The sequence below is a fragment of the Streptomyces sp. NPDC001194 genome, from assembly GCF_042896985.1.
In the GTDB taxonomy this organism is placed as follows: Bacteria; Actinomycetota; Actinomycetes; order Streptomycetales; family Streptomycetaceae; genus Streptomyces.
On record NZ_JBIAXU010000017.1, the window covers coordinates 1 to 179290 of the forward strand.

164 protein-coding genes, 5 tRNA genes, 1 rRNA gene, 1 other RNA gene, 2 pseudogenes and 1 riboswitch are annotated in these 179290 nt (G+C 72.6%); of the genes and pseudogenes, 115 read left to right on the forward strand and 58 right to left on the reverse strand.

Annotated elements, in window-relative coordinates:
- Positions 1–83, forward strand: a 5S ribosomal RNA gene (gene rrf / locus ACFY1T_RS27230); the annotation flags it as partial.
- A 91-nt stretch (positions 84–174) separates the two neighbouring features.
- Here the strand turns inward: rrf and ACFY1T_RS27235 are convergent.
- The 6 genes from ACFY1T_RS27235 to ACFY1T_RS27260 all read right to left on the reverse strand — a co-directional run bounded on the left by ACFY1T_RS27235 (position 175) and on the right by ACFY1T_RS27260 (position 6381).
- Positions 175–684, reverse strand: coding sequence for a Uma2 family endonuclease (locus tag ACFY1T_RS27235; RefSeq protein ID WP_390790512.1), 510 nt, complete (start codon positions 682–684; stop codon positions 175–177).
- Positions 685–818: 134 nt separating this feature from the next.
- Entirely contained in the window at positions 819–2129 is a 1311-nt protein-coding gene (locus ACFY1T_RS27240) for a DUF58 domain-containing protein (protein ID WP_390790513.1), read from the reverse strand.
- A complete protein-coding gene (locus ACFY1T_RS27245) occupies positions 2129–3091 on the reverse strand; it encodes an AAA family ATPase (RefSeq protein ID WP_390790514.1) in 963 nt (320 codons plus the stop codon). Before ACFY1T_RS27245 ends, ACFY1T_RS27240 begins: the two co-directional genes overlap by 1 nt.
- The gene (locus tag ACFY1T_RS27250) at positions 3088–4416 is read right to left on the reverse strand and encodes a DUF4350 domain-containing protein (RefSeq protein ID WP_390790515.1); all 1329 of its coding nucleotides are present in this window, start codon (positions 4414–4416) and stop codon (positions 3088–3090) included. The genes ACFY1T_RS27245 and ACFY1T_RS27250 overlap by 4 nt, the downstream gene beginning before the upstream one ends.
- Positions 4413–5093, reverse strand: a complete 681-nt coding sequence (locus ACFY1T_RS27255) for a DUF4129 domain-containing protein (RefSeq protein ID WP_390790516.1) — start codon at positions 5091–5093, stop codon at positions 4413–4415. The genes ACFY1T_RS27250 and ACFY1T_RS27255 overlap by 4 nt, the downstream gene beginning before the upstream one ends.
- A gap of 7 nt (positions 5094–5100) precedes the next feature.
- The gene (locus tag ACFY1T_RS27260; RefSeq protein ID WP_390790517.1) at positions 5101–6381 is read right to left on the reverse strand and encodes a hypothetical protein; all 1281 of its coding nucleotides are present in this window, start codon (positions 6379–6381) and stop codon (positions 5101–5103) included.
- A 233-nt stretch (positions 6382–6614) separates the two neighbouring features.
- On the opposite strand from ACFY1T_RS27260, the gene mtrA reads away from it, so the two are divergent.
- The 6 genes from mtrA to ACFY1T_RS27290 all read left to right on the forward strand — a co-directional run bounded on the left by mtrA (position 6615) and on the right by ACFY1T_RS27290 (position 13918).
- Positions 6615–7304 carry a two-component system response regulator MtrA gene (gene mtrA / locus ACFY1T_RS27265; protein WP_189973359.1) on the forward strand — a complete coding sequence of 230 codons (690 nt, stop codon included), beginning with the start codon at positions 6615–6617 and terminating at the stop codon, positions 7302–7304.
- A 70-nt stretch (positions 7305–7374) separates the two neighbouring features.
- Positions 7375–9369 (forward strand): MtrAB system histidine kinase MtrB, encoded by a 1995-nt coding sequence (gene mtrB, locus ACFY1T_RS27270; protein WP_390790518.1) that lies wholly within the window; start codon positions 7375–7377, stop codon positions 9367–9369.
- Complete coding sequence (locus tag ACFY1T_RS27275) at positions 9359–11212, forward strand: LpqB family beta-propeller domain-containing protein (protein ID WP_390790519.1); 1854 nt, start codon at positions 9359–9361, stop codon at positions 11210–11212. Before mtrB ends, ACFY1T_RS27275 begins: the two co-directional genes overlap by 11 nt.
- An 88-nt stretch (positions 11213–11300) precedes the next feature.
- Complete coding sequence (locus tag ACFY1T_RS27280) at positions 11301–12059, forward strand: ComF family protein (protein ID WP_390790520.1); 759 nt, start codon at positions 11301–11303, stop codon at positions 12057–12059.
- A gap of 262 nt (positions 12060–12321) precedes the next feature.
- Entirely contained in the window at positions 12322–13017 is a 696-nt protein-coding gene (gene hpf / locus ACFY1T_RS27285) for a ribosome hibernation-promoting factor, HPF/YfiA family (protein ID WP_390790621.1), read from the forward strand.
- A 199-nt stretch (positions 13018–13216) separates the two neighbouring features.
- On the forward strand, positions 13217–13918 hold the full coding sequence (locus tag ACFY1T_RS27290; protein ID WP_030866691.1) for a response regulator transcription factor: 702 nt from the start codon (positions 13217–13219) through the stop codon (positions 13916–13918).
- Positions 13919–13920: 2 nt separating this feature from the next.
- On the opposite strand, the gene ACFY1T_RS27295 is transcribed toward ACFY1T_RS27290, so the two are convergent.
- Complete coding sequence (locus tag ACFY1T_RS27295; protein WP_390790521.1) at positions 13921–15090, reverse strand: winged helix-turn-helix domain-containing protein; 1170 nt, start codon at positions 15088–15090, stop codon at positions 13921–13923.
- A gap of 10 nt (positions 15091–15100) precedes the next feature.
- Positions 15101–15682 carry a GNAT family N-acetyltransferase gene (locus tag ACFY1T_RS27300; protein WP_030866683.1) on the reverse strand — a complete coding sequence of 194 codons (582 nt, stop codon included), beginning with the start codon at positions 15680–15682 and terminating at the stop codon, positions 15101–15103.
- Between the two features lie 242 nt (positions 15683–15924).
- Here ACFY1T_RS27300 and secA point away from each other — a divergent pair, with 242 nt between their 5' ends.
- Positions 15925–18714, forward strand: a complete 2790-nt coding sequence (gene secA / locus ACFY1T_RS27305) for a preprotein translocase subunit SecA (protein WP_030866682.1) — start codon at positions 15925–15927, stop codon at positions 18712–18714.
- A 202-nt stretch (positions 18715–18916) separates the two neighbouring features.
- Positions 18917–19072, forward strand: a complete 156-nt coding sequence (locus ACFY1T_RS27310; protein WP_158734354.1) for a hypothetical protein — start codon at positions 18917–18919, stop codon at positions 19070–19072.
- A gap of 6 nt (positions 19073–19078) precedes the next feature.
- On the opposite strand, the gene ACFY1T_RS27315 is transcribed toward ACFY1T_RS27310, so the two are convergent.
- A complete protein-coding gene (locus tag ACFY1T_RS27315) occupies positions 19079–19468 on the reverse strand; it encodes an Rv3235 family protein (RefSeq protein ID WP_390790522.1) in 390 nt (129 codons plus the stop codon).
- Between the two features lie 360 nt (positions 19469–19828).
- On the opposite strand from ACFY1T_RS27315, the gene ACFY1T_RS27320 reads away from it, so the two are divergent.
- The 3 genes from ACFY1T_RS27320 to ACFY1T_RS27330 all read left to right on the forward strand — a co-directional run bounded on the left by ACFY1T_RS27320 (position 19829) and on the right by ACFY1T_RS27330 (position 26342).
- Positions 19829–20329: a DUF6912 family protein gene (locus tag ACFY1T_RS27320; RefSeq protein ID WP_390790523.1), complete on the forward strand. Its 501-nt coding sequence runs from the start codon at positions 19829–19831 to the stop codon at positions 20327–20329.
- On the forward strand, positions 20326–21021 hold the full coding sequence (locus ACFY1T_RS27325; protein ID WP_234435580.1) for an HAD family hydrolase: 696 nt from the start codon (positions 20326–20328) through the stop codon (positions 21019–21021). Before ACFY1T_RS27320 ends, ACFY1T_RS27325 begins: the two co-directional genes overlap by 4 nt.
- 353 nt (positions 21022–21374) lie before the next feature.
- Positions 21375–26342 carry an NAD-glutamate dehydrogenase gene (locus tag ACFY1T_RS27330; protein ID WP_390790524.1) on the forward strand — a complete coding sequence of 1656 codons (4968 nt, stop codon included), beginning with the start codon at positions 21375–21377 and terminating at the stop codon, positions 26340–26342.
- Positions 26343–26421: 79 nt separating this feature from the next.
- On the opposite strand, the gene ACFY1T_RS27335 is transcribed toward ACFY1T_RS27330, so the two are convergent.
- Together ACFY1T_RS27335 and ACFY1T_RS27340 are read right to left on the reverse strand one after the other, a co-directional pair.
- Positions 26422–27264 carry an ABC transporter ATP-binding protein gene (locus ACFY1T_RS27335; protein WP_390790525.1) on the reverse strand — a complete coding sequence of 281 codons (843 nt, stop codon included), beginning with the start codon at positions 27262–27264 and terminating at the stop codon, positions 26422–26424.
- Positions 27257–28153: an ABC transporter permease gene (locus ACFY1T_RS27340; protein ID WP_390790622.1), complete on the reverse strand. Its 897-nt coding sequence runs from the start codon at positions 28151–28153 to the stop codon at positions 27257–27259. Before ACFY1T_RS27340 ends, ACFY1T_RS27335 begins: the two co-directional genes overlap by 8 nt.
- A 156-nt stretch (positions 28154–28309) precedes the next feature.
- Here ACFY1T_RS27340 and ACFY1T_RS27345 point away from each other — a divergent pair, with 156 nt between their 5' ends.
- The gene (locus ACFY1T_RS27345) at positions 28310–28933 is read left to right on the forward strand and encodes a TetR/AcrR family transcriptional regulator (RefSeq protein WP_030866674.1); all 624 of its coding nucleotides are present in this window, start codon (positions 28310–28312) and stop codon (positions 28931–28933) included.
- A gap of 16 nt (positions 28934–28949) precedes the next feature.
- Here ACFY1T_RS27345 and ACFY1T_RS27350 read toward each other — a convergent pair whose 3' ends face one another.
- The 5 genes from ACFY1T_RS27350 to ACFY1T_RS27370 form a co-directional block, all read right to left on the reverse strand.
- Positions 28950–31199: a CDP-glycerol glycerophosphotransferase family protein gene (locus ACFY1T_RS27350; protein WP_390790526.1), complete on the reverse strand. Its 2250-nt coding sequence runs from the start codon at positions 31197–31199 to the stop codon at positions 28950–28952.
- A 133-nt stretch (positions 31200–31332) separates the two neighbouring features.
- On the reverse strand, positions 31333–32244 hold the full coding sequence (locus ACFY1T_RS27355; protein WP_390790527.1) for a carbohydrate ABC transporter permease: 912 nt from the start codon (positions 32242–32244) through the stop codon (positions 31333–31335).
- On the reverse strand, positions 32241–33611 hold the full coding sequence (locus ACFY1T_RS27360) for a carbohydrate ABC transporter permease (RefSeq protein ID WP_390790528.1): 1371 nt from the start codon (positions 33609–33611) through the stop codon (positions 32241–32243). Before ACFY1T_RS27360 ends, ACFY1T_RS27355 begins: the two co-directional genes overlap by 4 nt.
- A 4-nt stretch (positions 33612–33615) precedes the next feature.
- On the reverse strand, positions 33616–35010 hold the full coding sequence (locus ACFY1T_RS27365; protein WP_390790529.1) for an ABC transporter substrate-binding protein: 1395 nt from the start codon (positions 35008–35010) through the stop codon (positions 33616–33618).
- A 115-nt stretch (positions 35011–35125) separates the two neighbouring features.
- The gene (locus ACFY1T_RS27370) at positions 35126–38245 is read right to left on the reverse strand and encodes an FHA domain-containing protein (RefSeq protein ID WP_390790623.1); all 3120 of its coding nucleotides are present in this window, start codon (positions 38243–38245) and stop codon (positions 35126–35128) included.
- A gap of 448 nt (positions 38246–38693) precedes the next feature.
- On the opposite strand from ACFY1T_RS27370, the gene ACFY1T_RS27375 reads away from it, so the two are divergent.
- Together ACFY1T_RS27375 and ACFY1T_RS27380 are read left to right on the forward strand one after the other, a co-directional pair.
- The gene (locus ACFY1T_RS27375) at positions 38694–40472 is read left to right on the forward strand and encodes a serine/threonine-protein kinase (RefSeq protein WP_390790530.1); all 1779 of its coding nucleotides are present in this window, start codon (positions 38694–38696) and stop codon (positions 40470–40472) included.
- A 162-nt stretch (positions 40473–40634) separates the two neighbouring features.
- A complete protein-coding gene (locus ACFY1T_RS27380; protein WP_390790531.1) occupies positions 40635–41894 on the forward strand; it encodes a serine/threonine-protein kinase in 1260 nt (419 codons plus the stop codon).
- Between the two features lie 51 nt (positions 41895–41945).
- Here the strand turns inward: ACFY1T_RS27380 and ACFY1T_RS27385 are convergent, their stop codons facing one another.
- Entirely contained in the window at positions 41946–42977 is a 1032-nt protein-coding gene (locus ACFY1T_RS27385; protein ID WP_390790532.1) for an isopenicillin N synthase family dioxygenase, read from the reverse strand.
- Positions 42978–43290: 313 nt separating this feature from the next.
- Between ACFY1T_RS27385 and prfB the strand changes: the two genes are divergently transcribed.
- A complete protein-coding gene (prfB, locus tag ACFY1T_RS27390) occupies positions 43291–44400 on the forward strand; it encodes a peptide chain release factor 2 (protein WP_030866654.1) in 1110 nt (369 codons plus the stop codon).
- A 107-nt stretch (positions 44401–44507) separates the two neighbouring features.
- On the opposite strand, the gene ACFY1T_RS27395 is transcribed toward prfB, so the two are convergent.
- Positions 44508–44702 (reverse strand): hypothetical protein, encoded by a 195-nt coding sequence (locus tag ACFY1T_RS27395; RefSeq protein WP_030866653.1) that lies wholly within the window; start codon positions 44700–44702, stop codon positions 44508–44510.
- A 263-nt stretch (positions 44703–44965) separates the two neighbouring features.
- Between ACFY1T_RS27395 and ftsE the strand changes: the two genes are divergently transcribed.
- The 5 genes from ftsE to ssrA all read left to right on the forward strand — a co-directional run bounded on the left by ftsE (position 44966) and on the right by ssrA (position 48864).
- Positions 44966–45655, forward strand: a complete 690-nt coding sequence (gene ftsE, locus ACFY1T_RS27400) for a cell division ATP-binding protein FtsE (RefSeq protein WP_030161344.1) — start codon at positions 44966–44968, stop codon at positions 45653–45655.
- 17 nt (positions 45656–45672) lie between these two features.
- On the forward strand, positions 45673–46605 hold the full coding sequence (gene ftsX, locus ACFY1T_RS27405; protein WP_229339288.1) for a permease-like cell division protein FtsX: 933 nt from the start codon (positions 45673–45675) through the stop codon (positions 46603–46605).
- Positions 46606–46672: 67 nt separating this feature from the next.
- A complete protein-coding gene (locus tag ACFY1T_RS27410; RefSeq protein WP_390790533.1) occupies positions 46673–47887 on the forward strand; it encodes a S41 family peptidase in 1215 nt (404 codons plus the stop codon).
- Positions 47888–47905: 18 nt separating this feature from the next.
- Positions 47906–48391 carry an SsrA-binding protein SmpB gene (gene smpB / locus ACFY1T_RS27415; RefSeq protein ID WP_030866646.1) on the forward strand — a complete coding sequence of 162 codons (486 nt, stop codon included), beginning with the start codon at positions 47906–47908 and terminating at the stop codon, positions 48389–48391.
- An 84-nt stretch (positions 48392–48475) separates the two neighbouring features.
- Positions 48476–48864: a transfer-messenger RNA gene (ssrA, locus tag ACFY1T_RS27420) on the forward strand.
- Between the two features lie 71 nt (positions 48865–48935).
- Here ssrA and ACFY1T_RS27425 read toward each other — a convergent pair.
- The 3 genes from ACFY1T_RS27425 to ACFY1T_RS27435 are packed head-to-tail and all read right to left on the reverse strand — an operon-like array spanning position 48936 to position 50738.
- On the reverse strand, positions 48936–49193 hold the full coding sequence (locus ACFY1T_RS27425; RefSeq protein WP_390790534.1) for a Txe/YoeB family addiction module toxin: 258 nt from the start codon (positions 49191–49193) through the stop codon (positions 48936–48938).
- A complete protein-coding gene (locus ACFY1T_RS27430; RefSeq protein ID WP_099891970.1) occupies positions 49190–49465 on the reverse strand; it encodes a type II toxin-antitoxin system Phd/YefM family antitoxin in 276 nt (91 codons plus the stop codon). Before ACFY1T_RS27430 ends, ACFY1T_RS27425 begins: the two co-directional genes overlap by 4 nt.
- A 28-nt stretch (positions 49466–49493) precedes the next feature.
- Positions 49494–50738, reverse strand: a complete 1245-nt coding sequence (locus ACFY1T_RS27435; RefSeq protein ID WP_390790535.1) for an MFS transporter — start codon at positions 50736–50738, stop codon at positions 49494–49496.
- Positions 50739–50822: 84 nt separating this feature from the next.
- Here ACFY1T_RS27435 and ACFY1T_RS27440 point away from each other — a divergent pair, with 84 nt between their 5' ends.
- From ACFY1T_RS27440 to ACFY1T_RS27475, 8 genes are all read left to right on the forward strand, one after another.
- Entirely contained in the window at positions 50823–51788 is a 966-nt protein-coding gene (locus ACFY1T_RS27440) for a LysR family transcriptional regulator (RefSeq protein ID WP_390790536.1), read from the forward strand.
- Positions 51789–51885: 97 nt separating this feature from the next.
- A complete protein-coding gene (locus tag ACFY1T_RS27445) occupies positions 51886–53256 on the forward strand; it encodes a nitrate/nitrite transporter (RefSeq protein ID WP_390790537.1) in 1371 nt (456 codons plus the stop codon).
- A 126-nt stretch (positions 53257–53382) separates the two neighbouring features.
- Positions 53383–54552 carry a uroporphyrinogen-III synthase gene (locus ACFY1T_RS27450; RefSeq protein ID WP_390790538.1) on the forward strand — a complete coding sequence of 390 codons (1170 nt, stop codon included), beginning with the start codon at positions 53383–53385 and terminating at the stop codon, positions 54550–54552.
- 73 nt (positions 54553–54625) lie between these two features.
- Positions 54626–55150: a GNAT family N-acetyltransferase gene (locus tag ACFY1T_RS27455; RefSeq protein WP_390790624.1), complete on the forward strand. Its 525-nt coding sequence runs from the start codon at positions 54626–54628 to the stop codon at positions 55148–55150.
- A gap of 103 nt (positions 55151–55253) precedes the next feature.
- Positions 55254–55823, forward strand: a complete 570-nt coding sequence (locus ACFY1T_RS27460) for an ABATE domain-containing protein (RefSeq protein ID WP_030866630.1) — start codon at positions 55254–55256, stop codon at positions 55821–55823.
- A 126-nt stretch (positions 55824–55949) separates the two neighbouring features.
- Entirely contained in the window at positions 55950–58256 is a 2307-nt protein-coding gene (locus tag ACFY1T_RS27465) for a HelD family protein (protein ID WP_390790539.1), read from the forward strand.
- 454 nt (positions 58257–58710) lie between these two features.
- A complete protein-coding gene (locus ACFY1T_RS27470) occupies positions 58711–60114 on the forward strand; it encodes an NAD-dependent malic enzyme (RefSeq protein WP_030866625.1) in 1404 nt (467 codons plus the stop codon).
- A 363-nt stretch (positions 60115–60477) separates the two neighbouring features.
- On the forward strand, positions 60478–60759 hold the full coding sequence (locus ACFY1T_RS27475) for an HU family DNA-binding protein (RefSeq protein ID WP_030161324.1): 282 nt from the start codon (positions 60478–60480) through the stop codon (positions 60757–60759).
- A 304-nt stretch (positions 60760–61063) separates the two neighbouring features.
- Here the strand turns inward: ACFY1T_RS27475 and murA are convergent, their stop codons facing one another.
- A complete protein-coding gene (murA, locus tag ACFY1T_RS27480; RefSeq protein WP_030866623.1) occupies positions 61064–62407 on the reverse strand; it encodes a UDP-N-acetylglucosamine 1-carboxyvinyltransferase in 1344 nt (447 codons plus the stop codon).
- A 263-nt stretch (positions 62408–62670) separates the two neighbouring features.
- On the opposite strand from murA, the gene ACFY1T_RS27485 reads away from it, so the two are divergent.
- From ACFY1T_RS27485 to ACFY1T_RS27545, 13 genes are all read left to right on the forward strand, one after another.
- Entirely contained in the window at positions 62671–63231 is a 561-nt protein-coding gene (locus tag ACFY1T_RS27485) for a YqgE/AlgH family protein (RefSeq protein ID WP_390790540.1), read from the forward strand.
- 29 nt (positions 63232–63260) lie between these two features.
- Positions 63261–63548 carry a DUF3039 domain-containing protein gene (locus tag ACFY1T_RS27490; protein ID WP_078860729.1) on the forward strand — a complete coding sequence of 96 codons (288 nt, stop codon included), beginning with the start codon at positions 63261–63263 and terminating at the stop codon, positions 63546–63548.
- 182 nt (positions 63549–63730) lie between these two features.
- Complete coding sequence (locus tag ACFY1T_RS27495; RefSeq protein ID WP_390790541.1) at positions 63731–65383, forward strand: beta-N-acetylhexosaminidase; 1653 nt, start codon at positions 63731–63733, stop codon at positions 65381–65383.
- A gap of 451 nt (positions 65384–65834) precedes the next feature.
- On the forward strand, positions 65835–66737 hold the full coding sequence (locus ACFY1T_RS27500) for an FAD binding domain-containing protein (RefSeq protein ID WP_051805698.1): 903 nt from the start codon (positions 65835–65837) through the stop codon (positions 66735–66737).
- A 14-nt stretch (positions 66738–66751) separates the two neighbouring features.
- Entirely contained in the window at positions 66752–68899 is a 2148-nt protein-coding gene (locus tag ACFY1T_RS27505; protein WP_390790542.1) for a (2Fe-2S)-binding protein, read from the forward strand.
- A complete protein-coding gene (locus ACFY1T_RS27510) occupies positions 68896–71241 on the forward strand; it encodes a xanthine dehydrogenase family protein molybdopterin-binding subunit (RefSeq protein WP_030866606.1) in 2346 nt (781 codons plus the stop codon). Before ACFY1T_RS27505 ends, ACFY1T_RS27510 begins: the two co-directional genes overlap by 4 nt.
- Positions 71242–71420: 179 nt before the next feature.
- Complete coding sequence (locus ACFY1T_RS27515) at positions 71421–71927, forward strand: hypothetical protein (protein WP_390790543.1); 507 nt, start codon at positions 71421–71423, stop codon at positions 71925–71927.
- Positions 71927–73375, forward strand: a complete 1449-nt coding sequence (locus ACFY1T_RS27520) for a WXG100 family type VII secretion target (protein WP_390790544.1) — start codon at positions 71927–71929, stop codon at positions 73373–73375. The genes ACFY1T_RS27515 and ACFY1T_RS27520 overlap by 1 nt, the downstream gene beginning before the upstream one ends.
- Positions 73376–73403: 28 nt before the next feature.
- Entirely contained in the window at positions 73404–74567 is a 1164-nt protein-coding gene (gene mycP, locus ACFY1T_RS27525; RefSeq protein ID WP_390790545.1) for a type VII secretion-associated serine protease mycosin, read from the forward strand.
- Between the two features lie 9 nt (positions 74568–74576).
- On the forward strand, positions 74577–75875 hold the full coding sequence (locus ACFY1T_RS27530; RefSeq protein ID WP_390790546.1) for a S8 family serine peptidase: 1299 nt from the start codon (positions 74577–74579) through the stop codon (positions 75873–75875).
- A 16-nt stretch (positions 75876–75891) separates the two neighbouring features.
- Positions 75892–76323 (forward strand): hypothetical protein, encoded by a 432-nt coding sequence (locus ACFY1T_RS27535; protein ID WP_390790547.1) that lies wholly within the window; start codon positions 75892–75894, stop codon positions 76321–76323.
- A 12-nt stretch (positions 76324–76335) separates the two neighbouring features.
- Positions 76336–78651, forward strand: a complete 2316-nt coding sequence (locus ACFY1T_RS27540) for a hypothetical protein (RefSeq protein WP_390790548.1) — start codon at positions 76336–76338, stop codon at positions 78649–78651.
- A 58-nt stretch (positions 78652–78709) separates the two neighbouring features.
- Complete coding sequence (locus ACFY1T_RS27545; RefSeq protein ID WP_390790549.1) at positions 78710–79378, forward strand: hypothetical protein; 669 nt, start codon at positions 78710–78712, stop codon at positions 79376–79378.
- Between the two features lie 62 nt (positions 79379–79440).
- On the opposite strand, the gene ACFY1T_RS27550 is transcribed toward ACFY1T_RS27545, so the two are convergent.
- A tRNA-Cys gene (locus ACFY1T_RS27550) sits at positions 79441–79512 on the reverse strand.
- Between the two features lie 180 nt (positions 79513–79692).
- On the opposite strand from ACFY1T_RS27550, the gene ACFY1T_RS27555 reads away from it, so the two are divergent.
- The 6 genes from ACFY1T_RS27555 (at position 79693) to ACFY1T_RS27580 (ending at position 85978) form a co-directional block, all read left to right on the forward strand.
- Positions 79693–81171, forward strand: a complete 1479-nt coding sequence (locus tag ACFY1T_RS27555) for an MFS transporter (RefSeq protein ID WP_390790550.1) — start codon at positions 79693–79695, stop codon at positions 81169–81171.
- A 99-nt stretch (positions 81172–81270) separates the two neighbouring features.
- Positions 81271–81471 (forward strand): hypothetical protein, encoded by a 201-nt coding sequence (locus tag ACFY1T_RS27560; protein ID WP_390790551.1) that lies wholly within the window; start codon positions 81271–81273, stop codon positions 81469–81471.
- Between the two features lie 95 nt (positions 81472–81566).
- Entirely contained in the window at positions 81567–81929 is a 363-nt protein-coding gene (locus ACFY1T_RS27565; RefSeq protein WP_390790625.1) for a type II toxin-antitoxin system death-on-curing family toxin, read from the forward strand.
- Between the two features lie 116 nt (positions 81930–82045).
- The gene (locus ACFY1T_RS27570; RefSeq protein WP_327132269.1) at positions 82046–83830 is read left to right on the forward strand and encodes a DEAD/DEAH box helicase; all 1785 of its coding nucleotides are present in this window, start codon (positions 82046–82048) and stop codon (positions 83828–83830) included.
- Between the two features lie 514 nt (positions 83831–84344).
- Complete coding sequence (locus ACFY1T_RS27575) at positions 84345–84986, forward strand: IclR family transcriptional regulator (protein WP_030866567.1); 642 nt, start codon at positions 84345–84347, stop codon at positions 84984–84986.
- A 194-nt stretch (positions 84987–85180) separates the two neighbouring features.
- Positions 85181–85978: a PDZ domain-containing protein gene (locus tag ACFY1T_RS27580; protein ID WP_390790552.1), complete on the forward strand. Its 798-nt coding sequence runs from the start codon at positions 85181–85183 to the stop codon at positions 85976–85978.
- On the opposite strand, the gene ACFY1T_RS27585 is transcribed toward ACFY1T_RS27580, so the two are convergent.
- The 4 genes from ACFY1T_RS27585 to ACFY1T_RS27600 all read right to left on the reverse strand — a co-directional run bounded on the left by ACFY1T_RS27585 (position 85908) and on the right by ACFY1T_RS27600 (position 88743).
- Positions 85908–87230 (reverse strand): MFS transporter, encoded by a 1323-nt coding sequence (locus tag ACFY1T_RS27585; protein ID WP_390790553.1) that lies wholly within the window; start codon positions 87228–87230, stop codon positions 85908–85910. The genes ACFY1T_RS27580 and ACFY1T_RS27585 overlap by 71 nt on opposite strands.
- Positions 87227–87493, reverse strand: coding sequence for a hypothetical protein (locus ACFY1T_RS27590; RefSeq protein WP_390790554.1), 267 nt, complete (start codon positions 87491–87493; stop codon positions 87227–87229). Before ACFY1T_RS27590 ends, ACFY1T_RS27585 begins: the two co-directional genes overlap by 4 nt.
- Before the next feature lie 54 nt (positions 87494–87547).
- A complete protein-coding gene (locus ACFY1T_RS27595; protein WP_390790555.1) occupies positions 87548–88192 on the reverse strand; it encodes an ArsR/SmtB family transcription factor in 645 nt (214 codons plus the stop codon).
- An 80-nt stretch (positions 88193–88272) separates the two neighbouring features.
- On the reverse strand, positions 88273–88743 hold the full coding sequence (locus ACFY1T_RS27600) for an Lrp/AsnC family transcriptional regulator (protein ID WP_030866560.1): 471 nt from the start codon (positions 88741–88743) through the stop codon (positions 88273–88275).
- 129 nt (positions 88744–88872) lie between these two features.
- Here ACFY1T_RS27600 and hppD point away from each other — a divergent pair, with 129 nt between their 5' ends.
- Entirely contained in the window at positions 88873–90027 is a 1155-nt protein-coding gene (gene hppD / locus ACFY1T_RS27605) for a 4-hydroxyphenylpyruvate dioxygenase (RefSeq protein WP_030866559.1), read from the forward strand.
- A 63-nt stretch (positions 90028–90090) separates the two neighbouring features.
- On the opposite strand, the gene ACFY1T_RS27610 is transcribed toward hppD, so the two are convergent.
- The gene (locus tag ACFY1T_RS27610; RefSeq protein WP_390790556.1) at positions 90091–91737 is read right to left on the reverse strand and encodes a tetratricopeptide repeat protein; all 1647 of its coding nucleotides are present in this window, start codon (positions 91735–91737) and stop codon (positions 90091–90093) included.
- 114 nt (positions 91738–91851) lie between these two features.
- On the opposite strand from ACFY1T_RS27610, the gene ACFY1T_RS27615 reads away from it, so the two are divergent.
- A complete protein-coding gene (locus ACFY1T_RS27615) occupies positions 91852–93246 on the forward strand; it encodes an FAD-binding oxidoreductase (protein WP_390790626.1) in 1395 nt (464 codons plus the stop codon).
- A 65-nt stretch (positions 93247–93311) separates the two neighbouring features.
- Here the strand turns inward: ACFY1T_RS27615 and ACFY1T_RS27620 are convergent, their stop codons facing one another.
- Positions 93312–93791: an SsgA family sporulation/cell division regulator gene (locus ACFY1T_RS27620; RefSeq protein WP_390790557.1), complete on the reverse strand. Its 480-nt coding sequence runs from the start codon at positions 93789–93791 to the stop codon at positions 93312–93314.
- A gap of 276 nt (positions 93792–94067) precedes the next feature.
- Between ACFY1T_RS27620 and ACFY1T_RS27625 the strand changes: the two genes are divergently transcribed.
- Both ACFY1T_RS27625 and ACFY1T_RS27630 read left to right on the forward strand, forming a co-directional pair.
- Positions 94068–95690, forward strand: a complete 1623-nt coding sequence (locus ACFY1T_RS27625) for an RDD family protein (RefSeq protein WP_390790558.1) — start codon at positions 94068–94070, stop codon at positions 95688–95690.
- Between the two features lie 89 nt (positions 95691–95779).
- Positions 95780–96511: an RDD family protein gene (locus ACFY1T_RS27630; RefSeq protein ID WP_390790559.1), complete on the forward strand. Its 732-nt coding sequence runs from the start codon at positions 95780–95782 to the stop codon at positions 96509–96511.
- Positions 96512–96571: 60 nt separating this feature from the next.
- On the opposite strand, the gene ACFY1T_RS27635 is transcribed toward ACFY1T_RS27630, so the two are convergent.
- Positions 96572–96940: a hypothetical protein gene (locus tag ACFY1T_RS27635; protein ID WP_390790560.1), complete on the reverse strand. Its 369-nt coding sequence runs from the start codon at positions 96938–96940 to the stop codon at positions 96572–96574.
- A 384-nt stretch (positions 96941–97324) separates the two neighbouring features.
- Here ACFY1T_RS27635 and ACFY1T_RS27640 point away from each other — a divergent pair, with 384 nt between their 5' ends.
- Together ACFY1T_RS27640 and ACFY1T_RS27645 are read left to right on the forward strand one after the other, a co-directional pair.
- A complete protein-coding gene (locus tag ACFY1T_RS27640; RefSeq protein WP_390790561.1) occupies positions 97325–99736 on the forward strand; it encodes an immune inhibitor A domain-containing protein in 2412 nt (803 codons plus the stop codon).
- 113 nt (positions 99737–99849) lie between these two features.
- A complete protein-coding gene (locus tag ACFY1T_RS27645; RefSeq protein WP_030158646.1) occupies positions 99850–100152 on the forward strand; it encodes a hypothetical protein in 303 nt (100 codons plus the stop codon).
- A 33-nt stretch (positions 100153–100185) separates the two neighbouring features.
- Here ACFY1T_RS27645 and ACFY1T_RS27650 read toward each other — a convergent pair whose 3' ends face one another.
- Positions 100186–100788: a nicotinamidase gene (locus tag ACFY1T_RS27650; protein WP_390790562.1), complete on the reverse strand. Its 603-nt coding sequence runs from the start codon at positions 100786–100788 to the stop codon at positions 100186–100188.
- A 130-nt stretch (positions 100789–100918) separates the two neighbouring features.
- The gene (locus tag ACFY1T_RS27655; protein ID WP_030866537.1) at positions 100919–102247 is read right to left on the reverse strand and encodes a nicotinate phosphoribosyltransferase; all 1329 of its coding nucleotides are present in this window, start codon (positions 102245–102247) and stop codon (positions 100919–100921) included.
- Between the two features lie 81 nt (positions 102248–102328).
- On the opposite strand from ACFY1T_RS27655, the gene clpS reads away from it, so the two are divergent.
- From clpS to ACFY1T_RS27690, 7 genes are all read left to right on the forward strand, one after another.
- Positions 102329–102643 carry an ATP-dependent Clp protease adapter ClpS gene (clpS, locus tag ACFY1T_RS27660; protein WP_390790563.1) on the forward strand — a complete coding sequence of 105 codons (315 nt, stop codon included), beginning with the start codon at positions 102329–102331 and terminating at the stop codon, positions 102641–102643.
- Complete coding sequence (locus ACFY1T_RS27665; RefSeq protein WP_390790564.1) at positions 102643–103263, forward strand: DUF2017 domain-containing protein; 621 nt, start codon at positions 102643–102645, stop codon at positions 103261–103263. Before clpS ends, ACFY1T_RS27665 begins: the two co-directional genes overlap by 1 nt.
- A gap of 318 nt (positions 103264–103581) precedes the next feature.
- On the forward strand, positions 103582–105042 hold the full coding sequence (locus ACFY1T_RS27670; protein WP_390790565.1) for an amino acid permease: 1461 nt from the start codon (positions 103582–103584) through the stop codon (positions 105040–105042).
- Positions 105043–105118: 76 nt separating this feature from the next.
- Entirely contained in the window at positions 105119–105541 is a 423-nt protein-coding gene (locus tag ACFY1T_RS27675; protein WP_030866528.1) for a Mov34/MPN/PAD-1 family protein, read from the forward strand.
- Positions 105542–105618: 77 nt separating this feature from the next.
- Entirely contained in the window at positions 105619–105726 is a 108-nt protein-coding gene (locus ACFY1T_RS27680; protein ID WP_390790566.1) for a putative leader peptide, read from the forward strand.
- Between the two features lie 80 nt (positions 105727–105806).
- A complete protein-coding gene (locus ACFY1T_RS27685) occupies positions 105807–106094 on the forward strand; it encodes a MoaD/ThiS family protein (RefSeq protein WP_390790567.1) in 288 nt (95 codons plus the stop codon).
- Entirely contained in the window at positions 106094–107044 is a 951-nt protein-coding gene (locus tag ACFY1T_RS27690; RefSeq protein ID WP_390790568.1) for a PLP-dependent cysteine synthase family protein, read from the forward strand. The genes ACFY1T_RS27685 and ACFY1T_RS27690 overlap by 1 nt, the downstream gene beginning before the upstream one ends.
- A 201-nt stretch (positions 107045–107245) precedes the next feature.
- On the opposite strand, the gene ACFY1T_RS27695 is transcribed toward ACFY1T_RS27690, so the two are convergent.
- Both ACFY1T_RS27695 and ACFY1T_RS27700 read right to left on the reverse strand, forming a co-directional pair.
- Positions 107246–107596 carry a DUF488 domain-containing protein gene (locus tag ACFY1T_RS27695; RefSeq protein WP_390790569.1) on the reverse strand — a complete coding sequence of 117 codons (351 nt, stop codon included), beginning with the start codon at positions 107594–107596 and terminating at the stop codon, positions 107246–107248.
- Positions 107593–108012: a hypothetical protein gene (locus tag ACFY1T_RS27700; protein ID WP_390790570.1), complete on the reverse strand. Its 420-nt coding sequence runs from the start codon at positions 108010–108012 to the stop codon at positions 107593–107595. Before ACFY1T_RS27700 ends, ACFY1T_RS27695 begins: the two co-directional genes overlap by 4 nt.
- A gap of 205 nt (positions 108013–108217) precedes the next feature.
- Between ACFY1T_RS27700 and ACFY1T_RS27705 the strand changes: the two genes are divergently transcribed.
- Positions 108218–108970: an MBL fold metallo-hydrolase gene (locus tag ACFY1T_RS27705; protein WP_390790571.1), complete on the forward strand. Its 753-nt coding sequence runs from the start codon at positions 108218–108220 to the stop codon at positions 108968–108970.
- Positions 108971–109057: 87 nt separating this feature from the next.
- On the opposite strand, the gene ACFY1T_RS27710 is transcribed toward ACFY1T_RS27705, so the two are convergent.
- Positions 109058–110314, reverse strand: a complete 1257-nt coding sequence (locus tag ACFY1T_RS27710) for a PTS transporter subunit EIIC (protein WP_229339382.1) — start codon at positions 110312–110314, stop codon at positions 109058–109060.
- Positions 110315–110553: 239 nt separating this feature from the next.
- Complete coding sequence (locus ACFY1T_RS27715) at positions 110554–111855, reverse strand: PTS transporter subunit EIIC (protein ID WP_390790572.1); 1302 nt, start codon at positions 111853–111855, stop codon at positions 110554–110556.
- A 127-nt stretch (positions 111856–111982) separates the two neighbouring features.
- Here ACFY1T_RS27715 and ACFY1T_RS27720 point away from each other — a divergent pair, with 127 nt between their 5' ends.
- From ACFY1T_RS27720 to rdgB, 4 genes are all read left to right on the forward strand, one after another.
- Positions 111983–112288, forward strand: a complete 306-nt coding sequence (locus tag ACFY1T_RS27720) for a glucose PTS transporter subunit EIIB (protein ID WP_078860719.1) — start codon at positions 111983–111985, stop codon at positions 112286–112288.
- Between the two features lie 107 nt (positions 112289–112395).
- On the forward strand, positions 112396–113121 hold the full coding sequence (gene rph / locus ACFY1T_RS27725) for a ribonuclease PH (RefSeq protein ID WP_030299875.1): 726 nt from the start codon (positions 112396–112398) through the stop codon (positions 113119–113121).
- A 136-nt stretch (positions 113122–113257) separates the two neighbouring features.
- Entirely contained in the window at positions 113258–113644 is a 387-nt protein-coding gene (locus ACFY1T_RS27730) for a hypothetical protein (RefSeq protein WP_390790573.1), read from the forward strand.
- A 44-nt stretch (positions 113645–113688) separates the two neighbouring features.
- Positions 113689–114294 carry an RdgB/HAM1 family non-canonical purine NTP pyrophosphatase gene (rdgB, locus tag ACFY1T_RS27735; RefSeq protein ID WP_390790574.1) on the forward strand — a complete coding sequence of 202 codons (606 nt, stop codon included), beginning with the start codon at positions 113689–113691 and terminating at the stop codon, positions 114292–114294.
- Between the two features lie 56 nt (positions 114295–114350).
- Here rdgB and ACFY1T_RS27740 read toward each other — a convergent pair.
- Positions 114351–114437, reverse strand: a tRNA-Leu gene (locus ACFY1T_RS27740).
- A 249-nt stretch (positions 114438–114686) separates the two neighbouring features.
- Positions 114687–115154, reverse strand: coding sequence for a thioredoxin-dependent thiol peroxidase (gene bcp, locus ACFY1T_RS27745; protein ID WP_030866495.1), 468 nt, complete (start codon positions 115152–115154; stop codon positions 114687–114689).
- A gap of 108 nt (positions 115155–115262) precedes the next feature.
- Here bcp and ACFY1T_RS27750 point away from each other — a divergent pair, with 108 nt between their 5' ends.
- The 3 genes from ACFY1T_RS27750 (at position 115263) to ACFY1T_RS27760 (ending at position 116502) form a co-directional block, all read left to right on the forward strand.
- Positions 115263–115580 (forward strand): DUF3618 domain-containing protein, encoded by a 318-nt coding sequence (locus tag ACFY1T_RS27750; RefSeq protein ID WP_030866493.1) that lies wholly within the window; start codon positions 115263–115265, stop codon positions 115578–115580.
- A gap of 94 nt (positions 115581–115674) precedes the next feature.
- Positions 115675–115977 (forward strand): co-chaperone GroES, encoded by a 303-nt coding sequence (locus tag ACFY1T_RS27755; RefSeq protein ID WP_048475576.1) that lies wholly within the window; start codon positions 115675–115677, stop codon positions 115975–115977.
- A gap of 94 nt (positions 115978–116071) precedes the next feature.
- Positions 116072–116150: riboswitch (guanidine-III (ykkC-III) riboswitch) on the forward strand.
- 31 nt (positions 116151–116181) lie between these two features.
- Complete coding sequence (locus ACFY1T_RS27760) at positions 116182–116502, forward strand: multidrug efflux SMR transporter (protein ID WP_030158619.1); 321 nt, start codon at positions 116182–116184, stop codon at positions 116500–116502.
- A gap of 22 nt (positions 116503–116524) precedes the next feature.
- On the opposite strand, the gene ACFY1T_RS27765 is transcribed toward ACFY1T_RS27760, so the two are convergent.
- Positions 116525–118996 carry a transglycosylase domain-containing protein gene (locus tag ACFY1T_RS27765; protein WP_390790575.1) on the reverse strand — a complete coding sequence of 824 codons (2472 nt, stop codon included), beginning with the start codon at positions 118994–118996 and terminating at the stop codon, positions 116525–116527.
- Positions 118997–119233: 237 nt separating this feature from the next.
- On the opposite strand from ACFY1T_RS27765, the gene ACFY1T_RS27770 reads away from it, so the two are divergent.
- From ACFY1T_RS27770 to ACFY1T_RS27790, 5 genes are all read left to right on the forward strand, one after another.
- Positions 119234–120058 carry an ABC transporter permease gene (locus ACFY1T_RS27770; protein WP_390790576.1) on the forward strand — a complete coding sequence of 275 codons (825 nt, stop codon included), beginning with the start codon at positions 119234–119236 and terminating at the stop codon, positions 120056–120058.
- Positions 120051–120989 (forward strand): ABC transporter permease, encoded by a 939-nt coding sequence (locus ACFY1T_RS27775; RefSeq protein WP_390790577.1) that lies wholly within the window; start codon positions 120051–120053, stop codon positions 120987–120989. The genes ACFY1T_RS27770 and ACFY1T_RS27775 overlap by 8 nt, the downstream gene beginning before the upstream one ends.
- A 2-nt stretch (positions 120990–120991) precedes the next feature.
- A complete protein-coding gene (locus ACFY1T_RS27780; protein ID WP_390790578.1) occupies positions 120992–121981 on the forward strand; it encodes an ATP-binding cassette domain-containing protein in 990 nt (329 codons plus the stop codon).
- Between the two features lie 74 nt (positions 121982–122055).
- Complete coding sequence (locus tag ACFY1T_RS27785; protein ID WP_390790579.1) at positions 122056–122754, forward strand: DUF1707 domain-containing protein; 699 nt, start codon at positions 122056–122058, stop codon at positions 122752–122754.
- Positions 122755–122811: 57 nt separating this feature from the next.
- Positions 122812–124206: a DUF445 domain-containing protein gene (locus ACFY1T_RS27790; RefSeq protein WP_390790580.1), complete on the forward strand. Its 1395-nt coding sequence runs from the start codon at positions 122812–122814 to the stop codon at positions 124204–124206.
- Positions 124207–124341: 135 nt separating this feature from the next.
- On the opposite strand, the gene ACFY1T_RS27795 is transcribed toward ACFY1T_RS27790, so the two are convergent.
- Together ACFY1T_RS27795 and ACFY1T_RS27800 are read right to left on the reverse strand one after the other, a co-directional pair.
- Positions 124342–124641, reverse strand: a complete 300-nt coding sequence (locus ACFY1T_RS27795) for a hypothetical protein (protein WP_134075632.1) — start codon at positions 124639–124641, stop codon at positions 124342–124344.
- A 53-nt stretch (positions 124642–124694) separates the two neighbouring features.
- Positions 124695–124871, reverse strand: a complete 177-nt coding sequence (locus ACFY1T_RS27800; RefSeq protein WP_158734353.1) for a hypothetical protein — start codon at positions 124869–124871, stop codon at positions 124695–124697.
- A gap of 155 nt (positions 124872–125026) precedes the next feature.
- Between ACFY1T_RS27800 and ACFY1T_RS27805 the strand changes: the two genes are divergently transcribed.
- From ACFY1T_RS27805 to ACFY1T_RS27815, 3 genes are read left to right on the forward strand one after another with little or no spacing between them, the layout of a single operon-like run.
- The gene (locus ACFY1T_RS27805; RefSeq protein ID WP_390790581.1) at positions 125027–125629 is read left to right on the forward strand and encodes a GNAT family N-acetyltransferase; all 603 of its coding nucleotides are present in this window, start codon (positions 125027–125029) and stop codon (positions 125627–125629) included.
- A 51-nt stretch (positions 125630–125680) separates the two neighbouring features.
- Positions 125681–126667, forward strand: coding sequence for a hypothetical protein (locus ACFY1T_RS27810; RefSeq protein ID WP_390790582.1), 987 nt, complete (start codon positions 125681–125683; stop codon positions 126665–126667).
- Between the two features lie 10 nt (positions 126668–126677).
- On the forward strand, positions 126678–126977 hold the full coding sequence (locus ACFY1T_RS27815) for a hypothetical protein (protein ID WP_390790583.1): 300 nt from the start codon (positions 126678–126680) through the stop codon (positions 126975–126977).
- 43 nt (positions 126978–127020) lie between these two features.
- Here ACFY1T_RS27815 and ACFY1T_RS27820 read toward each other — a convergent pair whose 3' ends face one another.
- Entirely contained in the window at positions 127021–128022 is a 1002-nt protein-coding gene (locus ACFY1T_RS27820; protein WP_390790584.1) for a hypothetical protein, read from the reverse strand.
- A gap of 67 nt (positions 128023–128089) precedes the next feature.
- On the opposite strand from ACFY1T_RS27820, the gene ACFY1T_RS27825 reads away from it, so the two are divergent.
- The 4 genes from ACFY1T_RS27825 to ACFY1T_RS27840 all read left to right on the forward strand — a co-directional run bounded on the left by ACFY1T_RS27825 (position 128090) and on the right by ACFY1T_RS27840 (position 130938).
- Complete coding sequence (locus tag ACFY1T_RS27825; RefSeq protein WP_390790627.1) at positions 128090–128869, forward strand: class E sortase; 780 nt, start codon at positions 128090–128092, stop codon at positions 128867–128869.
- An 84-nt stretch (positions 128870–128953) separates the two neighbouring features.
- Complete coding sequence (locus ACFY1T_RS27830) at positions 128954–129241, forward strand: DUF6412 domain-containing protein (RefSeq protein WP_390790628.1); 288 nt, start codon at positions 128954–128956, stop codon at positions 129239–129241.
- Between the two features lie 106 nt (positions 129242–129347).
- The gene (locus tag ACFY1T_RS27835; protein WP_390790585.1) at positions 129348–129959 is read left to right on the forward strand and encodes a YidC/Oxa1 family membrane protein insertase; all 612 of its coding nucleotides are present in this window, start codon (positions 129348–129350) and stop codon (positions 129957–129959) included.
- A 121-nt stretch (positions 129960–130080) separates the two neighbouring features.
- Positions 130081–130938: a fumarylacetoacetate hydrolase family protein gene (locus ACFY1T_RS27840; RefSeq protein ID WP_390790586.1), complete on the forward strand. Its 858-nt coding sequence runs from the start codon at positions 130081–130083 to the stop codon at positions 130936–130938.
- Positions 130939–131028: 90 nt separating this feature from the next.
- Here ACFY1T_RS27840 and ACFY1T_RS27845 read toward each other — a convergent pair whose 3' ends face one another.
- Complete coding sequence (locus tag ACFY1T_RS27845) at positions 131029–132288, reverse strand: ALF repeat-containing protein (RefSeq protein ID WP_390790587.1); 1260 nt, start codon at positions 132286–132288, stop codon at positions 131029–131031.
- Between the two features lie 81 nt (positions 132289–132369).
- Entirely contained in the window at positions 132370–133509 is a 1140-nt protein-coding gene (locus tag ACFY1T_RS27850; RefSeq protein ID WP_390790588.1) for a Gfo/Idh/MocA family oxidoreductase, read from the reverse strand.
- Positions 133510–133564: 55 nt separating this feature from the next.
- Between ACFY1T_RS27850 and ACFY1T_RS27855 the strand changes: the two genes are divergently transcribed.
- From ACFY1T_RS27855 to ACFY1T_RS27920, 14 genes are all read left to right on the forward strand, one after another.
- Positions 133565–134653, forward strand: a complete 1089-nt coding sequence (locus tag ACFY1T_RS27855) for an ROK family protein (protein ID WP_390790589.1) — start codon at positions 133565–133567, stop codon at positions 134651–134653.
- 137 nt (positions 134654–134790) lie between these two features.
- On the forward strand, positions 134791–135450 hold the full coding sequence (locus ACFY1T_RS27860; protein WP_390790590.1) for a maleylpyruvate isomerase N-terminal domain-containing protein: 660 nt from the start codon (positions 134791–134793) through the stop codon (positions 135448–135450).
- A gap of 247 nt (positions 135451–135697) precedes the next feature.
- The gene (locus ACFY1T_RS27865) at positions 135698–136492 is read left to right on the forward strand and encodes a hypothetical protein (protein WP_390790591.1); all 795 of its coding nucleotides are present in this window, start codon (positions 135698–135700) and stop codon (positions 136490–136492) included.
- Positions 136493–136525: 33 nt separating this feature from the next.
- A complete protein-coding gene (locus ACFY1T_RS27870; RefSeq protein ID WP_390790592.1) occupies positions 136526–137290 on the forward strand; it encodes a GntR family transcriptional regulator in 765 nt (254 codons plus the stop codon).
- Positions 137291–137437: 147 nt separating this feature from the next.
- On the forward strand, positions 137438–138559 hold the full coding sequence (locus ACFY1T_RS27875) for a TIGR03364 family FAD-dependent oxidoreductase (RefSeq protein ID WP_390790593.1): 1122 nt from the start codon (positions 137438–137440) through the stop codon (positions 138557–138559).
- A gap of 5 nt (positions 138560–138564) precedes the next feature.
- Positions 138565–139284 (forward strand): phosphonatase-like hydrolase, encoded by a 720-nt coding sequence (locus ACFY1T_RS27880; RefSeq protein ID WP_390790594.1) that lies wholly within the window; start codon positions 138565–138567, stop codon positions 139282–139284.
- Positions 139281–140330: an ABC transporter ATP-binding protein gene (locus ACFY1T_RS27885; protein ID WP_390790595.1), complete on the forward strand. Its 1050-nt coding sequence runs from the start codon at positions 139281–139283 to the stop codon at positions 140328–140330. The genes ACFY1T_RS27880 and ACFY1T_RS27885 overlap by 4 nt, the downstream gene beginning before the upstream one ends.
- Positions 140323–141306 carry a 2-aminoethylphosphonate ABC transporter permease subunit gene (locus tag ACFY1T_RS27890; RefSeq protein WP_390790596.1) on the forward strand — a complete coding sequence of 328 codons (984 nt, stop codon included), beginning with the start codon at positions 140323–140325 and terminating at the stop codon, positions 141304–141306. Before ACFY1T_RS27885 ends, ACFY1T_RS27890 begins: the two co-directional genes overlap by 8 nt.
- Entirely contained in the window at positions 141293–142090 is a 798-nt protein-coding gene (locus ACFY1T_RS27895) for an ABC transporter permease (protein ID WP_390790597.1), read from the forward strand. Before ACFY1T_RS27890 ends, ACFY1T_RS27895 begins: the two co-directional genes overlap by 14 nt.
- Before the next feature lie 31 nt (positions 142091–142121).
- Positions 142122–143201 carry a 2-aminoethylphosphonate ABC transporter substrate-binding protein gene (locus ACFY1T_RS27900; protein WP_390790598.1) on the forward strand — a complete coding sequence of 360 codons (1080 nt, stop codon included), beginning with the start codon at positions 142122–142124 and terminating at the stop codon, positions 143199–143201.
- Between the two features lie 146 nt (positions 143202–143347).
- Positions 143348–144883 (forward strand): alkaline phosphatase family protein, encoded by a 1536-nt coding sequence (locus ACFY1T_RS27905; RefSeq protein WP_390790599.1) that lies wholly within the window; start codon positions 143348–143350, stop codon positions 144881–144883.
- A gap of 141 nt (positions 144884–145024) precedes the next feature.
- Positions 145025–145804 (forward strand): HAD-IIA family hydrolase, encoded by a 780-nt coding sequence (locus tag ACFY1T_RS27910; RefSeq protein WP_030866406.1) that lies wholly within the window; start codon positions 145025–145027, stop codon positions 145802–145804.
- Positions 145805–145883: 79 nt separating this feature from the next.
- Positions 145884–146546: a hypothetical protein gene (locus ACFY1T_RS27915; protein ID WP_390790600.1), complete on the forward strand. Its 663-nt coding sequence runs from the start codon at positions 145884–145886 to the stop codon at positions 146544–146546.
- A gap of 10 nt (positions 146547–146556) precedes the next feature.
- Positions 146557–147231, forward strand: coding sequence for a class F sortase (locus ACFY1T_RS27920; protein ID WP_390790601.1), 675 nt, complete (start codon positions 146557–146559; stop codon positions 147229–147231).
- 57 nt (positions 147232–147288) lie between these two features.
- Here ACFY1T_RS27920 and ACFY1T_RS27925 read toward each other — a convergent pair.
- Positions 147289–147362, reverse strand: a tRNA-Lys gene (locus tag ACFY1T_RS27925).
- 249 nt (positions 147363–147611) lie between these two features.
- Between ACFY1T_RS27925 and ACFY1T_RS27930 the strand changes: the two genes are divergently transcribed.
- From ACFY1T_RS27930 to ACFY1T_RS27950, 5 genes are all read left to right on the forward strand, one after another.
- Entirely contained in the window at positions 147612–149012 is a 1401-nt protein-coding gene (locus tag ACFY1T_RS27930) for a peptidoglycan-binding protein (RefSeq protein ID WP_390790629.1), read from the forward strand.
- An 11-nt stretch (positions 149013–149023) separates the two neighbouring features.
- Positions 149024–151339, forward strand: coding sequence for an SPFH domain-containing protein (locus ACFY1T_RS27935; protein ID WP_390790602.1), 2316 nt, complete (start codon positions 149024–149026; stop codon positions 151337–151339).
- 182 nt (positions 151340–151521) lie between these two features.
- The gene (locus ACFY1T_RS27940) at positions 151522–152127 is read left to right on the forward strand and encodes a lytic polysaccharide monooxygenase (protein ID WP_390790630.1); all 606 of its coding nucleotides are present in this window, start codon (positions 151522–151524) and stop codon (positions 152125–152127) included.
- Between the two features lie 49 nt (positions 152128–152176).
- Positions 152177–153862 (forward strand): AMP-binding protein, encoded by a 1686-nt coding sequence (locus tag ACFY1T_RS27945; RefSeq protein WP_390790603.1) that lies wholly within the window; start codon positions 152177–152179, stop codon positions 153860–153862.
- A 72-nt stretch (positions 153863–153934) separates the two neighbouring features.
- Positions 153935–154008 (forward strand) — tRNA-Lys (locus ACFY1T_RS27950).
- An 88-nt stretch (positions 154009–154096) separates the two neighbouring features.
- Here ACFY1T_RS27950 and ACFY1T_RS27955 read toward each other — a convergent pair.
- Positions 154097–154855 carry an IclR family transcriptional regulator gene (locus ACFY1T_RS27955; RefSeq protein ID WP_390790604.1) on the reverse strand — a complete coding sequence of 253 codons (759 nt, stop codon included), beginning with the start codon at positions 154853–154855 and terminating at the stop codon, positions 154097–154099.
- A 229-nt stretch (positions 154856–155084) separates the two neighbouring features.
- Here ACFY1T_RS27955 and ACFY1T_RS27960 point away from each other — a divergent pair, with 229 nt between their 5' ends.
- The 4 genes from ACFY1T_RS27960 (at position 155085) to ACFY1T_RS27975 (ending at position 159420) form a co-directional block, all read left to right on the forward strand.
- Complete coding sequence (locus ACFY1T_RS27960) at positions 155085–156227, forward strand: LLM class flavin-dependent oxidoreductase (protein ID WP_390790605.1); 1143 nt, start codon at positions 155085–155087, stop codon at positions 156225–156227.
- A gap of 255 nt (positions 156228–156482) precedes the next feature.
- Positions 156483–158183 carry a glycosyl hydrolase family 18 protein gene (locus ACFY1T_RS27965; protein WP_030866379.1) on the forward strand — a complete coding sequence of 567 codons (1701 nt, stop codon included), beginning with the start codon at positions 156483–156485 and terminating at the stop codon, positions 158181–158183.
- Between the two features lie 168 nt (positions 158184–158351).
- Entirely contained in the window at positions 158352–159200 is an 849-nt protein-coding gene (locus ACFY1T_RS27970) for a helix-turn-helix domain-containing protein (RefSeq protein ID WP_390790606.1), read from the forward strand.
- Positions 159160–159420, forward strand: a complete 261-nt coding sequence (locus tag ACFY1T_RS27975; protein ID WP_390790607.1) for a DUF397 domain-containing protein — start codon at positions 159160–159162, stop codon at positions 159418–159420. Before ACFY1T_RS27970 ends, ACFY1T_RS27975 begins: the two co-directional genes overlap by 41 nt.
- 89 nt (positions 159421–159509) lie before the next feature.
- On the opposite strand, the gene ACFY1T_RS27980 is transcribed toward ACFY1T_RS27975, so the two are convergent.
- Positions 159510–161255 (reverse strand): putative bifunctional diguanylate cyclase/phosphodiesterase, encoded by a 1746-nt coding sequence (locus tag ACFY1T_RS27980; RefSeq protein WP_390790631.1) that lies wholly within the window; start codon positions 161253–161255, stop codon positions 159510–159512.
- Positions 161256–161685: 430 nt separating this feature from the next.
- Between ACFY1T_RS27980 and ACFY1T_RS27985 the strand changes: the two genes are divergently transcribed.
- Positions 161686–162921, forward strand: a complete 1236-nt coding sequence (locus tag ACFY1T_RS27985) for a M6 family metalloprotease domain-containing protein (RefSeq protein WP_390790608.1) — start codon at positions 161686–161688, stop codon at positions 162919–162921.
- A 59-nt stretch (positions 162922–162980) separates the two neighbouring features.
- Here the strand turns inward: ACFY1T_RS27985 and ACFY1T_RS27990 are convergent.
- The 7 genes and pseudogenes from ACFY1T_RS27990 to ACFY1T_RS28020 form a co-directional block, all read right to left on the reverse strand.
- Positions 162981–163054: transfer RNA gene (locus ACFY1T_RS27990), tRNA-Lys, on the reverse strand.
- A pseudogene (locus tag ACFY1T_RS27995) lies at positions 163045–163624 on the reverse strand (hypothetical protein). The gene ACFY1T_RS27990 and the pseudogene ACFY1T_RS27995 overlap by 10 nt, the downstream one beginning before the upstream one ends.
- Positions 163625–163778: 154 nt before the next feature.
- Positions 163779–164129 carry a hypothetical protein gene (locus tag ACFY1T_RS28000; protein WP_030866369.1) on the reverse strand — a complete coding sequence of 117 codons (351 nt, stop codon included), beginning with the start codon at positions 164127–164129 and terminating at the stop codon, positions 163779–163781.
- A 233-nt stretch (positions 164130–164362) separates the two neighbouring features.
- Positions 164363–165709: an AAA domain-containing protein gene (locus ACFY1T_RS28005; protein WP_390790609.1), complete on the reverse strand. Its 1347-nt coding sequence runs from the start codon at positions 165707–165709 to the stop codon at positions 164363–164365.
- Positions 165706–167271 carry a hypothetical protein gene (locus ACFY1T_RS28010; protein WP_390790610.1) on the reverse strand — a complete coding sequence of 522 codons (1566 nt, stop codon included), beginning with the start codon at positions 167269–167271 and terminating at the stop codon, positions 165706–165708. Before ACFY1T_RS28010 ends, ACFY1T_RS28005 begins: the two co-directional genes overlap by 4 nt.
- A complete protein-coding gene (locus ACFY1T_RS28015) occupies positions 167259–168404 on the reverse strand; it encodes a hypothetical protein (RefSeq protein WP_390790611.1) in 1146 nt (381 codons plus the stop codon). Before ACFY1T_RS28015 ends, ACFY1T_RS28010 begins: the two co-directional genes overlap by 13 nt.
- Positions 168343–169200, reverse strand: a complete 858-nt coding sequence (locus ACFY1T_RS28020; RefSeq protein WP_390790612.1) for a phosphatase PAP2 family protein — start codon at positions 169198–169200, stop codon at positions 168343–168345. Before ACFY1T_RS28020 ends, ACFY1T_RS28015 begins: the two co-directional genes overlap by 62 nt.
- Positions 169201–169317: 117 nt before the next feature.
- On the opposite strand from ACFY1T_RS28020, the gene ACFY1T_RS28025 reads away from it, so the two are divergent.
- Together ACFY1T_RS28025 and ACFY1T_RS28030 are read left to right on the forward strand one after the other, a co-directional pair.
- A complete protein-coding gene (locus tag ACFY1T_RS28025) occupies positions 169318–169914 on the forward strand; it encodes a histidine phosphatase family protein (protein WP_030866362.1) in 597 nt (198 codons plus the stop codon).
- Between the two features lie 62 nt (positions 169915–169976).
- Entirely contained in the window at positions 169977–170318 is a 342-nt protein-coding gene (locus ACFY1T_RS28030; RefSeq protein WP_390790613.1) for a VOC family protein, read from the forward strand.
- Positions 170319–170411: 93 nt separating this feature from the next.
- Here the strand turns inward: ACFY1T_RS28030 and ACFY1T_RS28035 are convergent, their stop codons facing one another.
- A complete protein-coding gene (locus ACFY1T_RS28035) occupies positions 170412–171707 on the reverse strand; it encodes a hypothetical protein (protein ID WP_030866360.1) in 1296 nt (431 codons plus the stop codon).
- 275 nt (positions 171708–171982) lie between these two features.
- On the opposite strand from ACFY1T_RS28035, the gene ACFY1T_RS28040 reads away from it, so the two are divergent.
- The 3 genes from ACFY1T_RS28040 to ACFY1T_RS28050 all read left to right on the forward strand — a co-directional run bounded on the left by ACFY1T_RS28040 (position 171983) and on the right by ACFY1T_RS28050 (position 173737).
- Positions 171983–172471 carry a hypothetical protein gene (locus ACFY1T_RS28040; RefSeq protein ID WP_390790614.1) on the forward strand — a complete coding sequence of 163 codons (489 nt, stop codon included), beginning with the start codon at positions 171983–171985 and terminating at the stop codon, positions 172469–172471.
- Positions 172472–172587: 116 nt separating this feature from the next.
- The gene (locus ACFY1T_RS28045; RefSeq protein ID WP_051805672.1) at positions 172588–173397 is read left to right on the forward strand and encodes a spermidine synthase; all 810 of its coding nucleotides are present in this window, start codon (positions 172588–172590) and stop codon (positions 173395–173397) included.
- A gap of 133 nt (positions 173398–173530) precedes the next feature.
- The gene (locus tag ACFY1T_RS28050; RefSeq protein ID WP_327132204.1) at positions 173531–173737 is read left to right on the forward strand and encodes a cold-shock protein; all 207 of its coding nucleotides are present in this window, start codon (positions 173531–173533) and stop codon (positions 173735–173737) included.
- Positions 173738–173746: 9 nt separating this feature from the next.
- Here ACFY1T_RS28050 and ACFY1T_RS28055 read toward each other — a convergent pair whose 3' ends face one another.
- Positions 173747–174292, reverse strand: a complete 546-nt coding sequence (locus ACFY1T_RS28055) for a hypothetical protein (RefSeq protein WP_390790615.1) — start codon at positions 174290–174292, stop codon at positions 173747–173749.
- 79 nt (positions 174293–174371) lie between these two features.
- On the opposite strand from ACFY1T_RS28055, the gene ACFY1T_RS28060 reads away from it, so the two are divergent.
- The 4 genes from ACFY1T_RS28060 (at position 174372) to ACFY1T_RS28075 (ending at position 177656) form a co-directional block, all read left to right on the forward strand.
- Entirely contained in the window at positions 174372–175061 is a 690-nt protein-coding gene (locus ACFY1T_RS28060) for a response regulator transcription factor (protein WP_030010722.1), read from the forward strand.
- The gene (locus ACFY1T_RS28065) at positions 175058–176449 is read left to right on the forward strand and encodes a sensor histidine kinase (RefSeq protein WP_390790616.1); all 1392 of its coding nucleotides are present in this window, start codon (positions 175058–175060) and stop codon (positions 176447–176449) included. The genes ACFY1T_RS28060 and ACFY1T_RS28065 overlap by 4 nt, the downstream gene beginning before the upstream one ends.
- Positions 176450–176513: 64 nt before the next feature.
- Positions 176514–177188: an NADPH-dependent F420 reductase gene (locus ACFY1T_RS28070; RefSeq protein ID WP_390790617.1), complete on the forward strand. Its 675-nt coding sequence runs from the start codon at positions 176514–176516 to the stop codon at positions 177186–177188.
- Positions 177189–177359: 171 nt separating this feature from the next.
- A complete protein-coding gene (locus tag ACFY1T_RS28075; RefSeq protein WP_390790618.1) occupies positions 177360–177656 on the forward strand; it encodes a hypothetical protein in 297 nt (98 codons plus the stop codon).
- An 88-nt stretch (positions 177657–177744) separates the two neighbouring features.
- On the opposite strand, the gene ACFY1T_RS28080 is transcribed toward ACFY1T_RS28075, so the two are convergent.
- Positions 177745–178251, reverse strand: a complete 507-nt coding sequence (locus tag ACFY1T_RS28080) for a MarR family winged helix-turn-helix transcriptional regulator (protein ID WP_390790619.1) — start codon at positions 178249–178251, stop codon at positions 177745–177747.
- 119 nt (positions 178252–178370) lie between these two features.
- On the opposite strand from ACFY1T_RS28080, the gene ACFY1T_RS28085 reads away from it, so the two are divergent.
- The gene (locus tag ACFY1T_RS28085; protein WP_390790620.1) at positions 178371–179192 is read left to right on the forward strand and encodes an NAD(P)H-binding protein; all 822 of its coding nucleotides are present in this window, start codon (positions 178371–178373) and stop codon (positions 179190–179192) included.
- Between the two features lie 15 nt (positions 179193–179207).
- Here the strand turns inward: ACFY1T_RS28085 and ACFY1T_RS28090 are convergent.
- Positions 179208–179290: pseudogene (locus ACFY1T_RS28090) on the reverse strand (IS5/IS1182 family transposase); the annotation flags it as partial.

Genomic DNA, 179290 nt, shown 5'->3' on the forward strand with positions numbered 1-179290 from the left:
ACATTCCGAACCCGGAAGCTAAGCCTTTCAGCGCCGATGGTACTGCAGGGGGGACCCTGTGGGAGAGTAGGACGCCGCCGAACAATCATTGTGGGGAAGCCCCGCACCTTATGGTGCGGGGCTTTTCTGCGTTCTGGGCCCGTTTGGCCCGTGAGCAATCCGGTTCCGCTTTCCTTACCAGTCGGCGGGGTAGCTCTTGAGGCTGGCGGTGTCGAGCGTCCAGCGGCCGGCGGTGACGGTGTCCCCGAACGCGTACGGGACCTTCTTGCGGTAGCGGATGCCGTCGGGTCCCTCCGAGGGGTCGCTGTGCACCGTGACGGACTTCTTGTCCTTGCGGGGATCCACCACGACGTACAGCGGGACACTCATGCGGGGGTAGTCGTGCAGCTTGTCGCGGATGTCGGTGAGGGAATTCGTACGGGAGACGACCTCCACCACCATCAGGACATCGCGCGAATTGACGACCTTCGCCGTGTCGTCCGTGTCCTCTTCGGCGATGACCATGAGGTTGGGGACTTTGGTCAGACCGGTGAGTGGATCGCCCATGTTCGTGTCGTTGACGGCCATGACCTCGGGTGTCTGAGCCTCGATCTGGCGGCGTAGCCGCACCACGTTAAGCCCATGGGGAGCGGTGGGCTCATCATCGTGAGGAAGATCTGACCGTCGGTGGTCTGCACCTTTCACTGGTCTTCCTGATGCTCGGCCAGCTCCGCGAGCTGCTCCGCGAAGTCGTGCATGCGGCGGATCTGCTCAGGGGTGAGGTCGGCCATGGTGCTCCTCCTGGTGGGTGCCCGACCAGCGTATCCAGTGGGCACCCGCTAGAGGCGGCCTGCGGATTTCAGGGCCAGGTAGGCATCGGCCAGGGCCGGGGCCAGGGTGTCCGGGGTGGCGTCGACGACGTGGACTCCGTGGCGGGACAGCTGGTCCGCGGTGCGGCGGCGGGTGGCCTGGGACTGGGTGCCGGCCGCGGCCTCGTAGACCGCTTCGAGCGTGCCGCGGGAGCGGGACATCTCCTCGACCCGGGGGTCCGCCACCGAGGCCAGCAGGACCGTGTGGCGCTGGGTGAGGCGGGGGAGGAGCGGGAGCAGGCCTTCCTCTACCGGGGCGGCGTCCAGGCTCGTCAGGAGGACCACCAGGGACCGGCGCGGGGCGTTGCGGAGGATGGTGGAGACCAGGGTGCGGGCGTCGGTTTCGACGAGTTCCGGTTCCAGCGTGGCCATGGCGTTGACGAAGGCGGGCAGGACGTCGCCGGCCGCGCGGCCGGCGACCTGCGCGCGGGTGCGGCGGTCGTGGGCCAGCAGGTCGACGCGGTCACCGGCGCGGGAGGCGAGGGCGGCCAGCAGCAGGGCCGCGTCCATGGCCGAGTCCAGGCGGGGGGCGTCGCCGACGCGGCCCGCCGACGTACGGCCGGTGTCCAGGCAGATCAGGATGTGCCGGTCGCGTTCCGGACGCCAGGTGCGGACGGCGACCTTGTGCTGGCGGGCGGTGGCCCGCCAGTCGATGGAGCGGGTGTCGTCGCCGGGGACGTAGTCGCGGAGGCTGTCGAACTCGGTGCCCTCGCCGCGGGTCAGGACGCTCGTACGGCCGTCCAGTTCGCGCAGGCGGGCCAGGCGCGAGGGGAGGTGCTTGCGGCTGGTGAAGGGCGGCAGGACCCGGACCGTCCAGGGGACGGTGTGGGTGCCCTGGCGGGCGAGCAGGCCGAGCGGTCCGTACGAGCGGACCGTCACGCGGTCGGCGCGCCGGTCTCCGCGGCGGGTGGGGAGCAGCCGGGTGGTGATCCGGCGGCGTTCCCCGGCCGGGATCGCGAGGGTGTGCCGGGAGGCGTCCGTCTCGGTGCCCGGGAGCCAGCTGCTGGGCGGCCAGGCGTCGCGGATCCGGGCGCGCAGCGGGCGGGTTCCCGGGTTGGTGACGGTGAGGTGGACCTCGGCGGGCTCGCCGAGGCGGACGGAGGTGTCACCCGAGCGGGTGAAGGTGAGGCTTCGGACCGGGGCCGCGAGGGCGTAGTCGACGGCGCAGGCCAGGGCGAGGGTGCCGTTGACGGCGAGCATCCCCGTCCAGCTCGGTTCGAGGATGCCGACGGGGAGGCTGCCGAGGGCCGCCAGCAGGGCGGCGCGTCCGGTGAGGGCCATCAGCGCGGGACGGGGACGTGGGACAGGATCGCGGTGATGACGGCATCGGCCGTGACCCCTTCCATCTCGGCCTCGGGGCGGAGCTGGACGCGGTGGCGCAGGGTCGGCAGGGCGAGGGCCTTGACGTCGTCGGGGGTGACGTAGTCGCGGCCGGTGAGCCAGGCCCAGGCGCGGGCGGTGGCCAGCAGGGCGGTCGCGCCGCGAGGGGAGACGCCGAGGGTGAGGGAAGGCGATTCGCGGGTGGCGCGGCAGACGTCGACGACGTACCCGGCGATCTCGGGGGAGACGGACACCTTGGCGACGGCCTCGCGGGCGGCTTCGAGCTCGGCCGGGCCCGCGACGGCGCGCAGGCCCGCGGCGTGGAGGTCGCGGGGGTTGAAGCCGGCCGCGTGCCGGGTCAGTACGCCGATCTCGTCCTCGCGGGAGGGGAGGGGCACCGTGAGCTTGAGGAGGAAGCGGTCGAGCTGGGCCTCGGGGAGGGGGTAAGTGCCCTCGTACTCGACGGGGTTCATCGTGGCGGCGACGAGGAAGGGCTCGGGCAGCGCGCGCGGGGTGCCGTCGACGGTGACCTGGCGCTCCTCCATGGCCTCGAGGAGGGAGGACTGGGTCTTGGGCGGGGTCCGGTTGATCTCGTCCGCGAGGAGGAGGTTGGTGAAGACCGGGCCGTTCTGGAAGGAGAACTCGGCGGTGCGGGCGTCGTAGACGAGCGAGCCGGTGACGTCGCTGGGCATCAGGTCCGGGGTGAACTGGACGCGTTTGGTGTCGAGTTCGAGGGAGGCGGCGAGGGCCCGCACGAGGAGGGTCTTCGCGACGCCGGGTACGCCTTCGAGGAGGACGTGGCCGCGGCACAGGAGGGCGACGACGAGACCGGTGACGGCCGAGTCCTGGCCGACGACGGCCTTTCCGATCTCGGTGCGGATCGCTTCCAGGGAGGAGCGGGCGCTGTCCGTGGTGGCCGTCATGAGGTGCGGACCTCTCTTTCGAGGGCGTCGAGGTGGTCGGCGAGCGCGACGAGCGCCGCGTCGGTGGCGGGTGTGGTGCCGAAGAGGAGGGCGGTCAGGTCTTGCCGGCGCTCCGTCAGGCGTCCGGATACGGCGGGGAGCAGGGCCGCGGGGTCGTGGGCCTGGGCGGGTGGTACGCCGACCAGGGCGGCCAGGCGTTCACGGGCGGCGGCGCGCAGCACGGTGGCGGCTCGGTCGCGGGCGTCGGCCTTGCGGTAGAGGCGGGCGCGGCCCTCGGTGGTCTCGGAGGCGCGGATGGCGACGGGCAGCTTCTCGGTGACGAGGGGGCCGAGCCGGCGGGCGCGCCAGAGGGCGGCGAGGGCGGCGGCGACGAAGAGCTGGAGGAAGGCCCAGCTCCAGCCGCGGGGGAGGAGATCGAGGAAGCTCCGCTCCTGGGCGGGGCCTTCGTCCTGGGCGTCGGCGAGGGAGGGCAGGTACCAGACGAGGTCGGGGCGGGAGCCGAGGAGTTGGAGGGCGAGGGAGGCGTTGCCCTCGGAGGCGAGCTCCTTGTTGAGGAGGATCGTCTCGGAGCCGAGGAGGACGGTGTCGCCGCCGGTGGTGCCGGTGGGGAGGACGAGGAGGGTGGGGTGGCCGCCGCTGGGGTAGCAGGCGGTGCCGGTGGCTCCGTCGGTGGTGTAGCGGTGGTCGCCGCCGGTGGCCGCGCGGCCGGCCGAGAGGGCGGCGGGCAGGGCGCAGCCGGGGTCGAGGTCCTGGTCGAAGGCGATGCCCTTGGTGCGGGCGGCGGGGGCCAGGTCGGGGAGGCTGGGGCTGCCGGGGGCGAGCAGGACGGTGCGGCCGCCGGAGAGGTCGATGGCGGAGCGGATGGCGCGCAGCTGGCTCTCGCCGAGCCGGTCGGGGTCGGTGACCAGCAGGGTGGTGCCGGGGCCGGCCGCGGCGGCGGCTTCGCGGGCGGTGGTGACGACGCGGGTGGTGACTCCGCGGGCCTGGAGGAGCTCGGCCACGGCCCTGCTGCCGTCGGGGTCGGCGGAGCGCGGGTCGAGTCGGCCGTGGCGGCTGCCGGATGTGAGGGCGGCGAGGGTGACGGCGGCGACGAGCAGGATGCCGAGGCAGATCAGGAAGCCGCGGCCGCGGCGCCAGAGGGTGGCGGGTGTGGTGCCGGGGGCTGCCGTGCGGGTGGCGCCGCCGGGGGCCGCGCCCGCCGCCGTGGCGTCGGCCGGGGTCGCGCCGTGGCGGGTGCCGGGCGGTCCGGGGGTGTGCGCGGCCGGGCCGGGCGCGGGGTCGGCGGGGTCGGCGGTGCCGGGGGTGCCCGGGTGGGGGGCCGTCATGAGGGGGTGCCCGTCAGGAGGGGCTTCGTCCGGGTCAGGGCGAGGTCCAGGGTGCGCAGGTGGGCGTACGTCTCGGCGTTGGCGGTGCGGCCGCCGTAGGTGACGTCGTCGAAGGCGCGGGCCGCCGCGCGGAGGGCTTCGGCGTGGTCCGGGAGGGAGGCGGCGGCTTCGGCGGCGGCCTCGTCGGCGGTGCGGCCGGGGCGCGGGTCGAGCACGGTGCGCTCCTCCAGGGAGCGGACGACGGCCCGCATGCGTTCCTGGACGGCGGCGGTCCAGCGGCTCTCGGCGGCGTAGGCCTCGGCGGCGGTGCGGTGGTCGGCGGCGCTGCGCAGGCCGTCGCCGAAGAGGGCGGCCGAGGCGGTGGCGGTCCGGCGGGGGGAGCCGAGCCGCCACCACAGGGCGGCGATGCCGAGGGCGGCCAGGGCGGCGATCGCGACCAGGCCCAGGGTGCCGCCGGGGGTGGCGCCCGAGGCGTGGTCGAAGAGGTTGCCGACCCACTCCCAGAAGCGGTCCAGGGCGCGCTGGAGCAGTCCCGGGTCGTCCTGGTGGTACAGCGGCTTGGACAGCTCGCGTTCGGCCGCCTCGCGGGCGGGACCGCGCGGTGTCGTGACCGGTGGTTTCTCCGCGGTCAGCAGGAGCGCCGCGGAGCGTGTGATGAGGCCCCCCGTACTCATCATCGGCGCATCAGCCTCCGGTCGGCGGTGCGGCCGGGTGCGAGCCGTAGTTCTCCAGGCCCGCCGCCCGGGCGAGTTCCAGGTCGAGGGCTTCGCGGCGGATGCGCTGGTCGACGTAGAGGAGGACGGTGACGCCCGACTGGATCGGCATGGTGATGGTCTGCGCGATGACAGCGCCGACCGCCGAGAGGATGAGGGCGGCCCAGCCGGTGGCGGCGGTGCCGTCCTCCAGGCCGGACACTCCGCCGTCGGCGAGGCCGATCGCGAGCCCGACGGCCGTCAGAGGCCAGACGATGATGGCGGAGACGAAGGTGGTGATGAGGCCGGTCAGGGCGGTGATGCCGAAGATGCGCCACCAGGAGCCCTGGACGAGCCGCGAGGAGCGGCGCAGCGAGGTGGCCACGCTGCTCTTCTCCAGCATCAGGGCGGGCGAGGCCAGGCTGAACTTGATCCCGAGCCAGAGGATGAGCGGCAGGGCGGCGAAGCCGCCGAGGAGGCCGAGGCCGAGGCTGCCCAGGGCGATGCCGGGCAGGAGCAGGACGCCGACGAGGGCGGCGCCGCCGATGCCGAGCAGGAGGGTCAGGCCGAGCAGGCGCAGGAGCTGGGGGCGGGCCTCGCGCCAGGCGGTGCCGATCGTGGAGCCGTGGCCGAGGACGGCCCGGCTGAAGATCATCGTGAGCATGGCGGTGGCCACGATGGTGCCGATGAGCTGGATGAACCCGTTCGCGATCAGGGCGAGCATGCTGCCGCCGAGGGCGTCGACCAGTTCGCGCAGGCTCGCCTCGTCGCCGGAGGTGACGGGCAGGTCGGAGAGCGTGTACTTCTGCACGACAACGGTGATGACCTGGACGACGGTGGCCACGACCAGGGTGATCGGCAGGACCGAGCGCCAGTGGCTGCGCATGGTGGCGACGGCGCCGTCGAGGATCTCGCCCAGGTCCAGGGGGCGCAGGGGGATCACGCCGGGCTTGGCGGCCGGGGGCTTGCCCCACTGGCCGGGGGCGCCGGGGTGGCCGTAGCGGCCTCCCTGGGGGCCCTGTGGGCCGCCGTACGATCCCCAGCCCGTGCCCGGCTGCGGCTGCTGGGGCGGGGTCGGGGGTGCCTGGGGGCTGCCGGGGCTGGACCACTCGCCGGGCGGCGGCTGCTCGGCGGACCACTTCGGTCCGCCGGCGGGGGGCTGCTGCGCGGGCGGCTGTGCGCCGTCGGCGGCGCCCTGGCCGTCGGGCGTGCCCGGCTGCTCGCCGTCGGACGGGGAGGGTCCGGGCGCGGCCCAGCCCGGGGAGTCGTTCATCGTCGCTCCTTACACGTGCACTGCGGGGGCGGGGGCCGTTCGGCTGCCATCGTGCCACGTGGGAACGTTGAGCGGACCGGCCGTCCCCCCGGATCTCCGGCAGCCCGCGCCTTCAATTGTCGCCCGGATGCGGGGCAGACTGGTCGCGCTGATGTCCACGCAGGTCCGAGGGGCGATTTCCAGCCCTTTTGGCTGTGGGACAGCTCACCGCCGGGTAACGATTGGCTAATGGGATGATGTCAAGCATGAAGGGACGAGTCCTTGTCGTCGACGACGACACCGCGCTGGCCGAGATGCTCGGCATTGTGCTGCGTGGAGAAGGTTTTGAGCCGTCGTTCGTAGCTGACGGTGACAAGGCGCTGGCTGCCTTCCGCGAGGCGAAGCCGGATCTCGTGCTGCTCGACCTCATGCTTCCCGGTCGGGACGGCATAGAGGTCTGCAGACTGATCCGGGCCGAATCAGGCGTGCCGATCGTCATGCTCACCGCGAAGAGCGACACGGTGGACGTGGTCGTGGGCCTGGAGTCCGGGGCCGACGACTACATCGTCAAGCCGTTCAAGCCGAAGGAGCTGGTGGCCCGCATCCGGGCCCGCCTGCGCCGGTCGGAGGAGCCCGCGCCCGAGCAGCTGGCCATCGGTGACCTGGTCATCGACGTGGCCGGGCACTCGGTCAAGCGTGACGGCGCCTCGATCGCCCTGACCCCGCTCGAGTTCGACCTGCTGGTCGCCCTCGCGCGCAAGCCCTGGCAGGTGTTCACCCGCGAGGTGCTGCTGGAGCAGGTCTGGGGCTACCGGCACGCGGCGGACACCCGCCTCGTGAACGTGCATGTGCAGCGGCTGCGCTCCAAGGTCGAGAAGGACCCGGAGCGCCCCGAGATCGTCGTGACGGTGCGCGGTGTCGGCTACAAGGCCGGACCGAGCTGACGTGCCGCCCGGCAAGCCCCGCAGCGGCTCCCGCCGAGGAGTCCTGAGGGGAGGCCGGCAGCTCCGTCAGATGGCCGACGGAGCGCCGGGCGGACCGGTGCTGCGGTTGTTCGTACGCCTCGTACGACGACCGCTGCTTCCGGCTGTCCGGCTGTGGCGGCGCAACATCCAGCTGCGCGTGGTCGCGGCGACGCTGCTGATGTCGCTGGCGGTGGTCCTCGCGCTGGGCTTCGTGGTGATCGCGCAGGTCAGCAAGGGGCTCCTCGACGCCAAGGAGGAGGCCGCGCAGAGCCAGGCGGCGGGCGGTTTCGCCGTCGCGCAGGAGAAGGCCAACACGCCCTCGGCGGTGGACGGGCCCGACGCCACCGACAACAAGGTCGGCCGGGACGCCAGTACCTGGATGAACTCGCTGGTCAAACAGCTCGCCAGTGGCGGCCAGACCGCCTTCGAGGTGGTCGCGCTCGGTGCCGGCCCCGACGCGGGCGGGCAGCCGAGCGGGCCGTTCGTCTCGGGCGTCAAGGGTGCCCGTGCCTCCGGGAACGTGGACCCGACGGCGAGCGTCCCCGCGGCGCTGCGCCGGGACGTCAACCACGCGACCGGCACCTTCAAGACCTTCTCGCAGATCCGCTACACCGCCGGGTCCGGGGACAAGGCGCCCGAGCCCGCGCTGGTCGTGGGCAAGCGGCTCACCGACATCAACGGGGACCCGTACGACCTGTACTACCTCTTCCCGCTCACGCAGGAGGAGGAGTCCCTCAACCTCATCAAGGTCACCATCGCCACGGCGGGCGTGTTCGTGGTCGTGCTGCTCGGCGCGATCGCCTGGCTCGTGGTGCGGCAGGTCGTGACGCCCGTGCGGATGGCCGCCGGGATCGCCGAGCGGCTCTCGGCCGGGCGGCTCCAGGAGCGGATGAAGGTCACCGGCGAGGACGACATCGCCCGTCTGGGCGAGGCCTTCAACAAGATGGCGCAGAACCTCCAGCTGAAGATCCAGCAGCTGGAGGACCTGTCGCGGATGCAGCGCCGGTTCGTCTCCGACGTCTCGCACGAGCTGCGCACGCCGCTGACGACCGTACGGATGGCAGCCGATGTCATCCACGACGCCCGGGTCGACTTCGACCCGATCACCGCCCGCTCCGCCGAGCTCCTCGCGGGCCAGCTCGACCGCTTCGAGTCGCTGCTCGCGGACCTGCTGGAGATCAGCCGGTTCGACGCGGGCGCCGCGGCCCTGGAGGCGGAGCCGATCGACCTGCGGGACGTCGTGCGCCGGGTCATCGACGGCGCCGAGCCGCTCGCCGAGCACAAGGGCACCCGGATCCGGGTGCTGGGCGACACCCAGCCCGTCATAGCGGAGGCCGACTCCCGGCGGGTGGAGCGGGTGCTGCGCAACCTCGTCGTCAACGCGGTGGAGCACGGCGAGGGCCGGGACGTGGTGGTCCGGCTCGCTTCGGCTGGCGGGGCCGTGGCCGTGGCCGTACGGGACTACGGGGTCGGGCTCAAGCCCGGCGAGGCCACCCGCGTCTTCAACCGCTTCTGGCGGGCCGACCCGGCGCGGGCGCGGACGACGGGCGGTACGGGCCTGGGCCTGTCCATCGCCGTCGAGGACGCGCGGCTGCACGGCGGCTGGCTGCAGGCGTGGGGCGAGCCGGGCGGCGGTTCGCAGTTCCGGCTGACCCTGCCGCGGACCGCCGACGAGCCGCTGCGCGGGTCCCCGATCCCGCTGGAGCCGGAGGACTCCCGGTCCAACCGGGCCAGGGCCGCGGCCGAGGCGGCGGGCTCGCAGGGGTCCCCGAAGGCGCAGCAGGTCCCGGGCCGCGGTGACCGGTCGCCGATACCGCCCCGCTCGGCGGTCGCCGGTGCGCTGCCGGTGCCCGCGGACCCGACGGCCCTGCCGGGCAGCGGGGCCCGGGTGGTGGCCCGCCCGGCCGATCCCGATCAGGCGTCGGAGCAGGCGCCGTCGGAGCAGGCGCAGTCGGACCGGGCGACGGACCGGGTGGCGGCCGAGCGCGCCGCCGGCGCCGAGCAGTCAGCAGCAGCACGGGAGGATGGCGCAGGTGGACGCTGAGCCCGCACGGGTGCGCAGGGACGGCCGCCGCAGGTGGCGGACGGTGCGGGCGTACGCCTTCGGCGCGGCCGGGCTGCTGCTGGCGGGCTGCGCCTCCATGCCCGACCACGGCGAGATCCGCGAGGTGAAGGCCTCGCAGGGCGTCGATTCGCAGGTGCGGGTGTTCGGGGTGCCGCCGGCCGACAAGGCCGGTCCGGCCGACATCGTCGACGGCTTCCTGGAGGCCATGACCAGCGACGACCCGCAGCTGCAGACCGCCCGCAAGTACCTCACCGAGGAGGCGGCGAAGAACTGGAAGCCCGGTTCCGCCGTCACCGTGCTCTCCGCGGGCATCGACCGGTTCTCCGTGGGCAACGAGAAGGACGCGCCGGGCCCCCGCTGGAAGATGACCGGCAAGAAGCTCGCGACGGTGGACGAGCGCAGCGCCTACCAGCCGGAACCGGCGGGCCGCCGCTACGAGGAGTACCTCCAGCTGGTCCAGGAGAACAAGCAGTGGCGGATCGCGACGCCGCCGAGCGGCCTCGTGCTCAGCGAGTCCGACTTCCAGCGCATCTACATGCCGGTCAACAAGTACTACTTCGCGGGCGGCGCGCTCGTCGCCGACCCGGTGTACGTGCGCCAGCGCAGCGACCCCGACTCGCGGATGGACCCGACCACGCAGACGGTGCAGTCGCTGCTGGCCGGGCCGTCCAAGTGGCTTGGGCCCGTGGTCACTTCGAGCTTCCCCACCGGCACCGAGCTGCGGGAGGGCACCAAGTCCCTCACGTACGACGGCCAGAACGTGCTGAAGGTGCCGCTCAACGACAAGGTCGACAACGTCGCGCAGCCGCAGTGCGAGAAGATGGCCGCGCAACTCATGTACACCGTGCAGGACCTGACGTCCTCCCGGATGGCGCGGGTCGAGCTGCTGCGCTCGGACCGTTCCTCGCTGTGCTCGGTGACCGAGCCGACCGCGGCGGGCATCGCCCACCGGCCGCAGGGGCCGGAGTACCAGTACTACGTCGACGGCGAGGGCCGGTTCGTCCGGATGAAGCTCGACGTCACCAGTGAGGACCAGCAGTACCGGCCGGAGCCGGTGCCGGGGCCGCTGTCGCCGAGCGCGGGGAACCCCGGGTTCAAGGTGGGCTCCGCGGCCGTCTCCTACGACGAGAAGCGCGCGGCCGTGGTCTCCGAGGACGGGCACGGGCTGTACCTGGTGAACCTGACGACGGCCGGGCCCATGCCGCAGCCGGTGCTGACGGGCAAGGGCGCCAAGCCGAACGGGCTGGGCACGCCGAGCTGGGACGCGGCGGGCGACGCGTGGGTCGCGGACCAGGATCCGGCGAATCCGGCGCTGTACCGGGTGCCGGGCGGGACCGGGACCCCGCAGAAGATCGACGTGGCCGGGCTGGACGGCGGGCGGATCACCGCGCTGAAGGCTTCGCCGGACGGGGTGCGGATCGCGCTGCTGGTGCAGTCGGGGAACAGCAAGAACCTGTACATCGGGCGGATCGAGCGGCCCGAGGGCAAGGGCGACGCGGCGCCGGTGTCGGTGCGCGAGCTGCGCCCGGCGGCCCCGCAGATGGCGAGCGTGACGGCGCTGAGCTGGGCGCCGCGCGGGCGGCTGCTGGTGGTGGGCCGGGAGAACGGCGGGGTCGTGCAGGCCCGGTACATGCTGGCCGACGGCTCGATGGTCGCGGCGAGCCTGCCCGGGGCGACGGGGCTGGACGCGGTCGCGGCGACGGAGGACGAGAAGAAGCCGGTGGTGGCGCACTCGGACGAGGACGGGATCGTGTGGCTGCCGCCGGGGGCGCAGTGGCGCACGGTGGCGCCGGGTGGCCGGGCCCCGGTCTACCCGGGCTGACCTGCCCTTTTCGTCGCCGCTTTCGCGGTGCGCCGCACGTTGTCCACAGGGGTGGCGGGGTGCTGGGGCGGCCCGGCACAGTGGACGGATGCGGGGGTGGTGGCAGGAGCTCGCCGGGCTGGTCCTGCCGGCCGGCTGCGGCGGCTGCGGGGCGGCCCGGGTGCTGCTGTGCCCCGGCTGCGCGCGGGCGCTGAGCGGGGCCGCGGCGGGCCGTGTACGGCCCTCTCCGCGGCCCGCGGGGCTGCCCGCGGTGTATGCGGCCGCCGCGTACGAGGGGGCGGTACGGGAGGTCGTACTGGCGCACAAGGAGCGCGGGGCGCTGCCGCTGGCCGGGCCGCTCGGCGCCGCCTTGGCGGTGGCCGTCGACAGGGCCGCCGGCGGGGGTGCGGGCGCGGGTGCCGTGGCGGCGGGGGAGGAGCTGGTCCTCGTCCCCGTGCCCTCGGCGCGCCGGCAGGTGCGGGCGCGCGGGCACGATCCGGCGCGCAGAACGGCTCTGGCGGCCGCGGCGCGGCTGCGGCGGGCCGGTGTTCCCGCGCGGGTGGCGTCCGTACTGCGCCAGCTCCGGCCGGTGGCCGACCAGGCGGGCCTGGGGGCCCGGGAGCGCCGGGAGAACCTGACGGGGGCGCTGGGGGTGCGCGGCGGGGGCGGGCGGTCGTTTCCCGCCACCGCGCGGATCGTGCTGGTGGACGACCTGATCACCACCGGGGCCACGCTCGCGGAGGCGGCCCGGGCGCTGCGGGCGGCGTCGGTGGGGCCGGTGGCGGGGGCGGCCGTGGTGGCCGCTCCGGCAGGATCCTTCGTAGGAAATCGGTCGACAACCCGTACAGAGCAACGCTCTTGTGAATAGATTTGGAACTGTTGGGGAAGGCGCATCGTTGCAGGTAGTAAGAGAGAACAGCCACCTGAACGGAGGTACGGTCCGGTAGCGGGTGCCGACAACCGGCATGGAGGGATATGTTCGGTTGTAAGGAACTGGCGAGTCCTGGTCACACGCACCGGATCGAGAGGTGAATGTCGCCAAGTCCGTGGCTCCGGTGTTCACCGGGGCCTGGTGCGAAAGGGAGACGCTTCGCCGTATGAGGCGGAGCTATCCGGGAACGGAGTTCTGCGTGGACATCGTCGTCAAGGGCCGCAAGACCGAGGTGCCCGAGCGGTTCCGCAAGCACGTGGCCGAGAAGCTGAATCCCGAGCGGATCCAGAAGCTCGACGCCAAGGTGATCAGCTTGGACGTCGAGGTGTCCAAGGAGCACAACCCGCGCCAGGCCGACCGTTCCGACCGCGTGGAGATCACCCTGCGTTCGCGGGGCCCCGTGGTCCGCGCCGAAGCCGCCGCCACCGACCCGTACGCGGCGCTCGACCTGGCACAGGAGAAGCTGGAGGCGCAGCTGCGCAAGCAGCACGACAAGCGCTACACCCGCCGCGGCAGCGGCCGGCTCTCGGCGGCCGAGGTCGCCGACACGGTCCCCGGCGTGGCCCGGCTCAACGGCAGCGGCCAGCCCGTCACGGAGGAGCCGGGGGACGCGATCCCGACCACTCGGATCGGGTCGCTGGAAGTACAGGGCGAAGGCCCGCTCATCGTCCGCGAGAAGACGCACTCCGCGGCACCCATGCCGCTCGACCAGGCACTGTACGAAATGGAACTGGTCGGTCATGACTTCTACCTGTTCGTCGACTCCGACACCAAGATGCCGAGCGTCGTCTACCGGCGCCACGGCTATGACTACGGCGTGATCCACCTCAATTCCGACGAGGCCTCCAGCTCGGCCGAGCCCGGTGCGGGCGCGGGCGGGGCGCTCGGCGGCTGACGCCGCATCCTGATTTTCGGTGAAGTGCCCCCGGGGACGCCGCGGCGTCCCCGGGGGCCCCTGTATGACTCGTATGCGCCAGGTGGCCGTCGAGGGCTCCCCGGCGGGTGGCTCGGGCATGGAATCATGGCGGGCAGTCAACCGGCCGGAGTTCCCGTCCGGTTGACCCGGCAGCTCGGTACATGCAGGGGGAGGAACGATGGCGGACAGCTTCGGGCCGGTGCGCGGTGATGACGGCGGCGAGCCGATCCGGGTGCTCGTCGTCGACGACCACGCCCTGTTCCGGCGCGGGCTGGAGATCGTCCTCGCGCAGGAGGAGGACATCCAGGTCGTCGGTGAGGCGGGGGACGGCGCGGAGGCGGTGGACAAGGCGGCGGACCTGCTGCCGGACATCGTGCTCATGGACGTGCGGATGCCCCGGCGCGGCGGGATCGAGGCGTGCACCTCGATCAAGGAGGTGGCCCCCTCCGCGAAGATCATCATGCTGACGATCAGCGACGAGGAGGCGGACCTCTACGACGCGATCAAGGCGGGCGCCACCGGGTACCTCCTGAAGGAGATCTCGACCGACGAGGTGGCGACGGCGATCCGCGCGGTGGCCGACGGACAGTCGCAGATCAGCCCGTCGATGGCGTCGAAACTCCTGACCGAGTTCAAGTCGATGATCCAGCGCACGGACGAGCGGCGGCTGGTGCCGGCGCCGCGTCTGACGGACCGCGAGCTGGAAGTCCTCAAGCTGGTGGCGACCGGGATGAACAACCGCGACATCGCCAAGCAGTTGTTCATCTCCGAGAACACCGTGAAAAACCACGTCCGCAACATCCTGGAGAAGCTCCAGCTGCACTCCAGGATGGAGGCCGTGGTCTACGCGATGCGGGAGAAGATCCTCGAGATCCGCTGAGGTCAGAGGAGCGCCAGCGCCGCCGTGACCGCGGCGGCCTCCTCGGGGGAGCCCGCGCGCTCGACGCGGACGGCGTCGCAGCCCACCCACTGCGCCGCCTCGCGCAGCGCCTGCGCCATCGGGCGGGCCGCCCCGGGGGTGGTCAGGGAGAGCTGCCGGGCCACCAGCGTCGTGCCCTCGCGGGCCGGGTCGACCCGGCCCTGCAGGCGCCCGCCCGCCAGCAGCGGCATCGCGAAGTACCCGTGTATCCGCTTGGGCTTGGGGACGTACGCCTCCAGCCGGTGCGTGAAGCCGAAGATCCTCTCCGTGCGCGGCCGGTCCCAGACCAGGGAGTCGAACGGGGAGAGCAGGGTGGTGCGGTGGCGGCCGCGGGGGGCCGTCGCCAGTGCGGCCGGGTCGGCCCAGGCCGGCTTGGCCCAGCCCTCGACCTCGACGGGGACCAGCCCCGAGTCGGCGATCACCGCGTCGACCTGCTCGCCCTTGAGGCGGTGGTAGTCCGCGATGTCGGCGCGGGTGCCCACGCCCAGGCTCTGCCCGGCCAGCGTCACCAGGCGGCGCAGGCACTCGCGGTCGTCCAGGTCGTCGTGGAGCAGCGCGTCCGGCACCGCCCGCTCGGGCAGGTCGTAGACGCGCTTCCAGCCGCGGCGCTCGGCGCAGACCACCTCGCCGGTGTCCAGCAGCCACTCCACCGCGATCTTGGTCTCGGACCACTCGAACCACTCGCCGCCGTTCTTGGCGCCGCCCAGTTCGGTCGAGGTCAGCGGGCCGTCCGCCTTGAGGCGGTCCAGGACCGCCCGCGTCGAGCGCTCCTTGTCCTGCAGGATGTGCCAGCGGTGGCCGCGGGCCCGGCGGGAGCGGCGCCGGAACGCGAAGTGCGGCCACTCCTCGATCGGCAGGATGCAGGCCGCGTGCGACCAGTACTCGAAGGCGTGGCCGCCCGACCAGTACGCCGACTCGACCGCCGGCCGGCCCACCGCGCCCAGGCGCGCGTACGGGATCAGCTCGTGCGAGCGGGCGAGTACGGAGATGGTGTCCAGCTGGACGGCGCCCAGGTGGCGCAGGACTCCCCGCACCCCGCCCCGGCGGTCGGGCGCCCCGAGGAAGCCCTGCGCGCGCAGGGCGATCCGGCGCGCTTCGTCGGCGGACAGGGACACGGAGGCTGCGAGCGTCATGCCGGCCAGCCTAGGGGCGGCCACTGACAGCGGGCAGGTACGGCAGTGAGGGGGCCAGGCCCAGGTCCGCGGGGAGCAGGGCGCCGACCCAGGAGTCCCGGGCGGTGCCGCCGCGCAGCACCGCGGCCCGCAGTACGCCCTCGAAGCGGAAGCCGGTCTTCTCCGCCACGGCCCGGGAGCCGGTGTTGCCGACCTCGGCGCGCCATTCCAGCCGTACGGCGCCCACCTCGGTGAAGGCCCAGCGGGAGACGGCGGCGACGGCCTCGGCCATGTAGCCGCGGCCCCGGTGCTCCTTCGCCGCCCAGTAGCCGATCTCGTACGAGCCCTGCCCGCGCACGTGCACGCCGACGGCCGCGACCAGCGGGCCGTCCGCCCCGAGGCGGACCGCGAAGCTGTACGCGGTGTCCTCGCGCCAGCCGGCGGGGACGGTCTCCAGGACGAAGCCGCGCGCGTGCTCGCGCGAGTAGGGGGAGGGGACCATCGTCCAGCGCTGGATCTCCGGGTCCTGCACCGCGGTGTACACCTCCTCCTCGTCCGCGGGGACGAAGGGGCGCAAATGCAGCCGGGCCGTGTTCAGTGTCGTGGGCTCCATGTACGGATTCTGCGGGGCCGGGGCGGGCCGGGCGAGCAGTTTTCGGGCAAGACGTGTCGGGGACACCGGCACCTTCCGGGTACCTCGTACGTTCTCCTTCTGGGCGCCCGTGTCCTGAGGGATGCGGCGGGCCTCCCGGCGCGGCCGCGTCCTCGCTTACGATGGCCGTTGCGGTGGGGCCCACCCTCCGTGCCCGTGTACGAACCAGTGCCCAGGCCCGACCGGCAAGGAGACAAACCTCGGTGTCCGTCTTCAACAAGCTCATGCGTGCAGGCGAAGGCAAGATCCTGCGCAAACTGCACCGCATCGCGGACCAGGTCAACTCCATCGAAGAGGACTTCGTCAACCTCTCCGACGCCGAGTTGCGGGCGCTCACGGACGAGTACAAGCAGCGCTACCAGGACGGCGAGAGCCTGGACGACCTGCTGCCCGAGGCGTTCGCGACCGTCCGCGAGGCCGCCAAGCGCGTCCTCGGCCAGCGGCACTACGACGTCCAGATCATGGGCGGTGCCGCGCTGCACCTCGGCTACGTCGCCGAGATGAAGACCGGTGAGGGCAAGACCCTCGTCGGCACGCTCCCCGCATACCTGAACGCGCTGTCCGGCAAGGGCGTCCACCTGATCACGGTGAACGACTACCTGGCCGAGCGCGACTCCGAGATGATGGGCCGGGTGCACAAGTTCCTCGGTCTCGAGGTCGGCTGCATCCTGGCGAACATGTCCCCGGCCCAGCGCCGGGAGCAGTACGGCAGCGACATCACGTACGGCACGAACAACGAGTTCGGCTTCGACTACCTGCGCGACAACATGGCGTGGTCGCAGGACGAGCTCGTCCAGCGCGGCCACAACTTCGCCGTGGTCGACGAGGTCGACTCGATCCTCGTCGACGAGGCCCGCACCCCGCTGATCATCTCCGGCCCGGCCGACCAGGCCACGAAGTGGTACGCCGACTTCGCGAAGCTGGTCACCCGCCTGAAGAAGGGCGAGCCCGGCGAGCCCCTGAAGGGCATCGAGGAGACCGGCGACTACGAGGTCGACGAGAAGAAGCGCACCGTCGCCATCCACGAGGCCGGCGTCGCCAAGGTCGAGGACTGGCTCGGCATCGAGAACCTCTACGAGTCGGTGAACACCCCGCTCGTCGGCTACCTGAACAACGCCATCAAGGCGAAGGAACTGTTCAAGAAGGACAAGGACTACGTCGTCATCGACGGCGAAGTCATGATCGTCGACGAGCACACCGGCCGCATCCTCGCCGGCCGCCGCTACAACGAGGGCATGCACCAGGCGATCGAGGCGAAGGAAGGGGTGGACATCAAGGACGAGAACCAGACCCTCGCCACGATCACCCTCCAGAACTTCTTCCGCCTCTACTCCAAGCTGTCGGGCATGACCGGTACGGCCATGACCGAGGCCGCGGAGTTCCACCAGATCTACAAGCTCGGCGTCGTCCCGATCCCGACCAACCGCGACATGGTCCGCAAGGACCAGCCGGACCTGATCTACCGGACCGAGGTCGCGAAGTTCGCCGCCGTCGTCGACGACATCGCGGAGAAGCACGAGAAGGGCCAGCCGATCCTCGTCGGCACCACCTCGGTCGAGAAGTCCGAGTACCTCTCGCAGCAGCTCTCCAAGCGGGGCATCCCGCACGAGGTGCTCAACGCGAAGCAGCACGAGCGCGAGGCCTCGATCGTCGCCCAGGCCGGCCGCCGCGGCGCCGTCACGGTCGCCACGAACATGGCCGGCCGCGGTACCGACATCAAGCTCGGCGGCAACCCGGACGACCTGGCCGAGGCCGAGCTGCGCCAGCAGGGCCTGGACCCGGAAGAGCACATCGAGCAGTGGGCGCACGCGCTGCCCTCCGCGCTCGAGCGCGCCGAGGCGGCCGTGAAGGCCGAGTTCGAAGAGGTCAAGTCCCTCGGCGGGCTGTACGTGCTGGGCACCGAGCGGCACGAGTCGCGCCGTATCGACAACCAGCTGCGCGGCCGCTCCGGCCGTCAGGGCGACCCGGGCGAGTCCCGGTTCTACCTGTCGCTGGGCGACGACCTGATGCGCCTGTTCAAGGCGCAGATGGTGGAGCGCGTCATGTCGATGGCGAACGTGCCGGACGACGTGCCGATCGAGAACAAGATGGTGACGCGCGCGATCGCGTCGGCCCAGTCGCAGGTCGAGACCCAGAACTTCGAGACGCGCAAGAACGTCCTGAAGTACGACGAGGTCCTCAACAGCCAGCGCGAGGTCATCTACGGCGAGCGCCGCCGCGTCCTGGAGGGCGAGGATCTGCACGAGCAGGTGCGCTTCTTCATGGACGACACGATCGACGCGTACATCGCGGCCGAGACGGTCGAGGGCTTCGCCGAGGAGTGGGACCTGGACCGGCTGTGGGGCGCCTTCAAGCAGCTCTACCCGATCAAGGTCACCGTCGCCGAGCTGGAGGACGCGGCGGGCGACCGCGCGGGCATCACCGCCGAGTTCATCGCGGAGTCCGTCAAGGACGACATCCACGAGCAGTACGAGGCGCGCGAGAAGGCGCTCGGCTCCGACATCATGCGCGAGCTGGAGCGGCGCGTGGTCCTGTCGGTGCTGGACCGCAAGTGGCGCGAGCACCTGTACGAGATGGACTACCTGCAGGAGGGCATCGGCCTGCGGGCGATGGCCCAGAAGGACCCGCTGGTCGAGTACCAGCGCGAGGGCTTCGACATGTTCAACGCCATGATGGAGGGCATCAAGGAGGAGTCCGTCGGCTACCTGTTCAACCTGGAGGTCCAGGTCGAGCAGCAGGTCGAGGAGGTTCCGGTGCAGGACGCGGCGCCTTCGCTGACCAAGGAGCCGGCGGGCGCGCGTCCGGAGATCCGGGCCAAGGGCCTGGACGCCCCGCAGCGGCCGGACCGGCTGCACTTCTCGGCCCCGTCGGTGGACGGGGAGGGCGGGGTCGTCGAGGGCGACTTCGACGCCGACGAGGCGGGTGACGGCATGACCCGTGCCGAGCGCCGCAAGGCGCAGAAGGCCGCCGGCGGCCGTCGCCGCAAGAAGTGACCTCCGCCCGTACGGGCACCCCCGCCGGGGCCGGACACCACACGGTGTCCGGCCCCGGCGCCGTTGTGCGGGGCCGCACGGGCCGGCCCGGCGGACCGGCTCCCGGACGTCGTGGCTGTGCCGGATCGGCAAAGTTCATCCCCCGCTTTTGTACACATGCGGCTTGTGACGAGCGGGGGGTCGCCGGTGTTTAACTGGGGCCATGGACAAGCGAGTTGAGAGCAGGCGGCAGCAGCCGCAGTTCGAGCTGCGGTGGGGCGGGCTGCACGTGATCATCCACCGTGTGCCCGTCTGGCTCGTCACGCTGGTGACCACGGCCGCCGGCTCCGGGGCCGCTGCCTGGTGGACGGGCCGGTAGGCCCGCTCACGCGAGGGGGTCCATTTCGATGGCCGCGCAGCGCCAGCGGAGGTCCGGGCCCTGTTCCAGGCGGAAGGCCATCGCCGAGACGCGGTCGCCCGTCGTGATGCGGGCGAAGGCTTCGATGACGCCCGGACCGGGGTGGAAGCGGCCGCACCGGCGCAGGACCGGGCGCAGGCGGTCGCGCAGCGGGCCCGCCGGGGCCAGCGTGACCAGCTGGTCGTAGGCCGGGCCGACCGTGTGGCCCAGCAGCGAGTGGACGGGGCGCTGGCCGCTGACCACCGCGAGCAGCCGCTCCGCGAACCAGTCGTGCGGGCCGCGCGGGGCGCGGGCGGGGTGGGGGCGGCGCTGGTCGTGGCGGCCGGGGGGCCGGGTGGCGTTCCTGGTCCTGGTCATGGCGGTCGTCCCCGAGAAGTCCGGGCCCGGAGCGGTACCGGGCGGTAACTTGGTAGGGGACTTCTACGGTCCGTGACCACCCTTCGCAACGGCGCCCGCGCGGCCCTGACGGGCCGGGCCGGTTCACCTATCCGGGTGGGTGCCGTGCGGCCCCGAGCCGGTCCGGGAGCCGGCGCGGGCGTGCGGTGGACGGAGCCCGGCCGCGGCCCGGCACCCCGAAGGGGGACGCCGTCCGTCACCCACCGGAGTCCGGTACGCCCTTCCGGAGCCGGGAAGGGGCCGGCGCTGCGGGGAGGTCGCCGCAGTGCACGGGGTCGGTCGTATCCTGGGGGCGTTTCCGACTACCGAAAGCAGCCGGCCATGCGCGTGTACGTCCCCCTGACCCTCCCCGGGCTCGCCGAGGCGCACAAGGCGGGTGAGCTGGGCCCCGCCCCGCTGCGGGCGTACGCCGTCACCCCCGGGCTGCGGGAGTGGTACGTGTCGGACGACCTGGAGGAGCTGGAGTACGCCGCCCTCGGGCGGGCCGCGGCCGCCTCCCTGCGGATGCTCGCCGCCGACGCGGGCGCCCCGCGCAAGCGCGTGGTCGTGGCCGTGGACGTGGACGACAAGGCCGCCGCCGCGACCCCCGGGGTCGACGAGGCCACGCTCGGCCTGGTGACCCTCGCCGCGGCCGTGCGGCTGTCCGTGGCCGCCGCGGTGCACGTGGACGCCGAAGACGCCCTGCAGGACGTGACGGCGGCCGCCGCCGCCCTGGAGGCCGCCGACGCCGGGGACGACGACGCGCAGTTCACCGTGGACGGCGCCGAGGACCACGAGCTGCTGTGGTTCGGCGTCCAGGAGATCCCGGGGCTGCTGAAGTGAGCACTGCCCTCGTCCCCGGCACGCCCGCCGCCGCCCCCGTGCACATAGTGTGGGACTGGAACGGCACACTCCTGCACGACATCGACGCCGTCATCGCCGCCACCAACGCCTCCTTCGCCGAGTTCGGCTTCGCGCCGATCACGCTGGAGCGCTACCGCGAGCTGTACGTCGTACCGGTGCCGAAGTTCTACGAGCGTCTGATGGGCCGGCTGCCCACCGACGCCGAGTGGGAGGTCATGGACGAGACCTTCCACCGCCACTACTGGGCCGCGGCCGACACCGCCGGGCTGACCGCCGGGGCCCGCGAGCTGCTGCGCGACTGGCAGGCGGACGGGCTCACGCAGTCGCTGCTCTCCCTCGCGCCCCACGAGAAGCTCGTACCCCTCGTGCAGGCACACGGGATCGACCGCCACTTCCTGCGCGTCGACGGGCGGATCGGCCCCTCGCACACGAGCAAGGCCGGACATCTCGTACGCCATATGGCGGCCCTGGAACAGACGGGCGTCACCGCTGCCCGTACGGTTCTGGTGGGGGATGCCGTGGACGATGCCCTCGCCGCGCAGCACGTGGGTGCGAGAGCCGTCCTCTACACGGGTGGTTCGCACAGCCGACGCAGTCTGGAATCGGCAGGGGTCGAAGTCGTCGACACCCTGGCAGAGGCCGTATCCGCTGCTCGCCGCATGGCCGGATAAGTACGCCCAGAAAATGCCCACGTCACTGCGCACATCGTCAAAGTTCGCGACCTCCTTTTGTACAGATCCGGCCCGTGACGGACAGGGGGTCCGGCGAGATAGCCTGGTACCCGTGATCAGCGCGATAGTCATCGGGGGCGCCGCAGCCTCCGGCCTGCGCCCGGCGCACGACCGTGCCCGGGCCTTCGCTGATCCCTGCCGCCGGGAGCCCCAGCCGATCATGGCCAGTTCCCTCCCGGCCGGCTCTCACCACGGCACAGCGCCGATCCCCAGCGGTCACCCCGCGTCGCGGCGCCATGCCATTCCTTCCTTCACCTACGTCACGCAATGGCGCGCGACAGGAGCCAGAGGACATGCAGACCAAGCTGGACGAAGCAAAGGCCGAGCTGCTCGCGCGGGCGGCCCGGGTAGCTGAGCACAGCCCGGCCGGGGGGCTACTTCCGACTGGGTCCGAGCAGGCGGAGCGTCCCGACCGGGACACCACTCTCGCCTACCTCCAGCGCTACTACCTGCACACCGCCCCAGAGGACCTCCTGGACCGGGACCCGGTCGACGTGTTCGGGGCCGCTCTCTCCCACTACCGGCTCGCCGAGACCCGGCCGCAGGGCACCGCGAACGTGCGCGTGCACACCCCGACGGTCGAGGAGAACGGCTGGACCTCCAGCCACTCGGTCGTCGAGGTCGTCACCGACGACATGCCGTTCCTCGTGGACTCCGTGACGAACGAGCTGTCCCGCCAGAACCGCGGCATCCACGTCGTGATCCACCCGCAGGTCGTCGTCCGCCGTGACGTCACCGGCAAGCTGATCGAGATCCTCGGTCCCGACTGCGACGCGCACGGCCCCAAGACCGCGCGCCCCCACGACTCCCTCGTGGAGTCCTGGATCCACGTCGAGACCGACCGCGAGACCGACCGCGCCGACCTCAAGCAGATCACCGACGACCTGCGCCGCGTCCTGTCCGACGTCCGCGAGTCCGTCGAGGACTGGGAGAAGATGCGCGACGCCGCGCTGCGCATCGCCGACGACCTCCCGGACGAGCCGACCGCCCCCGACCTGCGCGAGTACGAGCTCGAAGAGGCCCGCGAGCTGCTGCGCTGGCTCGCCGACGACCACTTCACCTTCCTCGGCTACCGCGAGTACAACCTCGTCGACGGCGACGCCCTGGCCGCCGTGCCCGGCACCGGCCTCGGCATCCTGCGCTCCGACCCGCACCACAGCGGCCAGGAGGACGCCCACCCCGTCTCGCCGTCCTTCAACCGGCTGCCGGCCGACGCCCGCGCCAAGGCCCGCGAGCACCGCCTGCTGGTGCTGACCAAGGCCAACAGCCGCGCCACCGTGCACCGCCCCTCGTACCTCGACTACGTCGGCGTCAAGAAGTTCGACGCCGAGGGCAACGTCGTCGGCGAGCGCCGCTTCCTCGGCCTGTTCTCCTCCGCCGCGTACACCGAGTCGGTGCGCCGCGTCCCGGTCATCCGCCGCAAGGTCGCCGAGGTCCTCGACGGCGCCGGCTTCTCGCCGCACAGCCACGACGGCCGCGACCTGCTCCAGATCCTGGAGACCTACCCGCGCGACGAGCTGTTCCAGACCCCGGTCGACAAGCTCCGCGAGATCGCCACCTCCGTCCTGTACCTCCAGGAGCGCCGCCGGCTGCGGCTGTACCTGCGCCAGGACGAGTACGGGCGCTACTACTCGGCGCTCGTCTACCTGCCGCGCGACCGCTACACCACCGGCGTGCGGCTGCGCCTGATCGCGATCCTCCAGGAGGAGCTCGACGGCAGCAGCGTCGACTTCACCGCGTGGAACACCGAGTCGATCCTGGCCCGCATCCACTTCGTCATCCGCGTCCCCCAGGGCAAGGAGCTGCCCGTCCTGACGGACGGCGACGTCGAACGCATCGAGGCCCGCCTCGTCGAGGCCGCCCGCTCCTGGGCCGACGGCTTCGCCGACGCCCTGGTCGCCGAGGTGGGCGAGGAGCGCGCCGCCGAGCTGCTGCGCAAGTACGGCACCTCCTTCCCCGAGGGCTACAAGGCCGACCACAAGCCGCGCGCGGCCGTGGCCGACCTCTGCCACCTGGAACGGCTCTCCGCCAGCGACCGCGAGTTCGCGCTCTCGCTGTACGAGCCGGTCGGCGCGGGGCCCGGCGAGCGCCGGTTCAAGATCTACCGCACCGGTGAGCAGGTCTCGCTCTCCGCGGTCCTGCCCGTGCTCCAGCGCCTGGGCGTCGAGGTCACCGACGAGCGCCCGTACGAGCTGCGCTGCAGCGACCGCACCAACGCGTGGATCTACGACTTCGGCCTGCGGATGCCGCTGCCCGCGGGCAACGGCGACGCGTACCTCGGGGACGACGCCCGCGAGCGCTTCCAGGACGCCTTCGCCGCGGTCTGGCAGGGCGACGCCGAGAACGACAACTTCAACACCCTGGTGCTGTCCGCCGGGCTCACCTGGCGCCAGGCCGTGGTGCTGCGCGCGTACGCGAAGTACCTGCGCCAGGCCGGCGTGAACTTCAGCCAGGACTACATGGAGGACACCCTCCGCAACAACGTCCACACCACCCGGCTGCTGGTCTCGCTGTTCGAGGCCCGGATGTCGCCCGGCCGCCAGTCCGCCGGCACCGAGCTCATCGACGCCATGCTGGAGGAGCTGGACGGGGCCCTGGACCAGGTCGCCTCGCTGGACGAGGACCGGATCCTGCGGTCCTTCCTCACGCTGATCAAGGCCACCCTGCGGACCAACTTCTTCCAGCTGAGCGACGCGGGCGAGCAGCACGCCTACGTGTCGATGAAGTTCGACCCGCAGGCCATCCCGGAGCTTCCGGCGCCGCGCCCGGCGTACGAGATCTGGGTGTACTCCCCGCGCGTCGAGGGCGTCCACCTGCGCTTCGGCAAGGTCGCCCGAGGCGGCCTGCGCTGGTCCGACCGCCGTGAGGACTTCCGTACGGAGATCCTCGGCCTGGTCAAGGCGCAGATGGTCAAGAACACCGTCATCGTGCCGGTCGGCGCCAAGGGCGGCTTCGTCGCCAAGAACCTGCCGGACCCGTCGGTGGACCGCGACGCCTGGCTCGCCGAGGGCATCGCCTCGTACAAGATCTTCATCTCGGCGCTGCTCGACATCACCGACAACATGGTCGGCGGCGAGGTCGTGCCGCCGAACGGCGTGGTCCGCCACGACGAGGACGACACCTACCTCGTCGTCGCCGCCGACAAGGGCACCGCGACCTTCTCCGACATCGCCAACGGCGTCGCCGAGTCGTACGGCTTCTGGCTGGGCGACGCGTTCGCCTCGGGCGGTTCGGCCGGCTACGACCACAAGGGCATGGGCATCACCGCCCGCGGTGCGTGGGAGTCCGTCAAGCGGCACTTCCGCGAGCTGGGGCACGACACCCAGACCGAGGACTTCACGGTCGTCGGCGTGGGCGACATGTCCGGCGACGTGTTCGGCAACGGCATGCTGCTCTCCGAGCACATCCGCCTGGTCGCCGCCTTCGACCACCGGCACATCTTCATCGACCCGACCCCGGACGCGGCGACCTCGTACGCCGAGCGCCGGCGCCTGTTCGACCTGCCGCGCTCCTCGTGGGCCGACTACAGCGCCGAACTGCTCTCCGCCGGCGGTGGCGTGCACCCGCGCACGGCGAAGGCCATCCCGGTCAACGCGCAGATGCGCGCGGCCCTCGGCATCGAGGCGGGCGTCACCAAGATGACCCCCGCCGAGCTGATGCAGACCATCCTCCAGGCCCCCGTGGACCTGCTGTGGAACGGTGGCATCGGCACGTACGTCAAGGCGTCGACCGAGACGCACACCGACGTCGGCGACAAGGCCAACGACGCGATCCGCGTCAACGGCGGGGACGTCCGGGCCAAGGTCATCGGCGAGGGCGGCAACCTGGGCCTGACCCAGCTCGGCCGCATCGAGTTCGCCCGGATCGGCGCAGGCGGCGAGGGCGGCAAGGTCAACACCGACGCCATCGACAACAGCGCGGGCGTGGACACCTCCGACCACGAGGTGAACATCAAGATCCTGCTGAACGCGGTCGTCGCGGACGGGGACATGACCGTCAAGCAGCGCAACAAGCTGCTGGCGGAGATGACCGACGAGGTCGGCCACCTGGTCCTGCGCAACAACTACGCGCAGAACGTGGCCCTCGCCAACGGCATCGCCCAGGCCCCCAGCCTGCTCCACGCCCAGCAGCGCTTCATGCGCCGCCTGGAGGCGGCCGGACGGCTGGACCGGAACATCGAGTTCCTGCCCACCGACCGGCAGATCCGCGAGCTGCTGGGCGCGGGCAAGGGCCTGACCCAGCCGGAGCTGGCCGTCCTGTTCGCCTACACCAAGATCACGGTGGCGGACGAGCTCATCGCCACGGAGCTGCCGGACGACCCGTACCTGCGCCGGCTGCTGCACGCGTACTTCCCGGGCGCCCTGCGCGCGAAGTTCCCGGAGCAGATCGACGCACACGCGCTGCACCGCGAGATCATCACGACGCTGCTGGTCAACGACACGGTCAACACCGGTGGTTCGACCTTCCTGCACCGTCTGCGCGAGGAGTCCGGAGCCTCCACGGAGGAGATCGTCCGGGCGCAGCTCGCGGCCCGCGAGATCTTCGGCCTGGCCGCGGTGTGGGACGCGGTCGAGTCGCTGGACAACAAGGTCGCGGCCGACGTCCAGACCCGGGTGCGGCTGCACTCGCGGCGCCTGGTCGAGCGCGCCACCCGCTGGCTGCTGAACAACCGGCCGCAGCCGCTCCAGATCACCGAGACGATCGAGCTGTTCTCCGACCGGGTGAGCGAGGTCTGGGCCGAGCTGCCGAAGCTGGTGCGCGGCGCGGACCTGGAGTGGTACCAGTCGATCATGGACGAGCTGATCGGCGAGGGCGTTCCGGAGGAGCTGGCGGCCAAGGTCGCCGGGTTCTCCTCGGCCTTCCCGACGCTCGACATCGTGGCGATCTCGGACCGCACCGGCGTGAACCCGCTGGACGTCGCCGAGGTGTACTACGACCTCGCCGACCGCCTGGACATCACCCAGCTGATGGACCGGATCATCGAGCTGCCGCGGGCCGACCGCTGGCAGTCGATGGCCCGCGCCTCCATCCGCGAGGACCTGTTCGCGGCGCACGCGGCGCTGACCGCCGACGTGCTGGCGGTGGGCAACGGCGATTCGTCTCCCGAGGACCGCTTCAAGGCGTGGGAGGACAAGAACGCGGCGATCATCAGCCGGGCCCGGACGACCCTGGACGAGATCCGCGGGTCGGACGACTTCGACCTGGCGAACCTGTCGGTCGCGATGCGGACGATGCGTTCGCTGCTGAGGGCGCACGTCTAGCCCTCGCGGAGCGGTGACATGAGGGCGGCCCGGGCTTTTGCCCGGGCCGCCCTTGCGCGTCCCCCGTGGATTCCGCCCGTCAGCGGCCCGAGGTGAACCGCTCGTACGCGTCGCAGACCTCGCCGGCCGGGCCGTCCATGCGCAGCACGCCGGACTCCAGCCAGATCGCCCGGTCGCAGGTCTCGCGGACCGTGCCGATGCCGTGGCTGACGAGGAAGACGGTGCCGGCCCGCTCGCGCAGCTCCTCGATGCGGGCCTGGCTGCGGCGCTGGAAGTCGGCGTCGCCGGTGGCCAGGGCCTCGTCGATCATGAGTACGTCGTGGTCCTTGGCGGCGGCGATGGAGAAGCGCAGCCGGGCGCCCATGCCGGAGGAGTACGTGCGCATGGGAAGGGAGATGAAGTCGCCCTTCTGGTTGATGCCGGAGAAGTCGACGATGTCCTGGTAGCGCTCGCGGACCTGTTCCTTGGACATGCCCATCGCGAGGCCGCCGAGGACCACGTTGCGCTCGCCGGTGAGGTCGTTCATGAGGGCCGCGTTCACCCCGAGGAGCGAGGGCTGGCCGTGCGAGTAGATCCGGCCGCGGGCCACGGGCTGGAGGCCGGCGATCGCGGCGAGCAGGGTGGACTTGCCGGAGCCGTTGGAGCCGATCAGGCCGATGGCCTCGCCCTTGTACGCGACGAAGGTGACGCCCTTGACGGCGTGCACCTCGCGCATGCCGGGGGCGGGCTTGCGCGAGAAGATCCGGCTGAGGGCGGCGGTGGCGCCGCCCTTGCGGCCGCCCGCGCCGTTCACCTTGTAGACGACGTGGACCCCGTCGGCGATGACGGTGGGGACGCGGGTCTCGCGGGGGTCGAAGACCGCCGAGGCCGGTGCGGTCGCGGGTGCGGGGGTGCCTGCGGGTGCGGTCTTGGTGTCAGCCACGGCCGTACTCCTCCTCAGCCTTCCAGAAGTAGATGAATCCGCCGACGCCCGCCAGCAGGGCCCAGCCGACGGCGATCGCCCACACGTGGTGCGGGAGCGCGTGTGCGTTGAAGCTGTCGATCAGCGCGTAGCGCATGAGGTCGATGTAGACGGCCGCCGGGTTGGTCTTGAGCACGACGGTGACCCAGTACGCGAGGTGGTCCTTCTTCAGCATCGAGTCGATGGACCACATGACCCCGGACGAGTACATCCAGGTGCGCAGGATGAAGGGCATCAGCTGGCTGATGTCCGGGCTCTTGCTGCCGATGCGGGCCATGACCATGGCGACGCCGGCGCAGAAGACGGCCATCAGGGCCAGCGCGGGGGCGGCCAGCAGCCACTTCACGGTCGGCGTCTGGCCGCAGGCGAACAGCAGCAGGACGAGCGCGCCCATGGTGACGAGCAGCTGCTGGAACAGCTGGACGACCGTGGACAGGGGCAGGCTGGCGCGCGGGAAGTGCAGGGCGCGGACCAGGCCGAGATTGCTGTGGATGGCGCGGGTGGAGGCGTTGATGGAGCTGCCGATGAAGTCCCAGACGAAGACGCCGGTGATCAGGAACGGGATGTAGTCCGTCACGCCGTGGCTGGCGTTCATGATCATGCCGAAGATGAAGTAGTAGACGGCCGCGTTGAGCAGCGGGGTCACCAGGTGCCAGACCTGGCCCAGTCTGGCCGTGCTGTAGGTGGCGTGCATCCGTGCGGTGGCGTACGCGGTCACGAAGTGGCGGCGGCCCCAGAGCTGGCGCACGTAGCTCGGGAGCGAGGGGCGGGCGCCGCTGACGGTCAGGCCGTGGGCCGCCGCCAGGTCGGCGAGCGAGGCCGGATGCGTGTCTGCGGGCACGGGGGTCACGGTGGTCACAAGAGTCGCTTTCGACGGGGTCGGGGCGTCGGCTGGCGATGGGACGGGTCCGTATCGTCGCTACGGCGAGGTTAGGGGTCGATACGACGGAACGCAACCGTATCGTCGTGACGAGTGGGTGACGGCGTGCGCGGCTATGCTCGGTGCATGACCTCTGACTCCGCCGCTCCCGCCGCCGCCCGCCGTGCCCCCGCCGGGGCCGCCGTCCTGCGCGAGGACGTGACGGAGGCGATCCGGGCCGCGGTACTGGAGGAACTGGCCGCGGTCGGGTTCTCGCGGATGTCGATCGAGGGGATCGCGCGACGGGCCGGGGTGGGCAAGACGGCCGTGTACCGGCGCTGGAAGTCGAAGCTGCACCTGGTGCTGGACCTGGTGGGGGCCTTCGCCGTGGACGGCCTGCCGGTGCCGGCGACGGGCTCGCTGTACGGGGACGTACGGGCCCTGCTGGAGGTGATGTCGCACGTGCTGCGGCACCCGGTGGCCTCGGCGGTGATCCCGGACCTGCTGGTCGAGGCGGCGCGCAATCCGGAGATCGCGGATGCCGTGCGCGGCGCGCTGCTGGAGGGGGAGCGGCGGATGGCCGAGGGGATCGTCTCGGAGGCCGTGGCGCGGGGGGAGCTGGCCGAGGGGACGGACCCGGGCCGCGCGCTGGACCTGGCGATCGGGCCGCTCTACTGGCGGCAGGTGGTCGTACGGGACGCCGTCCCGGGCGCGTACCTCGACGACCTGGCCAGGTCGGTGGTGGCGGGGCTGACCGCCACGTCCGCCTGACCGGGTGGCCGCGCCGCTACGGCCGGAGACTCGCGGTCAGGGTGGGTTCCCGGACCGGGGACGGGGCCGCGGGGGTCGGGCGGCGGTCTTCCAGCGGGGTGATCGGCGGGATCGCCGCCGGCTGGTTCAGGAAGACCCGGCGGACCACGCGCTCCGCCGCGTGCCCGTCGTCGTACGAACAGAAGCGCGCGCGGAAGGCCGCGCGCAGCTGCGCCGAGCGCGAGCCCTTCCAGTGGCCCGTCGTGAAGATGTCGACCAGCTCGTCCTGCGTGCGGGCGATCGCCCCCGGCGGGCAGGCCCGCAGGTCGAAGTAGGTGCCGCGGGCGGCCTCGTACGCCTCCCAGTCGTCCGCGTGGATCACGATCGGCCGGTCCAGCGCCGCGTAGTCGAACATCAGTGACGAGTAGTCGGTCACCAACGCGTCGGACGCCAGGCAGAGTTCCTCCACCGACGGGTACGCGGAGACGTCGACCAGGCGCGGGTGGCGGAGCGGCTCGGCGGGCGCGTCCGCGTACGTCAGGTGCGCACGCGAAAGGATCGTGAAGCGCGGGCCCAGATCGCGCAGCACCCGCTCGAAGTCCAGGTGTTCGGGCCGGCTGCGCCGGTAGTCGCGGTGGGTCGGCGCGTACAGGATCGCCGTCGAGCCGGGCGGGACGCCGAGGCGCTCGCGCAGCGCCACCACCTCCTCCGGGGTGGCCCGGTGGAAGGCGTCGTTGCGCGGGTAGCCGTACTCCAGCGTCGTGTACGAGGACGGGACCGCCTTCTCCCACACCAGGGTGGAGTGGCGGTTGGCGGACAGCAGGTAGTCCCACTGGTCGGCGCCGCGCAGCAGGCCCGCGAAGTCCGTGGTCGGGGTGGCCGCCGGCCGGTCCTGGAGGTCCAGGCCGACCCGCTTGAGCGGGGTGCCGTGCTGGGTCTGCAGCAGGACCTGGCCCGGCCGCTTGACCAGGGCGCGCTCGAAGTTGACGTTCGTGGTGAGGTACGTGGCCCTGGCCAGCGCCGTCCAGTACGCCGCCGAGCCCGGGCGGAGCACGGCCGTCTCCGCCGGGAGCGTGGCCGCGTGCCGCGGGTCGCAGATCCACGCCGTCCGCATCCGGGGCGCGAGCTCGCGCAGCTTGGCCTCGATGGCCGCCGGGTTGCAGGCGTAACCGCCGTGCCAGTACGCGGAGAAGACCGCCAGCTCCGGGCGGAGCGGCAGCAGCCGCTGGCCGCGGTAGTGCAGCCGCAGCGCGCTCTCGCGCAGGCCCCGCCACAGCGACGCCCCCGTGCGCCCGGCCGCCAGCCCGGCCGAGCGCAGCACCGACAGCGTGCGGTACGCGCGGCGCGCGCCGAGCCGCATCAGCAGGTGCCGGATCCGGTCGGTGCGCGACAGCGACAGCGGCGGCGGGCCGGCGGCCCGGTAGCGGCGCAGCAGCGCGGAGGCCCGCCGGAAGAACTCGGCCCGGCAGGCGCGCGGGAGGCGGCGCGGGTCGGCGTACAGGGCGCAGAAGTGCTCGGCCATCCGCCGGTGCACGGCGGGCCGCCAGCGCTCCAGCTCGGGGCGGGCGGCCAGGTGGCCGAAGACCCGGTCGTACTGGTCGAAGACGTCCAGGTGGCGGCGGGTGGTGGTGGTCAGGATCGAGCCGGTGCGCCGCTGGCGGTAGTGCACGCAGACCCGGTCCAGTACGGCGACGGACTCGGCGGCCAGCAGCGCCGGGTAGGTCCAGGGGGCGTCCTCGTAGAAGCCGGGCGGGAACCGGAGGCCCTCGCGCTCCACGTACTCGCGGCGGTACGCCTTGTTCCACACGACCATCAGCATCCCGAGCAGGGCCGGGCGGTCGGCGAGCCGGAAGCTGGCCGGACCCTCCTGCGACAGCCGGTGCGCGAGGCGGTTGCGCACGAGCTCCCCGGTCCAGAAGGTGCGCGCGTAGTCGTAGACGAGGACGTCCGGGGAGCCGGTGTCCTTGAGCCGGTCGGTGACGGCCTGGAGGGCGCCGGGGGCGAGGGTGTCGTCGCCGTCGAGGAAGATCAGGTAGTCGCCCGCGGCCCGGGCCAGACCCGCGTTGCGGGCCGGGCCCAGGCCGAGGTTGTGCGCCAGGTGCACGGCGGTCACCCGGGGGTCCCGGGCCGCGTACTCGTCGATGATCGAACCGCAGGCGTCCGGGGAGGCGTCGTCGACCGCGATCAGTTCCAGATCCGTGAACGACTGGGACAGGACCGAGTCCAGACTCTCCTGGAGGTACGCCTGGACCTTGTACGCGGGCACGATGACGCTGAACCGGGGCACGGCACATCCATGGGTCGGCGCGGGCATATCACCCAGCAACCCCCGGCGTGGCGATCGGGTTACGCAGCGTGTGGCATTCGGGTTACTCAGTGTCAACACCGCACGTCAACGGCGTGCGGCGGCCGGTCGTGCGCTACTTGACCGCTCCCGCCATCACCCCCGAGACGAACTGCCGCTGGAAGGCGAAGAAGACGAGCAGCGGGACGACCATCGACAGGAACGCGCCGGGCGCCAGCACGTCGATGTTGTTGCCGAACTGCCGTACCTGCTGCTGGAGGGCGACCGTGATGGGCGGGTTCGCCGAGTCCGCGAACACCAGCGCGACCAGCATGTCGTTCCACACCCACAGGAACTGGAAGATGGCGAGCGAGGCGATCGCCGGCCCGCCCAGCGGCAGCACCACCCGGGCGAACAGCCGCAGTTCACCCGCCCCGTCGAGTCGGGCCGCCTCCAGCAGCTCGCGCGGGATCTCCGCGAAGAAGTTCCGCAGCAGGAACACGGCGAACGGCAGCCCGAACGCGGTGTGGAACAGGACCACCCCGGCCGTCGTCTCGAACAGCCCGATGGCGCCGAAGAGTTCCGAGACGGGGATCAGCGCCACCTGTACGGGGACCACGAGCAGCCCGACCACGATCAGGAACAGCCAGTCCCGGCCCGGGAACTCCAGCCAGGCGAAGGCGTATCCGGCGAGCGAGCCCAGGCCGACCACGAGCAGGGTCGCCGGGACCGCGATGGCCACCGTGCTGAGCAGGGCGCCGGTGATGGTGTCGTTGGCCAGCAGCCGCTCGTAGTTGTCGGCCGTCAGCCGGGTCGGGGCGGTCAGTGCCTGCCACCAGCCGCCCCTGTTGAGGTCGGTGGGGGAGAGGAAGGAGGAGATCAGCAGCCCGAGCGTGGGCATCAGCCAGAACAGCGCGGCCAGGACCAGGAACACGCGCAGCGCCCCGGCCGCGGCCCCGGCGGCGAGCCGCCCGGCCCGGGAACCGGCGCGCGCGGCGGGGCGGGCACCGTTGCGGGCCTCCGGGCGGGTCTGCGCGGCGGCGCTCATCGGGTCCCCTCCTTCCGCAGCCTGCGGATGTTGTAGAGCATGACCGGGAGGACCAGCACCAGCAGCAGCACCGCGATGGCGCTGCCCAGCCCCGGATCGGCGTCGGTGCCGAAGGAGGTCCGGTACAGCTGGAGGGCCAGGACGTTGGCGTCGTCCTGCACCGAGCCCGGCGCGATCACGAAGACCAGGTCGAAGATCTTCATCACGTTGATGACGAGGGTGACGAGGACCACCACCAGCAGGGGCGCCAGCAGCGGCACGGTGACCCGGCGGAACACCTGCCACTCGTTCGCCCCGTCCACCCGCGCCGCCTCCAGCAGCTCCCGCGGTACGGCGGCCAGCCCGGCCCCGATCAGCACCATCGCGAACCCGGCCCACATCCACACGTACGCCCCGATGACCGCCGGGGTCACCAGCGTCGGGCCGAGCCACTCCACACCCGCGTACGCCTCGCGGAAGTTCGAGGCGGGCAGCCGCAGCCGTGCCCCGTCGGCCTTCGCGGACAGGGTGAAGGTGCCGTCGGCGCGGGCCGTCGCCGAGTCGACCACGCGGCCGTCCTTGACCGCCTCGACCCGGATCCCGGCCAGCCCCGACTCGCTCGGGTCGACCGCGTTCGTACGGCCGCCGCCGCCCCGGGTGAAGTCCTGCCAGGCCGTCCCGGTGACCTTGCCGGGCTCGGCGGGCGCGGCCCTGGCCGTACGGGTCCCCCCGGGCAGGTCCTCCGGGGCCACGCCGACCAGCGGGAGCAGCACGGGCACGCCCGCCCGTACGGGATCACGGGTCGTGTAGCCGCCCGCGTCGGCCCCGGCCGCCGGGAGCAGCGGGGAGTCGCGGCCCGGGCGCGCCTTCGGGAAGGCCGAGGACTCCGCGAAGGTGTCGTGCACCCCGACCCAGACCGCGTTGGCGATGCCCCGGTCGGGGTCGTGGTCGTACACGAGCCGGAAGATGATGCCGGCCGCCAGCATCGAGATGGCCATCGGCATGAAGACGAGCAGCTTGAACGCCGTGCCCCAGCGCACGCGTTCGGTGAGCACCGCGAAGATCAGGCCGAGGGCGGTGGCCGTGGTCGGCGCCAGCACCACCCACAGCGCCGTGTTCTTCAACGCCGTGCGGATCGTGTCGTCGTGCAGTATCTCGCCGTAGTTGCCGCCGCCCACGAAGGTGTCACCGGAGCGGTCGAAGAAGCTGCGGTAGAGGGAGTAGCCGATCGGATGGACGACGAGGGCTCCGAGCAGCACCAGGGAGGGCAGGAGGAACGCCGCCGCCACGAGGCGGCGGCGCCGGGTCTCCGCGGAGCGCCCCGTGGCGGTGGCCTTGGCCCCGGTGGGCCCGCCGGCCTTCACGGGCGTGGCGGCCTTGGCTGCCACGGGATCAGTTCCCGTAGGCCTTGGCCGCGTCCGCCTCCAGTCTGGCCTGGGTGCCCGCCACGTCCGACGGGTTCGCCAGGAAGTCCTGGAGCGCCTTCCACTCGCCGGCCCCCGGGGTGCCGCCGAAGGCCGCCGGGGCCTGGTCCGACATGTCGAAGCGGAAGTCGTCGCCCGCCGCGATCAGGGCCTTGGCGATGTTCCGCTGGATGTCGTTCGGATAGGCCTTCGGGTCCACCGACTTGTTCGGGGAGACGAAGCCGCCCTCGCGGGCCTGGATCTCCGCCGCGTCGGGGGAGGCCAGGAAGGTCAGCAGCGCCTGCGCGCCCTTCGACGGCTTCAGCGCGACCGCCACGTCGCCGCCCGAGACCACCGGCGCCTTGGCGCCGACCGCCGGGAACGGGAACACGAGCGCGTCCTTGCCCACCTTCGCCTCGGTCTGCCCGATGTTCACCGCGACGAAGTCACCCTCGAAGACCATCGCCGCCGCCGGCCGGTCGCCGCCGGTGAAGGTCTGCGTCACCGACTTCGGGAACTCGGTGGCCAGCGCCCCGCTCGCCCCGCCCGCCAGGAAGTCCTTGCGGCCGAACAGCTCGCCGAGCGTGGTCAGCGCCTGCTTGACGCTGTCGTCCGTCCACTTGATCTCGTGCTTGGCCAGCTGGTCGTACTTCTGCGGACCCGCCTGGGAGAGGTAGACGTTCTCGAACCAGTCGGTGAGGGTCCAGCCGTCCGCGCCGGCCACCGAGACGGCCGGGGTGCCGGAGGCGGAGAGGGTGTCGGCCGCCGTCAGCAGCTCCTTCCAGGTCTTCGGGGGCTGGACGCCCGCCGCCTCGAAGGCCTTCGCGTTGTACCAGACCAGCGACTTGTTGGCCGCCTTGTAGTACACGCCGTACTGGGTCCCGTCGACCGCGCCCAGCTTCTTCCAGCCGTCGGAGTAGTTCTTGTCGAGCTGTGCCTTGGCCTCGGGGCCGACCGGCTGCGCCCACTTGTTCTGCACGGCGGCGGTCAGCGCTCCGACCTGCGGGAGCAGCGCCACGTCCGGCGGCTGGCCGCCCGCGATCTTCGTACCGAGGAAGGTGACGATCGGGTCCTGCGCCGGGACGAAGGTGACCGTGGCACCCGTCCGCTTCTCGAACTCCTTCAGGACCTTCGTGAAGTTCGCCTGCTCCGGACCCGTCCAGACCGCGGCGACCTCCAGCTTCTCGCCGGGCAGCTTCGGTAACTGCACCGTCTGCCCCGCCGGCGCGGAGGCCTCCCCGCCCTGCGGCGGGGTCTCCTTGCCGTCCCCGCCCCCGCACGCGCCGAGGACCAGCGCGCCCGCGGCCGCGAGTGCCGTCCAGGCGGCTGCGTGCCGCGCGCGCCCTCTCGGGTTGCCCGTACGGCTCGTTCCGTGCCTTCGCATGGCTCTGCCCCCGATGCCCGTGGTGTGCTCGGTGTGACTCGTCCCACAAGGTCTACGCCGAGCCGCGTACCCCCGCAATACCGCGTCGAACCGCGCGGCGGCGCTCCGGGACGGCTCAGGGCGCGGGCGGGAACAGCACGGGTATCGCCGAGACCAGGTGCGAGGCGCGGTCCAGGGCGCTCGCCAGCAGGGCCAGGTCGGTGGGGCCGTTGCCCAGCTCGCGCACGGGCCGGCGGGCCGGGGGGTCACCCATCCGCTCCCACTCCACCGGCACCACCGTCGGGCGCTGCGTCGCCGTCCGCGGGATCCGGCCGGTCACCCGGCCGCCCTGGAAGGGGACCGTGCGCCCGTCCGCGTAGCGCAGCCGTCCGCGGCCGGGGCCCGGCTGGTCGGGGGCGTCCAGATCGATCCGGAGCGGATTCGTCCGGGCCAGCTCGGTGTCGGCCGTACGGTCGGGGCGGGCGCTGGTGGCCACCAGGTGCACCCCGAGCAGGGCGCCGTCGCGGGCCACCGCGTCCAGCGCCCGTACGACGGATCCGGCGGAGGGACGGCCCGTACTGCCGAGCCCCGGCGCGACCAGCGCGTCGAAGTCGTCCACCAGTACCACCAGGCGGGGCAGCGGGCTCGGCCCGGCCGGGTCGGTGCGCACGGCGGAGGCGCGCAGCCGGAGCGTGCCGGTGCGCTGGGGATCGAGGTCGCCGAGGAGCTCTCCGGGGCTGGGCTGGCGGGGCGTGACCATCCGGTCGGAGACCTCCCGCCGGGCGTGCCACTCGGCGAACGGGACCCCGTCCAGGAGCTCGGCCCGGCGTTTCAGCTCGGCGCCGATGGCCTGGGCGAACTCCCGCATGCGGACGGGGTCGGAGGCGACCAGGTGCGCGCAGACGTGGGGGAGCTCGGTGCAGGGCTGGAGCCCGTCGCCGCGCTCGCCGCCGGCCCCGTCGAGGAGGACCAGCCCGAGCCGGTCGGGCCGGGCGGCCGCGGCGAGCGAGGCGGCCACCGAGCGCAGCAGCTCCGTACGGCCGCTGCCCGCGGGCCCCTCGATGAGCAGGTGCGGGCCGTCCTGGACCAGTTCGGCGCCGACCGGCCCGCGCCGGCCGCTGCCGAGCACGAGCTCGGCGCGGCCGCCGACGCCCTGTCCCTGATCGGTGGCGGCGGCCCAACGGGCCATCAGGGAGGCCGGGGTGGCCCGGGCCAGGCCCAACTCGTCGAGCAGCCGGGCGGTGTTCGGGAGCGCGGCGGCGACGGCCGGGCGGGGCCCGGCGGGGGAGGGCTCGGCGCGCAGCGGGGCCAGGGCGCGGGCGAAGCGCTCGGCCCAGGCGGCGGAGACGGCGTCGGCGGTGGCGGTGGTCCCGGGCGGCCAGGGCTTGCCGCCGGTCACCGTGAACGTCCGTACGGTGGTGGCCACATCGCCGCAGAGCACGGCGGCGGCGCCGCAGGTCCGGAACGCGGGGCTGCTCGCGCAGGCGGCCTCGTACGTCTCCGTGAGCGGGGAGGCCGGGGTGGCGGCCGGGGTCTCGGCGAGCGCGAGGAGGTGGATCCCGGCGGCCGGGCCGTGCGGGGCGAGCCGGGCCGTGATGTCGCGCAGTGCGGCGGCGCCGGGGTCGCCGTCGACGACGAGGAGCGTGTACGGGCCCTGGTGGGCCTGGCCGAGGGGGCTCTCGTCGAGGCGGCGGGTCAGCTCGGCGGTGCGGGCGGCGGCCTGGTCGCGGTCGTACGCGAGGAGCAGCCGGCAGTCCTGGCCGTGCGCGGGCCGTACGTGCGGCAGCCAGCCGAGCCAGCCCCAGTCGGCGCGCCGCTCGGGAAGGCCGCGGGCGCGGTCGGCGGCGAGGAGCACGATCTCCAGCTCGGCGGGCCCGTGCAGGGCGGCGAGCTGGGCGACGACGGAGCGGGCCACCCCGGTCAGCCGGGCGCGGGGCCCGGCGATGCCGAGCGCGCCGGCATCCTGGAGCGCGACGCGGCTCCCGGCCCCGAGTCCGACGTCGAGCCGGCCCCGGCCGCGGGACCACAGGCGCCGGGTGGGCCCCAGCGCGGCGAGCAGCAGGGCGGCCGGATCGTCGGCGTCGGGCACGGCGGCCGCGACGGCTTCGTCCACGCCCCCGGCCTCGTCGAGGTCCTCTCCGCGGACCCACTTGCGGGCCCAGGCCCCGAGCCCCCGCTTCCGCGACCGCTGTCCGACGCCGGCCGCGCCGCCCCAGGTCCCGCCGGAGGAGCCGGGCTCGGCCGTGGCGCGGCCGGTGCCGGGCGTCCCGATGCGCATGCCTGCGGGGACCGGGCCCGGGGAGGACGCGGCGTCGCCGCCCCACCCGGAGCCGGGGGCGCCGGGGCGGGACGGCGGAGCCTGGTCGGGGCGCAGCCCGGGGCGGTGCTCGCCCCGGTCGTGGTCGGGGTGGGGGAACGGTCCCCGCGGGCCGGCCGCACCGGGCCCGCTGCCGGCCCCGCCGCCCCGGCCGGGCCCGTCGGAGCCGTGCTCCGCGCCGGTCCACGCGTCGCCGGGCGGCGCGTCGGGCGCACGGCCGGAGCCGCCTGAGCCGCTCCACCCCGCGCCGGAGGCGTCGGGTGCGGCGTCGGGCGCGGCCGGACCGGCCGGGAGGGACAGGTGGCCCTCCAGGTCCGCGACCACCTCGAGCGCGGCCGGGGTGTCGGCGGCCAGGCGGAGCGTCGATTCCCCGATGCGCAGCAGCGCGCCCGGCGCCAGCGACACAGGCCGGGCGCCGACCGCCGCGCCGTCCACGGTCGTGCCGTTCGTCGAGTCCAGGTCGGCCACGGCCACCCGGCCGCCGGGCATCACCGTCACGGCGCAGTGCAGCCGCGACACGTCCGGATCGTCCAGCGGGACGTCGGCGTCGGCCGAGCGGCCGATCCGGATGGCCCCCGGGTGCAGCAGGTGCACCCCGCCCGCGTCCGGCCCCGCCACCACGTGCAGCTGCGCGCCGTCCGTCCCGCCCGGCAGGACGTCCCCGTCCGGCAGGACACCCGGCACCGGGGCGTGCAGCCCCAGCACCGCCCCGTCCACCAGCGGCGGCTCCCCGAGCACCCGCCGCTGGAGGTCGAGCCGCTCCGTACCGGCGTACAGCACGACCGTGCCGCCGGTGTCGGGCCCGCCGACGGTCGCCGCCAGCCCGGAGGCCACGGCGGCGAGCGCGGTGCCCACGGGCGCGGTGACGAGCACGTCACAGCCGGCGGGCGCGGTCTGGTGGCCGCTGCGCGACCCAAGGACGGTCAGCCGGATCTGCATCGCCGTCAGCGGTCCCTTCTGCGCGGTGCGCGGTGCGTGCGCCCGGCAGGGGTACGACGGGCACGGCTGCCCGATCAACCCCCCACCCGGCACGGCGCGTCGTCCGGTCAGGTCTGCCCGGAACGCGGGCTCCCGTCCCGGCCGTTCCGTACGGGTGCATCCTCGCACCTGTCGCCGACAACACGCCCGGCACCCGGCAATAAATGATCTTGAATGATCACACCTCTGCGCGTGTCGCGTACACGCCCGCGCGTGGGGCCTGGCCGAAAAGCGGAGGCGGGCCGGGGAAAATCGCCCCTGGCATACCCCTCAAACCTCACCCTTCGTACAAATGTGCGGCAACCATCCTCCGGCAGCCCGCGTCTTCCCCGGCGACACCCCCTAGAGTGGGCCGGAAAAAGAAGCACGAAAACGAACCACAGCAGGACGACAGCAGGGAGCGCGAGACGTGCGGCCAGTCGGCAGCAAGTACCTGCTCGAGGAGCCGCTCGGACGCGGCGCCACGGGCACCGTCTGGCGTGCCCGCCAGCGGGAGACCGCCGGCGCGGAGGCAGCCGTCGCCGGGCAGCCCGGCGAGACCGTGGCCATCAAGGTCCTCAAGGAGGAGCTGGCCCAGGACGCGGACATCGTGATGCGCTTCCTGCGCGAGCGCTCGGTCCTGCTGCGCCTGACGCACCCCAACATCGTGCGCACCCGCGACCTCGTCGTCGAGGGCGATCTGCTCGCCCTGGTCATGGACCTGATCGACGGTCCGGACCTGCACAAGTACATCCGGCAGAACGGGCCCTTCACGCCGGTCGCCGCGAGCCTGCTGACCGCCCAGATCGCGGACGCGCTCGCCGCCAGCCACGCCGACGGCGTGGTCCACCGCGACCTGAAGCCGGCCAACGTCCTGCTCGACGAGCGCGGCGGCCAGATGAAGCCGATGCTCACCGACTTCGGCATCGCGCGCCTCGCCGACTCCCCGGGCCTGACGCGCACGCACGAGTTCGTCGGCACCCCGGCGTACGTCGCGCCCGAGTCCGCCGAGGGCCGCCCGCAGACCTCCGCCGTCGACATCTACGGCGCCGGCATCCTGCTCTACGAACTGGTCACCGGGCGCCCGCCGTTCGCCGGCGGCACCGCCCTCGAAGTCCTCCACCGCCACCTCAGCGAGGACCCGCAGCGGCCGCCGAACGTGCCCGAGCCGCTCTGGATCGTCATCGAGCGCTGCCTGCGCAAGGAGCCGAACGAGCGCCCCAGCGCCGAGAACCTGGCCCGCGGGCTGCGCGTGGTCGCCTCCGGCATCGGCGTGCACAGCGCCCCCTCCGAGGTGGAGGCCGCCCTCGGCGTCGGCGCGCTGCTCGCGCCCGACCCCTCGCCGGCGCCGGTCCCCGAGACGCCGGGAGCCGGCGGCGCCGCCGACCCGACCCAGGTGCTGCCGAGCCGTGCCGCCGCCGCTCCGCCGATGGGCGCGTACGACCCGAACGGCATGACCAGCGTGCTCCCGCCGGTCGGCGCGGCCGACGCCACCTCGGTGCTGCCCGCCACGGGCGGTCCGGGCGGTCCCGGCGCGGACCCGACCTCGGTGATGCCGCCGGTGCAGCAGCCGGACGCACCGCACCCGTGGCAGTCGCAGATGCGGGCCGTGCGCGACCGCAACGAGCAGACGCAGATGCAGTACCTCGACCCGAGCGAGGACCCCCTGCGCCGGCGCCCGCAGCGGCAGGCGCCCCCGCCGCCGCAGCAGCGGCCCCAGCAGCCCCCGCAGTACCGCCAGGGCCCGCCGCCTCAGCAGTACCAGCAGCAGCCGCAGTACCAGCAGCCCCCGCAGCAGCCGTACTACCAGCAGCAGCCGCCGCCCCAGCAGTACCAGCAGCCGCAGCAGGCCCCGTACCAGCAGCAGCCCCAGCGGCAGCCCCAGCCGCAGCGGCAGGCGCCGCCGCAGCAGCAGCCCCCGCAGGCTCCGCCGCCGCGCGCGCCCCGGGAGCCGCGCGAGCCGCGCCCCCGCAGCGCCAACCCGGTCAAGATCCCGGGCCTGGGCTGCCTCAAGGGCTGTCTGGTGATGATCCTGCTGTTCGTGGTGGCGGGCTGGCTGGTCTGGGAGCTCACCCCGCTCCAGGAGTGGGTGGGCACCGGCAAGGGCTGGTGGGACCAGCTGTGGACCTGGGGCTCCGACATCGTCGACTGGGTCACGGCGCTCGGCGATTCGGCCGGAAGCAGCGGTTCGGGCGGCGGTACGCCCTGAACCGGAGCCCCGTAGCGCCGACTTCGGGGACTGGGTTGTGGATTTGTCGACTTCCGGGACGTGATTTCGCCCCCAGAAGTGAAGGTCGCCGTGTTCCGGGGCGTTCAACCCCCATCCGGCCGCGTAGCTTTGGTGCGTACGCCAGCCGCTGAGGGAGCAGTCGTGGCACGGAAGATCGGCAGCCGGTACACCGCGCACCAGATCCTGGGGCGCGGCAGCGCGGGCACGGTGTGGCTGGGCGAGGGGCCTGACGGGCCCGTCGCCGTCAAACTGCTGCGCGAGGACCTCGCGTCCGACCAGGAGCTCGTCGGACGCTTCGTCCAGGAGCGCAGTGCGCTGCTCGGCCTGGACCACCCGCACATCGTCTCCGTCCGCGACCTCGTCGTCGACGGCAACGACCTCGCCCTGGTCATGGACCTCGTACGCGGTACGGACCTGCGCACGCGCCTGGACCGGGAGCGGCGGCTCGCCCCCGAGGCGGCCGTGGCGATCGTCGCGGACGTCGCCGACGCGCTGGCGGCGGCGCACGCGGCGGGGGTCGTGCACCGGGACGTGAAGCCCGAGAACGTCCTGCTGGACATGCAGGGGCCGCTGGGTCCCGGCGGCTCGCATCCGGCGCTGCTGACCGACTTCGGCGTGGCCAAGCTGATCGACTCGCCGCGGCGGGCGGCGTCCGGGGCGCCGGGTACGCGGGCCTCGGCCCCGACCACCCGGATCATCGGCACGCCGGACTACCTCGCTCCGGAGATCGTGGAGGGCCTGCCGCCCAGGGCGGCCGTGGACATATACGCCCTGGCCACGGTCTTGTACGAGCTGCTGGCGGGCTTCACCCCGTTCGGCGGGGGCCACCCGGGCGCGGTTCTGCGCCGGCACGTGACGGAGACGGTGGTCCCGCTCCCCGGGATCCCGGACGAGCTGTGGCAGCTGATCGTGCAGTGCCTGGCGAAGGCGCCGGCCTCGCGGCTGAGGGCCTCGGAGCTCTCGCTCCGGCTGCGCGACCTGCTCCCCCTCCTGGCGGGGATGCCGCCGCTGGACGTGGACGAGCCGTACGAACCCGACCCGGATCCGGAGCCGGCGGAGCCGATGGAAGCCGACGGGCCGGTCCGCCGGCGGGGCGTGGTCCCGCTGGTGCCCGGGTCGGCGACCGACTCGAACCGGGACACGCACACCTCGATGCGGGTTCCGGGACCGGACGAGCTGGCAGGGGGCGCGCTGGGCACGGCGCGGGTCCCGCGCCCCGCGGGCGGCCACCGCCCGGGATCGGCCCGCCACCGGGCGGAGACGGCCCGCAAGCGGCGCCTGGCCCTGACGGCCGGGGCCGTGGCGCTGGCCGCCGCGCTCGGCGTGGGCACCTGGCTGGCCGCCTCCGGCGACGAGCCGCCGCCGCGGGACACGAAGCACTCCACCCCGGCCCGGCCGTAGCCGGAGCCGGGTGCGGGCGGGAGCCGGGTGCGGGGCCCGGGGGCCGGCCGGTTACGCGTCGATGAGTTCCGGGTGCCAGCGGCGGGCCACCGCCGGGTGGGCCCGGGTCCAGCCCTTGAGCTCGTTGCGGCCGTACTCCGCGTGCAGCGGGTTCGTCGCGTCGTGCGCGACGCCCGGCGCCGACCGCAGGTACTCGCCCGGCACCGTCTCGATCACCGCGTCCAGCCGCGGGTTGTAGAAGAACGGCACCGAGTACCGCTCCACCGCCCCGGGCGGGCTGACCACCCGGTGGTCCGTGGCCACCAGGTACCCCTCCGTCGCGATCTCCAGCAGCTCGCCCAGGTTGACCACGAACGCCCCCGGCAGCGGCGGGATGTCCAGGAACCCGTCGCCCTGCCGTACCTGCAGCCCGCCCACGCCGTCCTGCAGCAGCAGCGTCAGGAACCCGTAGTCCTTGTGGGCCCCGACCCCCTGCCCGGCCCCGGACGGGGCGGATCCCGGGTAGCGGATCAGCTTCGTGTGCAGGTGCGGCCGGTCCGCGAACGCCTCGTCGAAGAAGTCGGACGGCGCCCCGATCGCGGTCAGCAGCTCCCGCAGCAGCCGGTGCGCCACCGCCGCCAGCCGGGCCTGCCACTCCAGCACCACCGGCCGCAGCTCCGGCAGCGCCTGCGGCCACTGGTTCGGCCCCTCCAGCCACAGGTACGCCGGGTCGTCCGGCCCCAGCTCCGGCGCCGGCCGCTCGGCGCCGACGTCCAGCTGGTCGCGCCAGTCGGAGGCCCCGCCGGTCAGCTCGTGCCCGATGCGGGTGTACCCGCGGAAGTGCGGCGAGTTCAGATTGCTCACGGCGAGCCGGTCGGCTTCCGGAAGTGCGAAGAAAGCCCTGGTCAGCTCGAGGATGCGGGCGGTTTCCGACGGGGTGATCCCGTGCCCGGTGAGGTACAGGAAGCCGGTGTCCCGGGCCACGGCGTGCAGCTTCTTCAGGAAGTCGGGCCGCTGGGCCGGGTCGTCGGCCTGGGACAGGTCGATGACGGGGAGGGCCGGAACTGCGGAATCGGCGGGAAGATCGGTGTGCGCGGACGGCATGACGTCTCCGTTTCGGATGTCACGGGGTCCTGTTCCCCAGAGGTGTCGGGGCAGCGGATGGGGAGGGCCGCCGGCAGGGATGGAGCCGGAGCCGCTTGGGCCGCGTACAGGACCAAGTCGGATCGGGGTGGATCAGGCTTGGGGATGGTCCGGCGGCAGACAGCTCGTCGTCGTGACACGCATGTGGTCCACATGGCGGCGCTTGACGAGGAGCAGATTCATACCGTGAGCGTACGCCCGTTCCCGCGTTCATCAGAACGGGTGATCCGGCCTGGCCGGACAGCGCCGTCCGCGGACCGGCTACGCTGGACCCGTGGCAGTCGTCGATGTTTCCGAAGAGCTGAAGTCCCTCTCCTCGACCATGGGGTCGATCGAGGCCGTCCTGGACCTCGACAAGCTGAGGGCAGAAATCGCCGTGCTCGAGGAGCAGGCCGCCGCGCCGTCCCTGTGGGACGACCCGGAGGCCGCTCAGAAGATCACGAGCAAGCTTTCGCACCTCCAGGCCGAGGTCCGCAAGACCGAGACCCTTCGCGGCCGCATCGACGACCTCGCGGTGCTGTTCGACCTCGCCCAGGAGATGGACGACGCGGACACCCTCGCGGAGGCGGAGACCGAGCTGGTCTCCGTGCGCAAGGCGCTGGACGAGATGGAGGTCCGCACCCTGCTCTCCGGCGAGTACGCCGAGCGCGAGGCGCTGGTCAACATCCGCGCCGAGGCCGGCGGCGTCGACGCCTCCGACTTCGCCGAGCGCCTGCAGCGCATGTACCTGCGCTGGGCCGAGCGCCACGGCTACCCCACCGAGATCTACGAGACCTCGTACGCGGAAGAGGCCGGCATCAAGTCGACCACCTTCGTCGTCAAGGCCCCGTACGCCTACGGCACCCTCTCGGTCGAGCAGGGCACCCACCGCCTCGTGCGCATCTCGCCCTTCGACAACCAGGGCCGCCGCCAGACGTCCTTCGCGGGCGTCGAGGTGCTGCCGGTCGTCGAGACCAGCGACCACGTCGAGATCGACGAGGCCGAGCTGCGCGTGGACGTGTACCGCGCCTCCGGCCCCGGCGGTCAGGGCGTCAACACGACCGACTCGGCGGTGCGCATCACGCACATCCCGACCGGCATCGTCGTCTCCTGCCAGAACGAGCGCTCGCAGATCCAGAACAAGGCCAGCGCGATGAACGTGCTCCAGGCCAAGCTGCTGGAGCGGCGCCGCCAGGAGGAGAAGGACAAGATGGACGCCCTCAAGGACGGCGGAAGCTCCTGGGGCAACCAGATGCGCTCGTACGTCCTGCACCCGTACCAGATGGTCAAGGACCTGCGGACGGAGTTCGAGGTCGGCAACCCGCAGGCGGTGCTCGACGGCGAGATCGACGGCTTCCTCGAGGCCGGCATCCGCTGGCGCAAGCAGCAGGAGCAGACCGCGTAGCGAGAACCGGACGCGCGCGAAGGGCCCGGACACCTGAGGTGTCCGGGCCCTTCTGCCGTCTGCCGTCCGCGTCGGTGATCGGGACGCGGCGAGGGGGCTGCGCCGTGCTAGACCGTCTGCTGGGCCACGAGGGCCAGGGCCGCGACGAGGACCACCAGGAGCACGATGAGCGTCATCGGGTTCAGGCCGCCGAAGGGGCCCTCCTGCTGCTGGAGGCGCTCCCGGTTCGCCCGGCACACCGGGCAGCGTCCCTGGCTGACGGGTGCGGCGCAGTTCGCGCACACGAGCCGGTCATACGTCATGCGCTCTCCTCCTCTCGTCCCCTTGAACAACGAACAACGTGAACAACGCCTGAAGGAACGACTCCGTTCCCCTACCACTGTGCCAGCTCCGGCGACATTCGGCGCGGCCCGTCCGGGCAATCACGGACCGTCCCGGGCCGATCCCTCCCGGACCAGGGGATATATCGGGCAACTCCGGACGCCGGGCCCCCACCCCCCGCCCGTTCGCGTATGGTCACGCACACCGACTCCGCACACCTACTCCCGGCGACCGTGGTGCACCCGTGATCCGATTCGACAACGTCTCCAAGTCCTACCCGAAGCAGAACCGCCCCGCACTCAGAGATGTCTCCCTGGACATCGCGAAGGGCGAGTTCGTCTTCCTGGTCGGCTCCTCCGGCTCCGGCAAGTCCACCTTCCTGCGGCTGGTGCTGCGCGAGGAGCGGGCGAGCCACGGCCAGGTCCACGTCCTCGGCAAGGACCTCGCCAAGCTCTCCAACTGGAAGGTCCCGCAGATGCGGCGCCAGCTGGGGACCGTGTTCCAGGACTTCCGCCTGCTCCCCAACAAGACGGTGGCCGAGAACGTCGCCTTCGCCCAAGAGGTCATCGGCAAGCCGAGGGGTGAGATCCGCAAGGCCGTCCCGCAGGTCTTGGAGCTCGTGGGCCTCGGCGGCAAGGAGGACCGCATGCCCGGCGAGCTCTCCGGCGGTGAGCAGCAGCGCGTGGCCATCGCCCGCGCCTTCGTCAACCGCCCGGCCCTCCTCATCGCGGACGAGCCCACCGGCAACCTCGACCCGCAGACCTCGGTCGGCATCATGAAGCTGCTGGACCGGATCAACCGGACCGGCACCACCGTGATCATGGCCACGCACGACCAGCAGATCGTGGACCAGATGCGCAAGCGCGTCATCGAACTCGAACAGGGCCGACTCGTGCGCGACCAGTCGCGCGGCGTCTACGGCTACCAGCACTGAAAGGCCCTTGAGACGTCATGCGCGCCCAGTTCGTCATGTCGGAGATCGGCGTCGGCCTCCGCCGCAATCTCACCATGACCTTCGCGGTCATCATCTCCGTGGCCCTGTCGCTGGCCCTGTTCGGCGGTTCCCTGCTCATGCGCGACCAGGTGAGCAAGATGAAGGGCTACTGGTACGACAAGGTCAACGTCTCGATCTACCTCTGCAACAAGAGCGACGCGGAGGACAACGGCGAGAGCGGGAGCAAGGCCTGCGCCAAGGGTGCGGTCACTCCCGAGCAGAAGCAGCAGATCGAGACCGACCTGAAGAAGATGGACCTCGTCGAGACGGTCCACTACGAGTCCTCCGACGAGGCCTACAAGCACTACAAGGAGCGCTTCGGGCACACCGCGCTCGCCTCGGTGATCACCCCGGACCAGATGCCCGACTCCTTCCGGGTGAAGCTCAAGCAGCCCGAGAAGTACAAGGTCATCACGACCGCCTTCGCCGGCCGCGACGGCGTCCAGTCCGTCGCCGACCAGCACACCGAGCTCGACAACCTCTTCACGATGCTCGGCTACCTCAACTGGGCCGCCCTCGGCATCATGCTCATCATGCTGATCGTGGCCCTGCTGCTGATCGTCAACACCGTGCGCGTCTCCGCCTTCAGCCGGCGGCGGGAGACGGGGATCATGCGGCTCGTGGGCGCCTCCAGCTTCTACATCCAGGTGCCGTTCATCATGGAGGCCGCCTTCGCGGGGCTCATCGGCGCCGTGTTCGCCTGCGCCATGCTCGGCGCCGGCCAGTACTTCGTGATCGACCACGGCGCCTCGCTGCGCACGAAGATGGAGCTGATCAACTTCATCGGCTGGGACTCCGTGTTGACGAAGCTGCCGTTGGTGCTGGTCATCGGGGTGCTGATGCCCTCTCTGGCCGCCTTCATCGCATTGCGCAAGTACCTGAAGGTGTGACAAGCGCCCCGTGTGAGGTCCGCCCAACCCGCCGTGCCTCCACGGGGCTTGTCCTAGACTCGGCGCCATGCCGGGACTGCCCGCCTTCTGTCTCCGGCCCCGCGACCTGCGTCGCGGGGCCGCTCTGACGTTGGCCTTCATCGCAGCCGTGGGCGCGGCCGCGGGCACCGGCTGCTGGGACCGCGCGGACGCCGTCGGCGCCGCGGGCGCCGGGTTAGCGGCCGCCGGTACGCAGAACCCCGCGGCCGGACCCGAGACTCCCCGGGAGGGCGGGACCGGAACCGCAACGGCCGACCGCGAGGCCGTCGCCCGCGCCGCGGCCGAAGCCGCCGCCGAGGGCAAATCCGGCAAGAAGGCCGCCGAGGAGGTGGTCAGCCGCAGCGGCGACCGCTGGGGCATGGTCTACGACCAGGGCGAGTACGCCGCCTTCACCGACGACCTCGACGGCCGCTGGACCGGTGTCGGCCTCTGGATCGAGAGCCGCCGCGACGACCGCATCGCCGTCGAGAAGGTCCAGCCCGGCAGTCCCGCGGACCGGTCCGGCCTGCGCGCCGGGGACCGGCTGCTGAGCGTCGACGGCCACGCCGTCACCGGACTGCGCGTCTGCGACGTGGTCGCCCTGCTGCGCGGCGGCGCCGGCACCCCGGTCGTCCTGCACCTCACCCGGGACGGCGCCGACCTCACCGAGACCCTGCGCCGCGAGCAGCTGCACACCGAGCCCGTGACCGTACGGGAGCTCCCGGGCGGGATCACCGTCATCAAGGTCGCCTCCTTCAGCCGGGGCTCGGGCGAACAGGTCCGGGCCGCCGTCCGTGCGGCCAAACCGGGCGCGGGCTTCATGCTCGACCTGCGCGGCAACCCGGGCGGCCTGGTCACCGAGGCCGTGACGGCCGCCTCGGCCTTCCTGGACGGCGGGCTGGTGGCCACGTACGACGTACGGGGGGCCCAGCGCGCCCTGTACGCGAGCCCGGGCGGGGACACCGCGAGGCCCCTGGTGGCGCTGGTCGACGGCGGCACGATGAGCGCGGCGGAGCTGGTGACGGGCGCCCTCCAGGACCGCGGCCGCGCGGTGGCGGTGGGCAGCAGGACCTTCGGCAAGGGCTCGGTGCAGATGCCGACGCCGCTCCCGGACGGCTCGGTGGCGGAGCTGACGGTGGGCACGTACCGCACCCCGGCGGGCCGCAGCCTCGACGGCAGCGGCATCACCCCCGACCTGGCGGCGGGCGACGGGGCCGAGGAGCGGGCCCGCACGGTATTGGGTGGCCTCGGGGTGGGTCCGTAGTGCGAAAATGACCGCACTATGGCTAAGGAAACAGGGCGCAAGCTGATCGCCCAGAACAAGAAGGCGCGGCACGACTACACGATCATCGACACCTACGAGTGCGGCCTCGTGCTCACGGGTACCGAGGTCAAGTCCCTGCGCCAGGGCCGGGCCTCGCTGGTGGACGGGTTCGTGTCGGTGGAGAGCGGCGAGGCCTGGCTCTACAACGTGCACGTGCCGGAGTACAGCCAGGGCACCTGGACCAACCACAGCGCCCGCCGCAAGCGCAAGCTCCTGCTGCACCGCGAGGAGATCGACAAGCTGGACTCGAAGACCGGCGAGACGGGCAACACGATCGTGCCGCTCTCCCTGTACTTCAAGGACGGCCGGGCGAAGGTCGAGATCGCGCTGGCGAAGGGCAAGAAGGAGTACGACAAGCGCCAGGCGCTGCGCGAGAAGCAGGACACGCGCGAGACGAACCGGGTGATCTCGGCCGTGAAGCGCAAGGAACGCGGTCAGCTGTAATCTCCTGGCATCCCGTGGTCCACTTCGCGTACCATGGCGTCAGCACCGCCCCTCCGGGGTCGGAGCAGCTTGTAAACAAAACATGGGGATGATCGGTTTCGACAGCGGATGTCGATGCAGGGGAAGCGAGCCGAGGAAGCGGCAATGATCTCGCTAACCACATGTCGCAAAAAATAATCGCCAACTCCAAGAGCGATAACTCCCGCTTCACCCTCGCTGCCTAATAACAGTGAGCTGAAGCCTCTGTGAGGAGCGTCAGCCCGGAAGTGGTCCCGGTCCGGATCCTGGCGTCAATTAGGGATCTAAACCTCTAGCCCCGGTCACGGGGGTTGGAGGGAAACCAAACAGTGACTGAGCCCGTCGGAGACTTGTCCGTGTGATCTCCGGGGCCGAGAAAAGCGCAGCGGACTGCGCTCGGAGAAGCCCTGCTTCTGCACCGTTGGACGCGGGTTCGATTCCCGCCATCTCCACTCATCCCATGTGGGCGAAGGCCCCGCAGCCGCCAGGCTGCGGGGCCTTCGTCATGCCCGGGGCGTCCGCGGCGTCAGTAGCGGTAGCGCGCCTTGAGCACCTTCACTTCCTTCTCGTCCGCCCGGTACACGAGGCGGTGTTCGTCGTCGATGCGGCGGGACCAGTAGCCGGACAGTCCGCCCTTCAGCGGTTCGGGCTTGCCGATGCCGGTGAACGGGTCGCGCTGGATCTCGCCGATCAGACGGGTGATCCGGCGGGCCGTCTTCAGGTCGGAGGAGAGCCAGAACAGGAAGTCCTCCCACCCGGCCGGGTCGAAGTGGACGCTCCTCACTCCTCCCCTCCGGCCAGTTGCCGCAGCTCGTCCATGCTCTTGGCGACCGACGGCGCGCCCTCGCGGTCGCGCGCGACGGCTTCCATCAGCCGCTGGGCGTTGGCGGGGGAGCGCAGCAGGTAGACGGTCTCCTGCCAGGAGTCGTAGTCGTCGGCGGACATCAGAACGGCGTCACCGTTCTTGGAGGTGATGCGCACCGGGGCGTGGTCGGTGTTGACGCGCTCGATCAGCGGGAACAGGGTCGCCCTGGCTTCGCTGGCACTTATGGACATGGTCCGCTCCTCCGGTCTTGGTACCACTTCACGGTACCTGACTCGTACCGGAAAGTCGTACCGTCCGGTGGATCAGGAGCGTCAGGGCGGCCGCCGCGGCCGGGAGGGCGTAGGGGGTCGTGGGGCCCAGGTGGTCCACCAGGGAGCCGGCCGCGGCCGCGCCCAGGGCTATGCCCGTCAGGATGGCCGTCACCGCCAGGGTCATCGACTCGTTGAGGCGGCCCTCGGGGGCGAGGGCGTGCACCCGGGACATCGCCGTGACCATCGTCGGGGCCGTGGCCATGCCGGCCAGCAGGAGGGCGGCGGCCAGCAGGGGGAGGGAGCCGGTGGCCGCCGCCGCCCACGGGAGGGTCAGGGCCGCGGTCAGGGTGATCAGGCAGGTCCGCAGGGACCGGGGGCGCAGGGTGCCGTAGAGCAGGCCGGCCGCGCAGGAGCCCGCCGCCTGGAGGGCCAGGACCAGGCCGGTGGCGGCGCCCAGGCCGCGGGCGTCGAGGTGGGCGATCGACGTCACCTCCATCGAGCCGAACAGCAGGCCCAGGGGGGCGAAGAGGGCCAGTACGGGCATCAGGGTGCGCAGCGGTGACCCGCCGGCGCGCGGCGGCGATGCCGGGGGCTGCGTGCTGCGCTGGGAGGTGAAGAGGAGCATGCCCGTCAGGAGCAGGGCGGCCGCCGTGAGGGTGCCCGCCTCCGGGAAGGCGGCCGAGCAGAGGAACGCCGCCACCACCGGCCCGAGCATGTAGCAGAGCTCGTCGGCCGCCTGCTCGAACGACATCGCCGTGTGGTGCGCGGCGGGGGAGTCGCGCAGCAGGTGGGTCCAGCGGGCCCGCGACATGCCGCCGATGTTGGGAGTGGTCGCGGTGGCGGCGTACGAGGCGAACAGGGTCCAGGCGGGGGCGTGCGCGCGGACGGAGACGACCAGCGCCACCGAGCCGAGCACCGCGACCAGCGTCGCCGGGACGGCGATCCGGGCCTGGCCGTACCGGTCGACGAGGCGGGCGGTCCACGGCGCGACCAGTGCGGTGGCGGCCATCCCGGTGGCGGTGACGGCGCCGGCGAGGGCGTACGAGCCGCGCTGGCCGGCGATCATCATGACCGCACTGATGCCGAACATGCCCATGGGGAGGCGCGCCAGCAGGTTCCCGGCCGTGAAGGCCCGGGTCCCGGGATGCGAGAAGAGGCGGGCGTACGGGCCCTGTGCGCGGGGGCGGCGGTGGTGGTGCGGGGCGGGGGCTATCACGAGCGTCGAGCCCGTCACGGTCATCAGCGGCGGCATGGTCCAAGGCTCCGGCGCGCCGCCCCCGGGCGTCCAACACCTGTTCAGGAGTCATTCACCCGGTTCCGTTGTTAGTCTCCCTGCGTGATACCCCGTGATGTGGAACCCCGGCTGCTGCGCGGGTTCGTCGCCGTGGCCGAGGAGTTGCACTTCACCCGCGCCGCCGCCCGCCTGTACGTCGCCCAGCAGGCACTGAGCCGCGACGTGCGGCGGCTGGAAACCGCCCTGGGCGCGGCACTGTTCGTACGGACCACCCGCGCCGTCGAGCTGACCGCCGACGGGGAGCGGCTGCTGCCCCTGGCCCGGCGGGTGCTGGCCGCGCACGAGGCGCTCGCCGCCGCCTTCGCCGGCCCCAGGGCGCTGCTCGTCGACCTCAACACCGACGGGCCGAGCACCGCCCGCACCGTCCTGGAGCGGGCCCGCGAACTGGCCCCGGACTGCGAGCTGATGGCCCGCTTCGAGAGCGGGCTGACGTACGCCGCGGCCGAGGTCGCCGCCGGGCGCCTCGACGTGTCCTTCGGGTACGCCGACGGCCTGGATCCGGGGCTGCGGGCCCGCCTCGCGCACCGGCCCGTGCGGTACGAGCCGCTCGCGGTGCTGCTCCCCGACGGGCACCCGCTGGCCGCGCGGGCCGACGTACCGCTGGACGCGCTGGCCGGGGAGAGCGTGTACGCCGGGGCCGGCAATCCGCGGACCCTGGAGTGGACCGGGCTCGCCCGCGAGCTGCTGGAGGGGCGCGGGATCGCGCTCGCGCCGCCCGCGCCCGTGGCCATGGGGAAGGACGAGTTCGGCCGGGTCATGGCCAAGACGCGCAACCCGGTCCTGGTCACCGTGGACTTCCTCGACCTGCCCGGGTCCGTGAAGCGGCCGCTGGTCGACCCGGTACCGCTGTCCCCGCTGTCGATGGTGTGGCGCAAGGGTTTCAGCCACCCCGGGCTCGACGCGCTGCACCGGGCCGCGGACCTCCTCGCCGCCGGACACGGCTGGCTGGAGGTGCCCCCGGCGAGCTGGCGCCCCGCCGCGCTCACAGGCGGCTCCGGCGGCGGGTGAGTGCAAGGTTTCCCACCGGTCATCCCGCGGGGACCGGGGCCGAAACGCGCCGTTCCTACGGTCGTCACCACGGACGCGAGAGCTGTGGAGGCGTGTGATGACCGGTACGACCGCACCGCGCAAGGGGGGCCGCTGGATCGAGCGGTGGGAACCCGAGGACGAGACCTTCTGGAAGGAGTCCGGGGAGCGCATCGCCCGCCGGAACCTGCTCTACTCGGTGCTCTCCGAGCACATCGGGTTCTCCATCTGGACCCTGTGGTCGGTGATGGTGCTCTTCATGGGCCCCGCCTACGGGATCGACCCGGCCGGGAAGTTCTTCCTCATCGGGACGGCCACCTTCGTGGGCGCCCTCGTCCGGGTGCCGTACACCTTCGCCGTCGCCCGCTTCGGCGGCCGCAACTGGACCGTCGTCAGCGCCCTGCTGCTGCTCGCCCCGACCGGGGCCGCGCTGGTCGTCATGGAGCCGGGGACCTCGTACGGGACCTTCCTGGCGGTCGCCGCGCTGACCGGCGTGGGCGGCGGCAACTTCGCCTCCTCCATGACCAACATCAACGCCTTCTTCCCGCTGCGCAAGAAGGGCTGGGCGCTCGGCCTGAACGCGGGCGGCGGGAACATCGGCGTGCCCGTGGTGCAGCTCGTCGCCCTGCTGGTCATCGGGACCGCCGGGGCCGGGCACCCGAGGCTGCTGCTGGCCGTCTACCTGCCGCTGATCGTGGCCGCGGCGGCGCTGGCCCTGCTGCGGATGGACAACCTGGCGCCCGTGCGGAGCGACACGGGGGCCGTCCGCGAGGCGGTCCGGGACGCCCACACCTGGATCATGGCCTTCCTCTACATCGGCACCTTCGGGTCCTTCATCGGCTACAGCTTCGCCTTCGGGCTCGTCCTCCAGACGCAGTTCGGCCGTACCCCGCTGCAGGCCGCCTCGCTCACCTTCGTCGGGCCGCTGCTCGGCTCGCTGATCCGGCCCGTGGGCGGCGCCCTCGCCGACCGGTTCGGGGGCGCCCGGATCACCCTCGCGACGTTCGTCGCCATGGCCGCCGCGACGGGGATCGTCGTCTACGCCTCGGGCGAGGAGTCGCTGCCCGTCTTCCTCGTAGGGTTCGTGGCGCTGTTCGTGCTCAGCGGGCTCGGGAACGGCTCCACGTACAAGATGATCCCGGGCATCTTCCGGGCCAAGGCACTGGCGCGGGGCATGGGCGCCGAGGCGGCGGCCGCGTACGGGCGCCGGCTGTCCGGGGCCGCCATGGGACTCATCGGCGCGGTCGGCGCACTCGGCGGCCTCGGCATCAACCTGGCCTTCCGGGAGGCGTTCTCGACCTCCGGGTCCGGGACGGCCGCCTTCGTCACCTTCCTCGGCTTCTACGCGGCGTGCTGCGCGGTGACGTGGGCGGTATACCTTCGCCGGCCCGCCCCCGCGGTGCTCCCGGCGGCCGGGGCCGAGGCGAAGCCGCAGCTCACATCGGTGTAACGGCGGTTTACGGACACGAAATACGGCGGAACCGAGCCTGACACGCCGCGTTGACAAGCTCGGTTCCGTTCCCGCGACATGTGATCGCGCGACGTGATGACGACCCACTGGGCAAGGCAGGTCACCATGGACGACACCCGCACAGTCGCCACCCCGACGCCCGCCCCCGCGGCGGGCCCGCTCGCGGGATTCACCGTGGGGGTCACCGCGGCCCGGCGGGCGGACGAGCTGATCGCGCTGCTGCGCCGGCGGGGGGCCACCGTCGTGCACGCCCCGGCCCTGCGGATCGTGCCGCTGGCCGACGACAGCGAACTGCTCGCCGCCACGAAGGAATTGATCGCCTGCCCGCCGGACACGGTCGTCGCCACCACCGCGATCGGATTCCGCGGGTGGATCGAGGCCGCCGACGGGTGGGGGATCGGCGAGGAGCTGCTGGCGCGGCTGCGGGCCACCGAACTGCTGGCGCGCGGACCGAAGGTGAAGGGGGCCGTCCGGGCCGCCGCTCTGGTGGAGACGTGGTCCCCGCAGTCGGAATCCCTCGCGGAGGTGCTCGACCGCATGCTGGCCGCCGGAGTCGCCGGGCGGCGCATCGCGCTGCAGCTGCACGGGGAGCCGCTGCCCGGGTTCGTCGAGGCGCTGCGGGCCGGAGGGGCCGAGGTGGTCGTGGTCCCGGTGTACCGCTGGATGGCGCCGGAGGACCTCGCGCCGATGGACCGGCTGCTGGACGCGGTGGCCGCCGGCGCCGGCGCGATCGACGCGGTGAGCTTCACCTCGGCTCCGGCGGCGGCGTCGCTGCTGGCGCGGGCGCGGGAGCGGGGGGTGGACGGCGCGGTGCTCGCGGCGCTGCGGGGGGACGTGCTGTCGGCGTGCGTGGGGCCGGTGACGGCGCTGCCGCTCCAGGCGCACGGGGTGGACACGGTGCAGCCGGAGCGGTTCCGGCTGGGGCCGCTGGTGCAGCTGCTGTGCCAGGAGCTGCCGGGGCGGGCGCGGGTGCTGCCGGTCGCGGGGCACCGGGTGGAGATCCGGGGCCACGCGGTGCTGCTGGACGCGGAGCTGCGGACGGTGCCGCCCGCGGGGATGGCGCTGCTGCGGGCGCTGGCCCGGCGGCCGGGGTGGGTCGTGGGGCGGGCGGACCTGCTGCGGGCGCTGCCGGGGGCGGGGCGGGACGAGCACGCCGTGGAGACGGCGATGGCCCGGCTGCGGGGCGCGCTGGGGGTGCCGAACCTGATCCAGACGGTGGTGAAGAGGGGGTACCGGCTGGCGCTGGACGCGGGTGAGTGCGCGCCGGTGGAATGACCGCCCGCCGGCGGGGCTGGATGTGACGGCCGGGGTTGGCTAGCGTGCCCTGGTGATCATTGACGGGGTGCGGATGCGGGGCGTCGAGGCCGGGGACGCCGCCGGGCTGGCCGACACGCTGGCGCGGAACCGGGACTTCATGGCGCCCTTCGAGCCGTGGCGGTCCGAGGTGTTCTTCACCGAGGCGGGGCAGGCCGCACGGATCGAGGCGCTGCTCGCCGAGCGCGACGCCGGGCGCGCCGCCTCGTACGTGCTCGTCGAGGCCGGCTCCGGTACGCCCGTCGGGATGATCAACCTCGGCAGCATCGTCCTCGGCCCCTTCCGCAGCGGCGGCATCGGCTACTGGGTCGACCGGGCCTGGCACGGCAAGGGGCTGGCCACCGCCGCCGCCCTGGAGGTCTGCCGGATCGCCCGCGACACGTACGGGCTGCACCGCGTCGAGGCCGGAACCCTGGTCGACAACCTGGCCTCCCAGCGGGTCCTGGCCAAGGCCGGGTTCGAGCAGTACGGACTCGCCCCCCGCTACCTGCACATCAACGGCGCCTGGCGCGACCACCGCCTCTTCCAGCGCCTCCTGCACGACGACCCGCCGCTCTAGGGGGCGTCTTCCGGGGGAGCCCCCGTACGGGGGGTTCCGCATCGCCCCGGCGCCCGGCACTCTGAGAGGCACGCGCACCCCCAGACAAGAGGCGGTGACGGGCATGTGGTTCGACTCCGGGCGGGTGTGCCTGGACCTGGTGGCCACCTTCGCCGCCCCCGCGGGCGCCGAGGAGATCCGAGACGGCGACGAGCTGAGGTTGTGGCTGGCCGGAGCCGGGCTCGTGCCCGACCGGACGCCGATCGCCCGGGTGGGCCCCGACTGGGTGGAGGCCTTCCGGGCGCTGCGCCGCGACGTGGGGAGCCTCGTACGGGCCGAGCTCGCCGGGGCCGGTCCCGACGAGGGCGCGCTGGCCCGGGTCAACGCGCTGGCCGCCGGTCCACCCCCGGGACTGTGTGCCGTACAAGACCAAGAGGGTCACCTCGTACGGGAGTTGTGCGGCGGTGTGGAATGCGGTGCGCTGCTCGCCGCCGTGGCCCGCGACGCCGTGGAACTGCTCACCGATCCCGGCGAACGGGACCTGCTGCGCTCCTGCGAAGGGGACGGCTGCACCCGCGTCTACCTGGACACTTCGCGCGGGCACCGGCGGCGCTGGTGCTCCAGCGAGCTGTGCGGCAACCGCGAGCGGGTCGCCCGGCACCGGCGCAGGGTGCTCGCGGCCCGTCCCGGGTAGGTACCGGGTGGCGGCCGGACGGCGTCCGGACAGTGATCTTCGCCCGGTCACCGGAACGGGCGTGCGGACCGGGCGCAGCTTCGCGTACGGTTGACGGTCGCCCATGCACGTCAGAAGGGGGCCTTGGTGGCCGCGCAGAATGCCGCTGTCGACAGCACGGCGGATTCCGTCCGCGATCGGGAGATCGCGGTCGAGCAGACGCATCTGGACCAGGTGTACCGCCGCCTCGAGGAGAAGATCGACGAGGCCGAGTTCCTGATGAACGACGCGGCCAAACGCGGTCAGGTCGGCACGCCCGGCGCGCTCGCGGAACGCGACGCGCAGGTCTTCCGGGCGGGCATCCACCTGAACCGGCTGAACAACGAGTTCGAGGACTTCCTCTTCGGCCGGATCGACCTGGTCCTCGGCAAGGACGGGGAGCGCGGGCCCGACGGCGCGTACACCTCCGTCGAGCCGGCCGACGACGCGATCCGCGAGGACCTCACCGCCGACATCGCCGAGACGCTCCACATCGGACGCATCGGCGTGCTCGACGCCGACTACGCGCCGCTGGTCATCGACTGGCGCGCGCCGGCCGCCGCGCCGTTCTACCGCTCCACGCCCAAGGACCCGGGCCGTGTCGTACGGCGCCGCGTCATCCGCTCCAAGGGCCGCAAGGTGCTCGGCGTCGAGGACGACCTGATGCGCCCGGAGATCACCGCCTCGCTCGACGGCCGGGAGCTGCCCGCCATCGGTGACGGCGCCCTGATGGCCGCGCTCGGGCGGGCGCGTACGCACTCGATGCGGGACATCGTCTCCTCCATCCAGGCCGAGCAGGACATGGTGATCCGGGCCCCCGCCGCCTCGGTCGCCGAGGTCGCGGGCGGGCCCGGCACCGGCAAGACCGCCGTCGCCCTGCACCGCGCCGCCTACCTGCTCTACCAGGACCGGCGCCGCTACTCCGGCGGCATCCTGATCGTCTCGCCGACCCCGCTGCTCGTCGCGTACACCGAGGGCGTGCTGCCCTCGCTCGGCGAGGAGGGCCAGGTCGCCATCCGGGCGCTCGGCTCGCTGGTCGACGGCGCCGAGGCGACCACGTACGACGAACCGGCCGTGGCCCGCGTCAAGGGTTCCTCGCGCATGCGCAAGGTGCTCCACAAGGCCGTACGGGGCGCACTCGAACTCGGTGACGCCCCCGAGCGGCTGCGCGTCGTGGCCTTCGGGCGGCGCCAGGAGCTGGAGGCCGACGAGCTGAACCGGATCCGGCAGAACGTGCTCAGCGGCACCGCGCCCGTGAACCTGCTGCGCCCGCGCGCCCGCAAGCTGCTGCTCGACGCCCTGTACTCGAGGTCCGGCGGGGCGGGCCGGCACAGCGATCCGGAGCTGGCGGCCGAGCTGCGCTCCGCGTTCGACGAGGACATCTCCACCGAGGACGCGTTCATCGACTTCCTGGGCGCCTGGTGGCCCGAGCTGACCCCGCGCGCGGTGCTCGCCGCGATGGCCGACGAGCGCCGTCTCGGCCGCTGGTCGCGGCGGGTCCTGAACCCGCGCGAGACCCGCCAGCTGGCGCGCTCGCTGCGCCGGGTGGGCCCGGACGGCAAGGGGCCGCTGTCGGTGCACGACGTGGCGCTGCTGGACGAGCTCCAGCTGCTGCTCGGCGCCCCGGCGCGGCCCAAGCGCAAGCGGCAGCTCGACCCGCTCGACCAGCTCAGCGGGCTGGAGGAGCTCATGCCGACCCGCGAGGAGACCCAGTGGGAGCGGGCGGAGCGGATCGCGGCGGAGCGCACCGAGTACGCGCACGTGATCGTCGACGAGGCGCAGGACCTGACGCCGATGCAGTGGCGGATGGTCGGCCGCCGGGGCCGGATGGGCACCTGGACGGTGGTCGGAGACCCGGCGCAGTCCTCGTGGACGGATCCGGAGGAGGCGGCCGCCGCGCGGGACGAGGCCCTGGGATCGCGGCCGCGCCGCCGCTTCACCCTCACCGTGAACTACCGCAACCCGGCCGAGGTCGCGGAGGTCGCGGCCCGGGTGCTGCGGCTGGCGATGCCGGGCATGGAACCGCCGACGGCGGTCCGCTCCACGGGGCTGGAGCCCCGCTTCACGGCCGCGGGCGGTGATCTGGGCGCCGCGGTCCGCGAGGAGACGCGCAGGCTGCTGGAGCAGGTCGACGGCACGGTCGGTGTGGTCGTGGCCATGGACCGGCGCGCGGAGGCCGCGGGCTGGCTGGCGGACCTGGGGGAGCGGGCGGTGGCGCTCGGCAGCCTGGAGGCCAAGGGGCTGGAGTACGACGCCACGGTGGTCGTCTCCCCGGCGGAGATCGCCGAGGAGTCCCCGGCGGGCCTGCGGGTCCTGTACGTGGCCCTGACGCGCGCGACGCAGCAGCTGACGGTGGTCTCCGCCGGCCGCGACGAGCCCGACGCGGACGGGGTGCCGGCGCTGCTGAAGCCGTAGGGCCGCGCGGGTCCGTGCCCGGTGGGAGCGCGCGGCACGGATGGCTCGCGGCCACACGCGTGGTGAGACGAGGTCAACCCCCTGGAGGGGGATCGCTTCCGGCGATCCTTTGTTAGCCTGGGTACGGCACCGACTCGATCCAAGCCCCCGGGCCCAACCTTCGTCGCTTAGAGCGACCACTTGCCGCGAGGCGAGCATGGCGGGTCGGTGTCATAGACGTTCATACAGGTCCGCGCCCCTCGGATACCGAGGGGCGCGGACCTTTTTCGTACGGGCCTACGCTTCCGAACGCCTGATCTATCTCGTATGGTGGAAGTGTCTTTCCGAAATTTGTAGCTGGTTACCTTGTACTGGCTGGTAGGTGGGACGATCGGACAACAGGTCCTGCCGCACCTGCCGTGCAGCGGGGCCCTGTGTGTGTACAAAAAACCAGGGACAGAAGAGGAACACGGCCATGGCAACGGCGCCCAGCGTCTCGTACTCGATGACGGTCCGCCTGGAAGTGCCCGCGAGCGGAACCGCGGTCTCCCAGCTGACCACCGCCGTGGAGTCTTCCGGTGGGTCGGTCACCGGCCTCGACGTGACCGCCTCCGGTCACGAGAAGCTCCGTATCGACGTCACCATCGCCGCGACCTCCACCGCGCACGCCGACGAGATCGTCGGCAAGCTGCGCGGCATCGAGGGCGTCAGCCTCGGCAAGGTCTCCGACCGAACCTTCCTGATGCACCTCGGCGGCAAGATCGAGATGGCGTCCAAGCACCCCATCCGCAACCGTGACGACCTCTCGATGATCTACACCCCGGGCGTCGCCCGCGTGTGCATGGCCATCGCCGAGAACCCCGAGGACGCGCGCCGCCTCACCATCAAGCGCAACTCCGTCGCAGTCGTGACGGACGGCTCCGCGGTACTGGGCCTCGGCAACATCGGCCCGATGGCCGCGCTGCCCGTCATGGAGGGCAAGGCCGCCCTCTTCAAGCGCTTCGCCGGCATCGACGCCTGGCCGATCTGCCTCGACACCCAGGACTCCGACGAAATCGTCGCCATCGTCAAGGCCATCGCCCCGGGCTTCGCCGGCATCAACCTCGAGGACATCTCCGCGCCGCGCTGCTTCGAGATCGAGGCCCGGCTGCGCGAGGCCCTCGACATCCCCGTCTTCCACGACGACCAGCACGGCACCGCCATCGTCGTCCTCGCCGCCCTCACCAACGCACTTCGCGTGGTGGGCAAGGCAGTTGGCGACGTCAAGGTCGTCATGTCGGGCGCCGGCGCGGCCGGTACGGCCATCCTCAAGCTGCTCCTCGCGGCCGGCGTGAAGAACGTGGTCAGCGCCGACATCCACGGTGTCGTGCACGCGGGCCGCCCCGACCTGGTCGACGCGGCCGCCGACTCCCCGCTGCGCTGGATCGCCGACAACACCAACCCCGAGGGCTACACCGGCACTCTGAAGGAGGCCGTGGTCGGCGCCGACGTCTTCATCGGCGTCTCCGCCCCCAACGTGCTGTCCGGCGAGGACGTCGCGGCCATGGCCGAGGGCGCGATCGTGTTCGCGCTCGCGAACCCGGACCCCGAGGTGGACCCGGCCGTCGCCCGCCAGACCGCCGCCGTCGTCGCCACCGGCCGCTCCGACTTCCCCAACCAGATCAACAACGTCCTGGTCTTCCCGGGTGTCTTCCGCGGTCTGCTGGACGCCCAGTCCCGCACGGTGAACACGGACATGATGCTGGCCGCCGCGACCGCGCTCGCGGACGTCGTCGGCGAGGACGAGCTCAACGCCAACTACATCATCCCGTCGGTGTTCAACGACAAGGTGGCCGGCGCGGTCGCCGGAGCCGTCCGCAAGGCCGCCTCGGCGATCTGACGCCGGATCGGGCGGCTCCGCACCGGGTCCGGCCGCCGCTGTGACGGCCCTCACGGCTCGCCGTTCCCGGCGCGTCGCGAGATGCGGGCCCGGCGGGCCGCCTCTAGGGTTGCGGGGATGCCCGCGAGGTCCGCGGTCCGCATCCACCAAGTGCGGACGGAGCGTCACCGCGGCGTGACTGTGGCGCTTTTCGTGTGACCCTGGCGGGTGCCGGATTGGCTTTCCCGCCGCTGGTGGGGGCAGGATGCGTAACCGGGCGAGAGGGTCTGACGTTCAGACCCGGGTCCGGGGACTGTCCGAGGGCCCTGGCAGCATCGGCTTCGATCTCACGCCTCTAAGGCAAGTTGAACACGGGAGTACAACATGAACCGCAGTGAGCTGGTGGCCGCTCTGTCCGAGCGCGCCGAGGTGACCCGCAAGGACGCCGACGCCGTTCTGGCCGCGCTCGCCGAGACCGTCGGCGAGATTGTCGCCAAGGGCGACGAGAAGGTCACCATCCCCGGCTTCCTGACCTTCGAGCGCACCCACCGTGCCGCTCGCACCGCGCGCAACCCGCAGACCGGCGACCCCATCCAGATCCCGGCCGGCTTCAGCGTCAAGGTCTCCGCGGGCTCCAAGCTCAAGGAAGCCGCCAAGGGCAAGTAAGTCCTGCCCGTACCGGGGCCCGTACGGGCCTTCGGACCGGCAGAGCAGTACGCAGTACTGGCGAAGGGCGGCCACCCCCGGGCGGGGTGGCCGCCCTTCGGGCTGTCCGGGGTCCCCGGCCGACCCTGGGCCCGCCGAGGCCTGCCCGGGCCGTCACGGGCCGGTGAGGGCCCCGCGTACGGCCGCACGGGCCGGCGGGAGGGCCCCGTACGGCCGTTGGGCGGCCGTGTGCGGGCCGGTGGGCACATGCGAGAGCCCCCCGGGCCCTTGCGGGATCCGGGGGGCTCTCGGTCGGCCGTACGGCTCAGACGAGGTCGCCGCCGGGGAGCTCGACCTTGGCTCCCAGCTCCACGAGCTTCTCCATGAAGTTCTCGTAGCCGCGGTTGATGAGGTCGATGCCGTGGACCCGCGAGGTGCCCTCGGCCGCCAGCGCCGCGATCAGGTACGAGAACCCGCCGCGCAGGTCGGGGATGACCAGGTCGGCGCCCTGCAGCTTCGTCGGGCCCGAGACGACCGCCGAGTGCAGGAAGTTGCGCTGCCCGAACCGGCAGGCGCTGCCGCCCAGGCACTCCCGGTACAGCTGGATGTGTGCACCCATCTGGTTGAGCGCCGAGGTGAATCCCAGACGGGACTCGTAGACCGTCTCGTGGACGATCGACAGGCCCGTGGCCTGGGTCAGGGCGACCACCAGCGGCTGCTGCCAGTCGGTCTGGAAACCGGGGTGCACGTCCGTCTCGAGCGCGATCGCGTTGAGCGGGCCGCCCGGGTGCCAGAAGCGGATGCCCTCGTCGTCGATCTCGAACGCGCCGCCGACGCGGCGGTACGTGTTCAGGAACGTCATCATCGAGCGCTGCTGCGCCCCGCGGACGTAGATGTTGCCGCCGGTCGCCAGCGCCGCGGAAGCCCAGGAGGCGGCCTCCAGGCGGTCCGGGAGCGCCTTGTGGTTGTAGCCGCCGAGGCGGTCGACACCGGTGATCCGGATCGTCCGGTCGGTGTCCATGGAGATGATGGCGCCCATCTTCTGCAGCACGCAGATGAGGTCCTCGATCTCCGGCTCCACCGCGGCGTTGCTCAGTTCGGTGACGCCCTCGGCCAGGACGGCCGTCAGCAGCACCTGTTCGGTCGAGCCGACCGAGGGGTAGGGCAGGCGGATCTTGCAACCGCGAAGGCGCTGCGGGGCCTCCAGGTACTGGCCGCCCTCGCGCTTCTCGATGGTCGCGCCGAACTGGCGGAGCACGTCGAAGTGGAAGTCGATCGGCCGGCCGCCGATGTCGCAGCCGCCCAGGCCCGGGATGAAGGCGTGGCCGAGGCGGTGCAGCAGCGGGCCGCAGAAGAGGATCGGGATGCGCGAAGAGCCCGCGTGGGCGTCGATGTCGGCGACGTTCGCGCTCTCGACGTGCGTCGGGTCGAGCACCAGCTCGCCCGGCTCCTCGCCGGGGCGGACCGTCACCCCGTGCAGCTGGAGCAGCCCGCGGACGACGCGCACGTCACGGATGTCCGGGACGTTGCGCAGCCGGCTGGGTCCGCTGCCGAGCAGAGCGGCGACCATGGCCTTGGGCACGAGGTTCTTCGCACCGCGGACACGGATCTCGCCCTCGAGCGGGGTGCCGCCGTGGACAAGCAGTACATCGTCACTGATGCCGGTCATGAATCTCGCGTTCCGGAGAGGGGTGGGCAGGGGGCCAGGGAAAAGGGTAAGGGCCACCACCCCCTTGTTCGTAAGGCCGACGTGGCCGTAGGACTGTCATGAATTCGGCACAACACCCTCCGTATCCACCGCATGGCGGAGTGTTGCGTTCCGCCCGCTTCCCCGGCACGCGCTCCTCCCTGCTGCCGTGCGCCCTGAGCTGCGGGCGGTCCGAGGCGTCCGCCCGCTCCCCCCGGAGGGCGAATGTGCGAGATCATGTCGGCATGACCGAGGTGTCCTCCCTCACAGGGCGGCTGCTCGTGGCCACCCCCGCCCTCGCGGACCCGAACTTCGACCGCGCGGTGGTGCTCCTGCTCGACCACGACGAGCAGGGCTCGCTCGGCGTGGTCCTCAACCGGCCCACCCCCGTGGGGGTCGGTGACATCCTGCTGCCCTGGGCGACCCTGGCCGGCGATCCCGGGGTCGTCTTCCAGGGCGGGCCGGTGGGCCTGGACTCGGCGCTCGGCGTGGCGGTCATCCCCGGAGAGGAGGGGCCGCTCGGGTGGCGCCGCGTGTACGGGGCGATCGGCCTGGTCGACCTGGAGGCCCCGCCGGAGCTGCTGGCCGCGGCCCTCGGCAGCTTGCGGATCTTCGCCGGGTACTCGGGCTGGGGCCCGGGCCAGCTGGAGGCCGAGGTCGGCGACGGCGCCTGGTACGTCGTGGAGTCGGAGCCCGGGGACGTGTCGTACCCGGACCCCGAAAGGCTGTGGCGGGCGGTGCTGCGCCGCCAGCGCAGCGAGCTCGCGATGGTCGCCACGTATCCCGACGACCCGTCGCTCAACTGAGCCGCGCACGGGTCGGTACCCTGGTTTTCATGAGCACTCTTGAGCCCGAGCGCGGGACTGGTACGGGGACCCTCGTAGAGCCGACGCCGCAGGTGTCCCACGGCGACGGCGACCACGAGCGCTTCGCCCACTACGTCCAGAAGGACAAGATCATGGAGAGCGCGCTCGGCGGGACCCCCGTCGTCGCGCTGTGCGGCAAGGTGTGGGTACCGGGCCGCGACCCGAAGAAGTACCCGGTCTGCCCCATGTGCAAGGAGATCTACGAGTCCATGGGCCCCGGCGGGGACAAGGACAAGGGCGGCAAGGGCGACAAGTAGTCCGTTCGCGGTCCCTTCGCCCCCTTCACGGCAGGCCCGAGGCCCTCTGGCGCGCTGATGCGCGTCCGGGGGCCTTTGCCGTGCGCGGAGGGCGGACTAGGGTCGGCCGCACGGGCGCCGGGCGCCCTGTGGAACGCGCGTTGCGCGTCGCGCAACGGCTGGACGGTGGAGGGGTCGAGGCCATGCCCGAGTTGATTCCGGAGCCGCGGTACGCGCGATTCGCCCGCGACGGCGGCGAGTGCGTGCTGGACGATCCGCTGCTCGACGCCGGCCCCGGCACCGGGGGCACCGCGCGCTGGCTGCGCCGGGAGCTCGGCGCGGCCACCGGCTGGGAGCTGCCCGCGCCGGCGCCGGGGCGGACGTACGGCGAGCGCGCGGTGATCCGGCTGGTGCTCCGCCCCGAGCTCGCGCGCGGGGCCGGAGCGGAGTCGTACGAGCTGCACGTCACGCAGGGGCGGGTGCTGCTGGAGGGCGCCGACCCGGCGGGGCTCTTCTACGCCGCGCAGACGCTGCGTCAGCTGCTCGGGCCCGAGGCGTACCGGCGCGCGCCCGCGGCGCCGGGCCGCGCGTGGCGGCTGCCGGTGGGGGGCGTCCAGGACGCCCCCCGGTTCGGGTGGCGCGGGATGATGCTCGACGTGGCCCGGCACTTCATGCCGAAGGACGGGGTGCTGCGGTACGTCGACCTGCTCGCCGCGCACAAGCTCAACGTGCTGCACCTGCACCTGACGGACGACCAGGGCTGGCGGGTGGAGATCAAGCGGCACCCGCGGCTCACCGAGGTCGGCGCGTGGCGGCCGCGCAGCCGCTGGGGGCACCGGGCGTCGCCGCTGTGGAACGAGACCCCGCACGGCGGCTTCTACACGCAGGACGACATCCGCGAGATCGTCGCGTACGCCGCCGAGCGGCACGTGCGGGTGGTCCCGGAGATCGACGTGCCGGGGCATTCGCAGGCCGCGATCGCCGCGTACCCGGAGCTCGGCAACACCGACGTCGTGGACACCGGCGCGCTGGGGGTGTGGGACGACTGGGGGATCAACGAGAACGTGCTCGCGCCGACCGAGGCCGTACTGCGCTTCTACGAGGGGGTCTTCGAGGAGCTGCTGGAGCTGTTCCCGGCGGAGGTCTCGCCGTTCGTGCACGTGGGCGGCGACGAGTGCCCCAAGGAGCAGTGGCGTGCGTCGGCGCTCGCGCAGGAGCGGATCCGGGAGCTGGGGGTGGACGGGGAGGACGGGCTGCAGTCCTGGTTCATCCGGCACTTCGACGGCTGGCTCGCGGAGCGCGGGCGGCGGCTGATCGGGTGGGACGAGATCCTGGAGGGCGGGCTCGCACCGGGGGCCGCGGTCTCCTCGTGGCGCGGGTACGCGGGCGGGATCGCCGCCGCCGAGGCCGGGCACGACGTGGTGATGTGCCCCGAGCAGCAGGTGTACCTGGACCACCGTCAGGCGGGCGGCCCGGACGAGCCGATGCCGATCGGGTACGTGCGCTCGCTGGAGGACGTGTACCGCTTCGAGCCGGTGCCGCCGAAGCTCTCGGCGGAGGCGGCGTCCCACGTGCTGGGCGCGCAGGCCAACGTGTGGACCGAGGTGATGGAGAACCAGGGCCGGGTCGACTACCAGGTGTTCCCGCGGCTGGCGGCCTTCGCCGAGGTGGTGTGGTCGCGGCTGCCGGAGCCGGGCGAGCGGGACCACGCGGGCTTCGAGGCCCGGATGGGCGCGCACTACCGGCGGCTTGACGCGCTCGGCGTGGACTACCGGCCGCCGGGTGGGCCGTTGCCGTGGCAGCGGCGGCCGGGGGTGCTCGGGCGTCCGATCGAGGGGGAGCCCCCGAACGTGTGACGCGGACCGGGGCGCCGCCCGTGGGGCGGCCGGATGGCGGGGGCACGGCGGGGGACGGCGGGGGAGGCCCGGCGGGGATTTGGCCGGAACCGTTCCGCGCGCTCCGGCGGGCCTTCGGCAGTCCTCCGACGGCCCTGCGGACCGATCGGTACCGATCGGAACGCTTCGGACTTCTGTGGAACTCCCGAGGGTTCCAGGACGTCCTTCGTTCTTGGGACGGTCTGGAACTCTTGCTCGATTCCGGGGGATTCGGCGGATCCGAGTTGATTCGGTCGATTCGGTGAATACGGGGGAAACCGGACGTCCGGAAGCGCCGAGGGGCGCCCGGCGGACCCTCGCGCCGGGCGGTGGGGAAGATGTGCCAGAGTTGCCACGTCCCGGCGGTGAGCACGTACCGTACGGCGGACAGGCGTGAGCGCCGGGACCGGGACATCGGGAAGGGGCAGCTGGGTTGACCACGCACGCACCGCATGCACTGCATTCATCTCAGGGGCCGCAGGCGGCGCAGTCCGTGACGCTGCCGGCCTCGCTCGACGAGGCCGTGGCGGCACTCGCCGCCATGCCCGCCGCCGTGCCCGTCGCCGGCGGCACCGACCTCATGGCCTCCGTCAACGCCGGGCTGCTGCGGCCCGCCGCGCTCGTCGGCCTGGGCCGGATCAACGAGATCCGCGGCTGGCAGTACCAGGACGGGCACGCGCTGCTCGGCGCCGGTCTCACCCACGCGCGGATGGGACGGCCGGATTTCGCCGCTCTGATCCCCGCGCTGGCGGCGGCCGCGCGGGCCGCCGGGCCCCCGCAGATCCGCAACGCGGGCACCCTCGGCGGCAACATCGCCACCGCGGCGCCGACGGGCGACGCGCTGCCCGTGCTGGCCGCGCTGGAGGCCGTCCTCGTCATCCACGGCCCGGGCGGCTCGCGCCGGGAGATCCCGGTCTCGCACCTGCTGGCCGGCCGCGAGATGCTGCGGCCCGGCGAGCTGATCGGCTTCGTACGGGTGCCGCTGCTGCACGCGCCGCAGGTCTTCCTGAAGGCCACGGGGCGTACGGGACCGGGGCGCGCGGTGGCGTCCGTGGGGCTCGTACTGGATCCCGCGCGCCGCGGTGTGCGCTGTGCGATCGGTGCGGTCGCGCCCATGCCGCTGCGGCCGCTGGAGGCCGAGCAGTGGGTGGCCTCGCTGATCGACTGGGACGGGGGGCGGACCCTGGCCCCCGAGGCCCTGGAGGCCTTCGGCGAGTACGTCGCCGCCGCCTGCGTCCCCGACCAGGGGGAGCCCGTGGCACCCGGGGTACTGCATCTGCGGCGGACGGTCGCCGTGCTGGCACGGAGGGCCCTGGGGAGGGCACTGAGCTCATGAGTGGGAACGAGAACGTGAGCGGAACGACGGGGGACGCGGGTCCCGCGGGCCACACCGGCGCGAGCTGGGGCTGGGAGCCGGTCCCGCAGGGCGGCGAGTACGACTCCGACGCGACGGCCTTCGTGAAGCTGCCGCAGGACATGCTGGACGCGCTCGGCACCGGTGAGCCGCTCGCGGCGCCCGGCCACGGCTACGTGCCGCCGCCGATGATCGTGCCGCTGGGTTCCGCGAGCGCGGATCCGGCGGCCACGGGGACGTGGACGATGCCGGCGCAGTGGCCCGAGGCGGGGGCGGCCGCCCCCGCGGCCGCGCCCGCTCCCGCGCCGGTCGGGGGGCCGATTCCGGCCTCGATCCCGCTCCCGGCGTCGGTGGCCGCGGCGTTCGAGCGTGCGGGGCAGGATTCCGTTCGGGTCCCGGGCCGGACGGCCGGCCCGGCCGCGGGCCCCGCGGCGGCTTCGGCCGAGGGCGGGCACGATCCCGGCGCCACCGCCGAGTGGCGGTTCCCGGAGGCGGTCCAGGACTCCGAGCCCGTGACCACCGGCCAGTGGACCCTCCCGGAACTCCCCGAGGAGACGGGCGAGTTCCGCCACGGCGCCCCGGCGGCCGACTGGAGCCAGGCTCCGGCGACGCTGCCCGGCGGCGCGGCGGCCCCGTGGGCCACCCACCCCGGCTTCGAGGCCGCGGCGCCCTCGCTCCCGGTCGCGGACGCGGGCCCGGGTGCCGTCATGAGCTCCGGTGTGCTGCCCGAGGCGCGCCCCGACGCGGCCGACGGCTCCACCTCGGGCGCGGGCCTGCGCAGGCTCGGCGGACCCGGCGTCGGCGGTTCCGGGCGCGGCCCCCGCGTCCTGGGCGGGCCCGGCGTGGGCACCCCCCTCCCGGAGACGGCGGAGCCGGAGCAGCTCCGGCCGGCCCCGCACGACGTCGAGGCCGCTCATGGTCCGGCGTCGGCCCCGGTCACGGCGGAACGGCCGCATCCCGGGGCGGAGGCCGCCGAGACGGCGGCCCCGGCCGACGTGGACGCGGAGCGGGTTGCGGAGCGCGAGGCGACACCCGTCGCGGCCGCCGAGTATGTGCTGTCGGGCGGTCCCGGGGTCGGCGGCGTCGCCGATGGCGGGGTCGGTGGCGGTGGCGGCGGCTTCGCGGAGCACGGGGACACCGACGGGCACGGGTTCACGGCATCCGGCCACGGCGGTGCCGGGGCGGAGCCCGGGCCGGGCGGCGAGCACGGGTTCACGGCCGAGCCGGCCGCGGAGCCCGCCGGGACGGACGGGCGCGGGTTCGGGACGGACGGGCGCGGGTTCGAGGCGGACGGGCGCGGGTTCGGGACGGACGGGCGCGGGTTCGAGGCGGACGGGCGCGGGTTCGGGACGGACGGGCGCGGGTTCGAGGCGGGCTTCGGGGCGGGCGAAGACGCGGGTGCGCCTGCGCCGGGTGCGGGCACCGCGGACATCGCCGTGGCGACGCCGGACGGGGGAACCCCCGAAGGTTTCCCGGCCGAGGTGACGGCGTACGAAGAAAACGCGACAGCCGAGGCCGTCGCCCATCACGAGCACCCGCTGGCTTCCTACGTCCTGCGCGTCAACGGCGCCGACCGGCCCGTCACCGGCGCGTGGATCGGCGAGTCCCTGCTCTACGTGCTGCGCGAGCGCCTCGGCCTCGCCGGCGCCAAGGACGGCTGCTCGCAGGGCGAGTGCGGGGCGTGCGCGGTGCAGGTCGACGGCCGGCTCGTCGCCTCCTGCCTGGTCCCGGCCGCGACCGCGGCGAGCAGCGAGGTGCGGACCGTGGAGGGGCTCGCCGCGGGCGGGGAACTCTCCGACGTGCAGCAGGCGTTGTGCAGGTCGGGTGCGGTGCAGTGCGGGTTCTGCGTGCCCGGCATGGCCATGACCATCCACGACCTGCTGGAGGGCAACCACGCCCCCAGCGAGCTGGAGACGCGACAGGCCCTGTGCGGGAACCTGTGCCGCTGCTCCGGGTACAAGGGCGTCATCGAGGCCGTGAGCGAGGTCGTCGCCGAGCGCGAGGCGTCGGCCGCGGCCGACGCGCCCGGGACCGGGGCCGGAAACGGTGCCGGGGCCGGGAGCGGCTCCGGCGCGGAGGCGCGCATTCCGCACCAGGCGCCGCCCGGCGAGGGCGGGATCCACCACAACGGAGGCATGGCGTGAGCGGGCACGACGCGGCCACGGCCACGACGACGGTATCGGTCTCCGCGGGCGCCTCGGCCGCCGCGGCGCCCGAGGCGGGCGAGCAGGAGGTGCCGCGCGGCATCGGGGCCTCCGTGCCCGCGGCCGACACCCGCGCCAAGAGCGAGGGCACCTTCCCGTACGCCGCCGACCTGTGGGCCGAGGGCCTCCTGTGGGCCGCCGTCCTGCGCTCCCCGCACGCGCACGCCCGGATCCTCTCCATCGACACCTCCGCGGCCGCCGCCATGCCGGGCGTGCGCGCCGTCGTCACCCACGCCGACGTCCCCGGCGCCACCACGCACGGCCGCCGCATCGCCGACCGGCCCGTCTTCGCCCACGACGTCGTGCGCCACCACGGCGAGCCCATCGCCGCCGTAGCCGCCGACCACCCGGACACCGCCCGCCTCGCCGCCGCCGCGATCGCCGTCGAGTACGAGCTGCTCGACGCGGTGACGGACCCCGAGCAGTCCTTCGGCGCCCCCGCCCTGCACCCCGACGGCAACCTGATCCGGCACATCCCGCTCCGCTACGGCGACCCGGAGGCCACCGGCGAGGTCGTCGTCGAGGGCCTGTACCGGATCGGCCGCCAGGACCCCGCGCCCATCGGCGCCGAGGCCGGGCTGGCCGTGCCGCGGCCCGACGGCGGCGTCGAGATCTACACCGCCTCCACCGACCCGCACCTGGACCGCGACCTGGCGGCCGCCTGCTTCGGCCTGGAGCCCGACCGGGTGCGGGTCGTGGTCACCGGCGTCCCGGGCGCGACGGCCGACCGCGAGGACGCCGCCTTCCAGCTGCCCCTCGGCCTCCTGGCCCTGCGCACCGGCTACCCGGTCAAGCTGGCCGCCACCCGCGAGGAGTCCTTCCTCGGCCACACCCACCGCCACCCGACGCTGCTGCGCTACCGCCACCACGCGGACGCGGAGGGCCGGCTGGTCAAGGTCGAGGCCCAGATCCTGATGGACGCGGGCGCGTACGCCGACTCGTCCTCCGAGTCCCTGGCGGCGGCCGTGGCGTTCGCGTGCGGCCCGTACGTGGTCCCGCACGCCTTCGTCGAGGGCTGGGCGGTCCGTACGAACAACCCGCCGTCCGGCCACGTGCGCGGCGAGGGCGCGATGCAGGTCTGCGCCGCGTACGAGGGCCAGATGGACAAGCTCGCGGCCGCCCTCGGCATCGACGGCGCGGAGCTGCGCCTGCGCAACGTACTGGCGACGGGCGACCTGCTGCCCACGGGCCAAACGGTGACGTGCCCGGCGCCGGTGGCGGAACTGCTGCGCTCGGTCCGGGACTTCGAGCTGCCCTCCCTCCCCAAGGACACCCCGGAGGAGGAGTGGCTGCTGCCGGGCGGCCCGGAGGGCGCGGGCGAGCCGGGCGCGGTGCGGCGCGGGGTCGGGTACGGCGTGGGCATGGTCCACATGCTCGGCGCGGAGGGCACCGACGAGGTCTCGACGGCGACGGTCAAGGTCGTCGACGGGGTGGCGACGGTGATCTGCGCCGCCGTCGACACCGGCCAGGGCTTCTCCACGCTCGCCCGCCAGATCGTCCAGGAGATCCTGGGCGTGGACGAGGTGGTGACGGCCCCGGTCGACACGGACCAGCCGCCGGCGGGCCCGGCCGCGCACGGCCGCCACACGTGGGTGTCGGGCGGTGCGGTGGAGCGCGCGGCGAAGATGGTCCGCACCCAGCTCCTCCAGCCGATGGCCCACAAGCTGGGCATGTCGACGGAGCTCCTGCAGGTCCAGGACGGCCGGATCACCTCGTACGACGGCGCGTTCTCGACGACGGTCGCGGAGGCGATGGCGGGCAAGGAACTCTGGGCGACGGCCCAGTGCCGCCCCCACCCGACGGAGCCCCTGGACGGCGACGGCCAGGGCGACGCCTTCGTGGGCCTCGCGTTCTGCGCGATCCGCGCGGTGGTGGACGTGGACATCGAGCTCGGCTCGGTGCGGGTGGTCGAACTGGCGGTCGCCCAGGACGTGGGCCGCATCCTCAACCCCCGCCAGCTGGAGGCCCGTATCGAAGCGGGCGTCACGCAGGGCGTGGGCGCGGCGCTGAGCGAGAACCTCCGCTCGGTGTCGGGCCTGGTCCGCCACCCCGACCTGACGGGCTACGCGCTGCCGACGTCGCTGGACGCGCCGGTGGTCCGGATCGTCAAACTGGTCGAAGAGCGGGACGTGGTGGCCCCGTTCGGGGCGAAGGCGGCGAGCGCGATCCCTGTGGTGACGGCCCCGGCGGCGGTAGCCTCGGCGGTACGCGCGGCCACGGGCCGCCCGGTGAACAGGCTCCCGATCCGGCCATCGGCGGCGGTCGCGGCGCCCAACTCGTGACCGTGTGACCCGCATTGCACGTGCAACCCCGAGGTTGGGACTGTCGGTACCGGTCGCTAGAGTGATCGGGAAGACGGGTAAGACGTAGTACGCGCGCGTGCGAACGGGCGTGAACGGGGCCGGGGAAGCAGCGGAATCAGCTGCGACCCCGGGAACAACGGGGAGTCGGGGAGGCCATCGTGGCAGAGGAGTCGGCGCCTGGCCTGTTGGGGCTGGGCGGTATCGGTGCGGGCATGGCGGACGCGATCATGGCGCAGGCGAGGGCGCTCGAGGTCGAGTTCGAGTCGATGACGAACTACAAGAAGCTCGTCGACGACCTCTTGAAGAAGCTCGACGGCTCGGGCGCTGACCAGAAGAAGCTGGCCCATGTCACGCTCCCGGACGGAGCTCTGGGCAAGGGCTTCGCCGAGGCGGACGCCTTGTTCAAGACGTACACGACCGTCCACACACAGCTTCAGAACCTGTCGGCGGGCCTGGCGGGGCAGATCGAGGCCCTGGGCATCGCAATCATGACGGCGGGCAAGGGGTACGGGGGCGTGGACGAGGACACGCAGGCGCGTATGCGTTCCATCGTCGCGCAGGCGAAGAAGGACTATGTCGCGGAGCGGGACCCGCTGGCGAAGCAGCAGGCGGACACCCAGGGTGGCGCGAACGGCCACGGCAGCACGGCGAAGGGCAAGGTCTGATGGCAACGAACTTCGAGGGCTACACCCACCAGCAGCTGCTCGCCATGATCGCCTCGATCGACCCCAAGACGGTGGAGACGCGAAGCGCACAGCTGAACGAGGCCGCCTCAACGATCAAGGAGATCGGGGAGAGCCTCAAGAAGCACCAGGTCAAGGGGTGGGAGGGCGAAGCTGCCCACGCCTTCGCGGACTGGGTGAGCCGGGCGGGCAGCGCGACGTTGCTCCTTGGCGAATACAGCGCCGCGGGCGGCAAGTGGATGGCCGAGGCCGCCCAGACCATGCACGAGGTCAAGATCAACATGCCGGCGTACGACACGTCGGCTGCTGACAACCTCAAGGCCGCCCAGCAATTCCACAACGACCCGGATTCGCAGCAGATCAGGCAAGAGGCGAACTCCAAGCTGAACGGCGACCACCAAAAGGCCGTTGACGCCATGACGAAGCTGGCCGGATCGTACGACCAGTCGACGACGCAGATGGGCAAGGTCGAGATCCCGACGTTCCCGAAGCCGCCGCCGGTGTTCGAACCTCAGCGCTCAGTCGGTGGAATGGAGAGCATGGGGAGGGAGAGCGGGGGCTCCGGTGGAGGTCCCGCGACTGGTGGTTCTTCGTACGCGCCTTCGACACCGGACGGTTCGAATGGGCAGGGGCGGATGGCTGGTCACCAGTCGCTGCCCGACGCCACCTTGCCTCCGACGACGGGGCAGACACCGGTACCCGTGCTCCCGGATCGGGATGTGGATGTGGACCTCGACCACGTCGCGACTCTTCCCGACAAGACGCTTCCTCCGGTCACGGGCCTGCCGGGTGGTCCGGGACCCGTCCCGGGCCAGGGCGGCGGTACTCCTCCCGGACCTGTTCCGCCGATCGCACTCCCGCCCATCGGTACGCCGATCCAGGGCGGTGGCGGACCCGGCAGCAAGTTCCCGGTGACGTTGCCTCCCTCCAGCAAGGTTGGCGGGCCTGGCGGCCTGCTCCCGCGTGACACGGGGATCATGGGCGGTCGGCCGGTTACCACCAACGGCCCCACGTCGGGCATCCCGCGCGGCACGGTCATCGGGCACGAAGGCGGCCAGCAGGCCGCAGGCCGCGGCATGGGCGGCGGCATGCACCCCGGTGCGGGCGGCCCCCACGGCCCTGGTCAGGGCGGTTCGGCGATGGGTCGACGGCTGGCCATGGAGCCCGGCGGTGTCGTCGGTGGGCGTCAGGCCGGCGCGATCGGTCGTCCGACCACGGGAGCACAGCCGTTCACGCAGGGCGGCTCGGGCCTCGTGCGCAACGGTTCCGGTGCCGGTTCGGCTCGCGGTGCGATGGGACACGGGGGTGCAGGAATGCACTCTCCGGGCAATCGGCGTGACCAGCAGGGTGGCGAGCGTCCCGACTACCTGGCCGAAGACGAAGAGACCTGGCAGAGCAACGGTCGCGTTGTTCCGCCGGTGATCGACTGAGTAGAACGGAAATTTCGACGAGATGCGCATGCGTAAGGCGACCTCGGCCCTGGTTGGCCTCCTGCTGGCCGGGGTCGCCGCGACCCCGGCTCAGGCGGAGACGGTTCGTTCCAAGCAATGGCATCTCGACGCCATGAAGGCCGACGACATCTGGAAGATCAGCACCGGCAAGGGCGTCACCGTTGCGGTGATCGACACCGGTGTCGCCCGCATTCCGGAACTCGAAGGCCAGGTTCTCCCGGGCAAGAACTTCGCTTCGGAGTCGTACAAGGGCGACGAGCGCACGGACTATGACAATCACGGAACCGGCATGGCCGCAATCATTGCGGGCAATGGCAAGGGCCCTGGCGGCGTGGACAGTGCGTTTGGTCTGGCGCCGGGGGCGAAGATCTTGCCGCTGCGAGTCGATGTCGGCGGCGATGGCGGTCCACTCTTCAAATCTATGATCCAAGCCATCCGCTACGCAGCGGATTCGGATGCAAAGGTCATCAATATCTCCATGGTTGGTGGAGGTAAGAGTGACGAGCTTTCGAATGCGGTGAGCTATGCGCTAAGCAAGGGGAAATTGATCTTCGCGGGTGCGGGTAACGATGGGGGCAGTGACGCCTATTACCCTGCCGCAACGCCTGGAGTGGTGGGTGTCGCTGCTGTCGACTCGGACGGCGCTGCTACCAAGGAGTCGCAGCACAACGCCTACGTGGACATGTCCGCTCCAGGGGTCAACATTGTCACCGGATGCAGTGGAGGCACGGGCCTGTGCAATAGCCACGGGACCAGTGACGCCACTGCCCTCGCCTCCGCGTCCGCTGCGCTCCTCTGGTCGGCTCACCCCGACTGGACGAACAACCAGGTGCTCCGCGTTCTGCTGAACACTGCCGGTAAGCCGGTCGACGGCGTCGAGCGCAACGACTACGTCGGCTACGGCGTGGTCCGACCCAAGATCGCTCTGCCGACGCCGGGTGACCCCGGCCCGGCGGATGTCTTCCCGCTGCCCGACCTGGCCGCCGCGGCCAAGAACGCCTCGCCTTCCAGCGACGGCAAGGCCCCCGACTCGGCGGCTCCGAAGCCGGCGCCGCAGGCCGAGGAGAAGAAGAGCGGCAGCAGTCTTCTCTGGATCGGGCTCGGGCTCGGTGCCTGCGTGCTCATCGGCGGAGCCGTCACGGCAGTCGTCGTGCGGCGCAGGAACGCCTGACGGCGGTCCGTGCCGCCGCGTCGGACGACCTCGGCCCTGGTCGGCCTCGTGCTGGCCGGGGTCGCCGCTGCCCCGGCCGCCCACGCCGACACGGCTCGGCCGGAGCAGTGGCATCTCGATGCCATGAAAGCCCGGGACATCTGGAGCCTCGGTACCGGCCAGGGCGTCACCGTCGCCGTCATCGACACCGGCGTCGCCAGGATCCCCGAGCTCGACGGCCAAGTCGTCCGGGGCAAGGACTTCTCCCACGGCTACGAGGGCGACGAACGCACCGACTACGGCGATCACGGCACCGGCATCGCCGCCCTGATCGCCGGCACGGGCAAGCGTCCGTCGGGTGGCGGGGCGTTCGGGCTGGCCCCCGGGGCCAAGATCCTTCCGCTCCGGGTCTCCGAGGGCGGCGGGAACCTCCGCCTCCATCAGTCGATCGCCGAGGCGATCCGCTTCGCCGCGGACTCGGAAGCCAAGGTCTTGAACATCTCCTTCGGCGGACCCGGCAGGAGCGCCGAACTCGACGCCGCCGTCCGGTACGCCGTGGACCACGGCAAGCTCGTCTTCTCCTCCGTCGGCAACGACGGGGACGGGCCCAACGAGGTCATGTATCCCTCGGGCTCACCCGGAGTGGTCGGCGTCTCCGCCGTCGGCCCGGACGGTGTCGCGACCCAGGAGTCCCAGCACGGCCCTCAGGTGGACCTGTCCGCCCCCGGTGTCGACATCGCCACCGGCTGCGCCGATGAAGCCGAGATCGGAGCCGAGATCGGAGCCGAGACCGGAGCCGAGTCCGGTGCCGAGTCAGGTGCCGGGTCGGACACCGCCCCCGACTCCGACGCCGACACCGCCCCCGACTCCGACCCCGCCCCCGGTCTCTGCGTCAGCCACGGCACCAGCGACGCCACCGCCCTCGTCTCCGCCTCCGCCGCCCTGCTCTGGTCCGCCCACCCCGACTGGACCGGCAACCAGATACTCCGCGTCCTGCTGAGCACGGCCGAGAAGCCGGCCCCCGTCCACGGCATCCGGCGCAACGACCGGCTCGGCCACGGAGTGGTCAGCCCCGTCATCGCGCTGACCAGCCCCGGTGACCCCGGCCCCGCGGACGTCTACCCGCTCCCCGACCTCGCCGCGGCCTACGGGCTACCATCTCCAGCCCCGGGCCGGTCCGGACCCGTACCGGCCCCGGTACCCGCGTCGCACGTACAGAACACGACGGGCGGCGACCGGCTCCTTCCCTGGGCCGTTCTCGGGATGGGAGTCTGCCTGCTCGTGGCCGGGGCCGTAACCACATGCGCACATCAGCGTGTTAGAGGCTGATGTGACACAAGGAGGAATGGACGCGATGTCGTTCGACGAGGAATGGTCGGCGGCGCGCGCCACGGCCACTGCCAATGTCGCCATGCGGCTCAACCACGTGCCGGTCGAGCCCGGCGGCGGTGGCGGCGGGGACCTGGAGCTCAACCAGGACCACATCGGCGCCATCGGCACCGAGGCGTACAAGCTGCACTCGCGCCTCCAGACGGACGGCAAGCACGCCGCCACCGCCACCGGCGAGGCCGCCGGAGCGCTCACGAAGGAGGGCTTCGCCAGCGGCGCGGCGCTGCTGAAGCTCAACTCCACGTGGGAGAGCCAGGTGAAGACCCTCGTGGCCGCCTGCGCGAACATCTCGAACGGCCTGAACTACTCGGTCAAGTCGCACGCCATGGACGAGCAGCAGTTGCACGCCGACTTCACCGCGTCCGCGATCGACAAGTACCTCAAGTAGGCGGGCGCTCCCATGCTGACGTACGAGAACGTGATGAACGCACCCCTGGACAAGCTCCAGACGGCGGTCACCGACTGGAAGGCCATGGCCGACAAGCTGGACGAGATGGCCGAGGCCGCTCGCAACGGCATGAAGGCCAAGGCCGACAAGGCCGAATGGAGCGGGGTCACCGCGGGCGTCGGGCGGGCGTTCGTCGACAAGACGGCCAAGGAGTTCGAGGACGCGGCCAAGGAGGCCAAGGGCGTCCACCAGCTCCTCAGCGACGGCCACACCACCCTCAAGACGGCCCGGGACGCACTCAAGAAGGCCGCCGACGAGGAGATCCCGGCCGCCGGGTTCCGCGTGGACGCGGCCGGCAAGGTCTCGATCGTTCCGATGGACGCGAAGACCGAGTACGCGGCCCGGCACGATCCGGACTACCCCGAGTTCAAGCGCAAGCAGGAGGAGAACCGCAAGGCCTGGCAGGCGCGGGTGGACCGGCTCGTCGAGGACTGCGCGGACGCCGACGACTCCCTGGTCCGCGCCCTGCGCGCGAACGTCCCGGACGACCACGACTTCACGGCGCCGAAGTACACCACCCTGGACGGCGAACAGGCCGACCGGGCGGCCGAGCTGATGAAGAAGCTCGGCAAGGAGCAGGGCGGCGTGGCCCGCAACCCGGAGGCCTTGCGCGAGCTGGAGGACCTGCTCGACGACAACCGCGACGAGGCCGACTTCTCGACGGACTTCTACCGCAAGCTCGGCCCCGACGGCACGCTCGAGGCGTACGCGAAGCTGTCCATCGACGCCTCGACCCTGGGCGAGGCCGGCAAGGACCGCCTGGCGATGGTCGGCAACATCCAGAACGACATGGGCGCGATGCTGGGGCTCGCCACGCAGAAGAGCTCGCCCCACCATCTGGACGCGGCGTGGACGACCGGCCTGATGAAGGCAGGCCGCAAGGAGATGCAGGTCACCGGCGACCTGACCAGCAAGATCTACGGATACCAGGCGCTGGGCGCGCTGCTCCACGAGGGCAAGTACGACAAGGAGTTCCTGACCTCGGTCGGCCGGGACATGGTCGCGTTCGACCGCGAGAACCCGAAGGCCTGGGAGCACGGCGCTCCGTACGACCCGAAGACGGTGCTCAGCCAGGGCAAGGACGGCAGCCGCGGCTTCTACCCGCTGACGGGTCTGATGGACGCGATGGCCCACAACCCGGACGCGGCGACGGCCTTCTTCAACGAGCCGGTCCGCCAGGACAGCAACGGCGACGGCATCGTCACGACGGCCGACAAGGTCGTGGACGGCCGGCACGGCAAGGCCCAGGGCATGGTCGACTACATGCTCGACAAGGAGTCGTGGGCGGACGCCTTCGACCGGACGCCCAGCCACCCCTACGGCGAAGCGGGCCCGGCCCAGGAGGCCCTCGGCGGCGCCCTGGAAGCGGCCGTCTTGGGCCGCGTACCGGGCGACGAGGACGCGAAGCCGGTCCCGCACACCAAGGACATGACGTCGATCATGGAACGCGTCGTCGAGAAGATCGGCGACGACCCGTCCCTTGTGGCGCAGGACCCGGACAACGAGGACAAGAAGCCGAGGCTGGGTCCCCTGGCGGGGCACTTCGGCAACATGGCGGCGGAATACATCCCGGACCTCCAGGCGTCCGCCGAGAACGGCGGGAACCAGATCAAGGTCACGGGGGACATGGCCGAGTTCAACAAGGCGACGATGTCCCGCTTCCTCGGGGCGGTCGGCCAGGATCCCGGCGCCTACGGTGCCATCACGAACGCCAACCAGGCGTTCACGGGGGTCCTCATCACCGACGTGGTCCAGCATCGAGGCGACAACGACCTCTTGGACGCGGCCGTGGAGAACGCGGTGCAGCCCGGTGGCCAGATCGCGGGCATGCTGACGGAAGCGCGCGCCCAGAACATGCACGCCGAGACCGCCCACACGAACGAGGAGTACGTGAAGGGCGTGGAGGACGGCGCCAAATGGATCAACCGCGGTGTCTCGGCTGTCGGCGGCAAGTACCTCGAGATGGTGCCGGTCGCCGGTGACGTCGTGGAATGGGTCCAGGAGGACGTCACCGAGATCTTCGTCGAGGACGCCAAGGAGAAGGGAAAGGAGAGGACCGGCAACACCGAGGCGGCCGTGTCGAAGATGTACGCGGATGCCGAAGGCCACACGAGCGATGCCGCCAGGAGAGCCGTGCTGCACGCGGCCGCCGGCTCGGGTCTGTCCGCGAAGGAGATCGACACCCTCGCGGGTGTCGCGTCCAAGGAATCAGCCGTCGGCCATTCGGTCGGCCGTGACTTGGTGGACAGCTCGAAGGGCACATCGTGATGTCCGTGTACGTTCGGCTGACCAAGGACGACCAGGAGTTCCCTCACGAGGAGCTGAAGTGCGCGCTCTGACGGCTTCCGCCGCCCCCGTTGCGGTACTCGCGGTGCTCGTGACCCTGGTCGCGGGATGTACCACCTCGGATCCCGAGCCCAAGGCGTCGCTCTCGGCGAAGCCACCGGAAGTGGATCCGGCCCAGGCGTGCCCGGGGTTGATCACGGATGCCGCCGGCAAGGCCCTCACAGAGGTGCTGCAGTCCTCGCACCTGGTCAACGACAACGCGCAGACCGTCGGCGTCACGGCCATGGGCAAGGCTCTGGAGGAGTTCTACCGCGCGGGGCCGAAGGAGGGGGAGGCCGCCGCTCCCGCGTGCACGGTCACCGCAACCGTGGGCGGGGGGAAGCGGGTCGGCGAGATTCGCCTCGTGGCCGAGCGCGGGAACGCCGACGCCCCGGGAAGCGACCGGACGGGTGTCCGGGTGACGCGCGCCGACAAGGAGCGAGGCGTGGCCTTCGACTGCGCGAGTACCCGGGTCGGCTCCACACGCGACGTGCCGCTGCGCATCACGGCCTCCTATACGGACAAGTCCCGAAGCAGCAGAGGAGATGCCGTGCTGGGTGAGGACTACGTCGTCCTCGCCCACTCCGCCGCGGTCGCGATCGCCAAGGAACTGGGGTGTGGGGACGGCGGCGGACTGCCCGACGGGGCCTCTGCCCTCCCGTCGTCTTGACGTGGTGCTGCCGGACGGCAGGCAGAAGGCCGCTCAGAGTGGTTCTGAGCGGCCTTCGGGAGAAGCCGTGGCGGGAATTGAACCCGCGTGCCTCGCTTTGCAGGCGAGTCCCTCAACCACTTGGGCACACGGCTGTGGGGTGGTTGTTGATGTGACCGTACGGGCTGACGGTCGGGGTGGGGAAGGTGGGCGCGGGGGGTGCAATGTGAATGCCATGCTGCGTTCACAAGGTGCGGGGACTAGGTCTGGGGGACCAGGCGGGATAGGTCCAATTGACAGGGGCGTAACCGGGTAGCGGGGCTTACTCTGGGGCGATGAGTGCCCTTGAACCCCGTGTGTCGCAGCGCAGTGAGCCGGTCCCGGCCGAGCCGGACGGCGGGATCCTGGGGTCCGCCTACCGGGCGCTCAGCCTGGGGATCATCTCCGTCGTCTTCCTCATCGCCTTCGAGGCGACCGCCGTCGGGACGGCCATGCCCGTCGCCGCTCGCGAGCTCGACGGGATCGGGCTCTACGCCTTCGCCTTCTCCGCCTACTTCACCACCAGCCTCTTCGGCATGGTGCTGTCCGGGCAGTGGGCCGACAGGAAGGGGCCGCTCTGGCCCCTGGCCGTCGGGATCGCCGCCTTCGCCGCCGGGCTCCTGCTCGCCGGGACCGCCGGAGCCATGTGGGTGTTCGTCCTCGGGCGGGCCGTGCAGGGGTTCGGGGGCGGGCTGGTCATCGTCGCGCTGTACGTGGTGGTGAGCCGGGCCTACGAGGAGCGGCTGCGGCCCGCGATCATGGCCGCCTTCGCGGCGAGCTGGGTGGTGCCGTCCGTCGTCGGGCCGCTGGTCTCGGGGGCCGTGACCGAGCACCTCGGCTGGCGCTGGGTGTTCGTCGGGATACCGGTGCTCGTGGTCGTACCCCTCGTCGTCGCGCTGCCCGCCATACGGCGCACCGCGTCCGGGCCCGTAGACCCCGGCGCGCCGCCCGCCGCCCTCGACCGGCGGCGGATCCGGCTGGCGTTCGGGATCTCCGCCGGGGCGGGGCTGTTGCAGTACGCCGCCCAGGACCTGAGGTGGCTGTCGCTGCTGCCGGCCGCCGCGGGGGCGGCGCTGCTGGTGCCGGCCGTACGGGGGCTGCTTCCGCGCGGTACCTACCTCGCCCGGCGCGGGCTGCCTTCGGTGGTGCTGCTGCGCGGGGTGGCGGCGGGGTCGTTCATCGCGGCGGAGAGCTTCGTGCCGCTGATGCTGGTCACCCAGCGGGGGCTGAGCCCGACCCTGGCCGGCTTCTCGCTGGCGGCGGGCGGGGCGACCTGGGCGGCCGGCTCCTGGCTGCAGTCGAAGGGGCGGATGGCGCCGTACCGGGAGCGGCTCATGGTGGCGGGGATGGTGCTGGTGGCCTTCGCCATCGCGGCGGCCCCGGCGGTGCTGGTCGAGTCCGTGCCGGTGTGGACGCTGGCCGCCGCCTGGGCCGTGGGCTGCCTGGGGATGGGGCTGGTGACCGCTTCGACGAGCGTGCTGCTGCTGGAGCTGTCGGCGCCGGAGGAGGCGGGGGCCAATTCGGCCGCGCTGCAGATCTCGGACGCGCTGGCCAACGTGGTGCTGCTGGCGGCCGGGGGCGCGGCGTTCGCCGCGCTGGGCGGGGGAGCGGTGGGCGCCGCGCACGCCGTCGCCGCGGAGGGCGCGGCCGCCGGTTCGCACCCCGCCGCCTTCGTCGTCGTCTTCCTGCCGATGGCCTGTGTGGCCCTGGTGGGGGCGTGGGTGGCGACCCGGCTGTACGCGATCGGGCCGGAGCCGGTGGCCGCGCAGGCGTGAGCCGCCCGGCGTCCGGGCCCCGGGCCGGGCGGGGCCGGGCTCCTGCCCGGGCCCGAAAAGGCGGTGACGGGCGGGGGAGCCGCTGCCTACGCTGCGGGGATGGACAGCTTGATCATTCAGCTTGAGGGCGGCGACCGGGCCGCGCTCTCCGACCTCGCCGACGCGAGCGGGCGGGCCCCCGAGGACCTGGCGCGGGAAGCCGTGCTGCGGTACCTGCGGGACGAGCGGGCGCGGGTCGCGGGCGAGGCCGCGCGGTTGGCGCACCGGCACGACGCGCTGCTGAAGCGGCTCGGCCAGTGAGCCGAAGCGAGCGCGAGAGCAGCAGCGAGAGCACGCCCGGAGGCCCGAGCCCGAGCCCGAGCCCGAGTCCGAGCGCCGGGGCCGGCGCGCGGCATCTGACCCTCACCGAGGTGCTCGACCTGGCCCGGCTCGCCTGCCTGGAGCAGAGCGTCGAGCTGCGCGCCCCCGGGCTGCTCGAGTCCGCCGTCCACCGGCCGCGGGCGCGCATGTTCGGGACGCCCGCGTACGAGGACCCGTACGAGCAGGCCGCCGCCCTGCTGCACGGGATCGCGGCCAACCACCCCCTCGTCGACGGGAACAAGCGGACGGCCTGGCTCGCCGCCGCGACCTTCCTCGCCGTGAACGGCATCGACCTCGCCGACGTCGACCAGGACACCGCGTACGACCTGGTCATCGATGTCGCCGCCGGCCACGAGTCCGATGTCGCCCGCATCGCCGAGCGGTTGCGCCGGATGTGACGCTCGCCGCACCCGCCGAGGTCACGGGCCTGTCCCTCCCCGAGGGGCCGGCCCGCCCCGGTAAGGTGGCCCGGTTGTCCTACGTACGACCGCCGCCGAGAGCCGAACCGGAGACCGTGACTACTACCGCCTCCCACCACCTCTCACCCGCCTTCCCCGGCCGTGCCCCCTGGGGTACCGCCAGCAAGCTGCGCGCCTGGCAGCAGGGTGCACTGGACCGGTACATCCAGACCCAGCCCCGCGACTTCCTCGCGGTCGCCACGCCCGGCGCAGGCAAGACCACCTTCGCGCTGACGCTGGCGTCCTGGCTGCTGCACCACCACGTCGTGCAGCAGGTGACCGTCGTCGCGCCGACCGAGCACCTGAAGAAGCAGTGGGCCGAGGCCGCCGCCCGGATAGGAATCCGGCTGGACCCGGAGTACTCCGCCGGACCGCTCAGCAAGGACTACCACGGGGTCGCCGTCACGTACGCGGGCGTGGGCGTGCGCCCGATGCTGCACCGCAACCGCTGCGAGCAGCGCAAGACGCTGGTCATCCTCGACGAGATCCACCACGCCGGTGACTCGAAGTCCTGGGGCGAGGCCTGCCTGGAGGCCTTCGACCCGGCGACCCGGCGGCTCGCGCTGACCGGTACGCCCTTCCGGTCCGACACCAACCCCATCCCCTTCGTCACGTACGAGGAGGGGAACGACGGGATCCGGCGGTCTTCCGCCGACTACACCTACGGGTACGGGAACGCGCTGGGCGACGGCGTCGTCCGGCCCGTGATCTTCCTGTCCTACAGCGGCAACATGCGCTGGCGCACCAAGGCCGGCGACGAGATCGCCGCCCGCCTCGGCGAGCCGATGACCAAGGACGCCATCTCCCAGGCCTGGCGCACCGCGCTGGACGCACGGGGCGACTGGATGCCGAACGTCCTGCGCGCCGCCGACCAGCGGCTGACCGAGGTCCGCAAGGGCATCCCGGACGCGGGCGGGCTCGTCATCGCCTCCGACCAGGACTCGGCGCGCGCGTACGCCAAGCTGATCCGCGAGATCACCGGCACCAAGGCCACCCTCGTCCTCTCCGACGACACCGGCGCCTCGAAGAACATCGACACCTTCAGCGCGAACGACGACCGCTGGATGGTCGCCGTCCGGATGGTGTCCGAGGGCGTCGACGTACCGCGCCTCGCGGTGGGCGTGTACGCGACGACGATCTCCACCCCGCTGTTCTTCGCCCAGGCCGTCGGACGTTTCGTGCGGTCGCGCAGGCGCGGCGAGACGGCTTCCGTGTTCCTCCCGACCATTCCCTATCTCCTCGGCTTCGCCAACGAGATGGAGGTCGAACGCGACCACGTCCTCGACAAGCCCAAGAAGAAGGGCGAGGAGGACCCGTACGCCGAGTCCGAGAAGGAGATGGACGAGGCGAACCGGCAGGAGGACGAGGACACCGGCGAGGACGAGCAGATGTCCTTCGAGGCGCTGGAGTCCGACGCCGTCTTCGACCGGGTGCTCTACGACGGCGCCGAGTTCGGCATGCAGGCGCACCCGGGCAGCGAGGAGGAGCAGGACTACCTCGGCATCCCGGGACTGCTGGAGCCGGACCAGGTGCAGATGCTGCTCCAGAAGCGGCAGTCGCGGCAGATCGCGCACAGCCGTCGCAAGCCGGACGCCGAGGCGGACCTGCTGGAGCTGCCGGCCGAGCGGCGCCCGGTGGTCTCGCACAAGGAGCTGCTGGAGCTGCGGAAATCGCTCAACACGATGGTGGGCGCGTACGTCCACCAGAGCGGCAAGCCGCACGGTGTGATCCACACCGAGCTGCGGCGCGTGTGCGGCGGGCCGCCGAGCGCGGAGGCGACGGCGGGGCAGCTGCGGGAGCGGATCAAGAAGGTGCAGGAGTGGGCCACCCGGATGCGGTGACCCCGTTCCTCCGGCCGCTCCTCCACACCTCCATTGCTCCATAGCTCCATTGCTCCACCCCCTTGTCGCCCCGTGTCTCCGTCCACCGCTTCCCGCGCCCCCGGCCACCGTTCGTACGGACCGGGGGACGGGGGCAGTGCGGAGTTTCGTACGGGGGCGCCGTCACGTTCCGTGTCCGGATCCGGGGGCCGGTCCGGCGGCGCCGGGGCTCCCGACCCCCGGTCCGCGTCGGCGGATCGCACAGGCTCCACCGGTCGGCCGAGGTAACGAAACGACTCCGCCGGCGATCGTTAACCGGCACAAAGGGGTAGTTGGCGCCCGGATTCTGGACGAGCCCTTCCGCTGAGCGGACCCGCTCGCTAATGTCCCCGCATCGAACGCCCCGTGGCAGAGCCGCCGCGGGAGCGCAGCCGGTGCCATGGCCGCTACCGGCGGCCTCTCGTGCGTCGCCGTGGGACCGGCGCCGCATACACCCCGAGAGTCACCGCCGCTCACCGAGAGAGGGAGAGGCGTCGTGACCGCGGAAACCTCCCAGACTCTGGACCGAGGACTCAGAGTCCTCAAACTGCTCGCCGACACCGACCACGGTCTGACCGTCACCGAGCTCTCCAACCGCCTCGGTGTGAACCGCACCGTGGTCTACCGCCTGCTGGCCACCCTCGAGCAGCACGCCCTGGTCCGCCGCGACCTCGGCGGCCGGGCCCGCGTCGGGCTCGGCGTACTGCGGCTCGGACGGCAGGTGCATCCGCTCGTCCGCGAGGCGGCCCTGCCCGCGCTGCGGTCGCTCGCCGAGGACATAGGCGCCACCGCGCACCTGACCCTCGTCGACGGTTCCGAGGCGCTCGCCGTCGCCGTCGTCGAGCCCACCTGGACCGACTACCACGTGGCCTACCGGGCCGGCTTCCGCCACCCGCTGGACCGGGGCGCGGCCGGGCGGGCCATCCTGGCCGCCCGTCAGGGCACGCTCACCGAGCCCGGGTACACGCTGACCCACGGGGAGCTCGAAGCGGGCGCCAGCGGGGCGGCAGCGCCGCTCGTGGGCATCACGGGGCTGGAGGGCAGCGTGGGCGTCGTGATGCTGGCCGACGCCGTCCCGGAGCGGGTCGGCCCGCGCGTCGTGGACGCGGCCCGAGAGGTGGCCGACGCCCTGCGCTGAGCCCCGCGTACGGGACGTGAGCCGAACACCCGGCCGGACTTCCGGACCGGGTGCTCCTGCGCGTGCCCGCGGGGCGTCCCGGAGGCGTGGGGGCGGTCGGCGCGCCGCGTCCCGCCGTGCGGGAGGGCGGCTGCCGCGCCGCGTCCCGCACGGTGGGGCGCGGGGGCGGCGGGGGCGCCCGATACATTGGCCGGGTGCTCTCTCGCCTCACACGTCTGCCGCGTCCCGCCGCCCTGGCCGTCTGCGCCGTGCCCGTGCTCGGGCTGTTCGCCGTCGCCGCCTTCGCGCCGCTGCCCTTCGTGATCGCCCAGCCGGGCCTCACGGCCGACGTGCTCGGCGACCGCGACGGCAAGCCGGTCATCACCGTGACGGGTGCCCCGACCCGGCAGACCACCGGCCAGCTGCGGATGACCACCATCCAGGCCACCGGCCCCTCCACCACCGTGACCCTGCCCGAGCTCGTCGACGACTGGTTCGACAGCACCCGGGCGGTCATGCCCAAGGAGGCGGTCTACCCCTCCGGCGGAAGCGACAAGGAGATCGAGGCGCACAACCTGGAGCAAATGGCCGCGTCGCAGTCCACGGCCACCCAGGCCGCCCTCGGCTTCCTCCACAAGGACCCGAAGGACGTGAAGGTCCAGCTGAACCTCGCCGACGTGGGCGGCCCCAGCGCCGGTCTGCTCTTCTCCCTCGGCATCGTCGACAAGCTCGACGGTGACGGCAGCGGCGGCGACCTCACCGGCGGCCGCACCATCGCCGGTACGGGCACCATCAGCGCGGACGGCAAGGTCGGCGCCGTCGGCGGCGTGGCCCTGAAGACCCAGGCCGCGCGGCGCGACGGGGCGAGCGTGTTCCTCGTGCCGGAGGCGGAGTGCTCCGACGCGCAGTCCGAACTCCCCGAGGGGCTCCGGCTGGTCCCCGTCAGTTCGCTGACGGGCGCGGTCCAGGCGCTGCGTGCGCTGACCCGCGGGGAGCCGGTTCCGTCCTGCTGACCTCGGCGGAGCCGCTCTCCACCGGGCCCTCCACCGCGCGCTCCATCGTGCGCCAGGCCGGGAAGACCAGCGGGGAGAGCGTGACCAGCAGGTACGTGCCGCCGAACAGCAGCAGCGTCCGCGTCGCCCCGAGTCCGTCGACCAGCAGGCCCGCCGCGAGCCCGCCCAGCGGCATGGTCAGCTCGCAGCCCGCGGTGGTCACGCCCGAGACGCGGCTGCGCAGCTCCTCCGGGATCCGCTCGTAGACCACGGTGGTCAGGATCGGGTTGAGCATGCCCGCGCCCAGCCCGGACAGGGCCATCGTCACCGCGAGCGGCAGCGGGGTGTCGGTGAAGGCGGCGACCGCGTACCGGGGAGCGCCGCACAGCACGAAGGCCGCCGTGAACACCGCCCTGCGGGGGAACCGCTCGCCCCACACCCCGTAGAGCAGGGCGCCCAGCAGGGCGGAGCCGCCGAAGACGGAGACGAGCAGGCCGACGGCCGTGGCGCCGCCGAGGGCCTCGCGGCCGTGTACGGGGAGCAGTACGGCGGACCAGCCCTGGTCCAGGCCGTTGGTCATCATCACCATGAGGGTGATGCCCATCAGCAGCGGGGCGCGGGTCAGGAAGGTCCAGCCCTCGGCCAGTTCGGCCCGGTATCCGGCGAAGGAGATCTTCCCGGCGGCCGGCTGCGGCTCGGCGGCGGGGACGCCGCGCAGGAAGGCGCTGACCAGCAGCGCCGAGACGGCGAAGGTGGCCGCGTCGAGCAGCAGGGCGGACTCGGCGCCGAAGAAGGCGATCAGTACGCCGGCCAGCGCGGCCCCGATCATCCGCGCTCCGCGCGAGACCGCGTCGTACAGGCTCGCCGCCCGGGTCAGCGGGGTGCCGGCGTGCTCGGCGAGGTTCGGGAGCAGGACGCCGCGGGCGGTGAGGCCCGGGGTGTGGACGAGGCCCCCGACGGCCATCAGCGCGCAGAGCATCCAGAACTCCAGCACGCCCGCGTAGTGCAGCAGCGGGATCGAGCCGACCGAGACGGCGCACACGAGGTCGGAGAGGGCCGACACCCGGCGGCGGCCGATCCGGTCGATGACCGGGCCGCCGACGAGCGCGGCGATGACGACGGGCAGGGTGGCGCAGAAGGCGACGACCCCGGCCCGGCCGGCGCTGCCCGTGGTCTGGAGCACGAACCACGGCACGCCGATCAGGGTGACGGAACTGCCGGCTATGGAGATGGTGTTGGCGGCCAGTACCGCCGCGAAGGGCCGCCGGCTCATGCGGCGTGCGGGAGGCGCGGGGCGTGCAGGGCGTGCGCGATCCGGGCCTGGAGGTGCGCGGGCTGCATCAGCCGGATCCCGGCTCCGACCAGGGCTTCGCCGAGCCGGTTGCGCAGGGCGGGGACGGCGGGCACGGCGTGGCTGGCGGCGGCGGCCGGGGCGAGGTGGCGGGCCAGGCGCCAGGCGGCGGCCTCGGCGGCCAGTTCGGCGGTACGGGCGGCGTGCGCCCCGGGGTGGATCTCGGCGGAAGTGAAGGCGTGCACGGCAGGACTCCTTCTTCGGAATGCGAGTGGGGCGAGCGGGCGGAAGGGGCGGTACTACTCGTCGGTGCGCGGGAGCGCGTGCGTGTGGAAGCGGACCGTCGCGGTGCCCTCGGCGGGCGGCAGGTCGCGGTAGCTGTCGATCAACTCATGGATCTTGTGGATGAGTTCGAGGCTCTGCGCGGGGGTCAGGCGCAGCGTGAAGTCGCTGATGTCCGAGCCGCGCCGCCACTCCTGGGACCAGCTGTGGGCCGTGCCGAGCCAGGTGCTCATCTCCTGCGTGTGGATCGTGGCGATCTCGTGCAGGAAGAGGTCCGCCGCCCCGCGGGTCGCGGGGTCCTCGTCGTACAGCAGCTTCTCGTCGAACCGGGTGCCGTCGTGGGCCGCCCGCCACCAGCGCTCGCGGCCCTTGCCGTGCTCCGGCGCGTCCTCGACGAAGCCGTGCGCCGCGAGCTGGCGCAGGTGGTAGCTGGTGGATCCGCTGGACTCGCCGAGCCGCTCGGCCAGTTGGGAGGCCGTGGCCGGTCCGTCGTGGCGCAGGGTGGCCAGCATGCGGATGCGCAGCGGGTGGGCGAGGCCGCGCAGGGAGCGGGCGTCGAGGGTGCGGACCTTGGGCTCTTCGGGGTCCGGCTCCCTGGGGTCCAGGTCTGCCGGGTCCAGGTCTGCCGGGTCCAGGTCTTCGGGGTTCGGTGCTTCGGGCATGGCTCAACCGTAGAGTTGCAAAGACTTCTATGCAAGGATTTCTTTGCAACGTTTTCTTTGGAAAGCGCCCCGGGGGGGGGTCAGCCCTCCTGGGCCGCCTGCTCCACCAGCGGGATCACCCGCAGCGGCACCGGGTTCTCCATGACGATCGCCGTCGAGGCGCGCACGATCCCCTCGAAGCCGACGACCCGGTCGATGACCCGCTGCAGGTCGGCGTTGGACCGCGCCACGAGCCGGCACAGCATGTCCCCCTGGCCGGTCGTGGTGTGCAGCTCCAGCACCTCCGGCACCCCGTTCAAGTGCGCCCGTACGTCGGCCCCCTGGCCCTGCTTGATCTCCAGCGTCGCGAACGCCGTCACCGGGTACCCGAGCGCCGCCGGGTCCACCTGGGGGCCGAAGCCGCGGATCACCCCGTTCGACTGGAGCCGGTCGAGGCGGGCCTGCACGGTGCCGCGGGCCACGCCGAGGCGGCGCGAGGCCTCCAGGACCCCGATCCGGGGCTCGCGCGCCAGCAGGACGATGAGCCGGCCGTCGAGTTCGTCGATGCCCATGGAAACCTTCCCTCGATCGGCTGGTCATACTGCACAGATCTCTCAGTCATCCTGCGCCTGGGCTGGGCACTCTGTACAGCAGAAACGGAAACTATTGCGCAGCTTGTGGAAGGGCGGGACTCTGCGCTCATGACTGAGTCTTTGGTGAACCTCGAGACCGCCCCGCACACCGCGCGTGAGGCCGACCCCTTCCCGGTGAAGGGAATGGACGCGGTCGTCTTCGCCGTGGGCAACGCCAAGCAGGCCGCGCACTACTACTCCACCGCGTTCGGCATGAAGCTCGTCGCCTACTCCGGACCGGAGAACGGCGTCCGCGAGACGGCCAGCTACGTCCTGACCAACGGCGCCGCGCGCTTCGTCCTGACCTCGGTCATCAAGGCGACGACGGACCGCGGCCGCTTCCTCGCCGAGCACGTCGCCGCCCACGGCGACGGCGTCGTCGACCTCGCGATCGAGGTTCCGGACGCGCGGGCCGCGTACGCGTTCGCCGTCGAGCACGGCGCGCGCGGCCTGGACGAGCCGTACGAGGTGAAGGACGAGCACGGCACCGTCGTCCTCGCCGCCATCGCCACGTACGGCCAGACCCGCCACACGCTGGTCGAGCGCAAGGACTACACCGGCCCCTACCTGCCGGGCTACGTCTCCGTCGCCCCGCTGGTCGAGGGTCCCGCCAAGCGCACCTTCCAGGCCATCGACCACTGCGTGGGCAACGTCGAGCTCGGCCGGATGAACGAGTGGGTCGGGTTCTACAACAAGGTCATGGGCTTCACGAACATGAAGGAGTTCGTGGGCGACGACATCGCGACCGAGTACTCGGCGCTGATGTCGAAGGTGGTCGCGGACGGCACCCTCAAGGTGAAGTTCCCGATCAACGAGCCGGCGATCGCGAAGAAGAAGTCGCAGATCGACGAGTACCTGGAGTTCTACGGCGGCGCCGGCGTCCAGCACATCGCGCTCGCCTCGAACGACATCGTGGCGACCGTACGGTCGATGCGCGCGGCCGGCGTCTCCTTCCTGGACACCCCGGACTCGTACTACGACACGCTCGGCGAGTGGGCCGGCGAGACGCGGGTTCCGGTGGAGACCCTGCGCGAGCTGAAGATCCTCGTCGACCGCGACGAGGACGGCTACCTGCTGCAGATCTTCACCAAGCCGGTGCAGGACCGTCCGACCGTGTTCTTCGAGATCATCGAGCGCCACGGCTCGATGGGCTTCGGCAAGGGCAACTTCAAGGCGCTGTTCGAGGCCATCGAGCGGGAGCAGGAGAAGCGGGGCAACCTCTAGGCCACGGGTCGGGGTCTCCGGGGCGCTGCCTCGGGGACCCCGCCGCCCCCGCCCCCCGGCCACTCAAGCGCCGGCGGAGCGGGGCTTCTCCGTCTTCTCGGCCTTCTGGGCCTTGTCGCCCTTCTCGGCCTTGTCCGCCTTCGCCGCCTTCTCCGGCTTCTCCGCCTTCGCCGCAGGCTTCGGCTTCGCCGCCTTCGGGAGCTCCGGGGCCACCCACGGTCTGGCCGGCTGCATGTTCTCCGGGCCGCCCGCCGGCGGCTGGCCGATCGACGCCAGGGCCGCCTTGGCCAGCGGAACGCGGGCCGGCGAGAAGCGCGGATTGGTGCGCAGCGCCTCCTGCAGGTACCGCCGGGCCCCGGCGTCATCGCCCAGACCCCGCTCGATCATCGCCCGGTGGAACGCGAAGTCCGCACTGCGCATCCCCCGGTCCGTGGACTTCTTCGCGTACTCCAGCGCCGCCGTGTCGTCGCCCGTCTTGTGCAGCGCCCACGCCAGCGCGTCCGCCACCTCCATGCTCTTGTGGCGCGACCACTCCTGCGTCAGCCGCCGCACGGCCGCCGCCGGATCCCCGTGGTCCGCCTCGAACAGGCCGAGGACCACCGCCTCGTTCACCCCGTCCGCCGCGCCCCGCGCAGCGGCCGTGCGCAGCATGTCGTACGGGACCTTCGCCTCGTCCGAGCGCCCCAGCGCGTCCAGCAGCTCTCCCAGCTCCAGCGCCAGCCTCGGCACCTGCGCCCGGCCCAGCGCCATCCGGTAGTCCCGGACGGCCTCCCCGCCCCGGCCCAGCCCGGCCAGCGCCCTGGCCCGGCCGCCCAGCGCCTGGGCCTGCGCCGGATCGGCGCGCAGCGCGCCCTCGTACTGGCGCAGCGCCTCCGCCGCGTCGCCCCGCTCCCAGGACAGCTCCCCGAGCCGGAACAGGACGTACGCCTTCTCCGCCGGCGCCTTCGCCGCGCCCCCCGCGTGCTCCATCGCCATCGTCGCGTCCTCGCGCCAGCCGCGGTCCCGGTAGACCTGCGAGGCCCGGACGAACGCGGCCAGCCCCGGCCGCAGGTCCAGCAGCAGTTCCATCGACCGCTCGGCGGCCTTGTAGTCGCCCAGGCCCGTGTACGCGTCCACCAGCACCGGGTACGCCGCCCACCGCTTCGGCGCCTGCGCCCGTACGAGCTCGCCCCACTTCTTGCCCGTCCCGAAGTCGCCCCGGGCATTGGCCAGCGTGCCCATGCCGGTCATCGCGTCGAAGTTGCCCTTCTCGGCCGGGCGGATCTCCAGCGACCGCTTCAGCGCCCTCTCGGCCTTCGGGTACCAGGCCGGCTCCGTCGTCCGGCGCGCCTGCTCCAGGTACGCCGCCCCGAGCACCGCCCAGGACGCGTCGTCCTTCTCGTGCCCCGCGACCCACTTCTCCCGGTCCGCGACCAGAGCCGTCAGGTCCACCGCCGCCGCCGGCGCACCCATGCCGACCGCCGACGCGGCCCGCTCGGTGGGTCCCGGCGGGCGGGCGTCGTCGCCCTGGCGGGCCGGCCGGATCAGCAGGGCCCCGGCGATCAGCACCACCGCGACCCCGGCCGCCACGAGCGTCTTGCGGCCGGTGAAGGTCACGGGCGGCGCCGGCTGCTGCGCTTCCTCGTCGACGCGGGCGACGCGGGCGGCGCGAGCAGCACGAGCAGTACGGGCGATACGGGCGATACGCGCGGTACGGGTGGCACGGTCCATGGGGTCACTGTGCGTCAATATGAAGAGTTCGCCGAGGTGTCCGAAGCCCGTCGCGGCCGTGTTCACACCGATGGCCCCCGGTGCCACGCTGGGCTCATGGATGTCACGGATGTCATGGACGATGCCGGGAAAGACGATCTCTCGCTCCGGCTGCACGCGAGCCTCCTGGAAGGGCTCCCGGCCGAGGCCCTCCTCACCGACCCCGAGGTGACGGCCTCCTACGCCACCGACATGGCCACGTTCTGCGCCGCCGGCACCCCCGCGGCCGTGGTCCTGCCCCGCACCGTCGAACAGGTGCAGCACGTGCTGCGCACCGCCACCGCCCTGCGGGTCCCCGTCGTCCCCCAGGGCGCCCGCACCGGCCTGTCGGGCGCGGCCAACGCCTCCGACGGCTGCATCCTGCTCTCCCTCGTCAAGATGGACCGGATCCTGGAGATCAACACCGTCGACCGCGTCGCCGTCGTCGAGCCCGGTGTCGTGAACGCGGTGCTCTCACGGGCCGTCGCCGACCGGGGCCTGTTCTACCCGCCCGACCCCTCCAGCTGGGAGCAGTGCACGATCGGCGGCAACATCGGCACCGCGTCCGGCGGCCTGTGCTGCGTCAAGTACGGGGTCACCGCCGAGTACGTGCTCGGCCTCGACGTGGTCCTCTCCGACGGACGGCTGCTGCGCACGGGCCGGCGCACCGCCAAGGGCGTCGCCGGCTACGACCTCACCCGGCTCTTCGTCGGCTCCGAGGGCAGCCTCGGCGTCGTCGTCCAGGCCGTGCTCGCCCTGCGCCCGGCGCCGCCCCGGCAGCTCGCGCTCGCCGCCGAGTTCCCCTCGGCCGCGGCCGCCTGCGCGGCCGTCTGCGCCGTCATGGAGGCCGGCCTCACGCCCTCGCTGCTGGAGCTGATGGACCGTACGACCGTCCGCGCCGTCAACGCCCTGGGCAAGATGGGTCTGCCCGAGACCACCGAGGCCCTGCTGCTGGCCGCCTTCGACACCCCGCACGCGCCCGAGGACCTCGCCGCCGTGGGGGAGCTGTGCCGGGCCGCCGGAGCCAGTGCCGTCGTCCCCGCCGAGGACGAGGCGGAGTCCGAACTGCTCCTCCAGGCCCGCCGGATGTCGCTGACCGCCCTGGACGCCCTGCGCCCGGCCACGATGATCGACGACGTCTGCGTACCGCGCTCGCGGCTCGCCGAGATGCTGGACGGGACGGCCGCCATCGCCCGCGCGTACGACCTGCTCATCGGGGTCTGCGCGCACGCCGGCGACGGCAACACGCACCCGGTGGTCTGCTTCGACCCGGCCGACGGGGACGAGACGCGGCGGGCCCGCGAGTCCTTCGACGAGATCATGGCGCTCGGACTGGCCCTCGGCGGGACCATCACCGGCGAGCACGGGGTCGGGGTCCTCAAGAAGGAGTGGCTCGCGCGCGAACTGGGGCCGGTCGGGATGGAGATGCAGCGCGCGGTCAAGCAGGCCTTCGACCCGCTCGGCCTGCTCAACCCGGGAAAGCTCTTCTGACCGTACGCCGGGTATGGACCGCTGCCGCGTGGAGTGGACGAGGCGCAGGTGGCGGATCCGCATGATCACAGGTCCCCGTCCGCCGACTCGTCCGACGGCCAGGGGTCCCGCATCCACAGGTCGTCGGCCGGAGTGGGCGTGAGCAGCTCCGCCAGTGCGGCGTCCAGGCCCAGCCGGTCGGCCTCGGTGCCGGGCGGGACCACGCGCAGCGTGCGCTCCAGCCACGCCGACACGGCGGCGGCCGGGGCCTCCAGCAGGGCGTCGCCGTCGGGGGAGGTGAGCGCCATGCAGAGGACGGCCCTGTTGTCGACCTTGGTGGGCCAGATCCGGACGTCTCCGTGGCCGCTCGGGCGGAACACCCCCTCGACCAGCAGCTCGCGGGCGAAGGTCCAGTTGACGGGGGTGCTGGAGCCGGTGTGGAAGGTGATGTGCACGGCGTACGGGTCGTCCGTCAGGTAGACCAGCCGGGCCGGGACGGCGACGCTGCGCTCGGGGGACAGGACCAGCTTGAGTTCCAGCTCGCGTTCGACGACGGGGTGGTGCATGGCGGCCTCACTTCGGTTCTTCGGTTCTCCGGTGGTGTCGTGGGGCCGGTGTGCGCGCCCCACACCCGGGGAGAGCGCCGATGTGCCCGGGTATGACGCGACTTCGTGCCCCGGATCGCCGATTGGCCGGATCCTGTCGGGTGACCGAAAACAGTCGTGGCGGGCGACGTTCGCTCAAAGGCTTGGATTCTCCCGTTACCGGACCTGTCGGGGCACGGTTCTTGGCTATGGTCCTCCCCTTGCACAAGCCTCAAGCCACGATCGGAGTTGGGGACATTGACGGCCTCCCCTGGTGACGGCGAGCACGCGGCCCGCGAGGGCTACTACCCCGATCCGTCCATCCCCGGGTTCGTCCGGTACTGGAACGGCCTGAACTGGGTTCCGGGTACGAGCCGCCCTGCCGCCGCCGCCCCTGCCGCCGCCGTCCCCGCCCGGTCCGACGAGACGGGGCCGGTGTTCCTGGACGGGACAGGCCTGTCGGAGGCGCTGCGGGAGTCGGAGCCGGTCGCTCCCGCGGCCTCCGGGGCCCCCGCCGCCTCGTGGCAGGCCGATCCCCTGCACCAGTCCGGCTTCGGCGGGCCCCGCGACGACCGGGTGTCCTGGGGCAGCCCGGCGCGGCCGGAGCCCGACGGGGGCCACGGGCCCGCCCGTCCGGCGCCGGACGGGGTCCCGCAGGGCCGCGGGCCGCGCCCGGAGCCGCTGGAGGCGGCCGAACGCGCGGAGCGCGGGCCGGGGGTGTCCTTCGCCCGTACGCCCTCCGCGACCGCGGAGCGCTTCCCCGCGCAGGCCGCCGTGCGGGGCCCCGCCGAGAGCGTGGGCATCCTGTCGGCCCGCTCCCCGGCCGCGGCTCCGGCCGCCGCCCCGGCAGCGGCTCCCGCCGAGCCCGCGTGGCCCTCCGCGGGCGACAGCGCCGCTCCGTCCGGCCTCACCTCGTCCTGGCCGGAAACCCCCCTCCACCGCGAACCGGCGGCCCCGCCGGCATGGGACCCGGCCGACCGTGCCGACCGGCCGCAGGCCCCGCCCCGCCGTGACGCCGTGGTCCGCCCCGGGCCGGAGATCCCGGCCGGCTGGGAGCCCGGGGCCCGCCCCGAGCCCGAGGCGCCGGTGCGGCGCGACCGGTCGGCGCGGTCCCGGCCCGAGGGCCCGGCGGACCGGGCCCCGTGGTCCGAGACCCCGCTCCGCCCCGGGCCCGCGGCTCCGGAGGACCGGTTCGCGCCGGAGGCGCCGTCGCCCGCGCGGGCCCCGGCGGCGCGCGGCTCCGCGCCCGGTCCCCGGCCGGCCGCCCCCGCCCCCGCCCCCGCCCCGGCGGCGGGCCGCCCGGGATCCGGCCCGGCCTCCGACCGGGCATCCGACCCGGCTTCGGGCCCGGTGGTCGGCCGTACGGCGCCCCGGGTCACCGAGCGGGCCGTGTTCGAGCGGATGGCGGAGCGGGCCACCCGCCCCGCCGGGCTCGTGCGCCGGCTCGTGGCCCGCGCGCTGGACACCCTCGTGTACGGCGCGGTCGCGGCGGGCACCGCCTGGCCCCTCGTCCCCGCGGCCACCGCCCACCTGGAGGCCAAGGTCGACGCCGCCAAGGGCAGCGGACGCACCACCACGGTGTGGCTGTTCGACACGACCATCGCCGGATACGCCGGCCTCGTCCTCGGCGCCGTACTGCTCTTCGGGGTGTTCTACGAGGCGCTCCCCACCGCCCGCTGGGGCCGCACCCCCGGCAAGAAGCTCCTCGGGATCCGGGTGCTGGCCGCCGCCACCCTCCGCCCGCCCGCGTTCGGCACGGCCCTGCGCCGCTGGCTGGTGTACGCGTTCCTCGGACTCCCCGGCAGCCTCTGGTGCCTCGGGGACGGGCGCCGCCGCCGGGGCCTGCACGACCGGGCGGCGAGGACGTACGTGGCCCGCTGACGCCCGGCCCGCGGCCCGCCGGGGGGAGCCCTCCCCCGAACGGACGCCGTCCCGTTGCGGGGTTCGCGGAGCCGGGTTCGACTCGGGCCATGAGTACCGATCAGCCGCCGCCGGGCCAGCCGCCCGAGGACGACCCGTTCCTCAAGAAGCCCCAGGAACCGACGCCTCCGTCGGGCGGTTCGCCGTACGACCGGCCCCCGGGCGGCCCCCCGCCGCCCCCGCCGCCGGGCGGCCCGTACGGCGGTGCGGGGGGCGGCGGCGGATACCCGCCCCCACCGCCGCCCCCGCCGCCCGGAGGCCCGTACGGCGGGAGCGGCGGCTACGGCATGCCCGACCCGCTCGCCGGGATGCCCCCGCTGGCCGACTTCGGCAAGCGGCTCGGTGCCCGCATCATCGACGTGATCATCGTGCTCATCCCGCTGTTCCTCATCCAGCTGGCCTTCGGCACGAACCGGTACACGGTCGAGACGAACAAGGGCGAGGACGTCAGCGAGGTCTTCACGAAGTCGTACAGCGGCAGCGGCCTGGCGATGACGCTGATCTCGATCGTGTTCTTCGTCGGCTACGACTGGTGGTTCGCCAGGAAGGACGGCAGGACCCTCGGCAAGAGGGCGCTCGGACTGCGCGTCGCCATGCTCAACGACGGCAGCGTCCCGCCGTCGGGCGCGGCGCTCGGCCGCGCCGCGATGCTCTGGCTGCCGGCGCTCATCTGCTGCCCCTGCCTGTGGCAGATCGTGCTGATCGTGTCGATCCTCGTGGACAAGCCGTACAAGCAGGGTCTCCACGACAAGGTCGGCAAGACGGTGGTGGTCACCGCATAACGACGCGACGCACCGGCGTACGAAGGGGCCGCGGCCCCGTGCGGCAGGTCCGCGTACGGCTCAGTGGTGCACCGGCTGTTCGACGGCGGCCGTCCGGGGCTCAGGCACCCGGGCGGCCGCCGCCGCGTCCGCGGGGACGGGCCCGGGCGCGCTCCGGGGGGCGTTCGCGGGCGTGATTTCGGTAACACCGGGGGAAACCAGGGGGGTACGGGCGGTGGCCCGGGCCGTCCCTGCCGGAGCCGCGTGCCGGCCGCGCCGGCGGGGGCTGGCCGCGGTGAGCGCGACGAGCAGTCCGAGGGCCAGGGCGGCGGTGGCGATGACGGCGATGCCGCGTCCCGTGCTCGTCTGCGAGAGCAGCAGCATGGCGATGGTGGACACGACGACGGTGGCGGACCCGTAGAACAACTGGGCGGCAGTCGGACGCGGCATGGCGGTATCCGTCCTCAAGGCGGGGAGGGGGAGTCTGCTCAACTAGGTCGCGCGTCAAGGGACTCTACGTCGGTGGATTCCCGGGCGGAACCGCCAGTAAGCGTGACCTAACCCACGGTGCCCGGCGCACGGGGGGCGTACGGGATCATTCGGCGTCACACGGCGGGGGTCGGGACGCGGCCTTCGTCCCGTCTGGCAGAGGAACGTCCGTATACCGGAACTGGCTGACCGCATAGTGCAGTTGTAAGGAACAAGTCAAGGTCTGTCTTTTCCTGAGACTCTCCGGTCAAATGTCGTCACTTGAGACGCGCGCCGCGCGGAACCCCCCACTCCAACGGAGATGTTCCGACCTGTGTCGCGGCCGCGGGAGGGGAACGACATCAAGTGACCAGCAATTCCGCTCGCAGACGAGCGCTGCGCGCCGCAGCCGTCGGTGTGACCCTGGCCGCCACCGCGGCTTCCGGCGCCTTCCTCGTCACTGCCCAGGCTTCCGAGGCGCCGTCGACCGCGCCCGCCTCGAACCGGCAGGACCCGACCGCCGCCTCGAAGGAGGCGGTCCAGCACAACCTGAAGGGCCCGTTCAGCGACCAGCAGGCGCAGGCCCGCGAAGCCGCCCTGGACCAGGTCCTGTCCGGCAAGAAGAGCGTGGAGCAGCGGGGCGCCTCCAAGGTCGTCAAGCTCGACGACAAGAAGTACGTCGAGCTCGGCCGCGAGAAGACCGACAAGATCTTCACGATCCTCGTCGAGTTCGGCGACCAGGTCGACAACACGACCATGTTCGACCCGGACGGTCCCGACGGCCCCAAGCCGGCGGTCCCGAAGTACGGCGGCACCCCCGGTCCGCTGCACAACACCATCGCGCAGCCGGACCGCAAGGACAACAACAGCACCGCCTGGCGCAAGGACTTCAGCCGCGACTACTTCCAGGACCTGTACTTCGGTACCGGCAAGGGCAAGGACTCGCTGAAGACCTACTACGAGAAGACCTCCTCGGGTCGCTACTCGGTCGACGGCCAGGTCGCCGACTGGGTCAAGATCCCGAACAACGAGGCCCGCTACGGCTCCAACTACTGCGGCCAGACCAACTGCGCCAACGTGTGGGACACCGTCCGCGACGGTGTCAACGCGTGGGTCGACGCCCAGAAGAAGGCCGGCAAGACCGACGCCGAGATCAAGGCCACGCTGGCGCAGTACGACCAGTGGGACCGCAACGACTTCGACGGCGACGGCAACTTCAACGAGCCCGACGGCTACATCGACCACTTCCAGATCGTCCACGCGGGCGAGGACGAGTCGGCCGGCGGCGGCGTGCAGGGCACCAACGCCCTGTGGGCGCACCGCTGGTACGCCTACGGCACCGACGCGGGCAAGACCGGCCCGGCGAACAACAAGGCCGGCGGCACCCAGATCGGCAACACCGGCATCTGGGTCGGCGACTACACGATGCAGCCGGAGAACGGCGGCCTCGGCGTCTTCGCGCACGAGTACGGCCACGACCTCGGTCTGCCGGACCTCTACGACACCTCCGGTGGCGGCGAGAACTCGGTCGGCTTCTGGTCCCTGATGTCCGCCGGCTCCTGGCTCGGCGAGGGCAAGGACTCCATAGGCGACATGCCGGGCGACATGACCGCCTGGGACAAGCTCCAGCTGGGCTGGCTGAACTACGACACGGCGAAGGCCGCGACGAAGTCCACCCACAAGCTGGGTGTGTCGGAGTACAACACCAAGGACAAGCAGGCGCTGGTCGTCGAGCTGCCGAAGAAGCAGGTCAAGACCGACATCGTCGCTCCCGCCGAGGGCTCCTCGCAGTGGTGGAGCAACATGGGTGACGACCTCAAGAACACCCTCACCCGCACGGTCGACCTGACCGGCAAGTCCTCCGCCGCACTGGGCCTCAAGGGCTGGTGGGACATCGAGAAGGACTACGACTACCTCTACACCGAGGTGTCCACCGACGGCGGCGCCACCTGGACCGTCCTGAACGGCACGGCCAACGGCAAGGCCATCCCGGCCGACGCCGCGGGCAATGCCGGTCTGACCGACGTCTCCGGCGGCTGGCAGGACCTGAAGTTCCCGCTCGACGCCTACGCCGGCAAGAAGATCGACCTCCGCTTCCGCTACCAGACGGACGGCGGCGCGGGCGGCAAGGGCTTCACCGCCGACGCCCTCGCGATCACCGCGGACGGCCAGACCCTGTTCACCGACGGCGCCGAGAACGGCGACAACGGCTGGACCGCCAAGGGCTTCTCCCGCCAGGGCTCCGGGTTCACCAAGGAGTACCCGCAGTACTACATCGCGGAGAACCGCCGCTACGTCTCGTACGACTCCACCCTCAAGGTGGGCCCGTACAACTTCGGTTGGGCCAACTCGAAGCCGGGCTGGGTCGAGCACTACCCGTACCAGGACGGCCTGCTGATCTGGCTCTGGGACAAGTCCCAGAAGGACAACAACACCAGCCAGCACCCGGGCTCGGGTCTGATCCTCCCGATCGACGCCAACGCCAAGCCGATGAAGTGGTCGGACGGCACCCTGCTGCGCAACAAGATCCAGCCGTACGACGCGACGTTCAGCGCGTACTCGACGGACGCGTTCACCCTGCACAAGAACGGTGAGTCGCTGTTCCTGAAGCCGAAGCCCGCGAACCTCGTCTTCGACGACCACAAGGGCAAGTACTACTACGACGAGAACCCGACCGGTTCGGTGAAGGTCGCTGACACCAACACCAAGATCAAGATCGTGAAGGAGCCGTACGACGGTCTCCAGATGACGGTCGAGGTCGGCCCCGCCGCCAAGTAATTCGGTAAACCCGCAGGTCAAAGCATGATCGGCCGTCGCCCCCTAGCGGGCGGCGGCCGATCGCGTTTAGATGCGGGTGCGAGTTTTTCTTATTGACGGGGGAGCTGAAGATCATGCCCGGTGGAGGTTTCGTCAGATTGCCAGGCGGCAGCGTGGTGGTCGCGCTCACGCTGCCGAGGCCCTGCGGCGAGGGCGGAAACGTCCGCGTGCTGGTCCACGCCGCGAACCGGGCCCGCGCCCTGACCAGGCTGCGGAACCTCGGGATGCGGGCGGTGTACCTGCGCGGCAACGCACAGCCGCCGACCCCGGACGAGGTCACGGCCGTCCTGCACCATCCGGACGGCCTGCTGTGGCGCGGCGCCCCGGACCGGGCCCAGGAGCTCTGGCACCCGATCCGGGCCCTGCTGGGGCACTAGAGCCGCCGGGCCCCGCCGGACCCGAGGGGCTTCCTACGGGGCCTGGCGGGGGCTCTCGCCGATCAGCTCGACGCCGGCCGAGCGGAGCTCCTCCACGGCCCGGGAGGTCGTGTGAGGGGCCACTGCGGCCGTCAGGTCCAGCAGCACGCGGGTGGCGAAGCCCTCGCGGGCGGCGTCGAGGGCCGTGGCCCGTACGCAGTGGTCGGTGGCGATCCCGACGACGTCTACCTCGGTGACCTGCCGCTCGCGCAGCCACTGCGCGAGCCCGGCGCCGTTCTCGTCGGCGCCCTCGAAACCGCTGTACGCCGCCTCGTACGCGCCCTTGTCGAAGACGGCGGCGACGGCGCCGGAGGCGACGGCGGGGGCGAAGTTCGGGTGGAACCCGACGCCCTCGGTGCCCGCGACGCAGTGGACCGGCCAGGAGTTCTCGTAGTCCGGCTCGGCCGGGGGGTGCGCGAAGTGCGACCCGGGGTCGACGTGGTGGTCGCGGGTCGCGACCACGTGCCGGTAGCCGGCCGTGGCCTGGCCGATCAGCTCGGTGATCGCGGCGGCGACGTCGGCCCCGCCGGTGACCGCGAGGCTGCCGCCTTCGCAGAAGTCGTTCTGTACGTCGACGACGATCAGTGCGCGGTGCATGTCGCGTGTCCTTCGGTTGTCGTGAGTGCCGCTGCGCGGGCTCTTCCCCCGCCCCGCCCCTCCCCGAAACCGGGGGCGCCGCCCCCGGCCCCGGGGCCCCTCCCGGGGCCGTCCGGGGTCCCGTCCGGGGCTACGCGTACTCCGTCGGGATGACGGCCTCGCCCCGGGACAGCTGCGTCGCGGAGAGCGGGAGGCTCGCGAGGGCCTCGCGGTGCCGGTCGCGGGCGGCCTCCAGGGACTCCCGCGCCACCACCTCGCCGGCCTTCACCAGCTGGATCAGGAGCTGGGTGTCCGCGAGCTGCGCCGGGACCGCGCCGGTCCCGACGACCTCCGCCTCCGCGACGCCCTCCGCGTCGGTCCGCCGAGCCGCCCACTTGCGGCCGCCGATCGAGGTCTTCCCGCCCGAGGACTTCTTCGCCACCGGTACCAGCGGCGCCTTCGGGTCCGCCGAAGCGGCCCGCGCCACCAGCTTGTAGACCATCGAGCACGTGGGGTGCCCGCTGCCCGTCACCAGCTGCGTGCCGACCCCGTAGGCGTCCACCGGGGCGGCCGCCAGCGAGGCGATCGCGTACTCGTCCAGGTCCGAGGTCACCACGATCCGCGTCCCCGTCGCCCCCAGCTCGTCGAGCTGCTGGCGCACCCGGTGGGCGACCAGCAGCAGGTCGCCGGAGTCGATCCGGACCGCGCCCAGCCCCGTGCCGGCGACCTCGACGGCCGTCCGTACGGCCTCGGCCACGTCGTACGTGTCCACCAGGAGCGTGGTCCCGCTGCCCAGGGAGGCCACCTGGGCCTGGAAGGCGTCCCGCTCGGTGTCGTGCACCAGCGTGAAGGCGTGCGCCGAGGTCCCGACCGTCGGGATCCCGTACCGGAAGCCGGCCGCCAGGTCCGAGGTGGAGGTGAAGCCGCCGACGTACGCGGCCCGCGAGGCGGCCACCGCGGCCAGCTCGTGCGTGCGCCGCGCGCCCATCTCGATCAGGGGCCGCCCGCCGGCCGCCGAGGCCATCCGGGAGGCCGCGGCCGCGATCGCCGAGTCGTGGTTGAGGATCGACAGGATCACGGTCTCCAGCAGCACGCACTCGGCGAAGCTGCCCTCGACGCGCAGGAGCGGCGAGCCGGGGAAGTAGACCTCGCCCTCCGGGTAGCCCCAGATGTCGCCCGAGAAGCGGTACGAGGCCAGCCAGTCCAGCGTCCGCATGTCGACGACGGCCCGCTCGCGCAGGAACTCCAGGACGGCCGTGTCGAAGCGGAAGTTCTCCACCGCGTCCAGGACGCGGCCGGTGCCCGCCACCACCCCGTAGCGGCGCCCCTCGGGCAGCCGACGGGTGAATACCTCGAAGACCGACCGGCGGTCGGCGGTGCCGTTCGCCAGGGCGGCCTGCAGCATCGTGAGCTCGTAATGATCCGTGAAGAGCGCTGTCGACGGCACGTCCACCGGCAGGCCCAGGTCCGCAGGGTTCATGGCACGGATGCTAGCGCACATTTCGTCAAAGTGACGAGATCTCGGGACCCGTTTGTGCGACCGGCCGGTCGCAGTGGCAGCATGGGACAAGTGAGTGTTGCTCCCATTGAGATCGAACGCACCGAGTCGGCCGAACAGACCTTCGCGGTCCCCGAACCCGACGTCCCCTGGGTGACCCTGGTGCACAACGACCCGGTCAACCTCATGAGCTACGTGACGTACGTGTTCCAGGCGTACTTCGGCTATTCGAAGGACAAGGCGCACAAGCTGATGCTCGACGTCCACCACAAGGGGCGGGCGATCGTCTCCAGCGGCACCCGTGAGGAAATGGAGCGCGACGTGCAGGCCATGCACGGCTACGGCCTGTGGGCGACCCTCTCCCAGGACCGCATCTGATGGGGCGCTCCGCCGGCATGTTCGAAGCCCTGGGGGGCGGCGGCGCCGCCATCGCGCTGGACGGGATCGAGATCTCCATCCTGCGCTCGCTGGCCGTCCAGCTGCTGGAGCTCATCGGACCGGGCGCGCCCGAGCCCGACGAGGACGCCGACCCGCTGGCCGTGCTGTTCGCCGAGGGCAACGAGGGGCCCACCGAGCGGCCCTCCGACCCCGCGCTGATCCGGCTCTTCCCCGACGCCTACGGCGGCCCCGGCCCCGAGGATCGCGAGGTGGACCCGGCCGAGCTGGCCGCGCGGTCGGCGGAGTTCCGCCGCTTCACCGAGAACGACCTGCGCACCCGCAAGCGGGAGGACGCGCTGGCCGTCGTTCGGAGCCTGGACGCGCTCGCTCCCGAAGGCGACGACGGGGCCGCCGTCCTGGAGCTCACCGGGGAGCTCCCGCTGCGCTGGCTGGGCGCGCTCAACGACCTGCGCCTGACGATCGCCGCGCGTCTGGACATCACCGAGGACGACGAGAGCGCGGTCCTCTTCCGGCTGCCGGACGACGATCCGCGCAAGCCGATGGTGATGGCGTACCTGTGGCTCGGCGGCCTCCAGGAGACGCTCATCGAAACGCTCTGAGAATTTCCGCCGACGCGAACGCTGTTCGCTCAGCGGACGCTCAAATCCGGATAACGATCAGATCACCGCGATGCGGTGATCTGATGCGCTTCAGGGCTCATGTCCCGAATTTATTGTGCGCCAGATCACTTTTCCACGCCCCGGCCACCCGTAAGCCCGTGATAAATCTTCACGACCGCCGCGGGGCGCCACCCATGTCCCCGGCCCGCTTGAACCGGCTGACCGCCGGGTGCAACTCCATCCGTATCCGGGGGGATCGAGGACCCGATCCGCTGCCTTCGAAGGCGCGGGTCGGCGTGGAGAAAGGCGCACCAAGACATGACCTCTGTGCAGGTCGAGCAGCACGACAAGACGCCCGGCGAGGGCGGCGCGGCCGAGGGTGGCGAGGGATACCACCGCGCACTCGGAGCCCGCCAGATCCAGATGATCGCGATCGGCGGAGCCATCGGCACCGGCCTCTTCCTGGGCGCCGGCAAGGCGATCTCGAAGGCGGGCCCCAGCCTGATCCTGGCCTACGCCATCGCGGGCCTGGTCATCTTCTTCATCATGCGCGCCCTCGGCGAGCTGCTGATGTACCGCCCGGTCTCGGGCTCCTTCTCGGACTACGCCCGGGAGTTCCTCGGCCCCTTCTGGGGGTACGCGACCGGCTGGACGTACTGGCTCTTCTGGGTGGTCACCGGCATCACCGAGGTGACCGCGGCGGCCAAGTACATGTCGTACTGGACCCACGACAGCTTCCCGCAGTGGGCCTACGCGCTGATCTTCACGGTCATCCTCTACGCCGCCAACCTGATCTCGGTGAAGCTCTTCGGCGAGCTCGAGTTCTGGTTCTCCATGGTCAAGGTCACCGCCATCGTCGGCATGATCCTGATCTGCGCCGGCATCCTCACCGTCGGCTTCTCCGACGCCGCCGCGACCGCCTCCGTCTCCAACCTCTGGAGCGACCGCGGCTTCTTCCCGAACGGCATCGGCGAGACGCTGATGACGCTCCAGATCGTCATGTTCGCCTTCCTGGCGGTCGAGCTGGTCGGCGTCACCGCCGGCGAGTCCAAGGACCCCGAGAAGACCCTGCCCAAGGCCATCAACACCGTGCCGTGGCGCATCGCCGTCTTCTACGTCGGCGCGCTCATCATGATCATGTCGGTCATCCCGTGGTCCAACTTCAAGGCGGGCGAGAGCCCGTTCGTGCTGGCCTTCGAGAAGATGGGCCTCGGCGTCGGCGCCGCGATCGTCAACTTCGTCGTGCTAACCGCCGCGCTCTCCTCCTGCAACTCGGGCATGTACTCCACCGGCCGCATGCTGCGCGACCTCGCGCTCAACGGCCAGGGCCCGAAGTTCTTCACCAAGCTCACCAAGAGCGGCACCCCGCTCGTGGGCACCACCTTCTCCGCCGCGCTGATGCTGGTGGGCGTCTGGATCAACTACGTCGCCCCGGGCAAGGCCTTCGACTACGTCGTCTCCTTCGCCACCATCTCCGGCATGTGGGCCTGGATCATGATCCTGGTCTGCCAGATCCGCTACCGCGCCAAGGCCGACCGCGGCGAGCTGCCGCAGTCCGCCTTCCGGGCCCCCGGCGCCCCGTGGACCAGCTGGTTCGCCCTGCTGTTCATCGGCATGGTCATCGTGATGATGGGCATCGACAAGGACTCCCGCGTCTCGCTGTACTGCGCGCCGCTGTGGGGCCTGATCCTGGGCGTCTCGTACCTGGTGCTCAAGAAGCGCAACCCGGCCGGAGCCGCGTTCAACAAGGCCGACAGGGCCTCGGAGCCCGTCGCCTGACCGACTCTGTCCAGCATCCGGGCCCTCCCGTACCACGCCTCGGTACGGGAGGGCCCGTCTGCTTATCCTGTCGACCATGCTGACCCTCACCCAGGCGCTGTACGACCGGATCGTCGAGCACGCCCGCAAGGACCACCCCGACGAGGCCTGCGGCGTCGTGGCCGGACCGGCCGGCACCGACCGCCCCGAGCGGTTCGTCCCCATGCTCAACGCGGCCCGCTCGCCCACGTTCTACGAGTTCGACTCGAAGGATCTGCTGCGGCTCTACCGCGAGCTCGACGACCGGGACGAGGAGCCCGTGATCGTCTACCACTCGCACACCGCGACCGAGGCCTACCCCTCCCGTACGGACGTCACGTACGCGAACGAGCCCGGCGCCCACTACGTCCTGGTCTCCACGGCGGACACCGACGGCCTCGGCGAGTTCCAGTTCCGCTCGTACCGGATCGTCGAAGGCGTCATCACGGAGGAAGAAGTGCAGGTCGTAGAGGGGTACTGACCACGATGTGAGCGGTTTGCGTCCACGATGCGGGATCACACTCCAAACGGGGGACCGGGAATCGTTAACATGACCGCATGGTTCCCCACGACGTGAGCATCGAGACGCCCGGCAGCCCGCTGCTCGTGGCGCGGCTGCACGTCGACCTGTGCCGTCTCGCCAGCAGCATCTGTCCTGCCGCCTGAGCACCACAGCCCCTCGCGCGGGGGCCCAGCGCCGCGCGCCGTTTCCGCCCCTCCCGCTTACTTCACCACTGGAGCCTGCCATGGCCATCGAGGTCCGCATCCCCACCATCCTCCGCACCTACACCGACGGCGAGAAGGCCGTCAGCGGTGAGGGCGCCACCCTGTCCGAGCTCTTCGCGGACCTGGAGACGCGCCACAAGGGCATCGAGGAGCGAATCATCGACCAGGCTGCCGGCGGCAAGCTGCGCCGCTTCGTGAACGTCTACCTCAACGACGAGGACGTCCGCTTCCTGGACGGCATCTCCACCGCCCTCAAGGACGGCGACAGCGTCACCATCCTCCCGGCGGTCGCCGGCGGCTCCGTCTGATGCGCTACGACTCCCCGCTGGCCGCGGTCGGCAACACGCCGCTCGTCCGGCTGCCCCGGCTGTCGCCCTCGGACGACGTCCGCATCTGGGCCAAGCTGGAGGACCGGAACCCGACCGGCTCGATCAAGGACCGCCCCGCGCTCCACATGGTCGAACAGGCCGAGCAGGACGGCCGGCTGACCCCCGGCTGCACGATCCTGGAGCCGACGTCGGGCAACACCGGCATCTCGCTGGCGATGGCGGCCAAGCTCAAGGGCTACCGGATCGTGTGCGTCATGCCGGAGAACACCTCTCAGGAGCGGCGCGACCTGCTGGCCATGTGGGGAGCCGAGATCATCTCGTCGCCGGCGGCGGGCGGGTCGAACACCGCGGTCCGGGTGGCCAAGGAGCTCGCTGCCGAGCACCCCGACTGGGTGATGCTCTACCAGTACGGGAACCCGGACAACGCGGGCGCCCACTACGCGACGACCGGCCCCGAGATCCTGCGGGACCTCCCCTCGATCACCCACTTCGTGGCGGGCCTGGGCACGACGGGCACCCTGATGGGCGTGGGCCGCTACCTGCGCGAGCACGTGCCGGGCGTACGGATCGTCGCGGCGGAGCCGCGGTACGACGACCTGGTCTACGGCCTGCGCAACCTCGACGAGGGCTTCGTCCCGGAACTGTACGACGCCTCGGTCCTGACGACCCGCTTCTCGGTGGGCTCGGCGGACGCGGTGACGCGCACCCGTGAACTCCTCCAGCAGGAGGGCATCTTCGCGGGCGTCTCCACCGGCGCCGCCCTGCACGCGGCGATCGGCGTCGGCCGCAAGGCCGTCGCGGCGGGGGAGAGCGCGGACATCGTCTTCGTCGTCGCCGACGGCGGCTGGAAGTACCTCTCGACGGGCGTCTACACGGCGAAGACGACGGAAGAGGCGATCGAAACCCTCCAGGGCCAGCTCTGGGCCTGACCCCGCGTTCGAGGTGCGGGGTCCCCGGTGCGGCGAGGGGAGGGCGCGGGGCAGCGTCCCCCGCACCACACCGGCGGACCGGGTCCGGGCGGAGCCCGGTGAACGGGAGAAGGGCGGGGCGGGGCGAACGCGCCGCGCAGCGGCCACGCCCGCCCGGCCGGCCCGCCCCCCGCCCGGTGGCGGCCGGGGCCCAGGCCGTGTCTAGCCGGAGAGCAGCTCCGCGAGCACCGCGGCGTGACTCGACGCGGGGTCCTTGACCGCGGTCAGGAGGGTCAGCGGGCCCGCCCTGGCCAAGCCGCGCAGCCGGTCCAGCTCCGCGGCGGCGGCCGGCTCCGCGAGCTCCGCCTCGTACCGCTGCCGGAACTCCTGCGCCGAGCCCCCGCCCCCGTGGAACCACTTCCGCAGCTCCCCGGACGGGGTCACCGCCTTCGGCCACTCGTCCACCCCGGCCACCGCCTTGGCCAGGCCCCGCGGCCAGAGCCGGTCCACGAGGACCCGCACGCCGTCCGCCCCCGGCTCCGGGGGGTCGTACACACGCCGCAACCGGATCACGTCCCGCCTCCGAGTCCCTTGACCTCGTCCCACACCGCGGGGTCCAGGACTCCCAGCCGGCCCGCGAGCTCCCACACCCACACCTCCGCCGGCCGGTCCGCCTCCAGGAAACCCGCCCGGCCCTGCGCCCCGACCGTCCCCGGCGGCAGCGGGATCACCCCGGCCCGCCGGTCGTCGTACTTCCCGGTGATCCACGCGACCCGCACCCGGTGGGCCCGTACGGACGCCACCGCCAGCACCAGGCACAGCCGCCCGTCCTTGAGGGACCACAGCTCACCGGCGTGCGGCTGCGGCGCCGCGCCCGGACCGTGCGGCGGCGGGGCCCGCCGGGCGGGCCCCGGCCGCCGCCCCGCGACCAGCACCACCAGCACCACGGCCACCACCGCGGCCGCCGCGGGCCACCAGGACGTGTCCATATTCCGAAGGTAGCCGTGCCCGCGCACCCCGGCACGGCACGGCACCGGCACGCCCGTGCCCACCGTCGCTCCCCCGGGTGACAGCACAGGTGATTCCCCCCACAACGGCCTGCCGCGGAGGAGCGACCTGACGTTTCGCGCCTTACGCTCGACCCACGCACGGCCCGCATTCCGTCCACGGACCGTCCCCGGAGGTTCTCGCTCCATGAAGCTCACCGTCGTCGGCTGCTCGGGGTCGTTCCCGTCCGCGGAATCGGCCTGCTCGAGCTACCTCGTCGAGGCCGACGGCTTCCGGCTGCTCCTCGACATGGGCAACGGCGCCCTGGGCGAGCTGCAGCGCCACGTCGGTCTCTACGACCTCGACGCGATCTTCCTGAGCCATCTGCACGCCGACCACTGCATCGACATGTGCGCGTACTTCGTCGCCCGTTTCTACCGGCACGAGGGCGGACGGTGCGCCGCGATCCCCGTCTACGGCCCCGAGGGCACCGAGAAGCGCCTGACGACCGCGTACGACGACGTCCCCGACGAGCGCTCCATGAGCGAGGTCTTCGACTTCCGGAACCTGAAGTCCGGCAGTTTCGAGATCGGCCCGTTCACGGTCCGCACCGAACGGGTCAGCCACCCCGTCGAGGCCTACGGCATCCGCGTCGAGCACGGCGGCCGCTCCCTGACGTACTCCGGCGACACGGGGGTCTGCCCCGAGCTGGGGATGCTCGCCGAGGGCACGGACCTCTTCCTGTGCGAGGCCTCCTTCACGCACGGCAAGGAGGACGTCCCGGGCCTCCACCTCAACGGCCGCCAGGCCGGGGAGTTCGCGCGCGGCGGCCAGGTCGGCCGGCTGGTCCTCACGCACATCCCGCCGTGGACCGACGCCCGCCGCAACCTGGCCGACGCCCGCGCCGTCTACGAGGGCCCGGTGGACCTGGCGTACGCGGGCGCCGTCTACGAGGTCTGAGCCGGACCGGCCCGCCGGCTCCGCGTACGAGGAAGCCCCCGCCCTCCCGGAAAGGGAGAGCGGGGGCTTCGCCGTACGCGGGTGCGCCTACTTGGCCTCGGCCTTGAGCAGCTCGGCGAGCTCCTCGTCGGACTCGCGGCCCGGCGTGGGGAGGTTGAACTTCGTGATCGCGAAGCGGAAGACCACGTAGTAGACCGCCGCGAAGCACAGGCCCACGACCGCCAGGCCCAGCGGGTTGGTGGCCTTGCCCAGGTTCAGCAGGTAGTCGATGGCGCCGGCGGAGAAGCCGAAGCCGTCCTTCATGCCCAGACCCCACGTCAGGGCCATGGAGACACCGGTCAGCACCGCGTGGATCGCGTACAGCACCGGGGCGATGAACATGAACGTGAACTCGATCGGCTCGGTGACACCGGTGACGAAGGAGGTCAGCGCGAGGGAGAACATCATGCCGCCGACGACCTTGCGGCGCTCGGGGCGGGCGCAGTGCACGATCGCGAGGCAGGCGGCCGGGAGGGCGAACATCATGATCGGGAAGAAGCCGGTCATGAACTGTCCGGCGCTCGGGTCACCGGCCAGGAAGCGGGAGATGTCGCCGCTCTTGCCCTGGAACTCGCCGGCCTGGAACCACGGGAAGGAGTTCAGCAGGTGGTGCATGCCGACCGGGATCAGCGCACGGTTGGCGACACCGAAGATGCCCGCGCCGACGGCGCCGGAGCCGACGAGCCACTCACCGAAGCTGTGCAGACCCGTACCGAGGACCGGCCAGATCAGGCCGAAGACGATGCCGATGACCAGACCGGCGAAGGCCGAGAGGATCGGGACCAGACGGCGGCCACCGAAGAAGCCCGCCCACTCGGGCAGCTTGGTCCGGTAGAACTTCTGGTAGATCAGGGCGACCACGATGCCCATGACGACACCGCCGAGCACCTTGGCGTCGACCGGGGCGTCGATCATGACGACCTTGCCGTCGACCGCCTTGGCCACCTTCGGCAGGTTCGAGTCGGTGAACGTGGCGAGCACGTTCTTGAAGACCAGGTAGCCGGTCACCGCGGCGAGCGCGGTCGAACCGTCGGACTTCTTGGCGAAGCCGATCGCGATGCCCACGGCGAACAGCAGCGCCATGTTGTCGAGGATCGCGCCACCGCCGGCGGACATGTATCCGGCTATCTTGGTCAGGAACGTCGGCAGCGAGGGGTCGCCGAGCATGTCCTTGTCGCCGAGGCGGACGAGCAGCGCGGCGGCCGGGAGCACCGCAACGGGGAGCATGAGGCTCCGGCCGATGCGCTGCATGACGGCCATCACGCCCGCGCCCTTCTTCTTTTCCGCAGCGGTGGCTGTGGACATGAGGTTCCTCCAGAAGGCAAGGCGCCGCCCAGCGAGTGCAACGGGGGATGGCGGCGTCTCAAAATGGGGGTACGCGAGCTCCGGACCGGGCTTGCGTGGTCTACACCAATGGGTGGTGTAGACCAGTTGTAGCATGGTCGGGGATAGATAAGGAACCTTCGATTTCCTGTGGTCTACGCCACACATGCGGAAGGCCCCCGGATCCGTGGATCCGAGGGCCTCGCGCGGTACGGGGTCCGTTATGCCTTCGTGTTCTCCGCCTGCATCGCCGCGATCTCCTCGTCCGACTCCCGGCCCGGGGTCGGGATGTCGAACCTGGTGATCGCGAAGCGGAAGACGGCGTAGTACACCGCCGCGAAGCACAGGCCGATCGGAATGATCAACAACGGCTTCGTCGCCAGGCCGAAGTTGATGACGTAGTCGATCAGGCCCGCCGAGAAGCTGAAGCCGTCGTGGACGCCCAGTGCCCACGTCACCGCCATCGACACGCCCGTCAGCACCGCGTGGATCGCGTACAGCACCGGCGCCACGAAGAGGAACGAGTACTCCAGCGGCTCGGTGATGCCGGTGACGAAGGAGGTCAGGGCAACCGACAGCATCAGGCCGCCGACCTCCTTGCGCCGGGCCGGCTTCGCGCAGTGCGTGATCGCCAGCGCCGCCGCCGGGAGCGCGAACATCATGATCGGGAAGAAGCCGCTCAGGAACTGCCCCGCGTTCGGGTCGCCCGCCAGGAACATGTTGATGTCGCCGTGCACCGTCTGCCCGTCCGGCTTGGTGTAGCTGCCGAACTGGAACCACACCGGCACGTTCAGGAACTGGTGCAGGCCGATCACCAGCAGCGCGCGGTTGGCGACGCCGAAGATCCCGGCACCCCAGGAGCCCAGCCCCACCAGCCAGTCGGAGAAGCTCTCCAGCGCGCTGCCGACCGGGGGCCAGACCCACAGGCAGAGCGCGGCGAACCCGATCGCCACGAAGGACATGATGATCGGGACCAGGCGGCGGCCGTTGAAGAAGCCCAGCCAGTCGACCAGCTTGACCCGGTGGAAGCGCTGCCAGAACCAGGCGGCGAGCAGGCCCATGATGATGCCGCCGAACACCCCCGGGTTCTGGTACGTGAACTCCACGAAGGTGTCGTTCGGCCCCAGGCAGCCGCCGCCGATGTTCCTGGTGCCGACCGGGCAGGTGTTGGGGAAGGCGTGCAGCACGCCCCGGTAGACGAGGAAGCCCGCCACCGCCGCGAGGGCCGTCGAACCGTCGGCCTTCTTGGCCATGCCGATCGCGACGCCGATGCAGAAGAGGAGCGGCAGCCCGAGGTCCGCGTTCAGCAGGGCCCCGCCCGCGGCCACCATCACCTTGGACACGATGGTCCAGTCCAGGCCGTCCTCGCCGAAGACGCCGGGCTGTCCGAGCCCGTTGAGGAGCCCGGCCGCGGGCAGCACCGCGATCGGCAGCTGCAGGCTCCGCCCCATCTTCTGCAGCCCCGGGTACAAGCCGCTCCACCACTTCCGCTGCGGTGCTTGTGCGGCGCTGCTCGCGCTCATCGGCGTCCTCCCTGAACGGCCCGTTTTGGCAGGGGCAGCACGTGCGGCACACTGGTGTAGACCAGTTACGGGGCAGGCTGCTGCTGATCGTCATGATTCGGCAGACCCCGGTCATGCGCTCGCGTAGATGGGCCAACCGTGCGTTACCGTGACAAAGCGGATTGCGCAGGTCGTTCTTCGTAGAACTCAGGGAGAAAACATGGCCACCAAGGCTGAGAAGATCGTCGCCGGGCTCGGCGGCATCGACAACATCGAAGAGGTCGAGGGCTGCATCACCCGCCTGCGCACCGAGGTCAAGGACCCCGGCCTGGTCGACGAGGCCGCACTGAAGGCCGCCGGCGCCCACGGCGTCGTCAAGATGGGCACCGCGATCCAGGTCGTCATCGGCACCGACGCCGACCCGATCGCCGCCGACATCGAAGACATGATGTGAGCTGAGCTCCCGCTCGCACCTCCGCCAGACCCCGTACCGGACCCACCCGGACGGGGTCTTCGCGTACCCGTCTCCCGCCCACCCGGCCACCGACTAGGCTCGGACGCATGTCTCGCATCGACGGCCGTACGCCCGAACAGCTCCGCCCGGTCACCATCGAACGCGGATGGAGCAAGCACGCCGAGGGCTCCGTCCTCATCTCCTTCGGTGACACCAAGGTCTTCTGCACCGCCTCCTTCACCGAAGGCGTCCCGCGCTGGCGCAAGGGCAGCGGCGAAGGCTGGGTCACCTCCGAGTACTCGATGCTGCCCCGCTCCACCAACACCCGCGGCGACCGCGAATCCGTACGCGGCAAGATCGGCGGCCGCACCCACGAGATCTCCCGCCTCATCGGCCGCTCCCTGCGCGCCGTGATCGACTACAAGGCGCTGGGCGAGAACACCATCGTCCTGGACTGCGACGTCCTCCAGGCCGACGGCGGCACCCGTACCGCCGCCATCACCGGCGCCTACGTCGCCCTGGCCGACGCCGTCGCCTGGGGCCAGCAGAAGAAGCTGATCAAGGCCGGCCGCAAGCCGCTCACCGGCACCGTCGCCGCCGTCAGCGTCGGCATCGTGGACGGCGTCCCGCTGCTCGACCTCTGCTACGAGGAGGACGTGCGCGCCGAGACCGACATGAACGTGGTCTGCACCGGCGACGGCCGCTTCGTCGAGGTCCAGGGCACCGCCGAGGGCGAGCCGTTCGACCGCAAGGAGCTCAACGCCCTCCTGGACCTGGCCGCCGGCGGCTGCGCCGACCTGGAGGCCATCCAGCTGGGCGCGCTCCAGCTCTAGAACGAGGAACAGAACCGCAGGGGCCGCTGGTGCGTCCCCCCGGGTACGGGCGCACGGTGTCGAACCCGTGCGCCCGTCCTCGTATCCGTACATCCGCACATCCGTACACCCGCGTCGATCACTGGGAGACCCGAACATGAACCCGAAGCACCGCATAGCGGCGGTCGTGCTCGCAGCGGCTCTCGCCGTACCGGCGCTGACGTCCTGTGACGCGATCTCGACGGCGATGGACTGCGCGAACACGGCCGTGGCCATCACGGACGGCGCCAACGACCTCCAGCAGGCGGTCTCGCAGGCCGGCAACAGCCCGCAGGACGCCCAGAACGCGCTGAACCAGATCGAGACGAACCTCAAGAAGGTCGGCGACCAGACGGACAACGCCGACCTGAGCAAGGCCGTCTCCTCGATGACCACGGCGGTGCAGAACGTCCGCACGGCCATCGAGAACGGCAACGCCACCCCGGACATCCAGCCGGTCGCCGACGCTGCGAAGGAACTCTCGAAGGTCTGCACCCCGGGCTGACGGGCGGCCGGAACCGGGACCGGCGGGCACGGGATAATGGCGGCATGACCAGCCGCCTGATCCTCGCCACCCGCAACGCGGGCAAAATCGCCGAGCTCCACGCCATCCTGTCCGACGCCGGCCTGCCGCACGAGCTGGTCGGCGCGGACGCGTACCCGCAGATCCCGGACGTCAAGGAGACCGGCATCTCCTTCGCCGAGAACGCCCTCCTCAAGGCGCACGCCCTGGCGCAGGCCACCGGCCTGCCGGCGATCGCCGACGACTCCGGCCTCTGCGTGGACGTCCTGAACGGCGCCCCCGGCATCTTCTCGGCGCGGTGGGCGGGCAGGCACGGCGACGACCGGGCCAACCTGGACCTGCTGCTGGCCCAGCTCGGGGACATCGCCGACGAGCACCGCGGAGCCCACTTCGCGTGCGCGGCCGCCCTCGCCCTCCCGGACGGCACCGAACGCGTGGTCGAAGGCCGCCTCCTGGGCACCCTCCGCCACACCCCGGCGGGCACGGGCGGCTTCGGCTACGACCCGATCCTCCAGGTCGAGGGCGACACCCGCACCTGCGCGGAACTCACCCCGGCGGAAAAGAACGCCATCTCCCACCGGGGCCAGGCCTTCCGCGCCCTGCTCCCCTTCATCCGCGCCCTGGTCGGCTGAGGGTCCGGACACGGAGAAGGCCCCGTACGCGGTGTCCGCGTACGGGGCCTTCTCGCTGGTGCGGTTGGGGGGACTCGAACCCCCACGGGTTTTACCCCACTGGGACCTAAACCCAGCGTGACTGCCAATTCCACCACAACCGCGACATGGTCGACAATTCGGACATCAGGCCCGGCTTGCCGCGCCCAGTGTACGGCGGCGCCGCCTCGATCGGCGACCGGCCCTCGCCGCCCTCCGCGACGCCACGTGTCCGTCGCCGCATGGCAGTTGGGGCGCGGCGGCCGGAGGTTCCCCCGGCACTCGTCGCCCCGGTCCCCGTCGGCGTGGTCGGCCTCCAAGCGGAGCGGCCCGCGCTGGGAGGGTGCGGGCCGCTGCCGGGAAGGGCGGGGGCGTCAGATGCCCAGGTCCTTGATGATCTTGGCTACGTGGCCCGTGGCCTTGACGTTGTAGAGGGCCCGTTCGACCTTGCCCTCCTCGTCCACGATCACCGTGGAGCGGATGACGCCCGTCACCGTCTTGCCGTACAGCTTCTTCTCGCCGTACGCGCCGTAGGCCTCCAGGACCTGCTTGTCCGGGTCGCCGACCAGGGTGACCTTCAGGTGCTCCTTCTCGCGGAACTTCGCCAGCTTCTCCGGCTTGTCCGGGGACACGCCGATCACGTCGTAGCCGGCCTCGGCCAGCACCGACAGGTTGTCCGTGAAATCGCAGGCCTGCTTCGTGCAACCCGGCGTCAGCGCGGCCGGGTAGAAGTACACGATGACCTTGCGGCCCTTGTGGTCGGCGAGCGAGACCTCGTTGCCGTCCGCGTCGGGCAGGGTGAAGGCGGGGGCGGTGTCGCCCGGCTGGAGTCGCTCGCTCATGTCAACAGTCTCCTCGGGAGGGGATCGGTACGGTCCGAGACTAAGCTGACAGACTGTTCATGGTGGGCTACGCCCCCTATCCGACCCGACGACGACGGAGGCAGCGCGGTGCCCGAAGCCAGGACCCCCGCACAGATCGAGGCGGACATCGTCCGCCGCCGCGAGGAGCTCGCCGAGACGCTCGACGAGATCGGCGTGCGCCTGCACCCGACGACGATCATCGGGGACGCGAAGGCCAGGGTCGTCTCGACCGTGGACCACACCGCCGGGCGGGCCGTCGTCGCCGTGAACCGCCTCCTCACGGACGTACGGGACGGCCTGCGCCACGAGGACGGCGCCCCGCGCTACGAGCGGATCGCGCCCGTCGCGCTGCTCGCGGCCGGTGTGATCGGCCTGCTCGTGGTGTCGGCGCGGCGCAAGCGCTGATGACCCTGCGGCACACGGGGCGGGCGCGGGCGGGTAGGTTCGTGACGTGAGCGACGACACCAAGACCACCACCCACGACAAGCTGCCCATCCGCATGCTGCACGACCGTGTGCTCGTGAAGTCCGACTCGCCGGAGGGCGAGCGGCGCTCGGGCGGCGGCATCCTGATCCCGGCGACCGCTGCCGTGGGCAAGCGGCTGGCCTGGGCCGAGGTGGTCGCGGTCGGGCAGAACGTACGCAGCGTGGAGCCGGGCGACCGCGTGCTGTACGACCCGGAGGACCGGGCCGAGGTTGAGGTGCGGGGTGCCACCTACGTGCTGATGCGCGAGCGGGACCTGCACGCCGTGGCCGCGGAGCGGCTGGAGGGGTCCAAGGACTCCACCGGGCTCTATCTGTAGGCGAGTGATCTGCAAGCGAGTGATCTGCAAGCGGGCGATCTGCGAGCAGGCGTCGAGAGGGCCGGTGACCGGTGTCACCGGCCCTTTCGCACGGGCTTTGCTACGGTGGTGGGGAACCCCCGACGAGACGCGCCGTACCGGGTAGCTGTTGCTGGACGACAAGACGACGCACCCCGTTCGCTCTCGTTTCCGGAGGTGCCCGTCATGGCCTGGGTTCTGCTTCTCGTCGCCGGTCTGCTCGAAGTCGGCTGGTCGATCGGTATGAAGTTCACGGAGGGCTTCACCCGGCTGTGGCCCAGCGTGTTCACCGGTGCCGGCATCGTCGCCAGCATGGTGCTGCTCTCGTACGCCGCCAAGACCCTGCCCATCGGTACCGCGTACGGCGTATGGGTGGGCATCGGTGCGGCCGGCGCCGCGGTGCTCGGGATGGCGGTGCTGGGTGAGCCCGTCACCGCCGCCCGGATCTTCTTCATCTGCCTGCTGCTGGTCGCCGTGGTGGGGCTGAAGGCGACCTCCGGTCACTGATCCCCGCCCCCTTCCGGGGCGGCTACTCCAGGTACTCCGACGACGGGCGGCTGCGCAGGCCGCCCGTCGCGCCGCCCGGGAGGCCCGCCGTCGAGCCCGTCGTGGCGCCGCCGGTCGTCCCCGTGCTCGTTCCGGCGGAGGTGCCCGCGTCGCCCTGGCCCCCGGTGGTGTCGCCCTCCGGGGTCTGGCCCCCCGTGCTCTGCCCCTGGTTCTGGCCCTGGTTCTGCCCTTGGCTGCGGCCGCCCTGGTCCTGGCCGCCGGTGGGCGGCGTCGGCCGTCCCGGCCGGTTCGGCCTGCTCGGCGGGGCCGGGGACTGCGGGGTGCTCTCGTCCTCCGACGGCTCCGGGCTGCTCGGGACGAACGGCGGCGGGGACGCGGCCGCGCCCGGCTGGAGATCGAGGTCGAAGTCCAGGGGGTCGCTGTTCTCCAGGGCCGCCTTCGTGTACTGCGCCCAGATCCGCGCCGGGTACCCGCCGCCCCCGATCCGGGCCTCGCCGAGCGCCCCGTACAGGGATTCCAGGGTGCCCGTATCGGGGTCCTGGCCCATCATCGAGACGACCGTGACCAGGTCCGGGGTGTACGCCGCGAACCAGGCGGAGCGGTCCAGTTCGCCCGTGCCCGTCTTGCCGGCGGCCGGGTGCCCGGCGGCGAGGGCCGCCGTGCCGGTGCCGTTGTCGACGACGCTGACCAGCATGGACGTGGTGGTGTCGGCGGCTTCGCGGCTGATGGCCTGCTTCGGGGTGCGGTCGGGCAGGCGGACGTCGTCGTCGCCCTTCTCGATCTTCTCGACGAGGGTGTAGGGGGTGTACCGGCCGTGGTCGGCCAGGGTCGCGTAGGCCTGGGTCATGTCCAGGACGCTGGCCTGCATGGTGCCCAGCGCCATGGCCGGACCGGCGTCGAAGTTCGGGGTGTTCTCGGGGATGCCGAGGCCGATCGCTGTCTGCTTGACCTTGGCGGTGCCGACGTCGACGACCATCTGCGCGAAGACGGCGTTGACGGAGAGGTCGGTGGCGGTGTTGACGGTGATGTTCCCGTACGAGATCTGCCCCTCGTTCTCGGGGGCGTACGGGGTCCGGGTGCCGACCACACGGCGCTTGTTGTCGCCGTTGTAGAGGGTGTTGGGGGTGATCAGGCGGCCGTCCTGGGTGCGGGAGTCGTTCTCGACGGCGGACGCGAACACGAACGGCTTGAAGGTGGAGGCCACCTGGTAGTCGTGCCGGGTCGCGTTGTTGACGTACTGCTTGGTGTAGTCGATGCCCCCGTACATGGCGACGACCTTGCCGGTGGCCGGGTCGATGGAGACCCCGCCGGCCCGTACGACCCGGTCGGCCTTGTTCTTCTCCGGGTCGAGCTTGCCGACCATCGTCTCGTCGACGGCCTCGACGAAGGCGTTCTGCCGGCGCTTGTCGATGGTGGTGGTGATGCGGTAGCCGCCCTCGGCGAGGGTCTTCTCGTCGAGGATCTTGTGATCGACGATGTAGTCCTTCACGGCCTCGACGAGATAGCCGCGCTGGCCCGAGAGCCCGGCGGCCGGGCGGACCTTGCCGGGCTCGGGGAAGCGGATGGCGGCCCGCTCGGCCGCGGGCAGCCACTCCTTCTTGACCATGCCGTCGAGCACGTAGTTCCAGCGGGCGAGCGCGCGTTCGCGGCTCTGGGGGTGGGCGACGACGTCGAAGGCGCTGGGGGAGTTGAGGAGGGTGGCGAGGTACGCGCCCTCGGCGGTGGTGAGTTTGTCGACGTCCTTGCCGTAGTAGGCCTGGGCGGCGGCCTGGATGCCGTACGCGTTGCGGCCGAAGTAGCTGGTGTTGAGGTAGCCCTCCAGGATGTAGTCCTTCGACTTCTCGCGACCGAGCTTGATCGCGATGAAGAACTCCTTGACCTTGCGCTTGATGGTCTGTTCCTGGCCCAGGTAGTAGTTCTTGACGTACTGCTGGGTGATGGTGGAGCCGGACTGGGTGCCCTTGCCGGTCGCCGTGTTCCAGGCGGCGCGGACCATGGCCTTGGGGTCGACGGCCCGCTCGGAGTAGAAGTCCCGGTCCTCCGCTGCCAGTACGGCCTCCTGGACCGTGCGGGGGATCTGCGAGAGCGGGACGTTGACGCGGTTGACCTCGCCGTCGCGGGCGAGCTGGGAGCCGTCGGCGTACAGGTAGAGATTGGACTGGGCGGTCGCGGCGGAATTGGCGGGCGGGATGTGGACCAGCAGGTAGCCGGCGACGAACGCGCCGACGACCAGCAGGCCGAGCAGCACGACGGTGGCGAGGACCACGCGCCAGGTGGGGACGAGGCGGCGCCACCCGGTCCGCTTCCGTTTCCGCTCGGCCCTCTTGGCGGCGCGGCGGGCCTGCCGGTCGCCGGCCGGCTTCCCCGCGTTCTGTGACGGCTGCCCCTGCCCTGCGGGCTGTTGCCCCGCCCGCTGCCCTCCCGCCGGCTGCCGCCCTGCGGGGGTGTCCGGGTCACGAGGGGTCCAGCCCGGTGGTGGTGACTGGTCGCTCATCGCCAGGACTCCTCGACGCCGTACGAAATATCCACGTCTGTACCCCATGCTGTCTACCCGATGGCCGCTCATTCCGCGTCGGACGGGCGTAAATCGGTCGCGTGGATCGCCCCTCCGCACTAAGCTCGCGCGCTTTGGCCGACGTAGGAACGACCGGGAAAACGGAGGGATACGGTGCGCCAGGGAACGGCTCGCGGGATACCGCACGGAACGCCTCGCGGAACGGTGCGCGCGGCCGTGCGCGCGGCCGCGCGCGGAGCGCGGCTCTACCCGGCCGTCGCGGCCGGCGGGTTCAGGCGCTACGCCACCTACGGGACGGCGACGGCGGCCGGGGTCTTCACGAACACCGTCTTCGGCTTCGTCCTCGCGTACACCTACGTCGCGTTGTGGGACGAGCGGCCCGGGCTGGGCGGCTACGACCAGGCGCAGGCGCTGACGTTCGTCTGGGTGAGCCAGGCGCTGCTCGCCGCGGGCGCGCTCATCGGCGGCGGCTTCCAGGAGGAGATGCAGGAGCGCATCCGTACGGGTGACATCGCCGTCGACCTGTACCGGCCGGCCGACCTCCAGATGTGGTGGCTCGCCGCCGATCTGGGGAGGGCCGGCTTCCAGCTGCTCGGGCGCGGGGTGGCGCCGCTGCTCGCGGGGGCGCTGGCGTTCCAACTGGCCCTGCCGGCGGACCCGCTGCGCTGGCTGCTGTTCCTGGTGTCCGTCGTCCTCGCGCTGCTCGTCAGCTTCGGGGTGCGCTACCTGCTGGGGCTGGCCGCGTTCTGGCTGATGGACGGGGCGGGGATCAATCTGGTGGCCGTCGTCGCCACGGTCTTCTTCTCCGGGATGCTGCTGCCGCTGACGGTGTTCCCGGGCGGCTTCGGGGAGTTCGTCCGCGTCCTGCCGTGGTCGGCGATCATCCAGGTGCCGCTGGACGTGCTGATGGGCGTGCACGCCGGCGCCGGGGGCGCGGTGCGGGCGCTGGCCTTCCAGTCGGCGTGGGTGCTCGTACTGCTGGGCGCGGGGCGGCTGTTGCAGTCGGCCGCGACACGGAAGGTGGTCGTCCAGGGTGGCTGAGGCGGAAGCGGAAGCGGAAGCGGTCGAGGGTGCGGTGCCACCGGCGCGGTCCGGGGAGCCCAAGTGCGCACCCGTACCCGTACCACCCGGACTGCCGGTACCACCCCCGCTGCCGGTGCGGATCCGGGCCGTCGAGGGGCTGCGCGGCTACGGGCTGATCGTGGCGATGTGGGTCCGGTCGACGATGGCGTACCGGACGTCGTTCTTCCTCTCCACCTTCGGGAACGCGGCGATCACGCTGCTCGACTTCGTCGCGATCTGGATCATGTTCTCGCACGTGGACGTGCTGGGCGGCTTCACGCTGCCCGAGATCGCCCTCCTGTACGGGTCCTCCTCGGCCTCCCTGGGACTGGCGGACCTGCTCCTCGGCAATACGGACCGGATCGGCGTCCGGATCCGCGACGGTTCGCTCGACACCATGCTGGTGCGCCCGGTCCCGGTGCTCGCCCAGGTCGCGGCCGACCGCTTCGCGCTGCGCCGGGTGGGGCGGATCGGGCAGGGACTGGCGGTGCTGGTCTGGGCGGTCTCGGAGCTGGACGTGGAGTGGACGGCCGGGAAGGCGCTGCTGGTGCCCCTCATGGTGCTGGCCGGAGCGGCGATCTTCGGGGCGGTGATGGTGGCCGGGGCGGCGTTCCAGTTCGTCGCCGGGGACGCGGCGGAGGTGCAGAACTCCTTCACGTACGGCGGGAACACGATGCTCCAGTACCCGCCGACGGTGTTCGCGAAGGACCTGCTGCGCGGGGTCACGTTCATCGTGCCGCTGGCCTTCGTGAACTGGCTGCCGGCGCTGTACGTGCTGGGGCGGCCGTATCCGCTGGGGCTGCCGGGGTGGGTGGCGTTCGTGAGCCCGCTGGTGGCGGTGGTGGTGTTCGTACCCGCGTCGCTTGCCTGGCGCGCGGGTCTTCGTTCGTACCGGAGTACGGGGAGCTGAGGGTGAGCGGTGTGCACGGCGTGAGCGGGGATGCGCTGATCGAGCTGGACGGGGTCGAGAAGGTCTTCGACGTACGGCGCCGGGTGGGTCTGATGCGCCGGGAGAAGCGGCAGGTCAGGGCCGTGGACGGGATCAGCTTCGAGGTGGCGCGGGGGGAGGTGGTCGGCTACATCGGGCCCAACGGCGCCGGGAAGTCGACGACGATCAAGATGCTGACCGGCATCCTCACCCCGAGCGGCGGCCGGCTGCGGGTCGCCGGCATCGACCCGGCGCGGGAGCGGATGCGGCTGGCGCACCGGATCGGGGTGGTGTTCGGGCAGCGGACCACGCTGTGGTGGGACCTGCCGCTGAGGGACTCGTACGGGCTGATGCGGCGGATGTACCGGATCCCGCGGGCGCGGTTCGAGGAGAACCTGGAGCGGTGCGTGGACCGCCTCGACCTGGCCGAGCTGCTGGACGTGCCGGTACGGCAGCTGTCGCTGGGGCAGCGGATGCGCGGGGACATCGCGGCGGCGCTGCTGCACGACCCCGACGTGCTGTACCTGGACGAGCCGACGATCGGGCTCGACGTGGTGAGCAAGGCGAAGGTGCGGGCCTTCCTGCGGCAGCTCAACGCGGAGCTCGGCACGACCGTGCTGCTCACGACGCACGACCTCCAGGACATCGAGCAGCTGTGCGAGCGGGTGATGGTGATCGACCAGGGGCGCCTGATGTACGACGGGGCACTGGCCGGCCTGCACTCGATGGGGGAGGGCGGGGGCGAGCGCACGCTGGTGGTGGACCTGGAACGGGAGCTTCCGGAGATCGCCGTGGAGGGGGCGCGGGTGGTGAAGGTGGACGGGCCGCGGCAGTGGCTGGCGTTCCCGGCGGGGGCCTCGGCGGCGCCGCTGGTGGCGCAGGTGGCGGCGCGGTACCCGCTGCTGGACCTGTCGGTGCGGGAGCCGGACATCGAGGACGTGATCGCGAGGATGTACCAGCGGGGCCAGGGTTGAATCAGGGATGTGCGGGGGCTGGTACCGGGGTTGGGCCATACAACTCTTCCGTATGACTACATAGGCTGTTCCCCATGACTGACGAGCGGCCGGAGAAGCCGTTGCCGGAGCTGAGGGCGTCGGACGCCGACCGCGAGCGGGTGGTGGAGCGTCTGCGGGACGCCGTCGCCGAGGGCCGGATCGACATGGAGGAGTTCGAGGAGCGGCTGGAGGCCGCGTACAAGTCGAAGACGTACGCGGAGCTGGAACCGATCACCAGCGATCTGCCGGCGCCGGGCGGGCCCCCGATGCCGCTCGCGGCCGCGGCCCCGGTCCCGGCCCCGGCGGCGGGCGGCTCACTGGCCTCGCGGATCGGTGGTGGCGGCGTACCGGTGTCGGCCTCGGCGGCGGTCGCGGTGATGTCCTCGTTCCAGCGCAAGGGCGCCTGGACGGTGCCGCCCCGGCTGGACGCGGTGGCGTTCTGGGGCAGCGGCGACCTCGACCTGCGCGAGGCGAACTTCGCGGAGCGCGAGGTGGTGATCAACTGCATCGCGATCATGGGCGGCATCCAGATCACGGTCCCGCCGGGCGTGGAGGTCGACGTACGGGGCTTCGGCTTCATGGGCGCCTTCGACCAGCGCGACACCCCGGGGGCGGCCGAGCCGGGCGCCCCTAGGGTGGTCGTGACGGGGCTGGCCTTCTGGGGCGGCGTGGAGGTCAAGGTCAAGCCGCCGAAGTCCCCGAAGCGCCCGAAGCGTCTCGACGGGGGCCCGAACCTCCGCAAGGAGCTGTAGGGCGAGCGGCGGATCGGCGTGCCGGGAACTCCTGAGGGGTCCCGGGAGTCGGATGCTATGCAGACAAAACCGGCGCCCGGGGGAAGGGAGGAACACGTGGACCACCGCACCAAGGCCGCAGGTACCGGTACCCGCACGGGTACCGGCATCGGAACCGGCGCGGGCACGGGTACCGGCATCGGCACCGGCGGGTTCGTGTTCAACGAGGCCGACGAGGAGCGCCGCCGCGGCGTCCGCCGCATGAAGACCACCGCGACCGGCCTGCTGATCCTGGTCGCGCTGGTCTACGTACTGACCACGTGGGCGGAGCACGCCGGCGCCGGCGCCTGGGCGGGCTACGTCCGGGCCGCCGCGGAGGCCGGCATGGTCGGCGCGCTCGCGGACTGGTTCGCCGTCACCGCGCTCTTCCGGCACCCGCTCGGCCTGCCGATCCCGCACACCGCGATCATCCCGACCAAGAAGGATCAGCTCGGCGTCTCCCTCGGGGAGTTCGTCGGCGAGAACTTCCTCTCCCCGGACGTGGTCCGCGCCCGTCTGCACGCCCTCGGCATCGGCGCCCGCCTCGGATCCTGGCTGGCCGAGCCCGCGCACGCCGACCGGGTCACGGCCGAGCTGGCCACCGCGCTGCGCGGGGCCCTGACCGTACTGCGCGACTCCGACGTGCAGGCGGTGGTGGGCGAGGCCATCACGCGGCGGGCCGAGACCGCCGAGATCGCACCCGGGATCGGCAAGACCCTGGAGAGGGTCGTCGCGGACGGCGGGCACCGCCGCGTCGTCGACCTCGTCTGCGTCAAGGCGCACGACTGGCTGGTGACGCACGGGGAGTCGGTGATGGGCGCGGTCCAGGGCGGGGCGCCCGGCTGGACCCCGCGGTTCGTGGACCGCAAGGTCGGCGAGCGCGTGTACAAGGAGCTGCTCCGCTTCCTGACGGAGATGCGGGACATGCCGGAGCACCCGGCGCGCGGGGCGGTGGACCGGTTCCTGACGGACTTCGCGGCCGACCTCCAGTCGGACACGGACACCCGGGCCCGCGTGGAGCGCCTGAAGTCCGAGATCCTCCAGCGCGGGGAGGTGCAGGACGTGATCGCCTCCGCCTGGACCGCGATCCGGGCGATGATCATCTCGGCGGCGGAGGACGAGCACAGCGAGCTGCGGCTGCGGGTCCGGTCCTCGCTGCTGTCGCTGGGGGCGCGGCTGGCCACGGACGGCCGGCTCCAGGACAAGGTGGAGGGCTGGATCGAGGGTGCGGTGGTGTACGTGGTGACCACGTACCGGACCGAGATCACCTCGCTGATCACGGACACCGTGGCCGGGTGGGACGCCGAGCACACGTCGCGGAAGATCGAGGCCCACATCGGCCGGGACCTGCAGTTCATCCGCATCAACGGCACGGTGGTCGGCGCCCTGGCCGGACTGCTGATCTACACGGTGTCGCAGGCGCTGGGGGCGTAGCCCGCGGGCGGGGCGGGCCCGGGGCGGGCCGGCCCCGGGGCGGGCCCGCTCCGGGTCGGCCCAGCTCCGGGTCGGCCGCGCTCCGGCTCGGCCCCGCTCCGGCTCGGCCCCGCTCAGGCTCGGCCGCGCTCCGGCTCAGCCGCGGTCGGCCACGACCCAGGAGGCGGTCGCCACGACGGCCGCGGCCCCGAGGACGGCCGGCCAGGCCCCGACCTTCTTGGCCAGCGGGTGCGCGCCCGCGAAGCCGGCGACGTACAGCGCTCCGAGCCCGGCCGCCGCGGGGGTGCCGCCGCGGCGGTGCCATTCCCGTCCGGCGGCCAGTCCGGCGGCGCCGAGGACGACACCGCCCAGCGGGCGCTTCTTGGTCCACCGGGCGACGGCGTACCCGCCGACCAGTCCGGCGGCCGCCACTGCGGAACTCGGTACGCGCGCCATGCCCAACTCCTCAAATCGTCTGATCTCACTTGTAATACCGCGAGGCTACGAGGCTAACGCGGGGGCCTGACCACCCGGCGGGCGCCCAGCGCCCCGAGGACGAGCACCGCTCCGCCGATCACGCCGTCCGGTACGGCGTCCTTGACGGCGCGCGGCAGCAGCGCCACCACACCCAGGACGAGGAGGAAGGCGAGCACGCACCGGCCGGCCGCCCGAATCAGTCTGTCCACGGGCTGCTCAACGCGCCCGCGCGGTCCCCGACACGGAAGACGGGGAGGGGATTTGTCGCACACTCGCCGGATCCGTGCGATACGTGCCCCGGGGAACCGATCCGGCATAAATTGACTCTCCCATCCCGAACGGGAAAAAGAGGAGCTCGGACATCGTGATCTGCTACGGACAGGCCGTCCTCGACCTCGCGGACGAACTGGTCGACGCCTATGCCGACACCTTCTCCGCCCCGCCCTGGAACGAGGACGCAGAAACCATTCGCCAATTCGCGGTCCGGCTCCAGAGCGACAGCCGGCGCCGCGGTTTCCGTACGGCCCTCGCCCAGTCCGCGACCGGCATCGACGGCTTCGCCACCGGCTGGCTCACCCCGGCGACCTTCCCCAAGGACCGCGGGTACGCCCAGGTCGCCGCGCAGCTCGGCCCGGCGCGGGTGCGGGAACTCCTGACGGGCGCGCTGGAGATAGACGAGCTCGCCGTACGCCCGTACGCGCGCGGCCACGGCACCGGCCGCACCCTGCTCACGGAGATCACCGCCGACGCCCCGGACCGCCGGGCCTGGCTGCTGACCTCCCGCCTGGCCACCGACACGGTCGCCACGTACCGCCGCCTGGGCTGGCACGAGGTCACGGCCCGCCCGGGCACGCAGACGGGCGTGATCGTCTTCCTCTCCCCGGACCACCCGGGCGCCGAGCGGGCCACGCCGACCGCGCCGAACCAGTCGACCGCGCCGACCCCGCCGCATCACGCTCCGGCGTGATGCGCGGGCCGGCCGGGGGTGCCGGCCGATCCCGCCGGGCATACCCGCGGCATGATCACACCGAAGCCGCTGCCGCGCAGGCAGCTCAACCTGGCCACCCGCCACCAGCTCGCCGCATCCGGGATCCCGGAGGGCACCATCACCTCCCGCACCCGCCCGGGCGGGCCCTGGCAGCGCCTGCTCCCCCGGGTCTACCTCCTCCAGACCGGCCCCCCGGACCACCGCCAACGCGCCCTCGCCGCCGTCCTGTACGCCGCCGAGCCCGCCTCCGACCCGCTCTGCGGCGACACGGCCGTCCTCACCGGCGCCGCCGCCCTGGCCCTCCTCGGCATCCGCGACGCCCCGCACACCCCGGCCGACGTCCTGATCCGCGCCCCGCGCCGGCTCACCGGCACCCCGCAGGTCCGCCCGCTGGCCACCGCCCGCTGGCCGCGCACCATCGCGGTGTCCGGCATCCCGAGCACGCGACCGGTGCGCGCGGCGGCCGACTTCGCCGCCCGCGCCGAAGACCCCGACCGCATCCGCTCGACCCTGGCCCACGTGGTCCAGGCCGGCTGGTGCCACCCGCAGGACCTGCACGCCGAGCTCCGCGCGGCCCGCCTCCTCACCCGCCCGGCCGTCCGCGCCGCCGCGTCGGAGCTCGTCGCGGGGGTCCGCTCGATCGCCGAGGCCCTGGCCCGGGACACCCTGACGGCGACGGACCTCCCGCCCCCGCTGTGGAACGCCCGCCTGTACACCCCGGACGGCACCTTCCTGGCCAGCCCCGACGCGTACTGGCCGGACGAGGGCGTGGCCCTGGAGATCGACTCGGCGGAGTACCACTACACGCGCGACGCCTGGCACGCCACGCTCCACCGCCGCCTGCGCCTTGAGTCGCACGGGATCCTGGTGGTCAGCGCGACCCCGTCGATGATCCGCGACACCCCCGCGGAGGTCGTCCGGGCGCTCCGCACCCTCCTGACCCTCACCCGCACCCGCCCCACCCCACCCACGGCCCAAGCCCGCGGCCACCTCCAGTTGGAACTTCCCGTGGCGTGACAATGAGGGGGTGGAAGCCCTGGAGAGCACTGCCGACGTACGCGCTCGCACGAGCTGGCAGAACAGCAGGAACACGGGCATCGAGATGGCCTTGCGCAGCGCGCTGCACGCGGAGTTCCGGCGCGCGAAGATCGAAGGCAACCGCGCCCGCGACCACGACACGGACCGGCGCCTCGCGGACGCTGGTTGGCTGGCGGTCCGCGTCTGGGAACACGAAACGGTCGAGGATGCGGCGGCGCGCGTGGACGGGATCGTCCGGGCACGCCGCCGGGAGCCGGCTGCCAAGCGGCGCGGTGCCACCGCAGGTTGAGCGGGCAAGGCCGCTCAACGGGTGGCTTGGCGCTCGTTCCGGATCAGACCGAGGCGCCGTGGCACTCCGAGTAGGGCTTCGTCGAGGTGCACCAGCAGGGGGTGTTGGGGGTCGGGGGCCAGGGGGTGGCCTTGCCTCGGGCCGCCAGGGTCGTGGCGTATTCCGGGAGGAGGGAGGGGGAGGCCGGGGAGGTCTTCTCCGATGCCGCGAAGGCCTCGTAGGACGGGACGCTCGCCGTCACGATGCCGAGGTTCGTCGTGCCCGAGGCCGCCAGGGCGCGCAGGGACGATTCGATGTGTGTCAGGTGCGCCTCGTGCGAGGGGTACTCCGCCGCCAGGGTCGGGTACGACGTGATCAGCTCGGCCAGTTCGCGGGCCGGCCAGTGCAGGATCGCCACCGGGAACGGGCGGGAGAGGGCGGCTCGGCGGTCGCCCAGTTCGGCGCGGAGGCGGGCGATCTCGGCGCGCAGCTCGGCCGGGTCGTCGGAGCCGAGGGCCCAGATGCGCTTGGGGTCGTGGAGCTCGTCCAGCGGGATCGGGCCGATGTGGCGGGTGTCGGCGACCATGTCCCAGTCGTCGTGCGGGAGCCCGAGGAGGCGGCGGACCCGGTGCCGGCCCGTCAGGAGGGCCGTGGTGGCCTGGGTGAGGGGCGCGTTCTCCTCGATGAGGAGGCCGGCGGCCTCGGTGAAGCACTCCTCCGACGCGGTCAACTCGTCGTGCGCTTCGAGGGTTTCCGCGATGACCTCCCACGGGGCCGCGTCCGCGGGTGCCGCCGCGCGGATGCCCTGGATGAGGGCGCGGGCCTCGGGCTCGTGGCCGTACTCCCACAGGTTCGCCGCCTGGAGCGCCTTGATCAGGTGCGGATCGGCGGGTGAGGAGGCGAGGAGTTGGTCGTACAGCGCGCTGGCGCGGTCCCGGGCGTCACCCAGTTCGAGGTGGGCCGCGGCCTGGAGCAGCAGGGGCTCCTGGTCCTCGGGGTAACGGGTCGCCGTGCGGATGAGGCGCTCGGCTTCGGCGATGTGCTCGGCAGGCGTGTCAGGGCGCATGGTTCACACCGTACTGCCCTGGTCTGTTGGCGGGGGAGGTCTTAAGGTGCGGCCCGTGCGGGATCACATGCGTGTGGTGGTGCAAGGGGGTGGCCGGCGGGGGCGGCGCGCCGGTCTCGCCGGGGTGCTGTGGGCGGCCGCCGAACTGACCGTCACCGTGGGTGTGGTGGTGTTGTTGCTGGTGGTGCACCAGGTGTGGTGGACCAACCGGCAGGCCCTGGCCGCCGCCCGGGCGGAAGTCCGGGAGCTGGAGAAGCAGTGGACGCTTCCTTCCCCGCCCGCCCCTCCTGATTCCGCTCCCTCCGTGGTTCCGGCGCCTTCCGCGTCCTCCTCCGCACCCGCTCCCGGGTCGCCTTCCGCTCCCGCGGCCGGGGCGCCGGCACGGAGGCCGGCGCCCGCGCCGCCGGGGGAGTCCGCGTACGGCGTGCTGCGGATCCCGCGGCTCGGGGTCGTCGTGCCCGTCGCGCAGGGCGTCGACAAGCGGGCCGTGCTGGACAAGGGGTACGCCGGGCACTACCCGGGGACGGCGCAGCCCGGGGCGCAGGGGAACTTCGCGCTCGCCGGGCACCGCAACACCCACGGCGAGCCGTTCCGGTACATCAACCGGCTGCGGGCCGGGGACGAGCTGATCGTCGACGTCCGGGGGCAGCGGTACACGTACGTGGTGGGCAAGACCCTGGGGGAGACCGGCGAGCGGGACACCGGGGTGATCGCGCCCGTGCCGCGCAGCACGGTCCACCCCGAGTACGGGTACGACGGGCCGGGCGCGTACATCACGCTCACCACCTGCACGCCCGAGTACACCTCCAAATATCGGCTCGTGGTCTGGGGAACCCTGCGGAGCTAGATCGCGTTCTTGGTTGTGGTGGGTACGGATCCGATCTCGGGAGGGGGGCTCGGCATGGCACGGCTCGATCGTCGGCGGCTGCCGATGTCCCCGCTGATGTCCCTGCTCCTGTTCGCCGGGGTCGTCGGGCTCCTCGGGCTGTTCGCCGGGGAAGGCGGGCTGGGCACCGTCGTGGTCGCCCTCGCCGCCACCGTCGCCGTGGGCGCCGCGGCCCTCGCCGCCCGGCTCGTACGGCCCGTTCCGCCCCACCGCATACGTACCGCGATACGTGATCGCGAGCAGCGCACGGCGTTCCTGCCGCAGCGTGATCCCGATGCCTCGGGCCGGTCGCGGCCCAGGGCGCCCGGTCGTCCCGTCCTGACGGCCGCGTAGGGGCACTTCTCTTCCCCCATCCCTTCTGTTCGTCGTCGTGCCCCTCGTGGTCGTCGCGCCGAAATGCACCTCTTTCGACGTTGACGAGACCCCTCGGAGGGCCCGCGTGTCCGTTTTCACCCGCCTTGTTGAAGAGCTGGGCAGGCTCCTCGAGCCCGTTCTGGCCGAGTCCGCGACCGCTGCCGCGATCGTGCTGTTCACCGTGCTCGTACGGCTCGCCCTGCATCCGCTGAACCGGGCCGCGTTCCGCGGTGCCACCCCGGTGGCCGGCCTGCTGCCCGTGCTGCTCCAGCTGCCGGTGTTCTTCCTCATGTACCAGGCCTTCTCCTCGTCCGGCGAGCTGCTGGACCACCGGCTCCTCGCCGCGCCGCTAGGGGCCCGGTGGAGCGACGCCCTCGGTGCGGGCGGCTTCCTCGGCGCGCAGGGGCTGGTGTTCCTGGGGCTGTTCGCGGCCATCGCGGTGGTCGCCGCCTGGAGTGCCGTACGGGGGCGGCGCGCCGCCGCCGAGGCACCCGTACCGGTACCCGCCGCCAACGTGAGCGCCGAGCAGCAGGAGGCGCTGCGCAAGCTGGGCGGCGTACTGCCGCTGCTGTCGTTCGGGACGCTGATCACGGCGGCCGTGGTGCCGCTGGCCGCCGGGCTGTACCTGGTGACGACCACCGCGTGGTCCGTGGCCGAGCGGGCCTGGCTCCAGCACCGCAAGCGTTCCAGTCTGTGAACAGGGTCTTGCGGATTGGGCGGCCATCTTGGAGGATCAACCAATTCTCCGATGGCCGCAACCCATCGGCAGGCCCCGGCTCGCCCCTGGGCCGACCACCCACGACCACGGGAGAATGCCCATGAAGCTGCTGCGTGTCGGACCGGTCGGGGCCGAGCGCCCCGCGCTGCTCGACCAGGACGGGACCCTGCGCGACCTGTCCGGCCTGATCACGGATGTGGACGGCGCCCTGCTCGCCGACGACTCCGTGCTGTCCCGGGTACGGGAAGCGGCGGAGTCCGGCGCACTTCCGGCCCTGGACGCGGAGGGCCTGCGGATCGGCGCCCCCGTCGGCCGGATCGGCAAGATCGTGGGCATCGGGCTGAACTACTTCGGGCACGCCGCCGAGATCGGCGCGGAGCCGCCGGCCGAGCCCATCCTCTTCCTCAAGGCCGCGGACACCGTGGTCGGCCCGGACGACACCGTGCTGATCCCGCGCGGCAGCGTGAAGACCGACTGGGAGGCCGAGCTCGGCGTCGTCATCGGCAGCACCGCCCGCTACCTGTCCTCCGCCGCCGAGGGCCTGGCCCACGTGGGGGGATACACGCTGGTCAACGACGTATCGGAGCGCGAGTTCCAGATCGAGCGCGGCGGCACCTGGGACAAGGGCAAGAACTGCGAGACGTTCACCCCGCTGGGCCCCTGGCTGCTCACGGCCGACGAGGTCGCGGACCCGCAGGACCTGGACGTGAAGCTCTGGGTCAACGGGGAGCTCAAGCAGGACGGCAACACCGCCGACCAGATCTTCCCGGTCGGCGAGGTCGTGCGGTACCTGAGCCGGTTCATGACGCTGTACCCGGGCGATGTCATCGTCACCGGCACCCCCGCGGGCGTGGCCATGGGCCAGCCCGAGCCGAAGCCGTACCTGCGGGCCGGTGACGTCGTGGAGGTGGAGATCGCGGGCCTCGGCCGCCAGCGCCAGGAGTTCAAGGGCGCGTAGGCGCCGTTCGCCCACACGTGGGTGAGGGGTGGGACGGCACCGGCCGTCCCACCCCTCACCCACGTGTGCCTGCGACGCGCGGGCCGCGGGTCAGTCCTTCGCGGATGACCGGCGGCGGCGGTTGGCGAAGACCAGGCCGGCTCCCGCACCGAGCAGGGCGGCGCCGCCGCCCGCGATCAGGGCGGTCTCGGTGCCCGTGCTCGCGAGGGCCCCGCCGGAACCGCCCGCCGCGGTCACCCCGGTGTTGCCGGCCGCCTTGGTGCCGGTGGTGCCGGTGGTGCCGGTGGTGCCGGTGGTGCCGGTGATGGCCGTCCCGGTCCCGGTCCCCGTCCCGGTCGTACCCGTGGTCCCGGTGGAGCCGTCCTTGCCCGTGTCCGGCTTGCCCGTCTGCGCGTCGGGCGCGGCCTTGTCCTTGTCGCGGGCCGTGAACTGCCCGGTCTTCAGGAACTCGGCGCGGTCCGCCGGCGTGCCGTTGATCGCGATGATCGCGGCCTTCTTCAGCTCCGGGCCGGCCTTGTTCAGCATCGCCCAGATCAGGACCATGTTGTCGTCGTCGCGCAGCTCGTGCTGCGTGGTCGTCACGAAGGTGCGCAGCTCCGCCGGGGTCGGGTTCCCCTTCAGGAGGCTGACGATGCCCTCCTTGAGGCCCGGGCCGGCGCCGTCGAGCATCGCGAACAGCGCCACCCGGTCGTCCACCGCCCGGATCCGGTACTGCCCGTTCGCCACGAACTCGCGCACCTCCTCGGGCGTCCCGCTGTCCAGCAGCCGGTTGACCGCTTCGGTGATGCCCCGGCCCGCGCCGTCGAGCATCCGGGCCACCTCGACCAAGTCGTCCTCGTAGCGGGCGGTGTGCTGCCCGTGCTCGAGGAACTCGGTCAGCGCGGCCTGCGTGTCCGCTTTCAGGGCGGCCTTGCCGGCCTTCTGCACGGCCCGGCCGCCGGCGCTGATGATCTGCGAGACCCGTACCCGGTCGTCGGTGAGCTGCTCCCGGGCCCATTCCACGTCGAGGAACTTCCGCAGGTCCGCGGCCGATCCCTTGAGCGCCTTCTCGGCCGCTTCGCGCACGCCCGGCCCGCTCGCCGGATCCGCCAGGATCGCCTCGACGGCGGCCCGGTCCTTCGCGGCCCGGGGGTCCTCGGCCGGCTTCTCGGCCTTCCCGCCCTCCGGCTCGTCCGCGAGCTTGCCCGCCGCCTCGCCCGCCGCCCCGTCCGCCGCCCGGTCCGGCACGGTCGGAGCGGCCGGTGCGGCCGCCCGCGACGAGGTGTCGGCGGCGAAGGCCGGAGATGCGAGCAGGACGGCCGGGGCCATCGCGGCGGCGGCGACGGCCGATGCGATCCGGGGCAGCTTCACAGACGGGTTCCGTTCTTCACACATGTGATGATCTACAACCTGTGCAGGATAGATGCCCCCTGAACCGCAAACTGTCCATTTTCAGGACATGGCCGTACCCAGTTCGACGGTCACCCCGTCCCGCGAGGAGGTCCGCGCCGCCTCCAGCACCTCCAGGCACCGCGCCGCCTCGTGCGCGGTGACCGGCGCCGGCCCGCCCTCGCGCAGCGCCGCCCGCACCGCCGCGTAGTACGCCGGGTAGTCCCCCGGTACGGTCGCCACCGGCGCTCCGCCGCCGGTCAGCGGGGACTCGCCGGAGCCCACCCGGCCCCACAGGTGCTCGGGCTCCTCGCCCCACGGGGTGTCGCCGACGCCCGGCCGCTGCCCCTCGCGCAGGGCGGCCTCCTGCGGGTCGAGCCCGTACTTCACGTAGCCGGCGCGCGAGCCCAGGACGCGCAAGCGCGGGCCGAGCTGCGCGGTGGTCGCGCTGACGTAGAAGTGGGAGCGGACCCCGTTCGCGTGCGTGACGGCGATGAAGGTGTCGTCGTCCGCCTCGGCGCCCGGGCGGCGTACGTCGGTCTCCGCGTACACGCGTACGGCCGGGCCGAACAGCACCAGCGCCTGGTCGACGACGTGACTGCCCAGGTCGTACAGCAGGCCGCCGATCTCCTCCGGGGCGCCGGACTCGCGCCAGCCGCCCTTGAGCTGCGGGCGCCACCGCTCGAAGCGGGACTCGAAGCGCTGGATCTCGCCGAGCTCGCCGTCGGCGATGAGGCGGCGCAGGGTGAGGAAGTCGTTGTCCCAGCGGCGGTTCTGGAACACGGACAGGAAGGTGCCGGTCTTGTCGGCGAGGGCGGCGAGTTCGCGGGCCTCGGCCGCGGTGGCGGCGAGCGGCTTGTCCACGACGACCGGGATGCCTGCGTGCAGCGCGGCGGTCGCGAGCGGGACGTGGGTCTTGTTGGGGGAGGCGATGACGACCAGGTCGGGTGCCGGGGTGAGCTCCCAGAGCTCCTGCGCCGTGCCGACGATCCGGGCGTCGGGGTACGCCTCGCGCGCCTGGGCCTGCCGGCCGGGGTCGGAGGTGACGATCGTGTCGAGGACGAGCCCGTCGGTGGCCGAGACGAGCGGCGCGTGGAAGACGGAACCGGCGAGCCCGTACCCGATGAGGCCGACGCGCAGCGCGTGGTTCGACCGCGTGGGGGTGGCGGTGCCGGTGGGGGCGGCGGAGGGGGAGGCGTTCATGCGTCCACTTTGGCAACACTGTTGCTTAAGTGCAAGGAGGGTGGACAATGGGAACGTGGACTGGCGTAGCGGAAGCAATGGAAGCGGCGCGAACCTACCCGCGCTGAGGGGCCACAACGACGCGCTCGTACTCGCCCTGCTCCGCGAGGCGGGTCTCGAGGGCCTCGGCCGCACCGAACTCGCCGCCCTCACGCGCCTCACCCCGCAGGCCGTCAGCAAGATCACGGGCCGGCTGCGGGCGGAGGGACTCGTGGCCGACGCCGGCCGCGGCCAGTCCACCGGGGGCAAGCCGCGGACGCTGCTCCAGCTGGCCGCCGGCGCCCGGCACGCCGTCGGGGTGCACGCCGACCGCGACGAACTGCGGGCGGTACGGGTGGACATGCTGGGCACGGTCCTCGAGCGGCTCCGCGGCCCCCTGGACTTCGCGGCCGGACCGGACGCCGTCGCGGACGAGATCGCCCGGGTCGTGGACCGGCTGTGCGGGAAAGCGGGCGCGGGGTCCCTGCTGGGCGTGGGCGTCGCCGCGCCCGGACCGCTCGACTGGCGGGCCGGCGTGCTGGGCCGGGTGACGGGATACCCCGAGTGGGAGGGGTTCCCGCTGCGGCAGGCGGTGGCGGACCGGCTCGGGCCCGACGCCCCGCCGGTACTGCTGGACAAGGACACCAACGCGGGGGTCGCGGTCCCCGGCCGCCGGGCCGTCGGAACCTCCCTCTACCTGCACCTCGGCACCGGCCTGGGGGCCGGGCTGCGGCTGCGCGGCGAGGTCTTCCGCGGGGAGCGCTCCGCGGCGGGGGAGTTCGGGCACCAGGTCCTGATGCTGGACGGCCCGCCCTGCCGGTGCGGAGGGCGCGGGTGCGCGGAGGTGCTGTGCCTGGACGCGGTGGCCCGCGGGGACCTCCCGGAGGCGGCGCGGATCCTGGGCGAGGGCGCCGCGAACGTGGTCGCGCTCCTGGACGTGGACCGGGTGTGGCTGGGGGGACGGGTGGTGGACTCCGCGCCGGAGGTCTTCACGACGGGCGTCCGCCGCGTCCTGGAGGCCCGCACGCTGGGCGGCCCGGTCCCGGAGGTCGCCGCGTCCGAGGACGGCGTCGCCGAGGGAGCGGCTGAACTGGCCCTGGCCCCGCTCTTCGGCCGCGTGGGCTGAGCGCCCCGCCGGGCATCCCGCCGGGCACCCCGCCGAGCGCCCCGCCGAGCGCCCCGCCGGGTGTGGGCCGGGCACGCCGTCGGCCCCGCGCGCCGTCGGCCGGGCGTCCGCCCGCCGGGGCGTAATAGCGTGGCCGGATGGAGCTTTTCTCGTGTTCTTGGGGAGCCTTGCTGGGGGCCGTCGACACGATCGCGGACGCGGACTTCGGGCGGGAGTCCGGGTGTCGCGGCTGGCTCGTCCGGGATCTGGTGTGCCATCTCGTCATCGACGCCCAGGACGTCCTCATCACCCTGGTGACCCCCGCCGCCGGTGAGGCGACCGCCGACGCCGCCACGTACTGGAACGTCGCCGACCGGCCGCCCGACGGCGAGGATCCGCTCGACGCCCTGACCGTGCGGCTGGCCGCCGCGTACGGCGATCCGGGGCTGCTCAGGTTCCACCTCGACGACGTCGGCACCGCGGCCGGCCGCGCCGCCGGGCTCGCCGACCCCGGCATGCGGGTGCTGACCCAGGACAAGGTCCTCACCGTGGCCGACTACCTCACGGCGTACGTCCTGGAGTGGACGCTCCACCACCTCGACCTCATCGCGCACCTCCCCGACGGCACGCCCCCACCGCCCCCGGAAGGGCTGGCCCGGTCCCGTGCGCTGCTGGAACGGATCGCCGGCGCCGCCTTCCCCGCGTCGTTCACCGACCGCGACGCGCTCCTCGTCGGCACCGGCAGGCGGGCGCCGACCCCGTCGGAGCAGGAGGAGCTGGGCGCGCTCGCCGTACGGCTGCCCTTCGTCCTCGGCTGATCCGATGGCCGATCCGGTGCCTGAACCGATGTCTGAACCGGTGCCTGAACCGGTGCCTGAACCGGTGCCTGATCCGATGGCTGATCCGATCAGGCGTAAGGCGCGGGCCGGCAGGCGTGGCGGGGCGAGGCGGGTGTGAGGGCGTGGGAGGGTGCCGGGAGGCCGGGGTGATTGTCGCCTCGTCCGACCATCGGAACGGTCCACCCCACCACCCCCCGTCCGGCGAGCAGCGAAGCGAAGGTCTTCCATGCGACTGCGCAAAGCCCTTGCCCTCTCCGCCGTCCCCGTCCTGGCCGCCGTCGCCCTCTCCACCCCGTACGCGGCCGCGGACGTCGGCAACGGCGGCGGCGCCCGGCCCGCGCCCGCGCTGCCCTCCCGGATCGAGGCCACCTGCGGCGACGGGAAGAGCAGTGCCTTCCCCATCGGCGCGCGGATCCGCGGCGGGCCGGCCGTGTACCGGGCCGGCGGCGGGCCGCAGACCTGGTACCTGGACCTCACCAACACCACCAACTCCGAATGCACCGCCATCCACCCCGTCGTGGTGTTCACGGACACGGCCCGCGCCCTGCTCCCCGCCCACTTCCGGATGGAGTTCGAGGCTCCGGGCGCGATGCTCCCCGTCAGCCTGGAGCGCAGCGACCGGGACGAGGTCATCGCCGTCTTCGACGGGGGCGAGGCCTTCTCCGGCTTCGCCGTCCGGGCCGGCGGCTCTCTGACCGTCAAGGTCAGCCTGGCGTTCGCCCCCGGAACCCCCGCCGGCGAGGTCCTCGCCGACGCCGCCCTCGTGCAGCGCAAGGCCGACGACGGCGACTGGGTCGGCGAGGCGGGCGGCTACCGGTTCTCCGTCGAGGGCCCCGAGAACGAGACGGGCGACGCCGGGTCCCTCGCGGACACCGGCCCCCGCAACCGGCTGTACGGCATCGGCGGGGCGGCCTCCCTCGTCGCCGGCGCCGGGCTCCTGCTGGCCGCCCGCCGCCTGCGCACCCGTACGGGCCCGCCCGCCGCCGACACCCCCCGCACCCCCGGTACCCCGGCGCGCTGATCTGGGTACACCCGGCCCGCGTACAGTCCCAGGGTGGAAGAACAGAACCTGCACCACCGCCCCGGCTCGCCCGTCCGGTCCGGCATTCCGGAGCACGGCCGCATCCCCAAGTACTACGCGGTGAAGGCCCTCATCGCGGACCTTCTGGACGACCTCGGCGAGGGCGGTCCGCTGCCCACCGAGCGGGATCTCGCCGAGCGGTACGAGGTGTCCCGCGAGACCGTACGGCAGGCCCTGCGCGAGCTGCTCCTGGAGGGCCGGCTCCGCCGCTCCGGCCGCGGCACGGTCGTCGCCGGTCCCAAGCTCGAACAGCCCCTCTCCCTCGCGAGCTACACCGAGGGCGTACGCCGCCAGGGCCGCCGCCCGGGCCGCAACCTCATCGGACTGGAGCGCTTCCCCTGCCCGCCCGAGCTGGCCCCCGGCATCGGCGCCGAGCCCGGCGAGCCCGTCTGGCACCTGGAGCGCGTGCTGCTCGCCGACGACGAGCGGGTCGGCCTGGAGAGCACGTACATCCGGGTGGCGCGGGCGCCCCGCCTCGACGGCGAGTTCCAGCCGGACTCCTCCTTCTACGGATACCTCCTCGACAGGCTCGGGATCTCCTTCGGGGACGCCGACGAGAAGCTGGAGACCGTGCTCGCCACCCCCCGCGAGGCCCTCCTGATCGGCACCCCGCCGGCCCTGCCGATGCTGCTCATCCACCGGTTCTCGCGGGACCAGGACGGGCGCCCGCTGGAACGGGTCCGTTCGCTCTACCGTGGCGACCGGTTCAGCTTCACGACCCACCTGCGGCCCGAATAGTCCCGCGCGGATCCACCCAAGGCGGCGAAAAGGGGCGAATGGAGATCACGAGAAGGTAACGGGTCTAGTCCAAGCGTCGAGGCCTGTTCACCGTCCCGTTGCCGCCCCGACCCTCCCGGTCCACGGGCCGCGGACACCGTGGGGCACGTGAGAGTCATAGTCGTCGGAGGCGGCGTGGTCGGCACCATGCACGCCTGGCAAGCAGTCGAACGCGGCCACGAGGTCGTCCAGATCGAGCGGGAGGCCGAGGCCCGCGGCGCATCGCTGCGCAACTTCGGTCAGATCTGGGTCAGTGGGCGGGCCGGGGGCGAGGAGCTCGAAACCGCCCTGCGGGCCCGCGAGCTCTGGGAGCGGATCGGCGCGGAGGTGCCCGGCCTGGGCTTCCGCGCGATCGGCTCCCTCACCCCGGTACGCAACGCCCGCGAGTACGCGGTCGCCGAGGCGGCCGCCGCCCGCCCCGACGCCGCGGCCCGGGGCTACGAACTGGTCACCGCCGCACGGGCCCGGGAGATCAACCCCGCCCTGCGCGGGACCTTCGAGGCCGCCCTGTGGTGCGAGCGGGACGCGGCCGTCGAGCCGCGCACCGCCCAGCTCCACCTGCGCGAGGCCCTCCGGGCGAGCGGCCGGTACACCTTCCTGCCCGGACGGGAGGTGCGCGAGGTCGTCGGCGACGGCGCCGTCCGCGACGACCACGGTGACGTCCACCGGGGCGACGCCGTCGTCCTGGCCACCGGCGCCTGGCTCTCCGGCCTGGTCCGCGAGCTGGTCCCCGACCTGCCCGTGCGCCGCGTCCGGCTCCAGATGATGCAGACCGCCCCGCTCGGCGAGAAGCTCACCACCTCCATCGCGGACGCCGACAGCTTCCGCTACTACCCCGCGTACCGGAGCGGGGCCCTCGACCTCCTCAACGCCGAACAGGCCCAGGCGCCCGTCGCCGCCGCGCACAAGATGCAGCTGCTGATGGTCCAGCGCCAGGACGGCGGACTGACCATCGGCGACACCCACGAGTACGAGCACCCCTTCGCGTTCGACACCCTCGAAGACCCGTATGAGTACCTCGCCGGGGTGGTCGAATCCTTCCTGGGCCGCCCGCTGCCGAAGATCCGGCACCGCTGGGCGGGCGTGTACGCGCAATGCACCGACACCACCCGTGTCGTCCACCGCCAGCAAGTGGCGGACGGCGTCTGGCTGGTGACCGGACCCGGCGGCCGCGGGATGACCTGCTCGCCCGCCATGGCCGAAACCACCGCGAACGAACTGGGCTGGTAGGGAACATGAGCACCGTGAGCAACCCGAGCAGCGCCGACAAGAGGTCCCACGGCCTGATCGTCCTCGACATGGCCGGCACCACCGTCGCCGACGGCGGCCTCGTCGAGCGCGCCTTCGAGCTCGCCGCCGAGCGCATCGGCGTCGAGCCGGGCACCGCCGACCACGAGGCGAAGCTCCAGTACGTCCGCGACACGATGGGCGAGTCGAAGATCTCCGTCTTCCGCCACCTCTTCGGCACGGAGGAGCTGGCCCGGCGCGCCAACTCCGCCTTCGAGGAGGCGTACGGCGAGCTCGTCGACGGCGGGCTCATCGCACCGATCCCCGGCGCCCGCCGGACCATCGAGAAGCTCCGCGCCGACGGCCGCACCGTCGTCCTGACCACCGGCTTCGCCCGCGTCACCCAGGACGCCATCCTCGACGCCCTCGGCTGGCAGGACCTGGCCGACCTCACCCTCTGCCCCGCCGACGCGGGCGGCCGCGGCCGCCCCCACCCGGACATGGTGCTGGCCGCGTTCCTGCGCACCGGCGCCGCGGACGACGTACGGGACGTCGTGGTCGCGGGCGACACCGCGTACGACATGCTCTGCGGCCGCCGCTCCGGAGCGGGGATCGTGGCGGGCGTCCTCACCGGCGCCCACGACCGCGCGGCGCTCACCGGGCACGGCGCGACCCACGTCCTCGAGTCGATCGCCGACCTGCCCGCGGCCCTGACGGAGTCGGCGTGAGCGGCATCCGCTTCGAGGGGGTCAGCGTCGAGTACGGCGGCAGCACCGTGCTGGACCGCCTCGACCTGACCGTCGAGCCCGGCGAGGTTATGGCGCTGCTCGGCCCCTCCGGCTCGGGCAAGACCACGGCGCTGCGGGCGGTCGCCGGCTTCGTACGGCCGGCCGCGGGCCGGGTGCTGATCGGCGGCCGTGACGTCACCGCGCTGCCGCCGCACAAGCGCGGCATCGGCATGGTCGTCCAGCAGTACGCGCTCTTCCCGCACATGCGGGTCGAGGACAACGTGGCCTTCGGCCTCAAGGCGCAGAAGGCCCCCAGGGCGGAGATACCCGGGCGCGTCGCCGAGGCGCTGGAGATGACCGGCATGGCGGCGTACGCCAAGCGCTATCCGCGCGAGCTCTCCGGCGGGCAGCAGCAGCGCGTGGCGATCGCCCGCGCGCTGGCGATCCGGCCCGGGGTGCTCCTGCTCGACGAGCCGCTGTCCGCGCTCGACGCCCAGCTGCGCTCGGGGATGCTCGCCGAACTGGCCCGGCTCCACCGCGAACTGCCCGACGTATCGATCCTGTACGTCACCCACGACCAGGTGGAGGCGCTGACCCTCGCCGACCGGATCGCGGTCATGGACAAGGCGCGGCTCCAGGACTGCGGCACCCCGCAGGAGCTCTACCGGGCGCCGCGCACCGAGTTCACCGCGTCCTTCGTCGGCAACGCGAACCTGCTGCCGGTGACCGTCGCCGAGTCCGGGGCGCTCTTCGCGGGGCGGGCCCTGGAGCTGGACCGCGGGCGAGCCGTCCCCGGCGCGACCGCGACCCTGTGCGTACGGCCGCACCTGCTCGGCCTCGGCGCCGGCCCCAACGCGCTGAGCGGGACGATCACCGAGGTCCAGTGGCGCGGCTCCACGCACCGGCTGTACGTGGACGTCGAGGGACACCGGATCAAGGCGGACCTGCCGGAGCTGCGCGAGACCCCTGCGCTCGGCGACCGCGTCACCCTGCACTTCGAGCCGCGGGACGCCGTGCTGCTGTCGGCGGGGGTCTCCGATGGCTGAGGTCCCCGCACCCGCACCCGCACCCGCCGCCGCCCCCGCCGTCCCGCACCCGGTGCGGACCGGGCAGCGGACCGTACGGGGCTCCGCGCCGGGCGGGGCGGCGGGCCCGCCCGGAGCCTCCGGCGGCGCGGCCGCCCACACCGCGCGCGCACCGCGCGAGGTGCCCGGCTGGCTGTGGTCCCTGCCGCCCGTGGCGGCGCTCGCCCTGGTCTTCCTCTACCCGCTCGCCCTGGTCGTCCAGCAGTCCTTCAGCCCCGAGAACGGCGGTGGCGCCTTCGACGCGTACGCCTCCGTCTTCCGCTCGCACTCCTTCCGCGAGGCGCTCGGGACCACGGTCTGGCTGGCCGCCGGAGCCACCGTCGGCTGCCTCGTCCTCGGCTTCGTGCTCGCGCTGATCATCGCCTTCGTCCCCTTCCCCAGGGCCAGGGCCGTCTCGAAGTTCATCGACGTCTTCCTCTCCTTCCCCTCCTTCCTCATCACCCTCGCCCTCCTCTTCATCTACGGCACGGTCGGCATGGCCAACGGGCTCTGGACCGACGTGAGCGGCGGCGCCGAGGGGCCCTTCCACTTCCTCACCACCCCGTGGGGCGTACTGCTCGCGGAGATCACGTACTTCACGCCGTTCGTGATGCGCCCGCTGCTCGCCGCCTTCTCCCAGCTGGACACCGCGCAGCTGGAGGTGGCCTCCTCGCTCGGCGCCGGGCCCGCCCGGATCATCCGGCGGGTGATCCTCCCCGAGGCCCTCCCGGCGCTCGCCGCCGGCGGCAGCCTGGTCCTGGTCATGTGCCTCAACGAGTTCGGGATCGTGCTGTTCACCGGGGCCAAGGACGTCACCACCCTCCCGATGCTCGTCTACGGCAAGGCGATCCTGGAGTCCGACTACTCGGCCGCCTGTGTGGTCGCCGTCGTCAACATCGCGATTTCCGTCGGCCTGTTCGGCCTCTACCGGGTGGTGAGCAAGCGTGCTGGTGCATAGCAAGACCGGCCGCTGGGCCGCCTGGGGCCTGTTCGGGTTCCTCTTCCTGCCGCTCTTCGCCATGCCGCTGCTCGTCGTGGTGACCGCGTCGTTCTCCACCCACTGGTCAGGGGCCTTCCCCTCCGGTCCGACCACCGGGAACTACGCTTCCGCCGTGCAGGGCGAATCCCTCCAGGCGCTGACCACCTCGCTGGTGACCGCCCTCGTCGCGAGCCTGCTCGCGCTCACCGTCGGGACCTGGGCCGCGCTGGCCGGCGCCCGGCTGAAGCGGCGCGGGAAGCGGTCCCTGGACGCCCTGTTCATGCTGCCGGTCGCCGTGCCGTCCGTGGTCGTCGGCCTCGCCGTCCTGGTCGCCTTCAGCAAGCCCCCGGTACTGCTCAACGGCACCAGCTCAATCGTGATCCTGGCGCACACGATTCTTGTCACGGCGTTTGCCCACCAGTCGGTTTCGGCCGCCATCGTTCGTCTCGACCCCGCGTACGAACAGGCGGCGGCCTCCCTGGGCGCCCGTCCCGCGTACGTGCTGTGGCGGGTCAAGCTCCCCCTCCTGCTGCCGTCGCTGACGGCGGCCGCCGGACTCTGCTTCGCCCTGTCCATGGGCGAGCTGAGCGCCACGATGATGCTCTACCCGCCGGACTGGATGCCCCTCCCCGTCCGGATCTTCACCGCCACCGACCGCGGTTCGCTCTTCGGCGGGTCCGCCGTCGCCGTGGTCCTGATGGCCGCCACCCTGCTGGTCCTCTTGGCCGTCTCCCGCATTCGCACCAGAGCCACCTACCGCTGACTCCCTTTCCCCCGTAAGGAAGTTCTTCCCCATGTCCAGAAACGCCACGTCGCTCCGTGTCACCGCCGCCGTCACCGGCAGCATGGCCCTGGCCGCCGGCCTCACCGCATGCGGAGGCTCGACCACCCCCGCCGACTCCAAGGGCGGCGAGAAGATCGTCACCGTCTACAGCGCCGACGGCCTCAAGAGCGAGAAGGGCGACGGCTGGTACGACAGGGTCTTCGCCGAGTTCACCAAGAAGACCGGCATCCAGGTCAAGTACGTCGAGGGCGGTTCGGGCGAGATGGTGCAGCGCGCCGTCCGCGAGAAGACCAACACCCAGGCCGACGTGATCGTCACCCTGCCGCCCTTCATCCAGCAGGCGGACGGCAAGGGCCTGCTCCAGGCCTACAAGCCGCAGGGCTCCGAGAAGGTCAACGGCGTCGACAAGGCCGCCGACGGCAAGTGGACCTCGATCGTCAACAACTACTTCGGCTTCATCCACAACAAGAAGGAGCTCGCCGAGGCGCCCGAGACCTGGGAAGAGCTGCTGGACTCCAAGTACAAGGGCAAGCTCCAGTACTCCACCCCGGGTGTCGCGGGCGACGGCACCGCCGTCCTTGTCAAGGCGATGCACGACTTCGGCGGCAAGGAGCCGGCGCTGGAGTACCTGAAGAAGCTCCAGGCCAACAACGTCGGCCCGTCCTCCTCCACCAGCAAGCTCGCGCCGAAGACCGACAAGGGCGAGCTGCTCGTCGCCAACGGCGACGTCCAGATGAACTTCGCGCAGTCCAAGTCCATGCCGAACCTGGGCATCTGGTTCCCGGCCAAGGACGGCGCCAAGCCGACCACCTTCGCCCTGCCGTACGCGGCCGGCCTGGTGGACAAGGCCCCGCACACCGAGAACGGCAAGAAGCTCCTCGACTTCATGCTCGGCGAGGAGGCCCAGAAGCTGGTCAGCGAGGTCGGCGGCGGCTTCCCGGCGCGCACCGACGTCAAGCCGACCGACGCCAACGCCGTCGAACTCACCAAGCTGATGACCGGTGTCGAGATCTTCGAGCCGGACTGGGCGGACATCGACAAGAACCTGGCGAGCTACGTCGACGCGTGGAAGTCGGCAACCGGCAGCTGATTGGTCGCCTCCTGGTCACCCACGACCAGGAAAGTGACGCTTGCGTAACGGGTCTGGACCAAAGACCGCACCCTCGGTCCGGACCCCGCGCACCTCCACCCGCAAGCCCGCCCGCGCCTTCCCCACGATTACTCCCGGAGGAGTACGTGCCCACTGTCCTGTCAGGACGCGCCCTCGCCGTGACCGCCACCGCCACGGCCCTGCTCGCCACCGCCCTCGGCGCCCACACCGCCACCGCCGGCACGGCCGCCACCGCGGCGACCACCACCGACAAGGTCCTCGTCATCGGCATCGACGGCACGGTCCTGGACCGCGTCAAGGCCGCCAACGCCCCCAACCTGCAGGGTCTGATGGCCCAGGGACTCACCGCGAAGAGCACCCTCTACGCGAACCCGATGGCCGCCACCTCCTCGGGCCCCGGCTGGTCCACCATCGCCACCGGCGTCTGGCCCGACAAGCACGGCGTGAAGGACAACACCTTCACCGGCAAGAACTACACGGCCTACCCCGACTTCCTGACCCGCATCGAGAACGCCAAGCCGGCGCTCAACACCTACGCGGCCGCCGACTGGGAGCCCCTCACCTCCACCGACGCGGGCGGCCCGGTCTTCTCCGCCAAGGTCGACAAGCGCCTCTCCCTCAAGGGCGACCGCGACGGCTACGGCACAGAGGACCCGAAGATCGCCGCAGCGGCCTCCGCCGAACTGCAGGGCCAGAACCCGGACGCCGCGTTCGTGTACTTCGGCCAGGTCGACGGCGCCGGACACTCGTACGGCGCCGCCAGCCAGCAGTACCTCGACGCCATCGGCCGCGTCGACGCGATGGTCGGCCGGCTGCTCACCGCCGTGCAGAACCGGCCCACGTACGCCCAGGAGAACTGGAAGATCCTGGTCACCACCGACCACGGGCACACCGACGCGGGCGGCCACGGCGGCTCCACCATCCAGGAGCGCGGCACCTTCGTCATCGCCAAGGGCGCGGGCATCCCGGCCGGTTCGGTCCGCAGCGACGTCAAGCTCGTGGACGTGGCGGCCACCGCCATGGCGCAGGTCGGCGTCGACCCCGGCCAGGCGATCGACGGCATCCCCCTGAACGCCCCTGACGACAACGACCCGTTCGACACCCTGCGGCCCAACCTCCAGGCCCGCGTGGACGAGACGGGCATCCCGGCGGGCGTGAAGGGCTTCACGCACACCCCGCCGGCCGGCTGGTCGATCGACAACTCCAAGATGGGCACCGGCGGTGTCACCGAGTGGGCCGGCTGGGCCTTCGCGACCGACGAGTTCTGGAGCCAGTCCCAGCGCGACCAGTGGCGCGAGCTGAACGTCCGCTCCCGTGACGTGTTCGCCGTCGCCGACTCCGACGAGTGGGACGACAAGTCCCACACCGGTTCCTACGACTCCACCCTGATCACCCCCAAGTGGGCGGTGACCGGCGGCACCACGAAGAACCTCACCTTCCAGACCCACTACCACCACGAGGCCGGCCAGACTGCCCAGGTCCTGGTCTCCTACAACGGCGGCGCTCCGACGGTCGTCAAGAGCTACACCGCCGACGCGGTCGCCAAGGCGGAGTCCCTGACCCTCCAGGTCCCGGCCGGCGCCACCGACGTCCAGGTCCGCTTCCGCTACGCCGGCACCAACAACTGGTACTGGACCGTCGACGACGTCGAGCTCGGCTGACCCGCGCACACCGGTCCGGGGTCCGGGCTGTGGACGCCCTCGTCGTCCGCGGCCCGGCCCCGATAGGGTGGTAGAGACCACAGGTCACAGGCCTGCGGTCACAGGTCAGAGGTCCGGCCACCGAGAGCGGAGAACAATCCAGTGGCAGAGCGCAAGCCGATCGAATCCTGGCTCACCGACATGGACGGGGTCCTGATCCACGAAGGCACCCCGATCCCCGGCGCCGATGCCTTCATCAAGCGGCTGCGCGAATCCGGCAAGCCCTTCCTGGTCCTGACCAACAACTCCATCTACACCCCGCGCGACCTCCAGGCGCGCCTCTCCCGCATGGGCCTCCACGTCCCCGTGGAGAACATCTGGACCTCGGCGCTCGCCACCGCCAAGTTCCTCGACGACCAGCGCCCGGGCGGCACCGCGTACGTCATCGGCGAGGCCGGACTGACCACCGCCCTGCACGACATCGGCTACATCCTGACCGACCACGAGCCCGACTACGTGGTCCTCGGCGAGACCCGCACCTACAGCTTCGAGGCGATGACGAAGGCGGTCCGCCTGATCAACGCGGGCGCCCGCTTCATCTGCACCAATCCGGACGAGACCGGCCCCTCCACCGAGGGCCCGCTGCCCGCCACCGGCGCCGTCGCCGCACTGATCACCAAGGCGACCGGGAAGCAGCCGTACTTCGCCGGCAAGCCCAACCCGCTGATGATGCGGACCGGCCTGAACGCCATCGGCGCGCACTCCGAGAGCAGCGCGATGATCGGCGACCGGATGGACACCGACGTGCTGGCCGGGCTGGAGGCCGGGATGCAGACCTTCCTCGTGCTGACCGGACTGACCTCCGCCGCGGACACCGAGAAGTTCCCCTACCGGCCGACCAAGACCGTCGACTCGATCGCCGACCTGGTCGATCTCGTCTGATCCGAACGGGTCAAGCGCACACCGCTCCGGATGCGGAGCGGTGCGCCGCGCGTGAACCTCCTTGATGAGGAGGTTCACCATGCGCACTGCTCTGATCGCACTCCGTGTCACCGGGGTGGCCGTCGCCCTGACGGCGCTCACCGCCGTGTCCTCGCCCGCCGCCCTGGCGGCCGGCGAGGAGAAAAGCGGCAGCGTCTCGGTCGATCCGCGCCAGGCCGAACCGGGGGCGCAGGTCAAGCTGCGCGTCCACGGCTGTGAGGACAAATGGGCGACGGCCAAGTCCGCCGTGTTCGTGTCGGAGGTCCACCTGTCCTCCGGCCGTGACGGGGACAAGTCGCTCTCGGGCGACGCGATGATCAGCTCGCACGCCCAGCCCGGCTGGCACCCCGTCCAAGTGAAGTGCGACGGGGGCGAGGACCGGATCCGCGGCACCGTCGAGGTGGTCCGCCGCCGCGACGACCGGGAGAAGGACCGGGACCGCGACCGGCCGAACCCGCACCAGACGCCGGTGTGGCCCGTCCACGCGGGCGGCGGCGGGATGTCCGCCGAACTGGCGGCGACGGACCGGGCGGTACGGGCGGCCCAGGCGGCGCAGGACCAGGCCGCGGCGGCCAAGAAGAGCCACGGCGGCCAGGGCCCCGGCCTCCCGCACACCGTGATCGGCGCCGTGCTGGCCGCCGCGGCCACCCTGGCCGTCGCGTTCCGGGCGCTGACGCTGCGCCGGCGCCGCAGCGGCGAGTGAGGGCACGCCGGTGACGGGCCCGGGGGAGCCGAGGTCCTCCGGCGGCGGGCGGCTGCTGACCTTCGCCGCGTGGTCCGTGCTGGTGCTCGGCCTGTGGCTGTGGGGCCGCGAGATCACCGGCGTCCCGCCGAGTGCGTCGTCCGCACTGGCCGGCGGGTCGGCGCTCCCGGTGCCGGGGCTGCCCGCGGCGCACACCCCGCTGGCGGCGTCGGTGCCCGCGCGGGTCGACGTGCCGTCGATGGGCATCAGGGCGCCGGTGGTCTCCCGGGGCCTCGACGCGCAGGGCGCGATCGAGCCGCCGCCGTACGAGAGCCCCGGCACGGTGGGCTGGTGGGGTGGCGGGGCCAAGCCGGGCGAGGCGGGGGCCGCGCTGCTGGTCGGGCACGTGGACACCGCCTCGAAGCCGGCGGTGTTCTACGGCCTGAGCTCGGCGAAGCCCGGTGACCGGGTCCGGGTGGTCCGGATGGACGGTTCGGTCGCCGAGTTCACGATCGAGGACGTACGGGTCTACGAACGGGCCCGCTTCGACGCGGACCGGGCGTACGGCCCGCGGATCAGGGGCCGGGCGGAGCTGCGGCTGGTGACCTGCGGGGGTACGTACGACAAGGCGGCCAAGGAGTACACGGCGAACGTGGTCGTGTCGGCCTACCTGACGGGAGAGGTCCGGCCCGGAGCGGCGGCCTGAGACGCATGACGAAGAAGCCCCCCGCAGCTTTCGCTGCGAGGGGCTTCCTCTTGTCTGTGCGCCGCCAGGGACTCGAACCCCGGACCCGCTGATTAAGAGTCAGCTGCTCTAACCAACTGAGCTAGCGGCGCCTGCTGACAGAGAAAACTCTACCCCACCTCCAGAGGTGCTCGTGACCAGCCGCGCCCGCCTTGTCCGATTAACCCATGTTTGAGGGGTTTATCGTGCACGATATGTCTGGGCCGAGCCGCATCTGATGCCCCGGCAGATATCGGGCCCGCCTGACCAGCGACGAGCAGGGGAGTGGACGGAACCGCATGACGATCCAGCCTCCGACGCATGTGCACATGCCTGCGCCGATCAAGCCGGCAGCGATGCCGATGCCGGTGCCCGCCTTCGAGGAGTACGAGCCCGCGGGCGACTGCGCCTGCACGGGCTGCGCGCAGCGCCGCCGTGCCCTCGCCCGAGCGCGGGCCATACCGCTCCGGGACGGCGGCCACCCGGCCGCCCGCGGGGCCCGCCGGGCGCTGGTGCTGGCCACCGCGGCGGGCGTGGTCCTCGGCGGCGGCCCGGCGGCCCTGGCGGCGGCCGGCCCGGTCCCCGGACCGGGGCCCGTCTCCCTCGACGTCCCCGGCTCCCCGCAGGGCGGCCGGTCCCCGCTGCACGGACGCCCGGCCCCGGCGAAGCCGGCGGGCATGCCCGGAGCGCCGTCGGCCGTCAAGCGGATCGACCGGACGTCGATCATCACGCGGGCGAAGACGTGGCTGGACGCGAAGGTCCCGTACAGCATGTCCACGTACTGGTCGGACGGGTACCGGCAGGACTGCTCCGGCTACGTCTCGATGGCCTGGAACCTTGGTACGAACGAGTGGACCGGCAGCCTCGACAAGTTCGCCACCAAGATCACCAAAGACGAGCTGCTGCCGGGGGACATGCTGCTCTTCCACAACCCTTCGGACCCGACCAACGGCTCGCACGTGGTGCTCTTCGGGGGGTGGGTGGACGAGACGCGCACGCACTACGTCGCGTACGAGCAGACCCGCCCGAACACGCGGAAGGGGGCGACCCCGTACGGCTACTGGAACAACGCGACGAAGTACGTCCCCTACCGGTTCAACGGGGTGACCGCCGGCCTCGCCGAGGACCCGGCGGCCACCGACCCGAAGCCGGCCGTCCCGACGGCCTTCCCCGGAGCCGCGCAGTTCGGGCCGGGCGCGAACAACGAGCACGTCGCCCAGCTGGGCCGGATGCTCATCGAGCGGGGCGGACGGCGCTTCTACCCGAAGGGCGCCAACACGGCGTGGAGCGACGCCGACCGGCTGGCCACGCAGGCCTTCCAGAGCGCCCAGGGCTGGACGGGCACGGACGCCGACGGCGTCCCGGGCACGCACACCTGGCAGCTCCTGGTCGAACACAAGGGCAAGGACATCCGCCCCACGGTCGAGGGCGCCCCGGGCTCGCCCCCGAGACCGGGCACCGTCCCCGCGCCGGGGCACGCCGGTACGCCGGGCCCGGCCGGGGTTCCCGGCGGCCCGGCCGCGGTGCCGGGATACCCGGGGCCGTCGGTGTTCCGCCCCGGGTCCTCGAACCCGTTCATCACCGCCCTTGGACGCCAGCTGGTGAAGAAGGGCTTCGGCAAGAACTACACGTCCGGCCCGGGGCCCCGCTGGAGCGAGGCCGACCGTCGCAGCGTCGAGGCCTTCCAGCGCGCCCAGGGGTGGCGCGGGGCCGCGGCCAACGGCTACCCGGGCCCGGAAACCTGGCGCCGGCTGTTCGCATGACGGAGGCAACGATGTACCCCACGCGCACCACCTCGACGACGGGCACCTTCCGGGTCCCGCCCGCGCCCCCGCAAGCCCCGGCGCTGCGCGCCACGGGCGACCTGTACGCGCCTGCCCTCCACTCCCCGCCGGCTCCGGTCGAGGTCCCGGTCGAGGCCCTGACCGCGGACCCGTCCGAGGTCTCGCCGACGGCCCCGATCGAGACCCGGCCCGAGCGGGCCGACGTCCCGGCCGGGGCCGGTCCCACCGCTCCGCTCCCGGTCGCGGCGGTGATCCCGGCCCCGTCCGAGGCTCCGGCCGAAACCCTGCCCGCGATGCCGATGCCGATGCCGATGCCGGTGCCGACGGCGACGGCGACGGCACCCGTGGACCGGTCCTGGCCGGCGGCCGAGCCTTCGGTCGCGGCTGCCGTGGCGCCCGTCCCGGCGCCGCACGCGGCCCACGCCGCTCCCGAGCCCGGCGTTCCGGCGGACCAGGCGCCCGGTGCGGCGGTTCCGGCCCCCTCCGGGGCCGGGGCCGACGGCGCTCCGGAGGCCGTGATCGCGGCCGCGGGCGCCGAGCGCCCGGTCCCGCGGGCGGCCGCCGGGGTTCCGGCCGTGATGGTCGCCCTGCCGCACGGGCGGCCGGCCGCGGAGAGTCCCCGGAGCGAGGTCCCGGCGGCCCGGATCCGGTTCGAGCCCGAGCCGGTGCACGCGCTGGCCGGGGCCGGCGACCGGGCCGAGTACGGCCTGGAGCCCGAGCAGCCGCTCTGCGTACCCGCCCCTGCGGCGCACTCGCACCCGGCGGTGCCCACCCTCCGCCTGCGGGCCGAACCGGCGAGCCCGGCCGGTACCGGTACGGAGCCGCCCTCCGACGGCCCCGCGCACGGATACGGCGCTCCCGCCGCCCCGCACGCCGAAGCCGGGCCCCGGACCCCTCGGCACCATGACGCGGCCGGGGGCGAGCCCGTGCCGCAGGGCGACCACCGGGCCCGGCTCGGCCAGGTCTGGCCCGTCGCCGGCCCCGGGGCGGACGGCCCCGCGCAGCGGTACGGCGAGCCGTGGCCGCCCGCCGCGCCCGCCGGCGAGCCCGCGGCGCAGGTCCCGTACGTACCCCAGCCGCACGACGGGACGGAATCCGAAGCCGAGCTTGAAGCCGCAGCCGCAGCGGCAGCCGAAGTCGAGCCCGAGTCCGGGCCCGGCGCGGTCCCCGGGCCGGCGGTGGGGGACATCGTCGCGCGGGCCGTGGCGCGAGGGATGGCGGAGGGGGACACGGAGGATCTTCCGCGGATCGCGGAGGGGCGCGGGACCGCCGTCACCGAGGTGCCGCTGCACCTGCCGTTCCCCGCGGAGTCCCGCCCGGCCGGGGCGCGTTCCCCGGCGGCCACCCGGGCTCCCGCCCCCGCCGCGCAGCCCCGCGCGGCGCTGTCCGAGCCCGGGCGGCGGGTGCCGCGCGGGGACGAGCGGCTGCGCGAGCACCGGGGTCCCGTGCTGCCCGGCTGGGTCGGCGTCGGTGTCGGCGCCCTCGCGCTCAGCGGCTGCCTGGCGGTGCTCTGGCGGGCCGGGGCCGTCCCGGCCGCCTTCGTGGCGGCCTTCGGCGCGACCCCCCGGGCCTACCAGGGGCTGCGCGCCACCCACTGGCCCCCGCTCGCCTTCCTCGGCATCGTCGCGCTCCTCGCGCTCGGCGGACTCGGCCGCGCCAAGGCCGGCCACGCCTGGGTGCTCACCCTCTTCGGCCGCTACCGGGGCACGGTCCGCCGTACGGGGCTCACCTGGGTGAGCCCGCTCCTGCTCCGCCGCCGCGTCGACGTCCGGCTGCGCCACTGGCGCAGCGAGCCCATGCCCGCCGTGGACTCCGGCGGGCTCGCCCTGCGCGTCGTCGTCCAGGTCGTCTGGCAGGTGAAGGACACGGCCCGGGCCACCCTCGCCGTCGAGGACCACACCGAGTACCTCGCCGAGCAGGTCGAATCGGCCATGGCCCGGGTCCTGTCCCAGCTGCCCGCCGACGCCTTCCACGAGGACGCCCCGACGCTGCGCGACTCCGAGGCGGTCGGCGACGCGCTGACGCGGATGCTGGCGACCGAGACCGAGGCGGTCGGGATCGAGGTGTACTCGGCCCAGCCGACCCGGATCGAGTACGCCCCCGAGGTCGCCGAGGCCATGCGGCGGCGCCGGGTCGCGGCGATCGACGCCAAGCACCGGGACACGGTGCTGACCTCGGTCGTGGACGCGGTCGACGACACCGTCCACCGGCTGACCTCGCGCGGGCTCGTCGAGCTCGACGACTACGAGCGCAAGGCGCTCGTGAAGGACCTCACCGTCGCCTTCTACACCGGGCGGCCCGAGTAGCGGTCGCAGCCGACGGAGAACGGGTGGTCCGGCATCGGCCGGGCCACCCGTTCTCCCATTGGTCTGGACATGGCCAACTCCCGTCAATAGCCTGATACTTGGTCTAGACCTACATCCCCACGCGTGCGCACGCTCTCATCGGACTCCCCCCACGTTCAAGGAGCATCATGCGTCCCATCCGCATGCCCGTTCACCTGCCCGGACGAGCCGGCGCCGCCACGCTCGGCCTCGGCGTCATCGCCGGCCTGGCGCTGCTCAGTGCCCCCACCGCGAGCAGCCACGGCTACACCGACACCCCCATCAGCCGCCAGAAGCTCTGTGCCAACAAGACCGTCCCGGACTGCGGCCCGATCCAGTGGGAGCCGCAGAGCGTCGAGGGCTACAAGGGCTTCCCGGCCGCCGGTCCGGCCGACGGCCAGATATGTTCCGGCGGGCACGGCGAGTTCGCGCAGCTCGACGACCCGCGCGGCGGAGCCTGGCCCACCACCAAGGTGACCAGCGGGCAGAGCTACGGCTTCCGCTGGCAGTTCACCGCCAACCACTCCACCACCGACTTCAAGTACTACGTCACCAAGAACGGCTGGGACCCCACCAAGCCCCTCACCCGTGCGTCCCTGGAGTCCCAGCCCTTCCTCACGGTCGCCTACAACGGCGCCCGGCCCGCCATGACCACGGTCCACCAGGGCACGATGCCGAGCGGCAAGACCGGCCGGCACATGATCCTGGCGGTCTGGACGGTCAACGACACCCCCATGGCCTTCTACTCCTGCTCCGACGTCCAGTTCTGACCCCCGGACCCGTTCATTTCTGACGGGACGTCAGCTACCCTCCGGCGGCATGCGGACGACACCCGGAACCGTCGCGGAGCTCATGGCGCGCCAATGGGGCGACCACCGGCCGGGGCTGATGTACGGCGGCAGCACGCACACCGCCGTACTCAGCCGCCACCGGACCGCCCAGGAGGCCGCCGCGCGCGCCGCGCTGCTCGTCGACCTCCTGTCGGCGGACCGGGGCGCCGAACCGCACATCGGGGTGCTGCTCGACAACACCCCCGAGTTCCCGTTCTGGCTCGGCGCGGCGGCCCTCGCCGGGGCCGCCGTCGCCGGGATCAACCCCACCCGGCGCGGTCCGGAGCTGGCGCGCGACATCCTGCACACCGACTGCCGGATCCTGGTCACCGAGCTCGCCCACCTGCCACTGCTGCGCGGGCTCGACCTGCCCGGCGTACGGATCCTCGTGACCGACTCCGAGGAGTACGCCGCCCTGCTCGCCCCGTACGCGGGCGCGAAACCGGGCGAGGCGGTGCTCGAGGCCCCCGTCCCCGGCTCCCGCTTCCTCCTCTACTTCACCTCGGGCTCCACCGGCGCTCCCAAGGCCGCAGTCTGCAGCCAGGGCCGGCTGGCCGCCGCGGCCGATTCCCTGGTCCGGCAGTTCTCGGTCACCTCCGAGGACGTCCACTACGTCTGCATGCCGCTCTTCCACGGCAACGCCGTCATCGCCGACTGGCTGCCCGCCCTCGCCGGGGGCGCGGCCGTGGCCCTGCGCCCCCGCTTCTCCGCCTCCGCCTTCCTCTCCGACGTCCGCGCGTACGGGGCGACGTACTTCACCTACGTCGGCCGGGCCGTCCAGTACCTGCTGGCCACCGAGCCCCGCCCCGACGACCGCGAGCACACCCTGCGCCTAGGCTTCGGCACCGAGGCCGGCGCGGTGGACGCGGCCCGCTTCGCCGAGCGGTTCGGGGTCCGGCTGGTGGAGGGGTACGGGGCCACCGAGGGCGGCGCCTCCGTGCAGCGCACCCCGGACACCCCGCCGGGGGCCCTGGGCCGGGCCGGGGCGGGGGACGACCTGGCGGTGATCGATCCGGAGACGGGTGCGCAGTGCCCGCCGGCCGTCCTGGACGGGCGGGGCCGGCTGCTCAACGGCTCGGCCGCCATCGGCGAGCTGGTCAACCGCGGCCGGAGCCTGTTCGAGGGCTACTGGCGCAACCCCGAGGCGCAGGCCGCGCGCACCCGCGACGGCTGGTACTGGACGGGGGACCTCTTCTTCCGCGACGCGGAAGGCTTCCTCTACTTCGCGGGCCGTACGGACGACCGGCTGCGGGTCGACAGCGAGAACCTCGCCGCCGCGGTGATCGAGAACATCCTGGCGCGCTGGTCCCCGGCGGCCGCGGTCGCCGTGTACGCGGTGCCGGACGAGGTCGCCGGCGACCAGGTGATGGCGGCGGTCGCCCTGGAGGAGGGGGAGCGGTTCTCTCCGCAGGCCTTCTCCGCGTTCCTGGCAGCCCAGCCGGACCTGGGCACCAAGATGTCCCCGCGCTACGTCCGGATCGTGGACTCGATGCCGACGACGGCGACCAACAAGATCCACCGGGCCGGCCTGCGCCGTTCCGGCTTCCGCTGCCCGGACCCGGTGTGGTGGTCCCCGCCGGGCGGCTCCGGCTACCGGCTCCTGGGCCCGGCGGACCTCGACGGCCTGCTGGCGGCGTACGCGGCGCAGGGGCGCGCGGAGCTCCTGGAGCGCTGACCGCGTGATCCCGGCGTACGCGGGTATTGGTTTTGAGCACCCCTGAGGACCAGGTAGTATTTTCTCTGTCAGGCGCCGCTAGCTCAGTTGGTTAGAGCAGCTGACTCTTAATCAGCGGGTCCGGGGTTCGAGTCCCTGGCGGCGCACCTGTACTTCGGGCGGTTCCCGGTTCACCGGGAACCGCCCGAAGTGTTTTCCGTACTCGTCCCGCCCGGCGGCCGGACCCCCGGCGGCTCAGAGCGTGAGCGACAGCAGCAGGGGCGCGGCCTTCCGGTTCAGGGCCTCCGCCGCGGCCCGCAGCCGGTGTGCGTGCTCGACCGGCATCGACAGGGCCAGGCAGCCCACCGCGGCCCCGGCGGTGATCGGCACCGCGGCGCAGACGGTGCCCACCGCGTACTCCTGCAGGTCCAGCACCGGAACGGTGGCCGGCTGGGCGTCCAGCTTGGAGAACAGGACGCGCTCGTTCACGATCGTCTTCGACGTGAGCCGGGCGATCTTGTGCCGCGAGAGGTGGTCGCGCCGCCCGTTCTGGTCGAGCTGCGTCAGCAGGCACTTGCCGACCGCGCTGGCGTGCGCCGCGGAGCGGAAGTCGACCCACTCGTGCACCTTCGGGGTGCGCGGGCTGTCCGCGAACTGCGTGATCTTCACTTCGCCGTCCACGTACCGGCTGATGTAGACCGCCGCGCCCACCGAGTCCCGGAGTCGGTCCAGGGTCTCCTGCAGCTTGTTCTGGAGGGCCTGCTGCCTGTCCACGCCGGAGCCGAGCAGCACCAGGGAGTCGCCCATGGCGTAGGCGCCGTCCGACACCTGGAGTACGTACCCCTCGCGGCGCAGCATGAGGAGCATGGGTGCGAGATGGACCGCGGGCAGGCCGGTCTCGCGCGCGATCTGTACATCGGTCACACCGCCGGTGTGGCGGGCGATCGTTTCGAGTACGCGCAGGGCGTACTGCACCGAGTGGAACGGCGCGGTCGGCTCGGGCTTCAGCGCCACGGTTTCCCCCTAGCAGGTTGTTACCGCTTGCCTTACCACGATAGCCATCAAGAGGCCCACGTGGAGCGCCTGTTGAGGAGATTGATGGCTCATTCACGTCCCCTCGGATCCCTCTGCACCAGTGGCATATGCCAAGGTCACACCCGCTGCCCGCGGATGCCGGGAATGCCCGCGCGCCGCCGATGGTTCGAGTTCTTCGTACGGACGGCGAAGCGAGGCGGGAGCGACGATGAGTGACACCGGGGACGCGGGTCGGGCGGCGGACGGGGACGGCCGCGAAGGCCGCGGAGGCCCTGCGGATCCGATCCGGGGCGCGATACGCGGCGATGCGCCGGTGCCGCTCTCGGTGCTCGACCTCGTGACGGTCGGCAGCGGCAGCAGCGCCTACGCCTCCCTGCGTACGAGCGTCGACATCGCCCGCCTCGCCGAGTCCCGCGGCTACCACCGGCACTGGGTCGCCGAGCACCACTCCATGCCCGGCGTGGCCAGCTCCTCCCCGGCGGTGATCCTGGCCCACCTCGCCGCCCACACCTCCCGCATCCGGCTCGGCTCGGGCGGGGTCATGCTGCCCAACCACGCGCCGCTCGCGATCGCCGAGCAGTTCGGCACCCTGGAGGCGCTCGCCCCGGGCCGGATCGACCTCGGGCTCGGCCGCGCGCCCGGCACCGACGGCCGCACGGCCGCCGCCCTGCGAGGGTCCGGCCGCCTCGACGAGGCCGCCGAGGAGTTCCCCCGGCAGCTCGTGGAGCTCACCCGCTTCCTCGACGACGACTTCCCCGACGGGCATCCGTACGCCCGCGTCCACGCGGTGCCGGGTCCCGTGCAGGGCCCCACCGGGCGGCCGCCGCTGTGGCTGCTCGGCTCCTCCGGGTTCAGCGCCCGCCTCGCCGCCGAGCTCGGCCTGCCCTTTGCGTACGCCCACCACTTCGCGGCGGCCGGCACCCTGCCCGCGCTGGACCTCTACCGCCGGAACTTCCGCCCCTCGGCCGTGCTGGACGCCCCGTACGCCGTGATCGGGGTGTCGGCGCTCGCCGCCGACACCGACGCGCAGGCCCGGGCCCAGGTGCTCACGGGCGCGCTGTCGATGCTGCGGCTGCGCAGCGGCCGGCCGGGCCTGATCCCGACGCCCGAGGAGGCGGCGGCGTACGGCTTCTCCCCGCTGGAGCGGGAGTTCGTGGACGGCTGGCTCGCGAACGTGGTCCACGGGACCCCCGACGAGGTCCGCTCCGGTCTCGACGACCTGGTGAAGCGGACGGGCGCGGACGAGCTGATGCTGACCGCCAATGCCCACGGAGGGGCGGCCCGGCTGCGCTCGTACGAACTGGTCGCGGACGCGTACGGGATGCCGGTGGAGGCGCCCCGAGCTGACTGACCGCGCGGAGGGCGGTCCGGCTGGTTTGTTGCCGGAACCTTGCGCGGAGATGGCCATAAGGCAGCCTTAAACCGCTCGTCACCCGGGGTGGCGGGCGGTTTTTTGTGTGCGCGCAAGCCTCTGACTAGGGGATTTACCCTGCGATTGGTCTAGTCCTTCTTTGGTCCAAACCATTGACTCGGGCCTCGGATGATCGCTATCACTTCTCCCACCCGAACCTCTCGCTTCCCCCTCCCACCCCCCCGGAGGCAGTTCATGCACATCCGTAAACCCCTCATCGCGGCCGCCGCCACGGCCGCGCTGGCAGCCGGGGCGCTGGCGGGCTTCGCGGGGCTCGGCACCGCGCAGGCCGCCGACGCGGCCACCACCGCGGGCGCAGGCGGCAACGTCAAGATCGCGTACTACGACCAGTGGAGCGTGTACGGGAACGCCTTCTATCCCAAGCACCTCGACACCCGCGGCATAGCGGGCAAGCTGGACGTCATCAACTACTCGTTCGGCAACATCCACCCCACCAACCTCACCTGTTTCGAGGCGAACAAGGCGGCGGGCGATGACAACAACCCCAACGCCGGTGACGGCGCGGGCGACTCGTACGCCGACTACCAGAAGTCCTTCAGCGCGGCCGACAGCGTCAGCGGCGTCGCCGACAAGTGGGACCAGCCGATCGTCGGCGTCTTCAACCAGTTCAAGCAGTTGAAGGCCAAGTACCCGAACCTGAAGATCAACATTTCGATCGGCGGCTGGACGTACTCGAAGTACTTCAGCGACGCGGCGAAGACCGACGCCTCCCGCAAGAAGCTGGTCTCCTCCTGCATCGACCAGTACATCAAGGGCAACCTGCCGGTCGAGGGCGGCTACGGCGGCGCGGGCAGCGCGGCCGGCATCTTCGACGGCATCGACATCGACTGGGAGTACCCCGGCTCCTCCGGCGGCCACCTGGGCAACCACTACGCCCCCGAGGACAAGCAGAACTTCACGCTCCTGCTGAAGGAGTTCCGCGAGCAGCTCGACGCGTACGGCGCAGCCAACGGCGGCAAGAAGTACCTGCTGACCTCGGCCCTCCCGGCCGGCCAGGACAAGATCAAGTACATCGAGACGGACAAGATCGGCGCGTACCTCGACTACGCGAACATCATGACGTACGACATGCACGGCGCCTGGGACGGCGACGGGCCGACGTACCACCAGTCCCCGCTGTACTCCGGCACCAACGACCCGACGGACCCGATCGCCCCGGGCACCGAGAAGTACAGCATCGACAACGCCATCGACTCCTGGATCGACGGCAAGCCGGCCTACGGCATCGCCGGCGGCTTCCCGGCCAACAAGCTGACGCTGGGCTACGAGTTCTACTACCGCGGCTGGAAGGGCGTCCCCGCGGGGACGGCGGGCGGCCTCGCGCAGCCCGCGACCGGCGCCTCCGGCGCCCGGCCCACCAGCCAGCAGGCCGGCATCGCCAACTACAAGGAGCTCGGCGGCATCGTCGACAACCCGGCGAGCACCTTCTGGGACGACCAGGCCAAGGCCTCGTACTTCTACAAGGACGGCGAGTTCTTCACCGGCCTGAACCAGAAGTCCATCCAGGCCCGGGTCGACTACGGCAAGCAGCGCGGCCTGGCCGGAGCGATGATGTACTCCCTGCTCGGCCTGGACAACAACACCACGCTGCTGAACCAGATCTCGGACGCCCTCGGCGGCACCACGCAGCCCCCGACGACCCCGCCCACCACGCCTCCGACGACCCCGCCGACCACCCCGCCCACGACGCCGCCGACCACCCCGCCGACCACGGGCTGCGGCTCGACCCCGGCGTACGTCGCGGGCACCGTCTACACCGGTGGCCAGGAGGTCTCGTACAACGGCCGCAAGTACAAGGCCCAGTGGTGGACGCAGAACGAGACCCCGGGCACCACGGGTGAGTGGGGTGTCTGGAAGGACCTCGGCGCCTGCTGATCTCCCCCCACCCCGCGCCGAGCGACACCCCGCCCCGCACCCGGTTCCCCCGGTGCGGGGCGGAGGTGTGTCACATGGTTGCCGGTTTCTTGACACCGCTGCGTGGCGGTCTCGCTACGCTCAGTCACAGCCGAATCCGACCCGCGTCTCGATGGGGGTGGCCGTCCGTTGGTCAACATCCGCGACCTCGACCCCAGCGCCTCGCCGCTGGACTACTACGGCTCCGAACTGCGCAGGCTGCGGGAGGCTGCCAATCTGAAACAGGCGGCGCTGGGCGAGATCGTGTTCTGCACGGCCTCGCTGATCGGCCAGGTGGAGACGGCCAGGAAGGTCCCGACCCGGGACTTCTCGGAACGGCTCGACGCCGCACTGGGCACGGACGGCCACTTCTCCCGGCTGGTGGGGCTGGTCCTGCGGAGCGTGCTGCCGACGTGGTTCCAGCCGTTTGCGGAGATGGAGGCCCAGGCCGAATACATCTCCACGTTCCAGTGCCAGTTGATCTACGGGCTCCTCCAGACGGAGGCCTATGCGCGGGCGGTGCTGGGCGTTGAGAATCCAGGCAAGCTCGACGCCGCCGTGGCGGCTCGCATGGATCGGCAGCGCATTCTGGCCCGCGAGAATCCGCCAGTTCTGTGGGTGGTCCTGGACGAGGCCGCTCTCCACCGGGAGATCGGCGGCCGCGAGGTCATGAGCAATCAACTTGCGCACCTGTTGAGCCTCCAGAGGCAGCAGTGGCTTGAGGTCCAGGTTCTGCCTTTCAACGCTGGCCAGCACGCGGGAATGATGGGCTCGTTCACCATGCTGCGCTTCGACGACGACCCGGATCTCCACTACTCCGAGAGCTACGACTCGGGGCACATGACAGCCAACCCGCAAGTGATCAAGGAGCGTTCGGTCGGCTACGCTCGCCTTCAAGCCGAGGCTCTCTCCCCCCGGGCGTCGGCAGAGCTGATCGCTCGCGTAATGGAGGAACGCTATGGGAAGCATCCAGAACCTGCCGGGCGCGCTGTGGCGTAAGTCGTCCTACAGCGGCTCCAACGGCGGCGAGTGCGTCGAGTGCGCACCCCTCGGCACCGCCGCCTGGCGCAAGGCTTCGTACAGCGGCAACACCGGCGGCGAGTGCGTCGAGGTAGCGGCGCAGCCCTGCCGAGTCGCCGTCCGGGACTCCAAGAACCCCGAAGGCCCCGCCTTCACCGTCGCCCCCGCGGCCTTCGCCGCCTTCGTGCGCAGCCTCTAGGGGGCCGGGGCGGCGCCCCGGGAAACGGAGAAAGGGCGGGGCGGGGAGACGGCACCGCGCAGCGGCGGCCCCCGCACCGCCCCGCAGGGTCACGCCCCGGGGCGGGTGCCGATCATCTCGGCGATCAGCTCCGGGGCCACAGCCCGCGAGTACAGCCAGCCCTGCCCCGTGTCGCAGCCGACGCGCCGCAGCCGGGCCGCCTGCCCGGCCGTCTCCACGCACTCCGCCGTGACCGTCAGCCCCAGCCGGTGCGCGAGCTGCACGAGGGCCTCGACGATGGTCTCGTCGGCCGGGTTCGGGTGGGTGCCCTCCTCGTAGCGGAAGCCGCGTACGAAGGAGCCGTCCAGCTTCAGCACGGACACCGGCAGCCGGCTCAGGTACGCCAGGTTCGAGTACCCGGTGCCGAAGTCGTCGATGGCGATCCGCACCCCCATGTCGCTCAGCGCCTGGAGTGCCTGGAGCGGCCGGCCCGCGGAGCCCATCACCGCCGACTCGGTCAGCTCCAGCTGGAGCAGCTGCGGGGCGAGCCCCGTCTCGGCCAGGATCTCCGCCACGTCTCCGACCAGGTCGGAGTCCCACACCTGGCGGACCGCCACGTTGACGGAGACGAAGACGGGGGCGTCGCTGGGCTGCTCGATCTGCCAGCGCCGGGCCTGCCGGCAGGCGGTCCGCAGCACCCACCGTCCCAACTGGACGATGGAGCCGTCCTCTTCCGCAATGCCGATGAACCGATTCGGCGTCAGCATGCCGAACTGCGGGTGGTTCCAGCGCACCAGCGCCTCCACCCCCCGCACCGCCCCGCTCTCCAGATCCACCAGCGGCTGGTACTCCAGCTCGAACTCGCCCCGCTCCACGGCCGGCCGCAGCGTCGAGGTCAGCGCCTGGCGGGTCATGCGGTGCGCGTTGCGCTCCGGGTCGAACAGCGTCCAGCGGGCCTTGCCGTCCGCTTTCGCCCAGTACAGGGTCGTGTCCGCGGCCTGCATCAGCCCGGTCGCCGAGGTCCCGTCCGCGGCCCGCTCCACCACGCCGATCGAGGCCGAGACCGACAGCCGCTGCCCGGCCAGGTCGAACGGCTCCTGGACGGCGTTCAGCACGCTCCGCGCCAGGTCGGCGAGCTGCTCGGTGCCGGTGGAGTCCTCGACCAGCAGGGCGAACTCGTCGCCGCCGAGCCGTGCCACGAGGTGCCCTCCGGTGCGCCCGTACCCGGACTGGTCGGCGCACTGCGTCAGCCGGGCCGCGACGGCGGTCAGCAGCCGGTCGCCGACCCGGTGGCCCAGGGTGTCGTTGACGGCCTTGAACCCGTCGAGGTCGAGGTAGCACAGGCCGATCCGGCCGGTCCCGCCCTGCTCGTACGAGGAGGCCTCCAGGGCGGCGGAGAGCCGCTCGAAGAACAGCGCCCGGTTGGGCAGCCGGGTCACCGGATCGTGCATCTGCAGGTGGCGCAGCCGGGCCTGGAGGTCGCGGCGGTCGCTGATGTCGGCGACGGACAGCAGCACGTCCCGGGTGCCGGGCACGGGCCCGAGGGTGACCTCGGTCCACAGCGAGTGCCCGTCGGGGTGTTTGAGCCGGCGGGTGCAGCGCAGCCGGGCCTGACGGCCGCGCAGCACCTCCTGGTACGCCTGCCAGGTACGGGCCTCGGCGCCCAGGTCGACCAGATCGGCCGCGCGCTGCTCGACGAGCGCGTGCGGCTCGGTCCCGAGGAGCCCGGCCAGCGCCGCGTTGGCGGCGACGACCTGCCCGGAGCGGTCGACGACGGCCATCGCGAGGTGGGCCGCGTTGAAGGCGGCCCGGTAATCGCGCAGTTCGGACTCGGTGCGGGCCGCCGCCGACGGCATGACCGGCACTGGTTGGTGACGCTCCGTAGTGGCCGATCGGATGCTGTCGGCCGCCGAACCGGTTCCCTCTGAGGTTCCGCTCACCGTTGGCTCCCGCAGTGCTCGTGAGTGTCCGTGCAGGAAAGTGTGCCGATCATAGAGGCACCGTACGGCCCTATCCAGCGGCGTCGCCGTGCGGGGCACGGGACTTCAGCGTGCTGACGCCCCGCCGGCCGGATCCCGGGCGATCGTTTCTGCACGGCTCTGAGCAGCGAAAGTCCCCCGCTGATCTCCCGTGATCGGTCGTGACGTTCTGTAGGCATGTGGGTGAACCCCCAGGGTCACCGGCTTGCCGTAGTGCTCACTCTTGTGGGGCAGCGGAACAGGGCATTAGTAAGACAATCCCCTCAGGGTGGAGCGAGATGGTACGAATCCACCACCGGAGGTCGATGTGCCGCGACAGCAGACACCCGGGGGAGTGGAACGCTCCCGCATGAGAAGCACGGCGGCAGCGCTCACCTCCCTGACGGCGCTCGCCGCCATGTCGCTCGTCGCGGGTCCCGCGGTCGCCGCACCGGGGGCCGCGCCGTGCGCCCTGGCCCGTACCTCGGCGCACCACTCCCTGGGCCTGGACACCTGGAACCGCGCCTACCCCAGGCCGCAGCGCACCCTCCACGCGGTCATGGTCTTCCTCTCCTTCCCCGACCACCGGACCACGCTCGCGACGGAGCAGCTGACCGGCGACTACTTCCCCGCGACCAGCGACTTCTTCGAGCGGGCCTCGTACGGGAGGTTCCGTCTGGAACCGCACCCGCAGGAGCGGTGGATCCCGATGCCCAAGCCGTCGACCGCTTACGGGATACAGCGCGACTGGGCGGCGCACGACCGGGCGGCGTACCTGCGGGACGCCGTCGCGGCCGCCGACCGGGAGGTGGACTTCTCGCAGTACGACGTCGTGTACTTCGTCGCCGACCCGGACGCGCCCGGAGTGGACTCGGACGCCACCAAGGTCGTCAACTTCGACCGGCCGATCCGGGCGGACGGGACGGACCTGCGGCGGATCGTGACCGTCTTCGAGCGGCACCCGCCGGACCGCAACGTACTGGCGCACGAGACCGGGCACGTCTTCGACCTGCCCGACCTCTACCACCGGCCGAGCGACGGCAAGGGCGACTGGGACACCTACGTCGGCGACTGGGACGTCATGGGCAGCCAGTTCGGGATGGCGCCGGACCTGTTCGCCTGGCACAAGTGGAAGCTGGGCTGGCTGGACTCCTCGCAGGTGGACTGCGTGCAGTCGGGGTCCTCGCTGCACACCCTGCTGCCGCTGGGCCAGGCCCCGGCCCCGGGGGCCACGGGCGGGACCCGGCTCGCGGTGATCCGTACGGGCCCCGGCAGCGCGATCGCGGTCGAGGCGCGGGGCTCCGCCGGCAATGACGGGGACACCTGCACGGAGGGGGTCCTGGTCTACCGGGTGCGCAACGAGGCGGCATCGGGCGGCGGGCCGATCGAGGTGCTGGACGGGCACCCGGACTCGGAGGCCTGCTGGGACCGCTCGGTGTACCCGCCGCTGGCGGACGCGCCGCTGGAGGTGGGTGAGGCGTTCACGGTGCCGGGGGAGCGGATCAGGATCGAGGTGGCGGACCGGACCCCGTCCGGCGCGTACACGGTCAAGATCACGACCTAGTGTCCCGGTGCGGGAACACGAAGAAGGCCCCCACTCGCGTGGGGGCCTTCTTCCGTCTGTGCGCCGCCAGGGACTCGAACCCCGGACCCGCTGATTAAGAGTCAGCTGCTCTAACCAACTGAGCTAGCGGCGCTTGCTGACGAGGAAGACATTAGCAGGGAGATGGCCGGAAGGAAAAATCGATATCCGCAGCTCGGGCGGCGCGGACGTACGCCCACAGGAGTGCCTCGGGTCCGGGCAGCCAGGGGGTGCGGGCGTCGGGGGCGACGACCCAGCGGGACGGGCCGGGGACGGCGTCCAGCGGCGGCACGGTGACGGTGTCGCCGCGCCCGTGGCACAGCGGCGCGGGCACGGAAGCACCCCACTCTTCCCAGGCGAGCAGTGCGGGGAGCCGGTGCGCGGTCCCGGTGGAGGTGAACAGCAGCATCCGCCCGCGGTGCACGGCGACGGGCCCGGAGCCGGGACCCTCGGCCCAGAGCAGGTCGAGCATGCGGCGGCCGAGGACGAGGGGGACGTTGACGACGTCGAAGGCGGTCCCGCAGGGCAGCACGGCCGGGGCCGTGGAGCGGGCCTCCCAGCGGGCGAGGGTGCTGTGCGGGTACGCGGACGCGGAGGCGAGCCAGGCGGCGCCCTGCGGGGTGACGTGGTTGGCGGTGCTTGCGTGCGGGGCGGGGCAGGCGGGTGCCGTCGTCAGCGTCGTCATGCGGACCGGTCTACCGGGCGTAGCGAGCCGGTTTCCGGGAGTTACGGAAAACCGGGACAAGGCAGGGGACGGTGGGCTATGTTGCGCCCCGCATATGCCAGGTGCGACGCCGAGGGGGGATATCCGCCGCCTGTCCGCCGCACCCGGCGGTGGGTCACGGGGTGTCCGGGCCGGCCTCGCGCTGGAGGGACTCGCCGAACTCGATCATCTTGAGCGCGTAGTCCTCGGTCCAGTCCGCCTGCGCGGCGATCTCCGCCGGCGGCAGCCGGTCGAACCGGCGCGGATCGGCGAGCTGCGCGGCGGCCAGCGCCTGGAACTCCACCGCCCGTTCCTGCGCCGCCCGGAAGGCGAGCGTCAGCTCGGTGGCGCGGGCCAGCAGCTCCCGCGGGTCCTCGATCGACTCCAGGTCGAAGAAGTGCTCCGGGTCCGTGGCGGCTTCCGAGGGCTCGAAGAGCAGCGGCGCGGGCCGCGGCTTCCGCTCGGTCGTCCGCTCGGGCTCTGCCATGCGTATCCTCCTGCTGCGCGTTCGGGATCCTTCCGGGCCACCCTCCATTGTCCAACGCCGCGCAAGAGCGCCGCCTTCGGGCCGTCAGGGTCTCCAGGGCACCCGGTGCTCCGCGAGGTGGGCGAGGACCGAGTGGTTGGCCTCCCAGCCGTCCGGGGCTGTGTTCACCGGCCGCCTCGGGCGGCGTGCCGGACTCCGTCCGGCGATCGCGCCGCCGCTGCCGGCCCGGTCTCTCAGGGTCTCCAGGGCACCCGGTGCTCCGCGAGGTGGGCGAGGACCGAGTGGTTGGCCTCCCAGCCGTCCGGGAACTTCACCGTCACGCCCAACTGGACCGGCTCCGTGGACGGGTGGTCGTCCAGCAGTTCCGCTATCCCCGCCCGGGCCACCACCACGCAGGCGTGCCGGTGCCGCGAGGCCAGTACGCACAGGCGGCCCGTCTCCAGGTGGAACGCCGTCGCGTCCGGGCGGCCCGACAGCGGGTGCAGCACCACCGTGAGGTCGTACTCCCGCCCCTGGAGCCGGTTCGCGGTGTCCACCGTGACCCCTGCGACGCCCAGCTCCGCCAGAGCGGCCCGGACCGCCGAGGCCTGGTCGCGGTGGGCCGTGCCGACGGCGATCCGGTCGGCGGTCAGCGGGGACGGGGCCTTCGACTGCTCGTCCGCCGTCACCGCACCCCGGTCCAGCGCCCGCCGGACCACCAGGGCCACCGCCCGTACGGCCTCCGGGTCGGTGCGCGGGGTGTGCCGCGCGGGCAGCTCCAGCAGGCCCCAGCCCGACTCCGCGGCCTCGTCCAGCACCCGGTCCGGGCCCGAGCCGTCGCCGGCGACCCCGTACGAGAGCCGCCGCTCGCCCGGGCCCGTACCGCTGCGGAACTGGGTGTACGGGTAGAACGCCCGCGAGACCAGCGGCGCAGCCGACGCCGGGAGCCGCCAGGACACCGGCAGCCGGTGCTGCGGCAGCTGCGGGTTGTGGGCCAGGAGGGTGCTGACGGCGCTCGCCGAAGGGTCGTACGACAGCCCGGCCCACTGCTCGGCGCCGACCACGCTGAAGGGGTCCAGCTGCCCCGGGTCGCCCACGAACAGCGCCCGGTCGAACAGCCCGGCCACGGCCAGCAGCGCGTCCGAGCGCATCTGGTACGCCTCGTCGACGATGGCGTGCTCCCAGGGCTCCGCGTCCTTCACGTACGCCCACTTCGCCGCCGTCGAGATGGTGATCGGCAGCTCCGCGAGGTCCTTCGGCTTCGCCGAGAGGGTGACCGAGGGCAGCTCGCGCAGCGCCGGGTCGTAGGAGTCGCCCTCGCTGCTGTGCAGCCGGCCGACCTTCAGCTCCGGATCCTTGTCGGCGAGCCGCAGCACCAGGTCGTCGACCTGCGCGTTGGTCTGCGCGACCACCATCAGCCGGCGCCCGGCCGCGGCCAGTTCGCGGGCGGCCCGCACCACCAGCGTGGACTTGCCGGCACCGGGCGGCGAGTCGACGACCACGCCGCGCTCACTGCCGTGCAGGGTGTCGCGCAGGATGGCGGCGGTCGCCTCGGCGGCCGCGGCCCCCGGGTCGAATCGCTGCTCGGATGCGGTGCTCACAGGATGTCCTCGTCCGTCACGGCGTCGGGAAGCGGGGCGGCGGTCGCGGATCCGGGCGGGCCGCCGTGCGTCCACGGGGTGTTCTCCGGGTCCGGCAGCTTCGGTCCGCCGCGCGCGTCGTGCTCGAACAGCGTCCAGCAGATCCGGTCGCCCTTCTCCGGCACGGAGCCGGGCTCCGGCTCCCTGCCGCGGCCCATCTTGTCCAGCAGCCGCAGCACGAGCCGCCCGTCTTCCTCGAAGCGGACGAACTGCGCCGCCTGCGGGCGGCCCTCCAGCGAGCGGAACACCTTGCCGCCGCCGCCCTCCGCGAGCTGCGGACTGTCCTCCGTGGCCACCGTCACCAGCGGTCGCGGACTCGGCCGCTTCGACTCCGTCCACTCCATCACGACCTCGGTGACCTCGCCCGCGAAGGCCTCGCCGGACAACCGCCGGCCCGCCATCACCAGCGGATCGTCCAGCGCCTCCTGGGCGTCGAGCCGCACCTGCTCGGTCTCCCGCGTCGCCAGCTTCTGCGCCGCCGTCACCGCGTCGTCCCGGCGCGGCTGCGGGGGCTCGCCCGCCCGGACCCGGTCCCGGTGGCCGGTGTACGACCAGCGGTCGCGGGTCCAGCGCTCCTCGGCCCGCTCCCCGGCCGGCAGCGCGCGCAGCAGCTCCAGCGACTGCCACACCGCCCGCCAGGTGGGCCGCATCTGCTCCGCGACGAGCTCGCGGACGGCCGCCTCGGCGCGGGCCGCCGCCTTCGGGTCCTCCCCGGCGCGCGCCGCGTCGTAGCGGGCCATCGCCGGGGCCAGCAGCTTGTTGTCGAAGGCCGGATCGGTGGCCGGTCCGGCGGGCGGCACCAGCAGCCGGCCTTCCCGGTCGCGGCCCAGTTCGGCCCGCAGGGCGGCCTCCGCGCCCGATTCCCCCTCCGGCGGGGCTATCCACGCCAGCAGGGCGCCCAGGTGCTGGTCCTCCAGATTGCTCTGGCCGGTGGCCCAGTGGCGCCCGAGCAGATCCGTCGCCGACAGCAGCATCGAGGCCCCGGGGACCCGCGAGCGCTCGCCGAGGTGCGTGAACCAGCGTCCCAGCAGCGGCACCCGGGTGGGCGCCGGATACGGATTCTCCGGATCCTCCTCGGCCGTCCGCCGGAAGCGCATCGACCGCCCCAGCAGCCGTACGTACTCGATGCCGGCCCGGCTCGGCACGACCAGCTGCGGCGCGTCCAGGCAGAGCTCGGCGGCTACCTTGCTCTTCGCGCCGGTGTCCGGGTCGGTCTCGGTGCGCTCCACGTACTCGACGTCGTCCGCGTACCCGTCCAGGTACGGCAGGACCACGTCGGCCAGGTCCGCCAGGAAGGCCCAGCGCAGGTCCCGGTCGCGCGGCTGCGCCACCACGAGCAGCCGCGGCTCCGCGGGATCCGTGCCGACGAGCGCGCCGAGCGGGGCCCCGGCCTCGCCCGCCGTGGTCAGGGGCACGAGGACCAGCGGGCGCCCGCTCAGATGCCGGTGCCGTACGGTCGCCAGCGGCCGGGCCCGGCCCGCCCGGACGGCCTCCAGCCGCGCGAGGGTGTTCAGCAGGGACATGCGGCCGCCTCCAGGGCCTCGGCGCGCAGCCGGGCCGCGTGGCGGAGCGCGGCCGCCGTCGGATCGTCCGGGCCGCCGGATCCGGCGGCCGCCGCGAGGGCCTCCTCGACGGTGGTGAGCGCGCCGAGCTCCCCCCGTACGGAACGGCCCAGCGCGGTCACCGCGTCGGCGGCGCGGGCCCGCTCCCGGCAGTGGAAGGCCAGCTCGCAGGCGGCCAGGCATTCGGGGGCGTAGGCGGCGGAGACGGCCGCCACCGCCTCGGTCAGCTCCTCGGCGGGGCGCGCCGGGTCGAAGCTGAGCCCCTCGGGCAGGGCCGCGGCCAGCTCCTCGACCCGGGTCAGCCGCTCCAGCTGGCGCCGGGTCACGGCCCGCTCGCGGCGGATGTCCACGGGCGCGGCGGCGGGCAGGTTGGAGAAGTCCTTCGGGCAGACGAGCAGCACGGTGTGCCCGACCACGGCGGAGGCCAGCTTCCCGGCGGTCTTCTCCAGGGCCAGGACGTACACGGCGGCCTGCCGGGCGGCGGCGCCCACCTTCGCGGCGTCGGCGGCCCCGTCGATCATCGGGAACGACTTGATCTCCACGACGGTCCAGCGGCCGTCGGGATGCACGACGACGGCGTCCGGCTCCAGATAGGCGGGGGAGCCCGCCACCTCCAGGGCCAGCATCGGGTGGTCCAGCAGGGTCCACGCCCCGGAGGCGGCGCCGGCGGCGGTGGCCTCGCGCAGCGCGAGCGCGGTGCGGGCGGCGCGGCCCTCGGGCCCGGCGGCCGTCAGATCGGGGACGCGCGCGTCCGGGCCGGGGGGCTCGGCGCCCGCGCCGAGGTGCTGGTGCACGAGCCGCAGGAGCTCGGCCCCGCCGTCGCCCTTGACCCGGGCCTCGAAGGAGTTCCCGCGGACGATCGCGAACTGCGACTGGCCGAAGGCGGCGGGCGAGCCGAGGGCCGCGGCCAGGGCGGTCTTGTCCACGCCCGCGCCGTCGAGCAGGGCCCGTCTGCCGCATCCGGGGTTGGCGGCGAGCGCCGCCAGCGCTCGGGCGTCGAGCGGGCGGGGCGGTACGGCGGGGCCGCGCAGGTCAGCGAGCCGCTGCCGCAGTGTCGTCGTCGGAGGCGGGCCGCTGGGCGGGTAGGAGCTCACGGGCGGAAGTGTCCCATCCGCCACTGACAATCGGGGCGGTACCGGGGAAACCGGCTGTTCGGGCCGGTGGCCGGGCCGCCCGCGCGGGCAGCCGGCGGGCGATGGCGTACCCCGCGGCCATCACGGCGGCTCCGGCGGCCGCGTCCAGGAAGTAGTGGTTGGCGGTGCCCATGACCACGAGCGCGGTGACGGCGGGATAGGCGATGCCGAGCGCCCGCAGCAGCGGGTGGCGCCCGTGCCGCCAGAGCAGGACCCCGCACCACAGGGCCCAGCCCACGTGCAGGCTCGGCATGGCCGCGTACTGGTTGGTCAGGCCCCCGAGCCCGCGCGGCGCACTGGCCTCGGCGCCCCACCACCCGTACGCGCTGTACTGGGCCATCGTGTCGGTGAACCCCTGCGCGGAGTCCAGCAGCCGGGGCGGGCAGGTGGGCATCAGGGTGAAGCCGACGAGTCCGAGGAGGGTGGAGACGACGAGCCAGGTGCGGGCGGAGCGGTAGTGCCGCGGCCTGCGCAGGTACAGCCAGACCAGCACGGCCGGGGTGACCAGGTAGTGCAGGGAGGCGTACATGAAGTCGGCGGGTACGCCGAGCAGTCCCTGCTGCGAGAACAGCCGGTTGAGCGGCCGTTCGAAGTCGAGCCCCAGCAGCTCCTCGGTCCGCAGGACGGAGAGGCCGTGGCCGACGGCGAGGTGCACGTCGCCGCGCGCGAGGAGTCTGCCACCGGTGTACGCGCCGTAGACGAGCCCCAGGAGCAGCAGTTCGGCCCACCACCGGGCGGGCTTCTGCCGATCAGTCATACGCGGTAGGACGCTTGTGCGAGGGGGTGGGTTGCCTGGTGTTCATGTGATGGATGATGGATGGACGACGCAATCGCCCAAAGTCGTACGAACTGCTACTTACCGGGAGAGTTCCCTATGGCCCCCCGCATCCTCCTGGCCCGGCACGGCCAGACGGCGTGGTCCCAGCTCGGCAAGCACACCGGACGCACGGACGTGCCCATGCTGGAGGAGGGCAGGCGCGGCGCGAAGCTGCTCGGCGAGCGGCTGGCCCGCGCCCCCTGGAACGGCCTGCCCGGTGTGGAGGTCCGCACCAGCCCGCTGGTCCGCGCGAGCGAGAGCTGCGACCTGGCGGGCTTCGGCGCCCAGGCGGACCCGTGGGACGCGCTGATGGAGTGGGACTACGGCGACTACGAGGGCATGACCCCGGCCGAGATCCAGGCGGTCCGCCCGGGCTGGCTGATCTGGCGCGACGGGGTGCCGGGCGGCGAGTCCGTGGCCGACGTCGCGGCCCGCGCCGACGAGGTCGTCGCCTGGGCCCGCTCGGCGGAACGCGACGTGCTGGTCTTCGCGCACGGGCACATCCTGCGCACCCTGGCCGCCCGCTGGCTCGGCCTGGAGGCCTCCTTCGGCGCCCGCATCCGCCTGGAGCCCACCTCCCTCTCGGTCCTGGGATGGGCGTACGGCGCCCCCGCCCTGGAACGCTGGAACGACACGGGCCACCTCGACCTCTAGGCGAACAAGTCGCTTACTGGGGTGGGTGGTTGGAGGATCGGCGCGGCTGCGAGGATGGGGCCGTGACGATCGATTCCGTGGTGATCCGGCGGCGCGTGCCCGACCTCGACGCGGTCCAGGCGTTCTACGAGGAGCTGACCGGCGAGCCGGCGAACCGGTTCGCGTTCGCCGGCCTGCAACTGGCGGCCGTGGGCCCCTTCCTCCTCTTCACCGGACCGGACGAGGTCGCGGAGCGGTTCGCCGGGGTGGCCGCGACCCTGGGCGTGGCCGATCTGGACGCGGCCGTCGCGAAGGCCCGGGCGGCCGGCGGCGAGCTCGTCGCCGCGCCCGCCGAGACGCCGAACGGGCGGCGGGCCGTGCTCCGGCACCCGGACGGCGCGGTCTACGAGTACGTCGGCGGCTGAGCGGGGCGGTCCGGAGGTCCGGGAGCCCCCGGCGGCCGGTCGGCCTGCCCGCCCGCCTCCCCGCTGGCCGGCCTGCCCGGCGGGTCCGCGCGGTCAGGCCGTGGCGTGGCGGGTCAGGAAGGCGGCCACGCGGGGGCTGCGCTGGTGCGGGACCAGGGCGCGGGCCGTGCCCGAGAGCATCGACCGGATCCGGGTGGACTGGACCTCGGTGAGCAGGTCCAGGACCCGCCCGCCCGCCCAGGCCGCCTCGTCCGGGGCGCCCGCGCGCGCCAGGTCGTCGGCCAGCTCCGCCGTGTAGAGGGCCACGTTCCGCGCGAAGTGCGGATCCTGGAGGTCCGCCGCGCGGCGGGCGTGCCGGGCCGCGCGGGCGTGCTCGCCGAGGGCCGCCCAGCACCGCGACTCGAGGGACTCCAGTTCGGCCTCGCCGAAGAAGGACATCCACTCCGGGTCGGCCGCCGCCGCGCCGCGGGAGAACTCCGTGTGCGCCCGGGTCAGCGCCTCCTCGCAGGCCTTGCGGTCGGCCAGCCCCGCCCAGCCGCCCGCCTCGCGCAGCGCGAGGAGCGACAGCAGCCGCGGGGAACCGAGGGAACGCGCGGCGCGACGGCCCGCCTGGGCCGCCCGTACGGACTCCCGGGGGCGCCCGCAGTCCCGGGCCAGGAAGGCCATGTTGCTGAAGGCGTGCGCCTCCAGACCCGCGTCCCCCGCGACCCGGGCCGTGGCGAGGGCCTCCGCGTAGTGCGAGCGGGCGTCGTCGAAGCGGCCGGAGTCGTGCGCCAGCCAGCCCACGGAGATGGCCAGTTCCCCGGCGCCCGCGTGCAGCCGGTCCTCGGTGGACTGCCGGGTGGCCCCCGCGTCCAGCAGGGCGTAGGCGGTACGCAGGGGTTCGGCGGCCTTGCGGTACAGGGCGTCGGCCCCGTGCCGGTCGTCCAGCAGCCGGATCTGGCGTACGGCCTCCTCGACCGCGGCCGCCTCGGGCTCGCCGGCCCGGGAGGGCAGCCGGCGGGTGTCGCCGAGCAGCGTGAAGCCGATCGTCGCGGCCGCCACGGTCGCGGAGCCGCCCGCCATGAACGCGCGACGCAGCACGTCGCTCTCCTTGTGGGTGAAAGGGGCGCTGCGCTGCGCGGACCGGCCGCGGACCGCCTCGCGCGGGGAGAAGCCCAGATCGGCCAGGGTCAGGCCGGGGAACATGTGCAGGAAGACCCGCTCGTACGCGTAGTTGGGACAGCGGATCTCGCCGGACTCGACCCGGCCGATGTAGCGGGCGTCGCAGGAAACCGTTTCTCCGATTTCCTTCGCGGCCCGGCGCACCATGGCCGCGAACTCGGCCGGGGAGTTACGGCCGCGCAGTCGCCGGAACGTCTGATTGGGTGAGTGGGGGAACGCCGCCATGGACGTGGCCTCTCTGGCAAGGGACGCACCGCCGGTTCCGCGGGATGGGGCAGGTCCCGGCGCGCATGAACGTACCGTCAGAGGCGGACGGCTGACACGGTGTTTGGCTACAAAAGGGATATCTCACCCGCGATCCGCCATGAAGTGCCATCCTTTGCAGCGTCTTGCCACCGCACCCGTTGACGTTTTCGCGCGTTGAGCCCATGCGGGGTGCGAGCTGACTCCCGCCCCGCTCGTACGCGGATCGAGGAGGGGTTCCCTTGGTGGAGGGCGGCATGGAGAGCACTGGAATGAACACCGCGCCCGCGTCTTCGGGCGCGACCCCCGTCCCGGCCGCGAGCGCCGTGGCGGTCGCCCCGGTCGCTTCGGCGGCTTCGGCCGATGTCACCGTCCCTTCGCCGGCCCCGGCCGAGGCGCCGGACCTGGTGACCGTGCCCACCCGGCAGGGCCTGGAGGCCGTGGACATCATCCGCCGCGCAGCCAGCCGGGCCGGCGGGGTCGGCCCGGTGCTGCACGACGGATCCGGGGACACCCTCGGCTTCCTCGTCCCGCCGGGCACGGCCGACGCCTGGGACATGCCGGGCAGCGCCTGCACCCAGACCAACGGACGCGGCATGCGCTTCGGCGACGTCTCGCCCACCGCCGGCGACACCGGCTGGCTGCTCCCCCCGGAAGCCGTCGGTCCGGTCACCGACCCGGAGGTGCTGCGCGCCGCGCTCGGCGAGGCCGCCCGCCTGATCGAAGCGGCGGACAACTGCCGCTGACCGGCGACAATGGGGTGGTGGCAGGCAAGGGCAGAGGAAGCGGTAGCGGCAGCGGCGGCGGCAGGCAGCGCGGGCGCGGAGGCGGGAGCGCCGGCTCCGAGGCGGTCGTCGGGCGGGTGGACGGCGGCACGGCGGAGCTGGCCCCCGACCGGGAGCGCGCCCGGGCCTGGACGCTGCTCATCGACGGGGCCCCGCAGTCGCACGTGGACCTGGGCGACCCGGGGTACCTGGACTTCGCGTACCAGCGCCGGATCGGCCACCTCATCGACCTCGTCGCACCCGCCCGGCAGCCCCTGAACGTGGTGCACCTGGGCGGCGGCGCCTTCACCCTCGCGCGCTACACGGCGGCCGCCCGGCCGCGCTCCACCCAGCAGGTCGTGGAGATCGACGCCGCGCTGGTGGCCTTCGTACGGGAACACCTGCCGCTGGACCCGCAGGCGCGGGTCCGGGTCCGGGCGGTGGACGCGCGGGCGGGCCTGGCCAAGGTCCCGGACGGCTGGGCCGACCTGGTGATCGCGGACGTGTTCAGCGGCGCGCGGACCCCGGCGCACCTGACGAGCGCAGAGTTCCTGGACGACGTACGCCGGGCCCTGGCGCCGGGCGGGTGGTACGTGGCCAACCTCGCGGACGGCCCGCCGCTCGCGCACCTCAAGGGCCAGATCGCGACGGCCGCGTCGCGCTTCGAACACCTGGCGCTGGCCGCCGACCCGGTGGTGTGGCGGGGGAAACGGTTCGGCAATGCGGTGCTCGTGGCCGCGGACCGGGAGCTGCCGGTCGCCGAGTTCACCCGCCGGGTCGCGAGCGATCCGCATCCGGGCCGGGTCGAGCAGGGGCGGGCCCTCGCGGATTTCGCGGGCGGCGCGGCCCCGGTCGCGGACGCCTCGGCGGTGGCCTCGCCGGAGCCCCCGCCCTCGGTCTTCCGCTGAGGGGCGCGCCGCGCCGCGACACGCCCTCGTACGGATGACCTTGCGGTCCGATCGGCCCGGGAGCGGGTATGTCTGCGAGTCGGGTGCCCCGCCGGGGCGCTCGGACACCGTCGGGCAGCAGGGAGACAGGGACATGGCTCAGGGCACCGTCAAGTGGTTCAACGCGGAGAAGGGCTTCGGGTTCATCGCACCCGAGGACGGCACCCCGGACGTCTTCGCCCATTTCAGCGAGATCCAGGGGACCGGCTTCAAGGAGCTCCGGGAGAACGACAAGGTCGAGTACGACCTCGGCCAGGGCACGAAGGGCCCGCAGGCGACGAACATCAGCGTCATCCGCTGACGACACGCCCTAGCCCTCGTACGTCTCCACCAGCGGCGGGTGGCCGTTCCAGGTGCAGAAGACCGACATCTCCCGGCCCGCCTTCGTGAAGGTGACCCGGATCCAGTACGGCTGCTTCCACACCTGCATCTGCCAGCCGGCGTCCGGTGTCGCCGAGACCAGCTCGGCCGAGGACGTCCCGAGGTCGAAGACCACCCGGCCACCCGTGACCGGGTAGGCCTTCACCTTGCCCGGATCCCCGCCGTCGCCCTGCTGCCCCTCCGGGCTCGGGCTCGGCGGGGCGGCCTTCTGCGGGGGCTTCGCGGGCGAGGCGCCGGCGGAGGGCGAAGCCGAGGGGGAGGCGGCGGACGGGGAGGGCGCGTCCGGTGACGGTGCGGCCGGGGGCGTCGCCGCGTCGTGCGTCGAGGAGGACAGCGGCTGCGTGGTGAGCGGCACCGCCAGCGGCGGATCGTAGGCCGTTCCGGACATGACCGTGTGCACGCCCCACCAGGACAGCGTCACCGCCGCCCCGGTCGCCAGCGTCCAGGCGAGTGCGTGAACAAGTGCTCGGTGCATCAGGGCACATACTGCACCACGCGTCCGGGAAGCGGCCCGACACCCCGCCCGGTCCCCCGAATGGACTACGGTGCGGCCCATGGCAAGTGTGCTCGTGGTCGAGGACGACCAGTTCGTACGTTCCGCCCTGATCCGGCACCTGACCGAGGCCTCGCACACCGTGCGGAGCGTCGGTACGGCCCTGGAGGCGCTGCGCGAGGTCGCCCACCACCGGTTCGACGTGGTCATCCTCGACCTCGGCCTGCCCGACCTCGACGGGTCGGAGGCGCTGAAGATGCTGCGGGGCATCACCGACGTACCGGTGATCATCGCCACCGCGCGCGACGACGAGGCCGAGATCGTCCGGCTCCTCAACGACGGCGCCGACGACTACCTGACCAAACCCTTCTCCGTGGAGCACCTCTCCGCCCGGATGTCCGCCGTCCTGCGCCGTGCCCGCGCGGCCGCCGGGGCCGAGCCGCCCTCGCGCGTACTGCGGGTGGGCGGGCTGGCCATCGACCCGCTGCGGCGCCAGGCCGAGCTGGACGGGGCCGTACTGGACCTCACGCGGCGCGAGTTCGACCTGCTGGCCTTCCTCGCCGGGCGGCCCGGGGTGGTCGTGGCCCGGCGCGAGCTGCTCGCCGAGGTCTGGCAGCAGTCGTACGGGGACGACCAGACCATCGACGTGCACCTGTCCTGGCTGCGCCGCAAACTGGGCGAAACGGCGGCCCGGCCGCGGTACTTGCACACCCTGCGGGGGGTCGGCGTCAAGCTGGAGCCGCCGAGGTGAGATGGGCGCTGGTCAAGGTGTGCCTCGCGGTCACGGCCATGGTGGTCGTGGCCTTCGCCGTACCCCTCGGGCTGGTCGTCCAGGAGATGGCCCGCGACCGTGCCTTCTCCAACGCCGAGCGGCAGGCCGCCACGATAGGGCCGACCCTGTCCATCACCACGGACCCGGGTCAGCTGCGCAAGGCCGTCGAGTCCACGCAGATGGGCGCGGCCCAGCGGATGGCCGTCCACGTGCCCTCGATCGGGGGTGGCGCACCCGTCGAGATCGGCACCACGCGGGCCGGGTCGCACGCCGTGGAGGAGACCCGGCGGATGGGGCGGGCCATGACGGCCCGGCTGGCCGGGGGCGGTTCGGCGCTGCTCCAGCCGACCGCGCTCGGCTCGGGGGACATCGCCGTCGTGGAGATCTTCGTGCCGGAGAGCGAGGTCAGCAACGGCGTCGCGACGGCCTGGGTCGTCCTCGCGGGGGTCGGCCTGGCGCTGATCGTGGGCTCCGTGGCGGTCGCCGACCGGCTCGGCGCCCGGCTGGTGCGGCCGGCCGAGCGGCTCGCGGACGCCGCGCACCAGCTGGGCGAGGGCCGGCTGGGGGCGCGGGTGCCGGAGGACGGGCCGAAGGAACTGCGCTCGGCGGCCGTCGCGTTCAACTCGATGGCGGACCAGGTGGTGGAACTCCTCGCCAACGAGCGGGAGCTGGCCGCCGACCTCTCGCACCGGCTGCGGACGCCGCTGACGGTGCTGCGGCTCAACGCGGCCTCGCTCGGCGACGGGCCGGCCGCCGAGCAGACCCGGGCGGCGGTGGAGCAGCTGGAGCGGGAGGTCGACACGATCATCCGTACCGCCCGTGAGCAGCGCGCTCCGGCGTCCGGCGCGGCCGGCGGCGGGGGCGGGGCGGGCTGCGACGCCTCGGAGGTGATCCGCGACCGGATGGCCTTCTGGTCGGCGCTGGCGGAGGACGAGGGCCGCGAGGTGCGGCTCGCGGGCGTGGACCGTACGGTGCGGCTCCCGGTCGCCCGGCCGGAGCTCGCGGCAGCCCTCGACGCCCTGCTCGGCAACGTGTTCCGGCACACCCCGGAGGGCACGCCGTTCGCGGTGGACGTGCACGACGCGGGGGACGCGGTCATCGTGCTCGTCTCGGACGCGGGCGCCGGGATCGCCGACCCGGACGCGGCGCTGCGGCGCGGCAACGACGGAGGGCGGGACGGCTCGACGGGGCTCGGGCTGGACATCGTGCGCCGGGTCGCGGAGTCGACGGGCGGGGACGTGCGGATCGGGCGCTCGATGCTCGGAGGGACCGAGGTCCGGGTGTGGATCGCCCTGGACGACCGGGCGCGGGGCGGATCGGGCGGCGTGCGGACGCGCCGGGTGAGCCGCCGCAAGCGGCGCGGTTGACGCGTACCGTACGGGAGTTGTTGCTCGTCCTTCGTCCTTTCCCTCGAACGGAATGGAACCGGTCATGCGCTATGCAGTCCTCGGCACCGGCATCGTCGGCCGTACGGTGGCCGCCCGCCTCGTCTCCCTCGGCCACGAGGTGGTCATCGGCACCCGGGATCCCGAGGTCACCCTCGCCCGCGCCGAGTACGCCGAATGGCAGTCGGCCAACCCGCAGGTCGGCCTCGCCTCCTTCCCCGACGCCGCCCGGCACGGAGACGTCCTGGTCAACGCCACCGGCGGGCAGGTCAGCGTGGCCGCCCTGACGGAGGCGGACGCCGCGCACCTGGACGGCAAGGTGCTGATCGACATCGCCAACCCGCTGGACTTCTCGCGGGGGTTCCCGCCCACCCTCGACCCGGTGGACGACGACAGCCTGGGCGAGCTGCTCCAGCGGACCTTCCCGGGGCTGCGGGTGGTCAAGACGCTGAACACGATGAACTGCCAGGTCATGGTCGACCCGGCGCGGGTGCCCGGCGAGCACAACGTGTTCCTGTCGGGTGAGGACGCCGATGCCAAGAAGTCCGTACGCGAACTGCTCCACTCCTTCGGCTGGCCGGAGGCGAGCATCCTCGACCTCGGAGGGATCGAGTCGGCCCGCGGTACGGAGATGCTCCTGCCCGTCTGGCTCCGGCTGATGGGGACGCTCGGGCACGCGGACTTCAACTTCCACGTCCAGGGCGCGGTCGCGGGCGACTGAGGCCGGGCCGGGCCGGGATGGTGCGGCGGGGCCGGGCTGGGGCGGCCGGGCCGGGCTGGGGCGGCCGGGCCGGGGCGGGGCTCGTGGGCGGTGTCGGGGGCCGGATGGGCGAGGAGAGGTTGCCGGCGCCGGTGGCCCGGCCGAGTGTGGGCCCGACGGAAGGAGTCAGGCATGAGAGTCATGCTCCGGGCCCACATCGACACGCCGGCCGGCAATGAGGCCACCAGGGCCGGGACCCTGCCCCAGGCCATGCAGAAGCTCATGGAGAAGGTCAAGCCGGAAGCCGCCTACTTCGGCCCCTCCGAGGGCGTCCGGAGCTGCTGGATCGTCTTCGACATGCAGGACAGCGCGGAGATGCCGCCGCTGCTCGAAGGACTCTTCATGGAGCTGAACGCCGAGATCGAGATCAGTCCGGTGATGAACGCGCAGGACCTGGCGCGGGGGCTCTCGCAGATGGGGAGCGCGTAGCGCTCGTAGCGCCCGTACCCGACCGCGCCCCGCCGGCGGCCGCCACCGCGAACGACGCGGAGGCGGCCGCCGGCGCGCGTGCGGGGGATCAGCCGCCGGAGTTCAGGCGCTGGGCCTGGGCGCGGCCGACCTCGGCGGCACGGTGCAGGTAGTCGGCGATGACGGCGAGTTCGGAGTCGGAGTAGCTCTCCAGGACGGCGCCGAAGGCCCGGCCGGGGGTCTCCCAGGCATCACCGATCCGGCGGCGGGCCTCGGGGACGAGGGCGACGAGGGAGCGGCGCCGGTCGTGGGGGTCGGCGAGGCGCTCGACGATGCCGGCCTTGACCAGCCGGTCCACGAGGCGGGTCGCCGAGCCTGAGGTCAGGCCGGTGAGGCGGGCGATGTCCCCGGTGCTGACGGGGCCGGGTTCGATGTCGAGGAGCGCGACGCACTGCATGTCCGTGGGGTGCAGGCCGACGTGGTCGGCCATCGCCTGCGTGAAGAACGAGTAGTCGGCGTAGTGCCGCTGGCTCTCGGTGACGATGCGCGCCAGCAGTTCGGCGCGGCTCCATTCATCGCGGGCGGCGTCACTCGAACGAGGGGAATCGGTTGACATCGGCTTCTCCATGCCTGAAATTTATCTGTGTGGCGCAGAGTATTTGTGATGCAGAATCTGTGCCGCGTACTCATTCTAGCGTGGACACCGTCCACGCGAACAGGAAGCAGGGACTTGTCATGTCGATCCTCGTCACCGGCGCCCGCGGCTCCGTCGCCCGCGGCCTCGTCTCCCTCCTCGCCGCCCGCGGCGTCCCTCACCGCCTCGCCTCCCGCGCACCGGACACACCGGGCGCCGTCCGCTGCGACCTGGGCGATCCCGCGACCTTCCCGGGAGCCTTGGCCGGAGTCCGGTCCGTCTTCCTCTACGCCGAGGCCTCCGCCATCGACGCCTTCGTCAAGGAGGCCGTCGCCGCCGGAGTCGAGCACGTCGTGCTCCTGTCCTCCTCCTCGGTGCTCGCCCCCGGCGCCGCCGACAGTCCGCTGGCCGCCGCCCATCTCGCCGTCGAGGAGGCCCTGCTGGCCTCCCCGCTGCGCACCACCCTGCTGCGCCCCGGCTCCTTCGCGAGCAACGCCCTCGGCTGGGCCCGGTCGCTGAAGTCCGGCAGCCCCGTCCACCTGCCCCACCCGGGCTCGCACTGCGACCCGGTCCACGAGGCCGACCTCGCCGAGGCCGCGTTCGCCGTCCTCACCGACCCGGCCCTCGCCGGCCGCGCGTACCACCTGACCGGACCGCAGTCGCTGACCTTCGCGACCCAACTCGCGATACTCGGCAGGGTGCTGGGCGCCCCCGCACGGTTCGAGGCCGTCACCGCCGAGCAGTGGAAGGCCGAGGTCGACGGGTACATCCCCGGCCCCTACGCCGATGCGCTCCTCGACTACTGGGCCGCCGGCGACGGGATCCCCACCGAGATCACCGACGCCGTGGAGCACCTCACGGGCCACCCGGCCCGCTCCTTCGAAGCCTGGGCCCACGACCACGCGGAGGCCTTCCGCGCCTAGGGCGTGTCCGCAATGTCAGTTGGGGAGCCATAGTCGTAGGCAGGCGAGGGTGACGAGGGCTTTGTAGTGGCGGGCTCGTTTGTCGTAGCGGGTGGCGA

Bases quoted from the DNA above. Each gene is read 5' to 3' on its own strand.
- ACFY1T_RS27240 (WP_390790513.1), bottom strand. From the start codon at position 2,129: ATGGCCCTCACCGGACGCGCCGCCCTGCTGGCGGCCCTCGGCAGCCTC.
- ACFY1T_RS27245 (WP_390790514.1), bottom strand. From the start codon at position 3,091: ATGACGGCCACCACGGACAGCGCCCGCTCCTCCCTGGAAGCGATCCGC.
- ACFY1T_RS27250 (WP_390790515.1), bottom strand. From the start codon at position 4,416: ATGACGGCCCCCCACCCGGGCACCCCCGGCACCGCCGACCCCGCCGAC.
- ACFY1T_RS27255 (WP_390790516.1), bottom strand. From the start codon at position 5,093: ATGATGAGTACGGGGGGCCTCATCACACGCTCCGCGGCGCTCCTGCTG.
- ACFY1T_RS27260 (WP_390790517.1), bottom strand. From the start codon at position 6,381: ATGAACGACTCCCCGGGCTGGGCCGCGCCCGGACCCTCCCCGTCCGAC.
- mtrA (WP_189973359.1), top strand. From the start codon at position 6,615: ATGATGTCAAGCATGAAGGGACGAGTCCTTGTCGTCGACGACGACACC.
- mtrB (WP_390790518.1), top strand. From the start codon at position 7,375: ATGGCCGACGGAGCGCCGGGCGGACCGGTGCTGCGGTTGTTCGTACGC.
- ACFY1T_RS27280 (WP_390790520.1), top strand. From the start codon at position 11,301: ATGCGGGGGTGGTGGCAGGAGCTCGCCGGGCTGGTCCTGCCGGCCGGC.
- ACFY1T_RS27290 (WP_030866691.1), top strand. From the start codon at position 13,217: ATGGCGGACAGCTTCGGGCCGGTGCGCGGTGATGACGGCGGCGAGCCG.
- ACFY1T_RS27295 (WP_390790521.1), bottom strand. From the start codon at position 15,090: ATGACGCTCGCAGCCTCCGTGTCCCTGTCCGCCGACGAAGCGCGCCGG.
- ACFY1T_RS27300 (WP_030866683.1), bottom strand. From the start codon at position 15,682: ATGGAGCCCACGACACTGAACACGGCCCGGCTGCATTTGCGCCCCTTC.
- ACFY1T_RS27310 (WP_158734354.1), top strand. From the start codon at position 18,917: ATGGACAAGCGAGTTGAGAGCAGGCGGCAGCAGCCGCAGTTCGAGCTG.
- ACFY1T_RS27315 (WP_390790522.1), bottom strand. From the start codon at position 19,468: ATGACCAGGACCAGGAACGCCACCCGGCCCCCCGGCCGCCACGACCAG.
- ACFY1T_RS27320 (WP_390790523.1), top strand. From the start codon at position 19,829: ATGCGCGTGTACGTCCCCCTGACCCTCCCCGGGCTCGCCGAGGCGCAC.
- ACFY1T_RS27330 (WP_390790524.1), top strand. From the start codon at position 21,375: ATGCAGACCAAGCTGGACGAAGCAAAGGCCGAGCTGCTCGCGCGGGCG.
- ACFY1T_RS27345 (WP_030866674.1), top strand. From the start codon at position 28,310: ATGACCTCTGACTCCGCCGCTCCCGCCGCCGCCCGCCGTGCCCCCGCC.
- ACFY1T_RS27355 (WP_390790527.1), bottom strand. From the start codon at position 32,244: ATGAGCGCCGCCGCGCAGACCCGCCCGGAGGCCCGCAACGGTGCCCGC.
- ACFY1T_RS27365 (WP_390790529.1), bottom strand. From the start codon at position 35,010: ATGCGAAGGCACGGAACGAGCCGTACGGGCAACCCGAGAGGGCGCGCG.
- ACFY1T_RS27370 (WP_390790623.1), bottom strand. From the start codon at position 38,245: ATGCAGATCCGGCTGACCGTCCTTGGGTCGCGCAGCGGCCACCAGACC.
- ACFY1T_RS27385 (WP_390790532.1), bottom strand. From the start codon at position 42,977: ATGCCGTCCGCGCACACCGATCTTCCCGCCGATTCCGCAGTTCCGGCC.
- ACFY1T_RS27395 (WP_030866653.1), bottom strand. From the start codon at position 44,702: ATGACGTATGACCGGCTCGTGTGCGCGAACTGCGCCGCACCCGTCAGC.
- ftsX (WP_229339288.1), top strand. From the start codon at position 45,673: ATGCGCGCCCAGTTCGTCATGTCGGAGATCGGCGTCGGCCTCCGCCGC.
- ACFY1T_RS27410 (WP_390790533.1), top strand. From the start codon at position 46,673: ATGCCGGGACTGCCCGCCTTCTGTCTCCGGCCCCGCGACCTGCGTCGC.
- smpB (WP_030866646.1), top strand. From the start codon at position 47,906: ATGGCTAAGGAAACAGGGCGCAAGCTGATCGCCCAGAACAAGAAGGCG.
- ACFY1T_RS27430 (WP_099891970.1), bottom strand. From the start codon at position 49,465: ATGTCCATAAGTGCCAGCGAAGCCAGGGCGACCCTGTTCCCGCTGATC.
- ACFY1T_RS27435 (WP_390790535.1), bottom strand. From the start codon at position 50,738: ATGCCGCCGCTGATGACCGTGACGGGCTCGACGCTCGTGATAGCCCCC.
- ACFY1T_RS27445 (WP_390790537.1), top strand. From the start codon at position 51,886: ATGACCGGTACGACCGCACCGCGCAAGGGGGGCCGCTGGATCGAGCGG.
- ACFY1T_RS27450 (WP_390790538.1), top strand. From the start codon at position 53,383: ATGGACGACACCCGCACAGTCGCCACCCCGACGCCCGCCCCCGCGGCG.
- ACFY1T_RS27455 (WP_390790624.1), top strand. From the start codon at position 54,626: ATGCGGGGCGTCGAGGCCGGGGACGCCGCCGGGCTGGCCGACACGCTG.
- ACFY1T_RS27460 (WP_030866630.1), top strand. From the start codon at position 55,254: ATGTGGTTCGACTCCGGGCGGGTGTGCCTGGACCTGGTGGCCACCTTC.
- ACFY1T_RS27470 (WP_030866625.1), top strand. From the start codon at position 58,711: ATGGCAACGGCGCCCAGCGTCTCGTACTCGATGACGGTCCGCCTGGAA.
- ACFY1T_RS27475 (WP_030161324.1), top strand. From the start codon at position 60,478: ATGAACCGCAGTGAGCTGGTGGCCGCTCTGTCCGAGCGCGCCGAGGTG.
- murA (WP_030866623.1), bottom strand. From the start codon at position 62,407: ATGACCGGCATCAGTGACGATGTACTGCTTGTCCACGGCGGCACCCCG.
- ACFY1T_RS27485 (WP_390790540.1), top strand. From the start codon at position 62,671: ATGACCGAGGTGTCCTCCCTCACAGGGCGGCTGCTCGTGGCCACCCCC.
- ACFY1T_RS27490 (WP_078860729.1), top strand. From the start codon at position 63,261: ATGAGCACTCTTGAGCCCGAGCGCGGGACTGGTACGGGGACCCTCGTA.
- ACFY1T_RS27495 (WP_390790541.1), top strand. From the start codon at position 63,731: ATGCCCGAGTTGATTCCGGAGCCGCGGTACGCGCGATTCGCCCGCGAC.
- ACFY1T_RS27520 (WP_390790544.1), top strand. From the start codon at position 71,927: ATGGCAACGAACTTCGAGGGCTACACCCACCAGCAGCTGCTCGCCATG.
- mycP (WP_390790545.1), top strand. From the start codon at position 73,404: ATGCGTAAGGCGACCTCGGCCCTGGTTGGCCTCCTGCTGGCCGGGGTC.
- ACFY1T_RS27535 (WP_390790547.1), top strand. From the start codon at position 75,892: ATGGACGCGATGTCGTTCGACGAGGAATGGTCGGCGGCGCGCGCCACG.
- ACFY1T_RS27540 (WP_390790548.1), top strand. From the start codon at position 76,336: ATGCTGACGTACGAGAACGTGATGAACGCACCCCTGGACAAGCTCCAG.
- ACFY1T_RS27555 (WP_390790550.1), top strand. From the start codon at position 79,693: ATGAGTGCCCTTGAACCCCGTGTGTCGCAGCGCAGTGAGCCGGTCCCG.
- ACFY1T_RS27560 (WP_390790551.1), top strand. From the start codon at position 81,271: ATGGACAGCTTGATCATTCAGCTTGAGGGCGGCGACCGGGCCGCGCTC.
- ACFY1T_RS27585 (WP_390790553.1), bottom strand. From the start codon at position 87,230: ATGAGCCGGCGGCCCTTCGCGGCGGTACTGGCCGCCAACACCATCTCC.
- ACFY1T_RS27595 (WP_390790555.1), bottom strand. From the start codon at position 88,192: ATGCCCGAAGCACCGAACCCCGAAGACCTGGACCCGGCAGACCTGGAC.
- ACFY1T_RS27600 (WP_030866560.1), bottom strand. From the start codon at position 88,743: ATGGGCATCGACGAACTCGACGGCCGGCTCATCGTCCTGCTGGCGCGC.
- hppD (WP_030866559.1), top strand. From the start codon at position 88,873: ATGACTGAGTCTTTGGTGAACCTCGAGACCGCCCCGCACACCGCGCGT.
- ACFY1T_RS27610 (WP_390790556.1), bottom strand. From the start codon at position 91,737: ATGGACCGTGCCACCCGTACCGCGCGTATCGCCCGTATCGCCCGTACT.
- ACFY1T_RS27615 (WP_390790626.1), top strand. From the start codon at position 91,852: ATGGACGATGCCGGGAAAGACGATCTCTCGCTCCGGCTGCACGCGAGC.
- ACFY1T_RS27620 (WP_390790557.1), bottom strand. From the start codon at position 93,791: ATGCACCACCCCGTCGTCGAACGCGAGCTGGAACTCAAGCTGGTCCTG.
- ACFY1T_RS27630 (WP_390790559.1), top strand. From the start codon at position 95,780: ATGAGTACCGATCAGCCGCCGCCGGGCCAGCCGCCCGAGGACGACCCG.
- ACFY1T_RS27635 (WP_390790560.1), bottom strand. From the start codon at position 96,940: ATGCCGCGTCCGACTGCCGCCCAGTTGTTCTACGGGTCCGCCACCGTC.
- ACFY1T_RS27645 (WP_030158646.1), top strand. From the start codon at position 99,850: ATGCCCGGTGGAGGTTTCGTCAGATTGCCAGGCGGCAGCGTGGTGGTC.
- ACFY1T_RS27650 (WP_390790562.1), bottom strand. From the start codon at position 100,788: ATGCACCGCGCACTGATCGTCGTCGACGTACAGAACGACTTCTGCGAA.
- ACFY1T_RS27655 (WP_030866537.1), bottom strand. From the start codon at position 102,247: ATGAACCCTGCGGACCTGGGCCTGCCGGTGGACGTGCCGTCGACAGCG.
- clpS (WP_390790563.1), top strand. From the start codon at position 102,329: ATGGGACAAGTGAGTGTTGCTCCCATTGAGATCGAACGCACCGAGTCG.
- ACFY1T_RS27665 (WP_390790564.1), top strand. From the start codon at position 102,643: ATGGGGCGCTCCGCCGGCATGTTCGAAGCCCTGGGGGGCGGCGGCGCC.
- ACFY1T_RS27670 (WP_390790565.1), top strand. From the start codon at position 103,582: ATGACCTCTGTGCAGGTCGAGCAGCACGACAAGACGCCCGGCGAGGGC.
- ACFY1T_RS27675 (WP_030866528.1), top strand. From the start codon at position 105,119: ATGCTGACCCTCACCCAGGCGCTGTACGACCGGATCGTCGAGCACGCC.
- ACFY1T_RS27680 (WP_390790566.1), top strand. From the start codon at position 105,619: ATGGTTCCCCACGACGTGAGCATCGAGACGCCCGGCAGCCCGCTGCTC.
- ACFY1T_RS27685 (WP_390790567.1), top strand. From the start codon at position 105,807: ATGGCCATCGAGGTCCGCATCCCCACCATCCTCCGCACCTACACCGAC.
- ACFY1T_RS27690 (WP_390790568.1), top strand. From the start codon at position 106,094: ATGCGCTACGACTCCCCGCTGGCCGCGGTCGGCAACACGCCGCTCGTC.
- ACFY1T_RS27700 (WP_390790570.1), bottom strand. From the start codon at position 108,012: ATGGACACGTCCTGGTGGCCCGCGGCGGCCGCGGTGGTGGCCGTGGTG.
- ACFY1T_RS27705 (WP_390790571.1), top strand. From the start codon at position 108,218: ATGAAGCTCACCGTCGTCGGCTGCTCGGGGTCGTTCCCGTCCGCGGAA.
- ACFY1T_RS27710 (WP_229339382.1), bottom strand. From the start codon at position 110,314: ATGTCCACAGCCACCGCTGCGGAAAAGAAGAAGGGCGCGGGCGTGATG.
- ACFY1T_RS27715 (WP_390790572.1), bottom strand. From the start codon at position 111,855: ATGAGCGCGAGCAGCGCCGCACAAGCACCGCAGCGGAAGTGGTGGAGC.
- ACFY1T_RS27720 (WP_078860719.1), top strand. From the start codon at position 111,983: ATGGGCCAACCGTGCGTTACCGTGACAAAGCGGATTGCGCAGGTCGTT.
- rph (WP_030299875.1), top strand. From the start codon at position 112,396: ATGTCTCGCATCGACGGCCGTACGCCCGAACAGCTCCGCCCGGTCACC.
- ACFY1T_RS27730 (WP_390790573.1), top strand. From the start codon at position 113,258: ATGAACCCGAAGCACCGCATAGCGGCGGTCGTGCTCGCAGCGGCTCTC.
- rdgB (WP_390790574.1), top strand. From the start codon at position 113,689: ATGACCAGCCGCCTGATCCTCGCCACCCGCAACGCGGGCAAAATCGCC.
- bcp (WP_030866495.1), bottom strand. From the start codon at position 115,154: ATGAGCGAGCGACTCCAGCCGGGCGACACCGCCCCCGCCTTCACCCTG.
- ACFY1T_RS27755 (WP_048475576.1), top strand. From the start codon at position 115,675: ATGCTGCACGACCGTGTGCTCGTGAAGTCCGACTCGCCGGAGGGCGAG.
- ACFY1T_RS27760 (WP_030158619.1), top strand. From the start codon at position 116,182: ATGGCCTGGGTTCTGCTTCTCGTCGCCGGTCTGCTCGAAGTCGGCTGG.
- ACFY1T_RS27765 (WP_390790575.1), bottom strand. From the start codon at position 118,996: ATGAGCGACCAGTCACCACCACCGGGCTGGACCCCTCGTGACCCGGAC.
- ACFY1T_RS27785 (WP_390790579.1), top strand. From the start codon at position 122,056: ATGACTGACGAGCGGCCGGAGAAGCCGTTGCCGGAGCTGAGGGCGTCG.
- ACFY1T_RS27790 (WP_390790580.1), top strand. From the start codon at position 122,812: ATGCAGACAAAACCGGCGCCCGGGGGAAGGGAGGAACACGTGGACCAC.
- ACFY1T_RS27795 (WP_134075632.1), bottom strand. From the start codon at position 124,641: ATGGCGCGCGTACCGAGTTCCGCAGTGGCGGCCGCCGGACTGGTCGGC.
- ACFY1T_RS27810 (WP_390790582.1), top strand. From the start codon at position 125,681: ATGATCACACCGAAGCCGCTGCCGCGCAGGCAGCTCAACCTGGCCACC.
- ACFY1T_RS27820 (WP_390790584.1), bottom strand. From the start codon at position 128,022: ATGCGCCCTGACACGCCTGCCGAGCACATCGCCGAAGCCGAGCGCCTC.
- ACFY1T_RS27825 (WP_390790627.1), top strand. From the start codon at position 128,090: ATGCGTGTGGTGGTGCAAGGGGGTGGCCGGCGGGGGCGGCGCGCCGGT.
- ACFY1T_RS27830 (WP_390790628.1), top strand. From the start codon at position 128,954: ATGTCCCCGCTGATGTCCCTGCTCCTGTTCGCCGGGGTCGTCGGGCTC.
- ACFY1T_RS27840 (WP_390790586.1), top strand. From the start codon at position 130,081: ATGAAGCTGCTGCGTGTCGGACCGGTCGGGGCCGAGCGCCCCGCGCTG.
- ACFY1T_RS27850 (WP_390790588.1), bottom strand. From the start codon at position 133,509: ATGAACGCCTCCCCCTCCGCCGCCCCCACCGGCACCGCCACCCCCACG.
- ACFY1T_RS27860 (WP_390790590.1), top strand. From the start codon at position 134,791: ATGGAGCTTTTCTCGTGTTCTTGGGGAGCCTTGCTGGGGGCCGTCGAC.
- ACFY1T_RS27865 (WP_390790591.1), top strand. From the start codon at position 135,698: ATGCGACTGCGCAAAGCCCTTGCCCTCTCCGCCGTCCCCGTCCTGGCC.
- ACFY1T_RS27880 (WP_390790594.1), top strand. From the start codon at position 138,565: ATGAGCACCGTGAGCAACCCGAGCAGCGCCGACAAGAGGTCCCACGGC.
- ACFY1T_RS27890 (WP_390790596.1), top strand. From the start codon at position 140,323: ATGGCTGAGGTCCCCGCACCCGCACCCGCACCCGCCGCCGCCCCCGCC.
- ACFY1T_RS27900 (WP_390790598.1), top strand. From the start codon at position 142,122: ATGTCCAGAAACGCCACGTCGCTCCGTGTCACCGCCGCCGTCACCGGC.
- ACFY1T_RS27915 (WP_390790600.1), top strand. From the start codon at position 145,884: ATGCGCACTGCTCTGATCGCACTCCGTGTCACCGGGGTGGCCGTCGCC.
- ACFY1T_RS27930 (WP_390790629.1), top strand. From the start codon at position 147,612: ATGCCGGTGCCCGCCTTCGAGGAGTACGAGCCCGCGGGCGACTGCGCC.
- ACFY1T_RS27935 (WP_390790602.1), top strand. From the start codon at position 149,024: ATGTACCCCACGCGCACCACCTCGACGACGGGCACCTTCCGGGTCCCG.
- ACFY1T_RS27940 (WP_390790630.1), top strand. From the start codon at position 151,522: ATGCCCGTTCACCTGCCCGGACGAGCCGGCGCCGCCACGCTCGGCCTC.
- ACFY1T_RS27945 (WP_390790603.1), top strand. From the start codon at position 152,177: ATGCGGACGACACCCGGAACCGTCGCGGAGCTCATGGCGCGCCAATGG.
- ACFY1T_RS27960 (WP_390790605.1), top strand. From the start codon at position 155,085: ATGAGTGACACCGGGGACGCGGGTCGGGCGGCGGACGGGGACGGCCGC.
- ACFY1T_RS27965 (WP_030866379.1), top strand. From the start codon at position 156,483: ATGCACATCCGTAAACCCCTCATCGCGGCCGCCGCCACGGCCGCGCTG.
- ACFY1T_RS27975 (WP_390790607.1), top strand. From the start codon at position 159,160: ATGGGAAGCATCCAGAACCTGCCGGGCGCGCTGTGGCGTAAGTCGTCC.
- ACFY1T_RS27980 (WP_390790631.1), bottom strand. From the start codon at position 161,255: ATGCCGTCGGCGGCGGCCCGCACCGAGTCCGAACTGCGCGATTACCGG.
- ACFY1T_RS28000 (WP_030866369.1), bottom strand. From the start codon at position 164,129: ATGGCAGAGCCCGAGCGGACGACCGAGCGGAAGCCGCGGCCCGCGCCG.
- ACFY1T_RS28010 (WP_390790610.1), bottom strand. From the start codon at position 167,271: ATGTCCCTGCTGAACACCCTCGCGCGGCTGGAGGCCGTCCGGGCGGGC.
- ACFY1T_RS28020 (WP_390790612.1), bottom strand. From the start codon at position 169,200: ATGACTGATCGGCAGAAGCCCGCCCGGTGGTGGGCCGAACTGCTGCTC.
- ACFY1T_RS28025 (WP_030866362.1), top strand. From the start codon at position 169,318: ATGGCCCCCCGCATCCTCCTGGCCCGGCACGGCCAGACGGCGTGGTCC.
- ACFY1T_RS28035 (WP_030866360.1), bottom strand. From the start codon at position 171,707: ATGGCGGCGTTCCCCCACTCACCCAATCAGACGTTCCGGCGACTGCGC.
- ACFY1T_RS28040 (WP_390790614.1), top strand. From the start codon at position 171,983: ATGGAGAGCACTGGAATGAACACCGCGCCCGCGTCTTCGGGCGCGACC.
- ACFY1T_RS28050 (WP_327132204.1), top strand. From the start codon at position 173,531: ATGGCTCAGGGCACCGTCAAGTGGTTCAACGCGGAGAAGGGCTTCGGG.
- ACFY1T_RS28055 (WP_390790615.1), bottom strand. From the start codon at position 174,292: ATGCACCGAGCACTTGTTCACGCACTCGCCTGGACGCTGGCGACCGGG.
- ACFY1T_RS28060 (WP_030010722.1), top strand. From the start codon at position 174,372: ATGGCAAGTGTGCTCGTGGTCGAGGACGACCAGTTCGTACGTTCCGCC.
- ACFY1T_RS28070 (WP_390790617.1), top strand. From the start codon at position 176,514: ATGCGCTATGCAGTCCTCGGCACCGGCATCGTCGGCCGTACGGTGGCC.
- ACFY1T_RS28075 (WP_390790618.1), top strand. From the start codon at position 177,360: ATGAGAGTCATGCTCCGGGCCCACATCGACACGCCGGCCGGCAATGAG.
- ACFY1T_RS28080 (WP_390790619.1), bottom strand. From the start codon at position 178,251: ATGTCAACCGATTCCCCTCGTTCGAGTGACGCCGCCCGCGATGAATGG.
- ACFY1T_RS28085 (WP_390790620.1), top strand. From the start codon at position 178,371: ATGTCGATCCTCGTCACCGGCGCCCGCGGCTCCGTCGCCCGCGGCCTC.